Below are 230,686 nucleotides of genomic sequence, written 5' to 3' on the forward strand. Positions count from 1 at the left end.
CATTTTTGATTCCGTACTTCTCCATGATTTCTCTCGTCGTTAACTTACCACTCAGCTTATCTTTGACTACTGCCCATTTCACTTCACTTCAATATACGTTTTTGCCCATGCAAAAACACCTCCGATGTTAGTACTTTTTAAAAGTGTACCACTCCGAAGGTGTTTTATATTGTCTTAAAATTTTAGGTTAGCCCAGGTCTCAAGCAGACCGTCCGGTTTTTTCATGTCGTTTCATACTTACGAAATAGTTCTTCTAGTAATACCGCTTCGTCCGTCGTCCGTTGAATCGGTTCATGCGGCAGCGTGATTACACTGGATAACGTCTCAGAAGGATATACATCGATCGAAACTTGTTCCATTTCGATGAGATACTCAAGAATGGAATCAAGTGATGTTTCCTTATTGAATTGACGAAGCCAATTTTCATATCGACGATCCACTTTTCCTTCTTTGAGCAAAATCTTTCCACCGTCAATGATCGCCCACTTAGGTGGCGCATCGATTTGAAAGAGCTCCAACTGCTGGTACTCTTCCATCGTTCGTTTCGTCACCGGAACAACACCGTTAATCGATACTAACCGTTTTAATCTAAGATGCGCTCGCATCGTCATGAAACGAGGTCGCCCAGCGACTCGCTCGACAAGCAACGTCGGCTTGTTGATGGAGCGCATCGTTTCTTCATCAAATAACAAACTATGATCAACATCTAACAGTAACATCAAGCCACTCCTTTTTTTCTACGGGAGACGATGAATGCATAGGAGCTACATAAAAGAATTCCGGCAAAACAATACCCACCGATGACATCTGAGAAATAGTGAACGTTTAAAATGATTCGAGAAGCTCCCATGGCGAGGAATAATCCAATCGTCACGATCGATACAAGTACTTTCCCACTTGTTTTAAGATGACGAAACGCAACGACGAGAAATCCAGCATAGACGGCAAAAGCCATCGCTGAGTGACCACTCGGAAAACTGTATCCTACGCCACCAACCAGTTCGTTTAATGAAGGTCGCTCTCGGACAAAAGCGAATTTAACGACTTGATTCAATACACCTACTGATATTGCCATGAGCACATACCAAATGCTTGCGATACGATCTCGCCACAAAACATAACTCAGTATGCCAAGTAACGCCGTCATCGTCATCGCCCCTGGACCTGATCCGAGTTGAGTGAACCAAGAAACGTAATCCCCTGGAACGTGTTGCGACATATATGACGATAATTGGGCATCAAATAAGAAATAGCCTGTCATTCGAATCGAGACGGCGATGATTACGAATAAGACGACAGCGATGGACGCACCTGTCCATGCCGCTCTCCCACCCCGCATCAGTATGTCCCCTTACGTTCTTCTAATTCTTCTGCTGAGTAGTCTTCTTTATCCCGCAAACGATGCGCTAGTCGTCCGGACGCGTTTGCTGCGATCGCCGCGACGATATCATCCATAAACGTATTGACTTTTCCATCCCCAAGCTTCGTATCGAGCTCTTTGATGATACCGACCTTTGCTTTATCCAAATAGCCGAACGTCGTAACCGCAATCGAACCATACGTGTTGACGGCGCCAATCGCAATCGTCTCATCTACGCCAAATAGCCCTTCATCGCTTTGGATGATGGACAGGAGGGGTTCTGATAATAACCCTTTTTCCGCCAAGATGTCTAGTTCTGCTCCGACGAGAATCGCATGTTGTAATTCACGTTTTTCAAGAACACGTTCTACTGAACTGACACATGTTTCAATTGTCAGATCTACCGTGTATGGGGCCTGCATCTGGTACACGATTTCAGCAATCGCATGAATCGTTACCCCTCGTTCATGTAACTTATCGATAGCTGCTTGTTTGACCTCTTTTGAATGTGTTTTCTTCATGACTGTATCCACCTCTCCAACAAAGTACTTCATTAGTATACACGGATTCTGAACCTCCTCTCAAACTTCTTTGACATCGACGCCAGAATCCGTCATGATTATTTTGTAAAGCGTTATCATTTCAGGGGAAAGTAGGGGATTTTCGATGAACATCGGGGTTGTATTGTTTCCATCGAAACGCGTTCAAGATTTTGCAAATTCATACCGAAAGAGATATGACTCGAAGTATGCACTGATCACACCTCATATCACGCTACGGGAGCGGATGGAAGTCGATGAGACAGAATTAGACCACATCGTGACGGAGTTGAATCGAATCGCGTCCGAAACGAAGCCTGTCAATTTGCACATTCAAGGAGCTCGTTCGTTCCATCCGACGAACAATGTCTTGTTCCTTAAAGTAATGCCAACGGATGAGTTAGAACAATTACATCGCGCTTTGCATACAGGACCACTCGAACATAAGCCGAAATACGATTTCTTGCCACATATCACGATTGGTCAAGAACTGTCGGATGTCGAACTGTTCGACGTGTTAGAACGTCTCAAGATGGAAGATATTCGTTTCCAAGAGGACGTTACGAAAATGGCTTTATTGTATGAACTGGAAAACGGTGCTTGGAGTGTCTATGAGACATTCCGCTTCACAGGTCAATGAATGATTAAACTTCCCGGTCGAAGCTTCGACCGGGAAGTTTTAGTTCTGGTAATACACCGTATGCATTTGCTTGTTCTTCTAAAAAATCGTCAGTTTCATGTTCACGATAAGCATCGATTGGGCGAATTGGTTGAATCCGAGCGACTGGCTCAGTCTTTAGTTGTGGATCGACACGTACTTGACGGTTCACATATTGCACGACTGTAAAATCGATTGCATTCATCCATTACACTTCCTCTCTCCTTCAACATGTTCATATTTGATACTTCCCCGATCCAGCACAAAAAAAACCAAGCCTCCCACTTAGGAAAGCCTGGCTTAATCGATCTTTTATTAAAGAATGTGGAATCCGCTATCAACGTGAAGGATTTCTCCTGTCACCCCACTCGACATTTGTGAAAGCAAGAACAGTCCACTTTGACCAATTTGTTCTGTCGTGACGTTACGATGAAGTGGCGCACGTTCTTCGATGCTATCAAGAATCGAATTGAAGTCGCCGACACCTTTTGCTGATACTGTCCGAATTGGACCAGCTGAGATGGCATTGACACGAACGCCTTGCTGACCATATTCAGCAGCGAGATAACGAACGCTTGCATCTAATGCGGCTTTCGCAACACCCATGACGTTGTAGTTCGGAACCATCTTCTCACCACCAAGGTACGTCAACGTGATGACGGATGCATCTTCCGTAAAGAAATCCTTCGCCGCCTTGACGACTGCTGTTAAGCTGTAGGCTGAGATATCAAGTGCTTGCGCAAACTGTTCACGCGTTACTCCAGAGAATTCACCACGAAGCGCTTCTTTGTCCGCGAATGCGATCGAGTGAGCGATTCCTGAAATCTTACCGTGATCCGCATGGATTGTTTGGAAGACCTGTTCGATTTCTTCATCACTTGTGACATCACACGTATAATAAGAAGCCGGACGTGATAATTCTTGCCCTAATTTTTCAAGTGGTGCTTTAAAACGTTCCCCGACATATGTAAATGCCAGGCTTGCTCCAGCAGCGTCGAGCGCACGTGCGATACCCCATGCAATCGAACGTTGGTTGATGACGCCCATGACGACGTACGTCTTGCCTTCGAGTGAAGGATAAATATTCATGATAAAGTCCCCCTTGAATTAGTACCTGGTAATAAAACCTATCTTCAGGTTACAAAAACGTAACGCTTCTGTCAACCATCGCTCTTGATATTGCGGATTTGATAAATTACGGTAATATAGAAAGTGATAGAAAGTAGGGATGAAATGAATCGATTCAAATCATTTACACAACGTTATGATCATACGTTGCTTTTTTTACTCGCCTGTCTGATGGTCATCAGTATCATCGCCATCTATACAGCACAACCTTCGCTTAAAGGTGCGATCAGTGCCATCAACTTCTCTGCCAAACAAATTCAATGGTATGTCATCGGCTTCATGGCGTTATCCGTCGTCATTTTCATCGATTATGAACAGTTGAAGCGATTCCACTGGTTTTTATATGGAGCAGGTATCGTGTCATTGGTCGGTCTTGTCATTTTCCGTGGTACACCAATCGTCACTGAAATCAAAGGGGCATACGGTTGGTATCAATTCCCAGTTATCGGTACAGTCCAACCGGCTGAGTTCATGAAGTTCTTTTTGATCGTGACGCTCGCCGCCGTCATTACCGAACACAATGCGCGTTATGTTCAACATGAAAGAGATCTCTTGTTACTTATTAAGTTAGTCGCGGTCACAGCCTTGCCGCTCGGTCTCATCATCATTCAGCCCGATTTAGGGATCGGTTTGATTCTCTGCGTCATCTTGGCATGTGCGATGTTATTATCAGGACTGAATTGGAAATGGCTTTTGACAATGTTCGGTCTGTTTGCAGGCGCCGTTATCATCTTCTTTTATCTGTTCTTTTTCCAGAACGATTTACTCGCCACCTTTTTCCCGGGTCACGCGATGAACCGGATCATGGCTTGGTTGCAACCATTCGAATATGCGGATGATCTGTCGTACCAGCTCGTCCAAGCAATCAACGCTACAGGTTCAGGGCAAATGTTCGGCGTTGGATACGGAAAACTGCAAGTGTTCGTTCCGGAATTGCATACAGACTTCATCTTTACGACGATTGCCTCTCACTACGGTTTTATCGGGGCTGCCATCGTCTTGATCGTCTTGTTCCTGTTCGTCTATCGCTTGATTCAAATTGCACTTGAAACAGCGGATCCATTTGGCACCTATATCGTGACAGGATACGTCGCGATGTTTACGTTCCAGATCTTCCAAAACATCGGGATGACGATTGGTGTCTTACCGATCACAGGTCTTCCCTTACCGTTCATCAGTTATGGTGGATCAACGATGATCGTAAACCTCGTCGGTCTAGGATTGATCATGGCAATCGCCTCTCAATCTCGAATTTCTATGTTCGATGAAGACTAAACACAAATAAAAGGCAGTGGACCAAGTCCATTGCCTTTTATTTGTGTACTTCATCATTCCAGTCGGAGATCCTCAGGAAGGGGTGCTTCAAAACGAACCTGTTCTCCCGTCGCAGGATGAAGGAACGTTGCTGACGCACTATGGAGCGCCTGACGCGGAAGTAACGGGTTCCCTTGATACATCGTATCGCCAATCAAAGGATGCCCAAGAAAAGCAAGATGGACACGAATTTGGTGTGTCCGACCTGTCTCTAGTCGGATATCGAGTAATGAGATCTCTTGGTCAAAGGCTCGAACTAGACGGCTATTTAAGATATGCGTAATGGCCCGTTGACCATCTGGTCGTACCATCCGTTCCATGAAAGAATGATCGGTTTGACCAATCGGTTGATCAATTGTTTGTACCGGTACGTTTCCGGGTGCATACGCTAAATAATGTCGTTCTAATTCATTGGATCGTTGCATAAGACTCATTCGGTGATGAGCAAGTCCATGTTTCGCGAACAAGACAAGACCACTCGTATCACGATCGAGCCGATTAACGATATGGATTGCATACGGAATGCCTTGTTTTTGATAATAACCAAGGACATAGTTCGATAATGAGCGTTCCGGATGCAATCGTGACGGGATCGATGCCATGCCTGGCGGTTTATTGACGACGAGCAACCAATCATCTTCAAACAAAATATCGAGCTCTCCTTCTGTCGCCACCATATCCGGTGCTGGTGTCTCTTCCGGGAAGAACACATGGACACGATCACCCGCGTGTAAGACGTCGTGGACGTTGACATGCTGACCATTACACATGATATCCCCATGATTTTTAATCGATACTAACATTTTTCGCGAAATCCCTAAACGGGTCGTACAAAAATGACTGACACGCCAGCCATCCTCAATGTCAGTCACCATCTGTTGTAGCTGAAATCCATTCATGTTTCCATTTCCTTTACTTCAACGTCTTTCGTCTGCCAGGAAAGATTCCCGCACCCGTTGCCAGAACGGGAAAGAACGAAAACGAGCAAATTTCACTTTTTTATCAGAGACCCGGCACCGAATCGATGTCACATTTTGATGAACGATCGAAGCATAGTGGTCATAGGTCATCTGAAAATCAATCGGATTAACGGGACGAATTTCGACATCATGATGTTTCGGTAACAACATCGGTGAGCCGATCGTTCGGTAGACACGATTGTTGATCGAAGCCATCTCTGTAATTTGAATTGCTTCGAGCGCCGGGTGAACGATCGCTCCACCGAGTGCCTTATTGTAAGCCGTCGAACCAGAAGGTGTCGATACACACAGTCCATCACCTCGGAATGTCTCGAAGTAGTCGCCTCGAATCGATAAATCACAAACGAGCGTCTGATTAAAACTTTTAATCGTACATTCATTCAAGGCAAGCAGTTGGTTGTGAGAACCATCCGCATAATCAATCGAGAGTTCAAGCAACGGGTATTGAACCGTCGCTAAATCCTGCTTCGCGATATGATCAATCAGTTCGTCCATTTCTTCAGGGCGCCAATCCGCATAAAAACCAAGATGCCCCGTATGAATCCCAACAAGCGTGATCGTCTCTACTTGATCTAGATACGAATGAAACGCCTGTAACATCGTTCCGTCTCCACCGATCGAGACGACGATTTCCGGCTGGCTGACATCAAGAATACATCCTCGATCCGTCAATGCCTGCTCGAGTTGCTGTTTCAGCGCATGAGATCGCTCATCATCACGAGCCGTGATTGCAAAACGCATGGTCATCCCCCTACTCTTTTAATCGTTCAGACGCCTTAGCGTCGCGTTGAAAGACGAGTTGTGCGTCTTGGATTTCTACTTTCAGCTGGCTCATCTCCGCATCAAGCAAAAATGCTGCCTCTGCCGCACGCCGCAATCGCTCACGCGTCTCTTCTGGAATATTTCCTTGGTACTTATAGTTCAACGAGTGTTCGATCGTTGCCCAGAAGTTCATCGCAAGCGTTCGAATTTGAATTTCGACTAATGTCGGAACTTCACCTTCGATTGTCTGTACCGGATAGGCAATGATGACGTGATACGATCGATAGCCACTATCCTTTTTTTGCGTAATGTAGTTTCGTTCTTCGACGATTTTGAAATCTCCGCGCGAGCGCAAGAGCTCAAGGACATGAATGATATCATCGACGAATTGACACATGATGCGTAATCCGGCGATATCCTGCATATCTTGTTCTAATGATTCGCGCGCAATTGCTTTTCGTTCCGCTTTTTGAAGAATGCTCTTTACAGGTTTGACCCGTCCTGTGACAAATTCAATCGGTGAATGTTCTCCCCGTTGCTGAAATTGTTTACGAATCGCTTTTAGCTTAACTTTCAACTCATCGACCGCGATTTGATACGGCGCAAGAAATAAATCCCAATTTTCTTTTGTCATCTGATTTGTCACCACTTTTAATCGAATAGTATTGGTTCAGTGCCTGTTCCTACCTCATTCATGTTATCATATTTTCAGACATTCAACTAGAAAGGCGTGATTCCGATTAGACAAGAATTGGAAATCGAATTTAAGAACTTATTGTCTGAACAAGAATATCTATCACTATTTACCCATTATGCATCAACTAAACAACCCATTTGGCAAGCAAATGATTATTTTGATACACCAGATTTTGAACTTCGTAAAAAAGGCGCTGCATTACGGATTCGTGAAAAAAAACAGGGACTCGTACTGACTTTAAAACAACCTCATGAAAAGGGGTTGCTTGAGACACATGTCACGTTATCATCAACTGAAGCAGAAGATTTATTCAAATACGGTCTAATTCATTCCGAAGAGATGAACAAGCAGCTAAAGTCATTTGATTTGCAGGGATCTTTAGAACATTTAGGTCGATTAGAGACAGAACGAATCGAAACCGTTCTTCCAGAAGGATTGCTTGTCCTTGATAAAAGTCGCTATCTCGGACATACCGATTATGAGTTAGAGTTTGAGGTCAGTAACTTCGAACAAGGGCAAAAGGATTTCGAGCGACTTCTTTCAGAACACGACATTCCCAAGCGCAAAACAAAAAACAAAATTGTTCGCTTCATGGAACGTAAAGCGCTTTCTTGATTTTTCGTGTAAGAATGAACAAGCAAAACCTTTGCTCTTTCTTTTTTTTCGTTGCTAAAATAGGGTAACGATAACAACAGGAAGGGGTGAACGGATGGAACACGCACAATGCAACGGATCTTATTGTTCATTGGACGAACCATCGATTCAACAACCGACGAAACCTCTGGAAATCTATCATTTTCTAGATGTGACCCAAACGGATGGTTTACGGTTGATACCCGTCCTCAAGAAGCTAGAGCTAGAATATGGTCATCTGTTCCGTCTTCGGACGATTGCAACGATTCCATGTGCTCCATCACGATCTGCATGCGATATGTCACCACTCGTCATTCTAAAAGCAATTGAGCTTCAAGGAAAGACGTTTGGTATGCGATTCATGCGACGCCTTCGAATGCTTCATAACGTCGAAGGAGAAAGTGCTTATAGTCGCCCATCATTGATGCGGCTAGCAGAAGCATTGACGGAGTATGGTTTGGATTTAGAAGAGTTCCATCGTGATGTCTCGTCGGATACGATTCAGCAAATGCTCGAGAAAGAAACTGAACTAGTCACCGAGTGGGATGTTCGGATTCTTCCGACACTTGCTTTCGTCGGAGACGAAGAAGCGATTAAAGCAGAAGGACCTTATGAGTATTTGGTGTATGTCTCGATCTTAAGTGAATTGCTAGATCATACGATCGAAAAACAACCGAAGCCACCACTCGAACAATTCTTGAGACGGTATGAAACAGCAACAACGGCTGAAATCGCCTTTATTTATGACGCTCCTGAATCCCAGATTGAACATGAATTAAAAAAACTAGTCTTGCAACAAAAATGTGCTTCTCTATCGTACTGTGATGGAAAAGTATGGCGTCATTTAAAAGATTCGGCACATGCATGATAAAAACAATAAAAGGACAGTGAAGCGTGCTTCACTGTCCTTTTTATGTTCAATCATAGACAAAAGAAAAAGTCCCTCATGATGAGAAGGACTTTTCTTTTGACCACTGGATGGGGGAAAAAGAGAATCGACTGGGGAATGTGACCCTCTTCACAATATAAGTATATCGTGGAACTCTCCTCTTTTCCACTCTTTGTTCACTTTGTCACAAAGATGTCACTCTGCTAACAAAGATTCAAATTCATCTAGGACACGTTCAAATTGACGAAGTGCTGCTTCAACTGGTGCTTTTGTTGTCATATCAACACCCGCAGCTTTTAACACTTCGATTGGATAATCACTTGATCCCGCTTTTAAGAAATTGTTGATGTATCGCTCTACAGCAGGTTGTCCTTCTTCTAGAATCTGATCCGTCAAGGCAGCAGCAGCAGAAATACCTGTTGCATACTGATAGACATAATAATTGTAGTAGAAGTGTGGAATCCGAGCCCATTCTAGACCAATTTCTTCATCTAATACAATTTCTTCTCCGAAGTATTTTTGATTCAACGCATAATACGTTGACGTTAGAAATTCCGGTGTCAGCGATTGTCCAAGACGAGCCGCATCATGGATTGCATGTTCGAACTCGGCAAACATCGTTTGTCGGAACAATGTTCCGCGGAATGTTTCGAGTTGATTGTTCAATAGATAGAGTTTTTCTTTACGATCCGTCACTTTTTTCAATAGATAGTCGTTCAATAATGCTTCATTCGTCGTTGAGGCGACTTCTGCGACGAAGATTGAATAGTCACCATATGGATATGGTTGAGATTTTCGCGTGTAATAACTATGGACAGAATGTCCGAATTCATGTGCGAGTGTAAAGAGGTTGTTGATGTTGTCTTGCCAGTTCATCAAAATGAACGGCTGTGTATCATAAGCACCAGAAGAGTAAGCTCCACTCCGTTTACCACGCGTCTCCCGGACATCAACCCAACGTTCAGACAATCCTTCTTCGAGGATGTGCTTGTACTCCGCTCCGAGCGGTGCGAGTCCTTCAACCATCAATTGTTTCGCTTCCTCGTAAGAGACTTTCATCTCCACCTCAGAAACGAGTGGTGTGTACATATCATACACGTGTAGTTCATCGAGTCCGAGCACCCGCTTACGCAGGGCGACGTAACGATGGAGAAGTGGTAAATGCTCATGTACCGCTTCAACTAATCCATCATAGACGGACTCAGGAATCGCATTACCGTGTAAAGCTGCTGCGCGTGCCGATGGGAACTTCCGGACATCCGCATAGAAGTTGTCTTTCTTAACTGACCCAGCAAGTGTCGAGGCGAGTGTATTGGTGTATTTCGCATATGTTCCGTACATCGCTTTAAATGCTGCTTCACGGACCGAACGATCAGATGATTCAAGGAATGTGATGAAGCGACCATGTGTCAACTCTGTCTCTTCTCCGTCTTCCCCTTTGATTTTCGGGAATGTCAGATCTGCATTGTTCAACATACCGAACGTCGTACCGGATTGACCGAGTACTTCTCCTGCCTTCGCAAGAATCGCTTCTTCTGCTTCCGTCAGGACGTGTTCACGCTCTTGATTCAATTCATCAAATGCGTGACGATACATCGCAAGATCTGGATTCTCATTAAGATACGTCTCAATCGTTGACTCAGGTACAGCTAATAGTTCTGGTGTCATGAAAGCAAGTGTTGCTCCGATTTGCGACGCGAGCGTCCGAGCACGGTCGTTCATGGCTTGATAGAAGCTGTCTGCTGTATTTTCGTCATAACGCATGTGCGCGTATGTATAAAGCTTATAAAGGCGTCTTGAGACTTCGTCTCGTAACTGTAACCCTTCATAGAGCGTTTCTGCACTCTGTCCAAGACGACCCTTATACTCGACGAGTAATGGAAGCATCGCTTTCACCGATTCGAATTCTTCTTCCCACGCTTCGTTCGTTGCGTAAATCGACTCTAGATTCCATGTTTCTGTAACGTCAACATCTTGACGTGTTAATACTTCTGCCATTTCCCTCACTCCTTTAATTCAGTTATACCTGTTTTCTTTTCGACAAACAATCGAAGTGCTCCTGCTAAAACAGCTTATTCGCCTCCTCAATCCGCTCCATCCATTCCCTGACAAGAGCATCAATCAACTCTCTTTCAATTGATAGATTCAATTGCTGAAGCAGTTGATTTATGGCATGTTCCAGACGGATCGAAGTATATCTTCCTTTTAGTTCTAAAAAGACGACGATTTGAAATTCAAAGGGATGGACGGGTAGAAATAATAAACGTGTGATGGGAAGAAAGACAAAAGAGGGAAGATTTTGTAGATGGAAACCTGCTTGATACAGTGGAACCTTTAGGAGGCGTGGAGGTAATGAAGGATAAAAAGGACGTCGACGATAGCGATGAACGATTCCTTGCCATCGAGCGATTGAAAATTTCCGAGGAAATGATGAAGGCTCTATCGAGAGAAAATCAGATAACGAAAGCGATTGAACCGTACAATAGACATGATGTTTCGCAAAAGGAACCGGATGTCGAAATCTCCGGATTTGATTTTCGACGATTAGATCCAAATAATCATTTTGTAAAAATGCTTGTCGCATCCAACCTTGCAATCGCAATGTGACACCCTGTGAAGGATGAAATCCGATCCACCGAACTGTTTGTTCTTGTTTCGCATCAAGTATGGCTCGTCTCATCCATTCCTCTGCCGACATTGGAGAACGTTGAATTTCAATTCCAAGTTCCCTTTCTGGTATCCACAGGTCAAAACGTCTCTCTCCAGTCATCCATTCAAATTCGACTTGGATACCTGCGTTTATTAAAGAATCGGCAATCCGCTTTTTCCAAGACATATGCAAATTACTTTCTCCTGAACAAGCTGAGATATGTGCAAAGTGTGGTCGTCGTCCTTGCCTGACGCGCAAAGGCTTCAGGCAATACGGACAACGTAAGGACATCGCTTTTAATTCATGGATGGGAAATCTGTGAATCATGATGCGTTTACCAGAAGCATCAATGGCTTCAAACATCTGAATCGTCCCCTTTTCCTAAAGTAACGGTGAGAATAAACGTGAAATCGATTCAATCAATCGACGGCGTAATGGACGCCGATGAAACAGATCAGCATCAACTTGTGTCGAATGGCTAAAATCTTCATAAAAATCGCGTGTCAGTTCATGGACAGAGTTCGTTCCATATAAGAAAGCATTCACTTCGAAATTCAAATGAAAACTACGTAAATCCATGTTCGCTGTCCCAATCGTTGCGATGGCGTCATCGACGACGATGACTTTCGAGTGCATGAACCCTTTGTTGTACTCGTAGATTTTCACACCAGCTTGTAGCAAATCATCAAAGTATGAACGGCTCGCATAAAACACGATTTTATGATCTGGGAAACTCGGTAGTAGAATACGGACATCAATCCCTGCCATAGCAGCTGTCTTCAGCGCTGTCATGAGATCTTCGTCCGGTATCAAATACGGGGAAGCAATATAGACCGATTCACGCGCTTCCGTGATGAGCCCGAAGTAAAGTGATTTCATTGCCTCATGTGGCTCATCAGGTCCGCTTGCAATGATTTGAACGCCTCCTGTTGCTTCTTCAACGTACTCAAGTGGCTCCATATAAAACGGGGTAAACAGCCGTTCACCGGTCATGTAATACCAGTCTTGCAAAAAAATCAATTGGAGTTCAGAGACAGCCTCTCCTCTTACAAGAAGGTGAGTATCACGCCAGAAACCAAAATGTTGATCACGACCGATATACTCGTCGCCAATGTTGATTCCGCCTGTAAAAGCAACCGTTCCATCGATGACGACGATTTTCCGATGATTCCGGTAGTTAGATTTACTCGAAATAAACGGTAAGACGACGGGGAAAAACGCACGAACCTCAATACCAGCCGCCTGCATCTTCTTGAAATAATGTTTATCCGTCGAAAAACATCCGACAGCATCATAAAGAAAGCGGACCTCGATTCCTTGCTTGGCCTTTTCAATCAACGCTTCCTGTAACTGAAGCGCAAGTTGATCATCGCGTACGATATAGTACTCCAAATGAATATGATGCTGTGCTTGACGAATCTCTTCTAAAAGAATCGGAAACTTTTCCTGACCATTCGTCAAGATCCTTGTATGTGTATTATACGAAATCGGAAGGCGACTGATTGAATCGATAAGTGTCACAACTTTTCCATAATGTCCTTCTTGGAACACTGATTGGTGTACCCCTGCCTTAAACTGGGTACGATATTTAATGTAAGACTCTTCATCAAGCATTGCCTTCAGTCGAAACATTCGTTTTCGACGGTAATTCTGACCAAATGTGAAATACACGAATACGCCAACGACAGGCAATGCCATCATGACGAGTGCCCAGACGAGCGTTCGTTCTGGGTTCCGATTTTCAAGTAAAATGATGACGAACACGCTCATGACGACCAAGATGATGACGATGGACAGCCAACCTACCATATAGACACTCCAATAGTAGGATAAAAAGGCAATCAAGCCGATGGTCAAGATGAGGGTCATGAGAAGTTGTACACGTCGTAGCATGAATCCCCCTCCTTTTATGTAAGTAGTACAAATCGTATTTAAACTGATGACAGAAAGGAAGCGTTTAAATGGGTACGTATATCATTACTGGTGCAACAAGTGGAATTGGTGAGGCAACTGCCCTTCAACTCATCCGGGAGGGACATACTGTCCTTGCGATTGGTCGTAATGAAGAAAAAGGATCCTCGCTTGAATCAAATGGAGAAGGACGTTTATATTTCTTCCCTGTCGACTTAGCTGATTCCTCTGCAATCGATGCGTTCTTTGAAGAAACACAAGAAGATTTCCCAGAAATCGATGGTATTTTCAACAATGCAGGTACTTTCGGTAAACCCGTTGCACCTGAACGTGTCTCCGATCAACAAAAAGAAGTATTCCAAGTGAACTATCACGCGCCCGAACGAATCATCCAGCTTGCGACGAAACGCTTCTCAAAGGGGGCTTCTATCGTCAATAATAGTGCCATCGTAGGTCACGTTAAGTTTCCAGCAATGCTACTGCCTTATGCATCGTCTAAAAGTGCTTTACTGACGCTAACAAAGACATACGCCGCCCGATTCCATGGTAAGTACCGATTTAATGCTATTTGCCCGGGACCAGTCGATACAGCGCTCAGTCATGCGTTATATGGCGGGAAAGATAAATTTGATCTCGCAATGAAACATCACCTTCGAGGTGAACCTGCACAACCTTCTGAAATCGCTGAGGTCGTTTGTTTCTTACTATCAAACAAAGCGAGTTACATCAACGGTCAAGCGCTCATCGTAGATGGAGGCTACACCCTCACTTAATACCAGAACAAAAGGAGGTATCACGATATGTGATCCTCCTTTTCCTCGCACTTTTTCTGACCTTAGTTCGGAAAATGTTTCCGAATGAACGGAAAGACATCTGAAGCAATGATCTGTTTCCCGTATTCAGCGACAGGATGTATCGTTTGCTCGCTGAACTGGAGATACTCTGCGATTAAACTCATGACGTTTTCTTGCGCCTCTACGTTCACATCATCTTCGAAATGAACATGCAGTAAATAGAGTCCATCTTTTTGGTAAAGCGCTGTTTCAAGTTCTGCGAATACAGGAGCATTCGCATATTGACTGAGCGCGATGATATGTTCAAAATCGCGAGTTTCAAATAAAACATCTTGGCTTAACTCTGTATCTTTATCTTCTGTCTCAGACATCGCTGATCGTAAAAGTGAATCGAGTTCGTCTTCATCGACTTGCTCACCATCAACTGCATTTTTCGCGATCGTTACAGTGACTTCAAGACCTTTTTCAAATGCTTGCACTTGTATCCACAGTGGACCTTCGAAGGAGATGGACTCTTTTTCATTCGCTTCGTCCATCATCTGCCAGAATAACTGTTCTCCCCGTTCCCGGTTATACCAAATCTCATCTCGGGCAAAACCACGGCGTTCGATGTCGGTGTACGTGATGAAGAACTTGACCGTATTGTCATTGACGCGTTCGATTTTCAAACTGTCCACTCCTTTCTTCTCGTTCCTTATTTAGAATACGAACGAGGACATGACTTGGATTCATAGTTTTGAATCCTAAGGATATATTTCTATTCCTTTGTTATCTTTATTTTAACCTTTTTTATCGGTAACAAAAAGCACACTGCTCACGAAGCAGCGTGCTTTTGAAAATTACTCGTTTACAAGACGCTGTGCTTCCAGAAGTTGGAACGTACGCACCTTGCGCGGTAAGAATCGACGGATTTCATCCTCGTTGTATCCAACTTGAAGGCGTTTTTCATCAATCAAGATTGGGCGACGCAATAATCCCGGATATTCTTGAATCAAATCGTATAGGTGCTGCAACGATAAGTTTTCAACGGAAACATCGAGTTTCGAGAAGACTTTTGAACGTGTTGAGATAATCTCGTCCGTTCCATCTTCCGTCATACGAAGAATCTGTTTGATTTCATCGAGCGATAATGGTTCTGAAAAAATATTACGTTCAACGAACGGGATTTCATGTTCTTCAAGCCACGCGCGTGCTTTCCGACAAGAAGTACAACTTGGTGAAGTATAGAGTGTTACCATTGAAAAACATCCTCCCCCTGATTTAACATCATTCAATACCTATGTGAATAAGCAAATATTGATGATGGTTCTATTACTTGATAGTTTACATCTAATAAAGCAGAAAACCTAGCTTTTTTATAAAGATGAAAGAACTTTTCGTAAAAAAGCTTGTTAAAGCCACCACGTGGCTTTAACAAGCTGGCGTGTGATCAAATGGCTGAGAAATCGTCTCTTTTGCTTTAGGAAGTTTCATTTCTTTCAGTTTTTTCTCTAAAATATCCCGCAAAAGGCGCTTCTTCAGCTTTTTCTTCTTGTCACGTTCTTTCATATTCCGACACCCCAATCGGCCCGAAACAGAACTAACAACCTACGAAAGCGAAATAATCATCTTCTACATTAGTAAGTATACCACGTAAACTAAAAATCTATTCCTACTTTAAGCAATTAAATATGTGAGATTGTCGATTGAGAAATGAAAAACAGTTGCAATTTCTTTCAATTTTCTGTAGAGTGTATAGAAATATCAACGCTCAGAAAGGAGTTTTTCATTCATGGCATTAACACTCGTCACGATTCTCGATCATCCGATCGCTCAAAAATATTTATCTCGTTCTGGCTTGAATCATGCGATTTCAGTCGCGGAGCGCGCACTGACTCTTGCTACGAAACGCGGCTTAGATGCTGACACTGCTACGAAGGCAGCACTCTTACATGATATCGGTCATTACGAATGGTATACCGATGGCACTTGGAACTATGATTTATATCGCCAAAATGATATTCATGCCATTAAAGGAGCTGAACGTGCTCACAAACTTCTAATTCGCCTTGGTGAAGAACCAGCACGCGCAAAAGAAATTGCTCTCGCCGTTCTGTTGCATACCGATTCTTATCTTCCACCAGGTGCGATCAATCGAACACCTTTACAACAACTCGTTCATGATGCGGATACGCTGGAAGAACAGCCGGGCGGACTCCATCATTACGAAAAAATTGACTTTGAAGAAGCCATGCGTCGTCTGGATGCAATCGATGCAGTCGTCCATCGATTTGCTCATCTACCGCGTATCGCATCAGAAAATTAAAAGGCATTTCCACGATCAACGTGGAAATGCCTTTTTGCTTTAACGATTATACGAGTTGCGCTTGATACGCTTCAAGTTCTGCATCCGTCATCGAAACGAAGTGACCTGGCTCGATTTCACGAAGTGGTGGAATGCTCGAATCTTCATCCGATTTACCAACCGGTCCACTCGTCGGACGATCGAAGATGATCCGTTTACGTGTCCGCTCGTGCTCTGGATCCGGAAGCGGAATCGCAGACAAAAGTGACTTCGTATACGCATGAACTGGATTCTCATACAGACGATCCGCATCACACAATTCAACGAGGTGACCCTGGTACATAACACCGATCCGGTCTGAGATATACTTAACCATCGATAAATCATGGGCGATGAACAAGTATGTCAAACTGCGATCACGTTGCAGTTTTTTCATCAAGTTGACGACTTGGGCTTGAATCGATACGTCGAGTGCTGAAATCGGCTCATCCGCAATGATGAAGTCCGGCTCTACAGCAAGTGCGCGTGCGATCCCAATCCGTTGACGCTGACCACCTGAGAACTCGTGCGGGTAACGACTCGCATGTTCTTTCGTCAAACCAACAGTCTCAAGCAAATCATACACACGGTTATTGCGCTCTTCTTTTGAGTTCGCTAAACCATGAATATCGATTCCTTCAGCGATGATATCACCAACCGTCATCCGTGGATTTAACGATGCATACGGATCTTGGAAGATCATTTGCATTGCACGGTTGAATTTCAATTTGTCTTTACGTGACTTCTTACCATGAACGTTTTCACCTTTAAAGATGACTTCGCCGTCTGTCGCTTCGTATAAACCAATGATCGAGCGACCAGTTGTTGACTTACCACAGCCTGATTCTCCAACGAGACCAAGTACTTCGCCTTCGTAGATATCAAATGAAAGTCCATCAACCGCTTTGACGACGCGTCCACGTCCAATATTGAAATGTTGCTTCAAGTTTTTTACTTCAAGTAATTTATTACGGTTTTCCATTATTTCAGACCGCCTTTCAGAAGCGATTTTGAGAACACGCTGTCCGGACGGTATTTTAACGCCAAGTCACGGATTGCAGCGGGTGGTTCAACGTATGGAGCTTGTGGATGTAGCAACCACGTCGCCGCTTCGTGTGTATCTGAGATTTTGAAGAAAGGTGGTTCTTTCTCGAAATCAATCTTCATCGCGTATTTGTTACGCGGTGCAAACGCATCACCGACTGGTGGATGCATCAAGTTCGGTGGAGTTCCTGGAATCGCAGGAAGATCTTGTGAACGGTCATCAGATGGACGTGGCATTGAACCTAGTAGTCCCCAAGTGTATGGATGACGCGGCTCATAGAAGATCTCATCTACTGTACCTTTTTCAATCAATTTACCAGCATACATGACGGCTACACGGTCAGCCATGTTCGCTACGACACCTAAGTCGTGCGTAATAAAGATGATTGCTGTACCCGTTTTTTGCTGAATGTCTTTCAATAACTCGAGAATCTGAGCTTGAATCGTAACATCGAGTGCAGTCGTCGGCTCATCGGCAATCAACACTTTCGGATTACATGCAAGCGCGATTGCGATGACGATCCGTTGACGCATCCCACCCGATAATTGGTGCGGATATTGTTTCAGACGCGCTTCTGGATTCGGAATTCCTACGAGTGTCAAAAGTTCGAGTGTACGCTTTTTCGCTGCGTCACCTGTTAAGCCTTGGTGACGTTTTAGACCTTCAGCGATTTGTTTATAAATCGTCATCGTCGGGTTAAGTGATGTCATCGGATCTTGGAAAATCATTGCGATATCACGACCGCGGACTTTTTGCATTTCTTTATCGGAAAGCTTAACGAGGTCGCGACCTTCAAATAAGATTTCACCTTGTGTGATTTCACCTGGTGGGTTTGGGATCAAACGCATGATCGCTTTTGAAGTAACCGATTTACCAGAACCAGACTCACCAACGATTGCGAGTGTCTCGCCTTTTTTCAAATCAAACGATACACCGCGGACGGCTTGTACCGTCCCGGCATACGTATGGAAAGCGACATTCAGGTCGCGAACAGATAAAATAGTTTCCATTGTGAATGAGCTCCTCTCTAGTTTCCGTTAGCGTCGTAAACGTGGGTCGAACGCATCACGCAGTCCATCTGCCAACATATTGAAGCTGACCATGAGGAGTACGATGACCGTCGATGGAACAACGAGCAAGAATGGGAACGTTTTGAGTTCTTTGTACCCTTCGTTGATCAATGTACCGAGTGACGGTTGTGGTGGTGCAAGTCCTAAACCGATGAAGCTTAAGAACGCTTCGAAGAAGATCGCACTTGGAATTGTGAACATAAGCGAGATAATGATTGTTCCCAAGGTATTTGGAATCAAATGCTTGAAGATTAATCGTGCGCTAGAAGCACCAAGTGTCCGTGCTGCAAGAACGAATTCTTGGTTCTTTAGTTTCAGGATTTGACCACGAACAAGTCGGCTCATCCCGATCCAGCCGGTAATCGTCATCGCAAGGATGATCGTCGTGATCCCTGGTTCAAGAATCAAGATGAACAAGATGATCAAGATCAAGTTCGGTACACCTGTTAAAATTTCTGCAATCCGTTGCATGATGTTATCGACACGCCCACCGTAGTAAGCAGAAATCCCGCCGTATGTGACACCAACGAGAACGTCGATGAGTGCTGCCATCAAACCGATGAATAGCGAAATCTTCGTTCCTTCCCAAACACGTGACCAAAGATCACGACCAAGGTGGTCCGTTCCGAACCAGAAGTTCTCCGTCACCTGTTTTTGTTTATAAAAATCAATCGGCGTATCACCAAGTGTCGCCATACCGTCAAAACCAGCCCACTCTAAACCAGTAACTTTAGGTGGAAGTTTAGCTTGCGTGATTGTTTGGGTATAAGGGTCATTACCAGACAACGCAGGTCCGACCAATGACATGATCGCGATGATGATGATGACAGCAAGTGAGAGAATCGCTGCTTTGTTCTTGCGTAGACGCATCCAAGCATCTTGCCAGAAGTTTAAGCTTTTACCAGCAAGGCGTTCCCCTGCTTGTTCATTGAACTCAACGTGTTGGAACAGCGATGAATCAAACTGTTCTGCTTTTGCATTTGAATTTTGTTCAGCCATTATTTGTTACCCCCCAAACGGATCCGTGGATCAACGACACCGTACAGCAAATCGACGATCAAAATCATGAGAATGAAGACTGCTGAGAAGAACAACGTCGTACCCATGATGACTGTGTAGTCATTTTGTGTGATTGATGATACGAAGAGTTCACCAAGACCAGGTACAGAGAAAATCCGCTCAATGACGAGTGTTCCTGTAATCAATGCAGCTGTCATTGGTCCAAGAATCGTAATCGCCGGAATCAAGGCGTTCCGAACCATGTGTTTCCAAGTAATCGACTGACCATCTAGGCCTTTTGCTTTAGCTAACGTGACATAATCCTGGTTCGTAACTTCTAGCATCTCTGTCCGGACGAATCGAGCAATTGAGGCTGTGACCCCAAGTGATAACGATATAGTCGGCAAGATGGTATGCGCCGGGCTTTCCCAGAACGCGACTGGCAAAACGCCCCATTTCACGCCAACGTAGTATTGAAGGAGTGAGGCGAATACGAATGACGGTACCGAGATTCCGATAACCGATACGAACATCGCACCGTAATCGATCACTGTGTTGTGGCGAAGCGCTGCGACAACACCTAAGACGAGTCCTAATAATACTCCGAGTACTAGTGCTTGAACTCCTAATTGAGCCGATGGTCCAATTCGTTCAGAGATTAAATCCGTTACCGGACGGCTATCATATTTGAATGAAATACCGAGATCTCCTTGGAACAAGTTGACCATATACGCTGCATAGCGTTGTGGCAGTGGATCATTCAAGTTGTACTTATCCCGAAGGATATTCAACTGTTCAGGAGAAAGTTTCTCCTGGTTTTGGAACGGTGAACCTGGTAACAGATCCATCAGGAAGAAAGTGAACGAAGCGATGAGTAAAAACGTCAGTACGCCGTAAACCAGGCGTTGAGCTAAATAACGGCCCATAAGATGGCACCCCCTATAAAGATTTTCTGTTTTTTTCGAAACATCAATAAAATCAGTATGACCCACAATTGTCGGAACATTCAAGAATTTTGTCATAAAAATTTAAAAATTCTTTTTTTATTGTGCTTTGATTTGATGTTCGCTTGGATGTTTTTCTAATTTCATCCAATAGTCAGAATTTTTCGTTTGATTCCATTATACTTTGCTAACAAAGTAATTAGAACTACTTTTTTACGAAACTTTCACATTTTCGATAAAAATGAGTTTCCATTCATAAAAAGTAGTATAAAACAGGAGCGTACCCGAACTGATCAGGGGACGCTCCCATTCTCGATTACTTAATATCAACGTATTTGTATTGGAAATCTGCTCCGAACACTTGACGGTTGAAATCTTTAACCGTCGGACGGCTCAAGTATGCAGAACCTGCTTGATAGATTGGCGCGATGGCTTGATCTTTCTCAATCAATTGCGCTTCCGCTTGTTTGAAGAGATCGAGACGTTTGTTTAAGTCAGACTCTTCATTCGCTGCGTTCAACAATTTATCATAAGCTGCAGACTTGTACTTGACGTCGTTTTGGCTATTCGTTGATTCGAAGATTGACAGGTTAGACATTGGATCCTGGTAATCCGGACCCCAAAGTGAGTAAGAAACCTGGTAGTCTCCTTTTGATTCAAGATCGAGTTTATTCTTGAACGGTTGTTGTTTGATTGAAACAGTGACGTTCGGAAGATTTTTCTCGATTTGACCTTTCATGTACTCACTGATCTTCTTCGCATCTTCATTGTCGAATGAAAGAAGTTCAATCGTCGTTTTCTTATCGCCGTTTGCTTTTTTCCAAAGATCAGCTGCTTCTTTTCCATCACGGTCGAACCAGTTGATGTCGCTCGTATAGTCTTTACCAGACGCATCTTTGATGAATTCTTTCGGAATGAAGCTTGTTGTTGGAATCGAACCGTTCGCAAGAAGCGTATCTGTAATTCCTTTTGGATCGATAGCACGAGCAATTGCTTTACGTGCATCAACATTTTTCATCGTTGCATCTTCGTTATTGAACTTCAAATAAGCGATTGAAGAACGAAGTGCTGTCTTGAATTCAGGCTTCGATTTGTAAGCTTCAACTTGCTCTGAAGTCAGACCAGCGTAATCGATATCGTTTGAATCATAAAGGTTTACTACTGTTGACGTATCTTTGACGACACTGACCGTAACTTCGTCGAGTTTGACAGCATCTTTATCCCAGTAGTTATCGTTTTTCTTCAGGACACGTTTTGAATCCGTTTTCCAAGATTCCCAAACGAAAGGACCGTTATAGAGTAATTTATCTGGTTTAAGCGAGAAGTCTTTTTCATTCTTTTTGTAGAAGTCTTCACTGATCGGTGAGTACGTACCAAACGATGTCAGTGAAAGGAAATACGGCGCTGGACGCTCAAGTTTTACTTCTAACGTTTTGTCGTCAAGTGCTTTAACACCGAGTTCGTCGACAGCTTTTTTACCCTGTGTAACATCAGCGCCGTTTTTTAACGTGTCAAAGATGTACGAGTAACTAGATGCTGTTTTCGGATCAGCAGCACGTTTCCAAGCGAATTCGAAATCTTGTGCTTTGACGGGTGAACCATCAGACCATTTTGAATCACGAAGTGTGAACGTATACGTCAAGTTATCACTTGAGATATCTGTTTTTTCTGCAAGTGCTGGAATCGCTTTGCCGTCTTTATCGAGACGGTAAAGACCTTCCATCGTGTTCCCGATCATGTTGAAAGCGACAGAATCCGTAGCTTTTGCCGGGTCAACTGTCGTGATATCCGAAGAGTCTGTTAAGCGTAGATTTTTCTTTCCGTCTGTAGAACCTGAATCACTGTCTCCGCCACCTGTCGAACATCCAGCAAGCACTGCGCTTCCTGCAAGCATGACTGATAATGCGAGACCGACTGTTTTTTTCTTCATCGGTAAGTCATCTCCTTTTCAATTTCCAAGTTGCCATAATGCCTATGACATCAATAACGTCCCGTCGAAACTGCAATGTATTCCCCAAAATGCATTGACCTAGTTTCAAAAACTTAAACGAAGTGATAAATTGATTTTATGTGAGAATAGCATTAACGTCAAGTAAATAGTCACACTATTTGCTATTTTGCATCATTCGTTTGTTACCGATTCGTAACAGGATTAAAAATTTCGTATACTAAGGTTATCAATGCATTTAAGGGGGATTTTCATGCGATCGACCTATTTCCGACCGGTCATCATTGCGGTCATTCTAGTCTTACTTTATACGATATGGGCGACTATAACCGATTCGACGCACGGTATTTTGTACCATCTATCTGGTGGATTGTTCATTGGAGGCTTTTTGCTTATGGCAATCGGATTCTTTTCCAACATGTCGGCTAACGGTTTCTTCCGTGGCATGACAGCTGGATTTAAAAAACAACGAGAAGCGAAGCTTCGAGAGATTGATGGCGATTACTACGAAGATGATGACGAAGAGGAAGAAGTCCTCCGTAAAAAGCAAAACTGGGCTTCTGCCCGAACGAAACCCTATGTTTCTAGTGGTATTATCTTCATCATCGTATCGCTGATCATCTCTTACTTTTAATCGAAATCACCGTGACGTGCCTTCTATCGTATGGTAAACTTAAGTGAATTAAACAAGAAAACACGACGACAAAGAGTAGTAACTTAGGTACATCCCTTTCAGAGAGTCCATGGTGCTGGAAATGGACAGGTGATGCCTACGTGAATGGACTTTCGAGTGGCTGATTCGAATCAAGTAGAGTCAGATGGGTGTGCCCATTACAGCAAATGAAGCGGCTATGTAAATAGCAACTTGGGTGGCAACGCGATGAATCGTCCCTTGATTTTCAAGGGGCGTTTTTTATTTTGATTTTATTATTTGGAGGGATTTCATTATGAAAACGATTTTCTCAGGTATCAAACCAACAGGAACAGTGACGCTCGGAAATTACTTAGGTGCGATGAAACACTTCGTGAACTTACAGGACGGTCATGATGCGTATTATTGTGTCGTCGACTTGCACTCGATCACGGTCGATATCGATCGTGTCGAACTGATGAACAATACACGCGCCCTTGCTGCACTTTATATCGCAAGTGGTCTGAACCCAGAAAAATCAACGATCTTCGTTCAATCAGAAGTCAAAGCCCATGCGCAACTCGGCTGGATGTTGACGTGTCTCTCCGGGATGGGTGAGCTCGAGCGTATGACACAGTATAAAGATAAATCACAAGGAAAAGAGCGGATTGGAGCAGGGTTGTTCGTCTACCCAACACTCATGGCAGCTGATATCCTACTCTATGATGCGGAACTCGTTCCGGTCGGTGATGACCAAAAACAACATATTGAGTTAACGCGTGACTTGGCTCAACGTTTTAATAGTCGTTACTATGAGACGTTCACATTACCAGAACCAATCATCGCTGAGTCAGGAGCTCGAATCATGAGTCTGACGACGCCAGATAAAAAGATGTCAAAATCTGATCAGAATCCGAAAGGCTTCATCTCGATGCTTGACGCACCAGATGTCATTCGTAAAAAAGTGAAGTCAGCCGTCACGGACTCGGAAGGTATCGTCAAATTCGATCGCGAAAACAAACCAGGTGTATCGAATTTGCTTGAAATCTATTCCCTGCTCGCTGGTATCTCGATTCCTGATCTCGAAACCAAATACGAAGGTTCAAACTACGGTACATTTAAAGCAGATGTCGCGGAAGCTATTATTTCGGAACTTGAACCGATTCAACAACGCTATTATGAATTGATTGATTCTGAAGAACTCGATCAGATTCTTGACGCTGGGCGTGACCGTGCTGAAGCCGTTGCTGCTAAAAAACTCGCGAAAATCGAGAAGGCAATGGGCTTACAACGGAAGCGTGCTAAAGTAAAAAAATAAGTCTTTCTCCAAAAGAGATCGGAATGCTCCGGTCTTTTTTGATATTTTCAAACAAAAAACTGCTTCCGAATTAAATCGGAAGCAGTTTTTATTTTGCTTATTTTCCTTCGATCGAAGCCCATTTGTACGAGAAGTCTGCGCCGAAGTTATGCTCGACGACACCTTTGACGTATGGTTTAACGAGGAATGCACGTCCACGCTGATAAACAGGTGAGATCGCTGCAGAGTCGAGAAGGATTTTCTCAGCTTCTTGCAATTCAGACCAGCGTTTTGCTGCATCTGTTTGTGTTTGAGCATCTTTGATGAGTTTATCATACTCTTCATTTGACCACTTACCACGGTTGTATGGCCCGTCTGTCAAGAAGAGATCGAGGAACGTCATCGGATCTTGGTAGTCAGGTCCCCAGCCCGCGAATGAAAACTGGAAGTCCCCTTTGTTTTCAAGATCAAGTTTGTTTTTGAATGGTTGTTGCTTGATTGTGACCTTCATACCTGGAAGGTTTTTCTCAAGTTCACCTTTCAAGAACTCACCGATTTTCTTAGCATCGTCGCTATCATAGTTCAAGAGTTCAAGATCAACCGATTTTTGACCGATTTCCTTTAAGCCCTCTTCCCAGAGTTTTTTCGCTTCGTCTGCATTGTATTCGTTGAATGCTGGATACTTATCACGGAAGTCTTTCCCGTCAGCATCTTTCGCGAAATCTTTTGGTACGAGATAGTTCGCTGGAAGTGATCCGTTTGCGAGGATGACATCCGTGATCCCTTTTTTATCGTAACCCATGTCGATTGCGCGACGGATTTTTTCGTTATCAAGCGCTTTTACCTTCGTGTTGAGGTAGAGGTAGAAGATTGTTGATTCGCCTTTTGTTTTGAATTCTTTATTATCTTTGAACTGGGCAACGAACTCAGATGTTAAACCTGTGCGATCGATGTCACCTTTTTCGTAAAGGTTAACACCAGTTGCAACTTCTTTAACGACCTTAACGTTGATCGTTTTAAGTTTAACGGCATCTTTATCCCAGTAGTTATCGTTTTTGACCATTTTCCAGCCTTGCTCACGTGTCCACTCTGTTAATTTGAATGGTCCGTTATAGAGCGCTTTGTCTGCAGTCGAACCGAAGTCTTTCCCGATTTTCTTCGAGAGTTCTTCTGATTTCGGCATGAATGGTCCGAATCCAGTGAGTCCGAGGAAGTAATCTGCAGGTGCTTTTAACTTAACTTCGAACGTTTTGTCGTCGATTGCTTTGACGCCAACAGCATCACGCTCGCCTTTTTTCGTATTGTACTCTTCTGCACCTTCGATGTTGTAGAAGACGTATGCATACTGTGAAGCGTTCTCTGGATTAAGAACTTCTTTCCATGCATATTCGAAGTCTTTAGCTGTGATTGGAGTACCGTCAGACCACTTCGCATCACGTAATTTGAACGTGTATGTTAATTTGTCATCTGAGACTGTATGACTCTCAGCGATACCTGGTGTTGGCTGCTGCTTGTCATCAAGACGGTAAAGACCTTCCATCGTGTTGTTCAACACGTTGAATGAAACTGCATCTGTAGAAGTCGTCGGGTTAAGTGTCGGGATATCCGAACCTTCGATCAAGTTAAGTGTTTGATCACTAGATTTTTTGTCTGAACCAGTGTCGCCCGATTTGTCGCCTGAATCCGTTGTCGAACAAGCTGCGAGGAACGCACTTGATACGAGAGCTACCGATGTAGCTAAAGCAAAACTTTTCTTCTTCATGTTACGATGACCCCCCTAAGTTTCTAAAAAGTGATACTGTCAGGTTTTTGACCGAAAAAAAAAGAATTACTATATTCGAATCAAACCCTTCGTTACAAATAGTTTACAATGTTCTGATAATTTTGCAAACCTTTTATCCGATTTTTCTAAATATTTTTTCAAAAAAGACTGGGACCTCACGAAAAAATGGTCCCAGCTCAGTAATTATTTTTGAATTTTCATTGAGCGAAGTAGGTATTCCGGTCCATAAATCGGTACTTCGATTCCTTGAATCGTATCAGAAACATATAATTTCTCTGTCGTCTGATACAAAGGAACGATGACGGCATCTTGATTGATTAACTGCCTTTCAGCCTGATGATACAATGCCTGTTTTTTCTTCATCTCTCGTACCTGCCGTGCTTTTTCGATCAGTTGATCGTACGTGTCTGAGTGATAGTTTACGGAATTCAACGGATTATCTGAAACGAACTGGTTTAAATATGCAAGTGGACCTGGATAATCCGGCATCCATCCTGTTAATGTCATCGCATACTGCGCCGACTGTTCTTTATCGATCTTCTCTTCAATCGCAACGGGTTTAAGAACGATATCAATATCAGGCAACTGTCTCTCAAGATACGTCTCGAGTTGTTTCCCAATCCGCTTCGCCTGTGGGTCCTCGAAGTTAAGCATCTCGACTCGTTGTTTCTTCTGTTGTTTACCATTTTCTTTTTTTACTTGTACCGGTTCTGTCATCAATACGTTCGTATCTGTGACGACGAATCGATTCGTCGGAATGCCTGCATATCCTAAAGGAAGTTGAACGGACTCTTTTTCCATCAAAGCGTAAGCAATCCGTTTTCGGAGGGTCTTTTCGCGGAAGGCTTCATTTTTTTGATTGAATGCGATATAAAAGACACCGCTTCGCTTTTTTTGATAGGTTGGTCGAGAGACTTGATCTTCTTGTGTCTCAACACTCTCTTGTAACGGAAGAATCGCTGCTTTACTGTTCTCATACGTACTCCATTGCGTCTGATGATCAGAGATGATGCGGCTTTTAACTTCCTCGACCGTGACAACATTTTGTTGATGATACTGGTTGTTTTTCTTAAGCGTATATCCGTTTTTCGACATCTGTTCTAGTGTAAACGCACCATTCCCGGTGAGGTCTTGCCATTTTTTAGATGCCGGTTGCGGATAAAAAACGGACATTGCGAGTAATTCTTTTAGATTCGAAACCGGCTGATTCAGCGTGATGATCAGTTGGTCACGTCCTTTGGCCTTTACACCTAGACGTTCTGGCTTCATTTTTCCGTCATTGACGGCACGTCCATTTTCAAACACTTCAAATAAGAAACCATAGGGAGAATTTGTTTTATTGGCTGCAACACGTCGGAAACTATCGACAAAGTCTTGCGCTGTAATCGGCTGACCCTGCGCATTTTTTGTTTGTTTGAGTTGAATCGTATACGTCAGACGATCCTTTGAGACTGACATATCCTGTGCTAATCCTCTACGGACGGATGTCCCAGAAGTAAAAACATATAATCCTTCATACAGTTGTGCTAACAGTGTCTGAGAACGGCTATCCGTTGCTAACGCAATATCGGATGTCTTCGGGAGTGATGATTCAATTAATTCAACCTTCACTGCTTGTGTCTCCTGATCTGTTTTCGTCTTTTGAGATGATGATAGACGGTATATGAATGTACCACTGAGACCAATCAATAAACATATGATCAGTATCATGATTGATGTTTTTCTTGTGATATTAGTCATAAACGACTCCTTTCTGCGTCAAACACGCATTTCTCTATTGAATCAGAAAATCAGCAAAAAAGCGACCCCCTCGTTTTTCTAAGGGAATCGCTTAAGCTTAAGCTTCGTAACGTTTGAAGACGAGTGATGCGTTGTGTCCACCGAACCCGAGCGAGTTGCTCAGGGCGTAATTCAATTCAACGCTCCGTGCACCTTCCGTCACGTAATCAAGATCACAACCTTCACTCGGCTGTTTGAGATGAATCGTTGGGTGAACGGTTTGTTCTTGTAACGATTTGATTGTTGCAATCGCCTCGACGCCACCAGCGCCACCAAGCAAGTGACCAATCATCGATTTCGTCGAGTTGACGACGAGTTGTTTTGCCTGTTCACCGAAGACACTATGGATTGCTCTTGTTTCAAGAATGTCGTTCATCGGTGTGCTCGTTCCGTGTGCATTGATGTACCCGACTGCTTCTGGTGCGATACCTGCATCTTGGATTGCCATTGCCATCGCACGTGCTCCACCGTCTCCATCTGGATCTGGAGCTGTGATGTGGTAGGCGTCAGCTGTTAATCCATATCCACTGACTTCGGCATAGATTTTTGCACCACGCGCTATCGCATGCTCGTACTCTTCAAGAATCAAGATGCCTGCCCCTTCTCCCATGACGAATCCATCACGTCCTTCGTCAAACGGACGGCTTGCTGTCTCAGGATCGTGATTCGTTGACATCGCTTTGTTGGCACAAAAACCAGCAAATGATAAGTTCGTGATTGGTGCTTCCGCTCCACCAGCGATCATGACATCTGCATCGCCCCGTTCGATGACACGAAGGGCTTCTCCAATGGCATTCGTTCCTGAAGCACATGCAGTGACGGAACAGTTATTCGGTCCCTTGGCTCCGGTATAGATCGATACCTGACCGCTTGCCATGTTTGGAATCATCATCGGAATGAAGAACGGGCTGACACGACGGTGTCCACGTTCGAAGTAGATCTTCGCTTGTTTCTCAATTGTCTCAACGCCACCGATTCCTGATCCAATCCAAACCCCAGCACGTTCTGCGATTTCTTTAATGTCGATTCCAGCATCTTGGACAGCTTCCATGCTTGCGACAAGTGAGTAATGAACGAAGCGGTCCATCTTACGTGCTTCTTTCGCCTCGATGAATTCTGTTACATCGAAGTTTTGTAATTCGCCAGTGACCTTCGTTGGATACTCATCGATATCGAGACGCTCCATCGGACGAATCCCGTTTGTTCCTTCTTTTAGTGCTTCCCAGAATGTATTGGCATCGTTCCCGATCGGTGTCAGTGCTCCGATTCCTGTGACTACAACGCGTTTTCTCATCATCTTATGTGTTCTCTCCTTTAGTCCAAGTAATGTATGCTGCTCCCCAAGTCAATCCGGCACCAAATCCAGCAAGTACGAGTTTCGTACCAGGTGTCAGGCGTCCTTGTTGACGCGCTTCCTCAAGTGCGAGTGGGATTGATGCAGCAGATGTATTCGCATGCTCATCGATCGTGACGATGACCTTTTCTTGCGGAATATGCAGTCGTTCGCACGCTGCATCAATGATGCGTAGGTTTGCTTGATGCGGAATCAAGATATCGATATCTTCGAGCGTACTATCCGCTTTTTGAATGACTTTCTCAACGATTTCCGGTAATTTACGAACCGCGAACTTAAAGACTTCCCGACCGTTCATCTCGATTGGTCCATCGATGTCCTTAAATAATAAATGTGCTCCGCGTCCATCTGTTCCAAGCTCGAAGGCATTAAGACCCGCTTGCTCAGTTGGTCCGATGACGACTGCCCCTGCACCATCTCCAAATAAGATGGCAGTTGACCGGTCTGACCAGTCGACGATACTCGACATTTTTTCAGCACCGATGACGAGCGCATGTTTTCCTTCAACTGTCGTCAACATGCTAGCAGCTGTTTGCAAAGCAAAGATAAAGCCACTACATGCCGCACTAATATCGAATGCAGTCGCTCCGCGTGCTCCAAGACGCTCTTGGACGATACAGGCTGTAGATGGAAACGCGCGTCCCGTTGCCGTTCCGACGACGATCAACCCGATGTCCTCTACTGTCAATCCAGCATCATCAAGCGCTTTCTGAGCAGCTTCTGTCGCTAAGTCAGTGACATCCACATCATCGGCTGCAATCCGTCGTGCCCCGATTCCTGTCCGTGTCCGAATCCATTCATCGCTCGTATCGAGCGTCGTTGCTAATTCATCATTCGTCACGCGCCGTGACGGCAAAGACGTTCCTAATCCTACAATCCCGATATTCATAAGGCATCCCCTTTTGTTATTAGTATCTGGTACTAATATAAAGCGTTAATTTGCTTTTGTCAAAGAAAAAAGGAAGAGCATGGTCTCCCGTGCCCTTCCTCATTCCTCATTCTGCTAACGTCCGTACGACTTCCATGACCATTTTAGCGGAATTGATTGACGCAATCTCGAGGAACTCATCAAACGAGAGTGACGCTTCTTCATTGGCGCTATCTGAAATCGACCGCGTTACGACGAACGGCACACCGAACTGATGACAGACTTGTGCGATTGGTGCTGCTTCCATTTCGACGGCTGCGACTTCTGGGAAGTGCGCCTTGATTTGAGCAGAGCGCTCTGAATCGTGGATGAATGAATCGCCTGTCGCAATCAATCCATGAACGACTCGAATCGCATCCATCCGCTCGATGACGGCTTCTGCTGTTGCAACAAGCTTCGGATCTGCTTGATAGGCAGCTGGCATTCCAGGTACCTGTCCATATTCGTATCCAAATGCCGTCACATCGACGTCGTGGTGACGTACTTCTGTTGAGACGACGACATCCCCGACCGTTAAGCCTTCCTTGAATCCACCTGCTGAGCCCGTATTGATGACAGCAGTTGGTTTGTAGTGGTCTAGCAATAATGTCGTCCCGATCGCAGCATTGACTTTCCCGATTCCTGACTTCAAGATGACGACAGGAACGCTATTTAAAAGCCCTTCATAAAAATGATAGTTTGCGATGACTGTATCTTTACGTTCTGATAACTCATTACGCAATAAGTTGACTTCCTCTTCCATTGCGCCGATGATTGCGATTGGCATAATCCATTCCTCCATCAAACAGAAAGCCGGATTGCTCCGGCTCCTGTGTTCTTTATTTGATCGATGTAATTTTTACTGCGTATTCGCCGCCTGGTGCTGGTACAGAGACTTGATCTCCGACTTGGTGCCCCATTAAACTTTTCGCGATTGGTGATTCGTTCGAGATTTTACCTGTAAACGGATCTGCTTCGGCACTACCGACGATCGTGTACGTATCTTCTTCATTATCTTCGACACTCAAGAAAGTGACTGTCGTTCCGATACCGACGACCGAGATATCCTTCTCTTCTTCCGAGATGATCGCAACATTACGAAGCATCTCTTCAAGTTGAGCAATCCGGCCTTCGACCATCGCTTGCTCTTCTTTTGCTGAATCGTATTCTGCGTTCTCTGAAAGGTCACCGAACGAACGGGCGATCTTGATGTTCTCGACAACTTCTTTCCGGCGGACTGACTTCAATTCATTCAATTCATTTTCAATGTTCGCTTTACCTTCAAGCGTCATGTAGTATTGCTTTTCTGCCATTTTTGTCACGCTCCTTTTTATTCCACTAGTATAGTATATTCACATCTTTTTTGGAATCAATATCCTCTTTGATCGAGTGCTGAACGATAATCAAGAATCGCTCGAATCTTCGTCACGAGTAAATCGATCGCGACATGATTCTCGCCGCCTTCCGGTACGATGATGTCCGCATATCGTTTTGTTGGTTCACAGAACTGCAGATGCATCGGACGAACGACGTTCGTATACTGCTCAACGACTGAGTCGATCGAGCGTCCACGTTCGTTGATATCACGTTGCATCCGACGAAGAATGCGAACGTCCGCATCCGTATCGACGAACACCTTGATATCCATTAGTTCCCGTAACCGTTCATCTTCAAGCGCTAAAATTCCTTCTACGATGATGACATCGCGTGGTTCGAGACGAATCGTTTCTTGTGCCCGCGTGTGGGCGACATAGTCATATACCGGTTTTTCAACGGCAATGTTTTCACGGAGCGACTGAATGTGCTCAATCAATAGACCATTATCAAAAGCAAACGGGTGATCATAGTTTGTCTGATACCGCTCCTCCATTGATAAATCACTTTGATCTTTATAATACGCGTCCTGCTCAATCATGACGATTGATTCACTTGGGAACGCATCGACGAGTGAACGTGCCACCGTCGTCTTCCCTGAACCCGTTCCGCCCGCTACGCCAATTACTACCGGTTTTTGCATGTCATTCGTTCCTCCATCATTTCGACTTTTTCCGACTGACGGATACACCGTCACCGAGCGGAAAAATCGTCGTATCGTATTGTTCTTGTTCCATCATCCAGACCGTGAATTCCTTGACGAGACGCACGAGTCGACGTCTTCTTCGATCGAATGTCTTCGGATCGGACTCGAGGACATCTCCGTGTAAGAAGAGATTATCCGTATAGAGCACGCCGCCCTCAGGAATGAGTCGCCCATATCCTGCAAAGAATTTTTTATACTGTCCTTTAGCTGCATCAATGAAGACCGCATCGAACTGGTCTTCAAGCGTTTCGGCTAATTCTACTGCATCACCAAAAATGATGTCAATCCGGTCCGCCACATCTGACCGGGCGATGAAGGTTTTTGCTTCTTCATACCGCTTCGCATTTCGTTCAATCGTCGTAATACGCGCATCCGGTAGCGCACGCGCCATCCGAATCGCACTATATCCGATTGCGGTTCCGACTTCTAGAATGCGCTTCGGTTGTTGTAATCGCAGGAGCGATAACAAGACCTCGGAACCTGTCAGTTCGATGATTGGTATATGATTTTCTTCCGCATAACGCTCCATTTCTTCTAACAGAGCATCTCGAGGATGAATCATTGATTCGACATAGGTCGTGAAATCATTCACGCCATTCACTCCCTCTTCCGCATAAACAGGTTGACTTGAAGCGAACTTCCCGCTTCAACCCAACCCGTTGCTCATTGCTCTTTACTCGCTTCGTATTCCACCCATTCCGGCTTATACTTAACGACGTTTCGTTGATGTTCTTCATATGTCTCTTCGTATAGAATCTGTCCGCGTGGATGTTTATCACTTGGTGGACGAGCAAAGAAATAGACATATTTTGTTTTATTCGGATTTAACACGGCAAGTACCGAATCTTTACTGACCGTCGAAATCGGACCAATCGGAATTCCTTCGTACTTATACGTATTGTACTTCGAATTATTCTCGAGATCCTTCAGTGTCGTTAAAGCCGTGTTTTCACCTGTGCCATACCAAACCGTTGGATCCGACTGTAACTTCATGCCGTCATCCAATCGATTTTTGAAGACACCAGCGATTTCACGACGATCATCTGCTGTCGCCGCTTCACGCTCGACCATGGAACCGAGACTGAGTATTTCATGGAAGGTCATGCCTGATTTTTGAATGGCATCCGCATTCTCATCGTAGACTTTTTCTGTTTCATCGAGCATCGTCTCGACGATTTGATCAATGCTTTTTCCTTTATCAAACTCATACGTTGCTGGGAAGAGATATCCTTCAAATGCATACAAGACACCATTCTTCTTCACTTCATCCGTCAGCATCGGATATTTTTCAATCATGCTGTCGATGAATGTCGCATCCGTCAATTCTTTACGGACCGTCTCTTCCTTGAAGTTCGTTGCTTTCGCGATCAAAGCGATTTGACGATCCATCGTGATGCCTTCAGGTAACGTGATTTTCACATCCGCTGCCTTCATGACCGTTCCCGTCTTTAATTCATTAATGATTTCATCCGGGGACATGGCTTGTGACAGTGTATACGTACCCGCTTGGAATGACGATTCATTCTTGTAACGGACGTAGTAACGGAAAATCGTCTCGTTTGCAATCAAGTCTTTTTCCTTTAGTAAAGAAGCAATCGAACTCGTCCCTGCTCCTAAAGGAATTTCGACTTTGACGGATTTCGTCGCTGTTTCATCGACTGGTTCAAGCGCATTTTTCAAAAAGACATAGATGACCGCACTGGTAACTAGAAAAATCGTCAACAATACAGAAAGGATGATTAGCGTAATCCGGCGTGATGTCCGGCGTCGCCTTTTTTCGATTTCAGCATTTTGCTTCCATTCGTTCTCCATCGGTTCCTCCTTCTTCTCTTAAAACAAGGTGACATCGTAAGAGAAAGTCTCTTACGACGTCACCTGTCATGAGTCGGGTTAGTCTAACTGGTCTTCGAGCGTGTTAAAGACTTCTTCGATTTCATCCCAAGTCGCTGTATCGTCTTCATCGATTGGTACGAGGTTGAAGTCGTTATCTCCATCACCGTATTCGTCGAGTTCGTAAACGAAGATATCGACTTCTTCTGCTTCGTCATAGTCTGCTCCGATTGGCTCGAGGAAGATGTATGTCTTGCTCGAACGTGGGCTTTCATAACGCAGACGTTCTACGAATTCGAAATCATTTCCTTCGCCGTCCGGAATTACGTAACGTGTTGGTTCATTCTGTTGCATCAGTGATCCGCTCCTTTAACGCAAGCTCGAGTTCATCCCAAGTTTGCTCATCATTTTCATCGATCAGGCTCAATTCGAAATCATCTTCGCCTTCTCCATATTCATCGATCTCACAGATGATCAAATCATCTGCTCCTTCGTCAGGGTTACCGATCATTTCAAGAAACAGATAGGTTTTTCCTGTACGTTCACTCGAGTAACGGTACCATTCTTCGAAAAGATGTTCGCCGCCCTCTTCATCCGGAAAGAGATACTGACGTTTTTCTTCAGCCATCGGTTTCTCCCCCTTCATCGGTTCGTCCGATCCAAGTACGATTGCAGGATCATGACGGCAGCCATCTTATCGATGACTTGTTTACGCTTTTTACGGCTGACATCGGCATCGATCAGCATCCGTTCTGCTTGCATCGTCGTCAACCGTTCATCCATGAAGACGACTTCAAGCCCGGTATGCTGTTCGATTTCCTTCGCAAAAGCTTCACTTGCTTCTGCGCGGGGACCGATGGAACCGTTCATGTTTTTCGGAAGACCAATGACTAGGATTTCGACATTGTATGTCTTCATGATGACATCGAGCCGTTTGAAGGCTTCTGGGTAATCCGGTTCCGTCCACTTGACCGTCTCGACGCCTTGCGCCGTCCAGCCCATCAAGTCACTGACCGCTACCCCGATCGTCTTCGAACCGACATCTAGTCCCATTGCACGTTTCATTTTGAATTTCCACTCTCCGCCAAATAAGATTTCACGAGTTCTTCGAGCAATTCGTCGCGTTCAATCTTACGAATTAAGTTACGTGCGTCATTATGACGAGGAATGTAAGCAGGATCTCCCGAAAGGAGATAGCCGACGATTTGGTTGATCGGATGATATCCTTTTTCTTCTAAAGCATGATAGACCGTCAACAACACATCACGTGTCGCTGCTTTGTTATCGTCTTCCGGAAAGTTGAATTTCATCGTTTGATCCATCTGACTCACGTTCATCACCTCTTTCATATACACTACGTTTCTATTATGCCAGTGATTGCACGTATTGTGAAGCGTACGCGAGTGCTTCTTCTAATTTCGACGCATCTTTTCCACCAGCTTGAGCCATGTCAGGGCGACCGCCACCGCCACCACCGCAGCGTGTTGCGACTTCCTTGATCAATTTACCAGCATGATAGCCTTGGTCGATTAAATCTTTTGAGACGCTTGCGACGAGATTGACTTTCTCACCTTGCGCACTTCCGAGAACGATGATTGCTGATCCGAGTGAGCTCTTCAACTCGTCCATCATGCCGCGAAGAGCATCCATATCTGAGACGTCGACGCGTTTCGCAAGCACACGCACACCGTTGATTTCCTCAACATCGTCCTTCAATGAAGCAGCTTCGATGTTCGCAAGTTTTGCTTGCAACGATTCGTTTGCTCGTTCCGTCTCACGAAGCTGTTGTTGCAGTGCTTCGATGCGGACAGGAACTTCTGTCGTCTTCGTCTTCAGAACAGCCGCTGCTTGTTCGAGTGTCTCTAAGTGTTGGTTCATGACACGATACGCACCTGCACCCGTTACCGCTTCGATTCGGCGTGTACCTGCACCGATACCAGACTCCGAAACAATCTTGAACAAGCCGATTTCAGCTGTGTTCCCGACGTGGATTCCGCCACACAACTCGATCGAGTATGTGCCTGCTGAAACGACACGGACCGTTTCACCGTACTTCTCACCGAACAATGCCATCGCGCCTTTTGCTTTTGCATCAGCGATGTTCATCTCTTCGATATCGACCGGTAGCGATGCCCAGATTGCTTGGTTGACGTCTTGTTCAATCTTCGTCAACTCTTCTTGTGTCACTGCACCGAAGTGTGAGAAGTCGAAACGAAGACGTTCTGGAGAAACGAGTGATCCCGCTTGGTTAACGTGTGTTCCGAGCGTATCTTTCAATGCTTTATGAAGCAAGTGTGTTGCCGTATGGTTTTTCGTGACGGCTTTACGTTCTGCTGCTTCGACCGTTGCAACGACATCTGCCGCTTCCGTTGCGATCCCTGTACGAACGATGACCGTATGCAAGTTTTGACCGTTTGGTGCTTTTTGAACATCTTTAACATCAAGAACGAAGTCTTTGCCTTCGATTGTTCCTGTATCTGCGACTTCACCACCGCTTTCAGCGTAGAACGGCGTGATGTCGAGAATGACTTGTGCTTCTTCACCAGCAGCGACTTCTGTGACTCGTTCTCCATCATGCACTAAAGCGATGATTTTTGCATCCGCCTTAAGGTCGGTATAGCCGACGAACGTACTTTTATCTTTTAGCGTCGAGAGGACTTCCGATTGCTGTTGCATCGAACCACTCTCTTCACGTGCCGCACGTGCACGCTGACGTTGCGCATCCATTGCTAATTTGAAGCCTTCTTCATCAACAGACATCTGATGATCTTCTGCATACTCGACTGTCAACTCAAGTGGGAAACCATATGTGTCATACAGACGGAACGCATCTTCGCCGCTGATGACATGCTCACCGTTCGCCTTAGACGTCTGAGCGACTGTGTTCAAGATTGCAAGACCGTCATGAAGTGTCTCATGGAAACGTTCTTCTTCGTTTTTGATGACGCGTTTGATGAAGTCCGCTTTTTCCGGAACTTGTGGGTAGAAGTCGACCATGACGTTCCCGACCGTATCGACGAGTTCATACATGAACGGACGCTCGATTCCAAGCATCTTCGCATAACGCACCGCACGGCGTAGTAAACGGCGAAGGACATATCCACGTCCTTCATTCGAAGGAAGCGCACCATCACCGATCGCGAATGATACGGTACGGATGTGGTCTGCGATGACTTTGAATGCTACATCAAGTTTCGAATCATCACGGTAGATTTTACCGCTGATTTCTTCTGTCTTATGAATGATCGGCATGAACAGATCCGTATCGAAGTTCGTCGGCACGTCCTGCATGACACACGCCATCCGTTCAAGTCCCATCCCTGTATCGATGTTTTTACGCGGAAGTTCCGTATAGTTGCCGTGTCCATCGTGGTTGTATTGACTGAAGACGATATTCCAGATCTCGAGATAGCGTTCGTTTTCGCCACCTGGGTAGAGTTCTGAATCGTTCGGATCGTCTCCGAAAGCTGGACCACGATCGAAGAAGATTTCCGTGTTCGGACCAGATGGACCTTCACCGATTTCCCAGAAGTTATCTTCAAGTGGAATGATCCGCTCAGCCGGTACGCCGAGTTCAAGCCAGATTTGACGCGCTGCGTCATCTTCCGGGTGAATCGTGACCGAAAGACGTTCCGGATCAAGACCGTACCAGTCATCACTCGTCAAGAGCTCCCAGCCCCATTTGATTGCATCTTCACGGAAGTAATCACCGACGGAGAAGTTTCCAAGCATCTCGAAGAATGTATGGTGACGCGCTGTTTTCCCGACGTTTTCGATATCGTTCGTCCGGATTGATTTTTGTGCGTTGACGATCCGTGGATTATCAGGAATAACACGACCATCGAAATATTTCTTGAGTGTTGCAACACCCGAGTTGATCCACAAGAGCGATGGATCTTCGACCGGTACGAGTGAAGCACTCGGTTCGATCGCATGCCCTTTGCTTTGGAAGAAATCAAGATACATCTGACGGATTTGTGCACCCGTTAATGGTTTTAGAGCTTTCATGAACAGTTACCCCCATTGGTTTTATTTGGACGCAAAAAAGCGATGTCTTCATCCCTGAAAAGGGACGAAAGCATCGCTTCCGTGGTACCACCCTCGTTCGTAAGCAATCCATTGCCTACCTCGAACATCTGATAACGGGGATGACCCGCAGGTGTTTACACCCGACTCCGGAAGGAGCTTCAAAGGGACTCGAGAAAGTGATTGCAGCAGACTCACTTCTCTCTGGACTCGAGTTTTCCTTTTACTTATCTTCCATCAACGTGTTACGTCCATTCATCTATCGTGATTATTACCTATCGCACAGCATCCGTCAAGTCTTTGTCACCCCACCGAGTCGTTCAATCAATCGTGTCCGGCGCCGGGGTTCCTCTTCTTGCGACGCTTTATGAAACGCTCGTGGGTCGCCGAACAATAATAAACTCGACTTCGCACGGGTGACCGCCGTATAAATCAAGTTTCGAGAATGTTTGAACGCCCCCGTGAAATAGACCGGCATCAAGACAATCGGAAACTCGGACCCTTGTGCCTTGTGAATCGTAATCGCATAGGCATGCGTGAATTGATCCCAGTCACTCCGGTTGTACTCGACTTCCGTCTGGTCGAAGCGGGCGATGATCTTATCCACCTTGTCGACATTCTCTTTAGCGAAGAAGATATTGACGATTTCGCCGATATCTCCGTTATAGACGTTCTCTTCCGCATTGTTGACGAGCTGAAGAATCTTGTCCCCGGTTCGGTAAATCCGGGTGCCTTGTTTGACTTCGCGTTTTTTCGGTTCCTCCGGATTGTAGACGCGTTGCAAGGCGACATTCAGTTCGTCGATTCCCACCTGACCACGGTAAGTCGGTGCCAGAACCTGAACATCGAATTTCGAATACCCTTTTGCGAGTGCTTTTTCCGCGAAGGCTGAGATGCCGCGTAACGTCTCTTGCGGAGACGCGGTGTAAAAGCGACGATCCGCAAGTGGTGCCAACAAATCAGCTGACGTCGTCCGGTTCTTCAAATCGTGCGCGAGCCGTAAAATCGAAGAATCTTCCGCTTGGCGATGGACGACGTTCAAACGAACGACGGGAATCCCTTCCGTATCCATCAAGTCTGCCAGCACTTGCCCTGGACCAACGGATGGTAATTGATCCCGGTCACCGACGAACAAGATTTTCATACCGTTCGGCACAGCACGGAGCAGACTTGATAACAAGTAGATATCAATCATTGATGACTCATCGATGATCAGTACTTTTCCCGTGATCGGCTGATCTTCATTCAGTTGGAAGTTCGTTCCGTCATACTTCAACAGACGATGAATCGTCATCGCTGGGACGTCCGTTGCTTCCGACAAACGTTTAGCGGCGCGTCCGGTCGGTGCAACAAGGACGTACGGATAAACATCTCCCGTCTTGACGCGACTCTTTTCAAGCGGCCAATCATGAATTTCTTGCAGGGCATGTAAAATTCCCTTGATGACAGTCGTCTTACCGGTACCGGGTCCACCGGTCAGGACCATCAGCGGTGCTTTGACCGCTAACTCGATCGCTTCCCGCTGTTGCGCCGCATATTCCATGCCAAACTGTTCTTCGAGGTGCCCGATTGCTTCAAGAATCGTCGCGACATCGACTTCCTGTTCGGCACCGTTCGCCATGACGCGCGCCAGTTCCTTCGCCGCTCGGACTTCCGCATAAAAGATTGTCGGTAAATACAAACAGCCTTCTTCGAGCTTGACCTTATCTTCAGCGAGCAACAGTTCAATCGCTTGTTCCAGCCGTTCTCCTGGGTCTTCACCAAGCAACCGGGGTGCCCGTTGTAATAGTGAGTCGACCGTCGCAAAGGCGTGTCCCTCTCCTGCTTCTTGTTCTAATATATGCATGATCGAAGCAGCGACACGTTCCGGATGTAATCCGACAAGTCCGAGATGTGACGCGATATGATCGGCTGTTTTAAAACCAATCCCGTTCACTTCATACATCAAGGAATACGGATTCTCTCGAATTCGCGCCATGGCGTCCCCTTCGTAAGCAGCATAAATCTTTGCCGCTAGCTTCGGTGTAACATCAAACGGCGCTAAGAATAGCATCAACTGATCGACACCGTATAACGTGGCGAGTCGACTCAAGATGATGTCGGCTTGTTTTTGTTTTAACCCAGGCACCTGATTCAGTACTCGCTCATCCTTCAAAATGAGGTCCACTGCCTCTTCTCCGAGAGCATCGACGATATTTTTCGCTGTCTTCGGACCAATGCCGGTGAACGAACCATTCGTCAAGAAGCGGATCGTTGCCTGTTTTGTCATCGGAACCGATCGCCGAATCAGCTCCGCCTTCAGTTGTTTTCCGAATCGGGGATGATCGACGAGACGACCAAATGCTTGATACGTTCCTCCGAGTTCGATTCCGACCCCTGTACCTGTGATAACGAGCTCGGTTTCTTTCAGTTCAAAGTTCTTTTCTTTGACGGCGACCAATACAATGGAGTGTGCTTCTTCTTCAGAAGAAAAGAGCACACGTTTGACGCGCCCGACGACTTGATGGGGGTGCTCCATCACTCCACCTTCTTCCTCTCTTTTTCATTCGCTGCTTTCATCATAGCATTCGTTTACCGGATTTTAAATCAGGGAAAGATACCGTGAAACATTTCGTTAAGAGGAGGAGTTCAAGGATGGCACGTTTACCGATTGCAGGATTGTGTGAATTAGTACTGGAAGTCGAGGATATGGACCGTGCGGTTGGCTTTTGGAATGGGACACTTGGTATTCCAATCGTCGAGCAATGGGCACCTGAGGATGCAGAACCGAGCAAAGAACAATCTAAGCAAGACGGGGTTTGGGCAACGTGGCTCTACATTGGCGGTAACACCCGACTCGGTCTATGGCTGAAGCGAGACTTCACGATGGAAGAACGAACGGTCAAACACTTACCAGTGTCCGAATGGGACACGTTGTATGACGAAGGTGGTGTCCATGTCCACTGTGCTTTCTACGTTGAGAAGGAAGAGTTCCAACAAGCCTTGAATCAACTGCGCGAAGCTTCGATCACCGTGAAGCTCAGAGAGTGGGATGAACAGGAGACCTCGAATCAAAAAGAGCATTCAGCTTATTTCAAGGATACGGAAAATAACGTCATCGAACTGTACACGAAAAACATGGATGAAGCCTATGAAGACTTTTCCGGTCCACCACTTCGTGTCATCCGTGAAGTTGGGAATTAAATAGCACAAAAAAGACGACTCCAGGCGGAATCGTCTTTTTTTATATCAGTCTGCTTGTTTTAATAACGCATCCATCTTCGCTTTCGCGTCCCGCGCAAGGGCGTGTTCCGGCTGGTAGGCAAGAACGGCTTCAAGTTCTGCATAACACGCTTCCTGTTGACCGAGGAAAGCAAGCGCGATTGCATAGTTGTACCGTGCATCCGTATGCGTTTCGTCAAGCATCAAGACGTGCTCGAACATTTCGACGGCTTCTTCCAACTTCTCGTTTTGCGCTAAGGCAAGCCCGTATTGGAACGCGATCTCGATATCGACACCGTTCAATTCTGACGCACGTTGTAAACGGGGCAACCCGCGTACCGGATCACCAAGTTTTTGATACGTCATCCCAAGCATGAAATGGAGATCCGCGTCGTCAAGTCCATATAATAACGCTGCCCGCAATGATTCCTCTGCTTCGACGAGTTGATCGGCAGCAAAGAACAGCGCCCCTTTTGCATAATAGGCACTCGCAAACGTATTATCGATCATCAGTGCCCGGTCATAAAAACGAAGGGCACGATCAGCATCGTTCATCGATTGGAGTAATGTTCCAAGATTGACGTACGCTGTCGGATCTTTTGGATTTTCTTCGATCGCGTCGTTAAACGCTTGTGCTGCTAATTCATAATTTCCAGCTTCTAGATGCCGGAATCCTACTTCATTATAGTTCATCTTCTTTTGCTCCTTACGCTAGATAAGCGAGGCGTTCGCCTGCTTTATAGGCTGCATCGATCGTCGCACCACCGAGGCAGATATCTCCATCATAGAACACGACCGCTTGTCCAGGTGTGATTGCCCGTTGACGCTCATCAAACGAGACATCGAGTCCATCTTCGAGGACACGAACCGTGACGGCTGTATCTTGTTGACGGTAACGGAATTTCGCCGTACAACGGAATGTCTCACCGACCGGACGTTCAGATGTCCAACTGACATCTGAAGCAAGCAATCCTTCCGAATACAACAATTCGTTGTGGAATCCTTGATCGACATAGAGTATGTTTTCCTCTAAGTTTTTCCCGACGACGAACCAAGGCTCTCCGTCGCCACCGATACCGAGTCCATGACGTTGCCCCATCGTATAGTACATCAATCCATCGTGACGTCCCATGACGTTGCCGTCAAGCGTCCGCATCTCACCGGGTTGCGCCGGTAGATATTGACCGAGGAACTGTTTGAAGTTCCGCTCGCCAATGAAGCAAATGCCTGTCGAGTCTTTTTTCTTCGCTGTTGCGAGGTTCGCTTCTTCTGCGATCCGGCGCACTTCTGATTTTTCCATATGACCGATCGGGAACATCGCCTTCGCGATTTGCTCTTGCGACAATTGATTCAAGAAATATGTTTGATCTTTGTTTGCATCAACGCCTCGAAGCAATTTATGTTCTCCGTCCTCATAGACGGCACGCGCATAGTGCCCTGTCGCGACGAAATCGGCACCAAGACGCATCGCGTGATCAAGGAATGCTTTGAACTTGATTTCCTTGTTACACATGACATCTGGATTCGGTGTCCGACCGAGTTTATATTCATCGAGGAAGTACGTGAAGACTTTATCCCAGTACTCTTTCTCGAAATTGACCGCATAGTACGGAATGCCGATTTGATTGGCTACGGCGATGACGTCTTCATAATCTTCCGTCGCCGTACAAAAGCCGTTTTCATCCGTGTCATCCCAGTTTTTCATGAAGATTCCGATGACGTTATACCCTTGCTCTTTTAATAAATGAGCCGTCACAGAAGAATCGACACCGCCCGACATTCCAACGACGACTGTCGTTTCACTCGGGGCTTTCGCTCGTGTATTCATTTATTTCACCTCTTAGTTAATTCTGAAACGATTTTACGACATCTTGCAAGGCTTGTGCGAGTAGTTCGACTTGCGCGAGCTCATTTCCGTGACCAAAACTGATCCGGACCGATGCTCGTGTCCGTTCATCTTCGCCATACATCGCCGATAAGACATGCGAAGGTTCGACGGATCCTGCCGTACATGCACTCCCGCTCGATACGGCCATCTGGCGCATATCAAGCATGATCAAGAATGGTTCGATTTCAATTTGCGGGAAGTAAAGATTGAGGACATTCGACAATCCTTCAACACCGTTGACTTCGTAAGTGACGCCACTTTCATCCAAGCGTGTTAGCAAAACGCTACGCAGTTGTTTGATGTGGTCCTGTTGTTGATCGCGCTCTGCGATCATCAATTCGAGCGCTTTCGCTAAACCGACGATTCCCGGTACGTTCTCCGTACCAGCGCGACGCTTGCGTTCCTGTTCTCCTCCGAATGTTTGAGGAGCTAACTTCACACCAGTCCGCACATACAACAATCCGATTCCTTTTGGACCATTGATTTTATGACCAGACGCGGATAAGAGATCGACCTGTAACGCTTCGACATCGATTGCTTGTTTTCCGAACACTTGCACCGCGTCCGTATGGAACAAAATACCGCGTTCTCGTAAAAATTGACCAAATGCCGCAATCGGCTGAATCGTTCCGACTTCATTGTTGCCGAACATGATCGAGACGAGTGTCGTATCTTCCCGGACGGCTTCTTGCAAGGCAGTTAATGAGACGACGCCTGTATCTGGAACATCGAGATACGTGACGTCATAGCCTTGATTTTCGAGCTCTTCGAACGCATGCAATACAGCATGGTGCTCAAACCGTGTCGTAATGAGATGACGCCCTTTTTCACGCGCCGCCTCGGCCGCACCGAAGATCGCATAATTATCCGATTCCGTTCCACCGCTCGTGAAAATCAATTCGGTTGGTTTCGCGTTCAATTCTTGTGCGATCTGTCGGCGTGCTTTGTCAATTGCTGCCCGAGCAGACCGTCCAGCCGCGTGGACACTCGATGGGTTGCCATACTGTTCGAGCAAATAAGGCGTCATCGCCTCAAGGACTTCCGGACGCATCGGCGTCGTCGCCGAATGGTCAAAGTAATTCATTCGTTTTCACCTCTCAAATATAGAACATGTATCCTGTATCTTCTTCTTCCGCTAAGTCTTGTAGCGTCGTTGAATCGAGTACTTGATCGACCGCTTGCTGGATTTTATCCCAAAGCTTGCGTTTCGTGACCTCGTCACACGCATCACCTTCGACGACGACGAGTGGTCCTTCAAGCAGGCGGATGATTTCACCCGCTGTGATGTTTTGCGCTTCACGACCGAGCTTATACCCGCCGTAAGCACCACGGACACTTTTGACGAGCCCTCCATTACGAAGGGGTGCAATCAACTGTTCGAGATAATGCTCAGATAGGTCATACATCTGCGCGATTTTTTTTAGAGACAGTGGTTTAGATTCAGCTTCTTTCGCGAGTGCGATCATGATCGTCAGACCATATCGCCCTTTCGTCGAGATTTTCATCATGCGAAGGATCATCCTTTCTAGTATAGTAGTAGCTAAAAGTGGAAGGAGCGTATGTGTATGGCACATTTATTTGAATCCCAGTCACCTGCCGGACCGCTCGCGAATCGAATGCGTCCGCAGAATCTGGATGAAATCGTCGGACAACGCCATCTGATTGGAGAAACAACGCTCCTACGGCGTGCCATCTTAGCCGATCGTCTCGGAACCGTCATTTTTTACGGTCCACCGGGTACCGGTAAGACAACGCTCGCGCGCGTTATCTCTAGTTATACGAAATCAGCATTCGAGCAATTGAATGCGGTCACGGCGAAGTTGGAACAATTACGGGAAATTCTAAAAGCAGCCGAAGCCCGTCTTCAGTTCGAGGATCAAAAAACGATTCTCTTTCTCGATGAGATCCATCGATTCAATAAGATGCAACAAGACGCCTTACTGCCGGCGCTTGAAGCCGGTACAATCACGTTGATCGGCGCGACGACGGAAAATCCGAGTTTTGAGGTCAATGCCGCTCTCTTATCGCGGGCAACGGTCTTTCGTTTTGAACCACCGACGGCAGACGATTTACGAATCGTCCTCGACCGGACCTTAAAGGACGAAGAGCGTGGTCTTGGCAAATATCCGATTACGATCACAGATGATGCAATCGATCATTACGTCAAGTTGTCAGATGGCGATTACCGAGCATTATTGAATGCACTTGAACTCGCCGTCTTAACAACACCGGAAATCGATGGTCAGATCACGATCGACCTCGCTGTCGCCGAGGAATCGATTCAGCAAAAAGCATTGAAGTACGACAAGGACGGCGATCGGCATTACGATGTCATCTCTGCCTTCATTAAATCGATTCGAGGTTCCGATCCTGACGCCGCGCTTTACTGGCTCGCCGTCATGATTGAAGCGGGCGAAAGTCCACGTTTCATCGTTCGTCGTCTCTATGTCCATGCGGCAGAAGACATCGGTCTGTCTGATCCGCAAGCCTTACTGATGGTCGATGCGTGTGCCCGTGCTTGTGAATACGTCGGTTTCCCGGAAGCACGAATTCCGCTCGCTGAAACGGTCTTATATCTTGCGACAGCACCGAAGTCGAATGCTGTCATCTCAGCGATTGATCAAGCATTGACACTCGTTCGTCGTTCGGACGGTGGACCGGTTCCGCCGCACTTGCGCGATGCTCATCATCCGGGGGCAGCGGCACTTGGGAATGGCGTCACCTATCAATATCCGCACGACTTCGAACATGCCTATGTGCCACAAAATTACTGGCCTGAGAATCTTGCCCGGACAAAACCGGTCTTTTATCGTCCTAGCCCACGCGGTTTTGAGAAACAACTGCAAGCTCGACTTGATTTTTGGAACAAACAAACAGCCACACATCAGAAAAAGCGACCATAAGGTCGCTTTTTTTAACGAACGCGTTCGATCGTCACGCCGGCTTCACGGACGATCTCGTTGATGACGTAGCTCGCTGCGATCAATCCACCAACTGATGGAACGAACGCATTTGAACTTGGCGGCATCTTTGCCTTACGAATTGCAGCCGCATCATTTCCGACGACTTGACGGACTTCTTCGATGATCTTAACAGGCGGTTCATCGGAGAAGACGACAGGAACACCCTTATGAATACCGGCTTTCCGGAGTTTCGTCCGAATGACCTTCGCCAATGGATCATAACTTGTATCTTTGATGTCAACGATCTTGATGCGTGTCGGATCCATCTTGTTCGCCATCCCCATGCTTGAGATGATCGGAATGTTGCGTTTCTTACATTCCTGAATCAAGTGAATTTTGAACGAGACCGTGTCCGATGCATCGATGACATAATCCGGTTGCTGTTCGAAGAACGACTCGAATGTCTCTTCATTGTAGAACATCTTCAAGCGAACGATTTCAAGATCCGGATTGATTAACGCAAGACGCTCTGCCATCGCATCGACCTTCGGTTGACCAACTGTCGGAAGCAAAGCATGGATTTGTCGGTTGACGTTTGTGATGTCGATATCATCCTTATCGACGAGAATCAAACGACCTACGCCACTGCGGGCAAGTGCTTCTGCTGAGAACGATCCAACACCACCGATGCCCAGAATAGCGACAGACTTGGATGCCAATGCGTCAAGTCCAGTTTTACCGATTGCTAGTTCATTACGCGAAAATTGATGTAACATCTCATAACCTCACAATACTCATACTGTTTTACTCGGAATTATATCATAAAAAAAAACGTCATGCGACGTGTCAAACAATAAAATAATAAGACGATGGGACCCGAAGTGCCGTGTCGATACCTTATTTTTGAACCTGCTGTGCAGGTGGGTGTCTTATCCGATTCCTATTCGTACGTCCTCCTGCTGTGTTACGAGGCATGTACTACTAGTTGGAACGTCAAACTCCCTATCAAAAAAGAGTGGCTCAAAGATAAAAGGCGGCTCTCGTACAATTCAGGAACCCCATCTGATGCATTTAATATAGCATCCTCCCTTCTGAAATGCAACTACTTCCCACTCCAGAAAAAGATGCTTTTTTCAGGTCCAGCGTTTCGTGAAGTGTTGATTCGAATCATATCTTTGTTGTTGGAATGCGGGATCGAATCGTGGTGTGCGTGTCGCATTCCCGACACCCGCGATGAACGCCCAGTTTCCATAGTTCGAAGCGACATCATAGTCGACCAACTGCTGTTCGAAATACCGCGCTCCGATACGCCAGTCCTGCTTTAATTCATGAATCAGATAACTGGCAACGATTTGCCTTCCGCGATTCGACATCCACCCTGTCTCGCGAATCTCGTTCATGAAGGCATCGACGAATGGCACACCGGTTTTTCCTTCTATCCAGCTTTTTACAGCTAGCTGGTCCGTCTTCCAAGTGTATTGACCTTCTTGTAATCCACTCGACCGGAACAGACGGCTTCCGGTCTCACGCATCGTCAAATGGAAGAAGTCACGCCATAACAATTCAAAATACAACCAGTACGTCGATTCATTCGCTCCCTTTTTTCGCTCGGCTTCCTGTAATTCAGCCATGACGCGGCGTGGTGAGAGTGAACCGTTCGCTAGCCAAGCAGATAACTTCGATGAATCATTTCGTAAGAACCCATTCCGTGTTTCTTTATAGGTGAATACAGGCTTGGCGAGATATTCCTGAAGGCGTGCCCTTCCCGCTGATTCTCCTCCCCGAAATGGGAATGCGGTCTCTGGGTCCGCTTCAACTGATTCCTCTTTTATCAGCTGAATATCAGTTGGTGGATCGAGTGGATCATAGAAGGTCCCTTTCGCCTCGACCCGTTTTCGAAATGCCGTAAAGACGCGCTTTAATTCATCACTTCCGATATCTTCCCGACGATGTAACGTCTGTGTTTCAAAAGAGCGGACGGTATATCTGTCTTCGATATACTGCTCACTTGTCGCTTCTTCTGTTCCGGTCATCTTATGGAAATAGACGGTATCATCCGCTTGCAGATAAGAATCGAGTACCTCACATGTCTTCCCTTCTACTATATCTAGCGTGATCCCGATTTGAGACAGGTGACCCGCTAAGTTCTCAAGTGTCTCTTGTTCGAACCGTTCTTGATGTGTACCTCTTTTAAAATCGCGTTTCTTTTGATCTTTGACGTATACGGCACGAATGACGCCCTGTTCTTCACATGCACTCCGAAGTGCCTCATGATCATCAACACGTAAATCATGACGATACCAAACAACTGCTCCCATATTGATCGTCTCCCCTCTCTTTATACTATGACCTGACTATAGTATTTGGAAAACCACTTAATGTGCCGATGAGGTTTTAAGACGTTGTTTTCGTGGAATATGATTAGTACAACAAACCAGAGGAGTGAATGAATCAATGGCAGCAAAACGCGGTAAACTCAGAACTTTAATGACGCTTGTAACGACGGTTGGACCAATCGTCTATAAATTCTATAAAAAACAGCAGTCTAAAAAATCAATTAACAATCCTAAATAAAAAATGGACGTCTCCTTACCGGAGCGTCCATTTTTTTAACGTTTACTGACACCCTCACTCGCCTCTACATAGAACCGCCATGGATAGGCTGTCGCTTCTCCTGCATTCGGGATACCGATGCGAGTCGTCTGGACGATTGCATCGACCGGGTCAGCAACGAGTCGAAAACGGGCTTGATAAAGATCTTGACCTGAATCAGCTGTCGTTAGACCGAACCCTTGGCACAGTTTCGCTGGTCCATTGACGAGATTGCGTTGTTGCACCGCTGTCAACTCTGCGTAGGAACAACCAAAACGACGTTCAGCGACCCGATCATGACCCCTGATGATTTCGGCACCTCGTAACAACAGTCCGTATCCTTCCCCTTCGTGACCACAAACGATGTTCATGCAATGATGCATACCATATGTGAAATAAACATAGAGATGTCCCGGTGGACCGAACATTGGTGCCGTCCGTTTCGTAGGTTTCCCGGAAAACGAATGAGCGGCTTGATCGTGAGGACCAAGATAGGCTTCGACTTCGACGATTCGCATCGTCACCTCATCGACGGTGATGTGTGTTCCTAAGAAATCTGGACCGACTTCAATCGGTGAGCGCTCAAAAAACTGTCGTTCCATCCGTTCGTCCTCCTTCATGAAACAAGCGAACCTCCCTCTACCGGAAGATTCGCTTGTCGTGTCTTAAGATTGTTTAACTGCTGTTCGAATCGAGAGATCATTTAATTGCGCATCCGAGACTGGGCTTGGTGCTGCCGTCAACAGATCACTTGCTGATGCTGTTTTCGGGAAGGCAATCGTATCACGCAAGTTCGAACGTCCTGCAAGTAACATGACGAGACGGTCTAGACCGAGTGCGATCCCCGCATGTGGTGGTGTTCCGTATTCGAATGCTTCCATCAAGAAGCCGAATTGCTCGTTTGCTTCTTCTTCTGTGAAGCCAAGCAATTTGAACATCCGCTCTTGGATATCCCGTTCGTAGATCCGTTGTGATCCACCGCCGAGCTCGTATCCGTTCAAGACGAGGTCATACGCGACTGCGAGGACTTTTCCAGGATCCGTCTCGAGCAATTCGAGATCTTCACGACGTGGCATCGTGAACGGGTGGTGGTTCGCGTAGAAACGACCATCTTCTTCTTCGTACGTGACGAGTGGGAAGTCTGTCACCCAAAGGAAATTGAAGACTGACTCATCGATCAAGTCGAGTTCCTTCGCTAACTTCTGACGGAGCGCACCTAAGCTGTCTGCTACGATCGATGCTTTTGCTGCGACGAACAACAATAAGTCGCCTGCTTCCGCATCTGTCGCCGCTGTCAGGCGAGCGGTTGCTTCTTCGTCAAAGAACTTCGCGATCGGACCGTTCAATCCTTCCGCTGTCACTTTGACCCAAGCGAGACCTTTTGCGCCGTAGATCGCTGTGAATTCTTGTAACTTATCGATGTCTTTACGCGAGAAGCGCTCAGCTGCACCTTTGACGTTCAAGGCTTTGACTTCGCCACCTGCTTCAAGTGCCATATCGAATACTTTGAATCCTGCCCCTTTGACGGCTTCTGCGACATCAATCAATTCGAGACCGAAGCGTGTATCCGGTTTATCCGAACCATACCGGCTCATCGCTTCTGCGTACGGCATCCGTGGGAATGGTGTCACGATATCTTTGCCAAGCGTTTCTTTCATGACACGCGTCATCATTGACTCCATCATCGCATACAAGTCTTCGATGTCCATGAAGCTCGTCTCGATGTCGACTTGCGTGAATTCAGGTTGACGGTCTGCCCGTAAGTCTTCATCACGGAAACAACGCGCAATTTGGAAGTACCGCTCAAAACCAGATACCATCAGCAATTGTTTGAACAATTGTGGCGATTGTGGCAAGGCGTAGAACTCACCTGGGTGAACACGACTTGGTACGAGATAGTCACGTGCGCCTTCTGGTGTTGATTTCGTTAGGATTGGTGTCTCGACTTCTAGGAAGTCTTGCTCATCAAGGAAGTTCCGCATGATGTTCGATGCTTTCGAACGGAGACGGAATGTCTCTTGGAGCGACGGACGACGCAAGTCAAGATAACGATATTTGAGACGTAAATCTTCTGACGTCTGCTCTGCTTCTTCACTGATTGGGAATGGTGTCATCTTCGCTGCGTTCAAGATGACGACTTCATCCGCGACAACTTCGACTTGTCCAGTCGGGATGTTCGGGTTCGGATTCTCACGTGCGATGACGTGCCCTTTAATATCGAGGACATACTCCGAACGAATGGATTCCGCAAGACGGTGTGCCTGCTCGTTTTCCGGTTGGAAGACGATTTGGACGATGCCGCTACGGTCGCGGAGATCTAGGAAGATCAATCCTCCTAAGTCACGTCGTTTTTGAACCCATCCTTTAAGTTGAACGTGTTGTCCGATGACTTCTTCCGTCACCTGACCGTTCATATGCGTGCGTCCGATCATTGTGCTTCCTCCTTTAATTTCGCGACGATCGTATCAGCGACTGCTGATAACGGAACGTCCGTCTGTTCCCCTGTAGCCATGTTCTTCAGCGCCGCTGCGCCACGCTCGACTTCTTCATCCCCGAGGATGACCGTGTAGCGTGCCTTCAAGCGATCGGCTGCCTTGAATTGTCCTTTGAACTTCCGACCGAGATAATCGCGATCCGCGACAAGTCCTTCAAGACGCATCAATTGTAAGAGACGCGTTGCTGTCTTTTCGACTTCGTCACTGCCTTGCGCGACGATGAAGACGTCGATTTGATCGTCGACTGCCGGTAAGACGTTCTCATTCTCAAGCGCCATCAATAAACGTTCAATACCGATTCCGAATCCAATTCCCGGTGTTGCCGGTCCACCGATTTGTTCAACGAGACCGTTGTATCGCCCACCGCCACATAATGTCGTGATCGCTCCGAAGCCTTCTGCTTCTGACATGATCTCGAACGCCGTGTGATTGTAATAATCGATTCCGCGGACAAGCGTTGGATCAACGACGTACTCGATGCCAAGTGCATCTAAGTGAAGCAATACTTCGTCGAAGTAGGCTTTTGATGCCGGGTTCAAGTAATCGAGAATTGATGGTGCTGTTGCCATGCTCGGGTGATCGCGGTCGACTTTACAGTCGAGGACCCGAAGTGGATTCGTTTCGAGACGATTCTGACAGTCCTGACACAACTCGTGAACGACCGGTTTGAAGTGAGCGACGAGTGCTGCCCGGTGTGCCGCACGACTTTCGTTATCCCCGAGTGTATTGATGACGAGCTTGAGGTGCTTCAAGCCGAATGACCGGTAGATGCTCATCGCGAGACTGATGACTTCCGCATCGATTGCTGGTTGTTCACTTCCGAGTGCTTCGACTCCGTATTGGTGGAGCTGACGGAAACGACCTGCTTGCGGACGTTCATAACGGAACATCGGTCCAATGTAGAACAATTTCGTCGGTTGGTTCGGTGAACCGAACAGTTTGTTCGTCACGAATGAACGAACGACAGCAGCCGTTCCTTCTGGGCGTAACGTCAACTGGTCTTTTCCGCGTTTCTCAAGCATGAACATTTCTTTTTGAACGATATCCGTCGTCTCACCGACGCCACGTTTGAAGAGTTCTGTCTCCTCAAAAATCGGCGTCCGGATTTCCTTATAGTTGTAACGCTTACTGATGTCACGTAATTGTTGTTCGATGTACTGCCAACGTTCGACTGTTCCTGGAAGGACATCAAACGTACCGCGTGGTAATTTCATCTCAAATTCCTCCTTTTTTGAATACAAAAAAGTCCTCGTCCGCAAAGGGACGAGAACTTGAAGATCCCGTGGTACCACCCTGGTTGTCAAATCACATTTGACCACTCGGTGCAGTTAACGCCTGCGTACGACCTTCCCTACTATCAGTTCAGGAAGATACCTCGGAAGGGTCTTTCATCGAGTTCGTCTGTTCGCCCTTCCAGCCAAGGGGCGACTCTCTAAGCAGACGAGGTCTTGATTACTCCTCTTCGTCTTCGGTCGTATGAATCATTTGGTTACGTCTAATATTGCCTCGTCTCTCGGTTCCTGTCAAGCGTTTGCTTCTTTTTCAAGAATCAATGTCACCGGTCCATCATTGACGAGCGCGATATCCATCATCGCACCAAACTGACCTGTCTCGACTGTCAGTCCTTGCGCACGAAGACGTTCATTAAACGCTTCATACAACGCGTTGGCAACATCCGGTTTCGCTGCTTCTGTAAAAGCAGGACGACGTCCTTTTTTGACATCACCATATAACGTGAACTGCGAGACGGACAGAATCTGACCGTCGACATCTTGCAACGAGCGGTTCATCCGTTCTTCCTCATCTTCAAACACACGGAGTCCTGCGATTTTATCAGCTAACCAGTTCACCTGATCGATCGTGTCTTCGTGCGTGACCCCGACAAGCAAGAGAAAACCTTGCTTGATTTGACCGATGACCTCCTGATCGACTGTGACACTTGCTTCTTTGACTCGTTGTAATACGACTCGCATGACTCATCCGCTCCTTACGTCATCATGACGCGATGTACAGCATACACGTCAGAGATTTGTTTGATCCGATCGACGACTTTCTGTAAATGATTGACGTTGTTGATCGCGATCGTCATCGTGATTTTGGCTTGCTTACTGTCGTCACCTTTCCCGCTGACGGCAACGATGTTCGTATTCGTCGCAGATACTGACTGTAAGACATCATTCAGTAATCCAGCCCGGTCGAATCCTGAAATTTCGATTTCGACGTTATAACTCTTAACGGCTTTACCTTCGTGTTCCCACTCGACTTCGAGCAAGCGCTCTGGATTTTGTTCGTGAATGACGTTCAAACAATCCGTCCGGTGAATCGAGACACCCCGTCCACGTGTGATGTACCCGACGATATCATCCCCTGGTACCGGATTACAACAGCGGCTCATGCGAACGAGCATGTTGTCGATGCCTTTGACACGAACGCCTTCTGGATTTTCTTTCTTCGGACGATCGAACGTCTTCATCTCGCTGATGGCTTCGTTCAGTTCAAGATTTTTGGACTCTTTGTCTTTGCGTAACTTTTCCGTCAATTTGTGCGCGACTTGAGCAGCGGTCAGACCATGATAGCCAACGGCAGCATACATATCTTCTTCTTGCGCGAAGTTGAACTTCCGCGTCACGTCTTCAAGCGTCTTCTCATTGATGACTTCCTTCGGCTCGAATCCGAGTTTTTTCACTTCTGCTTCGATCAGTTCCCGTCCTTTGGAGACATTCTCTTCGCGTTGCTGACGTTTGAACCATTGACGGATTTTATTCTTCGCCTGACTCGACACACAAATCTTGAGCCAGTCCTTACTTGGACCATAACTGTGCTTCGACGTGACGATTTCAATGATATCGCCTGTCTTCAGTTTATAATCGATCGGTACCATCCGCCCGTTAACTTTCGCCCCGATCGTCCGGTGACCAATTTCCGTGTGAATCCGGTAAGCATAATCAATCGGAACAGACCCTTTCGGGAGTTCGATGACGTCACCTTTTGGTGTAAAGACGTACAACATGTCACTAAAGAAGTCGACTTTGACCGATTCCATGAATTCTTCAGCATCTGCCGTATCTTTCTGCAATTCAAGAATTTCACGGAAATGGGCAATCTTATCCTCAAAGCCTGATTTCGCTTCCTGTTCCTTACCTTCTTTATACGCCCAGTGAGCGGCAATCCCGTACTCGGCAATAAAGTGCATGTCCCGTGTCCGAATTTGGACCTCGAGCGGCTCGCCTTTCGGTCCGATGACCGTCGTATGCAGCGATTGATACATGTTCGGCTTCGGCATCGCGATATAATCCTTGAAACGTCCCGGCATCGGTTTATATTGCGTATGAATGATTCCGAGAACGGCGTAACAATCCTTGATTGAATCGACGATGATACGAACAGCCATTAAGTCATAAATTTCACTGAACTCTTTTTTCGAGTTTTGCATCTTGTTGTAAATGGAATAGATATGCTTCGGACGTCCATCGACTTCCGCCGCAATCTGTACATCATCGAGTACTTCGTTGACCTCTTCGATGACCGAACTGACGAGCGCTTCGCGTTCCGTCCGTTTTTGTTTCATCATTGAGACAATCCGGTAGTACTGTTGTGGATTGATATAACGCAAACTGATGTCTTCAAGTTCCCACTTGATCGTCGAAATCCCGAGACGATGGGCAAGCGGCGCAAAGATTTCAAGCGTCTCTTCTGCCTTTTGCACCTGCTTTTCCTTGACCATATGTTGCAACGTCCGCATGTTGTGCAGACGGTCAGCCAGTTTGATCAAGATGACGCGAATATCTTCTGCCATCGCGATGAACATTTTCCGGTGGTTCTCAGCAAGCTCTTCACGCTTTGATTTATATTTGATTTTCCCGAGTTTCGTGACGCCATCAACAAGCATCGCGACGTCAGGACCGAATCGTTCCGTTAATTCTTCGAGTGTAATGTCCGTATCTTCGACGACATCATGAAGAAGCGCAGCGACGATCGTCGTTGCATCCAAACCAATATCGACTAAGATACCGGCAACTTGTACCGGATGAATGATGTATGGTTCCCCGGAACGGCGGAATTGACCATCATGTTCGTCTTTCGCGAATTGGTAAGCCCGTTCGATGTCTTTGACTTCAGCTTGCGTCATGTATTCCGCACATCGAGCGAGAAGGTCTTCTACATTTACGATTTGTTTGTTTGTCATCCCTTTTCCTCACCCAGTCCCCGGGATCGTCTGCAACGGAATCCCTAATATATAGTTCTTATTATCGTGAAATCTTGAGAAGATGTCAAAATAAAAAGAAATACCCCCTTGGTCATCATGTAACCAAGAGAGTATGCATGCTTTAGTCTTCGTAGCGAATCAATGAGAGAACGTCGTATCCTTCGAGTTTCTCACGTCCACCAAGACCATCGAGTTCAATCAAGAATCCGATTCCGGCAACCGTTCCGCCTAATTTTTCAATCATTTGAATCGTCGCTTCGATCGTACCACCTGTTGCAAGCAAGTCGTCAAGGATGACGACGCGTTGTCCTGGTTGAATCGCATCTTCATGCATCGTCAAGACATCTTTTCCGTACTCAAGACCATACTCGACACGGACTGTCTCACGTGGTAATTTTCCTTCTTTACGGACAGGTACGAATCCGATTTCCATCGCGTAAGCGGCTGGGCAACCAACGACGAATCCACGTGCTTCCGGACCCGCGATGACATCAGCGCCTTTACTGCGTGCATATTCGACGAGTGCATCAACCGATTGTTTGTACACTGGTCCGTTCTGCATGAGTGATGTGATGTCTTTGAAACTGATTCCTTCTTTCGGCCAGTTTTCGACCTCTTTTATATGCTGTTTGAACTCCATGTCTTTTCCTCCTGCTTCGCCGCTTCTACCAAAGTATCAAAACGCTCTTTCAACTGAGCGAGTGACGAATAAATGTATTGTTGCTCGAGCTCTTGACGCGCTTCATGACGCTGGTACGTCGGAGCTTCCGTCAGATCTCGTTTTGCAGCATTTGGGTTCACACCCGGCAGCCCGTCCTCCATTGTAACAAGAAAATCAAGTTCCGAGAATACCGAATGCATAAAGTTAATCGATCGTTTCGTCCATTTTCGCGATTTCGACAAACGTACAAGACCAATCCGGAGCTCGTCACGCGGACATTTCGCGAAATACTGGAAGTACTGTTTGAAGTCCTCCCGCGATGGAATCGTCTCGAAATAATAGCCCTCGTCCTTAAAGGCACAATAAATCCGCTCTGCCTGTTGCACGTAAGGATGGAACGCAACTTCTTCTTCCGGTAGATCGAGGAAGACGATGTTTTGGCGAATCGGTCCGTTCAACGGACGTTCGGCGTACTTTTCTTTCACCTCATCGGTAAAGGCAACGAATGTCGTCGTCTCATGCGGTAACGCGAATAGTTCGCTCAGCGGTCGCTTACCCCCACGATAATCAAACACTTGAACATCTTCGACGGCGACATCTTGAATCATCAATTGTGGTTTACGGAACCCATTCCATTCATTAATGTTCAGACTGCCCATCAAGTGAATCTCCGACAGGGTCGAGACTTCATCGACAAGGTCGCCGAAGCCGAAGCCGATCGCATCGAGTTCCTTCCCGTCGCCTGATAGTAGTGCTTTGACATGCGTCAAGTCACGACCGATCCGCTTCATGTCACGGATCTTCGCTTGCTCGATGACAATCCGTGGCGCGGGATTCCCCATCCCGAATGGCGCGAGTCGCTGAATATCTTCAATCAACTGGATTGAGACATCACTGACTTGCAGACGTAAGTCGACATCGATCGTCGCAATGAACGCGTCATCTGGTAACGTGCTCGCTTGTTCATTCAAGCGTTGACGTAACGCTTCGACGTCATCGGAAGACAGCGTCATACCAGCAGCAGCCGGATGTCCTCCGAAATGCGGCAAGATATCTTCACATTTCGTCAGTTCAGCAAAGAGATCAAAGGCTGGAATCGATCGTCCAGATCCCTTCGCGGTTCCTTTTTCAGCGTCATGACACAACATGATGACGGGACGATGATATTTTTCAACGAGTCGCGAAGCGACAATCCCAACGACACCTGGATTCCAGTCTGCCGCATCGACGACGAGTACGCGGTCCTCTTTAAACCGTTCTTCGACAAGCGCCGTCGCTTCTTCCGCAATCTGCTTGACGATATCTTGACGCTGCTTATTTTGTTGGTCGAGTTGCTTCGCGAGGTGAAGTGCCTCATCCTTACTTTCCGCTAGTAACATCTCAAGCGCTGGCATCGCCGAATCAAGACGACCTGCCGCATTGATCCGCGGACCGAACGCAAATCCGACCGATTCTTCGGTCAGTTCGTCTTCCGTCAAACTACAAACGTCCCGTAACGCAAGGATACCCGGACGTTCACTCGCATTCAGCGCCTCGATGCCACGAATCGCTAGCAACCTGTTCTCGCCGACAAGTGGGACGAGATCGGCAATCGTTCCGAGCACGGCAAGATCGAGTAACTCGACGGGTTCACGGTCAAGCAGTGCATGCGCGACTTTAAAAGCAACACCTGCCCCAGCAAGTTTTGAGAACGGATAGTCTGGATCGACACCTGGATGGATTAAGGCAAAGGCATCAGGTAACGTTTCTTTGGCTTCGTGGTGATCGGTAATGATTAAATCGACACCGAGTTCTTTCAGGACATCTGCTTCGTGGATGCCGGAAATGCCGCAGTCAACGGTAATGACGAGACTAAAGCCTTCTTCTGCAGCCCAGCGAAAAGCGGCTTCGTTTGGTCCATAGCCTTCCGTGAATCGGTTCGGGATATAACACTCTGCCATCCCTCCGATTTCAATCAAGGCGTGCCAGAGAATCGCAGCGGAACTCACGCCGTCGACGTCATAATCACCGTAAATTAAAATCATCTCGCCCTCGTCAACGGCACGTTGAATCCGTTCGACGACTTTTGGCATGTCTTTAAAGGCAAATGGATCATGAAATGCCATTTGATCGGTTTCTAAAAAATCACGGGCAGCTTCACGTGTCGTGAATCCCCGTTGGACAAGTAGTTGTGCGACGTGCGGTGAGATCGTGCCATCCGCCGTCAATTGTTCGATCTGTTCTGAATCGATGACTTTATCAAGCCATGTTTTTTTAGCATGGTACATCTCAAACCCTCCAATCAACTTCCCCATTATAATAGAAAATCCGCACCAGCGATAGCTGATGCGGATACTCTTTTAGGAAGCACGTTTTGTCCGACCGAGCGTCCGACCTTTCATGACGAGCCAGAGTTGTGCAGCGATGAAGATCGAAGAATACATTCCCATGATCAACCCGACGAGCAAGGCAAGACTAAATCCACGAATCGCTTCGCTACCGAAGATGTAGAGTGCTGCTGCTGTCATGATGACCGTGACGACCGTATTGATCGAGCGGATGATCGTCTGTTGGATCGATTCATTGACGATATGCTGCAACTCATCAAATGAGACTTTCCGTCCACCTTTTTCAGCAAGTCCGAGATTTTCTCGTACCCTGTCGAACGTAACGATCGTATCGTTGACGGAATACCCGATGATCGTCAAGACGGCTGCGATGAAGTAAAGATTGACTTCGATCTGGAACAGCGAAAAGAAAGCAATGATCATCAACGCATCATGTAGCAATGCGAGGACTGTCGCAATCCCGTAGAGCGGTTGGAATCGGAACGAGACGTAGATGACGATCCCGAGTGACGCAAGTAAGACGGCATAAATCGCGTTACGCGCGATTTCCCGACCGACTTGTGCCGAAACTGTCGAGATACTCGGTTCTTTCTTGTATTCCGCTTCAACCGATTGTTTGATTTCAGAAATTTGTTCTTGGCTGAATTCACCAACGAACGTGACGTTCGCTAACTTTCCGCCTTGAGCGAATTGAATACCATCGATTTCTTCCGCATCAATCCCGGCATCTTCAATGACAGAGCGGACGTCCGCTTCCTTGATTTGATTCTCAGAAGAAATCTCGACACGCGTTCCTTGCGTGAAGTCGATCCCGAGGTTTAAACCACGGAACGACAACAAGAGGACCGACACGATGACAAGCGCGATCGTGATTGCGAAATAGATTTTACGATGTTTGACGTAATCGAATTTCGTAGGATTAAAGCTCACGGATTTCACTCTCCTTTACACCGAACCATGATTTCTTCTTATCGAACCATCGGCTACTGACAAGGAGCTGCATCAGGTAACGTGAGACAAAGACGTTCGTGACGAACGTGACGGCGATCGAAACCATCAACATGATGGCGAATCCTTTGACCGTACTTGTACCAAAGTAGTACAACACACCAGCAGAGATCAACGTCGTCAAGTTGGCATCAAGAATCGTACCAAACGAACGACGGTTACCGGCTTTGAATGCGGACAAGACGGATTTACCACTTCGTAATTCATCCTTGATCCGCTCAGCAGTGATGATGTTCGCATCGACCGCCATCCCGACTCCAAGAACGAGTGCCGCAATCCCCGGTAACGTGAGGACAGCATTGATCCCGTTAAAGAAGATCATGACGAGATAGATGTAGAACAGCAACGTGATGATCGAAACGAATCCAGAGATCCGGTAGAACAGTAGCATGAACAAGAAGACAGCGGCTACACCGATTGCTGAGGCGAAGAGCGTCTGATCAAGTGCGTCCTGTCCAAAAGCAGCAGAGACCGACGTCGAGTAGATTTCCTCGAGTTTGACCGGTAGTGCGCCGGCGTTTAGGATCGACGATAATTGTTTCCCGTACTCGGCATCGATATCGCCACCAGAAATGATCGCTTTATCCGAATTGATCGGTTGTGTGACCGATGCATCCGAGACGATCTTCGAGTTTGCTTTTTGAATTTCTTTTTCATACGAATCGCCTTTCTCATAATCGAGCCAGATGACGAGACGATTCGCAGGTGGTTGCATTTGTGAGACTTTTTGTGTCACTTCATAGAATTTCTCTTTTGATTTCATCGTCAACTCGACGAGTGGTTCATTCGTGTTCGGATCATATCCGACTTTTGCCCCTTTGGCTTTTAAGTCTGATCCATCGAGCAACAACTTATCGTTGATGTCACGGAATGACAATTGTGCTGTCGAAGAGAGGATTTGACGCGCTTCCGTCTGATCCTTGACGCCAGCAAGCTGAACGCGAATCCGGTTATCGCCTTCGATCCGGATATCTGGTTCAGAGACACCGAGGACGTTGACACGGTTCTCGATTGCCGTCAGCGTCGCACTCATCGCATTTTGATCGATGACGTCTCCTTCTTTCAGCGGTTGTACTTCATACAAGACTTCGAAGCCACCCTTAAGGTCAAGGCCGAGCTTCGTATCCTTCAACAACCATGACGATGTCGTACCAATCAGTACGAGCAACGCAATGACGACGATGAAGAATGTGGCAAGTTTCCCTTTCTTGATCATGCTACATTGTCCTTTCTCTAGTTCCCAGTATATTTTCAGACAACTTTGTTCTCCTACCCTAGCTTACAAAAGAAATGGTAATCTTAGCAAACGTTTTTCTCATATATAAACAGAAAAGACGCTCCGGAATCCGGAAAGCGCCTTTTCAATGCCTTATTCGACAGTTTCGTCGTCCATGACAGTCGTTGATTTTTTCGTCACTTCTGCGACAGCACTTCGGTTGAATGTCAATTGTGCATTACCTGACTTCAATGTCACCGTCATGTCGTCAACTTTTTGGACAACCCCGTGAAGACCACCGATCGTAACGATCGAGTCGCCGCGTGAGAGTTCATTTTGCATCTGACGCACTTGCTTCTGGCGTTTGTTCTGTGGACGGATCAACAAGAAATAGAACACCACGAAGATCAAGATCATCGGGAGGAATGTGATTAAGCCTTCCATCTGATTCAGCTCCTTTATCATTCAAATCACGTTCATTATACCGTGAAAGAATTGATTTGTCAGACGATTTGTTAGAAATTCTTTGCGTTCGGTAAATTGTAACCGTATTCTTCGAAGAATTCTTCCTTGAAATCGAGCAGACGATCTTCACGAATCGCTTGGCGAACGCCTTCCATCAACTTGACGAGGAAGTGAAGATTGTGTGTCGAACACAGATGCAGACCGAATGTTTCTTGCGCCCGAATCAAGTGATGGATGTACGAACGCGAGTAATTTTTACATGCGTAGCAATCACATTTCTCGTCGAGTGGACGGAAATCACGTGCATATTTGGCATTCCGGACGACAAGACGTCCTTGTGATGTCATCAACGTACCGTTTCGTGCGATCCGTGTCGGTAAGACACAGTCGAACATATCGATTCCGCGAATCGCGCCTTCAATCAACGCATCCGGTGAACCAACGCCCATTAAGTAACGAGGCTTATCTTCCGGCATGAGTGGTGTCGTGAATTCAAGCGCCCGGTACATGACGTCTTTTGGCTCACCGACCGAGAGACCACCGACCGCATAACCCGGGAAATCAAGGGCAACGAGGTCTTTTGCACTTTGACGACGTAAGTCTTCATATTCTCCACCTTGGATGATTCCAAAGAGTGCTTGATCGTGCGGACGTTCATGCGCTGCAAGACAACGTTCTGCCCAGCGGCTCGTCCGTTCGACGGATGCTTTCATGTACTCGTGAGAAGCTGGGTACGGTGGGCACTCGTCAAACGCCATCATGATATCTGAACCGAGTGCATTCTGGATTTCCATCGCTTTTTCTGGCGACAAGAACAATTTGTCCCCGTTCAAGTGGTTCCGGAAATGAACGCCTTCTTCTGAGATGTTCCGAAGGTCAGCGAGTGAGAAGACTTGGAAACCACCTGAGTCCGTGAGAATCGCGCCATCCCAATTCATGAATTTATGCAGACCGCCCGCTTCCTTGATGACATCATGTCCTGGACGAACCCAGAGGTGGTACGTGTTCGCGAGGATGATGTTCGCGTTCATGTCCTTGATTTGTTCCGGTGCCATCGTCTTGACTGTCGCTTGTGTTCCAACCGGCATGAAGACCGGTGTCTCGAAACTGCCGTGCGGCGTGTGGACGATTCCTAACCGCGCTCCGGATTGTTTACATGTTTTGATATGTTCGTATGTTACCGCGTGTTTTGTCATTAGTTTCGTTCCTCTCTCGTTAAGAACATCGCATCACCAAAGCTAAAGAAGCGATAGCCGTTTGCAACTGCTTCTTCGTAGGCATGCAGAATGTGTTCTCGTGTCGATAACGCGGACACGAGCATGATCAATGTTGATTTTGGTAAGTGGAAGTTCGTGATCAATCCATCAATCCCTTTGACTTCCTGACCTGGGAAGATGAAGATGTCCGTCCAGCCCGTTGCTTCGACGAAGTCGCCATGGTCACGAATGACCGTTTCAAGCGTCCGTGTCGATGTCGTTCCGACTGCGATGATCCGTCCGCCTTGTTTCCGTGTTTCGCGTAGCAAGGCAGCTGAACTTTCCGGCAGTTCGTAGTACTCACTGTGCATTTTATGACTATCGATGTCGTCGACCGAGACAGGGCGGAATGTGCCAAGTCCAACGTGTAACGTCAACGGTGCGATCCGAACGCCTTTCGCTTTGAGCGCTTCGAGCAATTCCGGCGTGAAATGTAGACCAGCCGTCGGTGCTGCCGCACTTCCGCGTTCCCGAGCATACACCGTCTGGTAACGATCTTGATCCTCGAGTTGTTCGTGAATGTACGGTGGCAGTGGCATCGTTCCAAGTTGGTCGAGCACTTCATAGAAAATGCCGTCATAGAAAAACTTCAGGATTCGTCCCCCGTCTTCAAGTGCTTCGACACACTCAGCACGGAGTAATCCGTCACCAAACGACAAAATCGTTCCTGGTTTAACGCGTTTTGCCGGTTTCGCAAGTGTTTCCCAGACATCGTCACTCGTCTGTTTCAAGAGTAACAATTCGATTTTCCCACCCGTCTCTTCCTTCACACCAAAGAGACGTGCTGGTAAGACTTTCGTATCGTTGATGACGAGTGTATCGCCTTCGCGGAAGTGGTCGACGATATCATGGAAGTGCTGGTGCTGAATCGCACCGGTCTCCCGATCGAGAACCATCAATTTCGAACTCGTCCGGTCGAGCAATGGCACTTGGGCAATTTGTTCTTCTGGTAAATGAAAATCAAATAAATTTACATCCATTGGTTCAATTTCCTTCTTTCAGTCCTAAATGTTGGCGGGCGAACGGTGTTAAGACACGTCCGCGCGGGGTACGTTGTAAAAATCCTTGTTGCAGTAGATATGGTTCATACACATCCTCGATCGTCTGCGCATCTTCCCCGATCGTCGCTGCGATCGTCTCGAGTCCGACCGGACCACCGGCAAACCGTTCTGCAAGCGATCGTAGTAAACGATGGTCGACATCGTCGAGTCCGAGCGCATCGACATGCAAGCGATCAAGCGCACTTGTCGCAAGCGTGGCATCGATCTCGGTTTGATGGGCGACTTGAGCAAAATCACGGACACGCCGTAATAACCGGTTCGCGACACGTGGTGTTCCGCGTGAACGAAGCGCGATGGCTTCTGCTGCCAGACGATCCGCTTCGAATCCGAACAATCGTGACGTCCGGGTCACGATTGCAGACAACTCTGACATCGTATAATATTCAAGCTTCAGCGTCACGCCAAAACGATCACGTAGCGGTGCTGATAACATCCCCGCACGTGTCGTTGCACCGACGAGCGTAAACGGTGGCAAGTCAATCCGAACACTGCGGGCAAGTTCCCCTTGACCGATGACGATATCGAGACAATAATCCTCCATCGCCGGATACAGGATCTCTTCGATCGATCGACTCAATCGATGAATCTCGTCGATGAACAAGACATCACCCGGTTCCAGTGATGATAGGATTGCTGCCAAATCACCCGGTCGTTCGATCGCAGGACCGGCTGTCGTCTTGATGCCGACTCCCATCTCGTTCGCGATGATCGTTGCAAGCGTCGTCTTCCCGAGCCCCGGAGGACCGTAGAGAAGAACGTGATCGAGTGTTTCCTGACGAATTTTTGCCGCCTCGATGAAGACACTTAAATTTCCTTTTGCTTTCTCCTGCCCGATATATTGCTCGAGCGTTTGAGGACGCAGACTCCACTCTTCTTGATCTTCCGCATGGGCGGATTCTGACAAAATGCGCTCTTCCATGTCCTCACCTCACATTCAATAACAACTGGAGTGCCCGTTTGACATATTGATCCGTCGACAGAACTTCTGCCTGCAACGCTTTTTTGACTTTCTCGACTTCTCGGTCACTGTAACCAAGCGCCGTTAAGGCTTCACAAGCTTCATTCAGCTCAGCATTGCCTTGCGCGAACAAGCCTTCGCTCGGTACGTAATCCGGTGCGAGCTCAGCTAACTTTCCTTTTAGGTCGAGCGTCATTTGCTTCGCTGTTTTCTTGCCGACACCTGGGAATTTGACGAGATAACTTTCTTTCTCTTGTTCAATCGCTTCAACGAGCGCATCGACATTCCCTGATGCGACGATCGCAAGCGCTCCTTTTGGTCCAATCCCAGTTACACCGAGCAACTTCGTGAACAAGGCACGCTCACGACGGGAACGGAATCCAAATAAGACTTCTTGGTCCTCACGGACATAATGATACGTATATACGATGATCTGTTCTTCTCCGGTCCGATAAAAAAACGGGTTCGGTGCTACGATTTTGTAGCCAATCCCGCCAACTTCTACCGTCACGAATTCCGCACAGACATAAGCGACTTCGCCGCGTACGAATTCTATCAATGTGGAACGCTCCCATCCTTAAACAAACTCTCGTGTTATTGTAGCATACATCTTCGTTTGGCTTCAAAGCGTTCTTCAGCAAAAATCAATACATATGTTCGCTCTCTCAATGCGAATACAAAAAAGCGTGATCGTTCGCACGACCACGCTCTCACCCTTTATTTTATGAACGCTCAAGCATCCGTTCGAGCGCCAACACGGCATGCCGCGTCGTCTCTGCGTCTACCGTGATGATGTTAACCGGATCACCGGCTTCGACTTGTTCGAGCGCCCACGCCAAGTGCGGTAAGTCAATCCTGTTCATCGTCAGACACGGACACATGAATGGATTGAGCGACACGATATCAAGTTCCGGATGAGTCGTCGCAAGTCGATTGACGAGATTCATCTCTGTTCCGATCGCCCACTTCGTTCCAGGAGCAGCCTGTTCGACTTGTTGAATGATGTACGCCGTTGATCCGTTGAGATCAGACGCTGCTACGACTTCGTGCGAACATTCCGGATGGACGAGAATCTTTCGCTCCGGATCCGTCTTGCGGAACTGTTCAATCTGACCGACCGTGAATTTCTCGTGGACCGAGCAATGTCCTTTCCATAAGATGACGCGGACGTCCTGGTCTTCCCCGTCAAAAACGAGTTCGTCCTTGATCGGATCCCAAATCGCCATCTGTTCTAATGGAATTCCGAGTGCGTGCGCCGTATTGCGACCGAGGTGTTGATCGGGCAGGAAGAATAAGATGTCGCGTTCAGCGAGCGCCCACTTGACCATCTGGACAGCGTTCGATGACGTCACCGTCGCCCCACCGTGACGACCGACGAACGCTTTGATTGCTGCCGTCGAATTGACATACGTCAACGGTAAAATCAACTCCCCGAACCGTTCCGTCAAGATCGTAAAGGCACGCTCCGTTTGCGTATCGTTTGCCATGTCCGCCATCGAACAACCAGCACGCATGTCAGGCAAAACGACCGTATGTGACGCATCTGTCAACATATCTGCCGTCTCTGCCATGAAGTGGACACCACAAAAGACTGTATATTCCGCTTCTGTCATCTGCTTCGCGACTTGCGCGAGCTGGAGCGAATCTCCCGTCGCATCCGCGAACTGGACGACTTCATCCTTTTGGTAGTGGTGGGCAGGTAAGAACAAGCGACTGCCCATCCGTGCTTTGACCCCTTCGATGATGGCGATCAATTCTGCTTCTGATTGTTGTAAGTACGACGCCGGAATTCCCTCGTGACGTAATAGATCAAATGACATCTTTTTTTCCTCCTTCGATTTTCATACTGATATCAAGTGCTGTTGCCGAATGGGTGAGTGCTCCAAGTGAGATGACGTCTGCTCCGCTATCCGCGAAGTCTGATAACGTGTCTATCGTGATCCCGCCGGATAGTTCGACCGTGATATGCGGTGGAATCAATTGCCGGAGCTGTTTGATTTCTGCTGGTGTCCGGTTATCGAGCATGATGATATCGACTCTTGCAGCCACTGCCTCAAGCACTTCCGCTTCCGTCTCGACTTCGACTTCGATCGGTGTCGTATGACCTGCGACACGTTTTGCTCGCGTCACCGCTTCCGTGATCGATCCCGCGACCGTGATGTGGTTATCTTTGATCATGACCGCGTCATCGAGACGTCCGCGATGGCTATAGCCACCCCCGACGCGAACGGCATGTTTTTCAAGCATTCGTAATCCAGGAGTCGTCTTTCGTGTATCTGTGATTCGGATTCGTCCTGTTGCCATTTCAACGGCTTGACGTGTCTTCGTCGCAATCCCGGATAAACGTTGCACCAAGTTCAAGGCGACCCGTTCTCCACTTAAAATATCCTGTAACGAACCAGACCACTCGGCAAGGAGTGTGCCTCGCGTGACGACCGTCCCTTCCGCTACATGAATCGTCACGTCGACTTGTAACAGATGCGCCATCTCCCGAATGATGTCTGCTCCGCAAAAAACTCCGTCTTCCTTTGCTAAAAAACGACCGGTCCCGCGTTCTTGTCCCGTCAGACATCCTTCACTCGTGATGTCCCACTGTCCGATATCCTCGATTAAAAATGCCTCCAGTTGTTGCCGTAACTGCCACTTGTTCAACGTTCTCATCCTCTCCTGTCAATCGACTCCGTGCTCCTTCAAGCAACAAACATGCCGTTACGTGACGTAATCGATTTTCTTCCGCTTCCTGTCCGAATTTGTCTAATGTCCAACTTTTTAATGTGTTCAGACATTCTCGTATCTGCCTAACATCCATTTCGACACCAATGACCGTCGATAGACGGTCTGTTACGGAACGAAGTGTTCCCGGACGTCGTTTTATTTGTTTGACTGAACGTTCCGGTAACAGCTTGAGCTGTTCTGCTACCGCTTTTCCCATGACGACACATTCAAGGAGCGAGTTCGACGCCAGACGATTTCGACCGTGTAGTCCAATCGATGCTGTCTCGCCGACCGCGTATAGTCCTTCGACCTGCGTCCGCCCTGAAAGGTCCGTCTCGATCCCACCCATTAAGAAATGAATGCCTGGTGCAATTTCAACGAGATCCGGATTTATGTTCAGTTTTTCACATTTTTCTACAAACGTTGGAAACCGTTTCGTTCGGTCGACGACGTTCGACGTATCGAGATAGACCGGTTCGTATTTTCGCACCTCATGGATTCGTTTTGCGACTTCATCTCGCGCCGCTAAATCTTGCATCGGATGATCCGCCATGATCCGGTCGCCATTTTTCGTTACAAGCGTCGCTCCTGCACCTCGTAATGCTTCCGTGATTAAACCTTCCGAACGACCTGCATGAACGAGTACCGTCGGATGATGCTGGATATAACCGAGATCACGAATCGTCGCCCCCGCTTCAAAGGCGAGTGCAATCCCGTCCCCTTGAATCAAAGGGTCATTCGTCGACGCTGCGAATAATCCACCCACTCCACCGGTCGCGAGAATCGTTGCGCGCGCCACAATCTCGATCGGCTCTCCCTCGCTATATCCGACTGCACCTACTACCTGTCCATTTACTTGAATCAACTCTGTGATATGCGTCTGCTCAAGAATCGGAAATGGTACTTGCGGCATCAACGTCTCCATGATCCGTTTACCAGTCTCGTCCCCGCCACAGTGATAAATCCGCGGCAAACGATGTGCTCCTTCACGACCGAGTAAAAACTCTCCCTCGGACTGATCGAATAAAACGCCTTGTCGTAATAAGAATTCCATCGCCTCGGTTCCCGATCGGGTGACGTAATCGACGACGGACCGATTGATACGCCCTTTTGCTGCTTGGCACGTATCTTCAAAGTGACCACGATGATCGATTTCTGCATAAGCGGAAGCAATCCCACCTTGTGCTCGAACGGAATTCGTCTCAAATCGCGAACCTTTCGAGACAAGTAATGCGTTCATTCCCGATGGAAGATGCAGGGCGACTGAAATCGCGGCAAGCCCTGTTCCGATGATCAACACATCCGTCTCAAGTCTTTTATGTAAAGACATATGATTTACACCTCTATATCTAAATGTTTACTATTGACTTGACAATAAGTTTGGCATACTTTTAGCTGAGTGACAAGACGAAAGGACAGGATTTTTTCATGATCTATCTCGATTACGCAGCGACGACTCCGCTGCATCCACAAGCACTCGATCATTATCAACAAGCCGCTCAGTCGTTCTACGGCAACAGTTCTTCTCTTCACGACATCGGTGGGGATGCTGAACGTTTACTCGAACGAGCCCGTCACTATCTGATGCAACAATTGGCTCAACAAGAAGGAACCGTTATCTTTACAGGGAGCGGATCAGAAGCGAATTACATCGCTTTGACACACTTGATGCGACAGAGTAACAAATCAGTTGTCTTGACACTTCGATGTGAACACGATTCGGTCTTGCTTCCGCTTGCGCGCTGGGCACAAGAAACACGGCACCTGTCTTTATTACCGGACGGAACGTTCGATTGGGAACAATTCGTCGCGACTTGTACGGACGAGATTGGTGTCGTCTCGATTCAACACGTCAATTCGGATACGGGTTTTCGCTTTCCCGTCGAACGAATTGCAGCTTACTGTCAATCGCGTGGGATTCTGTTTCATTGCGATGGAGTCCAAGGATTTTTAAAAGATGCAATCAATATCGACGCTTTTGATGCCTACACGATGAGTAGTCACAAGGTCTATGGACCTAAAGGGTTGGGCGCCCTGTATCTGCGACGACCACTCTTCAGTCCTTACTACGAAGGTCATCACGAATTCGGGATCCGTCCTGGTACAGTCGATGTTCCGGGAATTGCAGCCTTCATCGCTTCCTGTGAAGCCACGCGACTAGAAAATCCAGGAATCCAGGATTCAAGCCGTCGATTTCGTGGTATGCTAAAAAAAACATTGTCTTCGTCTCGTTACGTGATCATCGAGTCTCCGACGCAACTGGCTTCCATCTGTGCCATCCATACGAAACAACGGGACGGTCAATACGCGTTGCTCGCCTTGAATCGTGCTGGAATCGCGGTTTCTGCTGGTAGTGCCTGTCGGGCTGGAGAAAATGGTCCGAATGCGACATTACGTGCCATCGGCTATGACGAATCGGCGGCTCATGGGTTGATTCGACTCAGTTTTGGAAGACACACGACGAACGAAGAAATCGAACAGTGCATTGATGTGTTGAACACAATTTCATGACACTGGAGAAAGGTAGGAGACAGGATGGGGAAACGCATCTCCGGAGAAGAACGCCGGAAATCATTACTTCGTATGATTGAGGAAAGTGAGCAACCTGTCACAGGAACGGCACTGGCGAAACAAGCAGGTGTCAGTCGCCAAGTGATCGTGCAGGATTTATCATTGTTAAAGGCAAAAGGATATCCTGTCATCGCGACAGCTCGTGGCTATTTCATCAATGATCCGGAAGTCGACGGCTCAAAATTACGCCGCAAGATCGTTTGCCGTCACGGCATCGATCAGTTAAAGGATGAGTGTGACGCCATCGTTGACGAAGGGGTCGTCGTCCGCGATGTCATCATCGAACATCCCGTCTACGGCTTCATCACTGGAGAATTGATGCTAAAAAGCCGCCGAGATGTCCGCGTATTGCTAGAACAGCTAAAGGAGACCCAAGCCACTCCGCTGTCGAGCTTGACGGACGGAGTCCATATTCATACGCTGGAAGCGGATCATGAAGAAGCACTAGAAGCAGCCATTGCGAAACTCGATCGTCTCGGAATTCTCGTTTCAGAGCTCGATGTCTGAACAATAAAAACCGCCTATTCCCAAGGAATAAGCGGTTTTTTATCGTTCAATCGGTTCAAGTCGTGTCTTCGGCATCGTAGATGGCGGATCAAACGTTGCTAAGACTTTGCGGACGCGTCGGTTTTCGATATGCAAGACCGTCAACGTGACACGTTCATAACGCATCGCCGTTCCAACGTCCGGCAATTGTCCGCTCTCCTCCATGATCCATCCCCCGAGTGACTGGGCATCGGTGTCTGGCATCGTCAATTGAAATTGCTGACAGAAGTCTTCAATGTCATACTCTGCTAGACATTCGTATTGCTCTGGACCAATCCGTTTCGTATATTCCAATGATTCATCGTGTTCATCCCAAATCTCCCCGACGATTTCTTCTAAAATATCCTCAAGGGTGATCAGACCTGCCGTCCCTCCGAATTCATCAAGGACGACTGCCATATGGGACTGCTTGACTTTGAGTTCCGGTAATAAATCCATCAATCGTGTCTGTGGTACGACGAACGATACCGGTCGAATCCATTCTCGGATATCGACAGAGCCGTTCTTCACATACGCACGCAGAAAGTCCCGCTCCGATAATACACCGATGACGTGATCAATCGAATCCTTATAGACCGGTAGACGAGAATAGCCACCCTTCTGGACCTCTGCAAGGATGTCTTCAAGCCGCGCATCAATATCGATCGCTTGAATGTCCATGCGAGGCGTCAGCGCATCCTCAACCGTCGCATGTTGAAAATCAACCGCTTGATGAACGAGTTCAGCCTCTGCAAGCCCCATGATCCCCTCTTCTTGACTGATATCAACGAGTGCCTTGAGTTCCTGTTCGGTCACGAGCGGTCCTTTCGGATCTGCTCCAATCAACCTTAGCGCTAACTGGTGTAAGCGGAGTAACAGGAAGACGAGTGGTCGAAAGCACAGTAAGAAGAAGCGCAGTGGACGTCCGATCAATAACACGTAACGTTCCGTATGTTCGCGGGCATACGACTTCGGTATCAATTCCCCGAACAACAGCAACAGGAAAAACAGCGCAAGAAAGGCAATGGTTTGTGTCGCGATCGTCTCGACGAACTGGATGATCCACCAGCCACCAAATAAGATAAAGGCGACGTTGACGATCGTATTCCCAATCAAAATCGAAGTCAGTGTCTCTTCGTAGCGTTGAAGTAAGCGAAATACACGGGACGCACGCGCGTCCCCTGCTTCCGATTGGTGCAACAATCGCAACCGATTGACACTCGCGAGTGCCGTCTCGGCTGAGGAAAAGAACGCGGATAAGACGAGAATCGGAATTAACCAAACGAATGAAATCATGGGCAATGGGTCCACGATGCTTTCACACTCCGTTTCCTAATGGAATGAACCGCTTAGAAGGATGACTCGACGAATTCGAACTCGAAATCACGGATACGAACGACATCGCCGTCGATCGCACCAAGACGACGTAACTCTTCGTCGACACCCATTTGACGCAGTGTCCGAGCGAAACGTTTAATCGATTCTTCACGCATGAAGTTCGTCATCGTGAAGAGTTTTTCGATGCGTGGTCCTTTGATGACGAAGCAATCGTCTTCATCTTTCGAAATCGTAAAGCCGGCTTCTGGTGCTTCGTAACCGTAGACGACACGTGGTGTCGCTGTTTTCTCTTCGAGTTCCTCAAGACCAAATTCTGGTGTTGCATCGACGAGGTCCGCGATTCGGAATAACAGATCGCGTAATCCTTGACGTGTTGCTGCTGAAATCTCGAATACTTCAAGCTCTGGGAAAGCTTCCTTGAAGGCTTCAAGATGTTCTGCCGCATCCGGCATATCCATCTTGTTCGCGACGACGACTTGCGGACGCTCTGTTAAGCGCAGGTTATAGTCTGCGAGTTCTTTATTGATGATGTTGTAGTCTTCGATTGGATCGCGGCCTTCCATCCCACTCATGTCGATGACGTGGACGATGACTTTCGTCCGCTCGACGTGGCGTAGGAACTGGTGACCGAGTCCGACACCTTCACTTGCGCCTTCAATCAATCCTGGCAAGTCAGCCATGACGAAGCTACGGCTATCTTCCGTTTCGACGACACCGATGTTCGGTGTGATCGTCGTGAAGTGATACGCGCCGATTTTCGGACGTGCGGCTGAAACGACTGATAACATCGTTGATTTTCCGACACTCGGGAAACCGACGAGACCAACGTCTGCTAACATCTTCAGTTCAAGTTTCAAGTACTTCTCTTCTCCTGGCTCACCGTTTTCCGCGTGCTCAGGTGCTGGGTTGGCAGGTGTTGCAAAACGTGTATTCCCACGTCCGCCACGTCCACCTTTTGCGACGATCGCTTGTTGCCCGTGATGGACGAGGTCAGCGATGACTGCATTCGTATCGTCATCATAGACGACCGTACCCGGTGGGACCTTGACGATTAGGTGCTCGGCTTTACGACCGTGCATGCCTTTTGACATACCGTTTTCACCTTGAACTGCTTTAAAGTGACGTTTGTAACGGAAGTCCATCAATGTCCGAAGCCCTTCGTCGACTTCAAGGACGACGTGTGCCCCGTGACCACCGTCACCGCCGGCAGGACCGCCGTCCGGAACGTATTTCTCGCGACGGAACGCTACTTGCCCACGTCCTCCGTCACCTGCTTTTACATAAATATTTACCTGATCGACAAACATGTCGGATCCCTCCTCTTACTTCTCTTCCTCAAACGGAAGACTTTCAATCTCAATCACACACTCATTTTCCGTCTGCGACTCGATTTCCATCGGCGTCACTAGATCCTCAAGGCGCGACATATCTAGTAGATCCCGATAGATCTCGATGGTCACGCCCTCGTGGAAGGTCACGGATACTTCTCCTACTCCTACATCAATCATGGCGATGGCTGCTTCGACGAGTTGTTTCAACCGCTCATCTTCCATGTGGGGTGCTCCGATGACATCATACGTCACAGTTTTGCCTGACCATTCAGCTTGCAGTAACGCCAGTGCGGTTTTCGGCAATCCGATTCGCCCTAGACGTCCTTCCCGAGATGCTTGCTCCCGGTACGCCGAACAGATCGACTCGACTGCTTGTTCGTCTCCGATCGCGCCATACGAACGGACGAGTTGTATCCGGTTCAACCACTCGTGACGAAGAGTCTTCAAAAGATCAAGTACCTGCTGTTCCTCCATCGGTCGTTCCCTCCTAAAAAAACAGACCCTAACCCTCGAAAGTGGCTAGAGTCTGCTTCGTCGATCCTTATGCTGGGTAAACGCTGACTTGTTTCTTGTCGCGTCCGAGACGTTCGAAACGAACGACACCAGTTGCAGTTGCGAAAAGTGTATCATCGCCACCACGTCCGACGTTCATACCTGGGTGAATCTTCGTACCGCGTTGACGGTAGAGGATTGAACCAGCAGAAACAGTTTGACCGTCTGCACGTTTAGCCCCAAGGCGTTTCGATTGCGAGTCACGACCGTTCTTTGTCGAACCTACCCCTTTTTTCGATGCGAAGAACTGAAGATTAAGTTTCAACATGTGGAATCCACCTCCTATACTTGTTCAAGTTGGATAAACTCACCGTAACTTTCAGCGATGGTACCAAGTTGGACCAAAGTCGCTTCCAGTAACAATTGGGTGCGCTCACTGACATCCGGTGCTAAGTCAGCGTACGGTTCTACATAAAAGTAGCCACCCTCTTGTTGTTCTGCCATTTCAAGGAGCAGGACCTGCCCGAGTAATGCTTCTATGGCATTGTATGCCCCGAAGATCACCGACGAGACGCCGGCACAGACAAGGTCGAGACCTGGTTCTGCGAACTCGGCATGTCCTGTCACTTCGATGGAGCGGACGAGTTCCGCTTCATCTCGTCGAATCTTGACACGTATCATGGCTTACGCTTCGATTTTCTCGATGCGGACCTTCGTGTAAGGTTGACGGTGACCTTGCTTACGACGGTAGTTCTTTTTCGCTTTCATTTTGAAGACAGTGATCTTTTTCGCGCGAGCGTGTTTGATGACCGTTGCTACGACCTTCGCACCTTCTACGAGTGGAGCGCCGACTTTAACATCGTCACCACCAAGGATCAATACTTCACCAAATTCAACTGTGCTGTCGACGTCTGCGTTTAATTTCTCAACGTAGATTTCTTGGCCAGCTTCAACTTTGACTTGTTTACCACCAGTTTTGATAATTGCGTACATTACGTGCACCTCCTCTTAGGAACTCAGACTCGCCATCACGGGCAGCGGATGCTTTAAAACCCGGTCTGTGCGGTTGTAGTCATTTGGGTGCTTCCAAACGAACTAACGTTATTCAGAATACCAAACGTTCTTCTACCTTGTCAATGCTGTTCTGAAGGATTATTCCGATCGCTTGATGAAATCGAGACAGTCCTGTGACGACCCCGTGAACAGGACCGCTGGATCGCCTTCGAGCACATGGACTTCGAGCGGTTGACGAGAGATGAATTCGTCTTGCAACAGATGCCGTGGTGCGCGAATCACGACCGCTTCCGCATAGGTCGCAATCTCAAGTAACTTCGGTTCAATCAAGCGATAGACACTCAATCGCGTCCACTGCCCGGATTCCTGTGAGCGTTCCTGTAGCGATTTCCCGTGACGTTGTCGTGTCAGTTCGCATAAGCCCATCTTCGTAAAGCCATAGACTTCGATTTGTTTCGTCTCGAGCGCCGCTCGTTCTTTGAGGAGTTGCGTCACCCGTGTCTGACCTTTACTAGAGCCACGTAAAAAATCGATCGCAATCATACCGCTAATGTTGCGCAACCGTAATTGGCGCATGACTTCGACGGCAGCCGCTTCATTGATTTGATCAAACGTCCGCTTTTGTTCCTTGACGGAAATCGTCTTCCCGCTATTGACGTCGATGACGGTCATCGTCTCGACTTCTTCAATCAAGAGATACGCCCCACCGTCAAGCCAGACGACCCGTTGCATCGCTTTTTCAATCGCCCCATCAATGGTCTCCATCTCAGGTAGGCGACCTTTTCGTAGCGAGCGTTCGACGGACAGACCGAGTAGTTCGAGGCGTTCCTTTTCCTGACGTGTCATGACGAGCGCATCGGTAACGTGCGGAAGTCGTTTCGCTTCCTGTACGATCAGTGCCTCGTCTTGTTCAAGACGCGGCGCCTGCAAAAGTTCTTGATGTCGTGTCCGTAATGACTGCAATTCTTGCTTCAATTCGTCAATTGATGCTTTTGCCGCCTCTGTCCGGTAGAGAATCCCCTCTTCTTCCGTCGTCGTCAGTTGCTCCGCCAGTTGACGCTGGATGACGAGGTCCAGCTTTCGACTGAAACGGATACGTCGACCGTATGGGAAATAGACGAGATAACGTCCACCATAGGTGATGTTCTGCGTCACCTTATGTTGCTTCGGTGCGACGCCTTCCTTAACGACCTGGACAAGTAACGTCTGTCCGACCTGGACGGCTTGCCCGATCGTCGGGACATCCGGATAACGACGTAGCGCTTCAATCGTCTCGTTGAGCGGTAAGTAAAGCGGTGTACCGTCGGTCGCAATCAAAAAGGCTGCTCCGAGCGTCGGATGCAACCGATCGACTTTCGCATAAACGAAAGTGCCAACCCGAATCTCGTCACGCATCCGCTCATGGTATTCAATCAATCGATCGCCTTCGACCAATGCCAATCGTTCGAGTGAAGCGGTCTGTTCACTAATCCATCGCATACTGATCCCTCCAAAAAAATTAGACTAGGCGCGACGATGTCGTCCTAGTCTAATTTCCCATTCTTATTTCATCCCAAGCATCTTCTTCAATTTAACGAAGAATCCTTTTTGTGGTTGTTCATTTAAATCAAGCAGTGGTACAGATTCTCCGAGAATCCGGCGGGCAATGTTCCGGTAGCCGAGTCCAGCCCGGTTATCCGGATTCATCGTCACAGGCACACCGCGGTGTGAAGCAGCGATGACTTCTTCATCATCGATGATCAGACCAAGCAGATCAATCGAAAGGATACGCATGATCTCATCGATGTCGAGCATGTCACCTGATGCCATCATATGCGAACGAACCCGGTTGATGACGAGTTTCGGAACGATGTTACGTTCTGAGCGCTCGAGCATTCCAATGATCCGGTCCGCATCCTGAACGGCTGCTTTTTCCGGTGTCGTCACGACGACGGCTTCATCGGCTCCAGCGATTGCGTTCATGAAGCCTTGCTCGATTCCGGCAGGGCAATCGATCAAGACGAAGTCGTATTCGAGTTTCAGTGTATCGATGATTGCCTTCACCTGTTCGGGTGTGACGGAGGACTTATCCTTTGATTGAGCAGCAGGCAACAGATACATCTCTTCAAAACGTTTATCGCGGACGAGTGCTTGGTGCAACTTACATTGCCCTGTCACGACGTCAACGATGTTATAGATACTCCGGTTATCGAGACCAAGCACGATATCCAGATTACGTAACCCGATATCCGTATCAACGAGGCAAACGGAATGTCCCATCAATGCAAGTGCTGTTCCGATGTTTGCAGTCGTCGTTGTCTTTCCGACGCCACCTTTCCCGGATGTGACGACGATGGCGCGTCCCATGTTCGTCTTCGCCTCCATATGTACCTGTTCTTTCACTTGTTCCATATCCGTCACCCTCTTTCACTATCAATCGCAAACTGATCCATCCGCGCGAGCGGAACGGTTTGAAGGCGGGAGAATTCGACCCCGTCTTCGCCTAAAAATGCACAACCCATATCGAGAGCTGGAATCGGTGCGTCGTCCGGTTCTTCGTGGACGGTGCCAGCGACTGCGACCCACTTCGGCTGCAATACACTCGCCGCAATGACGGCTTCCGCATTGCCACCTTTTCCTGCATGAACGGTACCACGTAAAGCACCGAGACAATAGATACTTCCTGTCGCATGGACGACCGCACCTGGATTGATATCTCCGATGATGACAATCGAGCCTTCGACATCTAATACGTGCCCACTGCGTGCCGTTCCACCGAAGTAATGAAACGTTCGCTCTCCGTACAAGGCTTTTGCCTCGTCCTTCGTGATGCACTCACTGTCATAGCCTTTGAAAGAGAAGGAATCATGTCGCGCGACGATAGATTCGACGGCCGTCAACACTCCTTCATCGACATAACGTCGACCGAAGAAGAAGGTAATCGGTACGGCGCGTCCGTTCTCGACGGATTTGTCCGCAAGCGTCAACTCTAAATCGTCAAGAAATTCATCCACACTGCACCTTTCATTCACATAGACGGCGAGGCCACCACGATGACCTTTCATCGTTACATAACGTTTACGCTCAATCATGACTCATCCTCTTTTCTCGTCAAGGGTCGACTGCACGAGTCGGGTCATCGGATAATACAGGATGATGATCCCGATCAGCTGGGCAACCAGACTCCTTGGAATGATCTGTGTCGCGAGTTCCTGGAAGGAGACTCCGACACCTACGACCGAAGCCGTGAAGAAATATATATCGAGCTCATACAAAATGGCACTGAACGTGAACGTGACAAGAATCGTCAATACGTTCTCCTTTACATATTTTAGCACGAAGCTACTAAAAAGCGGAATGGCGGATAACGCAAATAAGTAAATGCCGATGATATCCGAGTACACGAAATCATACAGCAATCCAAAGACGAGTCCGAATCCGAGTGCTTGTTCAAGTTTTCCGTACCGACCGAGGAACATCAGACCGATCAACGTCGCATGGATGACGTACGGTGAACCGTCTCCGAGTGGTCCTGCGAACAGCGTCCCTTCTAAGATAAAAAGAAGGAACACGGCGAAAAACAACTTAACGTTATTCACGAGTGTCCCCTCCCTTATCGGTCTCAGCGAAAGGTTCCTTCGCTTCGCGTTCAATCACGAAGACATGACCGAACTGTTCGAAGTCTGCTGCCGGTTTGACGTATGCGATTTTCGAAGCCCCATACTGATCGGATTTCACTTCCTCGATTTTTCCGATGACGATTCCGCTCGGATACTTCCCACCAAGACCGGACGTCGTGACGGTCTGCCCTTTTTTCAGCTTCGCGTCATTCGGAATTTTCGTGAACTTGAGTAATTTCGTTTCCTCATCAAAGCCTTCGATCGTACCGAAGACTCCTTTTCCTTTCGTGTCGTCTGCCGTTGCCGAGACATTATTCGTCCGACTCGTATCCGACATCAACTGCACGAGGGATGTATACGCACTCGCCTGGATGACGCGACCGATCAGTCCATCTGCTGTTACGACGGCCATGTCCGGCTTGACTCCTTTTTGTTCGCCGATGTTAATCGTGACGAACCGTTGCCATTCGGACGATGTCCGACCGATCATCTCTGCCGGTAACAACTTATAATCGCGAATCGATCCGTTCAGGTCGAGCATATCTTTCAATTCTTTATTCTCACGTTCCAGATCACGGACTTTGACGGCATTACCGGCATAGTCACTTAAACGTGATTTCAAGTGTTCGTTCTCTTTGTACACGTCACGCACTTCTTTAATCGAAGTGACCGTATCATCAATCCAGCCAATCGGTGTCGCGAAAAGGCGTTGACCGACGCCCACGGTATCACGCACAAAGCTTTGATACCAGTGAGATTGGTTACGCCCTTGTAGCGAAATCCCGATCAAGATCACCAAAAGGAGAAAACTAAGGAGTGTGATGAGCAGTTTTCGATTATTTAAAAATCGCTTCATCGCTCATCCCGTCCTTATCTTTTTTGCGAGATGCCTGATTTCGAACGAAGAACATTCATCATCTCGAGTGATTTTCCTGTACCGATCGCGACACAATCGAGTGCATTTTCTGCAACGAGTGTCAAAATACGTGTTTCATCTTCGATGACAGCGTCGAGGTTCTTCAAGAGTGCCCCACCGCCTGTCAAGACGATTCCGCGGTCCATGACGTCTGCTGATAATTCAGGAGGCGTCTGCTCAAGCGTGTGTTTGACACCTGCAAGAATCGCTTCGACTGTATCCGAGAGTGCGTCACAAATTTCAGCACTTGTGACTTCAATCTGTTTCGGAAGACCTGTGACGAGATCACGTCCACGGATTTCCATCGTTTCGTTTTCTGACTCTTCATCGATGCGAGCGTAACCGATCGTCATTTTCAACGTCTCAGCTGTCCGCTCCCCGATCATCAAGTTGTATTTCGATTTGATGTAACGAATGATCGACTCATCCATCTCATCACCACCGACACGGATCGATTGGCTCGTAACGATACCACCGAGTGAGATGACAGCAACTTCTGTCGTACCACCACCGATATCAACGACCATCGAGCCTGTTGGTTCTGAAACCGGAAGACCCGCTCCGATTGCTGCTGCGAATGGTTCTTCGATCGTGTACGCTTCACGCGCACCTGCGAGTTTCGCTGCATCTTCGACCGCACGTTTTTCAACTGATGTGATACCACTTGGTACACAGATCATGACGTTCGTCTTAGAAGAGAACAAGCCTTTCTTCTTCGAAGCTTGATCCATGAAATATTTGATCATCGTAGCGGTTGTTTCATAATCCGCGATAACCCCGTCTTTCATCGGGCGTCGTGCAGTCACGTTACCCGGCGTACGACCGATCATGTTTTTCGCTGCGTTACCGACAGCTTCAATTTTCCCTGTATCCGTACGGAAGGCGACGACGGACGGTTCACGAACGACGATTCCCTGCCCCTTTACATACACAAGCGTGTTAGCCGTACCTAAGTCAATGCCGATTTCACGGCTGAATGATCCAAACATTATTCAAAAAACCCCTCTCTGAGAATACACTTCACTAATTATAACGGAAAAGCCTTCATTGGAAAGCGTTAAAACGTTACAGCTTGTTTACAGTTCGCCTTAGAAAACACACAAAAAAACGTCTGACGGAAAGAATCAAAGCTTTCCCTTCAGACGTTATTCTTACATAAATCCGCGCTGTTTCATACTAATAAATTGTCCATGCCCGATGATGATGTGGTCAAGACAACTGATTCCAATGAGTCGTCCCGCCTCAACAAGTCGCTCGGATACCTCGATATCTTCGCGACTTGGCGTCGGGTCACCGGACGGATGATTGTGGACGGCAATGAAGTTCGCAGCCGAGCAGCGAATCGCTTCCCGGAAGACGTCTCGCGGGTGGACGATCGACGTGTTCAATCCTCCAATGAATAACGTCTTTTTCGAGACGACCTCATTTTTCGTATTCAAATACAGGCAGATGAAGTGTTCCTGCTGATAGAGACGCATCTCTTCTAACAACAGTTCCGCCGCGTCTTCCGGTGAGCGGATCGTCGGTCGTACCCACTTCGGTTCCGTGACGAGCCGACGACCGAGTTCCAGTCCAGCCATGATTTGTAGTGCCTTCGCCTTCCCGACCCCAGGTGCTTTTTCGAGTCCACCGACTCCAGCCGCCTCAAGTTCGATCAATGAAGGATAGATGTGCAGTAATTCTTCCGCGATTTCAAGCGGTGTCCGGTCGCGCGTCCCACTTCGGACGAGACACGCCAGCAACTCGACTGTCGTCGCTTGTGCCAAGCCTTTCAACTGAACCATATCCTTCGGCCATTCAATCACAGCATCCGACCTCTCTGTTTCAGAATTACGCAAACATCGGCTTGATTTCAAAGGACGCGAGACGTTTTGTGATCTCGTGGATCGGCAGTCCGACGACATTATAGTAATCGCCCTCGATCGCCTCGACGAACAGACCACCCATCGCTTGGATGCCATAACCACCCGCTTTATCATAGGGCTCGTTCGTAGAAATATAGCCTTCGACCCAATCGTTTGGCAATGAACCAAAACGGACGTGCGTCGTCACGTCGAACGTCTCTTCCTTCTCCCCGAAGCGAATCGTCACCCCTGTCACGACTTCATGAGCACGTCCTGACAGACGAGCAAGCATCGCCCGCGCTTCAGAAATATTTGCCGGCTTCTCAAGAATCATGTCATCGATTGCGACGACTGTATCGGCAGCCAGAATGACACCGTCTGCTGTAATCGCTCGCGCTTTCTTTTGCGACAGATGACGAACGTATTCGTGTGGTGACATCGGATACGGTGCCTCTTCGACGACGTTTGCCGGTACGACTTCATGAGGAATTCCGATTTGTTGCAGGAGCTCCGTCCGGCGCGGTGAAGCCGACGCGAGAATCAAGTGTGGTTGCGTTATCATCAGTATCACGTTCTTTCCCGTTAATTTCGAATCGGATAATTCGAGTCATCGTTTAGTCTAACAAAAAACAAGCGGTCCCTAACAGTCTAGGAACCACTTGTTTTATCTTAATTTCCTGTCACATCGACAAACGGATCCGACTTCGGTGTCTTCTCCTCGAGTGGGGTTTGCTTATCTGGCGTCAACTTCGTTAAATCCGGACGATAATACGATTCGATCTCGACTGTGAACGAGAGCATCTCATCCTCGAGTAGGACCGCACCACTGCCTGGACCCGGTTCTTCCGGTCCTGACAACTGGATTTGGCGTAAGACCGTGATTCGGTCCGTCCGTTCGATTTGCTTCAGGAATGCCATTAATTCAACATACGACGGGGCTTCGACTGTTAGTGATGCCGGAAGCGGTGTTGCATTCGCTGTGACCGGTGCTGTGGCAGTTGTTTCAGCCTGATCTGACTCCGTCGCCATCGCTCCGTCAACTGCAGGCGTTGATGTCACCGGTGACTGCGGTGCTGTCTCTGTCGCCTGACCAAACGTGATCGACTGGACTTTGACACCGGCGATCTGACTCGACGCATTGATCGCATCGATGACGTCATCGTTTGACGCCGTCACCGGAACTTTTTGCTGGAGGAAACTCGACTCAGCAACGTCAACTTTCTGTTCGTTTGCTTTCGCTTGCTCGAGTACCATCTGCTCTCGCTTCAGCGTCGCCTCTTTTTCTTGGAGCGTTTGGTGCGTCGTATAGGTCGTATAACCGAAGTAACCGACCGCACCGAGGACGATCAAGATCGTTAGACCGAGGAGGATATAGCTACTATAACGTTTCAATTGTCCGGCACCTCCTCGATTTCAGTCGTTACATTCGGATCAGTCGTCTCCGTTGTCGGATCGGTCGAAGGAGTCGCTTCCGTCGAGCTATCCGTTTCCGATTCAGACGGCTGATCTTCTTTTTGTACTTCCGGATCAGCCTCGTTCGTCTCGCCTTTGACGACTTCCGTCGGGTTGACGTTTAACGAGAATTGTCCGATATAACGTGGTTCTTCTGATTTGGCATCGTCAGACGGTGTAAATTCCGTCGTCGGGACTTCTTGTCCGGTCGTCGGATCAACTGTCGTCGTCGTGACGACGTCTGCCTTTTCGTTCATCGTCCGTGTCGTCACGCTCGCAAGATTCGTTCCTGAGAAGACTTTATCCGTCAATAACTCGCGATAAAAGTCGTTCAATTCATCGAGTGTCTCGAATTGTGTCGTCATCGTCACGGCATGTTCCGCCCCATAGGCGAATTGAAGAATATAACCGCGTTCCGGGAGATAACGGGTAATCCGCTCAAGTGTCGGTACAGCAGGACGAGGCGTCGTCTCAAGTCCTTCAACCGTTTGTTTAAGTTGTGCAACTTCTTGTTTTGCTGATTGATCCGATTCTGACTGCAATTGACGGACGATCTGGATTTGATCATTCGTCGATTCGACGCGATCTGCGAATTGATCCGTTTGCCAGTAGAGATAGCCACCGGCGAGTCCGCCGAACAACAAGAGGATCAATGAAGCGACGAGTGGGTACTTCGGTGCTTCGTCATTTTCCGGCAACAAGTTGATGCGGTCTTTTCGCGGTGAAGCAAGCCCTGCGAGTGGTAAGTAGGCTCGTGGAATCGACTGTCCGTCGATCGTCATCATCTCCGGGATCTCATCAAGGCTTAAATCAAAGTTCGACCGGAAACGGGTCGCTAGTTCATCTCGGAATGGGAAGTCGCCAGCAAGGACGACGTTCGTGATTTCCCGTCCTTCGCGTGCGAGTGAAAAACGATAGAAATCGAGCACACGCGAGAACTCGAGCAACATCTCGTCTAAGACAAGTTCGACCGTCGGATCATCCGAGCGATAACGGTAATGCAGTTGGTCGTCGATGACATCAACATCCCACGCGTCAGCCGCAAACGTATCAACGGAGCGAATCAGACGCGGCACATGATCTTCGATGATGATCAGCTGATGGTTCGTCGCATTCGCATTCCAGATCAATAAGGTATCCGCTTCTGTCGTGACCGGATGATGGGCTTCAATCCCGAAGTAAGTCGCAAGCGGCTGTGGTTCAGCTGCGACCAGTCGTAAATGCTTTTGTTTAAACAGTTGTGTATATTGCTTCAGCGCCTCGTTTGGCGCGGCATAGAGCATGATTTCCCGCTTGCCATCTTCTTCAAGAACCGTGTAATCAAAATACGGTTCTTCAAACGGCAAGACGATACTATGTCCGATCTCCATGAACAGGTAGCCGCGAATTTGATTCGTCTCGATCGTTTCCGGAATATCGAGTTTCCGGGCAAGAACGAGTGAACCATCGAGCGCCAGCACCGCTTGCGAGCCACGTGGTACTTTCAGCTTCGTCAGTAACCCGTCAAAGATGAAATCAAGCGAGGCTTCCGGTTGCAACCAGCCTCCTTGCAGTGTTCCCGGCGGCAGCGCGACGACTGCCCGGCGCTTAATGACGCCTTTTTTGACGACTGCACCGAAAATTGCGACATCGGTGAAATTAAAGTAGATATAAGTACCTTTACGCCGTTGCGCCATATGTACGTTCTTCCTTTCTTAAAGCAGTAAATCGAGGTACCACGATACCCAATCATCCGCAAAATAATATGTCAGTAATGTCCCGACGGCAATCGACGGAACGAAGGGAATTGGTTGTTTCCGTTTCACGCGTCCGAGTCCCATTAACGTTAACCCAAGAACGGAACCGACGAATGCCGAGACGAACAAGGCAATGACGACGTGAAGTGGTCCAAGGAAGATCCCGAGCAGTCCGAACAGCTTGACATCCCCTGCCCCCATACCACGCCGGGAAGCAAGAAAGATGACGAATAATAGAACGAACCCGACGATTCCACCAATAATTGGATTATACCAGTTTTCGAGTGGAGAAAGGTAGCGCACAATCAAGGCAATCGGCAAAAAGATCAGCAAAATTTTATTCGGAACCAGCATGTAGGCTAAGTCCGACATCGTCAGGATAAACAGCAAGCTCGTCAGGACGAGTGTCAACGCGAGTTCCATCGACCAGCCGAACTGCCAAAAGGCATAGGCGTAAAGAATCCCTCCGAGTAATTCAAGCGCTGGATACTTAATCGAGATTGACTGTCCGCAAGAACGGCACTTTCCGCCGAGCAGTGCATAACCGAGTACCGGTGTTAGTTCGAGCGGTCCTAAGACATGTCCACACGTCGGACAATGGGAGCGCGGATGAACGATCGACTCCCCGACCGGAACGCGCAGACCGACGACGTTCGTAAACGACGTGATGAGTAAGCCTAACAAGAAAAAATAAACCGTGAAGACGATCGTCATGACACGACCTCCCTTTCAAAAAAGTTCAGAAAAAAACCCCCGAGGAGGGGGTAGGAATTATTTTACTTCAACAGCTGAACGCTTGAGTTCAGATGGATCTTGTTTTTCGAAGTAAGAATTTGTCGATTTTTTACTTGTGAGCGTGACTGTATAAGTATATTTTCCAGCACTTTCTTTCACAAGTACGTAAGAATCTTTATACTCTGCATCCGAATTTAATGAATCTTTCATTTCATCGATATACTTACTTAATGATTCTTTACGAACTGGAACATCGGTGCCAACTGCTGTTGATTTAATAGCTTTTCCATCTTCATTAATTCCCAAGATAATTGATTCTCCTGCTTGAATCGGATTTGACGAAGTGTACAACTTCGCAGCTGATACCAATTGCTTCGCATCCGAAACAACTGCATCTTTACGTGAGTTCTCGATCAATCCACCGATTGCGACGACAGCGATTGCTGCAATGATTCCTAAGATAACGACGACGACCAGTAACTCGATCAACGTCAGTCCGCGCTCATCGCGCATTTGTTTTGCATCTAACCAGATTTCTTTTAACCGTTCTACCATTACATTATGCCTCCCTAGTACTTTTTTACTGTGCGTGGCTAGTAGGTAATACTATCCAGACGAATACTATTATAGTAGCACCATATTTTTTGTAGATTATGTCTTTTTTTCACAACAGGTAAATGTTTTTACAATTGTCAACTTGCTTGGATATCCGAGTAAATTTTAAACATCGGCACGACGACAGCAATGACGATGACCCCAACGATTGCGGCCAACACAACGATTAAGAGTGGCTCAATAATCGACTTTAATCGGTCCGTTGTTGTCTCGACTTCAGTCTCATAGAAGTTCGCGACTTCTGTCAACATCGTATCAAGACGCCCTGATTCTTCCCCAATCGCAATCATCTGTGTGACGAGAGGTGGAAAATATTTGTTTTTCTCAAGTGGCTCGTGCATCGGGATTCCGCGTGACATCGCTTCATTGGCACCAGCAATCCCCTTCCGGATGATCCGATTCGTGACGATTCGTTCCGTGATGTCGAGTGATGCCAAAATCGGAACCGAAGCGTTCAACAGTACGGACAAACCACGCGTCATCAAGGCAATCTGTGACTTTTGAATCAACGGTCCAAAGACTGGAATCATCAATAAAAAACGATCAAAGAATACACGTTGCCGTTCGTTTTTTAAATTGAAGTACAGTAATCCAATCAGACCGAACGCAATCAATAGCATCACCCACCAGTAGGCGACGAAGAAGTCGGACACGGCGACGACGAGCTTCGTGATTAACGGTAATTCACTCCCGAGCTGATCAAAGATTGACGCAAACGTCGGTACGACGTTCATCATCAAAAAGACGACGACGCCAACGGCAACGAGTGAGACGACCGCCGGGTAAATGAGTGCCGAGATGACCTTCCGTTTGATTTCATATTGTTTCTCAAGTTGAGTGACGATGTTATCGAGTGCTTCCTCGAGATTACCACTCGCCTCTCCCGCCATCGCCATACTGACGAAGAACGTATCAAAGACACGTGGATGCTTTTCGATTGCTTGCGAAAACTGGATCCCACTTCGCAAATCGTCCTCGACCTCAACGAGTGCCCGTTCAAGTGGTTTCGACTCCGTCTGCTTGCGTAGAATTTCCGTCGCCTTGACGATTGAGACACCGGACCGCACGAGGGTCGCGAACTGCCGCGCATACATGACGAGATGTTCGATTTTCGGTTTGGCACTGAGAAACGTAATCTCGGTGTTCAAGCCTTTCGATTCTTGTTTTTCAAGCGAGGTCACAGCAATCTGATCCGTCCGCAACCGTTCTGCAGCTTCTCGTTTCGTCAGTGCTGTAATCTTGCCTTTCTTTCGTTTGCCGGCAATCGTCCGACCTTCATAAATGAATACTGCCATGTGTTCACCCCGATATGTACGGTGATGCAGCAGAAGCCGGAATCAATCCCCGACTGACGAGATCCTGCAATGCCATCTGCATCGTCTGCATGCCGTATTGTTTACCCGTCTGCAGGACGGATTGAATCTGATATTCCTTACCGGTCCGAATCAAGTTCGAGACAGCTGGTGTATCGACCATGATTTCAAGGGCTGCGACGCGTCCAGTTCCATCCGAACGCGGCATCAGGCGTTGCGAGACGACACCCGCAAGAACGTTTGCGAGTTGAGCCCGAATCTGATCTTGTTGCTCTGACGGGAAAACATCGATGATCCGGCTGACTGTCGAGGCAGCCGTCGACGTATGGACCGTTGCAAAGACGAGGTGACCAGTTTCTGCTGCTGTCACGGCGGTCGCGATCGTTTCAAGGTCTCGCATCTCTCCAAGCAAAATGACATCCGGATCTTGACGGAGCGCTGACCGTAATCCAGTCGCAAAACGTGGCGCATCAATCCCGATTTCCCGCTGATCAATAAGACTTTTATGATGACTATGTAAGTACTCAATCGGATCCTCCAGCGTAATGATCCGTTTATACATCGTCTGATTAATTTCATTGATCATCGCTGCAAGCGTCGTCGATTTTCCGGAACCCGTCGGACCCGTCACGAGAATCAAGCCGTGTGGTTTCGTTAAGAATCGCTTTAAGACAGGCGGCAACGCTAATTGCTCAAGCGTTGGCACCTCGGTCGGAATCGTTCGAAACGCCATCGACAAAGCGCCCCGTTGGTAAAAACAGTTGACCCGGTACCGGGCGACACCGGTCACACCGAACGAAAAATCGATATCCCGGTCCTGCTTCAGCTGTTGATACATTTCTTCCGTGATCAACGACTGAACAAATCCATCAATGATGATCGGTTTCATCTTTTCTGTTCCAAACGGTGTCAACGTTCCGTTGATCCGAAAGACGGGCGGTGATCCCGCCGTCAAGTGAACATCGGATGCGCCTCGCTCTTTCGACGAACGTAAAATATCTTCGATTTGTGCCCGTTCGATCGTACTGTTCATTCTGAAATCACCGTCCGTAAAATCTCTTCTGTCGTCGTAATCCCATCTGCGACTTTGGTTAGACCATCTGCAAGCAGGAACCGTTGACCTTGTTCCTTGACATACGCTGTGATATCACTTTCCGTCGATTGGTTCATGATCATCCGACGTAACACTTCGTCGACCATGATGACCTCTTGAATCGCAACCCGTCCGCGGTACCCCGTCATATTACAAGACGAGCAACCACGTCCACGCATGACCGTTGTCGCTTCAATTCTCTCTTGATCAAATAACTCTTGCTCTCGTTTTGAAATCGGATGGACTTCGCCACAATCACGACAAACACGGCGAACGAGTCGTTGTGCAATCAATCCACTGACAGAAGCAGCTACGAGGAACGGTTCCACTCCCATGTCGATCAATCGCGTAATCGAACTAACGGCAGAGTTCGTGTGCAAAGTCGAGAGAACTAAGTGTCCTGTCAGCGAGGCACGAATCGAAATCTCAGCCGTCTCAATATCTCGAATCTCCCCGACCATGACGACGTTCGGATCCTGACGAAGGATCGAGCGAAGACCACTCGCAAACGTCAAACCAATCTTCGCATTGACTTGAACCTGGTTGATCCCATCGACCTGGTACTCGACCGGATCTTCGACAGTGATGATGTTGCGCGACTCGTCATTCAACTCATTTAAGGCGGCATACAACGTCGACGATTTCCCGGAACCGGTCGGACCAGTAATCAAGATAATCCCGTTCGGACGCTTCAACATCTCCCGGAACTGTGCTTCATTCCGCGAACTAAAACCGATTTTTGAAATCGAGATGTTCGAGTTCGAGCTGTCAAGAATCCGGATAACGACCTTTTCACCGTAAACGGTCGGCAAGGTCGAGACACGGAAATCATATGGTAATCCGTTAAAGACATATTTAATCCGTCCATCCTGTGGCAAGCGTGACTCGGTGATATCTAGTTCACTCATGACCTTGATCCGGGTCGTCAGAATGCTTTGGATCTGTTTCGGATAGTTGTTCTCCGTTCGTAATTCTCCATCAATCCGGATTCGGATCGTCATCGACGTTTCCTGTGGATCCATATGAATATCTGATGCACGCTGGGCAATCGCGTTCTCTAAAATTTGATTGACGAGCCGGATGATGGGTGCATCTTCGCGTGTCACGACATCACGGGATTGATCCGACTCCATCATGTCATCGGATTCGAGTAGCTCCCGTAACGACGAATCAATGTCGTAGTATTTCAGAATCGTTCGTCTGATTTCGTCACGCGTCGCGATTCCGACATCGATTGATAGACCGGTCTGCATCCGCAAATCATCGATCGCGATCAAATCCATCGGATCCGCCATGGCGATGAATAGACGATTTCCTTCCCGGTAGACCGGGACGAGCGTATGTCGCTGTGCGAGGTCTTTTGAAATCAGTTTCGTGACAGCGACGTCAACTGGATAGTTGTACAGCTGGATGATCGGAATCTTCAATTGGTGATGTAGCGCCTCTAGTAATTGTTGTTCCGTCAAGTGACCAAGTCGAAGGAGTGCATCCCCGAGTTTTTCGGTCGATCGTTTAACCGTCAACGCCTCTTCGACTTGTTGCTCCGTCACGAGGCTTTCTTCGATCAACATTTCCCCTAAACGTTTTCGTTTCATTGCCATTTAACGTGTCATCCTTCCGCGTGCCATGTTTCTTCTTCCTCTAACACATCCGGTTTTTGATGTTTTTCATCCATTACACTCGTCACTGCTGCCGTCAACAGACATAGGACGACAATTCCGACGAGGACGAGTGGGTTCGTAATCCAGTCGAGCTGGATGCTGAAGTAGATCAACGTTACGATCAAAATTGCCGCAACGGATAAAATCGCTTTCGTCGTCACGGTCGTCACGTAAGGAATCGTCACCGCAAACATCAGACCACAGATGATCGTCGCTAGACCGATAATGATACCGAGTTCAATTGCTATCGTCGTCCAGTTCATCTTTTTTCCTCCTTCTTATCCGACAGGTTCCCCTGTTGTTTCACCTTCTACGGGTGAAGCAGGATCACCCGTTTCGTTACTATCAGGTGTGTCGGGTGACGTCGGACTTGTCGGAGACGTTGGTGTATCTGGCGTCTCGACGCCATCTGTCTGCGGTTCATCCGTCGTTTGGTCATTATTTGTATCCGTTGAATCATTGGAGTTCGTGTTGTCTTCCGGTTCAGGGACGACGACAGGTGCTTGTTCTTCTTGACTACTCTTGGTGACGATTGCCGGGATGGCGCTGTAGAAATCAAGAGACAATAACTGCTTCTTCTCACCTTGAGCCGTCTTCGTCACGCGATAGACTTCAATCGATTTCCCTTCTTCTCCCGCTTGTGTATCGCTCGTCGTTCCTGCCGTAAGCGTTGCAGAATAACGTGTGATCGTCCGGAATGGAATCGTTTTTTCGCCTTCAAGAACGGTCGTGACCGTTTCCTTGAACGGTGTGCCTCGCAATTCAAGCGTGACATCGCTTCCGTTTTGGGTCGCAATGACACGATAGATTGATGCTTGTGTATTACGAACAGCAAAATCTGTTTTCTCATCAATTTTGACGTCATATCCTAGTGTGACGCCGTCTGGTAATGCCGCATGCGGCATCCGTTCGACGATTTCAAATGGCGTCTTTGCGAACAGTTCGTATAACTTGCTACCGACATACGATCCCGCGACTGCATCCATACCGTACGTCTTGACATTCATCAATTGTCCCGGCTTGATTTCCACATTCATCATTGCTGTGATCATCTGTTCTTCAGCAGCAGAACGCGTCGAGAACGAAACCGTTGAAACGACCTCACCTGTTGGATCGACTGCAGCATCCGATTGAGCAGGATCAAAGTTTCCTTCCTGTAACGTTTTGCTCGTATCGATTAACCATGTCTTAAAGGTAACGAGTTGCTCATCCGAGTAACTGATTGGCTGCGTCGCTAGAAAATTCTCAAGCGACGCTTCATCTACCGTCACCATCAAGTCTCCGCCTTTTTTCAAAGAAGCTTTTTTGACAGAATCAGCGGCGTTGATCGTCACGACTTCAGTTGGAATCGGTGTCGTCTCTTCTCCCGTTCCAGTCGTCAGCGGCGTTTTCTTCGTCCACTCCGTAATCGCTTTCTCAACTTTCGATTGTGCTTCCTTTCGATCCATGCCACTGACTGGAACCGATCCAATCCGTGCCGTCTCAGAAAACGTCGTAGGTGCCGTTGCTTTACCGGTAAAGGAAATCAAGGCAAACGATGGTACGTAAATCAGAGCTATTAGTACAAGGAGTAAAAGTGTATGTATAACAAAACGCTTCGGATTAATCATCATCTGTTTCCTTTCTGTATGAATTTAATCATTTCAGGTGCCTAGTATTTCCATTATAATGAATATTATGATGAAACATAAGTCCTATCCTGACAAATCCTTTCATGATCTGTGAATAGGTGCTGTTTTTGATTTTCTAGAAAATCATTTAGGATCTTTCATCCTCATCTATCATGAAGTAGAGGTGAATCCATGCAACGCGAGCAAGGCGGTTTTTCGCTAATCGAAGTATTAGTCAGTATTACGATCTTATCTATCATATCGGTCTCTCTGATCAGCATTTTTTCTCAGTCACTAGCTGCCTCACGCGACAGTACAGAGTTGACGTTTGCGAATTATTTGGCAAAAAACGCAACCTCTTATATCAAGCGAGAAGCTTTAGAAGCGACAAGTGATGAACCCTTCGCCTTCAGTTCTCTATCTACACAGGCAGACAAAGCTACTTATCTGAATGGAAATTATGTCATTCCAGAGCCTACGTCTCCTTCTTGTGAACTATCGGCTATTTGCTCATCAATCTTTACTAATCCTGAAATCAATAATATTGCCTTTGAAGTCAAATACAGTGTGACTCCTCGGAAACTCGAAGGAGTCGTTAATCCGAATCTTCTGGACCTCCATGTATTCGTTTACATAGAAGGAACAACTGAACCGATTACATCATTGAAAGGATCGATTACGAATGCGACGCTCAATCAAAGTTTTCCGACAACAAAATGACGGCTTCTCGCTCGTCGAACTACTCGTCGCCATCGTCATCGCCTCGATTTTCAGTGCTGTCATCCTGACGGTATTCATCTCTGGTACGAAAAGCTTTCGGGCAACAGGAATCATCAGTGAACTGCGTAGTGAAGCTGATAGCCGCGTCGGTATCATATTAAATGAAATCGGTGGATTTGATGCAATCCGAATCGATGAAGCAAAACAGCTATCGTTTTATAAAAGAACACTTCCTGTCTTAAACGCCGACACCGGTCTACTTGAACGCGCCAGTGGATTTGAACCTTTTAACGCAACAGAAGAAGCATCTTCTTCAGAGAAGGAAGTGACACCAGTTCGTTATACGTTCGCAGAACAAACTTTAGACAGCACCGAACTAACGTACGAATCGACACCACAGTCGATCGACGACCAAACGGAATTACTTCAAACTTTTAAGTTATCGAGTCCCGAGTATCAAACCATTACATCAGGAACATATCCGGGGCGCTATGTCATTCACGGGATTTTAACGATTACAACTACGATTCAATCGACAGATCAAGAAGAAGTCCAGACCTTCACGAGTACGATTGGATTTTAACTCAGAAAGGAACACGGTATGCGTAAATCCGAACAAGGCTATACATTACTTTTCGTTCTTGTGACTTTAACCGTCCTGTCCGTTCTCGCTGTTGCGACGATTGGCATCAGTTTACAGTCAACTCGCCTAACCGAAATCCGCGAGACGGATATCGATGTCGAGACGACGACACAAAATGATCTTGATTTAGCAGTCGCCTCCCTCCAAAACATTGTTTCAAAGACGACCGGGACTTCACCAACGACTTCTTCTCAAGCATTGTTTGAGAATCTCGACAGTTCTATCGTCTTACCTTTAAAAACAATCGTTCCGAACGTGACCGTCAAGCTAAATGAAGCCGCATCGAACGTTCGTGTCAAAGCGCTTGATTTAACAGCGACAGTTTCAAAACAAAAAGGCGATCAGCCGGCAATCAAAAAAACGTATCGACAACGTGTTTATTTGTCTGCGATTCCTAGTTTTTTGTACTATACGTTAGGTTCAGATGATCAAGTCATCTTAAATGGCGCTCCCTTGATCGAAGGTAATATTTTTTCCCGCAACGCTCTGCAAGCAACTGCGACCCCGATATTTAAATACAACGACGAGGATGGAATCTTCACTAATACAAAAGCACTTCCTTATATCGCAGGTCAGGTACGCGTTTTTCAAGAGAAGAATCAGCCATTACTGAAGTGCGGAGATTACCTTGTGTGTGATAAAACGATTTTTGATCCTAAAGGTGAGACAGAATTAGTATCAACGAAAGAAACACTCGTTCCGTTCGATTTCGATTATGCGTTGAACGATTTTCTGAAACTACCGGTGAATACGCCTCTTACACAAGTCGCGTCTACATTAAAAAATTCCTCGATTCCGCAGTCTATACTAACAGGACCTTTTTTAACAGAACTTGATACGAAGCGACAAATGATTAGTCCAGCATTAAACACAGGTAATACCGTGACGTTGACAGATGATCTTGTTCAGGAAACACTCGAACCTTTAATCATTAACGGGAATTTAACGATTTCTTCTTTGAACCCTTTGACCCAACCGCTTGAAATCAAGCGTCCTCTCATCGTTCTTGGCAACTTACTGATTCGAGGAAATGTTGGGTTTGCAACGACGATTTATGCGACCGGGACGAGTCGCCTGGATGACGCAAACATTCAAGGGCTGACTTCAACAGCTAAACAAAATACATTGATTTTACTCAGTAAAGGAAATCTCGTTATTAACCGCGTCAATAAATTTTCGACGCCTCAAACGACTACACCTGATTTAAATGCCTTTCTATATAGTGATGACAATCAAAAAAATACGATTTACTCTGTAGGTTCGACGATGAATGTACGCGGTGGCATTTTTACGAAGGGTAATCTAGAAGTCAACGCCTATCGTGGAAAATTGGATTTACCAGAAAATGCGTTTCCTGCAAACGTAAGAGAACTCGAAAAACTGATGGTCGCTAACAAATCATCTGACTTTGAAGCATCCCGTCTACGCATGGCGTATGATGCGACGGTATTAAAAAATCCAACCGCATTACTTCCACTCAATCGAGCAGTTCAATTGTATGTCGAAACACCAAAGCGCGTTCAACCGTAACACACATAAAAAAGAGTCATTCGTCTCAGGCGAATGACTCTTTTTTCTAGAATTTTGTTGCTCGGTATTCCTTAGCGAGCTTTTTCACCTTTTTGCTTTCTACCGTTGCTCCGTTCTGTTCTAACATGGCGTACAAATCTTTTCGATTTTGTTTGACCGTTTCATAGACCGGTTTCTCTTTCCCACGATTCGAATCAGCTCCTGCTTCTAACAACAGTTCAATCGCTGCCTCATTTTGATCCAGTGTCGCATAAAAGAGTGGTGTATGCCCAAAGTCATCCATCCGATTGAGCTCTTTTTTAGACGCTTCTTTTATCAAAAGAGCATACGCATCAATCGATCGATTTACACTCGTCGCAACATGAAGAACTGACTGACCTTGTGCATTCAGTCGACTAATTTTTGCACCTTTCGCCAACCATGCTGAGACTGTACTCCGCGGCGCAAATTGCGCCGCATAAAACCAGTTCGCTTTATTTTTTACGGTCTGCTCATCAAGAAGGAGTTTTGCTTTGTCAAAAGCGAGTGTTTCCTGGAATTGACGAATGTAACGATTTTTCTCCTTTGTTGATAAAGAAGCGTCTTTTAATGCGTTCGCAAGTCGTCCTGGTTTTTCTGAACGTAATCCTTGCTCGAGTGCTGCTTGTTGATTCGCTTTTATAACGTACACCGCTCCCCCGATTCCAATAATGATTAAAATCAAGAGTACGACAATGATTCGTCTGCGTTTCATATATAGCGTCCCCACTTCTTAATAAACATCTCCATCCAAGTCTGACGTACCTGATTCAGAACCGATCGTCACCTTGAATGTCGTCGTTAGTGGTGTTTTTTGATTGTCTTTCATGACTTCGAGCACATCTTTGTTTTCTTTTAATGCCGTTACCTTGATACGTGCCACACCTGGACGAAGTGGTTGTAGCGCTTGTCCTGTTGGATCAATTTTGACGTATTCCTTACCCTGAAGCACATCCAACCGATAGAAGCGTTCCGTCGTCGTCACTGGAAACCAGCGCAGAATCGGTGATTTCTTATCATCTTTCATCGTCATCGCGATATCATCGGCTGTCAGATTAAGTGGATTCTCACGTACCCGTACGAGCGTCTTCGCTACTGTATCTGGGAAATCTGTCAATGTAAGTAGCGCTTCGACCGGTCCGTTTGGTGTGCCGGATTTACCTGTGATCGTATAACCCGTTTCGGTCGCGGTCAGTTCAATCGCATCACTGACTTTTGACAGAACAAACGGTAAACGAATATCCGGTGAGAATCCTGCCTTAACAGTTTGTGTCGTACCGACCCACATTTCCAGATTACTTGGATTAGCGGTGAGTTCTGGTAATCTAACTTCAATCGGATAGATCTGTGATTGTGCAAGATAGGTCGTTGTTCCGGCAATCGCCGGTACGACAGCCTGGACCGTCACCGTTCCAGGTTTCAGACCCGTTAGAGACAAGGTGTCCGTCTCTTTGCCTTTTGCTTCAATAAAAGTCGGATTGGTGATGATCCATTTGATGGGTGCATCCGTTCCCGACAGCATCAGAGCGTCGCCGGTCATCGCTTTTGTCTCCCCAACGTATAGTACGCTTGGAACATCTTGGACCACCAGTCCACCGAATACATCATTAACGGTCAGTTGCGAGGTTGCCACCAGTTCTTTTCCGTTCGCGACCGGTACAATTAGTTTGATTTCCGTTGTTCCGATTTTTTTCGGAACAATGATGCCTTCTGCATTGATGGTCGCGATAGCTGAATCTGCAACTGACCATCTCAATGTTCCGTACTGACTGCCGACCGGACTGATATCAGGAAGTACTTTATACGACGGTGTATTGAGATCGATTCGAACAGCCGGAATTTTAGCATTGGTTGCATACGACTTTGATAAAGCATACCCGAGCACTTGGAACGATTGGGCATCATTTGCAATACTTGTGAACCGGTCACCCGTCGAATTCGCACGGTAGACATTTTTAGTTGAAGTCAACGTATTATCTTTCTTTTCAAGGGAATAGGCTCCGGCATCTTCTTTCGCTCGGACCGTTACTTTGAATGTAATGTCCGGTTGATTGGAGACCCATTTTCCTGTACTTGTATCTTCTCGGTACTCAATGTTTGGAAACGATCCGCTTACCGTCTGATTGGCGATTGATGCCCCTTCTAGACCGCTTGTCGAAACAATCTCCAGACGATCTGCAAACAGCTCTTTGAATTTGAGATCTTCCATTTTGACGATATACGCTTCGTTTGCTGTTACGTTATCGCCGATTGCATACGTTCGCGAAATCGGCTCCGGTTTGATCGTATACGTAATCGTCGCGGTTTCACCTTGAGGAATCGTCGACGGATCAATTGTCCGTTGTAAATTGTACGGTGAAGATGAAGAAGGCTTCACCACCTGCACCGTGCGTGTCTCAATCGTTTTTGCTCCCCGCTCGTCTTCTGCCTCGATACGAATGGTCACTGATGTTTTACCCGTCAGTTTATTTTCGAATGTCTCACTGACAAATGAGTTATTTTGAAGTTTATTGTTCTCATATACTTTTTCGTTATCAATGTAAATCCGTGTCTTCAGGATCCGATCCCGTAAATCATAGTCATTGACTTTGTATGAAATCGTCAACGGCTCATTATTAAGATAACTTGCCTGATTTTCCGGCAGGATGTTTTTGATTAACGGCTTATGGTTGGCACCGATAAAAGCACGGTACATCGTATTCGAAAACAATTCTTTTTCCTGCTGTTGACTGAAGGTCGATGTATGACCGGCTCCGGAATAAGTGATATTTCCTTTTGTATACATATAGTAGTGATTCCGGGCATCGCCAACCGTTCGCCCTGCCGCCTGATTCGAAGCAGCCAAATTATTTTCGCGGATGTTGTACCACGGTATTAAATCCGGTTGTTCTAAATCCAGTCCAAAGTATTGATTGTGCGTTGTGGCAATCAAGACACTGCTTCCCAGCGTAAAGGGATAGGCGGTCATGACTCCGTCATTTTGTTTAACCGCCTGCCCCGACGTCCGTGGTGCAGCATAGCCCATGTTCGTAAAATTCTTCTGACCGGCTAAATCGGCAAACTTCTTTTCCCAAAACAATTCTGGTACCAATGTCTGATTCGGACGGAAGATCGTATCATGGGACAACATCAATCCTTGACCTGTATTTGTAAAATTAAGAATCGCATCAGACGCCGCATCACTTAAAGAAGCTGCACCGTAGGAATCCTGAAATCCGAAAATTAACATATCATAGGATGTGTTTATATTTTTACTGGCATACGTTTTGTTAAACGTGTCTGCCGTGATGACTTCTACGTTGAAGTCATAAAATCCATCCTGTTTCAATAAAGTGCCTGAGTTCATAAAACCGTTGATTGAACCGGTCGTTCCGGAACGCGTCACCTGTAGAATTTTTGCTTCCGCCACCTGATCTTTCATTAAGAAACTGCCGGTTTTATAGTCCATCAAGCCGTCACCGGTCGTAACGCGAATCATCCAGTTCCGTGGACCTGTGTAACTTGGTGCGTCAAATGTATAACTTAACGTCCCCGTTTTCAAAGCCGGTTTCTCATCTACTTTTTCGGACTCTTCAAACTGATCATTGCTGTCAAAATCAATGTACAGTTGAACACGCTGATTCGTTTTTTCAACACTCATCGTGTACGTAAAATCAATCGGGACATTCGGAGCAGCCGTAATTCCTTTGTCGACGTTTGCCAGTGTCGTCCCTTTTTGTTGAACGGATACGCCTTGAAGACGCGGACGAACAGTCTTTCGCTCTTTTAATTGGGTGATGACGGTCGAAATGTTCGTATACGGCTTCACATCTTTAAAAACTGCTGTAAAGTTACTGGTCGGATGGGTGAACACATCGTCATGTAAAAATACAGGCAATCCTTTTTTGATATAGGCGTTATTAATTTCATTTGCTTTTAATTTCGTAATGTCATTTTCTATTCTACTTGTATTATGCTGTTTCGAAGTATCAGAAACTTTTACAGAATAACGGTCTAAACCAGTGAAAACGGATGAATCAAAAACGATCGCATCAAATGCTCCATCTAACGGAAAACGGGAAGCATTTAGCTCTTTGACCGTCATCATCTTGACATCGTATTGACTGGTATCTAACTCTTTTAACATCGATAGCGATGTAAGAACAGTATTCGGATCAATCCGGTTCGTCGCCGACCAGTCATCGCGGATTTCTAAAATCTTAAACTTTTCACCGGTTGCTGCTTTGGAATGCGGCTCATGTATATACGTAAAGCTTGAAAAAATCAGTAAGATGGCTAAGGCTAGACGGACCCACTGCTTCATCACTTATCGTCTCCTCATCGTGTCATTGAGATATGGGACTATACTTCCCCATTTCATTATAACGAGAGAATACGAATTTCCCCTATTTTGTAAAAATGGAAGCGTAATAATGACGCACTTCACTAATGAAATAGAGTGACCCCGTCACGACGTATGTCCGGTCCATCTCTAATTGATCGAAGAACGCTTCGACCGTCGTTACATTGGCGCCATCTTGCTTTAACTCCTCTATCGTCCGAGCTCGTGGAAAATCAAATATCGTCTCGTAAATATCTGGCGTAATGCTACGTAACTGCGTTAGCATCGCCGTACGGTCTTTGTCACGCAAAATTGAACAAAGTAACGTCACGGGTTTTGATTCCTCTTTTAACCGTTCAACCAGTGCCGTGATGCCTTCCGGGTTATGGGCACCATCGAGAATGATTCGTGGTTTGCGCGAGATGATCTCAAACCGTCCCGGATGTTTTGCTTCCCGTAATCCTTTTCGGATTGCCGCTTTCGACCAGCCGAGTCGCCGCGCACAGATGACGGCATTCGCCGCATTATGGACTTGATGATGACCTTCGAGCCCTAAGCGTGTCTCCGGAATCCCATCATATGTCGCCCAGGTCCCCGTCTCTTTTAAGCGGTAACGGATGATCGCTTCCTGACTCCATTTCAACGTTGCATTTCGATCCCCGCAATACGCCATTAACGGCACCGTCAACTCTTCCTGCAGTTTCCCGGCGATGACCGGCGTCCCTTGTTTGATGATGCCGAACTTCTGTAAGGCGATCTCTTGGAGCGTATCTCCGAGGATCGCTTGGTGATCGTGCCCGATCGACGTGATGATTGCCGCGACCGGCTTCTTGAAGACGTTTGTCGAATCATACAACCCACCGAGACCGACTTCATAGATGACGAAATCGGGACGAATCTGATCAAAATAATAGAAGGCAAGTCCTGTTAATGCTTCGAACTCAGTGACCGTACCGAGTGCCGGATCGATGCGCCCGATGGCCGCTTGAACAGCGATCGCAGATGCGACGAGATCGTCTTCTGCGATTGGTACTCCGTTCAACATGATCCGTTCTTCGAACTGAATGATATATGGCGACGTAAACGTCCCGATTTGTAATCCTTCCGCAATCCCCATCTCACGTAAGAATGCAACCGTCGATCCTTTCCCGTTCGTACCGGCGACATGAATCGTTGGAATCACGTCCGGGTCAATCTGTAATTCTAGTAACATCGCCTGCATCCGTTCAAGACCCGGTTTGACGCCGAATGCTAGTAAGCTCGATAACCATTCCAATACATCTTCTCGCGTCCTCATGCTGTTCGCTCCTTTAAAAAAAGTGGCTCAAGGAGACTTGAGCCACTGCTGTAATTAGTGTGAGAGTTCGTTGATGCGTGCTTCGACAGCTTGACGTTTTTCCGTATAATCAAGTGCCTTCGCTTTTTCTTCATCAATGACATGTGCTGGTGCTTTGCCGACGAAGCCAGGGTTGTTGAGTTTTTTCTCGACCCGTTCGACTTCTTTCGTATATTTGACGAGTTCCTTGTTCAAGCGCGCGATTTCTTCCTCGATGTTGATCAAGTCTGCGAGTGGGATGAACAATTCTGCTCCCGTTACGATCGCACTCATCGCTTTTTCTGGCGCTGGCATCTGTTCTTCGATCCGGAGTTCAGACGCGTTCGTGAACTTTTGCAAGTACGAGCTGTTTGACGACAAGTCGTCTTGAACACGTGCGTCATTCGTCGAGATAAACAGTTGGATCTGTTTCGACATCGGTGCGTTCACTTCCGCGCGGATGTTACGAACCGAACGGATGACGTTCTGAACTGCTTCGAATGCTGGAACAGCTTCCGGGAAGTCGAGTGATGCCTCGCGTGTTGGCCATGCAGCACGTGTGATCGTCTCGCCTTCATGCGGTAAGTGTTGCCAGATCTCTTCCGTGATGAACGGCATGAATGGATGCATCAGACGCATGATCCGGTCGAGCGTATAGGCAAGAACCGAACGCGTCGTCTGCTTCGCTGCTTCATCTTCCCCGTTGAGCGGTAATTTCGCCATCTCGATGTACCAGTTACAGAAGTCTTCCCAGATGAAGTGATAGAGAATGCGTCCTGCTTCACCAAACTCATATTTATCCGACAGACGTGTCACATCGTCGATCGTCGTCTGTAAGCGTGTCAGAATCCACTTATCTGCGAGTGACTTCTCGCCTGTCAAATCGATCTGATCAAACGTTAGACCATCCATGTTCATCAAGGCAAAACGGCTTGCGTTCCACAGTTTGTTCGAGAAGTTCCATGTTGCTTCGATTTTTTCCCAGTAGAAGCGGAGGTCGTTCCCTGGCGTCGATCCTGTCGTTAGGAACCAACGAAGTGAATCGGCACCATACTTCTCAATGACATCCATCGGGTCGATTCCGTTCCCGAGGGATTTCGACATCTTGCGTCCTTCCGAATCACGAATCAATCCGTGGATCAAGACGTCTTGGAATGGACGTTGTCCTGTGAATTCGTACGATTGGAAGATCATCCGTGATACCCAGAAAGCGATGATGTCATAACCCGTAACGAGTGTCGATGTCGGGAAGTATTTTTGATAATCGTCTGCGTCCGTATTCGGCCACCCCATCGTCGAGAACGGCCAAAGTGCTGAAGAGAACCACGTATCGAGGACATCGTTGTCTTGCTCCCAGTTCTCGATATCGGCTGGTGCTTCCTTGCCAACGTAGACTTCGCCTGTTTCTTTATGATACCAAGCCGGAATCCGGTGTCCCCACCAGAGTTGACGGCTGACACACCAGTCACGGATGTTTTCCATCCAGCGTACGTACGTGTTCTCAAAGCGTTGTGGAACGAAGTTGACCTTGTCTGGTCCTTGTTGCTCCTCGAGTGCTTTTTGCGCGAGTGGCTCCATTTTAACGAACCATTGGAGTGAGAGATACGGCTCAACGATTGCGTCTGAACGCTCCGAGTGACCGACAGAGTGCAAGTGTGGTTCGATTTTGATTAGAACACCTTCTGCTTTTAAATCTTCAACGATTTGTTTCCGGCATTCGAAACGATCCATGCCTTCGTATTTCCCTGCGTTCTCGTTCATCGTTCCATCTTCGTTCATGACGAGGACACGTGGTAACTCGTGACGGTTACCGACTTCGAAGTCGTTCGGGTCGTGTGCTGGCGTAATCTTAACGACACCTGTACCGAACTCCATGTCGACATAGTCATCAGCAACGATCGGAATCTCGCGACCAACGATTGGTAACGTGATCGTTTTTCCGACGAGGTGAGCATAACGCTCATCCTTCGGGTTCACGGCAATCGCTGTATCACCGAGCATCGTCTCCGGACGTGTCGTCGCTAGTTCAACGTGACCTGAACCGTCCGTTAGTGGATAGCTGAAGTGATAGAACGCACCTTCGATATCCTTGTAGATGACTTCGATATCCGAGATCGCTGTTTTCGTCGCTGGATCCCAGTTAACGATGTATTCGCCGCGGTAGATCAAGCCTTTTTCGTAAAGTTTCACGAAGACTTCTTGAACCGCTTCCGACAATCCTTCGTCAAGCGTGAAACGCTCACGTGAGTAATCGAGTCCAAGACCGAGTTTTGCCCATTGTGCACGAATCGTTGATGCGTACTCTTCTTTCCATGCCCATGATTGCTCGAGGAATTTCTCGCGCCCCATTTCAAGACGTGATTGTCCTTCTGCCCGCAGTTTTTGTTCGACTTTTGCTTGTGTTGCGATACCGGCATGGTCCATTCCCGGTAAGTAAAGGACGTCAAACCCTTGCATCCGCTTCATCCGTGTTAGCATGTCTTGTAACGTCGTGTCCCACGCGTGACCAAGGTGCAATTTACCTGTGACGTTCGGTGGTGGAATGACGATCGTGTACGGCTCTTTCTCTGGATCCTGGTCGGCTTTGAAATAGTCACCTTTCACCCAAAAGTCGTACCATTTTTCTTCCGTTGCCTGCGGATCATACTTCGTTGGCATTGATAATTCCTGCATCCTGATCGCTCCCTTTTTGTCCATAATAAAAACGGCTTTCTTTCGTCCTATGCTAAGGACGAAAGAAAGCCGTTGCTTTTTTCCGCGGTACCACCTTAGTTCATCCACAATCGGATGCCCTCGAGCCACGTAACGTGTGGAGGACGGATATCGCTCGTAAGACTCACGATACCAGCTCGTGGGGTGACCTTCCTCCTGTTCGCCCGTCACATCTTTCAGCCAAGGATGTGTTCTCTACACCGGTACGAATACAGGACTACTCTTCCCGTCATCGCTGTTGCCATTTTCTTCTTTACTCATTTTAGCCGAGAGTTCAAGTAATCGTCAAGAACTGCTTAACGACCAAATTCAACTTGGAGTTCTTGGAACGTCAATTCGACGGCTTCGATCGTCCGTTCGATGTCTTCGTCCGTATGGGCGATCGACAGGAAGAGACCTTCGAATTGTGACGGTGGTAAGAAGACACCACGCGCCGCCATCTTTTGATAATACGAACGGAACATCTCAAGGTTCGACGTTTTCGCTTTTTCGAAGTTCGTGACACGTTCATCCGTGAAGAAGACACCGAACATCGCGCCTGCGCGGTTCGTCGTCAGCGGAATGTTGTATTTCGCTGCAGCGTTCAGGTAGCCTTCTGACAGACGGCTCGCTTTCCGGTCGAACTCTGCATAGTGTTCTGGTTTCAATTGTGTCAATGTTGCTAGACCCGCTGCCATCGCGAGTGGGTTCCCGGATAACGTACCTGCTTGATAGATTGGACCTTGTGGTGCGATCTGTTCCATGATGTCCCGACGTCCGCCGTAAGCACCGACTGGCATTCCGCCGCCGATGACTTTACCGAGACACGTGATGTCTGGTGTAACACCGAAGTGCCCTTGTGCACAGTGGAATCCAACTCGGAAACCGGTCATGACTTCGTCAAAGATCAATAAGGCACTGTTTTCCGCCGTGATCTCCCGTAAGCCTTCGAGGAATCCTGGCTCTGGTGGTACGAAGCCCATGTTCCCAGCAGCCGGTTCGACGATGACACCAGCGATATCGTCGCCGTGTTTTTCAAACGCGATCCGGACAGCGTCCAAATCGTTATATGGAACTGTCAGCGTCATGCTCGCGATTTGCGCAGGAACTCCTGGTGAATCTGGTAGTCCGAGTGTCGCGACACCTGAACCCGCTTTGATCAAGAGCGAGTCACCGTGACCATGGTAACAGCCTTCGAACTTGAGGATTTTCGTCCGACCTGTGTAGCCGCGTGCGAGACGAAGCGCTGCCATCGTCGCTTCTGTCCCTGAGTTGACCATCCGGACGACTTCGACCGACGGCACCCGACTGATGACGACTTCCGCCATCGCTGATTCGATTTCCGTTGGTGTCCCGTAGCTCCAGCCACGTGTCGCTTGTTCTTGGATCGCAGAAGTGACGATTGGATCGGCATGACCGAGAATCATTGGTCCCCATGACAAGACATAATCGATATACTCTTTTCCGTCGATATCATAGAGCTTTGATCCTTTCGCATGATCTGCGAAAATCGGTGTCATCCCGACCGATTTATAAGCACGGACCGGACTGTTGACACCACCCGGCATGAGCGGGAGTGCCCGCTCGAATGCTTCTTTTGATTTTGAGTTCTGGTTAATTAAGCTCATTTCGCCCCCTCCAGGTAACGACAAATGTCTTTTGCGAAATAGGTGATGATTAAATCAGCGCCTGCTCGTTTAAAGCCAAGCATCGTCTCAAGGACGATTCGTTCTTCGTCGATCCAGCCGTTCAAGGCAGCGGCTTTGACCATTGCATACTCACCTGATACGTTATACGCGACAATTGGTAGATCGATTCGCTCGCGCACATCACGAATGATATCCATGAACGCAAGTGCAGGTTTGACGATCATGAAGTCAGCTCCTTGATCGACGTCCGCTGTTGCTTCGCGGAACGCTTCGCGACGGTTTGCTGGATCCATTTGATAACCTTTCCGGTCGCCTTCTCCCGGTGCCGAATTCGCTGCATCACGGAATGGACCGTAATAAGCAGACGCATATTTAACACCATAGCTCATGACCGGAATATGGCTGAAGCCATTCTCGTCTAATCCTTGACGAATCGCTGCGACGAATCCGTCCATCATCGATGATGGCGCGATGACGTCGGCACCCGCTCGAGCTTGTGAGATCGCTGTCTTGACGTGAAGCGGTAATGACGCATCATTATCGACCGTACCGTCGGCGACAATCCCACAGTGACCTGTCGACGTATATTCACATAAGCATGTGTCAGCGATGACCGTTAGCTGCGGGGCAACCTTCTTGACGAGACGTGTCGCTTCTTGAACGATCCCGTGATCGTGAAACGCACCTGATCCTTGCTCGTCTTTCAAGTGGTCATGCGGAACACCGAATAAGATAACAGATTCGATTCCGAGTGCGACGACTTCTTCAATCTCAGCCGTCAGATGATCAAGTGATAAGTTGAAGACGCCAGGCATCGAGCTGACTTCGCGTTTAATATCTTCGCCTTCAGCGACGAAAATCGGATAAATCAAATCTGATTTATGCAACTGGTTCTCGCGGACGAGTGACCGGAGTGATGCGGTATGGCGCAAACGACGGTGACGTGCGTATTCTAATGTGTTCATGCTGATTCCTCCTCAATGATACGATCAATCATGCCGTCTACCGTGAATTCACGGGCGACATGGATCGGTTGAAGTCCGGCTGCTTTTGCTGCTTGCTCCGTGATTGTCCCAATGACGATGAACGTCGTCTGCGGGAATAGTGGAGCAATCGCTTCGACAGCGGAAGGACTCTGCAGTCCAATATAGGTGGCAGTTCTGACAAGTGCTTCAGGTAGCCGACGGGTGACAGTTTCATACGTGATGATATCTTCGATCGTATATCGATTCAGTTTTCGTAACTGATCGACCGGCGCTTTCCGCGATCGGTTCCCTCGCGCAAAAACGATATGATCGCCGTTAGACAAGTGTGGTCCCAGTTCTGCGACGAGTGCGTCTCCTGTAAAGGTCGACGGACAGAAGTCGGCTGTTCGACCGTACTTCGCAAGTGCATCTGCCGTCTTTCGTCCGACGACCGCGATACGCGTTGCTGCTAATTCAGGCAACGCATCAGCAATCCGGTGGACACCATTCGGACTCGTCACGATGAGCCAATCAATTCCCTTCGGTAACGTAAACGAAACCGGTCGCGTTTCAATGACAGGATAATGCACTGACTCGATCGCGACGGCGCGCAGTCGCGCCATCTGCTCGGTCGTCGGTGGTCGGCTGCCCGTGAAGAGTACCTGCTTACAAGTCATCCGGAAGTGTCGCGAGAATCTCACGACCGCCCGAAGCAAGCAGACGTTCGGCAACATCTTGACCGAGTTGCATCGGGTCAAGACCTGATTCGCGCTCGAGTAGGATTTGCTCTCCATCGACGGATCCAATGAATCCGACGAGTGTCGTTGACAGATCTTCGTTGATCGTTGCAAATCCACCGACCGGAACGTGACAGCTACCTTCGATCGCTGCTAGGAAAGCGCGCTCGGCATAAGCTACTTTTTCTGTCATCTGATCATGGATCAGATGAAGGAGGTCACGTACTTCTTGGTCATGTGCGCGACATTCAATACCGAGGATTCCTTGACCGACGGCTGGAATCATGTCGTCTGTCGAGAGATATTCCGAAACGACGTCTTCAGACCAACCCATCCGTTGTAGACCTGCTGCCGCGAGCAAAATCCCGTCAAACGGACCATTCTTTAATTTATCGAGTCGTGTGTCGATGTTTCCGCGAATCGATTCGATTTTTAAATCAGGGCGGAGTTTTAGCAATTGCGACCCACGACGTAAACTGCTCGTGCCGACAACTGCGCCTTCTGGCAAGGAAGCAAGACCTTCGCCTGTTTTCGTGATCAAGGCATCACGCGCATCGACACGCGCTGGTGTTGCACCGATGATGAGACCGTCCGGTAATTCAGAAGGTAGATCCTTCATGCTATGAACAGCAAAATCGATTTCTTCGTCAATCATCTGTTGCTCGATCTCTTTTACGAATAATCCTTTACCGCCGACTTTCGAGAGCGTCACATCCAAAATGCGGTCCCCTTTTGTGATGATGTTCTTGATTTCGAACTCATACGGCGCGCCGGCTTGTTTCAACTGGTCAATGACCCATTTCGTCTGTGTCATCGCAAGCTTCGAGCTTCGCGATCCAACAATGATTTTTCGCATGCTAAAATCCCCCTGTACAATGATAAAGGGGCGGCACAAGTCCGCCCCATGCATTTTCTATTGTAACACAAATCGTGCTTTGTTCACCGGTTCACAGCTTTTGCAGAAGGTGTCGTCTCTTCTGATGTCATGACGTCATCTTCGAGCCCTTCGAATAAGTCTTCGTTTAATGCAAACGTATCCATGAACTGCGCAATCCGCTCATCGGCATCTGGTTTCGCTGCCGCATCTTTAATATAAGACAACGGTTCACGCAACAACTGGTTGATGATTGATTTCATGTGTTTACCAATGACGGTTTTTTCACGTTTCGACATCTCCGGTAATTTCCGTTCCAAGCTTTGCATCGTTTCTTGTTGAATGCGTAACGCCTGGTCTCGCAATTCCGTGATAATTGGTACGACACCCAGTGTCGTCATCCAACCTTCGAACTCAGCAATCGCCGCTTCAATCCGTTGTTCGATCTTCGCTGCTTCCTTCATCCGTTCCGCCATGTTTTGTTGGACGATCGATGTCAGATCATCGACATCGTACAAATGAACACCTGGCAAGTCACCGACGGTTGGTTCGATGTCGCGTGGTACGGCGATATCGATCAAGAGGAATGGACGATCGTGCCGGAACAGCTGTGCTGCCGCGATGTCTTCGCGTTTGATGATGGCACGTTTTGCACCAGTTGAAGAGATGACGATGTCTGCCCGAAGCAAACCGCACTGCATCTCGTTAATCGAATGTGCCGATCCTTCGAACCGATTCGCGACCTCTTCTGCTTTAGCTAACGTCCGGTTAAAGACCGTGATATCGCGTGCCCCTGCTTCATATAGGTTGAGCGTCGTCAATTCGCCGGTTTCTCCCGCACCGATGACGACGATTGATTTATCTTCAAGCGATCCGAGTAACTGTTCGGCAAGCGTGACAGCAGCAGCACTGACAGAAACGGCATTTTCACCGATTCCAGTTTCTGCGTGAGCCCGTTTGGCGAGCGTGACCGCTTCTTTGAAGAGTTTATTGAAGACCGTTCCTGTCGTTTCAAGCTTCTGCGCCATGAAGAAGCTTGTCTTGACTTGACCAAGGATCTGCGTTTCACCGACGATCATCGAATCAAGTCCACTCGTCACGCGGAACAGATGCTTCATCGCATCGAACCCTTCATGGATGAAGAGATACGGCTCCAGTTCCTCCATCGTCAAACCGAACCAGTTTGCAAGGAAACGTTTCGTATAATACCGTCCTGTATGTGGCTGATCCGTCACGACGTACAGTTCTGTCCGATTACATGTCGAGACGATGACACTTTCAAAAATACTTTTTTCATCGCGCAATGCGACGACCGCTCCCTTCATCTCATGCTCCCCAAATGAGACTTGTTCGCGTATTGATACAGGCGCTGTTTTGTTATTCAAGCCGACCACTACGATATGCATGCGCTCTACCCCTTACGTCCAAAGATTTCGTTCCGATCTATCTTTTCGTTCTCTATCCTACATTATAACCATTATAAAAAAGATTCCAATCAATTTATAAACTAAAATGAGTCGAAGTTGTGAAATCTTCTTCATTTTTTCTCTTCTTCTACCTTATCCCTCTCTCTTGAAAATCACAAACCCTCTGCTCCTAAAAAGGTCAGAGGGTTACACTTTACTTCAAGGATTTTGGTGATACCGTCACGTCTGGTACATCAAGACGTTGCTGACGTAAACGATAGATCCGAGCGATATTTTGAACGACGACCTTTGAAACTGCGTATGTTGGAACCGCCAAGATGACCCCGATGATTCCACCGATTTTTCCGGCAACGAGCAAAACGATGATAATCGTCAACGGATGAACCTTGAGTGTCTTTCCTTGGACATAAGGAGAAATCAAGTTCGACTCGATTTGCTGCGCGACGACGATCGTGATGATCGCATAGACGGCTTTGATCGGATCATCGATGAATCCAACGATGACCGCCGGTACAGCACCGATGTAGGGACCAAGATACGGAATGATGTTCGTAATCGTACAGAATAAGGCGAGCAGTAGCGCATATTGAATGTCGGCGATGAAGAAACCAATCAATGACATGAGGCCGACGCAGATCGAGACGATGACCTGTCCATTGACGTAATGCTTCACTGTCACGTGCATATCGTGCAAGATTTTACGTGTTTCTGTTTCATAGCTTTTCGGCAATAGCTTCACGACAGAATCCGGAAACTTATAGCCGTCAAGCAACATGTAAACTAAGATGAACGGTACTAAGACGATGATTAAAACTGTCGAAGAGATGACACCGAAAATCGTTCCGACAGACGTCGAGACAGACTTAAAGACTGTGCCGATATACGACGTTGCTTCATTCGTCCACTTGTCAAACAAGTCCGTGTTCTCGTGAACCCATGTCGAGATGAATCGGTTGTTCATCAATTGATCGCGTAAATTTAACGTCTGATCACGCAATTCAACGACGAGTGTCGGAATGCTTGTCGCAAAATCCGTCACCTGTTCGACTAAGATCGGTCCGATTGATGCAACCGCAATCGTCAGGATTGTAATGAAACCAAGCAAGACGATCAGCACGGCAAGACCACGCTTCTTGACCCGCTTCTGCAACGCATCCACGATACCGAGCGTAAAGTAATAGAAGATCCCTGCGATGATCAATGGCGGGAAAATCAAGGCCAACATGACTCGAATTGGCTGGAATAAGAATGAAATCTTCGTTCCAACCCAGATGACGAGAAAAATCATCAATACCCAGATTAATGCTTTGAACCATTTGTTTCGTAACAACTCCACCTAACTTATCCCCCTCATACCTATTCGTCAGCCGACTTTTTCCTCGGTGACGTCTTCGAGACGTTGGCGTTCCATCTGTCCCCAGTTTCCTCGACCCGTCAAGAATTGAATCAATCCTCCTAATTTGAAGAAAACGAGAATCGGACGGTACCAGAACGACTCGGTCAAAGACCATAGATACAACCGAATCAATTCCTTGACGTTCTTGAATCGGTGCATCGTCCACTCTTCCAATAATACGGCACCTGCTGATAATAAGGAACCGTAGAGTAAAGCGACGACTAATAAGACGATCCCAAATTCAAAGTTGAGTGTACCGACGAGTAGATTGAGCGGAATGATGAAATAACCAATCAGTTCGACGATGGGTCCGAGCAGTTCAATCAAAAAGAAATATAACATCGAGACACTACCAACAGAGCCATATTTGGGATTGCCAATCATCCGTTTATGTGTCCACAACGTCTCAGCAAGACCACGATGCCAACGTGTTCGCTGTGAACGTAACACTTCCATCGACTCAGGAGCTTGTGTCCAACAAACCGGTGCCGGAACGTACTCGATGCGTTTATCGAGCTTATTTTCCTTCATGTACCGGTGCAAACGAACGACAAGCTCCATGTCCTCACCGACAAGCCCTTCCTTATACCCACCTGCCTGTACGACGATGTTCTTTTGGAACAATCCGAAGGCACCGGAGACGATCAATAAGATATTGAAACGGCTAAGACCAAGGCGACCAAACAGGAACGCTCGGAAATATTCGATCATCTGCATCAGGACGATCCGTTGTTTTGGTGTCCGAATCTCGACGATTTCGCCGCCTTCGATCGTACAACCGTTAACGAGGAAGATCGAACCACATGTCGCGACGACTTCTTCATCTGACTCAACGATCGGCTTCATGACTTTCAATAACGCATCACGCTCTAAAATCGAATCCGCGTCAAGCGAACAGAAATACGGATAACTCGAGTGATCGATACCGGCATTCAAGGCATCTGCCTTTCCACCATTCTCTTTATCGATGACGATCAAGCGACTATCAATCCGCGAACGATAGACTTGTTTAACTGGCTTCGAACCGATCAAGATTCGCGGATAGCGGATTTCCTTCTCTAACTCATACGAACGGAATAGTTCATCCATCGTTCCGTCCTTTGAACCATCGTTGATGACGATGACTTCATGCTCCGGGTAGTCAAGCGCTAGTAATGCTTGAACACTTGACACGATCGTATATTCTTCATTATAGGCTGGAACAAGGATACTGACCGGTCGTGTATAGAGTGACCGCATCAGCGGCAAGTAGGAGCTCTCTTTCCGGCGGAAACGTTGTCGTCGCACCATCTGAGCTGAAATCAGGTACAGCGTCGAATAGAACACGATGACGAGTAGCATATAAATCAATACTGTCCAGGAAAGGACTTCAATAATGGCTTGGATTGTCTCAGACGACATGATGTTTCATCTCCTTTGCCAACCGTTCTGTTGCTTTTTGACGCGCATAGCGGTCGGGGTGTGTACTTGATACCTTCGCCAACTGTTCAATCCCACCACAAGAAAGTAACGCATCGAAGGCTGCCGTCCGAACCCACCACGATCGACTACCGACAAACGGCAAGATCGCTGGTATCGCATCGTCTGGAACGACATGTTCTAAGAAACGAAGGGCAAGCATTTGCTCGACCCAACTCGATTCTTCTTCCAAGTATGGGACATACAATTTCCAGTCTTCCTCAAGTCCGATTCGCGTGAGTGCACGAAGGGCACGTTTTCGAATTTCTGGATTTTCATCTGTTGTCTTGTCACGAACGAGCGCGATATAACGTGTTTCATCGCGGTCAAAGATCAGCTGAAGAATCGCTAACCTAAAGGACAACGTTAATTCTTCAAACGCAGTCACCCATTCCGCCAAGTCTTGGCTACGCCCGACCGCAAGAATCGCACCAAAGAAGCTAATGTCATTTTCTTGTTTAGCGATCGCGATTGCATCTTGTTCGGATAGTGACACGAGTGTGCGGACGATGACATCGCTCTCCTCTTTTTCAATTGCCTTTCCCCAACGCGCATGAATCATTGGTGCGACTGCGACCAAACGGAATTGAGACACCGCTTCATAGGCGTTCAAGCGGCGGTCAATCCGGCGATGCTTCAATTGTTGTTCATAATACGCTTGCATATTGGCAGCGACGAATGCTTGCACTCGTTCGAGATGTGCCGGTGTTGCCGTTAAATTGGACAGGGCGAACAGTTCAAGATCCGCTAAATCCTCGTTTCCTTTTTGAATCGTCGGCATGTCCTGTCGTTCCCCTGTCGCATAGTCATAGATGTCATCTCGAAAGGCGAGTTGCCAATCGCGCCGTGCATGCTCGCGGTTGGCACGTTGTCGTTTTTGGACGACGAGATAGATCAGTGCCCCACCTTGTAAGAGAACGAGTACGACGATGAATACTAGAATCGCCTGCATCATCGGCCGTCCTCGACTTTTCGGATCCATGCGCGGAACTCTTCGATTTTCAGCGGGAGCGTCATGATGTAATCAACACCACGATCAATCGCTAGGACGTGATCTCGTTCGCGGTTATACATCGAGATCATCATCGATTGGAATGGCGCGATACTTTGTTGTTTTGCCCGCAACAACAATTCCAGTCCATCTGCTCGCGGTAATGCGGACGTGAACACGAGCAAGTACGGACGGGAGGCCACATACTCATCAAGGAACGTCTCTGCTCGTTCAAACGTTACGAACCGTTCGAATCGTTCCATCAGTTCCCGTTCCATCATCCGGCGGATATGTGGATCTTCCGTTACGACGACGACCTCCGCGATATGCTGGATTTTTTTATAGCGTGCAAGGCGATCGAGAACAAGCTCGCGCGACAGCGTCGCCGGTAAAATTTCGCGTGCATTTTCTAACCCATAGAAAGAGGATTCCGTATTAAAATACACGACGGGGATTCGTTCCTCGATGACGGGTTCACTCGCGAGGACGACATCGGCATACGAGATGTCTGTCCGCACGCACCATCCTTCCTCGATCAGACCATTGACCGTCTCCGGCATTTGTCCGACCGTGTGCACGAACAAGGTATTCGTCGACGATTGTCGGACAACCTCTTCCGTCCATTCAATCGTTGAACTGACCTCACGATCTTGACTTGTTGACTCAAACGACTGATTGATTAACTTCCACATCTCTTCACGCCGCATTTAGTTCCCTCCCTCAGTGAATGCTTTTTTCATCGTATGATAGACCGGCTTCAATTCTTCACGTTGCTGCGGATTCGTCCATTCCGCCCAGTTGTAGAAACCACGATCCTTCTCTGGAATGCGTGTCTCACCGACTTGACCTGTGACTTCGATTCCTTCTGTGATCATCTTCGCTTCGAGCCCATCTTTCCAGAAGTCGCCGATGATTTCGTGTTTACTAGGGTCACGCATATTCAAGACCATCCATGGAATACGGAGTTCGACGGTTGGTTTCGTCACATCTGAGATATCCGTCAAGATGTCATCCGGTTCTCCTTCGTGTAAAACACCTGTGTCCCATTTAACGGCTGGTTTGACGATTTTTTTCGTCACCGGATCTCGTCTTGCATAATCGAGCATTTGATAGATTGGAACGAACTTACCGCTATCTTTTTGATCAGATGGCGGTTTCACCATCTCAAACGGCATCTTCAAACCGTAATGATAACGGAAGATGTCATAGCGAGCATCGACATCGATACGCGCCGTCTGATCAATCGTCAGGCGATATTCGGCTCCTTCGTCAAGCGTCAACGGACCGACTTTCGTATTCCCATCATTCGGTTTCGTCGATAGTGCAAGTGTCGTCGGCTCTGCTTTCTTCCGATCGATGCGCAAGTAGAGATATGCCTCGTCAGAAGTCATGTAAATCGCTTGATCCTTATTTTCAGCAACTGGAGCATACCCTTTCCAGTCATCCAGTTTTCCGTCAATGACGATGTCCGAACGAAGGAAACCAAGCATCCCGAAATGTTGTTCACTCGTCTGGACATTCGACCAGCGTGGACGAGTATCCGCATCATCATAATCCATCGTGTTCCACGTCCGTTTGAACCATTCATCTTGCCAGATGAAGACAAGTCCACCGGCCGTCTTGACGTCCTTGATGTCCTGATAGAGCTGCGCGACGAGTTCACCTTGTTTCTTTTCACTGACATGTCCTTGATCAAAACCATTCGGTCCAAGGTGTGTCTTACCGCGTGAGCTTGGAATGCCGAATTCTGATACGAGTAACGGCATCTCATGATAGTCTTTCATTTCTTTCAAATAACGAGCATATGATTCAGAGCCCTTGTCTGCTTTTTGGCTGTATTCTTCCTTGATGAACGAAGGATAATACGGATAGATGTGATAAGACGCAAACAAGCCACCAGGGAAATCCTTCGTTGCTTTCAAATGATTGAAGTCGATCGAGACGAGATCTTGCTCTTCTTCAACTTCTTTCGGGTGTTTCAACGGATCCGTCGTCGGCCAGTTCGTCGAACCAATTGGTCGAGTCGTTCCGTACTCTTTAATTTCATGTGCTGTCGCTGTATCCATCCGACCGGCAAGCCACGATTCAAACGGTGACGCCTCTTTTGTCGTCGTCACGTACTTCCCTTCAAATCGTGTGCCTTTGTTCTTTTTATTCGTCTCAACGACGGCTTCCGGTAACCATTCGATTCCAAAGACGAATGCTGAAACGTATTGCGAAACGTCCGATGTATATGTTCCAGAAGCATGACCAACGACTTCCTTGACGACGGCGTTGCCATGAATGACATCGACCATTCGTTTTGCTTCCGTATCGGTCATCTTCAAGAAGTCTGGCTCAAAAGCGTTCTTCAACTCTTCGAATGGTTTTTCCTCGACCCACATACCTTGCATCAGATAAATCGGTTGTTTTGCACGTTCATTATAGGCTTTTAGTGCATCATAGAAAGCCGGTGGATGAAGCGTATATATTCGAATTGTATTGACGCCCAACTCACCAATTTCCTTTAGCCAACGATCGTATTCATTACGACTGATCGCATGTTCCCCGGGAAATGCACCGGGTCGACCGAGTCCGACGTTGACGCCTTTGACGAAATACGGCTTCCATTCGCCATCTTGATACATTTCAAGTGTGTCTTGTCCTTCACGTGCTCGAGTTCGTAGTTCTTGATTACCGACTTTCGTTTGAGAGAGTGGCTTAACTTTCGCAGCCTGCGTCGAGACACGTTTTGTATCTTCTAGAATTCGTGTCAGTGTCGGGGCATAAATCTTCCAAAAGAATGCTGATTCACTCTCTGCACTATCGAGAATGAACTGTTTGCGGAACCAATCGAGCCCACTATATCGATAGTAGCGCGGGATATCCGCGACATCAGTGTAGTCCCCAGCAAAATAGTGTCCACTTCCTTGCGTGACATACGCTGGGAATTCAAGCGGCAACTGATATTTCCGAAGCATCGCTTGGGTTTGTTTTGACGGTTTCCAAGAAAAATGCGCTTGTTGCTCGCCACCGTCTAGCTCTAAAATCTCAAACCAGTAGTTATAACGGACCTCATCTTTTGCATTGCCCTTGTTTTTATCCCATTTATAGAGAAGCGGCGTGTCATCATTAACAAAGAATGCTTTTTCTGTTGAGTCATTGATAAAGACATAACCTGGACCAGATAGTTTGAATTCTTTTTCTTTCGCCTGCGCTTTTAATTGAGCTACGACGTTCTTCTCAAGACCTTGCAGTTTTGTTAAATCCGGGAAAAACCGACCAATCCATCCTGTCCAAGCCGTTCCGAATAATTGGCGGAACGCATTGGACCGTTCGACTGACGTCGGACTTGCCGCCGTATTAAACTCCGCCACGACCGTTTTCCCTTGCGAAATCGCTTCGGTCGCAAGCTCGACGTCTTCCGTCGTCAAGCCACCACGATGTTCTTTTTTTCCGTTGACGTCATATGACTTTCCATACGTATCCGTAAACAACAGCACATCTGCTTTAGAGGCTTGTTGTAACATTTTTTCACCTTGTGTTCCGTCATAACGGTTGATGTAGTCCGAATACGCATAATCCTGCCCTTGCGCATTTCGGATCTTTAAGTGATTCAATAACCACGTCGTTCCGGCATGCTCTCGCTCCTCCGTTCCGTTCGTGTAGTCAAATAGCGCAATGTTTAATGTCTTTTCCTGTTTCAAGAACCAAATGGCAAATGGTGTCAGAATGAGTAAGACGACGATTGCGAACGTCCATTTATAACGCCTCATATTGGCATAGCCTCCCACTAGAACAATTTGTTCCTATCATTGTAACGTGAATCAAATGATGTTCATATAATGGAAATCAAAATTGATGGAAGGAAATGATAAGATGCTAATTTTAGATTACTTTACCCCTAACAAAAAAAAACGTTCCGTTCTCTTTTGTCGGAGAACAGAACGTTTCGTTTTTTACAGAAGACGATAAATCGCTTCCCATGCCGCATCGACGCCTTCTCCTGTCTCAGATGAGAAAGGAATCAAGGTATCTTGACCGTCAAATTGCAATTTACGTTTGATTGCCGCGATATGTTTATCACGTTGACTCTTTTTGATTTTATCGAGTTTTGTCGCAACGACGATGACTGGTAGATCATAATACTTCAAGAAATCATACATCGTCACATCATCCGCAGACGGATCGTGTCGGATGTCGACGAGCTGTACGACACCTTTGAGGATTTCACGTTGTGTGAAATACTTTTCCATCATCTTGCCCCACGCTTCGCGTTCCGTCTTCGAGACTTTTGCATAGCCGTAACCGGGTACATCGACGAACATGACTTCATCATTGATGTTGAAGAAGTTCAAGGTTTGCGTTTTACCTGGTTTTGAAGACGTCCGCGCGAGTGCTTTACGCTGGACCAATTTGTTGATGAATGAGGACTTTCCGACATTCGATCGCCCTGCGAGTGCCACTTCTGGCAATAATGGCTCCGGATAATGTTCCGGATTGACGCCACTCGTAATAAAATCAGCTTTATAAATTTTCATGTTACTCTCCTTTTAATGCATGTTCGAGCACTTGCTCCATCGTCGCGACTGGAATGAATTCCATTCCTGCGCGGACGCTTTCCGGGATATCATCGATGTCCCGCGTATTATCTTGCGGTAAAAGAACGGTCGTCAAACCCGCACGATGCGCTGCGAGCGACTTCTCTTTTAATCCACCAATTGGTAAGACACGTCCACGCAACGTAATTTCACCCGTCATCCCGACGTCCCGGCGCACCGGACGCTTCGTCAAGGCAGAAATCAGTGCTGTCGCGAGTGTAATCCCAGCAGATGGTCCGTCTTTTGGTACGGCACCTTCAGGAACGTGGATGTGGATGTCTTGCGTTTCGTAGAAGTTCGGTTCGATGCCAAGGGACGTCGCGTTCGCTCGGACGAAGCTGTACGCGGTCTGAGCCGACTCTTGCATGACGTCACCGAGTTTCCCGGTTAATTGTAATTTCCCTTTACCCGGAGCAAGGCTGACTTCGATCGTCAACGTATCGCCCCCAAAAGCAGTATACGCTAAACCAGTCACCGCGCCAATCATATCTTCCAGTTCGCCTTGACCATAGCGGTAGATCGGTTTACCTAAGAAATCATCCAGATTACGTTTTGTCACCGTCACGCGCTTCTTCTCACCCATCGCAATTTGTTTCGCTGCTTTCCGGCAAAGAGAGCCGAGGACACGTTCGAGATTCCGGACACCGGCTTCTCGTGTATAACGACGGACGACTTCTTCCAGCGCGTCTGCTTTGACTGTCAATTGACTCTTTTTCAGACCGTGTTCAGCCAGTTGCTTCGATAAGAGATGACGAACAGCAATTTCCGTCTTCTCTTGTTCCGTATAGCCACCGATTTGAATCAGTTCCATCCGATCGAGCAACGGTCCGGGAATGTTCGAGACATCGTTCGCTGTCGCGATGAACAGGACATTCGATAAATCGAATGGTTCTTCGATATAGTGATCAGAAAAGCTGTTGTTTTGTTCCGGATCAAGAACTTCGAGCATCGCGGACGACGGGTCACCACGGAAGTCATTTGACATCTTATCGATCTCATCAAGCAGGAAGACCGGGTTGTTCGTTCCTGCTTGTTTTAAACCACGAATGATCCGTCCTGGCATCGCACCGATATACGTCCGGCGATGTCCACGGATCTCCGCTTCGTCGCGCACGCCACCAAGTGAGACACGGACGAACTTCCGCTCAAGTGCTGTGGCAATCGAACGGGCAAGCGACGTTTTCCCGACTCCTGGAGGACCAGAAAGACAGAGAATCGGTCCACGTAATGAGTCCGTCAATTGACGAACGGCAAGATACTCAAGGATTCGTTCTTTGACCTTCTCTAGACCGTAATGGTCCTTTTCAAGCTGTTCTGAAGCAGCAGAGACGTTCAAAAAATCGTCCGTTGCTTCATTCCATGGCAACGAGAAGAACCATTCGAGATAGTTGCGAATGACCCCATGTTCGGGACTCGTCGCCGGTACGACCGCTAAACGACTGATTTCCTTCTCGACGTTCGCAACCGTCGTTTCTGGTAAATCAAGCATCGCAAGCTGCTCCCGGTATTTCGTCGCATCGCTTTCAACAGAAGCTGATTCGCCACCGAGTTCTTGTTGAATCGTCTTCAATTGTTCCCGCAAGTAATACTCGCGTTGCGATTGTTCAATCGTCTTCTTCGTCCGTTCACGCATCTCACGTTCGAGTTCGACGACTTCATATTCGTGTTTCATGACGTCTAGCAACATCAATCCTCGTTCGACCGGATCCTGTTGTTCGAGAAACTCCTGTTTCTTCGAGATATCGATTGGTAGCTTCGACGTGATATAGTCCGTCAATGAATCGAGGCGTTCGTATGTCTCGAACCGGCGACGTTCATCCGTTCCGATTCCTTTGATCCGAGAGACGAGTTGACCAAACTGTTCTTTGATGAGACGAACGAGCGCTTCTTGTTTCGCTCCTTTGATGTCCATCTTCTCGATTGGTTCGATGACGGCTTGATAGCCCTCGTCCGTCTCCTCGACGTTTTCAATCCGGACGCGTTCCTTCCCGATGACGCGGACACGGACCGTATCATTCCCGAGTTCACTCATCTTCGCGATTTGAACAAGTGTCCCAACCTGATGCAGCCCGTCGACAGACGGCTCCGCTTCTGGGTCACGTTGCGTGACGACGACGAGATCGATCTCGTGTTCCTTTGATGCAAGTAAGGCTTTTAAGGATACCGGACGCCCAACATCAATCGTCAATCCGATCAACGGATACGCGACGACACCGCGTAACGGTAAAAGTGGATATTGTTTTTTCTTCATTCGAATTCCTCCTAAACAAAAAGACTCGGAAAGGCGTACAAGTAGCCTCCGAGCCGATTTGTCACGGTGTTACGCCGTTTCTTTTTCTTTCCCATGTTCAATTGTACCATCTTTCAACTCGAGCGTTGGACCGCGTTTACCAGTCAACGTTTCTGCTGTAATGATGACTTTCGCGATGTCTTCACGCGATGGGATTTCGAACATGATATCAAGCATAGTTTCTTCGATGATTGAACGAAGACCACGCGCACCTGTTTTACGTTCGATTGCAAGTTTTGCAATCTCAAGAAGTGCATCTTCCGTGAAGTCGAGTTCGACATCATCAAGTTGAAGCATTTTCTTATATTGTTTCACGAGGGCGTTTTTCGGTTTCGTCAAGATTTGAACGAGTGCCTCTTCATCAAGTGGCTCGAGCGTCGCCATGACCGGCAAACGACCGATGAACTCTGGAATCAAACCGAACTTTTGAAGATCTTCTGGCAATGCAGCTGCGAGAATTTCTTTTTGCGTAAGGTTACGGTTCTCTGAATCGTTTCCGAATCCGATGACTTTTTTACCAAGACGACGTTTGATCGACTGATCGATACCATCGAATGCGCCACCGACGATGAATAAGATGTTCGTCGTATCGATTTGGATGAATTCTTGATGTGGGTGTTTCCGTCCACCTTGTGGCGGTACACTCGCAACAGTTCCTTCCAAAATTTTAAGCAAGGCTTGTTGGACACCTTCACCAGAAACGTCACGTGTAATCGACGGATTTTCTGATTTACGAGCGATCTTATCGATTTCATCAATGTAGATGATGCCTTTTTCAGCCTTCTCGACATCGTAATCCGCTGCTTGGATGAGTTTCAACAGGATGTTCTCGACGTCTTCACCGACATAACCGGCTTCCGTCAAACTTGTTGCATCGGCAATCGCAAACGGTACGTTCAAGATCCGTGCCATCGTTTGGGCAAGAAGTGTCTTACCGCTACCTGTTGGTCCAATCATGACGATGTTCGATTTTGAGAGCTCGACATCATCTGCACGACCACCAGCATTGATTCGTTTGTAGTGATTGTACATCGCTACAGACAACGATTTCTTCGCTTTCTCTTGACCGATGACGTAATCATCAAGTGTCGTACGAATTTCATGCGGTTTTGGAACATTCTTCAGCTCGACTTCTTCTTCAGTACCGAGTTCTTCCTCTACGATTTCATTGCAGAGTTCGATACACTCGTCGCAAATGTAAACGCCAGGTCCAGCAACAAGTTTGCGTACTTGTTCTTGTGTCTTTCCACAGAAAGAACATTTTAGCTGACCTTTTTCTTCGTTAAATTTAAACATAAAGGTCCACCCCTTTAACGTGGAAATTGTATGGACGCCTGTAGCATCCCGTCTCACGTTTTACTATTTATGATTGTAGCATGAACAAGGAAAGTCTTTCAAATCCTGGACGAACGATTTACAGTTTGATGTTCTGAACCAAGGATTGTTTGTCCTTGTTTGACCTATCGTACAAAAAAATCGACTCCAAGACCAGAAATTGGGCTTGAAGTCGATCGAAAACCATGAAATGGCTTATTTTGCTTTTGCGTTGTCGACGAGAACATCGATAGCTTTACGGAATTGAAGATCGCCTTTAAGCGTTTCAAGACCACCTTGTGGTGCAAGCATCGTTTCAAGTTGATCTGCAGGGATGTTGTAGAGTTCTGACATTGATTGAAGTTCAGCTTGAGTTTCCTCATCTGTTACTTCGATTTTTTCGTCAGCAACGATTTGCTTGAGGACGAGACGTGCTTTAACGCGCTCTTCCGCTTGCTCTTTCATTTCAGAACGCATTGCCTCTTCTGTCGTTCCAGTCAACTGGAAGTACATGTTGAGGTCGATGCCTTGTGATTGAATACGTTGTGTGAACTCTTGAACCATACGCTCGACTTCGTTTTCGACCATGACTTCTGGAAGATCAACTGTCGCGTTTTTCGTAGCCGCTTCGACTAACTCATCGCGCATTGAAGCATCAGCTTCTTGTTTGCGTGTGTTTTCGAGACGCGTACGGATTTTTGTTTTCAACTCGTCGAGTGAAGAAACTTCTTCATCCATTTCTTTTGCGAACTCATCTGTCAATTCAGGGAGCTCTTGTGCTTTAACTTCATGGATTGTTACTTTGAATGTAACTGGTTTTCCAGCGAGTGATGCTTCGTGGTATTCCTCTGGGAATGTCACTTCAAGATCTTTTTGCTCGCCAGTTTTTAAACCGACCATTTGCTCTTCGAATCCAGGAATGAAGTTCCCTGAACCGATGACGAGTGAGTAGTTCTCAGCAGTTCCGCCGTCGAATTGGTTTTCCCCATCGAAACCTGCGAAGTCGAATACGACTGTATCGCCATTCTCGATGACGCCATCTTCTTTAACGACGAGTTCTGCACCGCGTTCTTGCAATGTTTTGAGTTCAGCGTCGACGTCTTCGTCAGTAACGTTCGTTTCAACTGCTGTGTACTCAAGACCTTTGTACTCACCGAGTGTAGCTTCTGGCTCGATGACGAACGTGATTTTGAATTCGACTGGCTTGCCTTTTTCGAGTGTTTCAACGTCGATGTTCTCAAGCGCGATTGGCTCGATTCCTGATTCGACGACTGCACCTTCGATTGTGTCCTTATAAAGGATGTCGAGTGCATCTTGGTACAGTGCTTCTTCACCGTACATTTTGTTGAACATTGCGCGTGGCATTTTTCCTTTACGGAAACCAGGTGTGTTCAAAGTCTTAACGACTTTCTTGAACGCTTGGTCTACCGCTTTATCAAATGCTTCAGCAGGCGCTTCATACGTGAGGACGCCGAGGCTACCTGATTGTTTTTCCCATTTTGCAGTCATGCTGAGTCCCTCCAAAATTGTCAATTAGCGTACATGTGTGTACAACAAGTCACATTATAGCACAATCGTTCTGACGATTACCACTGTTGAACGAATCGTTTCCAGATGTCTCAATCGAAGTAAATCTGCTCGAATGCGATGACTTCTGGATAAAGGATATGTGCCGCTCGATATAACCGCTTCGCCAGCGGACTGAGGATACGTTCCGGTTCTTCACGTTCAAATGTCAGACCTGCGAGTTCTTCGCATGCTGTGAGCCACTTCTCCATGTCTGATCCGATTCGTTCTCGTTCTTCAAAATGAATCAGTTGATCCGATCGCAAGACGAGCAACGCTCGGAACGGATCCATTCGCTCTAACGTATGCATCGATGCGAGTAACGCTTGTTGCTCCTGTTGATGTACCAGCAGGATTTCTTCTAACTCTTCGCGTGACGAAATCGTCCAGTCTACATCCAAGTGTGGCACATGAATGCTTATCGGATATGACACGTGATGAAGCACACTCCCCAATAACTGATCAATGACGAGTAGACTTTGATGTTCTGCCTCTTGTGCCAGAAGATATTTCTGCGTGATGTATGCAATGAGCTCAGTTGTCCGTTCAAATTCCATACCGGTCAAATGGCGCATTTGTTCGACCCAACTGCCATGTCGCAACACATGCATCAATTCCGTTGCTGATGTTACTTCACGCTGTGCAACAGGGTTGTTTTGAACTGCCGGCTTTTGTTCTCGAACACGCATCTGTTGTTTGATTTCATCTAATCGAAGCGCGAGCCCATAAGGCAGATACGGTGACGCCGAGCGCAAAGCGAGTTTCATCGGATACCGTTCTCCGAGTTCATAAAGAAAGAGTGCGAGCACTTGCTCGACACCCTCGACTTCAAGAAATCGTTCTGCCACTGTTTCAAATCGTTCCCGGTCATGCATTAAGAGTGGTTGAATGACATAGAGCCGGTGTAAGACATCTTCTCCTGTCAATTGGTCAGTCTCTAATTCCATAATCAATTGTTCTTGTTTAGAAGCGGGCAAACGAAGAATGCGCGCTCGCTCTACTTCTAGTTCATGTTCCATCCAGCGCGATGTCCCCATATTCCGGCACTCCTTCATGTTCAACTTCTTATTTCGTAAATGGATCGAGTAAAGACGTCCAGTTCGTGATTGCTTCTTGAAGTTGTCCTGCCTGCTCGATTCCTAATCGATTCAACGTATCTAACGAGACGTCCGCTTCAAGTAATCGAGCGATGTCTTCCGATTGATTCACGTACTGTTCGAGTTTTGCACTTAAATTTTGCAATTCTTGCGGCGGATTTTCAAGTCCCGCTAATCGTTGATCGATCTGATCCAGTTCTTGGTTGAACTGATCAATCGTTCCGTTTTCCTTCAACTTTTCGATTTGTTGATCGAGTGCCTGTTCAGGGTTCGCAGATTCACGCGCTGTCGTAGCCGCCTCATTCAAGGAAGCCGACAAATCTGACGTGACTTGGGCCGTATCTTTTGCAATGCCTTGAAGTTCTCCGGCGTAATCGACACTATTTTTTACATCGTTGACCTGTTGTTTTGCATCGTCGACTGTATTTGAAATCTCACTACATCCAGCAAGAAACGTACTTAGCACGAGGACTGCTCCAACTTTCTTCCACATTGCATTCATCCCTTTCGAGTTCATGATACCTTAATTATAATCGAAAATCGGAATAAAAAAAAGAGACCACCCTCGTAAGGGCAGTCTCTATTTTAATTATAGCGTCCCAAGAGGGATTCGAACCCCCGACCGACGGCTTAGAAGGCCGTTGCTCTATCCTGCTGAGCTATTGGGACGTGTCAACACGAATAAACTATACTAGAACAATTCTTTCGTGTCAATCACATTACAAACATTGCATTTATTTTATTACAAAAATGTTCCGTCCAGATGCAGGGCATTCACTCGATCGCCATTCACATCGAGAAAATCGACAGAATAACGGTTTTGATCCACTTCAAGAATCGCATACGTCTTGTCTGGTCGATGACGTGGCATCCGGATTGAACCTGGATTGATGAATAACACACCGTCCCGATATTCAGCCTTCGCAACATGGGAATGACCATATAAGACGATATCCGCCTGCTTTTCCTTCGCATGATGCTGTAAGACATCTAGACTGTATTTGACGTCCTGACGATGTCCGTGGACACAAAGGATGGTATGACCATCCATTTCCGATACGACTTCTTCTGGAAAATCGTGTCCGTAATCGCAATTCCCTCGCACAACACGATATGGATATAATGATTCGATGTCGCGCGTCAATTGGGAGTCCCCACAATGAAATGCCAAATCCACGTCTTGGTGACGTTCGAATATCGTAAGCAGTTCTTGTTCTAGTCCATGGCTATCACTAACGATCAACGCTCTCATCTTCATCACACTCCTAAGAAAGTAGTTAAGTCCTGTTCGAGCTTGCGCAATGCATTGCCACGATGACTAATCATCGCTTTTTCTTCTTTCGTCAACTCAGCAGCCGTCTGTCCGCTTTCTGTGACGAACAATGGATCATAACCGAAACCGTTCGAACCCGACGCCTCAAAACCGATTCGCCCTTCCATCGTTCCACGAACCGTCAATGTCTCACCCGTTGGTTTCGCTAGCGCGAGTACACAAACGAAGCGCGCCGTCCGCTCTTCCTCCGGAACACCTTCTAACTTTTCAAGTAGTAGAGCATTGTTCGCCGCATCGGACTTTTCAAGACCCGCGAAGCGTGCTGAGTAGACGCCGGGAGCGCCATCTAAAGCATCGACTTCAAGACCTGAATCATCAGCAAGTACCGTGTGACCAAAGTAGGCTGCTGCCTCTGTTGCTTTTAAAAGTGCATTTTCCTCGAATGTCTCACCTGTTTCATCCGTTTCCGGAGCATCAGCGTGATCGAGTAACGACTCGACCGAATAACCGAGACGACCCAGCATGCTTTCAAGTTCCTTCACTTTACCTGCATTGTGTGTTGCGACGATGACCTTCATCTATGTTCCCCCACTTCTTCTCCTACATACCACCAAGAGACACCGAGTGCATCTCGACCAGCATCAATCAGTTCCTTAATTCCTTTTTCCCCAAGTTCGAGCATATCGAGCATCTCTTGACGGGAAAATGTCGACTCTTCTCCTGTTGCTTGCATCTCGACGATTTTCCCCGATGAGGTCATGACGAGATTGAAGTCGACTTCAGCCGCAGCATCCTCTTCATAGCATAAATCGAGCAAAACATTCGACTCGACGATTCCAACCGAGATCGCTGCGATGCCCTCTTTGATTGGTGTATCTGTCAGTTTTCCCGCTTGAATCAATTGATCGACTGCTCGGACGAGTGCCAAAAAACCACCAGTGATCGATGCCGTTCGTGTGCCACCATCTGCTTGAATGACATCACAATCGATCCAGATTGTTCGTTCCCCAAGCTTCTCTAAATCGACGACGGCCCGAAGCGATCGGCTGATGAGACGTTGGATTTCCATCGTCCGTCCCGTCTGCTTGCCGCGGACGGCTTCTCGTGCGGTCCGCTGAGCCGTCGCACGTGGTAACATCGAATATTCCGCATTGATCCAGCCCTGGCGTTTACCGCGAAGGAACGGTGGCACCTTATCCTCGACGGTCGCCGTACAGAGGACTTTCGTATCGCCCAGTTCAATCAAGACAGAACCTTCTGCGTGTTTATTGACATCAATCGATAATTGAATAGGACGGAGATGATCCGCCGTTCGTTGGTCTATCCGCATTTAATCTTCCTCCGTTCCAAGCACGATGCGCTCCGCATGGATGGTCTGATCGAGCCAATCCGTCGCAATCTGATCAAATGAGCGGATATCGCCTGTCGCGTAATAACGATGTTCTGGAATTTGTGTCACATCTGCTGAAATCGTATTGTAATCAAGTAGTGCTGCTACCTCGAGCGCTGTCTCGTCTCCTGAAGAGATTAGTTGGACGCCTGGTCCGATGACCCGTCCAATCACATCTGCTAGGAGCGGGTAATGGGTGCACCCGAGGATCAATGTATCCATATCGTAATTCATCAATGGTCGTAATGTATTGGCAACGACACGTTCGACGTACGCACCGTCTGTCTGCATCGACTCGACGAGCGGGACGAACGGCGGGCACGCTAACGATTCGACGACGACTTGTCCTTCGACGTGGCGTAATGCCTTCTCGTAGGAATTACTTGTAATCGTCATCTTCGTTCCGATGACACCGATTCGTTTCGTACGCGTCACCTTGACTGCCGCACGGGCCCCAGGATCAATGACACCGATGACAGGTATATTTAAACGTTCTCGCGCTTCTTTTAGGACGACAGCCGTGGCTGTATTACAGGCAATCACGATCAACTTCACATCTTGTTGCACGAGATAATCAATCATCTCCCACGTAAACTCACGAATCTCTTCTTCTGGGCGAGGACCATACGGACACCGCAATGTATCCCCGACATAAATGATTCGCTCATGGGGCAACTGTCGCATCAATTCACGTGCGACCGTCAACCCACCGACTCCGGAATCTAGTACTCCAATCGCTCGATTCACTCTTCTCCACCTCTTTCTCTCTTTCCTATGGTAACAAAAAAGGACGACGGTGCAAGACCGGCGTCCGAGAATGTACGATTACAGGATTACTGAGCAAGACCTTCGCTAGTCAGCATATCTGAAAGAGTCGTGATTGCTTCAGAAGCATCGTCACCGTTTGCAACGATTTTGATATCTGAATCTTTCGCGATTCCGAGTGAAAGAACACCCATGATTGACTTCAAGTTGACAGTCTTCCCGTTGTATTCCAAGTTGATGTCTGATTGGAATTTAGAAGCTGTGTTGACGAGCTGAGTAGCCGGACGAGCGTGAATGCCTGAATCCGCGATGACTTTGAATGTTTTTTCCATGATTAAGAAATCTCCCTTCACTAATAACGTACTAGTGAGTCGTTTTCGAATATGTGAACTCATTATCAAATGATAACGGATTCGAATCGATTCTGCAAGGAATTTTTATACGCTTCACTCCACGGGAATGCTTTCCCGGCACGATCAATTTGTACCATCGATGTCCGTCCTGTGAACATCAGTTCACCTTGCTCATCAAATGCCGCATAATGGACGTCACACGACGCACTTCCGACATGTACGGGATAGGCATAGACGGCAAGACGCGTACGTGGATAAACTTGGCGAATGTAATTACACTGGGCATCCGCAACGACGATAATGCCGTCTTCTGCAAGCGAATATCCTGTTTCCTCTAACATCAATGTCCGAACGTCCTCAAAATAGACGAACGGTACCCGGTTATTCATATGACCATAGGCATCCGTCTCCGCAAAACGAACCGCGACGTCGAGTCGTGTGCCATGTTTCATCTGTTCAAGCCATGTTTCAAGTTCTGGAATATAAGCTGGTACGCGCACAATGAGTTCCTCCTGTCTGAATGAAAAAAGAAGGAGCAAGCTCCTTCTTTGATAAATCATGAACTAACTGCTTCACCTGTCCGTCCTTCGTCACTACCAAAGAACTTCTTGAATGAATGAAGTGTCGTCTGACGGTTCATCGCTGCGATCGAAGTCGTCAGCGGAATCCCTTTCGGACAAACCTCGACACAGTTTTGAGCGTTACCGCACTGCATGATCCCGCCATCTTCCATCAACGCTTCAAGACGTTCTTCCTTGTGGAAAGCACCTGTCGGATGCGAGTTGAATAGACGAACTTGTGAAATCGATGCTGGTCCGATGAATGTCGAACGATCGTTGACGTTCGGACATGCCTCGAGACACACGCCACACGTCATACATTTCGATAACTCATATGCCCATTGACGTTTGTTCTCTGGCATCCGTGGTCCTGGACCTAAGTCGTACGTTCCATCGATTGGAACCCATGCTTTGACTTTTTTCAACGCATCGAACATGCGTTGACGGTCAACTTGAAGGTCACGAACGATCGGGAACGTCTGCATTGGTTGCAGGCGGATTGGCTGTTCGAGTTTATCAACGAGTGCTGTACACGACTGACGTGGTGTACCGTTGATGACCATCGAACAAGCGCCACATACTTCTTCTAGGCAACCCATGTCCCAGTTGATTGGTGTCGTTTTTTCACCGGCTGCATTCACAGGGTTTCGGCGAATCTCCATTAAAGCAGAGATGACGTTCATGTTCGGACGGTACGGAATTTCAAACGCTTCATCATACGGTTTACCATCTGGTCCATCTTGACGTTGAACGATGAATTGAACCGATTTTTGCGTAGTAGATGATTCGAGTGGTGTCGCCATTATGCTTTCACCTCTTTCTTCGACTTCTTGCTGTAGTCGCGTTTCCGTGGTGGAATCAACGACGTGTCGACGTCTTCATAGAAGATTTCCGGATGACCATTCGTATAACGTGCCATCGTCGTCTTCAAGAACTGTTCATCATTACGTTCCGGGAAGTCCGGTTTATAGTGTGCTCCGCGACTCTCGTCACGTTTTAAGGCACCGAGCGTGATTGCTTCGGCTAGATCGAGCATGTGATCGAGCTGACGGATGAACGATGCCCCTTGGTTACTCCAACGTGCTGTATCCGTTGCCGAGATGCGCGTGAACCGATCGCGAAGTTCCTTGATTTTCGTCAGTGTCTCTTCGAGCTTATCGTTATAACGGACGACCGTGACGTTGTCCGTCATGATTTCTCCAAGCTCACGGTGGATTTGATACGCGTTTTCCGTACCTTCCATCGATAGGATATCGTTGAAGCGGTTGATCTCTTCGATTTTATGCGCTTCGACGACGTCTTCGCTCATCTCATGAACTGATGTCTCGAGTTCGTTCATATACGCGATTGCTGATGGTCCAGCGACCATTCCGCCGTATACCGCAGAGAGAAGTGAGTTCGCTCCGAGACGGTTACCACCGTGCATCGAATAATCACATTCACCAGCTGCGAACAATCCAGGGATGTTCGTCATCTGATCATAGTCGACCCATAGTCCACCCATTGAATAGTGAACGGCCGGGAAGATCTTCATCGGTACTTTTCGTGGATCATCACCGACGAACTTCTCGTAGATTTCAAGGATCCCACCGAGTTTGACGTCGAGTTCTTTTGGGTCTTTATGCGATAGATCCAGATAGACCATGTTCTCCCCGTTGACGCCGAGTTTTTGATTGACACAGACGTCGAAGATCTCACGTGTCGCGATATCTCGCGGAACAAGGTTTCCGTATGCCGGATACTTCTCTTCGAGGAAGTACCAAGGCTTACCGTCTTTATACGTCCAGACGCGACCACCTTCACCTCGTGCTGATTCACTCATAAGACGTAACTTATCGTCTCCAGGAATCGCTGTCGGGTGAATCTGGATGAACTCACCGTTCGCATAAATCGCACCTTGACGATAGACAGCTGCTGCTGCTTGTCCTGTGTTGATGACCGAGTTCGTCGATTTTCCAAAGATGACCCCAGGACCACCTGTCGCGAGGATGACAGAATCCGCGGCAAATGCCTCGATTTCCATCGTCCGGAGGTTTTGACAAACCGCTCCACGACAGATGCCATTGTCATCGATAATGGCACGAAGGAATTCCCATCCTTCGTATTTTTCTACCAAACCTTGCGCTTCGAACTTACGAACCTGTTCATCTAATGCGTACAACAGTTGTTGCCCTGTCGTTGCCCCAGCATATGCCGTCCGGTGATGCAACGTTCCTCCGAAACGTCGGAAGTCGAGTAAGCCTTCCGGTGTCCGGTTGAACATAACACCCATCCGGTCGAACATATGAATGATCTTCGGCGCTGCTTCCGCCATTTTTTGAACAGGTGGTTGATTTGCGAGGAAGTCCCCACCGTATACCGTGTCATCGAAATGCTGGTATGGTGAATCCCCTTCCCCTTTTGTATTGACCGCTCCGTTGATGCCACCTTGTGCACAAACAGAGTGTGAGCGTTTGACGGGTACGAGTGAGAATAACTTAACTGGTACGCCTTGCTCCGCTGCTTTTATCGTAGCCATCAGACCGGCAAGCCCTCCGCCGATGATGACAAGATTCTTGTTCGCCATGTTGTCAGTTCCCCTTTCCTTACAACACGCCTGCAAACGTTAAGATCGAGCGTACGCCTACAAACGATAAACCGATGAATACGAGTGCTGCCACGTAAGACATCGCCCGTTGAGATGCTGGTGACTGTGTGATTCCCCATGTGATGCAGAACGTCCAAAGTCCGTTCGCAAGGTGGAATGTCGTCGCCAAGATCCCGACGATATAGAACGCGAGCATGAATCCGTTATCGACGATGTTCTGCATCATGCTTGCATCGACTGCTGTTCCCATCGCAGCGGCAATTCGTGTTTCCCAAACGTGCCACGTGATGAACACGACAAGGAATACACCGCTAAACCGTTGCAGTACATACATCCAGTTCCGGAAGTATGTATAACGTCCTGTGTTCGCAGAACCAGTGAATGCGATGTACACACCGTAGACGCCATGCAAGATGATCGGAATGAAGATGACAAAGATCTCTAAGAACAATCGATACGGAACGTTCCCCACGAATTCCGCGGCCTTATTGAAGTCTTCCTCACCACGTACGATGAAGTAGTTCGTCGTTAAGTGCGAAAGTAAAAATAACCCGATTGGAATGACGCCGAGCAGTGAGTGTATTTTACGACTCACGAAATCACGATGATTCGCCATCCAAATCCCCCCTTTTGTTTGCCAATCAACCGTTGGCGCATTTTGGTAGAAAAGCGCTTTCATAAGGAAATTCGTCTTTTCATCACTTATTCTACTCCTGTCCTTTTTAGAAGACAACCCGAGCCGTTGCATTTAACTGCAAATTTTTTTAGGAAAACAATGACCGACAAGAATCATCTCGGTATAATGGTTCACAGATAGGAGTGAATCATGATGGATGCTACACCAAATCAAACACCACTTTTCGGTATCGAATTGATCCGAGATTATGTGCTGACCGATCTTCTTGGATCGGATTATCGGCAAGTCATCTATTGGGCAGGTAAACGTTTAGCGCGTCAATTCCCTGTCGTAGATGAATCTGAATTAGCCTCATTTTTTGAACAAGCAGGTTGGGGAACGCTCGAAATCAAGAAACGCAAAGGAACTGCTATCTCATTCGTGCTGTCTCCTCCTGATACAACGAGAGATGAACGACCACAAGGCTACTTCCAACTCGAAGCCGGTTTCCTCGCTGAACAGTTCTCCCGTTTTAATGGGTGTGTCGCGGAAGGATATGCTGAGACAAGTAAAGAGCTCGTTCAAATCACGGTCCAAATCGACCCTAAAGATCCACTTGAACCGCTCAAGTAAAATTTACATAGAACGTGACAGGAATCTTAATTTTCAACATCGAAATAGATTTTCATGAAACCTTTTGCAGTAAGTGCTCGTAAAATCATTCGTACACAAATCGCGAGGAGGAACTTCACATGTTCAAAAAACTAGCAGCAGATTTAACGGGATTCAGTGATATCGGACAAGTCATTCATCCTGATGATTTCGACAAGGCAGCCGCTGACGATTATGTCTTGCATGAAGACGGTGAGAAAATCTACTTCTTGATCAAATCCAAATCTGATGAGTATTGCTTTACGAACTTGGCTTTAGTTCACCTAGATGGTGAGAGTGCCGTCAGTTCAAAACGCGTCTTGTATCGCTATCCGTACGCACACTATCCGATTCGCCACGTCATGTTCGAAACGGCGGGAACAGTCGATCTTGATGTCGAGATCAAATTCGAGATCGGTGGTAAACATTATTCGATCGACGTCGATAAAAAACAACTTGAACATGTGAAAGATCTTTATAAAACACTTCTTGCCATTGCTGAAAAACAGTATGAAGGACAAAAGATGCTCGAGTTCGCAAACAGCTCATTGAATCATTCGGTCACGATTCTCGGCGGACTTCGTCAAGGTGACATGAACGTGCCGCAAACATTCAAGGAGTTGTCTGAACAATCCTTCGAGTGGCTACAAGGTCACTACTATCAGTGGAACCAGCGAGACTTCGGTTCATACTACGAGAAGTACATCAACAACTAATCACTTTAAAATGCCGCCCTCTTCAAGAGGACGGCATTTTTTCATTCTTCATTCGCTTGACTTAAATATTCAGCGACGGTTTCCGCTAACTTCACAGGTAATCCTGCTTCCGCCAACTGTTCGATTGTTGCGCGTCGCAAGCTACGCATCGATCCGAAATGACGAATCAACTGCTGACGTCTTTTCGGTCCGACTCCTGGAATCTCGTCGAGCAAGGAACGGGTCATCCCTTTCGAGCGGAGCGAGCGATGGAACGTGATCGCGAACCGGTGCACTTCATCTTGCATCCGTTGAAGTAAATAAAACGCACTTGAACGAGGACTTAGTTCGACGAGGCGGGCATCTTCTCCAAACAACAACTGACTCGTCCGGTGTTTGTCATCTTTTTTTAATGAGCCGACCGGCAGGGATAAGCCGAGTTCATCTTGAATGACTTCTAAAGCAGCATTCAACTGTCCGACTCCTCCGTCAATCAAAACGAGGTCCGGAAGGCGCGCTCCTTCGAGTAACAACCGTCGATAACGCCGACGCACGATTTCCCGCATCGATTCATAGTCGTCCGGTCCTTGAACCGTCCGAATCTTAAACTTCCGGTATTCTTTTTTCAGTGGTTTACCGTCTTCAAAGACAACGAGCGCCGAAACGGCGTCTGCTCCTTGAATGTTCGCATTATCGATGATCTCGATCCGTGATAATGGATGAACATCGATCGCATCGGCGAGTTCTTCGACTGCTTGAACGGTCCGTTTCTCATCTTTCGCTAACAACTCGAAGCGTTCCGAGATCGCATTTTCAGCATTCTTTGTCGCTAGATCAAGTAATTTCCGTTTTGATCCTCGGACCGGAACGTGAATTTTAATCGATAGCGCTTCTTTGAGCAGAAGCTGATTGACGAGAGGCGGTACATAGACTTCACTCGGTTTGATGTTCTTTTCGTAGAACTGGACGATGAAACTCTCGAGCTCTTCTGCCGGCGTACCATAGATCGGGAAAAGCGAGACATCACGTTCAATCATCTTTCCGCCACGAAGGAAGAAGACTTGGACACACATCCAACCTTTATCGACATGGATTCCGAATACGTCGCGTGACGTCAGATCCGCTGTGATCATGTTTTGTTTGTTCATGATCGACTCGATCGCCCGGACTTGATCGCGCAATTCTCCCGCACGTTCGAATTCCATCGTTTCGGCCGCGTCCGCCATCTTCTGTTTCAAGTCTTCGACAAGCTCTTTCGTATCGCCCGACAAGAAACGTCGGATTTCTGAAACGAGCGTCTTTTGTTCCGACTCGAGATTCGGGATTTCACATGGACCGAGACACTGACCGATGTGGTAATACAGACAAAGTTTTTTCGGCATCGGCTGGCATTTACGTAGCGGATATAAACGATCTAACAAACGTTTCGTCTCGTTTGCCGCATACGCATTCGGATAAGGACCAAAATAGTGACCACCATCTTTTTTTAACTTACGCGTCGTGATCAGGCGGGGATAGGTCTCATTCGTAATTTTCAAGTACGGATATGACTTATCGTCCTTCAACATGATATTGTACTTCGGATCATGTTTCTTAATAAGTGTCATCTCAAGCAACAACGCTTCTAGTTCACTGGCTGTGATGATGTATTCGAAGTCACGGACTTCCGCGACGAGGCGTTCCGTTTTAATATCATGTGCTCCCGTGAAATAGGAGCGGACTCGGTTCTTGAGATTTTTTGCTTTTCCGACATAGATGATTTCGCCGAATTCATTTTTGTGCAGATAACATCCTGGCTCATCAGGCAAAAGGGATAGTTTCGCTTTGATATGTTCTTGATGTCCCAAATAAATGTCTCCTTTCACCGTTTCTAGTTTTATTCGTTCGGGTAAATACCATACATTGATTATGACATACGGAGGATGAAAAATGCGTACATATGATTGCATTGTGATTGGAACAGGTTCCGCTGGAAATCAAGCGGCTTATAAATTCGCTGAAAAAGGGCTACGTGTTGCCATCGTGGAGAACTTCACTCCAGGCGGCACATGCGCCCAACGTGGGTGTGACGCAAAAAAAATCTTACTGACGGGTAGTGAGACGAAAGACGCTGTCGAGCGATTGCTCGGATACGGTGTAAAGGGGCTGATTTCGATTGATTGGCGCCAATTGATGGAGCGAAAAAATGAATACACACGTGCCATCCCGGAGCAAACTCGAAATCGGTACGCGGAAACGGACATCGACTATTTCCATGGAGAACCGCATTTCGTGTCTTCACATCGCCTTCGAATTGGTGAAGAAGAAATCGAAGGGAAACAGTTTTTAATCGCAACCGGTCTAAGACCTCGCGAATTATCTGTACCCGGTAGTGAGCGTTTCGTAACAAGTAATGAGTTTCTTGAACTGAAAGAACTTCCACGACGACTCGTCTGCATCGGCGGCGGTTATATCTCGTTCGAGTTCGCTCATCTCGCTCGTATTGCTGGGGCAGACGTCACAATCGTTTTACGTTCTAGTCCTTTAAAACAATTCGAGAGTGAACTGGTCGATGTGTTGTTGGAAGCCACACGGGCACTTGGTATCTCAATCATCAAAGAAGCAGAGGTCGTCGCTTACGAAGAAGACTCTCTGCATTTATCGAACGGCGATGTATTAAAGACGGATGTCGTATTGAATGCGACTGGACGTGTCGCGAGTATCGACCAGCTTGGTCTCGAAGAAATCGGGGTTGCGCATAATGAAAAAGGAATTCATGTCAATGCGTACCTTCAGTCTTCCGTCGAACATATCTATGCCGCAGGAGATGTTGCTGTCAGTGGGAATCCAGCGTTGACGCCGTTTGCTGGAACCGAAGGACGACTTGCTGCCGATAACATGCTCGAAGGAAACAACCGGAAACTGGAACTGCTCCCTGTCCCAAGCGTCGTATTCACTGCCCCGAACCTTGCCCTCGTCGGCGAGACAGAAGCCGCTTTAAAAAAAGCAGGTATCTCATACCGTGGTCGCTTGATTGATACGTCTTCTTGGCAAACGAACGCACGGATCAAAGACAGTTTTGCTCGGGCGAAAGTACTCGTTGGGGAAGATGATCAAGTCCTCGGCGCACACTTCATCGGTGTCAATGCAGCGGAACTAGCAAACTATTTCTCGTTTGCGATGCAACACCGGATTCCAAGTACTTCGATGCAACAAACTGGATTCGCTTACCCGACACCTGCTTCAGACATCGCCTCGTTATTCGAGGATTGACAGGAGGCTTTTTGATGATTCAATACGGCTATACGATTTTATACGTTGAAGACACTGCACGGACGCTGACATTCTATCGAGATGTTCTCGGACTATCCGTCAAGGCGGAGCACGGGAGCTACATCGAGTTCGAGACCGGTCAGACGACACTCGCCTTCAATACGCGTGAAGACGTGCAACAGTTGATTCCGGATTACACGATACCAAGCGGAAAAACACAACAGACGTTAGAGATTGGTTTCATCACGGATGACGTCCCGACTCTATTTCAGAAAGTAGTAGAGGCAGGATATGAGACCGTCCTCGCTCCTAGTCAAAAACCATGGGGGCAAGTCGTCGCCTATGTCCTCGACCCCGATGGTCACCTGATTGAACTTTGCACGCCAATGTAATTAAAAAAACAGACCGTTCTGCCTGTGCAGAACGGTCTGTTTTGATATGCAAGAAAGAATTAGTTAGATGTTTCAACGAATTCTTTAAGTGCGTCTTTTGGCATGAAGCCCATTGTTTTGTTGACAGGTTGTCCATCTTTGAAGAGAACGAGTGTCGGGATACTTTGAACTTGGAATGCTCCAGCTACTTCTGGGTTTGCATCTACGTCAACTTTGACGATTTTTACATCTTGCATGTCAGCATCAAGTTCTTCAAGAACTGGTGCAAGCATACGACATGGTCCGCACCATGTTGCCCAAAAATCAACAAGGACGAGTCCTTCTTGTGTTTCTTCTTTAAATGATTGGCTAGTTGCGTGTACGATTGCCATTGATCATAACCTCCTAATGAGTAGATCGACCCGGTAAAAAAAATAGGTGATCTCTTTATTGATTCGAGTATATCATAGCAGTCTCTTCCAACAAACGAAACTGCTCACGCGAAAAATCCGCAAAAATAACCGGCACCATGATAATGGTACCGGTCTTCAAACTTATCCGTGAACGAGCATTTTTTTGAATTCAGCTGTCAATAGTGGAACGACGTCGAACAAATCTCCGACGATACCATAGTCCGCGACAGAGAAGATGTTCGCTTCCGGGTCCTTGTTGATTGCAACGATCACTTTGGCATTCGACATCCCTGCTAAGTGTTGGATCGCACCTGAGATCCCGCATGCAATATAAAGGTCCGGTGTAACGACTTTCCCCGTCTGACCGATTTGAAGGGCATAGTCGCAGTAATCCGCATCACAAGCACCACGTGAAGCACCCACTGCTCCTCCGAGGACATCTGCTAGTTCTTGTAACGGTGCGAAGCCATCCGAGCTCTTGACACCGCGTCCACCTGCGACGATAACTTTTGCCTCTGATAAATCAACGCCGCCAGTTGCTTTGCGTACGATGTCTGCGACGATCGTTCGTAAATCCTTCAGTTCGACCGTGACCGACTCGACAGTTCCTTGTGAACTACCTGCTTCAAGCGGATCGATGTTGTTCGGACGGACCGTAAAGAGCGTCTTGCCCTCTGAGACTTTGACTTTTTCAAATGCTTTCCCCGAGTAGATCGGGCGAATGAATGACGCATCCGCGCCTTCCCATTCAATCGCCGTCACATCACTGATCAAACCAGCTTGTAGTTTTGCCGCGATCTTCGGTGATAAATCTTTACCGAGCGACGTATGTCCGAAGACGAGCACGTCTGGTGACGTCCGGTTCATCAACTCGAGGAAGACTTGTCCGTAACCATCTGGCGTGTAGTGTAGAAGACGCTCATCCTCGACGACGAGCACCTGGTCCGCTCCGCGCGATGCTAAAGCATCAGCATCCTTTGCGACATCGTGCCCAATCAGGACTGCGATAACTTCGTCAGCGACACGTCGTGCTGCCGCGATTGCTTCAAACGACACATTCCGTAAACTGCCATCTCGTGATTCTGCGAGTACTAATGCTTTTGTCATTCGTTTCTCCCCCTTAGACCACTTTTGCTTCGTTGCGTAATAATGATGCGAGTTGCGCGACTTGCTCGTTTAGTTCACCTTCAAGGATCTTACCGGCTGCTTTGTTCGGTGGTAAGAAACGCTCAATCGTTTCTAGACGTGGTGCGAGTTCGTCTTCATCAAGTTCGAGATCATCGAGTTCGAGTTCTTCTAGCGGCTTCTTCTTCGCTTTCATGATCCCCGGAAGACTTGGATAACGTGGCTCGTTCAACCCTTGTTGCGCAGTTACAAGTAACGGAAGCGTCGTTTCAATCGTCTCTGTATCCCCTTCAGCGTCGCGTGTCACGATAGCTTTCGTACCGTCGAGCTCTAGTTTCGTGATCGTCGTCACGTAAGGAATATCGAGTAATTCTGCGACGCGCGGTGCCACTTGACCACTTCCGCCATCGACTGCGACGTTCCCAGCGATGACGAGATCGACTGTCTGTTCCTTCAAATAACCAGCGAGCACTTCAGAAATCGTGAAATGATCTGCCTCTTCGATGTCATCTTCAATCGAGATACGAACGGCTTGATCCGCTCCCATTGCGAGTGCTGTTCGTAATTCCTTATCCGCATCTTCCGGTCCGACCGTCACGACCGTCACCGTTCCCCCTTGTGCATCACGGACACGAATCGCTTCTTCTACCGCATACTCATCGTATGGGTTAATGATGAACTCAGCGCCATCCTCATCGATTTGACCATTCTCGAGTTGGATTGCTTCTTCCGTATCGAATGTGCGTTTCAACAGTACATAGATTTCCATCTCATGCTCCCCCTTGTCGTCTATTCACCATCATTCTTTGTATCCGCTTACATGATTGTTGTCATGAAAAGGGCTTAACTCAGCCCTTTGATCAACATCCGATGAATCCCGTCGCGTGTCTCAAGCAACTCATATTTGAATCCACTTGCCATCCAGCTCGTCACGACCTCATCGATCGTTCCGAAAATCATCTGACGTGCCAATCGATAATCGAGTTCGTTTGAAAACTCACCTGTCGTCATCCCGTGCTTGACGACCCGGTCAATCAGATGCAAGTACGGTTTCAAGACAGCAGCGATGTTTTGACGCATGTCTTGGTTCGATTGACGCAACTCGATCTGCGTGACGACCGCTAAATCATAGTCGACGGATAATTGCTCGAGGTGTGCCTCGATCAATGCTGCCAATTGTTCCGTCGCTGATGTATGGCTCGCGATTTGTCCTTCGGAATATTCGATGAAGCTTCCCATTTTCGCTTGGAATAGCGAAATCAAGAGATGTTCTTTATTCTTGAAGTACAGATAGATTGTTCCATCCGCAACCCCGGCTTCCTTTGCGATGGCAGTCACTTTCGCTCCATGGTAGCCGTTCTTGGCGATGACTTTTACGGCGGCATCAATGATGCGGTCACTCTTTGACATTGTTCGTTTCATTCCACTATCTCCTAACGCATAAAATGAATGATGGTTCATTCATATTTATTCTATCATGTCATTTTATCCTGTCAACTGCTTTCTTCGAGTTGTTTAGCACGTTCTTCTTCAACGAGAACACGGCGGAGGATCTTACCAACGAACGTCTTCGGTAACTCTTGCCGGAATTCATACTGCTTTGGCACTTTGAACGATGCTAACTGTTTACGACAGAATTGATCGAGCTCTTCTTCCGTGACCGTCATCTCATCCTTGACGACGATGAACGCCTTGACGGTCTCGCCTCGGTAGACATCTGGAACACCGATGACGACCGCTTCTTTGACAGCTGGGTGTTCATATAGGATTTCTTCGACTTCACGTGGATAAATGTTGAATCCGGAAGCAATGATTAAATCTTTTTTCCGATCGACGATTCGGAAGTAATGATCCTCACCGATATATCCAAGGTCTCCTGTATGCAACCAACCGTTTCGAAGTACCGCTTGCGTATCTTCTGATCGTTTCCAGTATCCTTTCATGACTTGCGGACCTGTGACGATAATCTCGCCAATCTCACCCGGAGCAGCTGGTGTCTCTCCGTCCGCTTGGACGATTTTCGCTTGCGTATCGGGTACCGGAATACCGACCGTTCCAGGAATGCGACGATCCCAGATACAGTTCGTATGCGTCACCGGGCTCGTTTCAGACAGACCGTATCCTTCAACAATCCGCCCACCCGTCAGCGCTTCGAATTTTTCCTGCACTTCGACTGGTAATGGAGCAGAACCAGAAATACAGGCTTCAATCGAAGAGAGATCATACTTCTTCAGTTTCGGATGATTCAATAGACCGACATACATCGTCGGAGCACCTGGGAACAGATTCGGTTTTTCCTTATGAATCGTCTTGAGAACCTGTTCGATATCGAATTTCGGAACGATGATTTGTTCATAGGCATTAAATATGCCGAAATTGAGGTTACATGTCATGCCATAGACATGGAAATAAGGAACGACCGCTAACAGCTTCCGTCCATCTCCTCGATTGTATTTATAGAACCAGTTGTCGATCTGTTCGACGTTTGCACTCAAGTTGAAGTGTGTCAACATGACACCTTTTGGAGCGCCTGTCGTTCCACCCGTATATTGGAGAACCGCGACGTCCTCCTTCGGTTGAATCGCGACTGGTGTAATCGGCTCATAACCTCGCAAAGATAAAAACGGAATCGAACCCGTCGTATCAATGATGATGTTGTTATCTTTCCGTGCTTTAATCGGGTACAGTTTATTTTTAGGGAAGGGAAGGTAATCCGCGATACTTGTCGTCACAACCGTCTTGAGTGTCGTCGCCGCCTTGACACGAGACGCTTTTGGATAAAGTAGATCGAGCGTCACGAGCATGTGTGCTCCTGAATCGACGAGAATCTGTTCAAGTTCACGGTCTGTATAGAGTGGGTTCACTTGGACGACGATACCACCTGCATAGAGGACAGCATAATAACTGATCATATACTGGGGACAGTTCGGTAACATCAGTCCGACGCGATCCCCTTTTTTTAGTCCGTGCTCTTGTAATAGGCTCCCAAGTGCGCGAGCTTCGTCACGTACTTCAAGAAACGTCATACGTTTTCCTAAGAAACTCAAGGCACGTTGTTCTGGAAAATCGGTCGCTGCCTCATCGAGTGCCTGATAAAGAGGTAATTCTCGATAATCAATCGATGCGGGTACTTGCTCGGGATAATCAGATAACCAAACGGATTCCATACATTTCCCTCCCTGATAATGAATTACTATTCATTTTTATTATACGTTGAATCGAATTCGACATGCCAGTAAAATCCAAAAAAAGAAATCGAATCTGCTTGTTTTTTTCGATTCTTTCAATCGGAATCATCATACAAAAAAGCAGCACCTCCCTTTCTCGTTTCCGAAAAAGAAGAAGTACTGCTTTTTAATAGGCATTACCGAGATGGATACGTGAATCCTTCACCAATGACTTCGCGCACTTTATGAATGACGACGAAGGCGCGGGGATCCGCTGCTTCGACGATCTGTTTCAACGGTGCCAGTTGTCGTTTATCGACGATCATATACAACATATCATTTTTTTGTTTCGTGAAATGACCGTGACTGTGTATGACCGTCGCGCTACGACCGAGCGTCTCTGTCAGGATCGTCGCGATTTCCTCTTGGCGATGACTGATGATCGTGACCGCTTCGCGGACATTCAATCCTTCGCTGACGAGATCAATCAAATACGAGCCGATGATGATCGCAATCAACGTGTACAGCATCGTTTCTTCTCCGAACAGAAATCCTGATGCACCGACGACCGCGACATCGATGATGAACATCGAGACCGCGATACTGAGATTCAAGTACTTATTCATCAGTCGAGCGATGATTACTCCGCCGCCCGTAGTTCCTCCAGCACGAATGACAAGTCCGATTCCGACACCAATCAGAATTCCCGCATAGACCGTACCGATTAAACGGCTGTCAGATGATGTCGCAAGACTAGCAGTCGAGGAGAGGACAAATGATGTGACGGCGACCGAGATGACGGAGTAAAGCATCGTCTTCCGACTGAGGAATCGATAACCGACGATGAACAGCAAGGCGTTCGCAATCAGGGAAACAAGGCCCGTATCCCAGCCATAGAGATAGTAGAAGATGACCGTGATCCCGATTAATCCGCCTTCTGAAAGATCGTTCGGAATCGTAAAGTAGTTGATTCCAAAGGCGAGAATCGCCGACCCGATGATGACCCAGAAGATGTCCTTCCAAGAAATCAATTGCATCGCCTCAAAAGCACGGCGTCTCGTTTCTGTCGTTGTTGATGTTTTTCGTACGTTCATATGCGTTCCTCCTTTTTTGATTAGGCGTGGCTTCCAATAAAAATTCCGTACTGAAACGATGTCAGTACGGAATGATCACACGGTAAGACCGGTTCTTTTAATTAAATACAATCCAAAGGATACCGACGACCAAAAAGGCGATCGAAACCCCGAACATGATTTTCGCTAAACGTTCTAACACGGATTCACCCCACTAACGCTGATCCGATGACGTAGGACATGCCGATTGATAAGGCACATGAAATGATGCCGACAGCAATATTGCCATTCTCGATTTCACGGTCTACCGGCAAATTCGGTGTCAGGAATTCAAAGATCCAGTATGTCGATATCAACAGTAAGAAGCCAAAAGCACTTTCAAGAAATATCGACCCGACCCGTTCTTCCCCTTGAACAGCGAAATGAACGATATTGGCGAGTCCGATGATTTTTCCACCTGTTGCTAGCGCAACGGCGATGTTGCCACTCTTGATATGTTCCCAGTTTTTATACCGGGTTGTCAACTCAAAAAGTGCAAGTCCTAAAATGATCAGTAATCCCGCGACCGAATAGAGCGCTGTCGTATAGACATAGACATTCTCAAAAATGTTCATCTTGCTTTCCTCATTTCAGTTCGATGATCGTCACACCGTGTCCGCCTTCACCTTGACCACCTAAGCGGTGACCTTTGACGTGACGATGACCTTTTAAGAATTCTTGGACACCTTGACGCATTGCTCCCGTGCCTAGACCATGAATGACGCGAATATGATCGTAGTTTGATAACAACGCTTGGTCCATGAAGCGTTCGAGCTTCGATAATCCTTCTTCAACACGGACGCCACGTAAATCCAGTTCAGCTGAAGGCGCCGATTGTTTCGTCACACTCGTGCCACCAGAACGTCCTTTTGTTTGCGGACGTTTTGGGGTACTGCCGATCTTCGCAAGATCTTCCGGTTTGACGTTCACCTTCATGATGCCGACTTGAACGGTGTACTCGCCGTTCGCCTGTTGGTTGATGATATAGCCTTTTTGATTGAAGGTCGTGACTTTGACTTCTTCGCCTTTATCAAAACGTGGCGTTTGATCGTATTTCGCTTTCACTTTAGCGATCCGCTTTTCTTGCAGACTTGGCTTCGCATCTTCAAGTTTTTTACGTGCTTCGATCAGTTCGTGCTCTTTGACGGCACCAGCATCACGTAATTCTTTCAAACGTTTAATGACGCCTTCTGCTTCTTTTTGAGCACGTTCGACTGCACGTGCAGCTTTTTCTTCCGCTTTTGCCAAAATCTCGTTCTTCTCTTCTTGAATCTCGGCTTGTTCTTGCTCGAATTGCTCACGCTCTGCAACAAGTCGCTTCTTCTCTTCAAGCAACTGCGCTTCTAACGTTTCAGCACGTTGTTTTGCTTCTTCCAGTCGTTCAATCATCGTCTCGACGGACTGTGCGTCGCTACCGATCTGACCTCGTGCCGCATCGATGATCCGGTCTTCGAGTCCAAGACGTTTTGAAATCTCGAATGCGTTCGAGCGTCCGGGTACACCGATGAGTAAGCGATACGTCGGACTGAGTGATTCGACATCGAATTCCATTGACGCGTTGACGACGCCTTCTCGGTTATAGCCATATGCTTTTAATTCCGAATAGTGTGTCGTCGCTGCAACGCGCGCTCCGCGGCGTTTTACTTCATCAAGAATCGCGATCGCCAAGGCAGCTCCTTCTGTCGGATCCGTTCCTGCCCCTAATTCATCAAACAGCACTAAACTCATAAAATCGATTTTTTCCATCATCGAGACGATGTTCGTCATGTGCGAACTAAACGTCGATAAGTTTTGTTCAATCGACTGTTCATCCCCGATATCAGCATAAATCGCATCGAAGACACTGAGCTCCGTCTCATCTGCGGCCGGTACGTATAGACCTGATTGCACCATCAATTGCAGAAGACCGATCGTCTTTAAGGTAACCGTCTTACCACCGGTGTTCGGACCAGTGATGACGAGTGATGTAAAATCGCCACCCAGCGAGACAGTGATCGGTACGACCTCATCTTTCGGAATGAAGGGATGTCGTGCTTCCTTCAGAATGATATGGCGGTTTTCATTTAATCGTGGTTCGACTGCTCCGATATGATGACCGTACAACGCTTTCGCCATGATGAAATCGAGTTCTGCTAGTACATCGAGATTGATGCGCAGCGAATCACCGACACTCCCGACAAGTGCCGACAGTTGGGCAAGGATTCGTTCGATTTCAGCTCGTTCTTTCAAACGCGCTTCTTGGATCTCGTTGTTTGCAGAGACGACAGCTTGTGGTTCGATGAACAACGTTGCACCAGATGCCGACTGATCGTGGACGATCCCGCCGAACGCTTGACGGTATTCTTGTTTGACCGGTACACAGTACCGATCGTTTCGCATCGTCACGATGGCGTCAGACAGCATCTTCGCTTTACTGCGTAAGACACTATCGATTTTTGAACGAACTTGTCCTTCGAGCGAGCGTAACTGACTACGTAACGCTCGTAGTTTATCACTTGCCGAATCTTGGACAGTTCCCTGATCGTCGATGGCATGACGGATCCCTTGTTCGATCTCAACAAGCTTCGTGATCTGTTCGATTCGACTGTCGAGTCGTGGTAATCGTAGATCCGCATGATCCTCATGCAATCGTTCCTGGAACGCCTTCACTTGACGTCCTGAATAAACGACGTCTGCGACGGATAAGAGTTCACTCGTCGAGAGGACCGAACCAATCTCTGCTCGTTTGACTTCACTGCGGACATCTGTCAATCCACCGAACGGATAACGGTCACGCAACCGATAGACCGTCGTTGCTTCCGTCGTGACAGCCAATAATTCCTTGACCTGCTCGAACTCTTCCGCTGGCCGCATCGCTCGAACGAACTGTGCACCCAGTGAGCTTGCCGTGAACGATAACATGTTTTCTTTTAACTTCTCATATTCTAAGACGCGTAATGCGTTGGCATTCATTTAATCCACTCCTAAACGTTTTCGACCGAAGAAGGCAAGTGCCTCTTCGGCACCCCACGTATTGATGACATCAGACGCCTCCAAATAGGCTTTACGTGCATGGAGGACTCCAAGTTTCATATCTTCTAACATTTCTGGTCGGTGTGTATCCGTATTGATCAAAATTTTCACACCAGCAGCCTTCGCTTTTACTAGGGAACTTGCCGTCAAATCGAATCGTGCCGGATTTGCATTCATCTCAAGCGCTGTTCCTGTCTCGGCTGCTAGTTCGATCAAGCGATCGACGTTGACGGCATAGCCCTCTCGTCTACCGATGATCCGTCCTGTCGGATGGGCAATCAGAGAAACGTAAGGATTACGACACGCATTCTCAAGCCGTTGCATGATCTCTTCTTCCGTCTGATCGAATTTCGAGTGAATCGAAGCAATGACGTAATCCATCTCTTTTAAGAAATCATCTTCATAATCGAGCGATCCATCAGGCAAGATATCCATCTCGACGCCACATAAAATCGTCATCTCGGGATGTTTCTTACGTGCTGCTTCGATTTCGACACGTTGCGCACGTAGACGTTCTTCCGTCAATCCATTGACGAACTTCATATACTTACTATGGTCGGTGATCGCCATCCATGTATACCCTCGTGCAGCACACGCATCGACTAGTTCTTCAACGGATAATGTTCCATCTGACCATGTCGTATGCATGTGTACATCCGCTTGGATGTCCTGTTCCGTCAAAAGGCGTGACAAATCCTGTTCAAACTCGTGCCGCCCTGCTCGTAATTCCGGTGCGATGAACGGTAAGTCGTACCGCGCAAACAATTCTTCTTCCGTCTTCGGTTGGACTAATCCTTGCTCAGTCTCAACGCCATATTCAGAAATGCTCTCTCCTCGTTCTTTCGCGAGTTGACGCATCCGAACATTGTGATCCTTCGAACCCGTGAAGTGATGTAATGTGGATGCGTACGCCGCGTCATCGACGATCCGGAAATCAACCGCGATATAATGAACGTCTCGTTTTAAGACGAGTGATACTTTCGTGCTGCCGGCAGCGATGACTTCATCGATCAGCGACAGTTCCAAGAGTTGCTCCTTGATCCGTTCCGGTTCGTTCGTAGAGAGGATGAAATCAAGGTCCTTGCACGTCTCTTCTGCTCGGCGGAAGCTTCCACCAACTTCGAAGCGAATGATTTCATCAAACGACGCAAGGGTCTGATTTAATTCCGCAACGACCTTTCGCATGACACCATACGGTAATCGTTCCGGTCGTGTTTCAAACGTTTCGAGCGCTTTGACGTACTTCTCGACCGTCTTCTTACCGAATCCAGGCATCGCTTCGACTGTACCATCCGCTAATTTCTCTGCAAAGGAATCCGCATCAATAACGCCGACTTCATGTAATTTAGCAAGTTTCTTCCCACCAAGACCTGGAATCTTTAGTAAAGCGATCAGTCCTTCCGGTACTTCTTGTTCGAGTTCCGTCAGTGCCGTACTCGTTCCCGTTTCCCGGTACTCCTCAAGAACAGCAGCCGTTCCTTTACCAATCCCCTTCATCGCCGTAAAATCGTCGATTGCCATGAAGTCAGCATCCGATGCCTCGAGGATACTTGCTGCTTTTCGAAAAGCATTGATCTTAAACGGATTTTCCCCTTTAACCTCTAGGTAAACTGAGATTCGTTCCAAGTGACGCATTGCATCTTGAATCGTACGCATGTGCAATTCTCCCCTCAAAAAAAGCTCCCATTTAACGGGAGCATGTTTATTTTATCAATCCAACTTGATCCATCAGCCAATTCGCAAGGAGCGGTGTATGTTGGATGATGAAACTTGCCAAACTCGAGTCTGCGATCGCATCCTGTATCGACTGGATCGGAACGAATGCTGCGAGGAACAAGAGTAAGAAAATGAAGATGTACATCTCGATGAAGCCGAAGACACCACCTAATAATCCTTTGACTTGTTTTAAAATCGGAATGTTCGTCAACGAATCAAACATCGACAACAAAATCGCTAAGATGATTTTTGTACCGAAGAACAGGACGACGAACCAAAAGGCTTTGTAGAATACCTCATCGAGTCGTGCTGAACTTGGAATTGCGAACATCGTCAAGTCGATTCCCGCATCATCCAGTGTCGACGGATATGGAACCCACAAACGGAATTTCGTCGCCAGCTCCTCATAGAACGACAAGGCGACGATGAAGGAAATGATCAGGCTGAGCAAATGCCCGGCCTGCAATACGACTCCCCGTCGGACACCCGTCATGACGCCTAAGGCGAGAAGTAATAAGATAACGAGAGAAATCATAGTTTATAGTTCACCCAAATTCTTTTTTATTTTTACGTAATCACTACCAATATTAAGCGCCGCTAGGACGGCGATTTGACGAACGTCGAGTTGTGGTGCTTGTTCTCGGATTTCTCGAATTTTCGTATCCACGAGGAGACCCACTTCGCGTACGTGTTCTGGCGACTCCGTTCCGACAATCGTATAATCATTGCCTGCGATATGAATCGTCGTCCGGTTCAACCCTTCTGAATCAGCCATTTTTCTGTCCTCCTCATACTTTGCTTCTTTCATATAGTACCATCATTTTCGTTTTAGGAAAAGAAGTCCCCCATCGGTCTTAAGGATGGTATGCTTAATCCCGGAAAGGGAGGTTATCTCGTGGGAACTACCGTTTTACGCTTATCTAAAGAAAAGCAAGACCTCGTCATACAAGAGTTTAAGCAAGGACAGACGAAGAGTCCACCGTATGCCCGCTTCGCCGCTAAAGTACCTGGATGTGTCATCACGATTTACAATTCTGGAAAAGTGATGTTTCAAGGAACCGAAGCTGAAACCATCGCTTCACGCTTTGGCACGGCTACACCAACTAAATCGAAGGAACCACTTGTATCTACGTTACCAGCTGGTTTTGCAGAATGGTCCGTCGCTGGCAGTGACGAAGTCGGAAAAGGCGATTTCTTCGGTCCACTCGTCGTCGTCGCTTCCTTCGTTGATCGAAAGCAGATTGCACTTCTTCAGGAACTCGGTGTTCGGGACTCCAAACATCTGAACGATACCGAGATTCGTCGGATTGCTCGCGATCTCCATGCGGTCATTCCCTACACATATCGTATCCTACACAATCCAGAATACAATCAGATGCAACGGACGATGACACAAGGAAAGATGACTGCCCTGATGCATAATGATGTACTCGAGCGACTTCTTGACCAACTGGAGACGAAACCAGAAGCGATATTGATTGATCAATTCGCTGAAAAGACTGTTTACTACAAACATTTGTCTGGTGTCGTCAATCCTGTTCGAGAAAATGTCTACTTCTCGACCAAGGCGGAACAACTCCATGTCGCCGTCGCTGCTTCCTCGATCATCGCTCGCGCCATCTTTTTGAAGGAGATGGACAAATTGAGTGAAACAACAGGTGTCGTCATTCCCAAAGGTGCTGGTGCTAAAGTGGATCAAGTCGCTGCTTCACTGATCTTACGTTATGGAGCTGATCAACTTCGTGACTGGACGAAAGCCCATTTTGCGAATACGAAAAAGGCACAACAACTAGCTGCGAAACGAAACCGACCATGACCTTAACGGAATGGTCGGTTTTTTTAAACGACGGACTCCCCTTCAGACAGTCGTTTTAATTCCGCAAGAAGTATGTGTTTTTCATTAAAAGGAATCGTTTTTGTACCGATTCGTTCTACCTCATCATGACCTTTCCCGACGATGACGATGCGTTTTCCTTCGTGCGCCAGATGCGCCGCTTGTACGAGCGCTTCGTGACGGGATGTATGGCACCCTACTAAATGTTCACGTGGAATATCGACGATTAGCTCTTCGATGATTTGATCCGGATTCTCTGTCCTCGCATCATGGACCGTTGCGATGATGTGTTCACAATATTTGCTTGCGATTCGCCCCATCTCTGCTCGTTTCGTTCGATCACGCTCTCCAGCTGCGCTTAAAACGACCGATAGCGACTCTCCGGAAGAAGTGAGTGCCTGTAAACATTTTTCTAGACCATCCGGTGTATGGGCATAATCGATATAAATCTCACAAGGTGCCCAGTCCAGTCGTTCAAGTCGTCCTTTCGGCAATTCCAGTTCTGGAATATGACGAATCAACGTATAGAGATTGGCATCGCCTGCCCGCAATAATCCCATTGCCGCCGCTAAATTCGCTGCATTGAATTCACCTAGTAAAGCTGTCGGCACACGCGTCGTCGTCTCATCGATGCGCACGTTAACAGTATCCGTCAGCCATTCGACTGCGATTTGTGATGTTCGGTGCGGTTGCGTCGTATACCAGATGACGGGTTGCAAAGGCGCAGCTTCTCGCATGACGCGACTCCACCCATCTTCTCGATTTAAGACGATGGCCCGACCATTTGACGCAGCGACTTGTTGAAACAACAAGGCTTTCGTCTTGGCGTAATCCTCCATTGAATGATGGTAATCCAAATGATCATGTGTCAGGTTCGTAAATGCTGCCGAGTGGAAGGAGACTCCCTCGACTCGACCTTCAGCTAATGCATGAGAAGACACTTCAATGATGCAATCCGTCACGCCTTGTTCAACCATTTCATACAACAGTCGATGTAAGATGATGGCTTCAGGCGTCGTATTCGGCGTCTCAATGAGTTCCTCATCAATTCGTGCACCGACCGTGCTGATCATGCCGGCTTTTATACCTGTTGCTCGAAAGAGATCATACGCCAATTTCGTCGTCGTCGTTTTTCCATTCGTTCCGGTTACACCGTAGACACGCATCTTTTGACTCGGTTGATCGTAAAAGCGATTCGCGACTTGACCTGCAAGTCGTTTCGTATCCGGCACAGTAATGACGGGAACCAGACAATCCGGAAACGATCGTTCAGCTAAAATCGCCGCAGCTCCGTTTTTGATTGCCTGATTGATATAATCGTGACCATCAACAGTGTAGCCGTTGATACAGATGAATAATCCGCCAGGTGTGATTTGTCGCGAATCTGTTGCGATATTCGTGATGAGTGGATTGATTGCTTCATTTATAGTGATTGGTAATAGTTCAGTCAGAAGCTTCGCTAGTCGATTCATGATGTACTCTTCCCTTCTTGTCTCTTCTCTATGTCAAGATGATTAGTCAACCGATCACATAAGCAGTCGTATCCATGGTTTCAAGTAAATCAAATACTCTTTTACGGAACATACCCGCTTTAATATCTGCTTAATCTTTTATCGTGCTAGAAAATAATTCACTTCAATGCATGAAATGAGCGTTTCTTCCCTTGCACCTCTTAATCAGCTTTGATACACTCTTAAAGTTAACTAGTTAACTAAAAGGAGAAATAAAATGCTTTACACACAAGAAGATGTTCTCGGACAATTATCAAAAGTCTTACGTCTCGTCAAACGAGAGATTGATGCTACTTTGCTTCCATACTCTTTACACACGGGTCAATGGGCACTAATAAAAGCAGTTGCATTACTACAACCTGTTTCACAAGTCCAATTGGCAGATTATCTAATCATTGAAAAACCAGCTGTGACGAAAACCGTCTCACGTCTTGAGACGCTTGGTTTCATCACCCGGACGAAAGAAGGACGAACGCACTTTGTTTCGTTGACACCTTTAGCCATCGAACGGTTCGACCAAATCGACGCTGCGGTTCAAGAAACACACCAACGATTACTTGCCTCCTTCTCCCTTACCGATCAGCAACAGCTCGGTGAGTGGATGACGCACTTACTTACTCTACATCGACAGGAGGAATCCTTATGACTGCTCGGTTATTTTCGCGTCATTACGTCATGACGCTGATCATTAATCTATTGCTCTTCATCACGTTTTATTTATTAAATGCCTCACTTCCTTTACTCGCTGCTAAACAGTTTCCAGTCTCCGCTTCAGCACTCGGGTGGATCGTGACGAGCTTCATTCTAGCAACCGTCTGTTCTCGTCCATTGATTGGTCACTGGTTGGATCGTTACGACTTAAAGCGCGTCTTGATGATCTCTGCAAGTCTCTTTACAGTCATGAGTATCTGCTACATGTTTGTCCTACCTTTGGAATCATTTTTCTATCTAATCATCATCCGTATCATCCACGGATTTAGTTTCGGGATGTTATCTTCTTCGATCAGCCTCGCCGTCACGACATTGATTCCAAAAACACGTCAAGGCGAAGGGATGGGGTATTTCGTCCTGTCGATGAACTTGGCATCCGTCCTTGGTCCTGTCATCGGTCTTGCCTTTATTCAAGAAAAAGCATTCGTTCTGTACTTCGTGACAGTTGCTGCCCTAGCAGTCATCGCCTTGTTGTTCATGATGCGTCTACCGCTGACGAGCCAACATGTTCCAAGTACTTCCGCGTTTCGTCTAAGCCAATCTCTCTTCTTATCACGTCCGCTTTTGTTGGTAGCGACTCTTTTGGCAGGCGTTGCGATTTCTAGTACATCCGCCTTCATCTCACTGTATACGGACTCGATTGGACATATCGCATATGCTTCTTATTTTTATGCGTTAGTCGCTCTCGGAATGGTCGGGATTCGACCAATTGCCGGAAAATTGTTTGATCAGCGAGGTGCTGCATTCGTGCTGTTGCCGTCGTATGCCCTTTATATGATTGGCTTTGTCATTCTCGGCATGTATCCTTCGTTTGCTGGTTTATTGACTGCTGCCATCATCATTGGTATCGGTTCTGCTTCCATCTTCCCGGGACTTCAAACTGTCCTTTTGAACTTCGCGCCGCCCGCACAGAAAGGGAAAGCCATCTCGACCTTTTTCCTTGCTTACGACACGGGCTTTGGAATCGGTGCCTTGATTCTCGCCACAGTCGCAAGCGGCATCGGCTATTCTAATATGTTCTTATCCTGTAGTCTGATCGTTCTCGTAAGTGGTCTACTGTATTTCACCTTTACGAAACGACAAGCTGCGTCATCTGAAACAGAAGAACTTGCTTCTTAAATCTATCCCATCAAACGAAAACAGCCGCCTTCCTTTGAAAGGAAAGCGGCTGTTTGTTTATCCTGATTATGCGCGAAGTTCCGCATTGAACGTTTCTTTCACTGCATCAACGACTCGCTGTTGCGCTGTTGTGATTTCTTCATCGACTAACGTCCGTTCTTTGTTTTGATAACGGAGGGAGAAAGCGAATGATTTTTCATTCTCTCCGACGTTCTCACCCGTATAGACATCGAACAATTCGATCGTCTGTAGAAGTGGACCGGCTGCTTCCGTCATGACATCAACGATTGCTTGTGCTGGCACTGAACGTTCGACGACGATTGCTAAGTCTCGTGTCATCGATGGGAAACGTGAAATTTCCGAATAGACCTGTTCTTCCTTCGAACGCAGTACCATCGCCTCTAACTCGAAGACGTACACTTCTTTTAGACCATACTGTTCTTTTGACAGACCAGGATGGACTTGACCGACGAATCCGATCGCTTCTCCGTCAAGCAGAATGCGTGCCGTCCGTCCTGGGTGCATCGATGGAATGTTCGCTGCTTCGAACGTCAACGTGACACCGGCTGCAGATGCGAGTGTCTCGACAATTCCTTTCATGACGAAGAAATCTGTTTTAACAAGTGTTCCATGGGCCCGGTGTTGTTCTGACACACCGACTGCGACACCACCGATCATTTCTTGTTCAATCGGGAGCGTTTCAAGTGATGCATCCCGTTGCAGATAAACACTGCCGAGTTCATAAAACGCAACATCAGCATGCTGTCGAGCGACGTTATGCTGCGCGACTTCAAGGAGTCCCGGAATGAGTGACGTCCGCAGTGTCGAACGGGCTTCACTGATTGGCATCGCCAGTTTGACCGGATGCAAATCTTCCCGTTCATTAAATTGCATCGCGCGTTGTTCGCTCGTCAATGAATACGTGATCGCTTGTGAAAGACCCGCTCCCTGCAATGTCCGGCGTAAATGACGACGGTGGATGTTCCGTTTCGGTAAGAAACCACGGCTCGCTTCAGACGGTAAGCTTGAAGTCAGGGCATCATATCCATAAAGACGTGCGACTTCTTCTGCTAAATCAGCTGGGATTTTCAAGTCTTGGCGGCGAGTCGGTACGCTGACCGTCAAGGCATCACCCGATAATTCGACACCGAGACCAAGACGTTCGAGTAACGTTTGCATGACCGTTCCTTCGATTTCCATACCAAGACGATGATTGATGTATGAGACACTTGCTTCAATCAAATGATCGTCAAGCTCGAGCGTTCCGGCTTGAGCAACACCCGCTTGAACCGTTCCACCCGAGAGTTCAGCAATCAAAGCTGCTGCCCGATCGAGTGCTAACAAGACACGACGTGGATCAACACCTTTTTCGAAACGGGCACTTGAGTCAGAACGAAGTCCAAGAACCCGGCTCGTCTTCCGAACGGAAATCGGTGCGAAGTAAGCTGATTCTAAAATGATCGATGTCGTGTTCCCGTCAACTTCCGTATTCGCTCCACCCATGACACCAGCAAGTGCGACCGGGCGTTCCCCGTCTGTGATGACGAGCATCGAAGAATCGAGCGTCCGTTCGACTTCGTCTAGCGTCGTGAACGACTCCCCTGCGCGCGCTTGACGCACGACGATCCGTTTTCCGAGTTTTTCGGCATCAAATGAATGAAGCGGTTGACCTGTCTCGAGTAAAACGAAGTTCGTAACGTCGACGACGTTGTTGATCGGACGAATGCCGTTCGCGATCAAACGGTTTTTTAACCAAGTCGGTGATTCTTGAATCGTCACGCCTTGAATTTCTCGTGCCGCGTAGAACGGGCAGTCCTCTGAATCAAGCGTCACGTCGACTGCCGTCGCAGTTTCTGCTTCTTTGACTTCAACGACCGGGAAAGTCGGTGTCGTATCATAAAGCGCCGCCACTTCGTGTGCGACACCATACATACTGAGGCAGTCCGAACGGTTCGGCGTTAACCCAAGTTCGAGGATTTCATCGCGTAGACCGAGTAACTCCAAGACGTCTTGTCCTGGTGTGACTGGTTCACGGAACGTATGAATCCCGTCCTGCTCATCTTCTCGGATATATTTCTTTTCGAATCCGAGTTCTTCGAGTGAACAGATCATCCCTTCTGAGACGACACCGCGCAATTTGGCACGTTTAATTTTAATACCTGGTAAGCGAGCTCCGACACGTGCGACGATGACATCTTGTCCAGCTTCGACGTTCGGTGCACCACACACGATTTGAACCGGTTCGTCTTGTCCGATGTCGACCGTCGTGACGTTCAATTTATCTGCTTCTGGATGTTTTTCTTTCGTTAACACACGTCCGACGACGATATTGTTCAACGCTTCATCCCGGACATCGACGCCTTCGACTTCGATCCCGCTCTTTGTAATCAAATCAGCCAAATCTTGTCCTGACGTGTGATTGACATCCACATATTCGTTCAACCATTGTTTTGAGACTAACATCTGCGTTCCCCCTTAAAACTGTTCGCTGAAGCGAACGTCATTCGTATAGAAGTGGCGAATATCATCGACACCGTATTTCAACATGGCAATCCGTTCGATACCCATTCCGAATGCGAATCCTGACATTTTCGTGCTATCATATTCAGCCATTTCAAGAACGTGAGGATGGACCATTCCCGCACCCAGAATTTCAATCCAACCCGTCTGTTTACAGATATTGCATCCTTTACCGCCACATTTGAAACACGAGACGTCGACTTCGACGGACGGCTCTGTGAATGGGAAGAAACTTGGGCGTAAGCGGACTTCACGTGCTTCACCGAACATCTGCTTCGCGAAAGCTTCAAGCGTTCCTTTTAAGTCTGCCATCGAAATCGATTCTCCGACGACAAGTCCTTCGACTTGCATGAATTGGTGCGAGTGCGTCGCATCATCTTCGTCTCGACGATAGACTTTACCTGGGCATAGAATGCGGATCGGTTCACCTTTAGAAGCGAGCATCGTCCGTGCTTGGACCGGTGACGTATGCGTTCGCATCAAAATTTCTTCCGTGATGTAGAATGAATCTTGCATATCGCGTGCTGGGTGATCCTTCGGTAAATTCAACATCTCGAAGTTGAAGAGATCTTGCTCGACTTCTGGTCCTTCGGCAATCGTGTAACCGAGTCCGACGAAGATGTCTTCGATCTCATCCGTCACTTGTTGCAAGAGGTGCGCATGACCGACCTTTTTCGGTCGTCCTGGTAACGTGACGTCAATTGCTTCCGCTGCCAGTTTCGCATCCATTTCTTGTTGTTTGACAGCTGTCAGACGTTGTTCCAAGTGCTCTTGGATCGCTTGACGGACCGTATTTGCGATCTCACCGACGACTGGTCGTTCTTCCGCTGATAACTTTCCCATTCCTCGTAATACTTCTGTGATTGGTCCCTTTTTCCCGAGATACTTGACTCGGACTTCATTGAGATCTTTTTGTGTTGTTGCCTGATCGACTAATGTCAACGCTTCATCGCGTAATGCTTCTAATTGCTCGCGCATCTTTCCCACTCCTTTAGTTGAAGATATAAAAAAACGTCCCTCCGGCAAATGCCGAAGGGACGATGTAAACACCGTGGTACCACCCTTGTTTGACTTTTCAATCGAAAAGTCCTCCAATCGCGCGATAACGGGCGCATCCCGTCACGATCTCTCGTGCGACTCCGGAGTGAATTCGGTTAGCAGATTCACGAAGCAGTTTTCAGTCTACGACCGCTTCTCCCTGATTGAATCGTTCCCTAACGTACTCTGTTCCATCAACGTCCATGATGTATTCCTGATGTTCACTTTAGCATGAACGCCTGTCGGTTTCAATCCACGCTTGCAAAATGATAGAGCAAAATACCAGCCGCTACTGCCGCATTCAACGACTCTGCTTTACCACGAATCGGGATGTAGGCACGCTCATCACAGTACGAGAGCAACTCTGGCGCAACGCCTTGTGCTTCATTCCCGATGATTAAACCGAGTGCGTCCATCGGTGCGATCCCGTGATAAGACGTCGCCCCTTCTAACGCCGTTCCGATTACCGCAATGCCTTGCTCGTGCAAGGCATTGACTGCCTCTTCGAGCGGCATGGAGATAACAGGTAGGTGGAACAGCGATCCTTGCGTCGCACGGATGACTTTTCCGTTATAGACGTCAACTGTTCCCGGTCCGACGACGACACCATCGAATCCAGCTGCGTCAGCTGTCCGAATCATCGTTCCGACGTTCCCTGGATCTTGCAGACGATCGAGCAACAAATAGCGTCCTCGTTCTAATTGCACCGAAGCTTGTTTCATCTCACAGACAGCGAAGATGCCTTGCGACGTTTCCGTCTCAGCCAGTACTTTGATGACGGCATCATCAATCGTAAAGACATCGGCATTTCGTTTCCAAGAACCGGGTACTTGATACGATTCACGCACGATCAATTCCTTGACGATTCCAGCGCGAACAGCTTCTTCAATCAAGTGTTCTCCTTCAATTAAGAAACGGTTCGTCTGCAGACGTCCTTTTTTCGTTAAGAGTTTTTTCCATTGTTTAACGATTTCGTTCTTTGCTGATGCGATGTGCTTCATTGTTTTATTACCCCTCGTAGATCGCTTGGACAGTCTCCGCATCCAGACGTTTTGTCACAGCAACGACTAGATCGACGGCTGCTTCGAAATCGGCTTTATGCATGATTGAGACATTCGTGTGCAGGTAACGAATCGGTACAGTCAATGCAAGTGATGGAACACCTGTATTCGATAAGTGGAACTTCGCTGCATCCGTTCCGCCACCTGGTGTTAAGTCCAGTTGATACTTGATATTTTCTTCTGTTGCGACTTTCGTCACGAAATCGATCAATCCACGATGTGCGATCATCGACGCATCGAACATGATGACTTGAACGCCTTCACCTAATTTCGACAATGCTTCACGATCGGTCATTCCTGGCGTGTCACCCGGGATACCTGTATCGACAGCAAAGGCGATTGATGGTTTGAGCAGGTGCGCGACAGTTTGAGCCCCACGTAATCCGACTTCTTCCTGAACAGTCGCTCCTGCGAAAATCGTGTTCGGATGTCCATCTGCTTTTAAGCGTTTGATTGCTTCGATTGCGATGGCACAACCAATCCGGTTGTCCCACGCTTTTGCCATCAAGAAGTTCTCATTTTTCATCACAGTAAATTCGCAATGTGGAACGACCGTATCACCCGGACGAATTCCCCAACCGTCGACTTCTTCTTTTGATGAAGCACCGATATCAATGAACATGTCCTTAATGTCGACCGGCTTATTGCGCGCTTCCGGTGGTAAAACATGAGGTGGTTTTGCACCGATTACACCTGGAATGACTTCACCAGATGACGTCACAATGTTCATACGCTGTGCCAAGAGGACCTGCCCCCACCAACCGCCGAGTGGTTGGAAACGAAGGAATCCTTTTTCATCGATCTTCGTGACCATGAATCCGACTTCATCCATGTGACCCGCAATCAACACACGTGGTGCATCTTCACCTGCGCCTTTATGTTCAGCAAAGAGACTACCGAGACCATCTTGGTGGAATGCTTCTGCATGAGGTTCTAAATATTCACGCATGAGGCTCCGGACTTCTTTTTCGTTTCCCGGTACACCTGTTGCGTCCGTGAGACGTTTTAGCATATGTAATTGTTCGTTCATCTGATTTCCTCCTTAGTAACCGTTGTCTTGTCGCACATGGTTTGCTTCATTTTTAGAAATGTAAGCCTTGAAAATCATATCCTGTGTAAAGCCTAGTGTAGCACCTAATGCAAGGTATGCACCAATCAGAACGTCATAACTTTGTTCCGTCCGCGAAATCGCAAAGACGTTCGTTTTGTTATAGACATCTAAAAAAGCATCCGTTGCTGTCAAATAGAAGTCACCTTCTGTAAAATGACTTTTCTTGTACTCAAGCGCTAGACCTAGTGAGAGTAGAAAATGGACGCCATCGACATATTCCTCAAGAATTGTGACTTGAGCGGATGGTCCCTTCTTCGACCAGAACTTAAAGCAACGTGTCTCGTTCGCAAGTTCACCGAGTTCGACCAATAAGGCGAGTAAACGCTCGTCGAATTGATTGCCTGTCAATTGATGTTCTGACTGAATCCGTTTATCCAACTGTTCTTGCATCTCAAAAAGTGTCAACCAATCCATCTTTAATTCTCCTTCTATCTAAAAAAATCATATGACCGTCTCATCGACGTGCCTTCTTATTTTATCATTAAATCGAAAAAAACGTCGGAGAATTAAATTCCCCGACGAATTGTAGAACTTAAGCGTTCAATTTTGCTTTTGCTGTGTCAGCAAGTGAAGCAAATGCAGTTGCATCTGTAACTGCGAGGTCAGCGAGCATCTTACGGTTAACGTCGATACCTGCTAATTTAAGACCATGCATCATGCGGCTGTAAGAAAGACCGTTGATACGTGCTGCCGCATTGATCCGAGTGATCCAGAGGCGACGGAAGTCACGTTTCTTTTGACGACGGTCACGGTAAGCGTACATGAGAGATTTCATGACTTGCTGTTTCGCAACCTTGAAGAGTGTATGTTTCGAGCCGTAGTAGCCCTTAGCTAATTTGAGTTGTTTTTTACGACGTTGACGAGTCGTATATCCGCCTTTTACGCGTGGCATATAAATTCCCTCCTAAATCTGTATACGATTGGATAAATTACTTCGCGATCATGTGACGGATGCGTTTGAAGTCACCCGTAGATACCATGCTAGCTTTACGTAATTTACGTTTCGCTTTTGTTGATTTGTTACCGAACAAGTGGCTTGTGTAAGCACGACCACGTTTCAATTTGCCAGAAGCAGTACGTTTGAAACGTTTAGAAGCACCGCGGTGCGATTTCATTTTAGGCATGAGAGATTCCCTCCTACTTCGATTCGATTAGTCTTCTTTCTTAGGAGCAAGCACGAGGAACATGCTGCGTCCTTCCATCTTCGGTCTCTGTTCCACAACACCGAACTCACTTAAATCCGTTGCGAGGCGTTCGAGAACGCGTTTACCGATTTCCGAGTGAGTGATGGCACGACCGCGGAAACGAATACTCGCTTTCACTTTGTTACCATTCTCCAAGAATTTCTTCGCATTACGGAATTTCGTTTGGAAGTCGTTCTCCTCGATCGTCGGGCTAAGACGAACTTCTTTCATCTGAATCACTTTCTGATTCTTCCGAGTTTCTTTGTCCTTCTTTTGCATCTCGAAACGGTATTTACCGTAGTCCATGATCTTACAAACTGGCGGCGTCGCTTGTGGAGCGACCATGACGAGGTCAAGTTCCGCTTCCTCTGCGAGACGTAGCGCTTCGTTGCGTGATTGGACACCTAGTTGAGCACCATCCGCTCCGATAAGACGAACTTCCCGGGCACGGATGCTTTCATTGATTAACAGATCTTTGCTAATGGTTAGCACCTCCATCGTGCAATGCACGAAAAATGAATGATAGAAAACGCTATAAAAAAAGCGTCGGCAGTTCTTCCCGCCCACACTCATAAGGAACGTCAAAGCATAGCAATCGCTATACATTGCGTATCTTCATGATGAACCAGTACGAGTCGTCATACATGGTGAGAAGCGGGATGCTTCTGCTTTGTTGTCATTTCACTTTGCTATCATAGCACTTGTTTTCCCGTGATGTCAAGCCGCTTTCTATGTTCTTACAGAACGTTGCTCACATACTTGATTATAATAGCAATCCTTTAACGGATAAGCAAGAAGTTTCTAACCTGTTTTTCACTGGTACATTCACTACATGTCAAAAAGATTCAGAACATTCGCAAGCAAAATTGTTTATTTAGAATGATTATTGTTTTATAATCAATGTAATCTTACATAAAGGGGAGAATAACAGATGACTGAAAAACGATTAACGACCAATCAAGGTGTACCAATCGGAGACAATCAAAATTCACGCACGGCTGGACGTCGTGGACCTACATTATTAGAAGACTATCAATTAATCGAAAAGATGGCCCATTTCGACCGGGAACGTGTACCTGAGCGTGTTGTACATGCTCGTGGATTCGGTGCTCACGGTGTCTTCACTGTCAAAAACTCGATGAAAAAGTACACGAAAGCTGCGTTTTTACAAGAAGAAGGGACAGAAGTTCCTGTCTTCGCCCGTTTCTCGACTGTTATTCACGGCACGCATTCTCCAGAGACACTCCGCGATCCACGTGGATTCTCTGTCAAGTTCTATACAGAAGAAGGAAACTGGGATTTCGTCGGGAACAACCTTCCTGTCTTCTTCATTCGCGACGCCATGAAGTTCCCGGATATGGTCCATTCACTTAAACCAGATCCACGCACGAATATTCAAGATCCCGATCGTTACTGGGACTTCATGACACTTCGTCCAGAATCGACGAACATGCTCATGCACCTTTTCACGGATGAAGGTATTCCTGCAAGCTACCGTAAAATGCGTGGTTCTTCCGTCCACTCATTTAAATGGGTGAATGCTCACGGCAACACGGTCTATGTTAAACTACGCTGGGTACCAAAAGCTGGCGTTCATAATCTCTCAGCTGAAGAAGCAACAGAGATTCAAGGAAAAGATTTCAACCATGCTTCAAACGATACGTTCCAAGCGATTGAAGACGGAGATTATCCGGAATGGGATCTGTTCGTACAGGTGCTCGATCCGGCTGACGTCGATCAGTTCGATTTCGATCCGCTCGACGCAACAAAAGATTGGTTTGAAGATGTCATCCCGTTCCAACACGTCGGTACGATGACACTGAACAAAAACGTCGACAACTATTTCGCTGAAACGGAATCTGTCGGGTTCAACCCAGGTGTCTTGATTCCAGGGATGCTGCCATCTGAAGATAAGTTGTTACAAGGTCGTCTGTTCTCTTACTCGGACACACAACGCTACCGTATCGGAACGAACTATCAACAACTTCCGATTAACTGTCCGTTCGCACAAGTGAACAACTATCAACGCGACGGCGCAATGCCAGTCGGTCAGCAAACGAGTCCGGTGAACTACGAACCGAACCGTTATCAAGAAGAACCAAAAGAAACACCAGAGTATACGGAAGAAAACCAGCCGTTACTTGATGATAAACATGGTCGTCTCGAAATCGAGAAAACGAACAACTTCGGTCAAGCGGGCGAAGTATACCGTCGTTTGACAGAAGACGAGCAAGCAGCTCTTCTGAAGAACCTCGTCAATGATCTCGAACAAGTACGTCATGAGAACACAGTCCTGCTTGCAATCTGTAACTTCTACCGTGCTGATGCTTCACTCGGTCAGAAACTATCAGAAGCGCTTCAAGTCGATATCGAACCGTTCTTGCAACAAATGCGTTCGTAATATGACACAAGCACCCTTGACTTACGTCTTGGGTGCTTTTTTTATGTCTTAATATGGGATGAAATCGTAGCGTTCTGCCGTCTTGTACGTGAACTCATTGAGTTTCTTGAACAAGACGATTTGATCGAGACCGACCTGCTTGACCGTATTTTGTTGCATGTAACGTTTTTGTTCTGACGTAAACGTATTATAGATCGGAGCATAGCCATTGCTTTGGAACGGTTGCATTTGAATCGCCCGATCCGCGTCTTCAAATCGATTGTAGCGAATCGTCCCTCCGACAACTCCTCTACCGAGAATCGTCATCGCTTTTCCATCCGCCCGGTGCACATTTCGAATCGTATTGTAACGAACCGTCGGATTCTTCCAGTTCATCATCGAAATCGCATAATCCTTTGTTCCGTCAATTGTATTTTTTTCGATCCGGACATTCGTGTGTAATCTATTTTCTGTGTATTGATGTGTGCCAATTGCCACGTTGATATTACGGAACAGATTATTGCGAATCGTGATATCTGCGTTCGGCGTTCCGTCTTGTTTCGACCACTTCCAGTTGAAGCCCTTTGTGATCGGGTCTGGTGTATCGAGATTAATCGATTCATTCGGACCGGTATTCGGGATCATGACGGCGTCGACGAATTTCATGTTTTCGATGACTGCCTTCTTCGTCGCATCAAGTTCCATCGCATGTGAACCTTTTTGATTCCGTACTGTGATGCCGCCGATATACAAGTTTTGATTATGGGCAATGGCGAATGCTGAACCACGCGTATATCGATTCAAGTCGATTTGCGCATTCCCTTTCCCGATGATTTTAACGTTCTGTGAGCCATCATACTTTCCGACCTTTTTGTTCAAACGCAACACGGATGGAGCAACAAGATCAAATACACTAGTCGTCGAACTAATCTTCGTCGTTCCCGTTTCCGTCGTCTTCTTGATGATGACGCCATCTTCCAAGATCACCGTCGTATTGGACGGAATACCGACACGTAGTGGAGACAGGTACGTTCCTTTCGTCAAGACGAGTGTCCCGCCACCCTCTTTTTCAAGACGCTCCAAATAGGAGCGCATCGTATAGTGATTACGCGTCTTTGCGTTATAGGTCGTATATTTACGGATCGTCGGGTCAATTGCTTCTGTTTTTGGTGTGATCCGGTACGTCTTTTTTGTCGTCGCCGCACTCACTTCACCCGGATGAATACCAATCAAAAGTGAAGATGCGATGAGAACAGCAAGAGTCGTCTGCTTCATTTTTTGTAACTTCCTTCCCATCCTTCAAAACATTCCATCCAATGAAGGTTTATTATAGCATTTATCCAATTAAAGGAAAAATAATTTTCAGTTATGTTGAATAGAGTCAGCTGAATGATCTACCTTTGTCATCGGTATGCCGCTTCCTTCTTTTAAGTATCACATCACAAAAAAAGTCCGCCCTACATCAGCAGGACGAACTCTTTCATGAGGCTAGAATTATTTTGAACGGTTCGCGATTTCTTGTTCTAAATCAGCGACGAATTGTTCAAGTGATGCATTGCTTGAGTCTTTTGAACCGTAGCGACGAATGTTGACTTCGCGCGATTCGACTTCTTTGTCACCTAAAACAAGCATGACTGGTACTTTGTTGACTTGTGCTTCACGAATCCGGTATCCGAGTTTCTCGTCACGGAAATCTGTTTCGACACGAATTCCTTTTTTCAGCAAGATCGCTTTGATTTCACGGGCATAGTCTTCATGCACTTTAGAAACCGGAATCAATTTCACCTGGACCGGTGCGAGCCATGTTGGGAACGCGCCTTTGTATTCTTCGATCAAGTATGCGACAAATCGTTCCATCGTCGAAACGACACCACGGTGTAAGACGACCGGACGGTGATCTTGTCCGTCATTTCCTTTGTACGTCAATTCGAATCGCTCTGGTAAGAGGAAGTCGAGTTGGACTGTCGAAAGCGTCTCATCTTTACCAAGTGCTGTCCGAACTTGCACGTCAAGCTTTGGTCCGTAGAAGGCAGCTTCGCCTTCTGCTTCGAAGTATTCGAGTTCGAGCTCATCCATTGTTTCTTTCAACTCACGTTGCGCCATTTCCCAGATCGCATCGTTATCGAAGTACTTCTCTTTATCCGCTGGGTCACGGTACGAAAGACGGAATTTGTAATCCGTGATTCCGAAGTCAGCATAGACTTCTTGAATGAGGTGAACGATGGCTTTGAACTCATCTTTCATTTGGTCAGGACGGACGAACGTATGTCCATCGTTAAGGACCATATAACGAACACGCTGAAGACCAGTCAAGGCACCAGACATCTCATAACGGTGCATACCACCAAGCTCCGCGACACGAAGCGGTAAATCACGGTACGAACGCGGTTCGTTCTTGTAGACCATCATGTGGTGTGGACAGTTCATCGGACGAAGAACGAGTTCTTCATTGTCCATCTCCATTTTCGGGAACATGTCATCTTGATAGTGATCCCAGTGACCCGATGTCTTGTATAGATCGACTGAACCGAGAACCGGTGTATAGACGTGCTCATATCCAAGTTCGAGTTCTTTATCGACGATATAACGTTCGACCGTCCGACGGATCGCTGCTCCTTTTGGTAGCCACATCGGGAGTCCTTGACCGACTTCTTGAGAAGTGAAGAACAAGCCAAGTTCCTTCCCGAGTTTACGGTGATCCCGCTCTTTTGCTTCAGCAAGGAAGTGGAGATGTTGTTTCAACTGATCTTTTGTCGCCCATGCTGTACCGTAAATCCGTTGTAACATCTTGTTTTTTGAATCCCCACGCCAGTAAGCACCAGCAATGCTCATCAATTTGAAGACTTGTAGCTTCGCTGTCGCTGGAACGTGTGGTCCACGGCAGAGATCGAAGAATTCGCCTTGACGGTAAATCGTCAAATCCTGATCAGCAGGAATCGACTCGATCAATTCGACTTTCAACGGATCATTGAGTTCTTTATAGATCGCGAGTGCTTCGTCACGTGAGACGACTTCGCGTTCGATCGGCAAGTTTTCACCCGCGATTTTATTCATCATCTTCTCGATTTCCGGAAGATCCTCTTCTGTCAAGCGACGTTCCATATCGATGTCATAGTAAAAACCATTCTCGATGGTCGGTCCGATTCCAAGATGAATCGTTTCATCCGGATATAGACGTTTGATGGCTTGTGCCATCAAGTGAGCCGATGAGTGACGAATCAAGTCGAGCCCTTCTTCTGAATCCGGCATGATCAATTCGATTGTACCGTCCTCTTCGATTGGACGACGGTAATCGATTGCGTGCCCGTTTAGTTTTGCAGCAAATGCTTTTTTACGAAGTCCTGGGCTGATTGAAGCAGCGACTTCTTCTGCTGTCGTACCGACTGCGAATTCCTTTACGGCGCCGTCTGGAAATGTAAGTGCGATGTTTGACATGACTGTTTCCCCCTTTAACAAAATAAAAAAGACTCATCCCTAAAAAGGGACGAGTCTTAATCTCGTGGTACCACCCTCGTTCCCGGACCAATGCTGGTTCGGCTCGAACACGCGTTAACGGGCGTGAAGCGCAAACGGATTAGCCCCGTTCGTGCTATGAGGGAGTAAAGACATGAATGATGCCATGAGAAGCTTCCACCGCTCTTCTCTCGCTAGTTTGGTTCATTTCATACTTCATATCCTCAATCGTTGCATCGTCTATTGACGTGTCATTAGTATAACGAATCGGTCGCTTCCTTGACAAGGAAAATTAGTAGCGACGTCGATTTTCACCGAGGAACTCGATCGGTTGTGTCGTCGTCCGAATCCGTTCCATCAATCGTGCGGCCTTTAACTTATCGCCTTGATCGTTCGTAATCCCGAAATGGAGCTCAAGTTCATCATAAGATAAGTTTGAGCTGAACAATGTCGGCAGACGATGCATCATCCGATATTGCAAAATGATTCCGAACAACTCATCTCGTACCCACGGACTGATCGATTCTGCGCCGATATCATCAATCAATAAGACCGGAATCGTTTGGAATCCTTCAAGGAACGTATCGAACGAGTCAGACCGGATCCGCCGTTTCGCTTCAGCGACGAAACCAGGGGCATGGACAAGAATCGTTGCAATCCGTTCTTTTTTCAGTGCATTCCCGATCGCAGCCAAGAGATACGTTTTCCCGACACCAAAGCTACCGTGCAGGTACAGTCCCTTTACATGCTCTTTTGAGCGCAGATGATTGAGGAACTGCGACGCCGCACGTAAAGCGAGCTTCCGGTCCGTCGTCGACAAGTCAAAATCACTGAAGTTCGCATCGCGCACTTCGTCCGGCAGGAACAGACTCTTGAACTTTTTCTCAAGTGCACGTTCATCTTCTCGGTCTTTGAGTGCTTGCGACTTTTCATATGAAACGACGATTTGTCCTTTTTCGACGTGCAGGATCGGCTGATAGCCTTCGATGACGGCTTTACTTTCAATCAGTCGATTCCCATCCATCTGTTCCGCGTATTCGTTCAGTTTGAGCATACCCCGCTCGATCATCCGTTGATCAATCTCTGGATGGGTCCGTAAGAACATGACGACCCCCGGATGAGACAAGACCCGTTGTTGAATCGCTCGAACCGATTCTGCGACGTCCGGTCGATTTAATATTTTTTCGATAGATGATTGGATATGTTCCATGTCCCGACTCCTTTAGTTCCCCTTCAGTTCTCGTAAGATTCGTTCCATCTCTTCATCGTCTGGAACATCTGCTTCGAAACTCGCTTTTTTAGAGGCTTCATACTGTTGCTGTTTCGCCTTCTCTTCTTGCAACCACTTCGGATTCGGACCGCCGTTCGTATTGCTCGTCCGTCCCCGACGTCCACCGACAGTCTGACGCGCACGTTCTTGTTTTTGCTCCTGCTTCTTCGCAATTAAGTCATCCTGCTCCTGTGTCTTCGCCAGCGCCTCGGATGCTGTCACGTATCCCTTCTGTTTCCAATCATCAACAATTGATAAGAGGAAGTTCTTACTGAAGCGATTGTCTTTTTTGACGACAAGCGCATAGTAGTAGGCGGCATTGACAATCCCGGATGACATTTCATAATCGATGATCAATTGCTGGATCAATTCTTCATCCCGTTCAGACAATGCTTTGACTTTTCGCAACTTCGCGACATAATGCTTCGGATGGGTACTTTCCATCGTTTCCGTCGCTTCAACGTCTCCGACCTCAATCGTATCGAGTGAGGCGACCTTCGCTTTTTTCTCGCGGCTGAGTTTTTGTTTCGCTGACAACATCATTTGTTTGCAACGTTCCTGTTTCTCAGCATCGGTCATCGGCAAGTATGCTTCGTGACGGAAACGAGCATTCAACAGTTCCGCCATCAGCGCTTCGTTCGACTGCGTGACATAGGCAAGCTTTACGAGCAGATGATCAATCGCCTTTGAATAAAATGTCCGTGGTAGAAAACGGTCGGTCTGACGTTTCATCTCTTCTAGATCAAATGAATAATCAAATTCATATACTGCTCGTTCCTGTTTGGCATAGGCTTTCGGCTGATGCGCGGAAGCAAGACCAGCTTTCACATCGAACACTTGATCAAATCGAACCGTCCGATCAACGATGTTCTTCGGAAGCGGCTCCGTCCGGAATCGATGTTGGAGGGAGCGGAAACGAATTTCACCGACGCGGTAGAATAGCAGACTCGATAACACCCCGTCATTCAAAAAAGTGTTTGGAGCGAGCGGCACCCGGATTTGATAGATGTAACGATACGCGGCTTGGCGCGCTTCGAACGTCCGGATCAAACCGATGCCTTCTAGCTTGAACAACTCTTCCTTGAATTCATCGACAGAAAAACCGAGTAGTGTTCCGAGTTCCGCATGGGAGATGTATTGGGATTTTGTTTTTCCCGGAATCATCTCGCTCCAAAACGTTTGATAAAGTCCAAGTGCTTTGACGCCGATGATCGGCTGGTACAAATAATATAAAGATTGATAGGCTTCACGGTCGACGACACCATTGCTCATCACTAAGCAAAGATCGGTACCGGAAAGTTCACGTTCTACCATCTGACTCGTCCTTTCCTTAGGGAGAAAAAGAGAGGTACGCTGACCGGACAGACGACCTCTCTTATATCACGTTCAATTTTCACGGTCATTTTCTTGATGTCGCTCCATCAGCTCAGAAAGCTCTTGGAAGAAGACATTGATGTCCTTGAATTGTTTATAGACACTCGCAAAGCGAACGTATGCCACTTCATCGACGGAAGCTAGTTCATTTAACACGAGACGCCCGACCTGCTCACTTGGAATCTCATGCTGAGCTGTCGCTCGTAATGCCTTTTCGACTCGACTGACGACTGTTTCTAACTGTTCAATTGAAATCGGTCGTTTTTCACAGGCACGCACTAGTCCCCGCAAAATTTTATCACGATTGAACTCGTCGCGCGTTCCGTCTTTCTTTACGATGATTAAAGGGGTCTGTTCGACCATTTCGAAAGTCGTAAAGCGATAGCCGCAAGACTCACATTCACGTCTCCTCCGAATCGAACCGAAATCCTGGACCGGTCTTGAGTCCAGTACTTTTGTTCCGTTAAAATTACAGGCTGGACAGCGCATGCCGTACCTCCGTTCACGTGATTTCTTTTGTTCCAATCATTTTTAATCGGTATCCCGCATCAAGTGAGGCATAGATCCGCTCGATGTGTTTTTCGAGATCAGGTCCGAGAAGACTCTCACGATGTAAGAATAGATCGACGGCCGTACGTCCGCCCGCCACCATGATGACGGTCGCGAGTCCGTCGACTTCTTTTAATGTAAAAGCGAGTTCTCCACGTTCCGCGTCAACACGACGCACCGTCCCACCCTCTTGCTTTAAGATATTTTCTAAACCAGCAAACAACATCTCGACCGTTGCTGCGTAATAGTGTGTGCGTAGATTTTCGTTTTTATGTGTATCGGATGTCTCTAGCTGTTTTTGTAAGCGTTCCTTCAGTCCCATGGTCATCCTCTTTTCTTTGTTTCTTCTACTATTAAGAATAACAGACGTCAGACATATTAAAAAGCCCTCGTCTGAACGACGAGGGCTTGACGAATTCGTGTGTGTTGTCAGTTGACGTGCTGGACAGTAGCCGCTGGAACTTGAACTGGTCCCATACCACGTGGAATTTCGACATTTTCACGGATTTTCGCATCGAGCTTTTCAGCAATGTAGTTCGCTGCGATGGCTGGATCGATCCGATCCCCACAAGTAAAGACATCAACCGATGCATACCCGTGCTCTGGGAAACTGTGAATCGTCAAGTGCGATTCAGAGATAATGACGACGCCACTGACGCCGTGTGGTGCAAACTTGTGGAATGCTACTTCTCGTACTTCTGCACCTGCTTGAAGTGCTGCGTCAACGAAAAGTCGTTCAACGAATTCCATGTCGTTCAATTTTTCAGGATTACAATCCCAAAGTTCTGCAATAATGTGTCTTCCCATAGTATCCATTTGTGGATCCCCCCTACATTCAATGGTCTTCAAAGTAGTTGATCACTTACTTTGCGCCTGAGTCGTTCGCACCCACGGGGGAAAGTTAGTCCAGAGAGGTCCTAACCCTTTAAGCTGCGATTGCCAGACCGATTGAAGTTCACGATTTGAATTATAGCGAGTATCAAAAAGATACACAAGGATAAATTTCAAAAATTAATACATTTCTAGAAAAAAAAACGGGACAGATCCCGTCGTTACTGGGATCTGCCCGTTGTCATTAATTCAATTCAAGTTCTTTTTCAACCGTTCCCATCGCCTCTAAGTGCGCCGAAACAAGGTGTACGAGGTCGACGACGCGGCAGGAGTAACCCCACTCATTATCGTACCAAGCGAGGACCTTCACTTGACGACCACCCATGACCATCGTCGAGAGTCCATCGACGACCGTCGAACGCTCTTCTCCGTTGAAGTCGATCGAGACGAGCGGTTCCATCGTCATTCCTAGAATACCGTCAAGCGCACCGTCCGTTGCTTTCGTGAACGCTTCGTTCACTTCAGCAACCGTCGTATCGCGACTAACTTCGACGACGAGATCGACGAGTGAGACGTTCGGTGTCGGAACACGAAGCGCGAGTCCATTCAATTTCCCTTCCAAGTGTGGCAAGACGAGTGCGATTGCCTTTGCTGCACCTGTCGATGTTGGAATGATGGATGATCCACATGCGCGGGCGCGTCGTAAATCCTTATGCGGATTGTCAATATTATTTTGATCGTTCGTAAACGCATGAACCGTCGTTACGAGACCCGATTCGATTCCGAATGCCCGGTCGATGACTTGCACGACAGGTGCGAGACAGTTCGTCGTACACGATGCGTTCGAGACGATAGCATCTGTTTCATGATCATACATGTCGTCATTGACACCCATGACGATCGTTCGGACATCCCCTTTAGCAGGTGCCGTGATGACGACCTTTTTTGCGCCTGCCACTAAATGCTTCGCAGCACCCGTATCTGAGTTGAACTTTCCTGTCGCTTCGACGACGATATCGATGCCGAGTTCCCCCCACGGCAATAGCTCAGGATTGCGTTCACTGACGATTTGAATTTGTCTTCCGTCAACCATCAACGCCCCATCGATGATGTCGACCGGATAATTGAATTTCCCATGTACCGTGTCGTACTTGATTAAATGTGCGAGTGTTTCGACTGGATAACTTGCATTGATTGCTACGACTTCGCTTTTCCCCTCAGCGATCAGACGTCGAAAGACCATTCGACCAATTCGACCAAAACCATTGACTGCCACCTTGACTCCCATGTGCGGATCCCCCTTCAATGTGACGGATGTAGCTCCGTTTACAGATAGAACTATATCATGAAATGTAAGCGATTTCATTATGTTCTCTAAAAAAAGTAAGAGAAGATGGAAACTTCTCTCACTTCACACTTTTTATGTGTCACTCTCATGCTTGCCAGTGTCATATAACGCTAACCATTTATCGATTTGTTGATATAACGAATCAAGACTCCCATCATTGAAGAACACATCATCCGCGAGCTCTTTTTTCTGTTCAATGCTAAGTTGCGAATGAATACGTGCATATGCTTCTTCTTCCGATAGATCATTACGTTGCATCAATCGTCTTAACTGCATATCTTCTGGGCAATAAACGACTACGACACGGTCGAATAGCGTCCGCCAATCGCCTTCAAGTAATAACGGAATATCAAATACGACGAGCGAATGTCCTGAACGTTCATAGGCATCTGCTTCATCAAGCATCTGCCGTCGAATACTTGGGTGCATCAACTGATTCAGCTGTTGTCGTTTTTCGCTATCCTGAAAAATGATTTGTCCGAGTTTCGGACGGACGAGACGTCCCTCCTCGAATGCTTCCGGGAACGCCATCTTGACCGCTTCATACGCTCGCCCTCCTGGCTCAACGACTTCTCGCGCAACGAGATCCGCATCGATGACCGCTATTTCTTTTTGCTTCAGATAGCTAGAAACCGTACTTTTACCGGTAGCGATACTGCCCGTCAGACCAACCCTCATAAGGCGACCTGTTGGCATGTCGGACAGAAGTGCGTTCCTCGTCCGCCGACTTTAATTTTTTCAATGGCAGTGCCGCAACGGGGACACGGTTCGCCCTTTTGACCGTATACCGCGAGTTGAAGCTGAAACTCACCTTTTCCGGAAGGTGAGATATAACTTCGGATCGTACTTCCCCCTGCTTCTACCGCTTGTCGTAAGACGTCGACACCGGCTTGATGAATACGTGAGATATCATCAAGCGTCAAGGCACCAGCCTTTGTCAACGGATGGACGCGTGCCGCATGAAGGGTCTCATCGACATAGATGTTACCAAGACCAAGGAAGATGGACTGATCGAGCAATGCCGTTTTGATTGGACTTCTTTTTTTACGAATTAAATTCTCTGCTAACACTTCTGCTGTGAACTCCGGATCAAACGGTTCGCGCTCCAGCTGTGCCAGTGGAGCAGTCTGCATTGCTGTTTCCTTATCACGCAATTCCATCGTTCCGAACTTCCGGACATCATTGTAATGCAGCTCCGAACCATCCGTGAATCGGAAGACGACATGGGTATGTTTATCCCGCTCGACCGGTTGCGGATACGGGAAGTACTTCCCTTCCATCCGCAAATGACTGACGAGATAAAAACGATCAAAATCAAAGAGTAGGAACTTACCGCGACGTTCGACGCGTTCGATCCGTTCTTGATGTAAGGCATCTGCAAATGGTGCCACTTCCATCCCCCGAATCATTTTCGGGTGGTAGACTTTGACGGAAGAGACTGTTTTTCCAGAGACCGAACGTTCTAAACTGCGGCGAACGGTCTCGACTTCAGGTAATTCAGGCACGTCTATTCCTCCTTGCTTACTTCGTTTCGTACCACGTATGTCCTGCGCCCCCATCGACGCGTAACGGTACGGATAGTTCGACGGTCTGCTCCATCGCTTGTTTGACAAGCGCTTGTAAGGCTTCAAGTTCTTCGTCCGGTGCTTCAAAAATCAATTCATCGTGTACTTGTAGTAACAAACGTGCTTTTAGATCTGATGCTTGTAAGGCAGCATGCACATCAAGCATCGCTTTTTTAATGATATCCGCAGCCGAACCTTGAATCGGCGTATTGATTGCCGTACGTTCCGCAAAACCACGTAAATTGAAGTTTTTCGAATTGATATCCGGGATGTTGCGGCGCCGGTTCATCAACGTTTCGACGAATCCATTCGCTCGTGCCGTCTCGATCGCCGTATCCATGAACTGTTTGATTTGCGGGAACAGCTCGAAATAACGATCGATGAACGATTGTGCTTCCTTCCGCGTGATGTTCAAGTTTTGTGACAGTCCATAATCGCTGATGCCATAAATGATGCCGAAGTTGACGGCTTTCGCCTGACGCCGCATGTTTCCTGTGACATCCTCCGGTTCAACACCAAAGACACTACTTGCGGTTTGAGTATGGATATCCTCATCATGTAAGAATGCATCGACAAGCGTCTGATCCTGCGACATATCGGCCATGACACGTAGTTCGATTTGTGAATAATCGGCAGCATACAGTGACCAGCCTGCCTCACTCGGAACGAAGGCTTTTCGAATCTTCCGTCCTTCTTCGATCCGAATCGGGATATTCTGAAGGTTCGGATTGACCGAACTTAAACGACCTGTCTGGGCAATCGTCTGAGCAAAACGGGTATGGATCTTTCCGTCTTCCTTGATGACTTTTTGTAAGCCTTCGACATACGTCGACTGTAATTTTTGAAGCTCCCGGTATAACATGATGTGATCGATGACCGGATGCAATGGGCGTAGTTTTTCAAGAACGTCTGCGGCAGTCGAATAGCCGGTCTTTGTTTTCTTGAAGGCGGGTAGTTCGAGTTTTTCAAACAGAATCACACCAAGTTGTTTCGGTGAATTGATATTGAACGACTCACCTGCCGCTTCAAAAACCAACGTCTCAAGTTCTGTAAGACGCCCGGCAAGGTCCGCTTGCATCGATTGGAGCGTCGCGACGTCGACACGAATCCCGGTCCACTCCATCTCAGCGAGAACACCTGACAATGGACGCTCCAGTGTTTCATACAGCTCATATTGTTGATTCGCCTTCAACTCTTCCCGAACTTTCGGGAACAATAGCTCGATCATCCGCGCCTTCTCTGCAAGATAAGGGTGTAATATGTCATCCGCTGGGGCTAGACGTTTAGCGCCCTTACCGAGGACTGCTTCTTCGTTCGGTGCCATCAATGCATAATGACCAGCAATTGAAGCGAGCGTCGTGCCGCCACTTAAGTTCAATAAGTAGCCAGCTAATAACAGATCCTCATAACCGTTTAAGGTTAAGCCATGCTTACGCAACGCGAATGCGACTTGTTTGGCATCGAGACAAATCTTCCGATGTTCCGACTCGATCCATTGGCGGAATGCCGGATCCTCGACGAGCGTTGGAGCAGCAACATAGATCGTGTCAGGTGTCGCGATCGCAAACCCGATGATGTCTTCTTCCATGTAATTCTCTCGCAGCTGTTCTGCAACCAATACGGCATCTGTGACACTTTCAGGAAGTGACGTAATCGTCACGACGTTCAACTGCTCTTTATCCTCTTCTTTGACGACAGGGGCGAATCGATTCGTCAACGACTTGAAGCCGAGCGACTGGAACAACGAATAAGGAACCTGGGTATCAATGTCGCGAATTTGCAAATCATCTAGCGTCGTCTCGAGCGGAACATCAACTTTAATTGTCGCGAGTTCTTTCGATAGTCGCGCTAGCTCTTCGTTCGCGATGACTTTTTCCTTCTGCTTCCCTTTTAAGTCCTCGACGTGCTCATACAGTCCTTCGACAGAACCATATGCCGAAATCAGTTTAACCGCCGTCTTTTCACCAATCCCAGGAATCCCTGGAATATTATCCGACTTATCCCCCATTAATCCTTTCAGATCAATCATTTGAATCGGTTTAAGACCACCGTACGTCTCAGCGAACAGTTCCTCAGTCATGCACTGGACGTCCGTGATCCCCCGCTTCGTGATCAAGACTTCGACCTTATCCGTGACAAGTTGAAGTAAATCTTTATCTCCTGTGACGATCCGCGTCCGATCCGTCGGCATCGTTCGTGCGAGCGTACCGATCAAATCATCCGCCTCATAGCGATGAAGTTCCATCATTTGAATACCGAGCGCTTCGCAGATGTCCCGGACGATCGGGAATTGTTCACGTAGTTCGGACGGTGTCTTTTCGCGACTTCCTTTATACTCCTGATAGACATCGTGACGGAACGTTTCACTCGAAGCATCAAAGGCAACGAGCATATGGGTCGGTTGTTCTTCCTCGAGCAACTTCAATAACATCATCGTAAAACCATATGCTGCATTCGTATTTCGTCCCTGTGCATCCGTCATTGGTGGTAAGGCGAAAAACGCCCGATAGGTCAACGAGTTCCCATCAATCAATAGCAATTTATTTTCCATCATCTACGCCCCTTTAATCGATTTTCTGTTCCTATTGTATCACTCTACACACATTTGTTCGCTAAAAATGACCAAAAAAAGACGATTGACTCACGGAGAGTCAACCGCCAAGGGCATGACGACATGGGAGCTGATCCAGTCGCCATACAGATGATGAAGAAGGTACTTTCATCATAAGATACGTCTATTAAGGAAATGTGAATCCACTGTGAAATTCAGCCATGTTTTGGTAAACGAATCGTAAATGTCGTTCCTTTCTGTTCTTCTGAAGCGACTTCGATTTCACCGTGGTGTAGGTCGACGATATGTTTGACGATGGCTAGTCCGAGACCCGTTCCCCCGGAATTACGGCTTCGTGCCTTATCGACGCGATAGAAACGTTCGAAGATCCGTTGGGTTTCTTTCGGATGAATGCCAATTCCGTCATCTTTGATGATGAGCTGGACAGACTCTTCTCCATCCTCAAGCTGAATCCAGACGTTGCCACCGTTCGGCGTATAATTCAGCGCATTCGCAACCAAGTTGACGACGACCTGTTTTAATCGATTCAGATCTGCCCGAATGAAGACTTCTTCTTCCGTTTCGATATGAATCGTCATCTCTTGTTCTGTTGCTCGTCGGTGCAGGAGTGCTGCAGTTTCCCGAACGAGACTCGTCACATCAACGATTGCGGTCTCGAGCTGATAGTTATCTTGTTCTAAACGAGAAAGCTCGAGCAAGTCTTCCACCAATGTTTGCATCCGTTCCGATTCATCGTGGATGATCCGTAAGAACTGCTCTCGGATTTCCGGAACATCTTGTGCACCATCGAGTAACGTTTCCGCAAATCCTTTAATGGACGTCAATGGTGTCTTTAATTCGTGGCTGACATTCGCAACGAAATCTTTACGCATCTGTTCCAGCTTTTTGATTTCCGTGATGTCGTTAAAGACGACGGTCGTTCCCTGCACTCGACCATTCTTATCGAAAATCGGAGCAGCACTGACCATGAACGTCCGACTGTTGATGCCGAATCGGACACTCGATTGTTTCCGGTTCGGTTTTTCCGTCAGATAGACATCTTCAATCACCTGGCTCATCTTTTCGTTTGGAAGTACACGATAGTACAGCTTCCCGCTAGACGGTTCATGAATATTGAACATTTCTCGGTACGTTCGGTTGACGAGTAGGACGTAGCCCTTCTCATCAATCAGCATGAGACCAGCTCCCATGTACTCGATCAAGGATTCGAGACGTGCCCGTTGCATCGCTTCACCAGACGATGCGTTCTCGAGATTGCGCGCTAATAGATTGATGGAGCGCCCTAAATCGCGTGATTCGTCAGGTGCCGATAACTCATAGACACGGGACTTGTAATTTCCATGTGATAGTTCGTGCAAGACATCGGTTGCCTCCGCGATCGGTCGCAGGAATCGTTTTGTCGAACGATAAATCGTCAAGAAGATAACCAATAACGACGCAACGAGAGAAAGGATGATGACCGTCCAAATCCGTGAATAAATGACGTTCAAGTCTTTTGCATAACGAATAAAACTGACATACACCTCACCACCGTCCGCTGTCGGAACAGGCTTCGTGAATTGAACGACACTATCATCTGTTTTCGATTCAAACGTTCCCTCATCAGGAATCGCTGAAAAATTGAGGGTCGCGACTTTCAGTTTCGTGACATCAACCGGTGTACCGGCAATGATCTCACCCCGACCATTAAATAAAATCATGTCGAAGTTCGATTCAGCGTACAATTGATTCACGTACTGGGCCATTTCAGAAACATCGCGCCCTTGTAAGATCGTCTCAACAAGAGAAGTCTCATCCATCAATTTTTCTTTTTCATTTTGGACATAGAACTCCTTGAAGGATTGTCCAAGTAAGAAACCGAGTGCAATCAGCACGAGACTGATGAACGAAAACATTTTAAAGATAAATCGCTTGCGATACTTACTCATTCCGATTTCGGCTCCTCCATCTTATACCCGAGACCACGAATTGTTTTGATGTAAATCGGTTTTTTCGTATTCGGCTCGATTTTTTCACGGACATGACTAATATGCACATCCACGATTCGTGTATCGCCGACGAAATCATAGTTCCAGATTGCGGATAACAGTTGATCTCGTGTCAGGACACGTCCCTTATTTTTAGCAAGGTATACGAGCAGTTCGAATTCTTTAGGTGTTAGTTCAAGACGCTCTTCTGCTTTGAAAGCTTCATAGTTATCTGGAACGATTTTGACATCACCAATCAGAATCGTCCCATCCGTCACTTCTTCCGAAGGTGTTGTCTGATGACTCATTCGTCGTAAAATTGCTTTCACACGGGCGACGACTTCACGTGGGCTAAATGGTTTTGTCAGATAATCGTCCGCACCGAGTTCAAGACCAAGGACTTTATCGAACTCATCATCCTTTGCTGTCAACATCAAGATCGGCGTATTGATTTTCTGTTGGCGTAGCCGTTTACATACTTCCAGACCATCGAGTTCCGGCAACATGAGATCTAGTACAATCAATGCGGCATCTTGCTTCTCCGCTAATTTTAAACCTGACATCCCATCATGTGCCGTTTCGACGACGAAACCAGCTTGTTCTAGATTAAACTTCAATAGTGTTGCGATCGACAATTCATCATCTACCACGATAATTTTATCTTTCAAACCTTGCATCCCCCTCAAGTTTCGTTCTTTCGAATGAGGAATTCCGTGGAATCCGCTTCGTCTGTCTTCATCTTACCGACTTTCACAGGAAAATCACAAATCTTTCTGCTGTTTCTTTACATAATCTTTAAAGGAGATGCCGAATCCAACTAGATCGTTCGTGTAAAAGCTAATAAAACGGGGAATCAATACATATCGTTAATTGTAGGAGGTAGAATGTATGGAATGGAATCATCCCCTTTTTGCAGCCATTACGGCATGGTTTATCGCTCAAGCAGCGAAGCTTGTCACAAGTTTGGTACGGACACGAAAGTTCGACCTGGAAATCATGTTTGCTTCTGGTGGTATGCCTAGTTCACATAGTTCGACTGTCGTCGCTCTAGCCGTTGTCATCGGTTTTCAGGAGGGGTTCTCATCATCGATTTTCGCACTGGCCGTCATCTTTGCGACGATCATCATGTATGATGCGACAGGTGTCCGGCAAGCTGTCGGTGTTCAGGCAAAACTACTCAATGATTATTTCAAAGGGATTCGCCATGAGACTCCTCTCCTGAATGAGCTCGTTGGTCATACCGAGTTTCAAGTGTTCGTTGGTCTCCTGCTCGGACTAGCCGTCGGTCTTCTATGGCCCGTCTTCTTTTTTTAATCCTATGATGTACAACAGCCCATCCAAAAATCGGATGGGCTGTTTGAGTATGAGATAGCTTATGGTTTCAAGACGACCTTGATACATCCATCTGTCCGATCATTAAATGTCTGATAGGCAGACGCAGCATCATCTAGTGCGACTTGGTGCGTTACGATATCTGTTGGATCAAATTCCTTGTTGATGATTTTCTGGAACAGTTCCGGCATTAAATGGACGACTGGTGCTTGTCCCATTTTCAGCGTAATATTTCGGGTAAAGAAATCGCCAAGCGGGAACTGATTATATTTCTTAGCATAGACGCCCGTCAACTGTACAGTACCAAATTTCCGGACAGCATCCTTTGCAATATCAATGGCACTCAACGTTCCACCTTGCAGACCAATCTTTTGTTCAATTTTTTCTACAGGGGACATCTTCCCATCAAAACCGACACAATCAATGACGACGTCTGCCCCACCCTGTGTCAGCTCTTTAATATACGCACCACTTTCTGCGTGATCTGAGAAATTCACTGTCTCGACTTTATTCGTGACTTTGGCATGATTTAATCGATACACTTGATCATCCACCGCAATGACTCGCTTTGCCCCTTGCATCCATGCAAATTTTTGTGTCATTAGTCCAACTGGTCCTGATCCGAGTACGACGACCGTATCTCCTTTTTTCACACCCGCATGCAAGACGCTCCAATACGCCGTAGGTAAAACGTCAGATAAGAACAATAATGCCTCATCTTCCAGTTCACACGATTCAGGAATCACAAGTGGCATGAAATTTCCGAACGGAACTTTTAAATATTCCGCCTGACCACCGGGATGTCCACCAAACTCTTCTGTAAAACCGAAGTACCCACCTGTATCGACATGGGGATTTCCGTTCGAGTTATCACATTGGCTCTCCATGTCATGTTCACAAAAGAAACAGTGACCACAAGCAACGTTAAACGGTAACACGACGCGGTCTCCTCGTTTGACTTTCGTCACACCTGGTCCCACTTCTTCAACGATGCCCATCGGTTCATGACCAATGACATAGTCTTTGTGAGCCGGCATATTCCCCTGATAGATGTGTAGATCCGAACCACAAATGGCAGTCGATGTGATTTTTACGATGATGTCATCGTTTTTTTCAATCGATGGATCCTTTACTTGCTTGACTTGGACATCTTTTGTTCCTTGGTACGTTACGGCGCGCATGTAAAATCCCCCTTAGTGGAATAGAATGACGTACCTTTGTCCTTACCCTAATATTAGCATTCTCTCTACATGTTTATTAAAATTGGAACTTTTCTCCTACATGTATCCTATGCTATGAAATAAGACATTCTACACAATTAGCACAGGAATGAAAGGAGGCACTCGCGTGGCACGCTGTACTGTTTGTCGTCAAAATTGGTCTGCTCGAACAATCTATCGATTAATCTGGTCTGCCCATGTAACTTGTCCACACTGTCAGAATCCGCAGCACCTACATATGGAGCATCAAGGTCACTTCCTCCGGATTGGTTATTTGGTTCCTTGGCTAACGTTCCTTCTTATACTAGTCTGTCCTTGGTATGCTAAGTTATCGCACTATGCTTCTCCTCATCGGTTATGACGAGACAAAAAAGACGAACTTGTCGAAAGTGACAAGTTCGTCTTTTTTAAATTCAGGATTTTAATAAGTCGAGTACAGAGCGGACAGTAGATGCAGAGCGATTCAAAGCCTCTTGCTCCTCAGTCGTCAGTTCGAGTTCATAGATATGCTCGACACCGTTTCCGCCGAGAATGACAGGTACGCCGAAATACATATCGTCATATCCGTATTCACCTTCGAGGTAAGCGATTGCCGGAAGAATACGTCGCTGGTCCTTCAAGATCGCTTCGACCATCTCAGCGATTGCCGCTGCAGGTGCATAATAAGCAGAGCCGTTTCCGAGTAACTGAACGATTTCACCGCCGCCTTTACGTGTTCGGTCAACGATCGCATCTAACCGCTCCTTGGATATCAGTTTCTCGATTGGAATGCCTCCCGCCTGCGAATAGCGCAGTAGTGGCACCATGTCATCCCCGTGTCCGCCGAGTACGAATCCCGATACATCCTTTACAGAAACGTTCAGTTCCTCTGCTAAGAATGTCCGGAAGCGTGCTGTGTCGAGGACACCGGATTGACCGATGACACGCTCTTTCGGAAAACCAGATGCTTGATAGACCGTATACGTCATCGCATCGACCGGATTCGTCAAAACGATGATGATCGATTCCGGTGCATGCGCAACGATTTCCTTCGTCACAGCTGTCATGACGGCAGCATTCGTACTCACGAGGTCCTCGCGGCTCATACCCGGCTTCCGAGCGATACCGGCAGTGATGACGACGATATCCGCACCGTTGATGTCGGCATAGTTCGATGTCCCTTTTACTGAAGCATCAAACCCGAGGATCGGCGCTGCCTCTTGCATATCGAGCGCCTTTCCTTTCGTCGGATTCTCTTGCTCGGGTCGGTCGACGAGGACGACATCTCCTAGCTCTCGCTGAGCAAGATAGAGTGCTGTCGTTGCGCCCGTAAAGCCACTTCCTATGACTGCGATCTTCTTCCGTCTGTTCATCGACTCATTCCTCCTGATCGGATTACATGTTTTTGATGAGTTCGTCCGCGAATTCAGAACACTTCACTTCAGTCGCACCATCCATGAGACGTGCGAAGTCGTATGTGACGACTTTCGATTCAATCGATGTTTCCATCGATTTGATGATGAGATCTGCCGCTTCGTTCCAGCCGAGGTGACGGAACATCATTTCGCCTGACAAGATGACAGACGATGGGTTGACTTTATCAAGTCCAGCGTATTTCGGTGCTGTACCGTGAGTAGCTTCAAAGATCGCATGACCTGTCATGTAGTTGATGTTTGCTCCAGGTGCGATTCCAATACCACCGACTTGTGCTGCAAGTGCATCCGAGATGTAGTCACCGTTCAAGTTCATTGTCGCAACGACATCGAACTCTTTTGGACGAGTCAAGATTTGTTGTAAGAAGATATCAGCGATTGAGTCTTTCACGATCAACTTACCAGCAGCTTCTGCGTCTGCTTGTGCTTTATTCGCAGCATCTGTTCCTTCTTCTTCCTTGATGCGATCGTACTGGTTCCAAGTGAAGACGTGCTCTGCGTATTCACGCTCAGCAAGTTCATAGCCCCAGTTTTTGAAAGCACCCTCAGTGAACTTCATGATGTTTCCTTTATGAACGAGCGTCAATGAAGCACGTTTGTTTTCGAGTGCATATTCGATTGCTGCACGAACAAGGCGTTCTGTTCCCTCTTTTGAAATCGGTTTGATTCCAAGACCAGATGTCTCAGGGAAGCGGATTTTATTGACACCCATTTCGTTTTGAAGGAACTGGAGCAGTTTTGCAGCGCCTTCGCTGCCTTCTGCGTATTCGATTCCTGCGTAGATGTCTTCAGTATTTTCACGGAAGATGACCATGTCTGTATCTTCTGGGCGTTTAACCGGTGAAGGAACACCTGTGAAGTAACGAACTGGACGAAGACATGTGTACAAATCAAGCTCTTGACGTAGAGCAACGTTCAACGAACGGATTCCGCCGCCAACTGGTGTCGTCAGTGGTCCTTTGATTGCGATGATGTGCTCACGGATGAGATCGAGTGTCTCTTCTGGTAACCAGTTGCCTGTTTTGTTGAATGCTTTTTCACCAGCGTAGACTTCTTTCCATTCGATTTTCTTCTCACCGTTGTATGCTTTTTCAACTGCTGCATCAAACACACGTACAGCTGCGTTCCAGATGTCAGGTCCTGTTCCGTCACCAATGATGAACGGAATGATTGGAGCGTTTGGAACTTGAAGTGTACCGTTAGTTACTGTGATGTTTTCGCCTTGAAGTGTAGCCATGTCTAAAAATCCCCCTTAAGTAATTGTAATCTACATCAAAAATCAGGAGAGGATTGCTCCTCCCCGTCCTTTTAACGTTCTTCGATGGACACGTATGTCCGGTGCGTTTCACCCGTGTAGTCTGCACGCGGGCGAATCAGACGGTTATCGCTATACTGCTCTAAAATGTGCGCCAACCAACCTGACATCCGACTTACTGCAAAGATTGGAGTGAATAGTTCTGTATCAAGTCCAAGTGCATGGTACGTAGAAGCGGAATAGAAATCAACATTTGGTTTCAATCCTTTTTCCGATTGGACGATTTCGTCAATCTTAACTGACATCTCATACCATTTCGGCTCCCCGATTTGAGCAGTCAGCTGACGACTCATTTCTTGAAGGTGCTTCGCACGTGGGTCGCCGTCCTTGTAGACACGGTGACCGAAGCCCATGATTTTTTGCTTGTTCTCAAGTTTATTATGAACATACTCGTCAACCTTTTCAACCGAATCAATTTCTAACAACATCTTCATGACGGCTTCGTTCGCGCCACCGTGAAGTGGTCCTTTTAATGCGCCCATCGCTGCCGTCACACCTGAGTAGACGTCAGAGAGTGTCGCGACACACACGCGTGCTGTGAACGTCGAAGCGTTCAACTCGTGGTCAGCGTGAAGAACGAGCGCTTGGTTAAAGGCTTTTTCTGCAACTTCCGTTGGCTCTTCACCCGTCAACATGAACAAGAAATTTCCTGCGTATGAAAGACCTGTTTTAGGTGCGATCGGCTCTTGTCCTTTTTTGATACGAGCGTAAGCTGTGACGAGTGTTGCGATTTGTGCCTGTAATTTGATGGCTTTAGCGTAATTCGCCTCAGTCGACATATCTTCCGATGTCTCATCGTAAAGCGCGAGTTGAGAGAGCGCTGTTCGAATCGTCGCCATCGCATTCGCCGACTTCGGTGCTGCCTTCATCGTTTCAAGAACGGCAGTCGCAACCGTTGCTTCGGAAATAAGTGCTTCCGATAGTTGCTTCAATTCCTCTTCTTTTGGTAGACGGTCGTTCCACAACAAGAAGACGACTTCCTCAAATGAGGCGTGCTCCGCCAAATCATCAATCGTATAACCGCCATACGTCAACTGACCATCGATGATCGAACTGATTTTCGATGAAGTCGCGACGATTCCTTCTAAACCTTTAGTTTGCGTCATGACAATAATCCCCCTTTTTTTCCCCAGAAAATTAAAACGCTTTCATTTCCGTATTGAAAAAAAGACGTCCACTCAAGAGTCGTTCCCCATGCTTGTAGCGCTGTACTCTTGAATAGACCATCTTGTTTCTGTTCTTAGTATAAACAAAAATACCCAAAAAGTGAATGAACTTGCATACTATTATCAAAAAATTAATTCAGTTACTTTGCTGATTCAGCTCATCCTGTGAACGCTTTTGCGATGACATCCCACATTCCGATGACGAGCGCCGCGATTCCAGCACCAATCAATGGTCCGACCGGTACCCCACGGAAAAGTCCTACTGCAAGAATCGTTCCAGCTAGCAAGGCTGTCGTCACGAGTGGATCTTCTTTCATTAGTCCAACACCGTGTGCCGCGACGATTGCAACAAAAATTCCTGATAAAAATGAGATGATGCCGATATGTCCCCGAATACTTTGGAGCAACTCCTTAAATCCGATATCCCCTGCTGCAATCGGTACGAGGATCGCTGCCGTGATCAATGTGACGCCCCACGTGATTCCTTTTGCCTGCAAGGAAGGAAACAGTCTACCATCCAGCCCGATTGCCTTGATGATCAGCAGGAAGGCTGCAGCAATGATTAATGATTTATTTTGTGCGATGACCCCGATGAAGACGAGGGCAATCAAAAAAAGATAAGCTTCCATACGTCCTCCTCATACAAAAAAAGACGGACATGACCTAAGTCACGTCCGTCATGAATGGATTATGCGTTATATAGTTTACCTGTCAATGGATCGATTGAGATCATTTGACCGTCTTTGAAGACTGTCAATGCATCTTCGACACCAACGATGACTGGTTTACCGAGTGATGGTCCAACGATTCCAGCATGGCTTGTCAATCCGCCATCAACTGTGATCATCGCTGCAGCCATCTCGATTGCAGGCATCATGTCACGATCAGTTGAGTTCGTAACGAGGATCATGCCTGGCTTCGCTTTCGCGTTTGCTTCTTCTGCGTTGTTTGCGATGACGACTTCGCCAACGACTCCACGCTCACCGATTCCACGACCGTTTGCGATCTCTTTACCGACGATGTGGATTTTCAACATGTTCGTTGTACCAGCAGTCAAAGCAGGGATACCTGCTGAGATGACGACGAGATCACCATCTGTGACGAAACCAGCGTCTTTTGCTGTGTCCGCAGCAAGTGTCAACATGTCATCCGTGTTGTCTGAAAGATGATCAACGACGATTGGGTACACGCCCCATACGATGTTCAACTGACGTGCGACACGTGCGCTTGGTGTAACAGCGACGATGTTTGGCTCTGGACGGTATTTCGAGATACGTGCAGCCGTGTAACCTGATTGTGTCGGTGTCAAGATTGCTTTTGCGTCCAAGTTGATTGCAGTGTGCGTAACCGCTTGAGCGATTGCATCCGTCACTGTGTGCTCACTACGTGTCTGACGATCTTTCAACAAGAGCTTGTAGTCGAGCATTTTTTCTGTACGTTTTGCGATCGAGTGCATCATTTGGACAGATTCGATTGGGTAGTCCCCTGCTGCTGTCTCACCTGAAAGCATGATTGCATCCGTACCATCAAGAATCGCGTTCGCGACGTCTGATGCTTCAGCACGTGTTGGACGTGGGAAACGTTGCATCGAGTCAAGCATTTGTGTTGCTGTAATGACTGGTTTACCGAAGTCGTTACAAAGCTTGATTAAGTCTTTTTGAGTTGGTGTGACTTCTTCCGTTGGAATCTCGATACCGAGGTCACCACGCGCTACCATCAAACCGTCCGAAATCGCAAGGATTTCTTCGATGTTATCGACACCTTCTTGGTTCTCGATTTTTGGGAAGATTTTGATGTGGCTCGCGTTGTTTTTCTCAAGCAATTGACGAATCGCAACGACGTCTGACGCACGGCGTACGAAAGATGCCGCGATCAAATCGATATCGCTCTTGATACCGAACTCGATATCCGCAATATCTTTTTCTGTCAAAGCAGGAAGGTTAACCTTTACGTTTGGCAAGTTAACGCCTTTTTTCGTCTTGATGACACCTTCGTTTTCGATTGAACAACGAAGCTCACGGTTCGGAAGTTTTTCAGTGACACGAAGACCGATGAGACCGTCATCAAGCATGATCATCGAACCAACTTCGACGTCATCATAGAGTCCTTCATACGTGACTGAGAATTTATCTTTCGTTCCGACGATTTCGTTTGCGTCTCCGCTAACGATGATGACTTCTTGACCACGTTCGAGAAGCGCTTTTCCTTCTTCAAACGAATGTGTCCGGATTTCTGGTCCTTTCGTATCAAGAAGAATCGTAACAATTTTGTTTGCTTCTTTCGCTGCGCGGCGGATATCCGTGATACGTGCGCCGTGTTCTTCATAATCGCCGTGTGAGAAATTCAAACGAGCGACGTTCATACCTGCTTCAATCATTTCTGGAAGACGTTTTTCTGACGCCGGTCCAATCGTACATACAATTTTAGTTCTACGCATATTCCATAAACCTCCTACGGTGTTTGGCCAAGTTCTCTTGTCCATTCCAATCCTATCGACGTTCGTTAAATCGAAAGCTGTTTTGAAAGCTCGAGAATATCAAGATCCAGCTCATGTTTATTTTCGTCGAGTGCCTCATCGATATCGAGATCGATCATCTTACCACCACGTACACCTACGACACGTCCTTGTTTTCCTTGAAGTAGGATTTCGATGGCATGCGCTCCCATCCGACTTGCAAGTACACGGTCCGCTGCCGTTGGTGCTCCACCACGTTGAACGTGACCAAGAACCGTGACGCGTGTATCGAGACCTGTTTCTTTTGCGATCGCGTCTCCCACGTCCTGGGCACGGCCTGCACCTTCAGCGACGATGACGATTGAGTGTTTCTTACCGCGATTGACACCACTTTGAATGCGATCGAGGACTTCTTTTAAATCTTCAGGACGCTCGGGAACAAGAATCGATTCTGCTCCACCAGCAAGTCCTGCATATAATGCGATATCACCCGCATCGCGTCCCATGACTTCAATGACATACGTCCGCTCATGCGACGATGCCGTATCACGGATTTTATCGATCGCTTCAAGCGCCGTGTTGAGCGCTGTATCAAAACCGATCGTATAGTCCGTTCCAGGAATATCGTTATCGATCGTACCTGGAAGTCCAATTGTCGGGAAGCCAAGTCCCGTCAATTTTTGGGCACCACGATACGACCCGTCTCCGCCTACGACGACGAGTGCATCAATTTCAAATTTCTTAAGATTGACAACCGCTTTTGCTCGTCCTTCTTCTGTACGGAACTCAGGGCAACGTGCTGAACGTAGGAACGTTCCACCTCGTTGAATGATGTCACCGACTGACCCAAGGTTCAACTGGACGATGTCCCCGTTGATTAATCCTTGATAACCGTTATAGACACCAAATACTTCTAAGCCATGAAAAATCGCTTTACGCGTGACAGCACGCACCGCGGCATTCATACCTGGTGCATCGCCGCCACTCGTTAAGACAGCAATCCGTTTTAAACTCACGTTAATCACCTCTCCATTAATCTGAATCTAAAATAGCACGTTGTTTTCTTGTTTTACAACAGGGCAGATTGCATAAACTTTCACTTGTTTTTTCATTACCGATTCCGGAAATGAGGAATATCAATCATGATAGCGATTACATGGTGCTTATGTGCCAATTTGGTGATATTTTTCGGTCCGCTGATCAATGAGCTCTTCCTTGGTCAGGTGAACCAATGATTCGAGCTTCTGTACCAATACAGTTTTTAATTTATCCGCCTGTAATGACACATCGAGATGCGCCCCTCCGACGACTTCTGGAATGATGGCATCCGCGATCCCGAGTCGTAATAAATCAGGTGCTGTGATCTTCATCGATTCTGCCGCTTTCTCCGCAAGACTTGCATCTTTCCATAACAATGCTGCAGCACCTTCGGGAGAAATGACCGAATACGTTGAATTCTCGAGCATCAAGAGTTGATCACACACTCCGATTCCTAAAGCACCACCTGATCCACCTTCACCGATGACGATTGAGATGATTGGAACCGTCATACCAGCCATCTCAAACAGGTTTTTCGCGATGGCCTCACTCTGACCACGTTCTTCTGCTGCACGTCCTGGGTAAGCCCCTTTTGTGTCGATGAACGTAATGATCGGTCGATTGAATTTCTCTGCTTGTTGCATGAGACGTAGTGCTTTTCGATACCCTTCCGGATGTGGCATCCCGAAATTACGACGAATGTTTTCTTTTGTATCTTTTCCGCGTTGATGACCGATGATCGTCACCGGACGACCATTCAGTGTTCCGATTCCACCGACGATTGCCGCATCATCATATCCATGACGATCGCCATGCAGTTCGATAAAATCTTCACAAATGGATTCAATGTAATCGAGTGTCGTTGGACGTTCTGGATGACGTGCCAATTGAACACGATTCCACGCTTTCATATTCCCGTAAATATCGAGTTCTAACCGATGAAGGCGTTCTTCAAGAAGTTGGAGTTCTTCCTTGAAGTCTAGTCCTTGTGTTTCCGCCATATCATGGAGCTCAAGAATTTTTTCGCGTAACGCGATGACTGGTTGGTCAAATGGTTGCATGGTTCGTTCCCTCCGCATGTAGCTTTAAGATTCGCGTATAGTACGTTTTCAGATCATGTCGTGATACGACATCGTCCAGTTGACCTGCTTGTAATAAGAATTCTGCTGTTTGGAAATCTTCCGGTAGTTTTTCACGTATCGTCTGTTCGATGATCCGTCGACCTGCAAACCCGATCAACGCCCCCGGTTCAGCGATGTTAAAGTCACCGAGCATCGCAAAACTTGCTGATACCCCGCCGGTCGTCGGATGAGTCATACAAGAAATATAAAGTAATCCAGCATCTGAATGCTGTTTTAAGAAGAGACTCGATTTCGCCATCTGCATGAGACTAACCATTCCCTCTTGCATCCGTGCTCCACCTGAAGCGGAGAAAATCGTGACAGGTAGACGATGTTTCGTTGCGTAACGAACCGCTTCAGAAATCGCAGCACCAACCGCTGCACCCATCGAACCCATCCGGAATCGTGCATCCATGACACAAGCGACGAGTGGGTGACCATTCACATTCCCGACGCCACAGACGATCGCTTCCTCAAGACCCGTTCTGACTTGGTCGCCCTTTAATTTTTCCGGGTAATCCTGGAATCCAAGCGGATCCGCTTGAACTGCCGGTAAGTCGAAATACGTCACCGAACCTTCATCGAATAATTGCGTAAAACGTTCTTGCGCGGTCAACGGGTGATGATACCCACATGAACAGACACGTAAGTTCGCCTCCAGTTGTTTCGTATATTGGATTAATTTACATTTCGGACATTTCGTCATTAGGCCTACTGGCACATCGACACGCTGCTCCTTCGAAGTCAGCGTGACGAACTTTTTAGGTTTTCGAAAAAATGCTTGCACGTACAGTTCCCCCTTGTCATCCTATGGGCGGTTCAAGAGTTGTTCCCGTTCCGCCTGCGTATAGAGTTCCCCTTGACCGAAGCTTTTATGGAAGGCATTGACTTGTCGCCAGATTCGTTCAAACAAATCGTTATCGACCGTCTGAATCAACGTCTCACGAAACGCTGCATCGGATGATACGACTGGTGCAAGCACCGAAAGGTCATCCAGCTGCGCGAGCGCTGCTTGCTCAAGCAAGCGGAGCGTTCCTGCCAAGTCTTCGAACTTCGAATCGCCAGTCACTAAGAATTGAGCGATGATTTGAATATAGGTATGATCGTCACGGTTCAATAGAAAGCTTCCGCCTCCATGTCGTGTCTCGACGATCCCTAAATAAGCGAGCGTCCGTAATGCTTCTCGTACGGACGGTCGACTGATGGATAGTCGTTCTGCCAGTTCCCGTTCCGATGGAATACGGTCTCCTGGAACTAATCCATCTTGTTCGATCATCAATTTAATCGCCGCGATATTGGCTTCAAACGCATTTCGTTTCTTCTCCATATCGATACGGCACCACCTTTCTGACCCTTCAGTCGGTTGCTTCAATCGGCGGCATTGGTCAGACCAATTACCCCTTATTATAACAAATCTTATTACCTAGTACTAGTTTGAGCGGGGGACATTTTTCAGGACGACATGATCCTCGCCAAACCGAATACGTAGCCGAGCTAGTAATTCCTCATCATGCTGCACTGCATAAAGCGGCGGTAACGATTTCGTCTCACGTGAATCCGCGTAGCGGACGACGACTGGAATATCGCCTGGTGCCGCTTCAAGCAATTGTTCGAGTGCGGCCAGCTCATTTTTTGATGTTAACTTGACGAATAGCACATCTTGTCCAAGCGGACGGAGACGTTCCAAAATGAACTGACGCTCCCCTTCGCGATCCTGCACCTTTAGTTCAATCAATAAGACGTTCCCTAAATAAAGTGATCGACGGAATCGTTCATATTGATTCGGGAAGACGACGACCTCTTCATTCGAATACCCGTCGACTGCCTGAATGACCGCCATCGTTTGACCGCGTTTCGTCTTGAACTCTCGAATCTGATCAATATAACAGACTAAATAATGTGTTTCCGAACCGACGCTAAGGTCATGAAAATAAGCAGATTCAACCGGAGCTTTCATTGCTGTCGTCAACGGCGAATACGTCAACCAGAATCCAAGCGCTTCCCGTTCTAATCGCGCCCAGTCGGAATCACTTCGTTTCGATGACTTCTGTGCCCGGCGTTTCCCGAGAATTGCCAACTCGTCTGGAAGTAATGTATTCGATGACTCGGTGAAATACTCGAGCACCTGTTGTTCGGCGAGTCCTCGATCGCCGTGCGTCGCTCGGTCTAGCGCACCACTGTATAGTAACAATTCAATTTTTGCGCGCTCCTTTTTGCCCCATCCAACATGGGTCAATAGATCAGCAATCGTCGCAGTGTGCTTCGATGCTTCCTTTACACGCTCGAACTCTCGCTCGGAAATACCTTTAATCACATGGATACCGAGTCGAATCCCTTTACCTTCTAATGAAGAACGATAATCGGAAATCCAGACATCCGGTGATAGGACAGGGAGACGTCGTTCGCGCATCAATCGGACGAGACGCTCCGGCTGTTCGACCGAGACGAGCAAGAAAATGTGCGGGAAATGCGCTTTGATGTACACGAGGGCATAACTAATCTTTGAATAGGCGACCGCATGGCTTCGGTTGAATCCATACCCAGCGAATCGCTCAATTTGTTCATAGAGTGATTGTGCGATCGCATCATCGAATCCATTCGATTTTGCTCCTTCGAGAAAACGAACCCGTTCCTGTTCGAGCGAATCCGTACTTTTTTTAGAAATCGCACGTCGTAATAAATCTGCTTGCGCGAGTGTAAATCCAGCTACTCGACGGGTGATTTCCATGACTTGTTCCTGATAGACGATGATGCCATACGTTGGTGCAAGTACGTCTTCTAATACGGGATGCAACATCTGATAAGGTTGACCAGCTTTTCGTTTCGCGTACAGATCAATGAATTTCATTGGTCCCGGACGATAGAGTGACATCGTTGCCACCAAATCTTCGAACCGATTCGGTTTGACTTCGCGTAACGTCTGTTTCATACCTGTCGACTCGAATTGGAAAATATCATCCGTCTCGGCGCGGGCAAAGACTTGGAATGTCGCGCGGTCTTCTTCCGGAATTTGCGTGAGCGTAAAGGATGGCTGTTCTCGTCGAATCAATTCTTCCATCCGACGCAAACGACTGAGATTTCGTAATCCTAACAAGTCAATTTTCAACAATCCTTGACGTTCCAATGCCTGCATCAAAAACTGCGTCACATACCGTTCATTTGGTCCCGTTTCAACGGGTGTCGTCTCGACGAGCTGTTCAGATCCAATGACGACACCAGCCGCGTGAACCGAACGTTGTCGCGGGAGACCCTCGACCGCTTGCGCCAGTTGCAATAGTTGCCGGCGCTTTTCGCTTCCAGAGAACCAGCGATATGTCTGCTTATTTTGTTCGATCCCTTGTAACGTCGTTGATTTTCCAAGCTGTTTGACTGCAGCATCTAACTCATCCTTCGAAAACTCTAGCGTCCGTCCGACGTCTCGCAGAGCGGCTTTGGCACCGAGCGTCGACAATGTACCGATTTGAGCAACATGGTCTTTTCCGTAACGCATCACGAGATCCTCTAATACTTCTTCGCGTCGTTCATCTTCGATATCGATATCGATATCCGGCATGGAAATCCGCTCGGGGTTCAAGAATCGTTCGAATAGTAATCCATATTTCAATGGATCCACCGTCGTGATCCCAAGCGCATAGCTGACAAGTGATCCAGCTGCTGAGCCTCGACCAGGTCCAACGAAGATGCCTTTCGCTTTTGCACTACGTACGAGTTCTTCAACGATTAAGAAGTAATCAGCAAATCCCGTCTTATCGATGACTGATAGTTCATAAGCGAGACGTTCCCGCGCTTCGTTACTTTCATGACCATGTGCCAGTAACCCTTCCTCAGCACGTTTCCGTAATAACGCATTCGAGTCTTCCGCGATACGTGGCAGTGGACGTTGTTGAAACGGTAATTCCAAGCGTTCAGATGTCGTAGCAAACTGCTCCGCCATCGTAATTTCTCGCTCGGTAAAGTCTTCGAGTAACTCTTCCCGGGTCTTTAAATGCATCAGACGATCTGTCTTTTGGTCTTGGAACGTCGTCGCCTCACCAATCGCACGTATTGCTTGATACGCTGGCGCTTCATCTCGACGAATGTAACGAACAGGATCGACTGGGATGGTCTCAACACCAAGCGCTGCTGCTACTTCGCGGTAACGCGCACGACTCTCTCGTTCGACCGTTGAGCGACTAGAGGTCACGCCCATATATGTACGCGCTCCTTGAACGTGTCCCATCCATTGAACGAAGGAACGACGTAGACGCGTCGCATCTTCAGAGGCTTGACGCAGTGGCACGAGCACCGCGATCAGTGATGAAACTTCAGTCTCCCCTTGTTGACTGGCTAGTCGATACAGTTGACGCAGTCCATCAGAAGAAAAAGCAAACCATAAGATACAAAATTCTTCTTCTTCGATTCGCTGCTCCCATCCGACGATTGGTTGCATATTTCGACGCTGACATGCATCGATGAATGCGGGAACTCCTGTCAATGTCGTTTCACAGATGACCGCTCGTCCGATGTGTCGACGGACTAGTTCATCGAGATAGGGCTCGATTCGAACTAAACTCTGCAATGGACTAAACTGCGTTCGAACATTTATATGCATCTTCCATTCTCCTTTCTCTTCTGATGGATGTTTTTAAAAGTTTTCAGAACATTCATATCTAACTGACTCAAGTACTCGCCATCTGATTTATTATTCGATACAATAAGTATAGAAATATCATGACGGGTACGGAAGGAGCGTTTCTCATGATTTTGAATCGCAGTCAAATCGCACGTGAAAAAGTCGAACAATTAAAGCTCGGTGTTACCGCTTTTACTGAAACGGAAGAAATCGCTGAGAAGATTCGCAAATCTGTCGCTGAACTTCAACTGAATGTCATTGAAGATCACACAGATCGTGGCGTTTGGTTCATTCCGCAAGACGAAACAAAAACGCAATAAGCGTAAAAAGGCTGTTCGCTTCGCTTCCTCAATGAGAGGAGTGAGACCGAGCAGCCTTTTTCCATTTAAAACTGGAAGTTAGCAGCGACCTCGTCCAGACGACGGATGACACGTTCGACCTCACTCAACTGTCCAATCGTTGCACCAGACGCCATCGGATGTCCACCACCATTGAATTCTTTTGCTACTTCATTGATGACGGGACCCTTCGAACGAATCCGGACGCGAACCTCCGTGTCCGTTTCAAGGAACAATGCCCAACACTTCATGCCTTTTAAACCGGCAAAACTATTGACGAGCAACGATGCTTGCTCAACCGTCGCCCCAAACTGCTTCAACGTATCTTGTGTCAATACGACATAACCGACACCTTGATCCGTCAATTGAATATGTTGAAGGACATATCCTTGTAAATGAAGCGCTGCAAGTTCTGTTTCGTACATATTGCGATACAACCAGTCCGTATCGATTCCTGCATCAATCAATTGCGCTGCGACTTCAAATGTTCGTTTCGTCGTGCCACGGAATTGGAAACGTCCTGTGTCACCGACGATCCCAGCGTAGAATTGAATGGCAGCTGATGTTGGAATCTCGTATCCCCATTCGTTCAATAAATGAACGAGCAATTCCGATGTCGAACTCATCGTCGTATCGACGAGTTGCACTGGTGCGTATGGATCTTCATCCGGATGATGGTCGATTTTAATGACGTCTTTTCCTGTCATCGCAACCTTCCCGTCAATCCGCGCTTGATTCGCTGTATCCAGAATCACGACTAACGCCTCTTTGTATAATTCATCGTCTACTTGATCGAGCTCTCCCATGAATGACAATGATGTCGCCATCTCTCCGGCCGTTAATACCGTTTTGCTAGGGAATTGATGTTGTAACGTCAATTGCAAACCGAATTGACTACCGAGTGCATCGGGATCTGGACGTTCATGACGATGAATGATGATCGTATCTGCCGCTTCAATCATTTGTTTGATTTGCTCTTTCACTGTGCACAGCTCCTCTAATCTTGATATGATATGAGATGAAGACAAAAAGGAGGTCCTTTTAACATGCAATTCATCCTCATCGCCCTCATCGTTTTCTCGCTTGGTGGGTATTTGTTAGCAAAACGCCGCGCGTTCCATACGAAAAGCACGAACCGAAAATACTTGTTCAATACGCAAGCGAGCATTTGGTTGAGCTTGTTCGTCATCCTATTCGCCGTCAACCAGTTCGTTTCCGGAAACGGATTAACGACACTCGTCGGGAAAATCGTTTGTTCCATTTTAATCATCGTCGGCGTTGCTTCATTCATCGCCGGATTCATCCGTTACAAAAAGATTTATCCGTATGTCGTCCGCGAGATGGAGCAATCCTGAGCTAGATTCAGAGGAACCGAAGTCCATTGACTTCGGTTCTTTTTGATTCATTTAACGATCGATGAGTTGGGATGTCACGAGTGCCTTCGCAACGATTTGTGTGCCTTGATACATCTCGACATCGACTTTCCCGAATTTTCGACCGACGTCAAAGACATTCGCCCGGATCGTTACCGTGCTCTCGATTTGAACAGGTTTAATGAAATAGATGCTGACGTTCTCGATGACAAGGTCACCTTTTTTCATATGGCGCAACATTCGCGTCGCTCCTTCGACTAGAAGCGTCGTCAACACCCCACTCGAAGCAGTCCCCATGAAGTTCGTCATTTGCGGCGAGACCTCAAGCGATAAGTACGGTCCCCGTTCGTCCTCTGCCGCCTTGATCTGTCCTGTAATTAGATCGTCGAACGTCTCTCCGACTTGTGGCTGACGATTCGCGAGTTGCAGTGCCTTGAGGACGTCTTGACGGCTAATGATCCCGAGCAATCGACCGTACTGGTCGATGACCGGTAACATCTCGATTCCTTCCCAGACCATCTGATGCGCAGAATTTGTGACACTCGTTCGAATACCGACCGTGATCGGGTGACGGGTCATGACTTTTTCAACAGCCCAATCATGCGGACGGTCAATGATGTCCTTCGCTGTCACGACACCGACGACCTTCATTTGTTCATCGATGACGGGATAACGGTTGTGTTTCGTCTGCTCATTCAACTCGTGCCAGCGTGAAATCGGATCCGTCGTCTGTAAATAGAACGTATCATGCAACGGAATTAAAATATCCGAAACGAGTAAAATCTCCTTTTTGATCAATCGATCATAAATCGCACGGTTGATCATGGTCGCAACCGTGAACGTATCGTAGGACGTCGAAATGATCGGCAACTCCATCTCATCCGCTAATCGTTTTGCATCCTCCGTCGTATCAAAGCCACCGGTAATCAATACAGCAGCTCCTGCTTCAAGCACGAGTTCATGTGCTTTTTCGCGGTTTCCGATGATGACGAGACTATCGACATCGATATAGCGCATCATGGCTTCGAGCTTCATTGCGCCAATGACGAATTTCGTCAGCGTCTTGTGTAATCCATTTCGACCACCGAGCACCTGACCGTCAACGATGTTCACGACTTCCGCGAATGTCAGCTTCTCGATATTTTCTTTTTGTTTCTTTTTAATCCGAATCGTTCCGACTCGCTCAATCGTCGAGACGAACCCTAAATTTTCTGCTTCCTTGATGGCGCGATAAGCCGTCCCCTCGGATACGGTCAAATCCTTCGCGATTTGTCGGACGGAAATCTTTGTTCCGACATCAAGATCTTCGATATGTCGAATGATCTGTTCGTGTTTCGTAGGCATACTGTATCCCTTCTTTTCCTTTTTTCTACTCTCCTGTCATTATACTGTACTACTCTAAAGATGAAAACGTGTACTAGTCTGATTTACGATAAATGTTTTTCGAACCGGACGATGATATACTTATGTAGAAAATGAGTAGAGAGGTGGAATCATATATGAGCGAACGTACGAACCAAATCAGTGAATTCCTGAAAGAACAAGGAATCGACTTAGCCGTCGTCACTTCGAAGGCAAATGTCTTTTATTTCTCAGGAGTCTACGCTGAACCCCACGAACGTGTCATGGCGGTCCTCGTCGATGTAACCGGCAAACATGTATTATTCTGTCCGGCACTCGAAGCAAGTATCGTTGCAGCGAGTCCTTGGGAAGGAGACGTCGTGACGTATGAGGATCACGAAAACCCGTTTGATCGATTAGCAGAATTATTCGCGACATTCGAGCACTCGAATAACCGAATCGGTATCGAAGGGGAACACATGACGTTCAGTCGCTATCAGGAACTAAGCTCACGTCTCGAGAACGCAGCCATTCTTGATATCGGTGAGTCTTTACAAGCGCTTCGTCTGAAGAAAACACCGGAAGAAATCGCTATTCTTCAAGAAGCAGCCGCACTTGCGGACGAAGCAATCGAAATCGGTAAACAAGCGATCCGCCCAGGGATCACGGAAATCGAAGTCATTGCAGAAATCGAATATGAAATGAAGAAAAAAGGTGTCCGTGAGATGTCATTTGATACGCTTGTCCTATTTGGTGCAAACAGTGCTGATCCGCACGGTGTACCCGGCGACCGTGTCATCCAAGAAGGCGATTTCGTCTTATTCGATCTCGGCGTCGTTTGGAAAGGCTACTGTTCCGATATTACACGGACCTTCATTTATGGCGAAGCGAACGAAGAACAGAAAAAGATCTATGAAACGGTTCGCCAAGCACTTGAAGCCGCGACAGAAGCGAGTCAGATCGGCACGACACTCGGTTCATTAGATAAGGCAGCCCGTGACGTTATTACAAACGCTGGCTACGGACAGTACTTCACGCACCGTGTCGGTCACGGACTCGGAATCGAGGTTCATGAATTCCCGTCTCTCGCGTCAAACAATCTACTGACGGCTGAAGCTGGTATCGTCTACACACTCGAACCAGGCATTTATGTTCCAGGTGTCGGTGGCGTCCGCATCGAAGATGATATTCATCTCACTGCGGAAGGTCCAGTTGCGTTAACTCGCACACCAAAACATCTTCAATCCATTCCGTCATCTTAACTCAAGACAAATGAAGCTGACTCAACAGTCAGTCTCTAAAAAATAAGGGTGGCAGAATGATAATCTGCCACCCTTATCTCGTAGATGACGCGTCACACGCCACTCCTACAGGAAAAGCGCATTTATGCGCTGTCAGAGACGAACAAGACCCGCTTTCCTGCTTAAATGAAGCAGGAAAACTGGCTGGTGTCTCGCCTGAGGAAAGGGCGTGAAAAGACGCGTCATTCTTTTTTTGAGTCAACCTCATTTTCTCTTACTTACGGGATTGATGGACGACATTGACGCCACCAGTCACATCGAGGATTGCTCCCGTGATCATACTTGATTCTTCTGCCAACAAGAAGGAGATCGCGCGAGCGATATCTTCTCCGACACCCGTTCTTCCGACCGGCGTCGCCTCATCTTGCTCCGCTTCAGAAATTTGCTTCGTCTTATTGTCACCAACGATGTTTCCCGGGTTGACCATGTTGACCGTGATGCCGTGTTCCGCTTCTTCAAGCGCTACACTCTTCGTCAAACTCACCATCCCGCTTTTAGCAGCAGCGAACGCCGCCCGGCATACCCATCCTGGCGCTGTTGCACTCTCCGGGAAACCGTACGTAATGATTCGACCGTAGGCTTGCTTACGCATGACAGGCAATACTTGACGCAACAGCCAAAAACTAGCTGTCAGATTTCCGGTGATCACTTCATCCCATTCCTGATCGGTGTAATCCACTAACGCTTTTCGTTCAAATATATAAGGTCCTGCATTAAGTATCAACGCATCAATCCGACCTTGCTCATTGATTGCTTGTTGGGTTGCGCGTTCCAATTCTTCTTGATTCGTCACATCTGCTTGAATCGTTATGAGATTCGGATGTGTAAATTCGGGTTCGGAACGATGAAACGCTGTCACTTTCCAACCTTCTTCCAGCAACTGGCGTGTCACTCGTTCTCCCAGTCCTTTTGTACCTGCTGTAATTAACGCGTGCCTCATCTTGGCATCGCCCCCTTTCACTGACTCCATCTTACGACGGAACGGAAAGGAAGAACAATTTTTAGAACTCACTGAATGTTTCGTCCGCTCCCAGTAAGAGAATGGTATAATTAGGGTGTACTCATCATATCGATTACGAAGGGATGGATTCATCATGGCAATCGTCTATCATAATGTACTCGTAGCAGTAGATGGCTCAAAAGAGGCAGAACGTGCCTTCGAGACGGCAATCGATGTTTCATTGCGAAATGATGCAAAATTGATCATCGCACATGTCATTGATACACGGACATTCGCGACAGTAGAAGCCTATGACCGCACCATTACGGAGCGTGCCGAATCTTACGCGAAGGAATTGCTAGACGAATACGTCAAGACTGCTCAAGATCGCGGTGTACAGGAAGTCGAAGTAGCGATTGAATACGGTTCACCTAAAGTAACAATCGCTAAAAAACTTGCCCCTAATCACGATGCCGATTTAATCATCTGTGGCGCAACTGGTTTAAACGCTGTCGAGCGTTTCTTCATCGGTAGTGTCTCTGAAAGCATTACGCGTTACGCAAAATGCGACGTCTTGATCGTCCGTTTATGAATCACTCTTCTACAAAAAGCCTTTCTTCCTTCATTTCAAAGGAAGAAAGGCTTTTTGACGACCTATTTAAATAAAAAAACCATCGAACCAATGTCCGATGGTTTAAAATCATTTGTATTTTACTGTAACCGTACGACGACCCCAGTTGAATGCTTCTGAACGAGAGTAGTAAAGGATATCCATCTTCTTCCCTTTAATGGCACCGCCAGTATCAGCAGCTGTATACGTCCCTTTTAATTTCCCCTTGTAATACACTTTCACTGTCGAACGAAGTGGAATGACACGTGGATCAACCGCTACGACTTTCTTTTTCGAGCTTTTGATGTTCCAACCGATTGCTGTCAGATTACCACTACCTGGATCATACGGTGTGTAGGCTGTTGCGCTTACGTTCGTGATTGTTTTCCAACCACCTGTCGATTGTTTTTTCGAACTGCTTGACGTCACGACTTTCGAGTAGCTTGCGCTAAGGTAAGCTGTTTTACCTTTGTAACTTACTTTATACCAGTTACCTGTTTTTGCTTTGTACGATAACGTTTGGTTCTTATATAGAAGACCGAGCTTTTTCGAAGAAGTAGTAGCTTTCTGACGAATGACTAGGCTATCGACTGTTGACTTGACGCTTTTCTTAGTTGCAGCCTCTGCTTGAAGACCTGCAAACGAACTGAGTGCTAACACGACCGTTAAAACACTTGCGAGCATCCGTTTCATCATGTATTTTCTCCTCCATCATTGTTTCGTGTTTGTTAACTGAGATTAATATACATGACAAAACGATGGAGTGCCGTTACATATAGACCACAAAAATATGTCTGTACTATTACTTTTATGTTACAAACGACTCATTTTTTTAAGAAATCGACCTTTTTTGGGTTTATTTTTACAAAGATGACGATTCATTTTTCGTTATATGACAAACAACGTAACAATAGATCGTACGTTTGTATATTTTTTTCGTAGATTTCATCAAAAAAAGGACTGAATCGTTGGAATAACGACTCAGTCCTTTTGAAACGATTATGCGTTTTGAGCAACTAATCCACCAACACGAACTGTATCGCGTGCGATCATCAATTCTTCATTCGTTGGAATGATAATGACTTTGACTGGTGAGTGTGGGTAGTTAATGAAGAGTTCTTCTCCATGAGCTCCATTGTTGAGTGATGGATCCCAGTAAACGCCCATGAATTCGAGACCACGTAGGACACGCTCACGGATTGAATCTGAGTTTTCCCCAACACCAGCTGTGAAGATAATGGCATCAACACCATTCATCTCAGCAGCATATTGCCCGATGTATCCGTGGATACGGTTCGCGAAGATACGGAGTGCCATCTCTGAACGGTGGTTTCCTTCCTTCGCAGCCGTTTGGACGTCACGCAAGTCACTTGAAAGACCTGAGAGTCCGTAGATTCCAGACTCTTTGTTCATGACGTTCAAGACTTCTTCCGCTGTTTTCCCTGTTTTCTCCATCAAGAATGGAATCAAAGCTGGGTCGAGTGAACCAGAACGTGTTCCCATCGTGATCCCTTCAAGTGGTGTGAAGCCCATCGTCGTATCGATTGATTCGCCACCCGAAACTGCTGCGATTGATGCTCCGCTACCTAAGTGACATGAGATCAAACGAAGGTCTTTTAATGGACGACCGAGTAATTCAGATGCACGTTCCGTAACATATTTGTGGCTCGTACCGTGGAAACCATATTTACGGATACCGTATTCTGTGTAGTAATCATACGGTAAGCTGTAAAGGAAGTTTTCTTCTGGCATCGTTTGATGGAACGCCGTATCGAAGACCGCCACTTGCGGCACTTCCGGAAGCAATGCTTGGAATGCCCGGATTCCGATCAAGTTTGGTGGAATGTGAAGTGGTCCGAGTTCTGTATACGACTCGATATCTTGCATGACTTCATCCGTGATCAATACAGAGTCTGCATATTTTTCTTTACCATGAAGAACACGATGTCCGACACCTTTAATCTCATCGTAAGACGAGATGATTCCGAACTCCATTAATTTTTCGAGTGATAACTCGACTGCTTCTTTATGTGTTGCAAGCGGGAGGACATCTGTATACTTTTGTCCTTCACCATATTTAATCGTAAAGATTGCATCGTCTTTACCGACACGTTCAACGAGTCCGACTGCAATCATCGTTTCGTTCGGCATTTCGAGCAATTGGAACTTCAAAGACGAACTACCTGCGTTTACCGCCATAATTTTTGCCATGATTTTTCCCCTTTTCCATTTGAATCCAATGAACATTCACATCTGTTTAGGTTTTCTTCTATTTCTGTTCTACAACTAGAATAGTCAAATTAACGACAGATTTCAATCACTTTGCGTAATTCATTTTAATTCTGTGTTAATCCATTCATCAATCTGTTTCACCATACCACCAAACGCACGGGCATCTGTGAAAGATGGTAGTTCAGCAAGTAACGCTTGTTTTGGCATCTTCATACCGGCTAAATGATTACGGACGATCAAATAACTTTTTGCTGCCTGTTCTTGTTTGAACATGGTTAACGGCAATTGTAAAATGCCGATGACGTGCGCTTTTGATTCAAAGTACTGTTTCAACTTGCCTTCCGTATCATGCTGGAACAAACCGTTCGGAATGACAAAAACACCGAACCCACCTGGTTTGACGTATTGCATCGCTTGTTCGATCAATAAGAAATGACTATAGCTCATACCCTCATCTCGTTTCAAGATGTAAGAAGCAGCAGCCTCTTCATCCGGATAATAACCGACTGGGAGATCAGCCATCGCAAGATCAACTGGATCTAGCAACAAAGGTCGTAACGCATCTTGATGCGTATACGTAACAGGGTAGTCGAGTAATTCCGTTACCGCTGCCGATAAACGAATTAACGTCTCATCTACCTCAACTGCTTCAGCAGATGTGCCCGTCGAAAGCTGACTCAAGACAGCGTGTAACATACCACCTGTTCCACTTCCTAATTCAAGTAGTCGGATGTCCTCCTTACCTACCAATTTCCCGATTAGATAACCAGCAAACAAAGCGACGCTGTCTGGCGTCGGCAAATGGTTCGGTTGCGCTTGTTTCATCCCTTCTAAAATAGCAAGCGATACTGCCTTTCGAATGACCTCTTTATCTACATTTTCAGTATGGCGATCGTTCAACCGGTCAATCACAGTCGTCAACGCTTCTAGGTAAGGCATATCAAGATCACGTTCGATTTGTTTTGTTTGACGTGTTAATTCCTTATATAACTTTTCTAACGGCTCCATGTACGTCATCCTCTCCAAAACGAAACGGCCCCCCGTAGAGCGGGAGCCGTTTCTATCATTAGTTCCATTGTAACGCTTCATCGTCGTTTGTAAACCATTCTTACTTCGCTTCACGTGCTGCAGCGAGTGCTGCTTCGAAATTTACCTCATCCGTTGATTCTTCGAGGTATTCGACATACGTGATTTCGTTGTTCGAATCTAAGACGAAGACAGAGCGAGCAAGCAGACGTAATTCTTCGATTGCCACGCCGTACTGTGTACCGAATGAAAGATCACGGTGATCAGACAATGTCACGACTTGATCAAGACCACTTGACGCACACCAACGACGTTGCGCGAACGGAAGGTCGTTTGAGATCGTCATGACCGTCACACCTTCGATTTTAGCTGCTTCTTCGTTAAATTTACGAGTCTGCGCATCGCATACCCCTGTATCGATTGATGGGACGACACTGATGATTCGAACACCTTGGTATGTATCACGTGTTACGGGCGATAAGTCGTTAGCTAACACTTGAAAGTCCGGTGCTGTTTGTCCGACTTGAACCGCTGTACCTTGAAGTGTGATTGGATTTCCTTTAAACGTTGCCATATGAATTCCCCTTTTCCCCTGATTGGATATACTGTATTTTCTATTTAACTATAGGAATGATCTGCGAAGATGGCAAGTATTCTGCCATAATTGATGGACTTCAGTACCCGTCTTTCCAAAAAACAGGTATAATAAAAGAGTTCATGAAACGCTTTCAAGGGGGAATTGACCATGGCTCGAAATAATGTCTACCTGTACTACCGAAATACACAAAGACACGAGACGCAGGTGCGAAAGTTGATTGATGTCGGTACACGATACGGACTGAACGTCGTCCAAGATCACCGACAAGCAAACATCATCGTCTCGATTGGTGGAGATGGGGCTTTCTTGCAAGCGGCACGCTTCACAGGTTTCCGTGATGATGCGATCTATGTCGGATTCGCTGAAGGACCAAACTCGTTCTACTGTGATTTTGATATCAATGATCTTTCTGCGGTCGAAGCGATCTTTAAAGAGACAGGCAACCGTGTCTCGGATGGTGAAATCGAAGTACGTCGTTATCCACTGCTCGAAGCATCCATCAACGGTGGACCACCGATGCTCTGTCTGAACGAATGTTCCGTGAAGTCGAGCATCATCAAATCACTCGCGATCGAAGTCTATATCGACGACTTCCTGTTTGAGACATTCCGCGGGGATGGAATGGTCATCTCAACACCGACGGGCTCTACGGCTTATAACAAGTCACTCTCTGGTGCGATCGTCGATCCATTGATTCACTGTCTTCAAGTCAGCGAAATTGCTTCCGTCAACAACAACCGGTACCGGACACTCGGTTCTGCTTTCCTACTGAACCGTGGACGGAAACTTTCGTTACGCATCATCGAAGACGGAAACGACTATCCGATCATCGGGATGGATAACGAAGCACTCAGTCTCACACGAACAGATTCAGTCGATATCCAACTTTCTGAAAAAGAACTGAAAACCGTCAAATTGACGAACAATACATTTTGGCATAAGATTCAACGCTCGTTCTTATGACCATAAAAAAATCTGCCTCCTCGGGGGCAGATTTTTTTATTGCGTCTTCCGTTACGTCACCCTTTATACTCCAATCAAAGGAGGTCCACAAATGATGTATTCCACTCAGGAAATCGCCAAACTGACCGGCGTCACAAAACGAACACTCTATCATTATGAGACGATCGGTCTCCTCGTGCCAAAGCGTACCGATGCCGGTCACCGATATTATAGCAGTGAGGATCTTTTACGTTTACAACAAATCCTGCTCTATCGCTCTCTTGACTTCCCACTGTCAGAAATCCAAAGATTACTCACGCAATCTGATTCCAATCATCATACGACACTGAAAAAGCAGATCGTACTCCTTCAAGAAAAAGCTTCGCATTATCAAATGCTCGCTCGACTCGCTGAACAGACATTACTCACTTTAAAAGGAGGACTCCCTATGAAAGACGAACAATTATTCCGTGGTTTACGGCATGATGAGATCGTTACGCATGAAAAGCAACATGCAGATGAAGTCCAAAAACACTACGGCGACACCGACGCCTATCGAATCAGTGCAAAAAGACAACAACAACGTACTCCGAATGAGAAAGAACAACTGAGCACCATGCACAAACAGCTCGATCAGCGCTTGACGGTCTTTTACCGTGACGGGCGCATGACTACGGATCCAGACGTTCAACAAGTCGTCAAAGATCAACATGACTTCATCGATACGTACTATTACCCATGCGCATTATCTCTCTTTGCCTCACTCGGTCAGATGTATGTGTCTGACGAACGATTCCGTGCCTATTACGATGCGTATGCCCCTGGACTATCCACGTTCTATTCGGAAGCTATTTCACACTATGCGCAAACATCACACTAACGCGGCTTCCGCCTGATAAACGGTTTTTCCAGCTTGGACCGTCTCGACCAAACGGTTATTTAAGATCGCTTCCCCACGCAGGCGATAGAAGTCTTCTTCAAAGATGACGAAGTCGGCATCATAGCCAGGTAAGAGCAATCCTTTTCGACCATGTGTTTCCGTCGCGAGATGTGGATTTTTCGTAAAGAGCAATAAGGCTTCAAACATCGATAACGTCTCGTTCGTTTTATTGACACGCCCTGCCGTTCCTTCGGTTGCTGCATAAAGCGACCGTCGGACATCGGGGTCAGAGATCGGCGCATCTGCTCCGCCGCACAATAATGCGCCGGTCTCAGCTAACGAACGTAAGCGATAACTCCAGTCTAAGCGGTTCAACCCGAGTCGATCGACGATGAAATCGGCGTCATCCAGTAAAAAGACCGGTTGGACGTCAATCAAGACCGGTAACTTCCGAATTCGCGCAAGCGTTTCTGGTCGGACGACCGTCGCATGAATGATGCGATCTCGTTTCCCTTTTGGCGCAGGATACTTCTCGAGCACCTGTACGAACCGCTCGATCGCTAAATCCCCGATGACGTGTGCCGCGACTGTGAACCCGTAACTACGTGCACGTTTGACGAGTTGCTCGAGTTGTTCTGGCGTATGCACTTCAATACCACGTGTCGTCGGATCATCGGAATAACCACGACCGAGAAGAGCTGTTCGTCCTCCGAGAGCGCCGTCGACGAACAGTTTCATCGCACCAATTGACATCGTTGACGGTAAAGTAGGTTGTTGTTGCACGAACTCATCAATGACAAGATGATGCACGAGCAAATGCGTATGGAAGCCTGTCTCTTGCGTCACTTCCTTATAGGCTTGCAAGATGTCCGCGACATCACCGTGATACGACAAGTCTTCTGTGTGTGCCGCAATGATGCCGTATTGGTATAAATTCTTAATCGCTGACCGGAGGGACGATTTATTCCGCTCCAAGTTTCCAGCTTGTAACGCATATAAAGGTTCAAGCGCCGCATCGTACAAGAATCCGTCAGCTTCACCATTATCCGATATACCGACCTTTCCACCTTCGATGACAGTCGACGCTTTATATCCGAGCTGTTGGAACAAGACATCGTTGACAAGTGCTGTATGCCGGTCTGTTCGTTTCAACAAGGCAGGTGCATCAGGGAACAACTGATTGAGCCATGCTTTCGTCGGTGCACGATCAAGCTTCGTTTCGTCATAGCCTTCTGCCACATGGATCCCATTGACTGGTTCCGCCTTGAGAAAAGCTTGCCCTAACGCTTCAAGCGTCATATAGCGCGAGGCATCGACACGATTGATCGCTTCCCCGTAACCGATCAGATGAATATGCGCATCCGTAAAGGCTGGATATACAGCTTTTCCGTTCAAGTCGTGAATTTGATCAATACGTCTACCGAAACGGCGGCGTAGCTTTCCTTCCTCTCCCATCGCGATGATCCGCGTCTTCTCGACGAACATCGCTGAATGGACATCCTCTTCGTGTGCCATCGTTCGAATCAATCCGTTTACGTATAGTGTTCCCATTCCACTCACTCCTCTTTTTACAAAAATAGGGTGACCATGACGGTCACCCTGAATTGTCGATCCTGATTTAAACGTGCAATGTTTCTTCTGGTGCACACGACCGTTTAATACGTTCGATCGCGGCCGGATCGTATTCATTTAGGACACGTTCCGCTAAGACAATCGTTCGTTCATAGTCTCCCGCTAAGAACTTCGTTTCCGCGATCGTCAGCGACATATGTATCTCGTTGTCGTGGCGACGGTACCGGTTCGCATACTGGACGAGCCGTTCGGCATACGTGACTTCGAACACTAATGTATCTAACCGTTCTTGCACATGTTTAAACGTTTCTTGGACGTCTTGACTTTGTGCGACGATCGATCGAACGTTAAACGGTAACTCTTCGAGCCGTGTTTCAAGCGTCTGCAGTGAACGATTCGCATTTCGGAGCGCTTCTTCCACCTCAGCCGGTAAGTTCGGTAATCCGAGTCGTTTCAGACGGAGACGTGTCTGCGACAGCTGATGACGCCATTCGACGATTCGTTCGCGAACTTCCGTCTCTTCTTTTCGAAGTGCCTGGAGTTCGACCGTAAAGCGTTCGTACTGAATCATCAACTGTTCTTCGAGGCGAATCGCATCGCGCATCTGATCTTCGAGCATACTGAACGGAATGATTTTTCCGGCAATCGACTCATCGAGATCTTTTGCAGCTTCAAACAGTAGCTCTTCGTCACGCTGGATCGTCTCATAATGAATCCCTAAATCTGCTGAGATTTCATATTTTTCACGTAAGATGCTGAATTCTTGTGCCAATTGATGAATCCGTTCACGCATCCGTAGCGCTTTTTGTTTCAAGAATTGATTTTCTTTTTTCACTTGATGACGCGCATCGACCTCACGACGGAATGTATCATACATTTGATCAACATCGGCCGATAACTGTTGAATCGCCTCTTCCAGCCCGTCGACTTCTAGCATTTCGATTTTCTCAGAGAGGCTCAGACGTTGTTCCTCGAACCGTTTGATCTCGGATTGGAGACCGAGTGGTTCAAGTGGGTACCCATCTAACGACATCTCCTTATAGCCCGCTCCAAGCTGATCAATCCGTTGACGCAATTCATGAGCGAGAATCTTCCATTGTTTCGGTACGAGTTCGACGAGTTGACGCGTCGTTGCTACTTCTTGCTCGAGTAACAAGCTTGTTTCATACGCCTTCGTCACTTCACCTGAAGCTTCGTACTGACACATCTCATTCCAGTGCGCGTCGATCTGTTCACTTCGTTCTTCCAGACGCGCAAGCGCCGGACCGAATGAATTCGCTTGAATCAATAATGATTTCCGAACTTGCCCTGAATCGGCTTCCCCTTGCGCTTTCAGTTCGGCTAGAACCGATTGATTCGTTTTGAACGTCGACATCTCGACGAGCATTTCATCGATCAATCCTTCGAGTTCCGCAATCAATTGTTCCGTTACTTCGAGGTCATTCTTGACGGCGATGAACCGATATTTATCGAGCGCTTCCTCCGCCCGGTAAAGGGTCTCATCGATTTGGGCGACGTGGACCGTTAATAACTCTTCCCACGCTTGATGCCAGGAGCTGAACTTCGTCTCCGTCTCACCCGCCATCGGTAGTTGCTTTAAGTCCTGCAACTCCTTTGGAATCGATGCACTGACGATGCCTTGTTTGCGCATATCAAGTTCATCGATTTTCGCGTAGTATTTTTTTCGACTGATCATGCTAAATAGCATGACGAGTAATACGATGACGATGACTCCGATCACCCATGCCCACATTTGTCACGACCTCCACTCTGTCCTACGACTTTAGATTTTCTCTAAATCGCAATAATCTTATCCTTATAATAGTATAGCGCAACCGTTTTGCATAGATTTACAAGGGCTTTTCCTGATTTCTTCCGCTGTTTTGAATCCTTTTTCCAAAAATCAATTGTTTGTCAGCTACGCAAAAACTCGTTAAACTAAAAAAAATACGCTTTTCATGGGAGGAATTTTTATTATGTTCGAAACAAAGACATATGAAGGTGACCGGACGAAACAATATGACATGCTCTCAAAACAACTTGATGCGTTATTAACGGGAGAAGACAATCAAGTTGCGAACTTATCGAATGCGAGCGCGTTGCTCAACCAGTTCCTCGACCGTATCAACTGGGTCGGCTTCTATTTGACGGATACGGAGCAAAACCAACTCGTCCTCGGACCATTCCAAGGACTTCCAGCATGTGTCCGTATTCCATTCGGTCGTGGTGTCTGCGGAACATCTGCAGCAGAGCAAACGACACAACGAATCGAAGATGTGCATCAGTTCCCAGGTCACATCGCATGTGACGCGGCTTCGAATTCAGAAATCGTCATTCCACTCGTCAAAGACGGACAAACGATCGGTGTCCTCGATATCGACAGCCCAGAATTCAATCGTTTTGACGAAGTCGATCAAGCTGGTCTAGAAGCATTCTGTACGACTCTGCTTCGCCATCTGTAATTCTGATTGACAGTCGATTGTCCACACCGTATACTTGTAAAAGTGCAGAAATGATAACGATAGCGGTCAAATCGCTTACGTATCACATTTCATGACTCGGTGAATAACCGGAGGGGCATCGTGTAACTTTGCTATCAAGCGAGGGTGCCACATCATGAAATGGGCGTAATGTGGGTTTGATGGCGTTATTATTTTTATGCAAATAATAACGAACAATAAGGAGGAGTCTTATTATGGCTCGCTATACAGGTCCAGCTTGGAAACTCTCACGTCGTCTCGGTATCTCACTTACTGAAACAGGAAAAGAAATCGCAAAACGCCCTTACGCACCAGGTCAACACGGTAACAGCCGTCGTAAAGTATCTGAGTACGGTCTTCAACTTCAAGCGAAGCAAACACTTCGTCACATGTACGGAGTAAACGAACGCCAATTCAACCGTATCTTCAACGATGCTGGCAAAATGCCTGGTATCCACGGTGAGAACTTCATGTTCTTACTCGAAGCACGTCTTGATAACGTCGTTTACCGTATGGGTATGGCTCGTACACGTCGTGCTGCTCGTCAGCTCGTCAACCACGGTCACATCCAAGTTGATGGACAACGCGTTGATATCCCATCATTCCGCGTGAAACCAGGTCAAACGATCTCAGTTCGCGAAAAATCGAAGAACTTTGTCGTTATCAAAGAAGCACTCGAAGTTGCTCCAGCAACTAAAGACTTCGTTACTTTCGATGCTGAGAAGCTCGAAGGAACATTCGTCCGTCTTCCAGAGCGTTCTGAATTGAACGATCAAATCCAAGAACAACTCGTCGTCGAGTACTACTCACGTTAATCGATTGTTCCAGCACTCACTTCGGTGGGTGCTTTTTTTATACCTATGACTAAAATGTATACCTGGTCTTAAAAAAAGAGTGACGTCATTTACCTGTTTGTGTTAACCTTTAAATATACATAGTTAACACAAACAGAAAAGAGGACTTCATTAATGAAAACAAGAGATTTAACATTCATTGCCCTTGGTGCTGCCATCATCGCAGCCGTCAGTTCTTTGCCACAGATTCAACTTGTCGGTGCCGTTCCGATCACGCTTCAGATGCTCGCGATCATGACGGTCAGCGCAATCCTTGGTGGCAAACGTGGCGGACTCGCTGTCTTGATTTTCTTATTACTCGCAGCAGCTGGTCTACCGGTGCTTGGCGGAAAAGGTGGACTTGCTCCATTCGTCGGACCAACCGTTGGGTACTTGATTGCCTTTCCGATTGCCGGTTTCTTCATCGGTCTTGTTGCAGAAAAAACGCGCCGCTTCGTTCCTCTCTTCATCGGGATGATCGTCTTCGGACTTGGGTTAGTTTACCTGCTTGGCACATTCGGTCTAATGGCTGTACTCGATCTATCGTTCAAAGATGCTTTTGCGATTAACTATCCGTTTGTCCTATGGGATACAATCAAAGCTGTCATCGCTACGACGATTGCCGTTCGTTTGTTACCACTCCGTTTATTCCGGACAGCTTAAAAAAACGCTCTCTGCATCTAAGTGCAGGGAGCGTTTCGTATATCATCAAGCATGCTCGACGACGAAGTATTTTTTCTTTCCGCGACGTACGATCGTAAAGCGACCGATTGCATCAGCTTCCGTGATTTCTTTCGTTAAATCTTGCTCGCGTTCTCCGTTCAGGTAGATCGCACCGTTTGTTACGTCTTCACGTGCTTGACGTTTTGACGGACTGATCTTCGCCTCAACGAGAACGTCGACGAGGTTTGTCGCTTCACCGAGTGTAAAGCGTGGCATTCCTTTGAACGCATCTTCGATATCTTCGACTTGCAACGATTTAATATCTCCACTAAAGAGTGCCGTCGTAATACGTTGCGCTTGTGTCAGCCCTTCTTCACCATGGACGAGAACGGTCATCTCTTCTGCGAGACGACGTTGCGCGACACGCTTCTCTGGTGCTGCCTTGACTTCTTCTGCAAGCGCGTCGAGTTCTTCGTGCGTTAAGAACGTGAAGTATTTCAAGAACTTGATGACGTCAAGATCGTCAACGTTGAACCAGAATTGGTAGAACTCGTACGGTGACGTTTTGTCAGCGTCTAACCAAACCGCACCACCTGCTGTCTTACCGAACTTTTGACCGTCTGCTTTTGTAACGAGCGGTACCGTCAAACCGAATGCTTTTTCTTCATGACCGGCACGACGAATCAATTCCATCCCTGCTGTGATGTTCCCCCACTGGTCACTTCCTCCGACTTGAAGGCGGCATCCTTTGTCTTCGTAAAGTTTCAAGAAGTCAAACGATTGAAGTAACATGTATGAGAACTCAGTGAACGAGATTCCGTTTTGAAGTCGTGAGTCAACAGAGTCTTTCGCAAGCATGTAGCTGACCGGGAAGTGTTTTCCGATATCACGCAAGAAATCGATGATCGTCAAGTCTTTCGTCCAATCCAAGTTATTGGCGATCGTGACCGGGTTCTCTCCTTCAAGCGGTAAGAAACGCGACAGTTGATCTTTAATCCGGTTTGCAAATTCTTCAACGATATCCGATGTGTTCAATGAACGTTCCGTTGCGCGACCACTCGGGTCTCCAATCATTCCCGTCGCCCCACCGACGAGACCTACGACATGGTGACCTGCTTGTTGGAATCGTTTCAAGACTAAGATTGGCAACAAGTGTCCGATATGCAACGAATCCGCTGTTGGATCAAAGCCTGTGTAAAGCGTCGTTGGTGTCTCGAGTAATGTCTTAAGTCCTTCTTCATCCGTCATTTGGTTAATTAAACCGCGAAATTCTAAATCCTCTAATAACGTCATTGTGTCTCCTCCTAAAGTTCACTTTTAACAATAAAAAACCGTCCCTTCGTCTAAGACGAAGGGACGGAAGATTCCGTGGTACCACCCTGATTGCCCTTTACATAAAAGGACCACTTGGTTCGTTGATAACGGAACGGACCGCTTGATTTCTCAAGAAACTCCCGGAAGCGTAATTCGTAAGTTCACTGTGTCCTAGTTCGCAGCACCACTAGGTCTCTGTCACAGGGAGTGACTTACTACTGTATTCCGATCACTGTTTAACGTAATATATGAAAATAAGATGGTTTCATGATACGTCGAAGGCGAATCCGCTGTCAAGTCCGATTTCACTGGTGGATTTATGGTATAATACGTCTATCTGTGATTTAATATTAATTTACACCTAAGTTTAAGATGCAAAGGAGATCATTTATGCGCGAGAACTGGTTCAAGTTTTGGAATCACCCCCGGACGAAAGCCGTTCGGCACTGGTCGAATATCACATACGATGTTTCGTGGAACATCATTTTATTCCTCATCATAGCAGTCCTTCTCATCGGCAGCTTCTCTGTCGGAGCGGCTGGAGGATATTTCGCTTCCCTCGTCAAAGATACGAAAGCACCACCTTTGACTGAGATGAAACAAGAAGTGAACAGTTATGCGGTAACAAGTCAAATTTATTGGGGAAGTGGCGAAAAACTGACGAACATCTCAACGGATGAAGAACGTCAGCCGGTTGATATCAAGAATATCTCCCCTTATTTAATTGATGCGCTTCTATCAACGGAAGACGTAGATTTTTATCAACATGATGGAGTCGTTCCAAAAGCGACTTTACGAGCAGTCTTACAAGAATTGACGAATTCAGCGTCACGCACCGGCGGAAGTACGCTGACACAACAATTAATTAAAAACCAAATCCTGACGAACGAAGTTTCATTCGAACGGAAAGCAAAAGAGATCATCTTAGCGCTCCGCCTTGAAAATGCGATGTCAAAAGATGAAATTTTACAGGCATATTTGAATGTCGTCTCATTCGGACGAAATTCACTCGGGCGTAACATCGCTGGTATCGAAGCTGCCTCCCAAGGGGTCTTCAACAAATCAGCGAAAAAACTGACGTTACCACAAGCAGCTTTCCTCGCTGGTATTCCGAAAAACCCTTACTACTACACACCTTATCTACAGGGCGGTGTCGTCAAAAAGGACTTGACGCCAAGTGTCAATCGGATGAAGACCGTGTTGAAGCGAATGTATGTCGCAAAAAACATTACGAAAGAACAATATGAAAAAGCAATCAAACACGACATCACGAAAGACTTCGCGAAACAGTCGAAACGTTCGCGTGACACGTATCCGTATGTCTATGATTTAGCAGAACGTGAAGCGACGAAGATCATGACGAAGTACTTGATGAAACAAGATGGTGTGAAAGAAGAAGAAGTCAAACCGTCTGAACTGGCAGAAGTCCGGGCAAACTATCAAGATCAAGCACTGGTTGCACTCCGTCAAGGTGGATACAAAGTTCATATGACGCTAGATAAAAAAATTCATGAATCGATGCAACAACCTGCGAAGAACAACGGGAACTTCCCTGGCGGCATGCAGTACAAACAAGTCGTGGATCCAAAAACGAAAAAAACCGTTTCGAAACAAGATCCAGAAGAGACAGCTGCGGTCATGGTTCAGAATGAGACGGGTCGTATTCTCGGATTCGTTGGTGGACGTTACCTTGATGGAAAAGCCGATGATTTCAACCGAGCATTCCAAGCGAAACGTCAAATCGGGTCAACGGCAAAACCAATTCTCGTCTATTCGAACGGGATTGAAAATCGTTTAATCACTCCGGCATCTACCGTCAATGATGAAGAGTACTACTATCAGACCGTACCACGTCAACCAGGCGATCGTCCGATCAAGAACGAAGGTGGACGTTATCGTGGAAACGTGACGGTTCGTACAGCACTTGAACTCTCATTGAACGTACCTGCCGTTAAGATTTACGAGAAGATGAACATGTCGAACTCGATTCAAAAACTCGTCGATATGGGTGTTGAAGTACCGGATGCGATTCGTTATGCCCCTTCAGCAGCACTCGGAACGATGGAGATCACACCTGTCGAACTTGCCGGTGCTTACGCGACACTCGCCAACTATGGTGAATTCGTGCAACCATACGTCATTTCGAAAATCACGAAAGACGGAAAAGATATCTATAAAGCAAAACCGAAGAAAAAACGAATTTATGAACCACGAACAGCTTACCTGACGCTTGATATGATGCGTGGCGTCTTCTCAAAAGGTACAGCAACGTTTGCAAAAAGTCGATTAAACGTTCCTGGAGATTGGGCTGGTAAGACAGGTACGACGAACGATGTTAAAGACTCTTACCTTGTCGGTTCCACTCCTGGTGTAACGCTTGCCGTTTGGACAGGACACGATCAGAACAACTCGCTCATCGGTCCAACGACGTATTACCAACGAACACAAACGCTGTGGTCACAAATGGCGAATGCGACGTATGCCGCGAACAGTAGCTACTTCAAATCCGGTGCCCGCTTCACGCAACCATCTTCTGTAACAGCAAACGACTTTAAAAACAGTGGTCGCTTCAAAGAAGAAGATAAGAAGAAAAAAGCGGAAGAAGCAAAGAAAAAAGCCGAAGCGAAGAAAAAGAAAGAAGCAGAAGAAAAGAAAAAAGAAGCGGACGCACAGAAGAAAGAAGAGCAACAAAAAGAACAAGATCAGGCTAAAGAAAAAGCTGAAGCTGATGCCAAGAAAAAAGCAGCCGACGACGCAAAACGTGCTGCCGACGCAAAAGCAAAAGCCGAAGCAGAGGCAAAAAAGAAAGCGGAAGCGGACGCTAAGCAAAAAGAAGCTGATGCTAAGAAGAAAGAAGCAGAGGCAAAGAAACAACAAGAACAACAGAAGAAACAAGATGAAAAGAAAAACGATGCTGCTTCTGAAAACTAACAAAAAGGATGAATCACCTGTCACGGTGATTCATCCTTTTTTCGTTCAATCTTCCATCGTCGACAGATCGCCTGTTTCAAGATTCAACTCCCACGCTTTCAGAACACGGCGCATGATTTTACCACTTCGTGTCTTCGGCAACTTATCTCGGAAATCGATTTCTCTCGGTGCTGCGTGAGCAGCAAGCCCCTCTTTAACGAATGCTTGGATTTCTTGTTTTAGCTCATCCGTTGGCTCGTAACCATCACGCAAGGCAATGAATGCCTTGATGATTTCACCGCGGACTGGATCTGGTTTCCCGATGACACCAGCTTCCGCGACAGCTGGATGCTCGACGAGACGACTTTCGACTTCAAACGGACCAACCCGTTCTCCAGCCGTCATGATGACGTCATCGACACGTCCTTGGAACCAGAAGTAACCTTCGTCATCCATATAGGCAGAATCCCCTGAGACATACCATCCTTTAAAGAAATACGATTCATATTTCTGCGGATTGTTCCAAATTTGACGCATCATCGATGGCCATGGTGTTTTTAAAGCAAGGTTCCCCATTCGGAATGGCGGTAACTCATTTCCTTGATCATCAATGATCGCAGCCTGAGTTCCTGGAATCGGTTTCCCCATCGATCCCGGTTTGATGTCCATCGACTTGTAGTTACAAATCATCATCGCGCCTGTCTCCGTCATCCACCATGTATCATGAATCCGTTGATCAAAGGCTTCTTTCCCCCAACGAATGACTTCTGGGTTCAACGGTTCGCCGACAGACAATACATGACGAAGACTTGAGAGATCATGATGATTTGCAACATCCGCTCCTGCTCCCATCAACATCCGGAAAGCCGTTGGTGCGCTATACCAGACCGTTACCTTGTACTTCTCGATGACACTGTACCAGAAATCCGGATTGAAGCGTCCACCGACGACGATGTTCGTCGCGCCATTCAAGAATGGTGCGAAGATACCGTAACTTGTTCCTGTGACCCACCCCGGGTCAGCCGTACACCAGTAGACATCATCTTCTTGGAGATCAAGTACCCAGCGACCTGTCATTAAGTGCTGAATCATCGCATTTTGAACGTGGAGCACACCTTTCGGCTTCCCTGTCGATCCTGAAGTGTAGTGCAGGATCAATCCGTCTTCACGATCTAACCAGACCGGTTCGAATACATCGGATGCTTGCTCGAACGCTTTGCGGAAATCGAGTAATGTGTCCGATTCTTCGACATCTTCGTCGACAAGTACTACCTTTTCAAGTGATTCCAGTTCCCCAACTGGAACACGTGGGAGCAGTGCCTTCGTCGTCACGAGTAACTTCGCTTCAGAATCAAGCAGGCGATCACGGACCGCTTGTTCCATGAATGCTTCAAATAACGGACCGACGATTGCGCCTACTTTCAGTGCGCCAAGCAAGGCAAAATACAATTCCGGTGAACGTGGCATGAAGATGAAAATACGGTCACCCGTTTTGACCCCTGCATCGACTAATACGTTTGCCGCTTTATTCGTCAATCGTTTCATATCTGCATATGTGAATCGTTGTTCCGTCGTTCCATCGAAATAGATCAGCGCATCCTTGTTCGCTCGCTCGCCTTCTGCGTGGCGGTCGATTGCTTCATGAGCCATGTTGACTTTCCCCGTTGTCGCCCATGAAAAGTACTGCTCAGCATCTTTCCAGTCGTACGTGTTTGCTTCATCATACTCTGCTAACCAATGCTTCCCCGGAAGCGCTTTCAAAACTTTCATGTCTCGTTCCTCCCCTTCTATGTTTTCCTCTTTATTATAAGCTAGTTATCCGTCAGTTCAATCCATTTGCCGTCAATTTGTTAAAAAATCCCTCTCTTTGCTCAAGCGCTTTCGTCTATAATGAATAGGAAGGTGGTGACGCTTACATGTTTGAAAAACAATTCAATCATCGGACGCACGAAACATCACTCGGTCCTGTCGACATCGAAGGTCCCGTACCGAGTCAAACACTAGCAACGTATACACTCGATTCAGGGTTGACGGCTTTTCGTCCACCCGCTGAACAACATCAAGCGCTCGTTGAGATTGCGGATCTTGAAGAAGGACGGATCATCGTCGCTCGTCAAGGAACGGAAATCATCGGTTATGTGACTTACTTATACCCTGATCCCTATGAAACGTGGAGTGAAGGAAACAATCCGTACATCCTGGAACTCGGAGCGATTGAAGTCTCCTCTCGGTTCCGCGGACAACAGATCGGTAAAAAATTACTTGAAATCTCCATGCTGGACCCCGCCATGGAACACTATTTGATTTTAACGACTGAATATTATTGGCATTGGGACCTAAAAGGGAGCGGACTATCGGTCTGGGATTACCGGAAGATCATGGAGAAGATGATGAACCATGGTGGTCTCGTCTTCTTCCCGACCGACGATCCGGAAATCGCCTCCCATCCTGCCAACTGCCTGATGGCGCGTATCGGAAAACACGTCTCACCTGAAGTCGTCGCTCATTTTGATGCGCTACGCTTGAGAAGACGTTTCATGTATGACTGAGCTCGAGGAGGAATCGTCATGTTAATCGAACAAATCATGAATACGACGTGCATCACGATGCAACCGACGAATTCCATCGCGCATGCGGTTGAACTCATGCAACGTCATCAGATTCGTCATATTCTCGTCGTCAATGCCCGTCATGAACTCGTCGGTCTTGTCGGACTAAAGGAAATTCAAAGCGCAAGTAGCATCTTTCATCCTGATACGGCAAAACAAGACCTACAGTATCCGGTCTCAAGCATCATGATTGAAAGTCCTGTCACGGCCCACCCGCTCGATTTTCTCGAAGATGCGGCTGTGCTGTTTTATGAATATCGATTGACGTGTCTGCCAATCGTCCGTGGTCGACGTCTTGTCGGTGTCGTCACGGAAACGGATTTGTTACGGACATTCGTTCAATTGACGGGTGCACTCGAACCAAGTTCTCAAATCGAAATCCGTGTTGAAAACACTGCTGGAACATTAGCAAAAATTGCCGCACTGCTTGCCAAAACGAATATCAATATCTTAAATGTACTCGTGTATCCAACAGACGATCCGTATGTCCGGATCGTTGCGTTTCGTGTCCAGACGATGAATCCGATTCGGATCATCGACAAGTTGCGCAAAGAAGGATTCGATGTACTTGGACCGGATGTGAGCAGATGAAGGATTTTGCCTATCTGTACAGTCCTGAAGAAGCAACTTATCGGTTTTCGGAGACACATCCATTCAATCCGATTCGTCTCGAATTAACCGTTTCCTTACTTGAAGCGATGCATCAATTAGATGATATTCCTTGTATCGCGCCGCGTCATGCGACCGATGAAGAACTGGCACTCGTTCATGATCAGGATTATATTGCTGCAGTCAAAGCAGCCGGGACCGGTGCATTAACGCCACTTAAAGCCCAAATGTATGGGTTAGGAACAGAAGATACACCTTTGTTCCAGGGGATGCATTCGGGCGCTTCTCTCCTTGTCGGCGGCACGATCGAAGCATGTGATCTCGTCTTATCTGGTCAATATAAACGAACCTTTCATATCGGTGGTGGATTGCATCACGGATTCCGAGGACGTGCCTCTGGTTTTTGTGTCTATAACGATACCGCTGTCGCCATGGCAGCCATGATTGAAAAATATCACTGTAAAATTCTTTATGTCGATACGGACGCCCATCATGGCGATGGGGTGCAATGGGCCTTTTATAATCGAAAGGACGTCATGACGTTATCGCTCCACGAAACAGGTCGCTATTTGTTTCCAGGAACGGGAATGGTGACGGAACGGGGATCTGAAGAAGGGTATGGATTTAGTTGGAACGTGCCACTGGACGCCTTTACGGAAGATGATTCGTTTTTACTCGCGTATGAGACGGCACTCTTTGAAGCCTGTGAATTGTTCCAACCGGATCTCATCATTACGCAAAATGGTGCCGATGCACACGCGCTTGATCCATTGACTCATCTATCCTTAACGATGAAAAGTTATGAACAGATACCTCAAATCGCCGTCGCTGCAGCAAATAAATATACGAATGGAAAAATCGTTGCTTTAGGAGGCGGTGGCTATGACTGGTATCGTGTCGTTCCCCGCGCGTGGAGTCAAGTTTTTGCTGCCATGACCGGACAAGCTCCATTCCATGGAGAGATTCCTATTTCATGGCAAGAACGTTGGAGTGGAGAAGAAACACCCCCGCCAACACACTGGCAGGATCCAACGCCACTCTACCCGGCCATTCCGCGACGACCTGAAATCGAAGAAAAAAATTGGGAAACCGTCAAACGATTGATTTGGCCGTTCGTTAGCGATGAGCGTAAGAGACAATTGACTACGACTTCTCCCTACTCCGTTGATTAATTGACTTTGTATCTTCACATTTATTTCGTTCGGAGTTCACAACTTGTTGCTATACTAATTATGGAATTTTTACTTAGTAAATGAATAATAGTTGGGGGAATCATCATGAAAAAGGCATGGCTTTATTCCGGTCTTATTCTGTCGACGGGGATCGTACTCGCAGGGTGTGGCAATGAAAAACAGGCAATGGATCACGATAACATGCAAGGGTCAGGAAAACCGACGGTCGAAGTCAACGTCAATGTTCCAGCTAAAACAATGGAAGAACATAAAGTTGTTTTTAAAGCGTCAGCTGTCGAACAAAAGAAACCAGTTAACCTTGAAGACGTGACATTTGAAGTGTGGGAAGCCGGAAAACAAGATGGTGCCCATCAAAAGTTCAAGGCAACCTTGAAAAAGACAGGTTCTTATCAAGCGGAAGCAAAACTTGCTGAAGGGGAATATGAAGGACTGTATCATATCAATGATAAAAAAGGACTCCATCATATGGATAAGATCTCATTCGTCGTCATGGATCATTCACATGAAAAAGAGGAAGCATCGCACGAGCATGGACATGATCACGAAGCCGTCGACGGTCTGTCTGTCCATTACATGGGCGCAACAAAAGCGAAAGCTGGTGCTGAACTCCCCGTCTCCTTTCATGTTTTCCTTGATGGGAAACCGCTAAAGGCGAACGTACAAGTGGAAGTCATTGAAACCGGCATGGAAAAGCATACCTATGTTCCTTTAGAAAAAAAGGGTGATGCGTACAGCGGGAAAGTGACATTGACTGCACCTGGTCAGACGACGGTTCGACTCCATGTCGAAAATGATCAACTTCACCATCATCAAGATGAACTTATTACCGTCGCAAAATAAAAAAACGTCTCTTTTTTCAAGCAGCTTGCTTGAGAGAAGAGACGTTTTTTCGATTAAGGGCGTGTCGAATCCCGTTGTTCGATTCGGTGTGGTAATGTAACATCGTTCGTTTCAATTTCTTCTTTGTTCAAGATTTTCGTCAATAGACGCATCGAGACTGCTCCGATATCATACATCGGTTGAACGACAGTCGTCAGTTTCGGACGAATCATCGTCGCAAGACGTGTGTTATCGTGTCCGATGACTTCGAAGTCTTCCGGTACACGGTGTCCCGCATCCTGTAAGGCATGGATAACACCAAGAGCCATCTCATCCGTTCCAGCAAAAATCGCGCGTGGGCAATCTTCTCCAAGTTCAAGCAATTGATTCATCGCCTTCATGCCTGAATCATACGTATAGTTTCCAAGGACGACATTTTGCTCGTTAAACGGAAGATTTGCTTCTTCAAGTGCTCGGCGATAACCCGCAAATTTCTTTTCACCATTGATTTGCTGTTCGAGTGGTCCAGTGATGAACCCGATCCGTTCATGTCCACGGTCGATCAAAGACTTCACAGCATCGTGCGCAGCACTCTCATAGTCGATGTTGACGGCAGGAAGATCATAATCTTGATTCAACGTTGCAGCAAGAACGATCGGTACCGGTGATGTTTTAAACTCACGAACGAGATCCTCATGCAGATGTCCGCCCATGAAGATGATTCCATCCACCTGTTTCCCAAGTAATGTATTGAGCAAATGAATCTCTTTTTCCCGGTTTTGGTCGGAGTTACACAAAATGATGTTGTATTTATACATTGTCGCGACATCTTCAATTCCGCGTGCTAAATCCGCAAAGAAGATGTTCGAGATATCGGGCACGATGACACCGACCGTCGTTGTTTTTTTACTTGCCAGTCCACGGGCAACAGCATTCGGACGATAACCAAGCTGTTCGATTGCGTCTTGGACCTTTTTTCGTGTGGATGGTTTAACATTCGGGTTTCCGTTGACGACACGCGATACGGTCGCCATCGAAACAGCAGCCTCTCGCGCGACATCGTAAATCGTAATATTACTATTCAAAACAAATTCCTCCTTTAGTATGATCCATCTCAAGTGTTTTCATTTCGTTTTCATTTTTAGGCAACACGAAAGGAAGACAGGAAAAGATAGTTTTCTTTTCCCATTCTTCCTTCATTGTAAAACGTTTTCATTCGCTTTAGGTTACCCTTTTTCGGAAATCATTGAACGTTTAGTGCCGGAAAGGTAGTCGTCAAGTTTTCGATGAACGTATCGAATTCTTGGAAATCGAGTTGTTGGTTCGCATCAGACAACGCAAGTGCTGGGAACGGATGGACTTCGACCATGACAGCGTCTGCTCCAATCGCGTATGCCGCTTTTGCTGTTGGTAAGAGTAAATCCTTACGTCCTGTCGAGTGCGTGACATCGACCATGACAGGAAGATGCGTTTCTTGCTTCAGAATCGGAACTGCTGAGATATCAAGCGTGTTCCGTGTTGCACGCTCGTACGTCCGGATACCACGCTCACACAAGATGACTTGATCGTTACCACTTGCCATGATGTACTCAGCCGCGTACATGAATTCCTCGAGCGTTGCAGAAAGACCTCGTTTTAAAAGAACCGGTTTATTCGTACGACCGACTTCTTTGAGTAAATCGAAGTTTTGCATGTTGCGTGCGCCGACCTGGATGATGTCGACATATGGTAAAGCAGATTCAACGGCGCTCGGTGTCATGATTTCAGTGATGACATGCAAACCGTGCGCGTCGGCTGCTTTTTTCAACATTTTTAGACCCTCGAGTCCTAGACCTTGGAAGTCGTAAGGCGATGTACGTGGTTTGTACGCTCCGCCTCGCATGAACTTCACGCCATGTTTCGCGAGCTGTTCCGCGACCTCAAATACTTGTTCTTCGCTCTCGACCGCACACGGTCCAGCGATCAATTGTTGCGAACCGTCTCCGATGACGGCATCTCCGATCCGGATGATCGTATTCGTCGGTTTTTGTTTCCGTGATACGAGTAATTTCCGAGTCCGATCTTCTCCTTGTAATTCGAGAGAAGCTTTGAAAATTTCTTTAAATACATGCTGAAGGCGTCCTGTTTCAAAAGGTCCATGGTTATTAGCGGCAATTGATTCGAGCATTTGACGTTCTCGAACAGGGTCGTATCGATCTAGCCCTTGTGCTCGTTTGACTTTTCCGATTTCGACGGCAATTTGACCACGTCGGTTCATCAATTCCAATAATTCTGCATTCACTAAATCGAGTTCATCACGTAATCTTTTTAATTCTGCATGTTGATCCATGTCCTACCACTCCCTAATCAGCATATAGCTCGTAATAGCAACTAATTATAGCGAACTCTTTCCCTGTTGTACATAAAGAAGCTGCATGATTTCTTAAAATATGAAAATAAATTACGTTTTTTCATATAATTTTTTTATGTTTTCTCTATAAGGAAACATAGAAAAAGAGCCCTCATGATGAGAGCTCCTCATTTATTGATTATTTCTTATGATTCACATCAGACTGCGGATCATTGTCTTCATCTTGTTCGTCTGCTAACTGTTCACGTAACTCCGAAAGTTCAACGACCGTCTCCGTGTCGATTTCTTCTGCCACTGACGCCCCATCGACTTCGTCGCCAATTTCACGTTCGATGTCACGTACCAGTTGTTCTGCTTCTGCGAGAGCAGCATCAATGCTTGCCTGATCCTTCTCAAAGCCCGCATATTGTGCCGCTTCTTGAACCGTTGGATTATTCTTTGCTTTTTCAATGACAGGTGCTGCTTTATCTTTTGCTAGTTGAATCCACTCACCTACGAGTGGTTCTGCTTTTTCGCGAACGACTTGTGTCTGTTCCGTCAAACGTTGACGCGCAGGCGCTGTACGCTCATCGATCATGTCGCGCATCTCGCGACCTGATTTCGGGCTAGAAAGGAGCGCTGCCGCAGCACCGATCAATCCACCAACGATGATTCCGGCAAGGAAGCCTCCTCCTTTAGAAGAATCTTGTGCTTGATATGGGTGTTGTTTCGTCATGATTTACGATCTCCCTTCAACTCATCTGGAATGCTTTCGACGTCTGGTACAGATACGACTTCCGGTGTGACCGGCGCCTCTGCCTTTTTCCGGAATCGACGACGTGTTTTTTTCTCAACCGTCGTCGTTGCCGTCGAATGATTTTGAACCGTAGTTTCTGCCGGTTTATTTTTCTTAAATAACTCTACAGCGACTGAGCCCCAACGGACTGCTTGCGCAATCTGTTCTTTATTCGTATCCGCCGCACCAGCAACCGTATCGGATACTGTTCGGACAGAATCTGTCACTTTGTTTAAAGACGTACCGAGTTCTTCGATCGAGTTTGCGACAGGTGCAAGCAATTCTGTTTTTTCTTCAATCGTATCTACCAGACGATTCGTCTTATGTAACAACGCTGTCGTCTCCATCATGATACCGTCTAATTGACGTTCAAGTCCTGCTGTCGTGTTGGCTACATTGTTGAGCGTCTTACTCGCAGCACCTAATACACGGGCAAGGAAAATGACGAGCACTACGAATGCGATCGCAGCGACTAATCCGGCGATTCCGCCTAATGTGATTTCCATGGTTCTGGCCTCCAATTTTTTTGCATAGTCTTTTATTGTTAGTTCGACGTGCAGCAAGTCGTTCCTGCTACTCCAAATGGTTTATTTCCGTTACAATGATAATTGAAACCTATATCATCCATTTCGAGGGGGAAATTTCATGCGTGACCCACGTCTTACTCAACTGGCAACGAATCTCATTAACTATTCGGTTGCCCTTGAACCTGGTGAAAAAGTATTGATTGAAAACTTCGGCATCGAACGCGAACTGGTCGAGGCACTCGTTGAAGCTGCCTACGCGGCTGGCGGTCATCCGTTCGTCTTACTTAAGGATAATCGTATCCTACGAAAATTATACCGAAATGCTTCAGAAGAGCAACTCCAATTGATGGCAGACATTGAACGCAAGCAGATGCAAGCGATGGACGCATACATCGGACTACGTGCTGGTGATAACATCAATGAATTATCAGATGTGCCGGCTGAACAAATGAAACTGTACGGTCAAACGATCGGTAAGATGCACACACAAGATCGTGTCAAAGGAACGAAATGGGTCGTCCTTCGTTTCCCGACTGCATCGATGGCACAACTTGCCAACCAATCGACAGAAGCATTCGAAGACTTCTACTTTGATGTCTGTACGCTTGATTATGAAAAAATGGGTCAAGCGATGGAACCACTCGTCGACTTGATGAACCGGACGGATCGCGTTCGCCTCGTCGGACCAGGAACGGATCTAACGTTTTCGATCAAAGACATCCCAGCCATCAAATGCGCTGGAAACGCCAACATTCCAGACGGCGAAGTCTTTACGGCACCGGTCAAGGATTCGGTCAACGGTGTCATCTCATATAACACACCATCTCCGTATCAAGGGTTCACCTTTGAAAACGTCAAACTGACGTTCAAAGACGGTAAAATCGTAGAAGCGACGGCAAACGATACAGATCGAATCAACCAAGTCTTCGATACAGATGCTGGTTCTCGTTTCGTCGGCGAATTCGCGATCGGTGTCAATCCATTCATCCAGCATCCGATGAAGGATATCTTGTTTGATGAAAAGATCGATGGCAGCTTCCACTTCACACCAGGTCAAGCTTACGAAGAAGCTTACAACGGTAATGACTCATCCGTTCACTGGGATCTCGTTAACATCCAACGTCCTGATTACGGTGGTGGAGAAATCTGGTTCGACGACGTATTGATCCGCAAAGACGGTCGTTTCGTCCTTCCAGAACTCGAAGTCCTCAATCCTGAAAACTTGAAATAAGAAAAAGCGGATGGCTGATCCTTTACAGGACCGGGTCATCCGTTTTCTTTAACTTATTTTTTCAATGTCGCACGAAGCATCCAAATTTGTTTTTCGATTTCCTTCGCTTGACCAAGCAGATCATCTTCAACCGTCACGTCTTGTGCCTCAAGATGTTCAATCGCATCGAGCATCTCTTTTCGGACTTGTTGGAAGTCTTTGATGACGGAATCAATCATTTCATCTGCCGATAACCCCGATTTCGCTTCTTCAAGCGTCGTTTGCTCTAAATACTCTTTCAGTGTCGCAGAAGGTGTTCCGTTATTCATTAGGAGACGTTCCGCAACGACATCATATTGTTCAGACACCCATGTATACAGTTCTTCGAGCTTCTCGTGAAGTGTTAAGAAATCTGGTCCTTTAATGTACCAATGATAATTGTGGAGTTTAACGAACAGTACTCCATAGTTTGCTACCTGTTGATTTAAAGCTGATTTTGCATGATTACTAATCATCTGACATTCCCCTTTCCTGATTTCAAATGACGTCCTACTTCATCTTTATCCTTAAATAACAAAGGATAAACATCATTTTCAGGAAGAGTCATTCAACGAGGGCGTTTTAGACCTTTCAACATGTAGCCACCTTTAAAGTCGACGGAATCAAAGGCAACGAGGAAGGCCTTTGGCTCGTATTCCTCAACGAGATTACGTAACACTTTCATACGTGTTCGGGCTGCAAGAACATCTAACCGGTAACGGACACCGTCGCGTCCTTGTCCTTGATAATGTGTCACACCAAATCCATTATCGCGAATGACTTGAATCAGTTCCGCTGGAAATTCTTGCGTATGCACTTGAATCATATTGTAACCGATGGCGAGTTTTCGTTCGACATATCCACCGACGAGTATTCCTAGACCAAATCCAAGCGCATAAACGACCATACCGAGTGTCGTTAAGTCTTGGAACACGATTCCTAGTGCAAAAATGTAAATTAATGTTTCAACCGTTCCAAATAATCCGGCGATGACGGTCCGCCCTTTGACGAGCATGATCGTCCGTAATGTCAATACAGGAACGTAAATCAACTGGAGCAATAAGATGAGTAAAATCTGTCCCATGGTGTCTTTCCTTTCTGTTAATAACTTCAACACATACACACTATTTCAAACTTTATTTCAAGATGCAATCCTATTTTAGATTTTCCTCATCGGTTTTTTGAAATTATTATCATAATTCAAAATTACGACAAAAAAAGTGCCACTCCAGTCGAGTGACACTTTTTGATCTGTTATTTATTTTACACTTTGGTATTGGTGCTGGTACGTTTGGATATCGCCTGCTCCCATGAACAGAAGCACAGCATTTTCATGCTGACGTAGGACAGAAACGTTGTCGCGTGTCAGAATAGAAGCTTGCGGAATCTTCTCTTGTAAATCTTCGACGCGAACTTGCCCTTCCTGCTCACGTGCCGATCCAAAGATTTCGCATAGATATGTCGCATCTGCTTCACGTAAAGAAGTCGCGAAATCATCCATGAATGATTTTAAGCGTGTGTACGTATGCGGTTGGAAAATCGCAATGACTTCACGGTCCGGATATTTCTTTCGTGCCGACTCAATCGTTGCGCTGATTTCCTTCGGATGGTGCGCGTAATCATCTACTAGGATTTGTGTGCCGAATTCCGACTCACTAAAGCGGCGTTTCACACCACCAAATGTGGCTAAACGTTCAGCAACGTCGTCTTTGCTCAATCCTTCGTACTGACAGATCGCAATGACAGAAAGTGCATTCAAGACATGATGACGACCGAATCCTGGAATGAGGAACGTGCCGTAGAAATCATCACGTAAATAGACATCAAATGATGTACCGTCTGGCGTTGACGTCGCGTTTTCTGCGCGGAAATCATTGTTTTCTCCAAATCCATAATAGAGAACAGGTACATTCGCTTGAATGTTTTGAAGATGCTCATCATCTCCACAAGCAACGATCGCTTGCTTAACCTGCATCGCCATCTCTTGGAATGCCGAAACGACGTCATCGATTCCTGTGAAATAATCCGAATGATCGAAGTCGATATTCGTCATGATAGCGTAGTCCGGCTTGTAATATAAGAAGTGACGTTTGTATTCACATGCCTCGAAGACAAATGCCTTCGCATCCTCTACACCTGCTCCTGTACCGTCTCCGATCAAGAAAGCCGTTGGTGTGATTCCACTTAAGACGTGTGAAAGCAAACCTGTCGTCGACGTTTTTCCGTGTGAGCCTGTAATGGCGACTGAACGATATTCATTTGCTAAGTGTCCTAAGAAATCGTAATAATGATGGATGGTTAAACCAAGTTCATTTGCCCGTGCGATTTCTGGATGATCATCCCCAAAGGCATTCCCTTGGATGATGACGTAGTCTTCTTTGATGTTATCCGCATTGAACGGGAAAAATGGAATTCCCTTAGCTCGTAACGCGTCTTCAGTAAAAATGTGCTTTTCGATGTCTGAACCTTGTACCTCATGATTCATCTCATGTAGTACTTGGGCGAGCGCACTCATCCCCGTTCCTTTGATTCCAACAAAATGATACTTTGTCATATAAAAGCCCTCCAATTCACGTTCCGGTCCGTACCATCGGGCTCGGGTACAAAACCTGTACCATTATAGCAAACCGATTTATTTTTTACCATGTAAATTATTTTGCTCGCGACGTGCGCGATACATCGCCATCAAGTCTTTCGTTGTCATGACGACGTTGACAGGCGGTCCGACCGGTTTTTTCACTTCCGACTGAACAGGCTTATCCCCCTCGGTAACAGATGAATCTTGATCTACTTCAATAGCAGATGTATCAAGAATCGGTTCGAAGCTCTCCAATTGTTGCTCAGCTTCTTTTTCATCAGCAGACGCTTCATTTGATGTCTCTGTCGTAATAGCTGATTGTTCCATCGTCTCACTGCTGGAAGATGTTTCAGTTACGTCCGTTTCTTCTACTTCCGTTACGGTCGGCACTTCTTCTCTCACGAGTTCTTCACTTGTGTGAGGTTCCGGTACGAGTAATTCGACGTCCGTCACCGGTACAAGACCAGCATCTGCTTCCGCTTCGTCTAATACGACTTCTGGCGCGATCAGTTCTTGATCCGTCAAAGCAACCTCATCGGTATTTCCCTCTTCCACTGATTCCGAAACCTGTTCACTCGTTTCCGTTTCTTCCGTAGCTTTTACGGTTTCCGATGCAGATTGCTTCGGACGTTGGAATCCATAAATCGGTGAAGGAACATCCGTTAAAACGAAGCGATCTTCACGCTCCTCTTTTTTCGGACGTTCTACCGGCTTTGTCTCACGTTCCCCTGCAAGCTCTCGACGAATCCGGGCAGCCTGCTCTTTTAGTGACTGTTCATAACGATTACTCATACGTTCACCCCTCCATCTTGTTAAAAAATCGGTCGAATCATCGACCGATTGAGAATGCTTCCCCTACTGCTTTTGTATCATCGAGTACAAGAATCCCTTTTTCTTGTGGTGCATCGACAAGTCCGAGCTCACGCGCTGAGCAGAGCATACCGCTTGATGGTACGCCGCGTAACGCCGAAGGACGGATGATTAACCCAGACGGCATGACCGCTCCTGGTTTAGCAACGACTACTTTTTGACCCGCCGCTACATTCGGTGCTCCACAAACGATTTGTAAAGTTCCGTTATCTACTTCTACCTGACAGACCGATAATTTATCAGCATCCGGATGCTTCTCGCAAGAAGCAACGAACCCAACAACGAATTTCGGAGAATAATCCACTTGTTCGAGTGACAATTTGATATCTCGACTCGCCAGTTCCTTTTGGATGCGTGTTGCCAATTCTTCCGTCAATTCAACCGGTCCTTGTGTCTCGATTGTAAATGTAGTCGAAGCATCAAACAGGTTGTAACCGACGACACGATCACCACGCTTGATTGTTGCTACGTCTCCTTCACGAGTCGCTGTCACTTCCGCACGTGGTGCGTCTTCCAAAATGATCATTAAGACGTCGCCGACGCCCTCTTTATTATAAAACACATTCATTCAATCCATGACTCCCTTCCGTCTTTCTCACAATGCCTATTGTATCAGATTCTTCACTCTTTCGGCTGCTTGTTTTTCGCAAGGACGAAGACCGGCTCCAGATTACCATCTTCATATAAGAATGGTAATGCCGTGACCGGGACACGACCGTTCGAGAAGAAGTCAAACATCAGTTGCTGTAAGACATCATATCCGGCATCATTCCGAATATCAGCGAAAATCAGGACATCCTGATGCGGAATCCCGACAGCGAATTCTCCTTCGATTTGCGCCGCATAATCGGCTAATAACGTCTTGTTCAAAACACGACTCGCCTCGTATCCGTCACCGAGACTCAAGAAATAAAAGATATTCCCTGCGACTTCATCTTGTTTAAATGGCGCATCAAGCGATTTAACATTAAAACGCGCTGCTTCTGATAACTGTTCAGCTGTCCACTCTGCAGATGCCAGTAACTCCTCATCAATCAAACGATACGTCGCTCCTAAATCGAGTGCGTACATGATTTTCGTCTCACCTGTATGTGGTGTACTGACAAGCGTCTTCCCTTCTTTTGTCGTATCGGCAAACGATTTAGCACGAATGACAGGAAAGATTTTTTGCTCTTGTCCAACGAGTGAGATTTGATCCGTTTGTCCGAGTACAGCACGGATATATTCGATCGTCTCTTCGACTGCGATGACACCTCTTCGTTTTGCTTTTGCGACAAGCGGATTCAATCCGACATCAACGCCTGATTTATCGTGCTTTCGCTCAATTCGTAATACAGACTTTTCACGATCGAAATATGTCGTGTACCCTTCTTCTTCAAATGTTTGTGTCATCATTCTTCGGATTTGTTGTAGTTCCATTCGAATTCATCCTTTCTATCATGAAAAAAAGCGAGTCAGCGCTCGCTTTTTTCTTAAACCGTCTCTAAAAATGCTGTCACCTGTTCTGGTGTCTTGCGCTCTTTCCCGACATAACGCCCTGTCTCTTCTCCATCGCGGAACGAAACAAAGCTTGGAATTCCGAAGATGTCCATTTCCTGGGCAATTTCAATATGATCGTCGCGATCGACGTAGTAAAACTCGAAGCCGTTAAATGTTTGCTCGATTTCCGGCATGAACGGATCTAAGAAGCGGCAATCCGGACACCAGTTTGCTGAGAATAAAAAGACGGCATTTCCTTGTTTTGCTGTATCGAATTCTTGTTTGGATTGTAATGTTTTCATGATGATTTCCTCCTTTGATTTCCCTAGAAGTCATTGCCCTCATCATAGCATATTCAATTGTGGCTGTGCGTTTTCGTGCTTGGTTTGCTATACTGCAACTAGAAAACACCTGGAAAGGACTTCACTATGGCAGATCAACCAATCAAACATCCGTTCGAACGCTTCGTCGGCTTCGTCGGCATGACAAGTTGTTTACGTTACGGCTATTCTTTCATCGATTCCGAACGGAGCTTACCGGAAATCTTTTTGTATTTGGTCGTCGGTTTTGCGATCATCATTTTACTTGAAGCACTCGGAAAACGACTCGCTCGAAAATTACCCGTCGTACGCATGCGGTATTTGACTCCACTTTATCTCATTTATCTCTACGTTTTCTTTACGAGTTTTTATTCAAGTTCATTTGGATTCTCTTTATGAAAAAAGCTGATTCAAAAAGTCATATGCTTGTTCGTCCACCATCCGGTCAAACAGGCATATCCTTTAGAATCAGCTTTTTGTACTTAATATTCGATTTTTAAGTCGCCATCTTGAATTCGCCCAAAGCGTCGTAAGACACGATAGATGAAATAACTGATGATACCAGGCGCAAGGAAACAGAGGACAGCAACTGCTAAATAATACTCCATTTCGAACCCCATCGTTTTTAATAACATCAACGGACCAACGAATCCGCTCGTACCCATACCGGAACCTTCTGGATTGCTCTCAAGCATTAACAGAACAGTCGCGAATGGCGCTAGTATAGCACCGGCTACCGTCGGTGGTAGAAGAATCCAAGGATTTCGAATGATATTCCCTACTTGTAACATCGATGTTCCAATCCCTTGAGCAACCACACCACCGATTCCGTTATCACGGTAACTGATGACGCCAAATCCAATCATCTGTGCCGCACAACCGATCGTCGCCGCCCCTGCAGCAAGTCCATCCAAACCAAGCATGATTCCAAGCGCAGCACTCGAAATCGGCGCTGTCAATGCAAGACCCATGACGGTAGCAACGAAAATTCCCATGAATAATGGTTCGCGTTCCGTTCCCCAACGAATCAACTCGCCCAGATCTGTCATGCCTTTTCCAATCCACTTCCCTGCGTAACGTCCGGCAACGAATCCAGCTAGTAACGTAACGAACGGCGTCAATAAAATATCAAGTCGCGTCGTCTTTGAAACGAGTTTTCCGATCTCTGTCGCAAGAAGCGTTGCAATGTAACTACCTGCTGGTCCTCCTGCTTCATATCCGAACGCACCAACGGCAACTGCCGCAAACAAGATAAGCGGTGGTGCCTCAAGTGCAAACGCTACAGCCACACCGATTGCTGGTCCAGTCAGCGCGATCGCCTGCTCTCCTAACTGAATGAGAAACTTCGCCTCTACACCACGATCGATCAGTCCTTCACCAATCGTCCGGATGATGAGACCCATGATCAACGAACTAAACAAGCCAAGTGCCATATAACTTAATACGGTTATGAAATATACTTTAGGGCTAAGTGAAATCCCTTTTTGTTTGAACATCTTGTCACGTCCTTTTCTTAACATCGCGTATCATTATATCAAATCTCCTTTCTATCCGACTACATTGTTTTTTCAACTGACAAGACAGTTAGTGTTTACATCATTCTTATTAAACAAAAACAGACAGCGGATTCACATCCACTGTCTGTCATGTCATTCACTTGACTTGTAGCGTCTCGAGCGTTGTCGCATCGAGATTCGTGACGAGTTTCCGAAGCAATTCCTTCGCCGCATCATAATCATCTGTATGCATGATCGATGCATGCGTATGGATGTAGCGTGCTGGTAAGCCAACGACTGTCGTTGGAATCCCATTATTCGAACGATGGATGACACCACCATCGGTCCCACCTGCTCCGACATAATATTGGTACGGAATCTTGTTCGATTCTGCCGTATCGAGGACGTAATCCGTCATCTCTTTTGAGAGGATCATGACACTGTCTTTAATTCGAAGCAATGGTCCTTGTCCGAGTTGACCGAATTCCGTTTTGTCTCCTGATGCATCATTGGCAGGAGAAGCGTCGACGACGAACGCGACATCGGGATCGATGAGTGCTGTCGCTGTTTGCGCACCGCGCAATCCAACTTCTTCTTGAACCGTTGCACCCGAGAACAAAATGTTCGGATGATCCGCCGCTGTCGTCTCTTCCAGCAATTCAATCGCCATTCCGACACCATAGCGGTTATCCCATGCTTTCGCCATGATCTTCTTCGGATTCGCCATCGGTGTGAACGGGAAGAATGGTACGGCAGGGATACCTGGACGTACTCCGAACGATTCCGCCTCTTCTTTGGAGTCTGCACCGATATCGATGAACATGTCTTTAATCGCCATTGGCTTATTGCGTACTTCTTCTGTCAATAAGTGTGGTGGAATCGATGCGATGACACCAGGGATAACACCGTTGTCCGTACAGATCGAGAAGCGTTGCGCAAGCAACACTTGGCTCCACCAGCCACCGAGCGGTTGAATCCGTAACATTCCGTTCTTCGTGATTTGCGTCACCATGAATGCCACTTCGTCCATGTGCCCGGCAACCATGACTTTCGGTCCTGTCACATCGCCTGTTCGTTTTCCGAAAATCGAACCGAGTCCATCCGTAACGATCTCATCCGTGACAGGTGTGATGCGTTCGCGAACGAACTGACGAACGTCGTGCTCAAACCCCGGTGCCCCATTTAATTCCGTCAGTGTTCGAAATAACTCTCTCGTTTTTTCATTCATATGTATCGCCTCCTGCTTCTCATTATACAAAAAATTGCTTCTATCACTTAACCTTTTGTTTCTCTCTGAACGAATTATTTGGTACAGTAGGAATAGAACCTGTAAGGAGGGGAATTTTAATGAAAAAACGCTATTGGATTATCGGATTGGCAGCAGCTGTCGTCGCCGCTTTCGCAGTGAAGAAAGCCGTTGATAACAAACAACTTTCTGCCGAGGAAGCGCTCGAAATCACGAAACGCACATTTTCAGCAAAAGGACGTGTCCAAGGTGCATGGATCTCTGCAACACCAGAGGCTTACGCATATGAGTCACGTGACTACCAAAGCTACAAAGGTGGCATCTCGGTCCTTGAAGGTGATGACGAAAAAACGTATCAATTCACAGTTGATGCCG

Annotated in this window: 217 protein-coding genes, 1 tRNA gene, 1 other RNA gene, 1 pseudogene and 6 other annotated features (1 of these 226 cut by a window edge); of the genes and pseudogenes, 41 read left to right on the top strand and 179 right to left on the bottom strand. The window is 47.0% G+C overall.

Annotation, left to right across the window (positions count from 1 at the left end; all coding sequences use genetic code 11):
- Positions 1-221: 221 nt before the first annotated feature.
- Genes KNQ15_RS01460 through KNQ15_RS01470 form a run of 3 tightly spaced genes read right to left on the bottom strand, consistent with a single transcriptional unit; the run spans position 222 to position 1,881 of the window.
- A complete protein-coding gene (locus KNQ15_RS01460) occupies positions 222-719 on the bottom strand; it encodes a hypothetical protein (protein ID WP_214727368.1) in 498 nt (165 codons plus the stop codon).
- Entirely contained in the window at positions 719-1,339 is a 621-nt protein-coding gene (locus tag KNQ15_RS01465; RefSeq protein WP_214727370.1) for a phosphatase PAP2 family protein, read from the bottom strand. Before KNQ15_RS01465 ends, KNQ15_RS01460 begins: the two co-directional genes overlap by 1 nt.
- The gene (locus KNQ15_RS01470) at positions 1,339-1,881 is read right to left on the bottom strand and encodes a phosphatidylglycerophosphatase A family protein (RefSeq protein WP_034786059.1); all 543 of its coding nucleotides are present in this window, start codon (positions 1,879-1,881) and stop codon (positions 1,339-1,341) included. The genes KNQ15_RS01465 and KNQ15_RS01470 overlap by 1 nt, the downstream gene beginning before the upstream one ends.
- Positions 1,882-2,026: 145 nt before the next feature.
- On the opposite strand from KNQ15_RS01470, the gene KNQ15_RS01475 reads away from it, so the two are divergent.
- Positions 2,027-2,539, top strand: coding sequence for a YjcG family protein (locus KNQ15_RS01475; RefSeq protein WP_023468877.1), 513 nt, complete (start codon positions 2,027-2,029; stop codon positions 2,537-2,539).
- Positions 2,540-2,543: 4 nt separating this feature from the next.
- On the opposite strand, the gene KNQ15_RS01480 is transcribed toward KNQ15_RS01475, so the two are convergent.
- Entirely contained in the window at positions 2,544-2,762 is a 219-nt protein-coding gene (locus KNQ15_RS01480) for a hypothetical protein (RefSeq protein ID WP_029342213.1), read from the bottom strand.
- A gap of 110 nt (positions 2,763-2,872) precedes the next feature.
- Entirely contained in the window at positions 2,873-3,646 is a 774-nt protein-coding gene (gene fabI / locus KNQ15_RS01485) for an enoyl-ACP reductase FabI (protein WP_029342212.1), read from the bottom strand.
- 144 nt (positions 3,647-3,790) lie between these two features.
- On the opposite strand from fabI, the gene KNQ15_RS01490 reads away from it, so the two are divergent.
- Positions 3,791-4,960, top strand: coding sequence for an FtsW/RodA/SpoVE family cell cycle protein (locus KNQ15_RS01490; RefSeq protein ID WP_214727372.1), 1,170 nt, complete (start codon positions 3,791-3,793; stop codon positions 4,958-4,960).
- Between the two features lie 53 nt (positions 4,961-5,013).
- On the opposite strand, the gene KNQ15_RS01495 is transcribed toward KNQ15_RS01490, so the two are convergent.
- The 3 genes from KNQ15_RS01495 to yjbM are packed head-to-tail and all read right to left on the bottom strand — an operon-like array spanning position 5,014 to position 7,375.
- Complete coding sequence (locus tag KNQ15_RS01495) at positions 5,014-5,898, bottom strand: RluA family pseudouridine synthase (RefSeq protein WP_214727374.1); 885 nt, start codon at positions 5,896-5,898, stop codon at positions 5,014-5,016.
- An 18-nt stretch (positions 5,899-5,916) separates the two neighbouring features.
- A complete protein-coding gene (locus KNQ15_RS01500) occupies positions 5,917-6,720 on the bottom strand; it encodes an NAD kinase (protein ID WP_214727381.1) in 804 nt (267 codons plus the stop codon).
- Positions 6,721-6,730: 10 nt separating this feature from the next.
- Positions 6,731-7,375 carry a GTP diphosphokinase gene (gene yjbM, locus KNQ15_RS01505; protein ID WP_035396676.1) on the bottom strand — a complete coding sequence of 215 codons (645 nt, stop codon included), beginning with the start codon at positions 7,373-7,375 and terminating at the stop codon, positions 6,731-6,733.
- A 96-nt stretch (positions 7,376-7,471) separates the two neighbouring features.
- Here yjbM and KNQ15_RS01510 point away from each other — a divergent pair, with 96 nt between their 5' ends.
- Both KNQ15_RS01510 and KNQ15_RS01515 read left to right on the top strand, forming a co-directional pair.
- Entirely contained in the window at positions 7,472-8,053 is a 582-nt protein-coding gene (locus KNQ15_RS01510) for a CYTH domain-containing protein (RefSeq protein WP_353048882.1), read from the top strand.
- 94 nt (positions 8,054-8,147) lie between these two features.
- On the top strand, positions 8,148-8,939 hold the full coding sequence (locus tag KNQ15_RS01515; RefSeq protein ID WP_029342209.1) for a DsbA family protein: 792 nt from the start codon (positions 8,148-8,150) through the stop codon (positions 8,937-8,939).
- A gap of 216 nt (positions 8,940-9,155) precedes the next feature.
- Here the strand turns inward: KNQ15_RS01515 and pepF are convergent, their stop codons facing one another.
- From pepF to cls, 3 genes are all read right to left on the bottom strand, one after another.
- Positions 9,156-10,958, bottom strand: coding sequence for an oligoendopeptidase F (gene pepF, locus KNQ15_RS01520; protein WP_029342208.1), 1,803 nt, complete (start codon positions 10,956-10,958; stop codon positions 9,156-9,158).
- Positions 10,959-11,022: 64 nt separating this feature from the next.
- Positions 11,023-11,973: a competence protein CoiA family protein gene (locus tag KNQ15_RS01525; protein ID WP_214727389.1), complete on the bottom strand. Its 951-nt coding sequence runs from the start codon at positions 11,971-11,973 to the stop codon at positions 11,023-11,025.
- Positions 11,974-11,991: 18 nt separating this feature from the next.
- Positions 11,992-13,503 (bottom strand): cardiolipin synthase, encoded by a 1,512-nt coding sequence (cls, locus tag KNQ15_RS01530; RefSeq protein ID WP_034786055.1) that lies wholly within the window; start codon positions 13,501-13,503, stop codon positions 11,992-11,994.
- A gap of 68 nt (positions 13,504-13,571) precedes the next feature.
- Here cls and KNQ15_RS01535 point away from each other — a divergent pair, with 68 nt between their 5' ends.
- Positions 13,572-14,294, top strand: coding sequence for an SDR family NAD(P)-dependent oxidoreductase (locus KNQ15_RS01535; RefSeq protein WP_058705426.1), 723 nt, complete (start codon positions 13,572-13,574; stop codon positions 14,292-14,294).
- Positions 14,295-14,356: 62 nt separating this feature from the next.
- On the opposite strand, the gene mecA is transcribed toward KNQ15_RS01535, so the two are convergent.
- The 3 genes from mecA to KNQ15_RS01550 form a co-directional block, all read right to left on the bottom strand.
- Positions 14,357-14,983, bottom strand: a complete 627-nt coding sequence (gene mecA / locus KNQ15_RS01540) for an adaptor protein MecA (RefSeq protein WP_023468889.1) — start codon at positions 14,981-14,983, stop codon at positions 14,357-14,359.
- A gap of 171 nt (positions 14,984-15,154) precedes the next feature.
- Positions 15,155-15,553 (bottom strand): transcriptional regulator SpxA, encoded by a 399-nt coding sequence (spxA, locus tag KNQ15_RS01545; protein WP_012370920.1) that lies wholly within the window; start codon positions 15,551-15,553, stop codon positions 15,155-15,157.
- 172 nt (positions 15,554-15,725) lie between these two features.
- Complete coding sequence (locus KNQ15_RS01550; protein ID WP_023468890.1) at positions 15,726-15,863, bottom strand: hypothetical protein; 138 nt, start codon at positions 15,861-15,863, stop codon at positions 15,726-15,728.
- A 223-nt stretch (positions 15,864-16,086) separates the two neighbouring features.
- Here KNQ15_RS01550 and KNQ15_RS01555 point away from each other — a divergent pair, with 223 nt between their 5' ends.
- The gene (locus tag KNQ15_RS01555) at positions 16,087-16,620 is read left to right on the top strand and encodes an HD domain-containing protein (RefSeq protein WP_029342203.1); all 534 of its coding nucleotides are present in this window, start codon (positions 16,087-16,089) and stop codon (positions 16,618-16,620) included.
- 46 nt (positions 16,621-16,666) lie between these two features.
- Here KNQ15_RS01555 and KNQ15_RS01560 read toward each other — a convergent pair whose 3' ends face one another.
- The 5 genes from KNQ15_RS01560 to KNQ15_RS01580 all read right to left on the bottom strand — a co-directional run bounded on the left by KNQ15_RS01560 (position 16,667) and on the right by KNQ15_RS01580 (position 22,626).
- On the bottom strand, positions 16,667-17,620 hold the full coding sequence (locus KNQ15_RS01560; RefSeq protein ID WP_029342202.1) for an ABC transporter ATP-binding protein: 954 nt from the start codon (positions 17,618-17,620) through the stop codon (positions 16,667-16,669).
- Positions 17,620-18,693: an ABC transporter ATP-binding protein gene (locus KNQ15_RS01565; protein ID WP_029342201.1), complete on the bottom strand. Its 1,074-nt coding sequence runs from the start codon at positions 18,691-18,693 to the stop codon at positions 17,620-17,622. The genes KNQ15_RS01560 and KNQ15_RS01565 overlap by 1 nt, the downstream gene beginning before the upstream one ends.
- Before the next feature lie 27 nt (positions 18,694-18,720).
- Complete coding sequence (gene opp3C / locus KNQ15_RS01570; protein WP_029342200.1) at positions 18,721-19,752, bottom strand: oligopeptide ABC transporter permease; 1,032 nt, start codon at positions 19,750-19,752, stop codon at positions 18,721-18,723.
- On the bottom strand, positions 19,752-20,678 hold the full coding sequence (opp3b, locus tag KNQ15_RS01575) for an oligopeptide ABC transporter permease (RefSeq protein ID WP_029342199.1): 927 nt from the start codon (positions 20,676-20,678) through the stop codon (positions 19,752-19,754). The genes opp3C and opp3b overlap by 1 nt, the downstream gene beginning before the upstream one ends.
- 334 nt (positions 20,679-21,012) lie before the next feature.
- The gene (locus KNQ15_RS01580) at positions 21,013-22,626 is read right to left on the bottom strand and encodes a peptide ABC transporter substrate-binding protein (RefSeq protein WP_047393676.1); all 1,614 of its coding nucleotides are present in this window, start codon (positions 22,624-22,626) and stop codon (positions 21,013-21,015) included.
- A gap of 271 nt (positions 22,627-22,897) precedes the next feature.
- Between KNQ15_RS01580 and KNQ15_RS01585 the strand changes: the two genes are divergently transcribed.
- Together KNQ15_RS01585 and trpS are read left to right on the top strand one after the other, a co-directional pair.
- Positions 22,898-23,278: a DUF3899 domain-containing protein gene (locus tag KNQ15_RS01585; RefSeq protein WP_214727396.1), complete on the top strand. Its 381-nt coding sequence runs from the start codon at positions 22,898-22,900 to the stop codon at positions 23,276-23,278.
- Between the two features lie 56 nt (positions 23,279-23,334).
- Positions 23,335-23,540 (top strand) — a binding site (T-box leader).
- 51 nt (positions 23,541-23,591) lie between these two features.
- A complete protein-coding gene (gene trpS / locus KNQ15_RS01590; protein ID WP_214727398.1) occupies positions 23,592-24,593 on the top strand; it encodes a tryptophan--tRNA ligase in 1,002 nt (333 codons plus the stop codon).
- Between the two features lie 97 nt (positions 24,594-24,690).
- Here the strand turns inward: trpS and KNQ15_RS01595 are convergent, their stop codons facing one another.
- The 15 genes from KNQ15_RS01595 to recD2 all read right to left on the bottom strand — a co-directional run bounded on the left by KNQ15_RS01595 (position 24,691) and on the right by recD2 (position 40,849).
- The gene (locus tag KNQ15_RS01595) at positions 24,691-26,334 is read right to left on the bottom strand and encodes a peptide ABC transporter substrate-binding protein (protein WP_214727400.1); all 1,644 of its coding nucleotides are present in this window, start codon (positions 26,332-26,334) and stop codon (positions 24,691-24,693) included.
- Between the two features lie 204 nt (positions 26,335-26,538).
- A complete protein-coding gene (locus KNQ15_RS01600; protein ID WP_214727402.1) occupies positions 26,539-27,966 on the bottom strand; it encodes a peptide ABC transporter substrate-binding protein in 1,428 nt (475 codons plus the stop codon).
- Between the two features lie 226 nt (positions 27,967-28,192).
- Positions 28,193-29,431: a beta-ketoacyl-ACP synthase II gene (gene fabF, locus KNQ15_RS01605; protein WP_214727405.1), complete on the bottom strand. Its 1,239-nt coding sequence runs from the start codon at positions 29,429-29,431 to the stop codon at positions 28,193-28,195.
- 1 nt (position 29,432) lies between these two features.
- Positions 29,433-30,377, bottom strand: coding sequence for a beta-ketoacyl-ACP synthase III (locus KNQ15_RS01610; protein ID WP_214727407.1), 945 nt, complete (start codon positions 30,375-30,377; stop codon positions 29,433-29,435).
- Positions 30,378-30,483: 106 nt separating this feature from the next.
- The gene (mtnN, locus tag KNQ15_RS01615) at positions 30,484-31,182 is read right to left on the bottom strand and encodes a 5'-methylthioadenosine/S-adenosylhomocysteine nucleosidase (RefSeq protein ID WP_029342223.1); all 699 of its coding nucleotides are present in this window, start codon (positions 31,180-31,182) and stop codon (positions 30,484-30,486) included.
- Positions 31,183-31,234: 52 nt separating this feature from the next.
- Complete coding sequence (greA, locus tag KNQ15_RS01620; protein ID WP_029342224.1) at positions 31,235-31,708, bottom strand: transcription elongation factor GreA; 474 nt, start codon at positions 31,706-31,708, stop codon at positions 31,235-31,237.
- A gap of 56 nt (positions 31,709-31,764) precedes the next feature.
- A complete protein-coding gene (gene udk / locus KNQ15_RS01625) occupies positions 31,765-32,412 on the bottom strand; it encodes a uridine kinase (RefSeq protein ID WP_023468905.1) in 648 nt (215 codons plus the stop codon).
- A gap of 16 nt (positions 32,413-32,428) precedes the next feature.
- Positions 32,429-33,067 (bottom strand): O-methyltransferase, encoded by a 639-nt coding sequence (locus tag KNQ15_RS01630; protein WP_081834729.1) that lies wholly within the window; start codon positions 33,065-33,067, stop codon positions 32,429-32,431.
- A gap of 71 nt (positions 33,068-33,138) precedes the next feature.
- Entirely contained in the window at positions 33,139-34,287 is a 1,149-nt protein-coding gene (gene mltG, locus KNQ15_RS01635) for an endolytic transglycosylase MltG (protein WP_214727409.1), read from the bottom strand.
- 78 nt (positions 34,288-34,365) lie between these two features.
- Complete coding sequence (locus tag KNQ15_RS01640) at positions 34,366-34,659, bottom strand: DUF1292 domain-containing protein (protein ID WP_023468908.1); 294 nt, start codon at positions 34,657-34,659, stop codon at positions 34,366-34,368.
- Positions 34,646-34,933, bottom strand: coding sequence for a DUF1292 domain-containing protein (locus KNQ15_RS01645; RefSeq protein ID WP_023468909.1), 288 nt, complete (start codon positions 34,931-34,933; stop codon positions 34,646-34,648). The genes KNQ15_RS01640 and KNQ15_RS01645 overlap by 14 nt, the downstream gene beginning before the upstream one ends.
- A gap of 14 nt (positions 34,934-34,947) precedes the next feature.
- Positions 34,948-35,370 carry a Holliday junction resolvase RuvX gene (gene ruvX, locus KNQ15_RS01650; RefSeq protein WP_023468910.1) on the bottom strand — a complete coding sequence of 141 codons (423 nt, stop codon included), beginning with the start codon at positions 35,368-35,370 and terminating at the stop codon, positions 34,948-34,950.
- Positions 35,367-35,636: an IreB family regulatory phosphoprotein gene (locus KNQ15_RS01655; RefSeq protein ID WP_029342229.1), complete on the bottom strand. Its 270-nt coding sequence runs from the start codon at positions 35,634-35,636 to the stop codon at positions 35,367-35,369. Before KNQ15_RS01655 ends, ruvX begins: the two co-directional genes overlap by 4 nt.
- 34 nt (positions 35,637-35,670) lie before the next feature.
- A complete protein-coding gene (alaS, locus tag KNQ15_RS01660; protein WP_029342230.1) occupies positions 35,671-38,313 on the bottom strand; it encodes an alanine--tRNA ligase in 2,643 nt (880 codons plus the stop codon).
- A 57-nt stretch (positions 38,314-38,370) separates the two neighbouring features.
- Positions 38,371-38,581, bottom strand: a binding site (T-box leader).
- A 42-nt stretch (positions 38,582-38,623) separates the two neighbouring features.
- The gene (gene recD2, locus KNQ15_RS01665) at positions 38,624-40,849 is read right to left on the bottom strand and encodes an SF1B family DNA helicase RecD2 (protein WP_214727411.1); all 2,226 of its coding nucleotides are present in this window, start codon (positions 40,847-40,849) and stop codon (positions 38,624-38,626) included.
- A 116-nt stretch (positions 40,850-40,965) separates the two neighbouring features.
- On the opposite strand from recD2, the gene KNQ15_RS01670 reads away from it, so the two are divergent.
- Positions 40,966-41,514, top strand: coding sequence for a VOC family protein (locus KNQ15_RS01670; RefSeq protein ID WP_029342232.1), 549 nt, complete (start codon positions 40,966-40,968; stop codon positions 41,512-41,514).
- Between the two features lie 45 nt (positions 41,515-41,559).
- On the opposite strand, the gene KNQ15_RS01675 is transcribed toward KNQ15_RS01670, so the two are convergent.
- The 4 genes from KNQ15_RS01675 to cymR are packed head-to-tail and all read right to left on the bottom strand — an operon-like array spanning position 41,560 to position 44,925.
- Complete coding sequence (locus KNQ15_RS01675; RefSeq protein WP_023468915.1) at positions 41,560-42,225, bottom strand: tetratricopeptide repeat protein; 666 nt, start codon at positions 42,223-42,225, stop codon at positions 41,560-41,562.
- 13 nt (positions 42,226-42,238) lie between these two features.
- Complete coding sequence (mnmA, locus tag KNQ15_RS01680; RefSeq protein WP_064299568.1) at positions 42,239-43,360, bottom strand: tRNA 2-thiouridine(34) synthase MnmA; 1,122 nt, start codon at positions 43,358-43,360, stop codon at positions 42,239-42,241.
- 16 nt (positions 43,361-43,376) lie between these two features.
- Positions 43,377-44,504: a cysteine desulfurase family protein gene (locus tag KNQ15_RS01685; RefSeq protein ID WP_214727413.1), complete on the bottom strand. Its 1,128-nt coding sequence runs from the start codon at positions 44,502-44,504 to the stop codon at positions 43,377-43,379.
- Between the two features lie 13 nt (positions 44,505-44,517).
- Entirely contained in the window at positions 44,518-44,925 is a 408-nt protein-coding gene (cymR, locus tag KNQ15_RS01690) for a cysteine metabolism transcriptional regulator CymR (RefSeq protein ID WP_029342236.1), read from the bottom strand.
- Between the two features lie 60 nt (positions 44,926-44,985).
- On the opposite strand from cymR, the gene KNQ15_RS01695 reads away from it, so the two are divergent.
- Entirely contained in the window at positions 44,986-46,323 is a 1,338-nt protein-coding gene (locus KNQ15_RS01695; RefSeq protein WP_047393656.1) for a replication-associated recombination protein A, read from the top strand.
- Between the two features lie 11 nt (positions 46,324-46,334).
- On the opposite strand, the gene KNQ15_RS01700 is transcribed toward KNQ15_RS01695, so the two are convergent.
- The 19 genes and pseudogenes from KNQ15_RS01700 to KNQ15_RS01795 form a co-directional block, all read right to left on the bottom strand.
- Positions 46,335-47,099 (bottom strand): tRNA threonylcarbamoyladenosine dehydratase, encoded by a 765-nt coding sequence (locus KNQ15_RS01700; protein ID WP_023468920.1) that lies wholly within the window; start codon positions 47,097-47,099, stop codon positions 46,335-46,337.
- 93 nt (positions 47,100-47,192) lie between these two features.
- Positions 47,193-47,382: non-coding RNA, 6S RNA (gene ssrS / locus KNQ15_RS01705), on the bottom strand.
- Positions 47,383-47,456: 74 nt separating this feature from the next.
- Positions 47,457-48,641, bottom strand: a complete 1,185-nt coding sequence (locus KNQ15_RS01710) for a DASH family cryptochrome (RefSeq protein WP_214727415.1) — start codon at positions 48,639-48,641, stop codon at positions 47,457-47,459.
- A 291-nt stretch (positions 48,642-48,932) separates the two neighbouring features.
- Positions 48,933-49,517, bottom strand: a complete 585-nt coding sequence (locus KNQ15_RS01715) for a DNA-3-methyladenine glycosylase (protein WP_214727417.1) — start codon at positions 49,515-49,517, stop codon at positions 48,933-48,935.
- 63 nt (positions 49,518-49,580) lie between these two features.
- Positions 49,581-51,347 carry an aspartate--tRNA ligase gene (aspS, locus tag KNQ15_RS01720; RefSeq protein WP_029342239.1) on the bottom strand — a complete coding sequence of 589 codons (1,767 nt, stop codon included), beginning with the start codon at positions 51,345-51,347 and terminating at the stop codon, positions 49,581-49,583.
- Positions 51,344-52,624, bottom strand: a complete 1,281-nt coding sequence (hisS, locus tag KNQ15_RS01725; RefSeq protein WP_214727419.1) for a histidine--tRNA ligase — start codon at positions 52,622-52,624, stop codon at positions 51,344-51,346. Before hisS ends, aspS begins: the two co-directional genes overlap by 4 nt.
- A gap of 42 nt (positions 52,625-52,666) precedes the next feature.
- Positions 52,667-52,888 (bottom strand) — a binding site (T-box leader).
- Between the two features lie 45 nt (positions 52,889-52,933).
- A complete protein-coding gene (gene dtd / locus KNQ15_RS01730) occupies positions 52,934-53,383 on the bottom strand; it encodes a D-aminoacyl-tRNA deacylase (protein ID WP_087681168.1) in 450 nt (149 codons plus the stop codon).
- A 14-nt stretch (positions 53,384-53,397) separates the two neighbouring features.
- Positions 53,398-55,596, bottom strand: a complete 2,199-nt coding sequence (locus KNQ15_RS01735) for a RelA/SpoT family protein (protein ID WP_023468927.1) — start codon at positions 55,594-55,596, stop codon at positions 53,398-53,400.
- Positions 55,597-55,738: 142 nt separating this feature from the next.
- The gene (locus KNQ15_RS01740; RefSeq protein WP_023468928.1) at positions 55,739-56,257 is read right to left on the bottom strand and encodes an adenine phosphoribosyltransferase; all 519 of its coding nucleotides are present in this window, start codon (positions 56,255-56,257) and stop codon (positions 55,739-55,741) included.
- A complete protein-coding gene (gene recJ / locus KNQ15_RS01745) occupies positions 56,236-58,545 on the bottom strand; it encodes a single-stranded-DNA-specific exonuclease RecJ (RefSeq protein WP_214727421.1) in 2,310 nt (769 codons plus the stop codon). Before recJ ends, KNQ15_RS01740 begins: the two co-directional genes overlap by 22 nt.
- Positions 58,546-58,617: 72 nt before the next feature.
- Positions 58,618-60,829 (bottom strand): annotated as a pseudogene (gene secD / locus KNQ15_RS16710) (protein translocase subunit SecD).
- A 153-nt stretch (positions 60,830-60,982) separates the two neighbouring features.
- Complete coding sequence (gene yajC / locus KNQ15_RS01760) at positions 60,983-61,273, bottom strand: preprotein translocase subunit YajC (protein ID WP_029342244.1); 291 nt, start codon at positions 61,271-61,273, stop codon at positions 60,983-60,985.
- Between the two features lie 71 nt (positions 61,274-61,344).
- Positions 61,345-62,490 (bottom strand): tRNA guanosine(34) transglycosylase Tgt, encoded by a 1,146-nt coding sequence (tgt, locus tag KNQ15_RS01765; RefSeq protein WP_029342245.1) that lies wholly within the window; start codon positions 62,488-62,490, stop codon positions 61,345-61,347.
- The gene (gene queA, locus KNQ15_RS01770) at positions 62,490-63,530 is read right to left on the bottom strand and encodes a tRNA preQ1(34) S-adenosylmethionine ribosyltransferase-isomerase QueA (protein ID WP_214727425.1); all 1,041 of its coding nucleotides are present in this window, start codon (positions 63,528-63,530) and stop codon (positions 62,490-62,492) included. Before queA ends, tgt begins: the two co-directional genes overlap by 1 nt.
- 4 nt (positions 63,531-63,534) lie before the next feature.
- Positions 63,535-64,530: a Holliday junction branch migration DNA helicase RuvB gene (gene ruvB, locus KNQ15_RS01775; RefSeq protein WP_029342246.1), complete on the bottom strand. Its 996-nt coding sequence runs from the start codon at positions 64,528-64,530 to the stop codon at positions 63,535-63,537.
- Positions 64,531-64,534: 4 nt separating this feature from the next.
- Positions 64,535-65,128, bottom strand: a complete 594-nt coding sequence (ruvA, locus tag KNQ15_RS01780) for a Holliday junction branch migration protein RuvA (RefSeq protein WP_214727427.1) — start codon at positions 65,126-65,128, stop codon at positions 64,535-64,537.
- A 163-nt stretch (positions 65,129-65,291) separates the two neighbouring features.
- Complete coding sequence (nadA, locus tag KNQ15_RS01785) at positions 65,292-66,389, bottom strand: quinolinate synthase NadA (protein WP_214727434.1); 1,098 nt, start codon at positions 66,387-66,389, stop codon at positions 65,292-65,294.
- Complete coding sequence (gene nadC / locus KNQ15_RS01790) at positions 66,379-67,221, bottom strand: carboxylating nicotinate-nucleotide diphosphorylase (protein ID WP_214727436.1); 843 nt, start codon at positions 67,219-67,221, stop codon at positions 66,379-66,381. The genes nadA and nadC overlap by 11 nt, the downstream gene beginning before the upstream one ends.
- Positions 67,145-68,614 (bottom strand): L-aspartate oxidase, encoded by a 1,470-nt coding sequence (locus KNQ15_RS01795; protein WP_214727438.1) that lies wholly within the window; start codon positions 68,612-68,614, stop codon positions 67,145-67,147. Before KNQ15_RS01795 ends, nadC begins: the two co-directional genes overlap by 77 nt.
- 98 nt (positions 68,615-68,712) lie before the next feature.
- Here KNQ15_RS01795 and KNQ15_RS01800 point away from each other — a divergent pair, with 98 nt between their 5' ends.
- Entirely contained in the window at positions 68,713-69,795 is a 1,083-nt protein-coding gene (locus tag KNQ15_RS01800; protein WP_214727440.1) for a cysteine desulfurase family protein, read from the top strand.
- 24 nt (positions 69,796-69,819) lie between these two features.
- Positions 69,820-70,362 (top strand): transcription repressor NadR, encoded by a 543-nt coding sequence (locus KNQ15_RS01805; protein ID WP_047393638.1) that lies wholly within the window; start codon positions 69,820-69,822, stop codon positions 70,360-70,362.
- Between the two features lie 39 nt (positions 70,363-70,401).
- On the opposite strand, the gene KNQ15_RS01810 is transcribed toward KNQ15_RS01805, so the two are convergent.
- The 23 genes from KNQ15_RS01810 to KNQ15_RS01920 all read right to left on the bottom strand — a co-directional run bounded on the left by KNQ15_RS01810 (position 70,402) and on the right by KNQ15_RS01920 (position 91,132).
- Positions 70,402-71,676, bottom strand: a complete 1,275-nt coding sequence (locus tag KNQ15_RS01810) for a hemolysin family protein (protein ID WP_251137561.1) — start codon at positions 71,674-71,676, stop codon at positions 70,402-70,404.
- Between the two features lie 53 nt (positions 71,677-71,729).
- Positions 71,730-73,025 (bottom strand): GTPase ObgE, encoded by a 1,296-nt coding sequence (obgE, locus tag KNQ15_RS01815; protein WP_023468943.1) that lies wholly within the window; start codon positions 73,023-73,025, stop codon positions 71,730-71,732.
- A gap of 15 nt (positions 73,026-73,040) precedes the next feature.
- Positions 73,041-73,523: a Spo0B domain-containing protein gene (locus KNQ15_RS01820; protein WP_047393635.1), complete on the bottom strand. Its 483-nt coding sequence runs from the start codon at positions 73,521-73,523 to the stop codon at positions 73,041-73,043.
- 67 nt (positions 73,524-73,590) lie between these two features.
- On the bottom strand, positions 73,591-73,869 hold the full coding sequence (gene rpmA / locus KNQ15_RS01825; RefSeq protein WP_012370976.1) for a 50S ribosomal protein L27: 279 nt from the start codon (positions 73,867-73,869) through the stop codon (positions 73,591-73,593).
- 14 nt (positions 73,870-73,883) lie between these two features.
- Entirely contained in the window at positions 73,884-74,222 is a 339-nt protein-coding gene (locus KNQ15_RS01830; protein WP_023468945.1) for a ribosomal-processing cysteine protease Prp, read from the bottom strand.
- A 3-nt stretch (positions 74,223-74,225) separates the two neighbouring features.
- The gene (rplU, locus tag KNQ15_RS01835) at positions 74,226-74,534 is read right to left on the bottom strand and encodes a 50S ribosomal protein L21 (RefSeq protein ID WP_012370978.1); all 309 of its coding nucleotides are present in this window, start codon (positions 74,532-74,534) and stop codon (positions 74,226-74,228) included.
- Between the two features lie 15 nt (positions 74,535-74,549).
- Positions 74,550-74,619, bottom strand: a sequence feature (ribosomal protein L21 leader region).
- Between the two features lie 74 nt (positions 74,620-74,693).
- Positions 74,694-76,034 (bottom strand): ribonuclease E/G, encoded by a 1,341-nt coding sequence (locus tag KNQ15_RS01840; protein ID WP_214727444.1) that lies wholly within the window; start codon positions 76,032-76,034, stop codon positions 74,694-74,696.
- Between the two features lie 63 nt (positions 76,035-76,097).
- Positions 76,098-76,901, bottom strand: coding sequence for a septum site-determining protein MinD (minD, locus tag KNQ15_RS01845; protein ID WP_029342255.1), 804 nt, complete (start codon positions 76,899-76,901; stop codon positions 76,098-76,100).
- A gap of 50 nt (positions 76,902-76,951) precedes the next feature.
- A complete protein-coding gene (locus tag KNQ15_RS01850) occupies positions 76,952-77,626 on the bottom strand; it encodes a septum site-determining protein MinC (protein WP_029342256.1) in 675 nt (224 codons plus the stop codon).
- A gap of 3 nt (positions 77,627-77,629) precedes the next feature.
- On the bottom strand, positions 77,630-78,133 hold the full coding sequence (gene mreD / locus KNQ15_RS01855) for a rod shape-determining protein MreD (RefSeq protein ID WP_023468949.1): 504 nt from the start codon (positions 78,131-78,133) through the stop codon (positions 77,630-77,632).
- Complete coding sequence (gene mreC, locus KNQ15_RS01860; protein WP_214727446.1) at positions 78,126-79,010, bottom strand: rod shape-determining protein MreC; 885 nt, start codon at positions 79,008-79,010, stop codon at positions 78,126-78,128. The genes mreD and mreC overlap by 8 nt, the downstream gene beginning before the upstream one ends.
- A 14-nt stretch (positions 79,011-79,024) precedes the next feature.
- The gene (locus tag KNQ15_RS01865) at positions 79,025-80,059 is read right to left on the bottom strand and encodes a rod shape-determining protein (protein ID WP_029342258.1); all 1,035 of its coding nucleotides are present in this window, start codon (positions 80,057-80,059) and stop codon (positions 79,025-79,027) included.
- Positions 80,060-80,221: 162 nt separating this feature from the next.
- Complete coding sequence (gene radC, locus KNQ15_RS01870) at positions 80,222-80,854, bottom strand: RadC family protein (RefSeq protein WP_050677672.1); 633 nt, start codon at positions 80,852-80,854, stop codon at positions 80,222-80,224.
- Between the two features lie 46 nt (positions 80,855-80,900).
- Entirely contained in the window at positions 80,901-81,476 is a 576-nt protein-coding gene (locus KNQ15_RS01875; RefSeq protein WP_214727448.1) for a Maf family protein, read from the bottom strand.
- Between the two features lie 107 nt (positions 81,477-81,583).
- Positions 81,584-82,306 carry a YfgM family protein gene (locus KNQ15_RS01880; protein ID WP_058703841.1) on the bottom strand — a complete coding sequence of 241 codons (723 nt, stop codon included), beginning with the start codon at positions 82,304-82,306 and terminating at the stop codon, positions 81,584-81,586.
- Positions 82,303-84,042 carry a type IV pilus biogenesis protein PilM gene (locus KNQ15_RS01885; RefSeq protein ID WP_214727450.1) on the bottom strand — a complete coding sequence of 580 codons (1,740 nt, stop codon included), beginning with the start codon at positions 84,040-84,042 and terminating at the stop codon, positions 82,303-82,305. Before KNQ15_RS01885 ends, KNQ15_RS01880 begins: the two co-directional genes overlap by 4 nt.
- Before the next feature lie 18 nt (positions 84,043-84,060).
- Positions 84,061-84,816, bottom strand: coding sequence for a prepilin peptidase (locus KNQ15_RS01890; RefSeq protein WP_214727452.1), 756 nt, complete (start codon positions 84,814-84,816; stop codon positions 84,061-84,063).
- Positions 84,817-84,873: 57 nt separating this feature from the next.
- Complete coding sequence (locus KNQ15_RS01895; RefSeq protein ID WP_050677605.1) at positions 84,874-85,392, bottom strand: type II secretion system protein; 519 nt, start codon at positions 85,390-85,392, stop codon at positions 84,874-84,876.
- A gap of 137 nt (positions 85,393-85,529) precedes the next feature.
- Complete coding sequence (locus KNQ15_RS01900) at positions 85,530-86,747, bottom strand: type II secretion system F family protein (protein ID WP_047393618.1); 1,218 nt, start codon at positions 86,745-86,747, stop codon at positions 85,530-85,532.
- 4 nt (positions 86,748-86,751) lie between these two features.
- Positions 86,752-87,798, bottom strand: a complete 1,047-nt coding sequence (locus KNQ15_RS01905; protein ID WP_029342266.1) for a type IV pilus twitching motility protein PilT — start codon at positions 87,796-87,798, stop codon at positions 86,752-86,754.
- Positions 87,795-89,459, bottom strand: coding sequence for a GspE/PulE family protein (locus KNQ15_RS01910; RefSeq protein ID WP_047393614.1), 1,665 nt, complete (start codon positions 89,457-89,459; stop codon positions 87,795-87,797). Before KNQ15_RS01910 ends, KNQ15_RS01905 begins: the two co-directional genes overlap by 4 nt.
- Positions 89,460-89,467: 8 nt before the next feature.
- Positions 89,468-89,782, bottom strand: coding sequence for a hypothetical protein (locus KNQ15_RS01915; protein WP_029342268.1), 315 nt, complete (start codon positions 89,780-89,782; stop codon positions 89,468-89,470).
- Positions 89,783-89,797: 15 nt separating this feature from the next.
- Positions 89,798-91,132 carry a G5 domain-containing protein gene (locus KNQ15_RS01920; protein WP_251137562.1) on the bottom strand — a complete coding sequence of 445 codons (1,335 nt, stop codon included), beginning with the start codon at positions 91,130-91,132 and terminating at the stop codon, positions 89,798-89,800.
- A gap of 189 nt (positions 91,133-91,321) precedes the next feature.
- Between KNQ15_RS01920 and KNQ15_RS01925 the strand changes: the two genes are divergently transcribed.
- The 3 genes from KNQ15_RS01925 to KNQ15_RS01935 are packed head-to-tail and all read left to right on the top strand — an operon-like array spanning position 91,322 to position 94,022.
- Entirely contained in the window at positions 91,322-91,849 is a 528-nt protein-coding gene (locus tag KNQ15_RS01925; RefSeq protein ID WP_214727454.1) for a prepilin-type N-terminal cleavage/methylation domain-containing protein, read from the top strand.
- The gene (locus KNQ15_RS01930) at positions 91,812-92,432 is read left to right on the top strand and encodes a prepilin-type N-terminal cleavage/methylation domain-containing protein (RefSeq protein ID WP_029342271.1); all 621 of its coding nucleotides are present in this window, start codon (positions 91,812-91,814) and stop codon (positions 92,430-92,432) included. The genes KNQ15_RS01925 and KNQ15_RS01930 overlap by 38 nt, the downstream gene beginning before the upstream one ends.
- 18 nt (positions 92,433-92,450) lie before the next feature.
- Positions 92,451-94,022: a type IV pilus modification PilV family protein gene (locus KNQ15_RS01935; protein WP_029342272.1), complete on the top strand. Its 1,572-nt coding sequence runs from the start codon at positions 92,451-92,453 to the stop codon at positions 94,020-94,022.
- A 46-nt stretch (positions 94,023-94,068) separates the two neighbouring features.
- Here the strand turns inward: KNQ15_RS01935 and KNQ15_RS01940 are convergent, their stop codons facing one another.
- The 30 genes from KNQ15_RS01940 to KNQ15_RS02085 all read right to left on the bottom strand — a co-directional run bounded on the left by KNQ15_RS01940 (position 94,069) and on the right by KNQ15_RS02085 (position 130,255).
- Positions 94,069-94,755: an ankyrin repeat domain-containing protein gene (locus KNQ15_RS01940; RefSeq protein WP_214727462.1), complete on the bottom strand. Its 687-nt coding sequence runs from the start codon at positions 94,753-94,755 to the stop codon at positions 94,069-94,071.
- Between the two features lie 18 nt (positions 94,756-94,773).
- The gene (locus tag KNQ15_RS01945) at positions 94,774-98,343 is read right to left on the bottom strand and encodes a DUF5057 domain-containing protein (protein ID WP_214727464.1); all 3,570 of its coding nucleotides are present in this window, start codon (positions 98,341-98,343) and stop codon (positions 94,774-94,776) included.
- An 82-nt stretch (positions 98,344-98,425) separates the two neighbouring features.
- Positions 98,426-99,658, bottom strand: a complete 1,233-nt coding sequence (locus KNQ15_RS01950; protein ID WP_214727466.1) for a bifunctional folylpolyglutamate synthase/dihydrofolate synthase — start codon at positions 99,656-99,658, stop codon at positions 98,426-98,428.
- Between the two features lie 54 nt (positions 99,659-99,712).
- Positions 99,713-102,349, bottom strand: a complete 2,637-nt coding sequence (locus KNQ15_RS01955) for a valine--tRNA ligase (protein ID WP_425323772.1) — start codon at positions 102,347-102,349, stop codon at positions 99,713-99,715.
- 51 nt (positions 102,350-102,400) lie between these two features.
- Positions 102,401-102,630, bottom strand: a binding site (T-box leader).
- A 54-nt stretch (positions 102,631-102,684) separates the two neighbouring features.
- Positions 102,685-103,995, bottom strand: coding sequence for a glutamate-1-semialdehyde 2,1-aminomutase (hemL, locus tag KNQ15_RS01960; protein WP_214727468.1), 1,311 nt, complete (start codon positions 103,993-103,995; stop codon positions 102,685-102,687).
- Positions 103,992-104,981, bottom strand: coding sequence for a porphobilinogen synthase (gene hemB / locus KNQ15_RS01965; RefSeq protein WP_214727470.1), 990 nt, complete (start codon positions 104,979-104,981; stop codon positions 103,992-103,994). The genes hemL and hemB overlap by 4 nt, the downstream gene beginning before the upstream one ends.
- Complete coding sequence (locus tag KNQ15_RS01970; RefSeq protein WP_029342277.1) at positions 104,978-105,658, bottom strand: uroporphyrinogen-III synthase; 681 nt, start codon at positions 105,656-105,658, stop codon at positions 104,978-104,980. The genes hemB and KNQ15_RS01970 overlap by 4 nt, the downstream gene beginning before the upstream one ends.
- Entirely contained in the window at positions 105,648-106,574 is a 927-nt protein-coding gene (hemC, locus tag KNQ15_RS01975; protein WP_214727472.1) for a hydroxymethylbilane synthase, read from the bottom strand. Before hemC ends, KNQ15_RS01970 begins: the two co-directional genes overlap by 11 nt.
- Before the next feature lie 83 nt (positions 106,575-106,657).
- Positions 106,658-107,998 (bottom strand): glutamyl-tRNA reductase, encoded by a 1,341-nt coding sequence (gene hemA / locus KNQ15_RS01980; protein WP_029342279.1) that lies wholly within the window; start codon positions 107,996-107,998, stop codon positions 106,658-106,660.
- A 214-nt stretch (positions 107,999-108,212) separates the two neighbouring features.
- Entirely contained in the window at positions 108,213-109,355 is a 1,143-nt protein-coding gene (locus KNQ15_RS01985) for an AI-2E family transporter (protein ID WP_214727474.1), read from the bottom strand.
- A gap of 27 nt (positions 109,356-109,382) precedes the next feature.
- Entirely contained in the window at positions 109,383-110,816 is a 1,434-nt protein-coding gene (locus KNQ15_RS01990; protein ID WP_029342281.1) for a glycosyltransferase family 2 protein, read from the bottom strand.
- On the bottom strand, positions 110,806-111,855 hold the full coding sequence (locus KNQ15_RS01995) for a HEAT repeat domain-containing protein (protein WP_214727476.1): 1,050 nt from the start codon (positions 111,853-111,855) through the stop codon (positions 110,806-110,808). The genes KNQ15_RS01990 and KNQ15_RS01995 overlap by 11 nt, the downstream gene beginning before the upstream one ends.
- Positions 111,825-112,571, bottom strand: a complete 747-nt coding sequence (locus tag KNQ15_RS02000; RefSeq protein WP_214727478.1) for a response regulator — start codon at positions 112,569-112,571, stop codon at positions 111,825-111,827. The genes KNQ15_RS01995 and KNQ15_RS02000 overlap by 31 nt, the downstream gene beginning before the upstream one ends.
- Positions 112,572-115,619, bottom strand: a complete 3,048-nt coding sequence (locus KNQ15_RS02005) for a hypothetical protein (protein ID WP_029342284.1) — start codon at positions 115,617-115,619, stop codon at positions 112,572-112,574. It abuts the gene before it with no gap.
- Positions 115,620-115,802: 183 nt separating this feature from the next.
- Positions 115,803-116,384: a ribosome biogenesis GTP-binding protein YihA/YsxC gene (yihA, locus tag KNQ15_RS02010; RefSeq protein ID WP_023468975.1), complete on the bottom strand. Its 582-nt coding sequence runs from the start codon at positions 116,382-116,384 to the stop codon at positions 115,803-115,805.
- 1 nt (position 116,385) lies between these two features.
- A complete protein-coding gene (gene lon / locus KNQ15_RS02015) occupies positions 116,386-118,695 on the bottom strand; it encodes an endopeptidase La (protein ID WP_023468976.1) in 2,310 nt (769 codons plus the stop codon).
- A gap of 69 nt (positions 118,696-118,764) precedes the next feature.
- Positions 118,765-120,030, bottom strand: a complete 1,266-nt coding sequence (clpX, locus tag KNQ15_RS02020; protein WP_023468977.1) for an ATP-dependent protease ATP-binding subunit ClpX — start codon at positions 120,028-120,030, stop codon at positions 118,765-118,767.
- Between the two features lie 234 nt (positions 120,031-120,264).
- Positions 120,265-121,557, bottom strand: coding sequence for a trigger factor (tig, locus tag KNQ15_RS02025; RefSeq protein ID WP_029342286.1), 1,293 nt, complete (start codon positions 121,555-121,557; stop codon positions 120,265-120,267).
- 110 nt (positions 121,558-121,667) lie between these two features.
- Entirely contained in the window at positions 121,668-122,651 is a 984-nt protein-coding gene (locus tag KNQ15_RS02030) for a hypothetical protein (RefSeq protein WP_214727481.1), read from the bottom strand.
- 28 nt (positions 122,652-122,679) lie between these two features.
- A complete protein-coding gene (locus KNQ15_RS02035; protein ID WP_231681742.1) occupies positions 122,680-123,204 on the bottom strand; it encodes a hypothetical protein in 525 nt (174 codons plus the stop codon).
- A 102-nt stretch (positions 123,205-123,306) separates the two neighbouring features.
- Positions 123,307-123,380, bottom strand: a tRNA-Arg gene (locus KNQ15_RS02040).
- Between the two features lie 73 nt (positions 123,381-123,453).
- Positions 123,454-123,963: a metallophosphoesterase family protein gene (locus tag KNQ15_RS02045; RefSeq protein WP_214727483.1), complete on the bottom strand. Its 510-nt coding sequence runs from the start codon at positions 123,961-123,963 to the stop codon at positions 123,454-123,456.
- Between the two features lie 5 nt (positions 123,964-123,968).
- The gene (locus KNQ15_RS02050; protein ID WP_214727485.1) at positions 123,969-124,562 is read right to left on the bottom strand and encodes an XTP/dITP diphosphatase; all 594 of its coding nucleotides are present in this window, start codon (positions 124,560-124,562) and stop codon (positions 123,969-123,971) included.
- Positions 124,559-125,314, bottom strand: coding sequence for a ribonuclease PH (gene rph, locus KNQ15_RS02055; protein ID WP_214727493.1), 756 nt, complete (start codon positions 125,312-125,314; stop codon positions 124,559-124,561). Before rph ends, KNQ15_RS02050 begins: the two co-directional genes overlap by 4 nt.
- Positions 125,315-126,121, bottom strand: a complete 807-nt coding sequence (gene racE / locus KNQ15_RS02060) for a glutamate racemase (RefSeq protein ID WP_023468984.1) — start codon at positions 126,119-126,121, stop codon at positions 125,315-125,317.
- Positions 126,122-126,207: 86 nt separating this feature from the next.
- Positions 126,208-126,471 carry a phosphocarrier protein HPr gene (locus tag KNQ15_RS02065; protein WP_012371023.1) on the bottom strand — a complete coding sequence of 88 codons (264 nt, stop codon included), beginning with the start codon at positions 126,469-126,471 and terminating at the stop codon, positions 126,208-126,210.
- Between the two features lie 65 nt (positions 126,472-126,536).
- On the bottom strand, positions 126,537-126,992 hold the full coding sequence (locus KNQ15_RS02070; protein ID WP_029342293.1) for an acyl-CoA thioesterase: 456 nt from the start codon (positions 126,990-126,992) through the stop codon (positions 126,537-126,539).
- Positions 126,993-127,048: 56 nt separating this feature from the next.
- The gene (gene sdhB, locus KNQ15_RS02075) at positions 127,049-127,855 is read right to left on the bottom strand and encodes a succinate dehydrogenase iron-sulfur subunit (RefSeq protein WP_023468986.1); all 807 of its coding nucleotides are present in this window, start codon (positions 127,853-127,855) and stop codon (positions 127,049-127,051) included.
- Positions 127,855-129,618, bottom strand: a complete 1,764-nt coding sequence (gene sdhA, locus KNQ15_RS02080; protein ID WP_214727495.1) for a succinate dehydrogenase flavoprotein subunit — start codon at positions 129,616-129,618, stop codon at positions 127,855-127,857. Before sdhA ends, sdhB begins: the two co-directional genes overlap by 1 nt.
- Positions 129,619-129,637: 19 nt before the next feature.
- Positions 129,638-130,255 (bottom strand): succinate dehydrogenase cytochrome b558 subunit, encoded by a 618-nt coding sequence (locus tag KNQ15_RS02085; RefSeq protein WP_214727497.1) that lies wholly within the window; start codon positions 130,253-130,255, stop codon positions 129,638-129,640.
- 213 nt (positions 130,256-130,468) lie between these two features.
- On the opposite strand from KNQ15_RS02085, the gene KNQ15_RS02090 reads away from it, so the two are divergent.
- Complete coding sequence (locus KNQ15_RS02090; protein ID WP_047393602.1) at positions 130,469-130,888, top strand: YslB family protein; 420 nt, start codon at positions 130,469-130,471, stop codon at positions 130,886-130,888.
- 119 nt (positions 130,889-131,007) lie between these two features.
- On the top strand, positions 131,008-131,622 hold the full coding sequence (locus tag KNQ15_RS02095; protein WP_029342296.1) for a PH domain-containing protein: 615 nt from the start codon (positions 131,008-131,010) through the stop codon (positions 131,620-131,622).
- Positions 131,623-131,663: 41 nt separating this feature from the next.
- Here the strand turns inward: KNQ15_RS02095 and uvrC are convergent, their stop codons facing one another.
- Entirely contained in the window at positions 131,664-133,448 is a 1,785-nt protein-coding gene (uvrC, locus tag KNQ15_RS02100) for an excinuclease ABC subunit UvrC (protein WP_029342297.1), read from the bottom strand.
- A gap of 82 nt (positions 133,449-133,530) precedes the next feature.
- Between uvrC and KNQ15_RS02105 the strand changes: the two genes are divergently transcribed.
- A complete protein-coding gene (locus KNQ15_RS02105; protein WP_214727499.1) occupies positions 133,531-134,853 on the top strand; it encodes a dihydrolipoyl dehydrogenase family protein in 1,323 nt (440 codons plus the stop codon).
- A gap of 11 nt (positions 134,854-134,864) precedes the next feature.
- A complete protein-coding gene (locus tag KNQ15_RS02110; protein WP_034786072.1) occupies positions 134,865-135,245 on the top strand; it encodes a VOC family protein in 381 nt (126 codons plus the stop codon).
- A gap of 59 nt (positions 135,246-135,304) precedes the next feature.
- On the opposite strand, the gene trxA is transcribed toward KNQ15_RS02110, so the two are convergent.
- From trxA to zapA, 11 genes are all read right to left on the bottom strand, one after another.
- Positions 135,305-135,616, bottom strand: a complete 312-nt coding sequence (gene trxA / locus KNQ15_RS02115) for a thioredoxin (RefSeq protein ID WP_023468994.1) — start codon at positions 135,614-135,616, stop codon at positions 135,305-135,307.
- A gap of 162 nt (positions 135,617-135,778) precedes the next feature.
- The gene (locus KNQ15_RS02120; protein WP_214727501.1) at positions 135,779-136,744 is read right to left on the bottom strand and encodes an electron transfer flavoprotein subunit alpha/FixB family protein; all 966 of its coding nucleotides are present in this window, start codon (positions 136,742-136,744) and stop codon (positions 135,779-135,781) included.
- Between the two features lie 13 nt (positions 136,745-136,757).
- Positions 136,758-137,531 carry an electron transfer flavoprotein subunit beta/FixA family protein gene (locus KNQ15_RS02125; protein WP_029342301.1) on the bottom strand — a complete coding sequence of 258 codons (774 nt, stop codon included), beginning with the start codon at positions 137,529-137,531 and terminating at the stop codon, positions 136,758-136,760.
- Between the two features lie 74 nt (positions 137,532-137,605).
- The gene (locus KNQ15_RS02130; protein WP_023468997.1) at positions 137,606-138,184 is read right to left on the bottom strand and encodes a fatty acid metabolism transcriptional regulator FadR; all 579 of its coding nucleotides are present in this window, start codon (positions 138,182-138,184) and stop codon (positions 137,606-137,608) included.
- A gap of 71 nt (positions 138,185-138,255) precedes the next feature.
- Positions 138,256-139,929 carry an AMP-binding protein gene (locus tag KNQ15_RS02135; RefSeq protein WP_214727504.1) on the bottom strand — a complete coding sequence of 558 codons (1,674 nt, stop codon included), beginning with the start codon at positions 139,927-139,929 and terminating at the stop codon, positions 138,256-138,258.
- Between the two features lie 197 nt (positions 139,930-140,126).
- Positions 140,127-141,023: a YitT family protein gene (locus KNQ15_RS02140; protein WP_034786074.1), complete on the bottom strand. Its 897-nt coding sequence runs from the start codon at positions 141,021-141,023 to the stop codon at positions 140,127-140,129.
- Between the two features lie 185 nt (positions 141,024-141,208).
- Positions 141,209-141,616, bottom strand: coding sequence for a DUF350 domain-containing protein (locus tag KNQ15_RS02145; protein ID WP_023469001.1), 408 nt, complete (start codon positions 141,614-141,616; stop codon positions 141,209-141,211).
- 10 nt (positions 141,617-141,626) lie between these two features.
- The gene (locus KNQ15_RS02150; RefSeq protein WP_214727506.1) at positions 141,627-143,993 is read right to left on the bottom strand and encodes an endonuclease MutS2; all 2,367 of its coding nucleotides are present in this window, start codon (positions 143,991-143,993) and stop codon (positions 141,627-141,629) included.
- Positions 143,994-145,709: a DNA polymerase/3'-5' exonuclease PolX gene (polX, locus tag KNQ15_RS02155; protein ID WP_214727508.1), complete on the bottom strand. Its 1,716-nt coding sequence runs from the start codon at positions 145,707-145,709 to the stop codon at positions 143,994-143,996.
- 46 nt (positions 145,710-145,755) lie between these two features.
- Positions 145,756-146,304 (bottom strand): CvpA family protein, encoded by a 549-nt coding sequence (locus KNQ15_RS02160; RefSeq protein ID WP_029342307.1) that lies wholly within the window; start codon positions 146,302-146,304, stop codon positions 145,756-145,758.
- A gap of 3 nt (positions 146,305-146,307) precedes the next feature.
- Positions 146,308-146,544 carry a cell division protein ZapA gene (zapA, locus tag KNQ15_RS02165; RefSeq protein ID WP_029342308.1) on the bottom strand — a complete coding sequence of 79 codons (237 nt, stop codon included), beginning with the start codon at positions 146,542-146,544 and terminating at the stop codon, positions 146,308-146,310.
- A 120-nt stretch (positions 146,545-146,664) separates the two neighbouring features.
- On the opposite strand from zapA, the gene rnhC reads away from it, so the two are divergent.
- The gene (gene rnhC, locus KNQ15_RS02170) at positions 146,665-147,585 is read left to right on the top strand and encodes a ribonuclease HIII (protein WP_029342309.1); all 921 of its coding nucleotides are present in this window, start codon (positions 146,665-146,667) and stop codon (positions 147,583-147,585) included.
- 23 nt (positions 147,586-147,608) lie between these two features.
- Here the strand turns inward: rnhC and KNQ15_RS02175 are convergent, their stop codons facing one another.
- Positions 147,609-149,075, bottom strand: a complete 1,467-nt coding sequence (locus KNQ15_RS02175) for a UDP-N-acetylmuramoyl-L-alanyl-D-glutamate--2,6-diaminopimelate ligase (RefSeq protein WP_214727510.1) — start codon at positions 149,073-149,075, stop codon at positions 147,609-147,611.
- 256 nt (positions 149,076-149,331) lie between these two features.
- Between KNQ15_RS02175 and KNQ15_RS02180 the strand changes: the two genes are divergently transcribed.
- Together KNQ15_RS02180 and KNQ15_RS02185 are read left to right on the top strand one after the other, a co-directional pair.
- Positions 149,332-149,760, top strand: a complete 429-nt coding sequence (locus KNQ15_RS02180; RefSeq protein ID WP_214727512.1) for a MarR family winged helix-turn-helix transcriptional regulator — start codon at positions 149,332-149,334, stop codon at positions 149,758-149,760.
- On the top strand, positions 149,757-150,944 hold the full coding sequence (locus tag KNQ15_RS02185; RefSeq protein WP_214727514.1) for an MFS transporter: 1,188 nt from the start codon (positions 149,757-149,759) through the stop codon (positions 150,942-150,944). Before KNQ15_RS02180 ends, KNQ15_RS02185 begins: the two co-directional genes overlap by 4 nt.
- A 66-nt stretch (positions 150,945-151,010) precedes the next feature.
- Here KNQ15_RS02185 and pheT read toward each other — a convergent pair whose 3' ends face one another.
- The 8 genes from pheT to infC all read right to left on the bottom strand — a co-directional run bounded on the left by pheT (position 151,011) and on the right by infC (position 158,356).
- On the bottom strand, positions 151,011-153,407 hold the full coding sequence (gene pheT / locus KNQ15_RS02190) for a phenylalanine--tRNA ligase subunit beta (protein WP_214727516.1): 2,397 nt from the start codon (positions 153,405-153,407) through the stop codon (positions 151,011-151,013).
- Between the two features lie 12 nt (positions 153,408-153,419).
- Positions 153,420-154,442 (bottom strand): phenylalanine--tRNA ligase subunit alpha, encoded by a 1,023-nt coding sequence (pheS, locus tag KNQ15_RS02195; RefSeq protein WP_214727525.1) that lies wholly within the window; start codon positions 154,440-154,442, stop codon positions 153,420-153,422.
- A gap of 308 nt (positions 154,443-154,750) precedes the next feature.
- Positions 154,751-155,536 carry a TrmH family RNA methyltransferase gene (locus KNQ15_RS02200; protein ID WP_483299350.1) on the bottom strand — a complete coding sequence of 262 codons (786 nt, stop codon included), beginning with the start codon at positions 155,534-155,536 and terminating at the stop codon, positions 154,751-154,753.
- Positions 155,511-156,593, bottom strand: a complete 1,083-nt coding sequence (locus tag KNQ15_RS02205; protein ID WP_064299521.1) for a M42 family metallopeptidase — start codon at positions 156,591-156,593, stop codon at positions 155,511-155,513. Before KNQ15_RS02205 ends, KNQ15_RS02200 begins: the two co-directional genes overlap by 26 nt.
- 12 nt (positions 156,594-156,605) lie before the next feature.
- Positions 156,606-157,088 (bottom strand): dUTP diphosphatase, encoded by a 483-nt coding sequence (locus KNQ15_RS02210; protein WP_029342317.1) that lies wholly within the window; start codon positions 157,086-157,088, stop codon positions 156,606-156,608.
- A gap of 118 nt (positions 157,089-157,206) precedes the next feature.
- Entirely contained in the window at positions 157,207-157,566 is a 360-nt protein-coding gene (gene rplT, locus KNQ15_RS02215) for a 50S ribosomal protein L20 (RefSeq protein ID WP_012371057.1), read from the bottom strand.
- 37 nt (positions 157,567-157,603) lie between these two features.
- Positions 157,604-157,798, bottom strand: coding sequence for a 50S ribosomal protein L35 (gene rpmI, locus KNQ15_RS02220; RefSeq protein WP_023469015.1), 195 nt, complete (start codon positions 157,796-157,798; stop codon positions 157,604-157,606).
- A gap of 27 nt (positions 157,799-157,825) precedes the next feature.
- Entirely contained in the window at positions 157,826-158,356 is a 531-nt protein-coding gene (infC, locus tag KNQ15_RS02225) for a translation initiation factor IF-3 (protein ID WP_029342318.1), read from the bottom strand.
- 433 nt (positions 158,357-158,789) lie between these two features.
- Between infC and KNQ15_RS02230 the strand changes: the two genes are divergently transcribed.
- Positions 158,790-160,259 (top strand): catalase, encoded by a 1,470-nt coding sequence (locus KNQ15_RS02230; RefSeq protein ID WP_029342319.1) that lies wholly within the window; start codon positions 158,790-158,792, stop codon positions 160,257-160,259.
- Between the two features lie 48 nt (positions 160,260-160,307).
- Here the strand turns inward: KNQ15_RS02230 and KNQ15_RS02235 are convergent, their stop codons facing one another.
- The 13 genes from KNQ15_RS02235 to KNQ15_RS02295 all read right to left on the bottom strand — a co-directional run bounded on the left by KNQ15_RS02235 (position 160,308) and on the right by KNQ15_RS02295 (position 175,844).
- Complete coding sequence (locus KNQ15_RS02235) at positions 160,308-161,513, bottom strand: glycoside hydrolase family protein (protein ID WP_214727529.1); 1,206 nt, start codon at positions 161,511-161,513, stop codon at positions 160,308-160,310.
- 219 nt (positions 161,514-161,732) lie between these two features.
- Positions 161,733-163,673, bottom strand: coding sequence for a threonine--tRNA ligase (gene thrS, locus KNQ15_RS02240; protein WP_029342321.1), 1,941 nt, complete (start codon positions 163,671-163,673; stop codon positions 161,733-161,735).
- Positions 163,674-163,983: 310 nt separating this feature from the next.
- Positions 163,984-164,901, bottom strand: a complete 918-nt coding sequence (gene dnaI, locus KNQ15_RS02245) for a primosomal protein DnaI (RefSeq protein WP_149427706.1) — start codon at positions 164,899-164,901, stop codon at positions 163,984-163,986.
- A gap of 12 nt (positions 164,902-164,913) precedes the next feature.
- The gene (locus KNQ15_RS02250) at positions 164,914-166,275 is read right to left on the bottom strand and encodes a replication initiation and membrane attachment family protein (protein ID WP_023469021.1); all 1,362 of its coding nucleotides are present in this window, start codon (positions 166,273-166,275) and stop codon (positions 164,914-164,916) included.
- A 72-nt stretch (positions 166,276-166,347) separates the two neighbouring features.
- Entirely contained in the window at positions 166,348-166,824 is a 477-nt protein-coding gene (gene nrdR / locus KNQ15_RS02255) for a transcriptional regulator NrdR (protein WP_023469022.1), read from the bottom strand.
- Positions 166,825-166,837: 13 nt separating this feature from the next.
- On the bottom strand, positions 166,838-167,206 hold the full coding sequence (locus KNQ15_RS02260; protein ID WP_023469023.1) for a hypothetical protein: 369 nt from the start codon (positions 167,204-167,206) through the stop codon (positions 166,838-166,840).
- Between the two features lie 107 nt (positions 167,207-167,313).
- Positions 167,314-167,700 (bottom strand): adenosylmethionine decarboxylase, encoded by a 387-nt coding sequence (gene speD, locus KNQ15_RS02265; protein WP_023469024.1) that lies wholly within the window; start codon positions 167,698-167,700, stop codon positions 167,314-167,316.
- 259 nt (positions 167,701-167,959) lie between these two features.
- Complete coding sequence (locus tag KNQ15_RS02270) at positions 167,960-169,003, bottom strand: glyceraldehyde-3-phosphate dehydrogenase (RefSeq protein WP_214727531.1); 1,044 nt, start codon at positions 169,001-169,003, stop codon at positions 167,960-167,962.
- 132 nt (positions 169,004-169,135) lie between these two features.
- The gene (gene coaE, locus KNQ15_RS02275; protein ID WP_214727533.1) at positions 169,136-169,741 is read right to left on the bottom strand and encodes a dephospho-CoA kinase; all 606 of its coding nucleotides are present in this window, start codon (positions 169,739-169,741) and stop codon (positions 169,136-169,138) included.
- On the bottom strand, positions 169,738-170,568 hold the full coding sequence (gene mutM, locus KNQ15_RS02280; protein WP_214727535.1) for a DNA-formamidopyrimidine glycosylase: 831 nt from the start codon (positions 170,566-170,568) through the stop codon (positions 169,738-169,740). Before mutM ends, coaE begins: the two co-directional genes overlap by 4 nt.
- Positions 170,569-170,584: 16 nt before the next feature.
- Positions 170,585-173,182: a DNA polymerase I gene (gene polA, locus KNQ15_RS02285; RefSeq protein ID WP_214727537.1), complete on the bottom strand. Its 2,598-nt coding sequence runs from the start codon at positions 173,180-173,182 to the stop codon at positions 170,585-170,587.
- 212 nt (positions 173,183-173,394) lie between these two features.
- Positions 173,395-175,128, bottom strand: coding sequence for a two-component system histidine kinase PnpS (pnpS, locus tag KNQ15_RS02290; RefSeq protein ID WP_047393555.1), 1,734 nt, complete (start codon positions 175,126-175,128; stop codon positions 173,395-173,397).
- Positions 175,125-175,844, bottom strand: a complete 720-nt coding sequence (locus tag KNQ15_RS02295) for a response regulator transcription factor (protein WP_029342329.1) — start codon at positions 175,842-175,844, stop codon at positions 175,125-175,127. Before KNQ15_RS02295 ends, pnpS begins: the two co-directional genes overlap by 4 nt.
- A 211-nt stretch (positions 175,845-176,055) precedes the next feature.
- Here KNQ15_RS02295 and KNQ15_RS02300 point away from each other — a divergent pair, with 211 nt between their 5' ends.
- A complete protein-coding gene (locus tag KNQ15_RS02300) occupies positions 176,056-176,481 on the top strand; it encodes a divergent PAP2 family protein (RefSeq protein WP_047393552.1) in 426 nt (141 codons plus the stop codon).
- Between the two features lie 59 nt (positions 176,482-176,540).
- Here KNQ15_RS02300 and KNQ15_RS02305 read toward each other — a convergent pair whose 3' ends face one another.
- From KNQ15_RS02305 to dnaE, 11 genes are all read right to left on the bottom strand, one after another.
- Positions 176,541-177,680 carry a zinc-dependent alcohol dehydrogenase gene (locus KNQ15_RS02305; protein ID WP_047393550.1) on the bottom strand — a complete coding sequence of 380 codons (1,140 nt, stop codon included), beginning with the start codon at positions 177,678-177,680 and terminating at the stop codon, positions 176,541-176,543.
- A 452-nt stretch (positions 177,681-178,132) separates the two neighbouring features.
- A complete protein-coding gene (mdh, locus tag KNQ15_RS02310; protein WP_214727539.1) occupies positions 178,133-179,071 on the bottom strand; it encodes a malate dehydrogenase in 939 nt (312 codons plus the stop codon).
- 22 nt (positions 179,072-179,093) lie between these two features.
- On the bottom strand, positions 179,094-180,368 hold the full coding sequence (icd, locus tag KNQ15_RS02315; protein WP_149427711.1) for an NADP-dependent isocitrate dehydrogenase: 1,275 nt from the start codon (positions 180,366-180,368) through the stop codon (positions 179,094-179,096).
- Positions 180,369-180,439: 71 nt separating this feature from the next.
- Positions 180,440-181,552 (bottom strand): citrate synthase, encoded by a 1,113-nt coding sequence (gene citZ, locus KNQ15_RS02320; protein ID WP_053454034.1) that lies wholly within the window; start codon positions 181,550-181,552, stop codon positions 180,440-180,442.
- Between the two features lie 218 nt (positions 181,553-181,770).
- Positions 181,771-182,241 carry a DUF441 domain-containing protein gene (locus KNQ15_RS02325; protein ID WP_023469036.1) on the bottom strand — a complete coding sequence of 157 codons (471 nt, stop codon included), beginning with the start codon at positions 182,239-182,241 and terminating at the stop codon, positions 181,771-181,773.
- 59 nt (positions 182,242-182,300) lie between these two features.
- Positions 182,301-184,049: a pyruvate kinase gene (gene pyk / locus KNQ15_RS02330; protein ID WP_023469037.1), complete on the bottom strand. Its 1,749-nt coding sequence runs from the start codon at positions 184,047-184,049 to the stop codon at positions 182,301-182,303.
- Between the two features lie 65 nt (positions 184,050-184,114).
- Positions 184,115-185,083 (bottom strand): 6-phosphofructokinase, encoded by a 969-nt coding sequence (pfkA, locus tag KNQ15_RS02335; protein ID WP_029342336.1) that lies wholly within the window; start codon positions 185,081-185,083, stop codon positions 184,115-184,117.
- A 147-nt stretch (positions 185,084-185,230) separates the two neighbouring features.
- Positions 185,231-186,166: an acetyl-CoA carboxylase carboxyl transferase subunit alpha gene (accA, locus tag KNQ15_RS02340; protein WP_023469039.1), complete on the bottom strand. Its 936-nt coding sequence runs from the start codon at positions 186,164-186,166 to the stop codon at positions 185,231-185,233.
- Positions 186,153-187,013: an acetyl-CoA carboxylase, carboxyltransferase subunit beta gene (gene accD, locus KNQ15_RS02345; protein WP_023469040.1), complete on the bottom strand. Its 861-nt coding sequence runs from the start codon at positions 187,011-187,013 to the stop codon at positions 186,153-186,155. Before accD ends, accA begins: the two co-directional genes overlap by 14 nt.
- 21 nt (positions 187,014-187,034) lie before the next feature.
- Positions 187,035-187,553 carry a FadR/GntR family transcriptional regulator gene (locus KNQ15_RS02350; protein WP_050677654.1) on the bottom strand — a complete coding sequence of 173 codons (519 nt, stop codon included), beginning with the start codon at positions 187,551-187,553 and terminating at the stop codon, positions 187,035-187,037.
- 102 nt (positions 187,554-187,655) lie between these two features.
- Complete coding sequence (gene dnaE, locus KNQ15_RS02355) at positions 187,656-190,817, bottom strand: DNA polymerase III subunit alpha (RefSeq protein WP_214727541.1); 3,162 nt, start codon at positions 190,815-190,817, stop codon at positions 187,656-187,658.
- 146 nt (positions 190,818-190,963) lie between these two features.
- Between dnaE and KNQ15_RS02360 the strand changes: the two genes are divergently transcribed.
- A complete protein-coding gene (locus KNQ15_RS02360) occupies positions 190,964-191,158 on the top strand; it encodes a YtzJ family protein (protein WP_023469043.1) in 195 nt (64 codons plus the stop codon).
- A 65-nt stretch (positions 191,159-191,223) separates the two neighbouring features.
- Here KNQ15_RS02360 and KNQ15_RS02365 read toward each other — a convergent pair whose 3' ends face one another.
- Positions 191,224-192,159 carry a DHH family phosphoesterase gene (locus tag KNQ15_RS02365; RefSeq protein ID WP_035396547.1) on the bottom strand — a complete coding sequence of 312 codons (936 nt, stop codon included), beginning with the start codon at positions 192,157-192,159 and terminating at the stop codon, positions 191,224-191,226.
- A 63-nt stretch (positions 192,160-192,222) separates the two neighbouring features.
- Here KNQ15_RS02365 and KNQ15_RS02370 point away from each other — a divergent pair, with 63 nt between their 5' ends.
- Positions 192,223-192,531: a YtpI family protein gene (locus KNQ15_RS02370; protein ID WP_023469045.1), complete on the top strand. Its 309-nt coding sequence runs from the start codon at positions 192,223-192,225 to the stop codon at positions 192,529-192,531.
- Between the two features lie 51 nt (positions 192,532-192,582).
- Here KNQ15_RS02370 and KNQ15_RS02375 read toward each other — a convergent pair whose 3' ends face one another.
- The gene (locus KNQ15_RS02375; RefSeq protein WP_023469046.1) at positions 192,583-193,893 is read right to left on the bottom strand and encodes a DRTGG domain-containing protein; all 1,311 of its coding nucleotides are present in this window, start codon (positions 193,891-193,893) and stop codon (positions 192,583-192,585) included.
- 155 nt (positions 193,894-194,048) lie between these two features.
- Between KNQ15_RS02375 and KNQ15_RS02380 the strand changes: the two genes are divergently transcribed.
- Complete coding sequence (locus KNQ15_RS02380) at positions 194,049-195,152, top strand: M24 family metallopeptidase (protein WP_149427715.1); 1,104 nt, start codon at positions 194,049-194,051, stop codon at positions 195,150-195,152.
- A gap of 253 nt (positions 195,153-195,405) precedes the next feature.
- On the opposite strand, the gene KNQ15_RS02385 is transcribed toward KNQ15_RS02380, so the two are convergent.
- Positions 195,406-196,131 (bottom strand): SDR family oxidoreductase, encoded by a 726-nt coding sequence (locus KNQ15_RS02385; RefSeq protein WP_214727543.1) that lies wholly within the window; start codon positions 196,129-196,131, stop codon positions 195,406-195,408.
- Between the two features lie 154 nt (positions 196,132-196,285).
- On the opposite strand from KNQ15_RS02385, the gene KNQ15_RS02390 reads away from it, so the two are divergent.
- Entirely contained in the window at positions 196,286-196,723 is a 438-nt protein-coding gene (locus KNQ15_RS02390; protein WP_029342342.1) for a universal stress protein, read from the top strand.
- A gap of 108 nt (positions 196,724-196,831) precedes the next feature.
- On the opposite strand, the gene KNQ15_RS02395 is transcribed toward KNQ15_RS02390, so the two are convergent.
- The 4 genes from KNQ15_RS02395 to tpx all read right to left on the bottom strand — a co-directional run bounded on the left by KNQ15_RS02395 (position 196,832) and on the right by tpx (position 200,579).
- On the bottom strand, positions 196,832-197,437 hold the full coding sequence (locus KNQ15_RS02395) for a 3D domain-containing protein (protein WP_050678579.1): 606 nt from the start codon (positions 197,435-197,437) through the stop codon (positions 196,832-196,834).
- A 303-nt stretch (positions 197,438-197,740) separates the two neighbouring features.
- Positions 197,741-198,952, bottom strand: a complete 1,212-nt coding sequence (locus KNQ15_RS02400) for an acetate kinase (RefSeq protein ID WP_035406240.1) — start codon at positions 198,950-198,952, stop codon at positions 197,741-197,743.
- Between the two features lie 120 nt (positions 198,953-199,072).
- Positions 199,073-199,981 (bottom strand): class I SAM-dependent methyltransferase, encoded by a 909-nt coding sequence (locus tag KNQ15_RS02405; protein WP_023469052.1) that lies wholly within the window; start codon positions 199,979-199,981, stop codon positions 199,073-199,075.
- A gap of 100 nt (positions 199,982-200,081) precedes the next feature.
- Complete coding sequence (tpx, locus tag KNQ15_RS02410; protein WP_155960139.1) at positions 200,082-200,579, bottom strand: thiol peroxidase; 498 nt, start codon at positions 200,577-200,579, stop codon at positions 200,082-200,084.
- Between the two features lie 165 nt (positions 200,580-200,744).
- Here tpx and KNQ15_RS02415 point away from each other — a divergent pair, with 165 nt between their 5' ends.
- Both KNQ15_RS02415 and KNQ15_RS02420 read left to right on the top strand, forming a co-directional pair.
- Entirely contained in the window at positions 200,745-201,560 is an 816-nt protein-coding gene (locus tag KNQ15_RS02415) for an NAD kinase (protein ID WP_023469054.1), read from the top strand.
- 91 nt (positions 201,561-201,651) lie between these two features.
- Complete coding sequence (locus KNQ15_RS02420) at positions 201,652-202,419, top strand: MerR family transcriptional regulator (protein ID WP_214727550.1); 768 nt, start codon at positions 201,652-201,654, stop codon at positions 202,417-202,419.
- Here the strand turns inward: KNQ15_RS02420 and KNQ15_RS02425 are convergent.
- Both KNQ15_RS02425 and ezrA read right to left on the bottom strand, forming a co-directional pair.
- Positions 202,411-203,970 (bottom strand): amidohydrolase, encoded by a 1,560-nt coding sequence (locus KNQ15_RS02425; RefSeq protein ID WP_214727558.1) that lies wholly within the window; start codon positions 203,968-203,970, stop codon positions 202,411-202,413. The two genes, KNQ15_RS02420 and KNQ15_RS02425, sit on opposite strands and share 9 nt — an antisense overlap.
- A gap of 67 nt (positions 203,971-204,037) precedes the next feature.
- Positions 204,038-205,744, bottom strand: a complete 1,707-nt coding sequence (gene ezrA / locus KNQ15_RS02430; protein WP_047393521.1) for a septation ring formation regulator EzrA — start codon at positions 205,742-205,744, stop codon at positions 204,038-204,040.
- Between the two features lie 223 nt (positions 205,745-205,967).
- On the opposite strand from ezrA, the gene KNQ15_RS02435 reads away from it, so the two are divergent.
- The 3 genes from KNQ15_RS02435 (at position 205,968) to KNQ15_RS02445 (ending at position 207,967) form a co-directional block, all read left to right on the top strand.
- The gene (locus KNQ15_RS02435) at positions 205,968-206,453 is read left to right on the top strand and encodes a GAF domain-containing protein (RefSeq protein ID WP_214727560.1); all 486 of its coding nucleotides are present in this window, start codon (positions 205,968-205,970) and stop codon (positions 206,451-206,453) included.
- A gap of 233 nt (positions 206,454-206,686) precedes the next feature.
- Positions 206,687-207,286, top strand: a complete 600-nt coding sequence (gene rpsD, locus KNQ15_RS02440; RefSeq protein ID WP_023469059.1) for a 30S ribosomal protein S4 — start codon at positions 206,687-206,689, stop codon at positions 207,284-207,286.
- Between the two features lie 153 nt (positions 207,287-207,439).
- Positions 207,440-207,967 carry a biotin transporter BioY gene (locus tag KNQ15_RS02445; RefSeq protein ID WP_023469060.1) on the top strand — a complete coding sequence of 176 codons (528 nt, stop codon included), beginning with the start codon at positions 207,440-207,442 and terminating at the stop codon, positions 207,965-207,967.
- A 45-nt stretch (positions 207,968-208,012) separates the two neighbouring features.
- Here the strand turns inward: KNQ15_RS02445 and tyrS are convergent, their stop codons facing one another.
- Complete coding sequence (gene tyrS, locus KNQ15_RS02450; RefSeq protein WP_029342350.1) at positions 208,013-209,260, bottom strand: tyrosine--tRNA ligase; 1,248 nt, start codon at positions 209,258-209,260, stop codon at positions 208,013-208,015.
- 56 nt (positions 209,261-209,316) lie between these two features.
- Positions 209,317-209,523 (bottom strand) — a binding site (T-box leader).
- 148 nt (positions 209,524-209,671) lie between these two features.
- On the opposite strand from tyrS, the gene KNQ15_RS02455 reads away from it, so the two are divergent.
- A complete protein-coding gene (locus KNQ15_RS02455) occupies positions 209,672-212,212 on the top strand; it encodes a transglycosylase domain-containing protein (RefSeq protein WP_214727562.1) in 2,541 nt (846 codons plus the stop codon).
- Positions 212,213-212,257: 45 nt separating this feature from the next.
- Here the strand turns inward: KNQ15_RS02455 and acsA are convergent, their stop codons facing one another.
- The gene (acsA, locus tag KNQ15_RS02460; RefSeq protein WP_047393518.1) at positions 212,258-213,961 is read right to left on the bottom strand and encodes an acetate--CoA ligase; all 1,704 of its coding nucleotides are present in this window, start codon (positions 213,959-213,961) and stop codon (positions 212,258-212,260) included.
- A gap of 146 nt (positions 213,962-214,107) precedes the next feature.
- On the opposite strand from acsA, the gene KNQ15_RS02465 reads away from it, so the two are divergent.
- The 4 genes from KNQ15_RS02465 (at position 214,108) to KNQ15_RS02480 (ending at position 217,442) form a co-directional block, all read left to right on the top strand.
- Positions 214,108-214,740, top strand: a complete 633-nt coding sequence (locus KNQ15_RS02465) for a GNAT family N-acetyltransferase (RefSeq protein WP_023469064.1) — start codon at positions 214,108-214,110, stop codon at positions 214,738-214,740.
- Positions 214,741-214,758: 18 nt separating this feature from the next.
- On the top strand, positions 214,759-215,391 hold the full coding sequence (locus KNQ15_RS02470; protein WP_047393515.1) for an acetoin utilization AcuB family protein: 633 nt from the start codon (positions 214,759-214,761) through the stop codon (positions 215,389-215,391).
- Complete coding sequence (locus tag KNQ15_RS02475) at positions 215,388-216,581, top strand: acetoin utilization protein AcuC (protein ID WP_214727564.1); 1,194 nt, start codon at positions 215,388-215,390, stop codon at positions 216,579-216,581. The genes KNQ15_RS02470 and KNQ15_RS02475 overlap by 4 nt, the downstream gene beginning before the upstream one ends.
- 105 nt (positions 216,582-216,686) lie before the next feature.
- Entirely contained in the window at positions 216,687-217,442 is a 756-nt protein-coding gene (locus KNQ15_RS02480; RefSeq protein ID WP_214727566.1) for a maltotransferase domain-containing protein, read from the top strand.
- Positions 217,443-217,495: 53 nt separating this feature from the next.
- Here KNQ15_RS02480 and ccpA read toward each other — a convergent pair whose 3' ends face one another.
- The 4 genes from ccpA to KNQ15_RS02500 all read right to left on the bottom strand — a co-directional run bounded on the left by ccpA (position 217,496) and on the right by KNQ15_RS02500 (position 221,052).
- Entirely contained in the window at positions 217,496-218,506 is a 1,011-nt protein-coding gene (gene ccpA / locus KNQ15_RS02485) for a catabolite control protein A (RefSeq protein WP_214727576.1), read from the bottom strand.
- Positions 218,507-218,664: 158 nt separating this feature from the next.
- Positions 218,665-219,750 (bottom strand): bifunctional 3-deoxy-7-phosphoheptulonate synthase/chorismate mutase, encoded by a 1,086-nt coding sequence (locus KNQ15_RS02490; protein WP_023469069.1) that lies wholly within the window; start codon positions 219,748-219,750, stop codon positions 218,665-218,667.
- A 199-nt stretch (positions 219,751-219,949) separates the two neighbouring features.
- Positions 219,950-220,486, bottom strand: coding sequence for a YtxH domain-containing protein (locus KNQ15_RS02495; protein ID WP_029342358.1), 537 nt, complete (start codon positions 220,484-220,486; stop codon positions 219,950-219,952).
- Positions 220,483-221,052, bottom strand: a complete 570-nt coding sequence (locus tag KNQ15_RS02500) for a DUF948 domain-containing protein (protein WP_214727578.1) — start codon at positions 221,050-221,052, stop codon at positions 220,483-220,485. Before KNQ15_RS02500 ends, KNQ15_RS02495 begins: the two co-directional genes overlap by 4 nt.
- A gap of 139 nt (positions 221,053-221,191) precedes the next feature.
- Here KNQ15_RS02500 and KNQ15_RS02505 point away from each other — a divergent pair, with 139 nt between their 5' ends.
- Entirely contained in the window at positions 221,192-222,304 is a 1,113-nt protein-coding gene (locus KNQ15_RS02505; RefSeq protein ID WP_029342360.1) for an aminopeptidase, read from the top strand.
- A gap of 53 nt (positions 222,305-222,357) precedes the next feature.
- Here the strand turns inward: KNQ15_RS02505 and KNQ15_RS02510 are convergent, their stop codons facing one another.
- From KNQ15_RS02510 to KNQ15_RS02540, 7 genes are all read right to left on the bottom strand, one after another.
- Positions 222,358-222,798 (bottom strand): Dps family protein, encoded by a 441-nt coding sequence (locus KNQ15_RS02510; RefSeq protein ID WP_023469073.1) that lies wholly within the window; start codon positions 222,796-222,798, stop codon positions 222,358-222,360.
- A gap of 92 nt (positions 222,799-222,890) precedes the next feature.
- Positions 222,891-223,406, bottom strand: coding sequence for a DUF2179 domain-containing protein (locus KNQ15_RS02515; protein ID WP_023469074.1), 516 nt, complete (start codon positions 223,404-223,406; stop codon positions 222,891-222,893).
- Between the two features lie 174 nt (positions 223,407-223,580).
- Positions 223,581-224,876 carry a UDP-N-acetylmuramate--L-alanine ligase gene (murC, locus tag KNQ15_RS02520; protein ID WP_023469075.1) on the bottom strand — a complete coding sequence of 432 codons (1,296 nt, stop codon included), beginning with the start codon at positions 224,874-224,876 and terminating at the stop codon, positions 223,581-223,583.
- Positions 224,877-224,954: 78 nt separating this feature from the next.
- Positions 224,955-225,692 (bottom strand): hypothetical protein, encoded by a 738-nt coding sequence (locus tag KNQ15_RS02525; protein WP_214727580.1) that lies wholly within the window; start codon positions 225,690-225,692, stop codon positions 224,955-224,957.
- 37 nt (positions 225,693-225,729) lie between these two features.
- Positions 225,730-226,338 (bottom strand): YtpR family tRNA-binding protein, encoded by a 609-nt coding sequence (gene ytpR / locus KNQ15_RS02530; RefSeq protein WP_214727582.1) that lies wholly within the window; start codon positions 226,336-226,338, stop codon positions 225,730-225,732.
- Between the two features lie 53 nt (positions 226,339-226,391).
- The gene (locus tag KNQ15_RS02535; RefSeq protein WP_029342364.1) at positions 226,392-227,189 is read right to left on the bottom strand and encodes a DUF1444 domain-containing protein; all 798 of its coding nucleotides are present in this window, start codon (positions 227,187-227,189) and stop codon (positions 226,392-226,394) included.
- 53 nt (positions 227,190-227,242) lie between these two features.
- On the bottom strand, positions 227,243-227,551 hold the full coding sequence (locus KNQ15_RS02540) for a thioredoxin family protein (protein ID WP_214727584.1): 309 nt from the start codon (positions 227,549-227,551) through the stop codon (positions 227,243-227,245).
- Positions 227,552-227,677: 126 nt separating this feature from the next.
- On the opposite strand from KNQ15_RS02540, the gene KNQ15_RS02545 reads away from it, so the two are divergent.
- Positions 227,678-227,968 (top strand): hypothetical protein, encoded by a 291-nt coding sequence (locus tag KNQ15_RS02545; protein WP_023469080.1) that lies wholly within the window; start codon positions 227,678-227,680, stop codon positions 227,966-227,968.
- An 83-nt stretch (positions 227,969-228,051) separates the two neighbouring features.
- On the opposite strand, the gene KNQ15_RS02550 is transcribed toward KNQ15_RS02545, so the two are convergent.
- Both KNQ15_RS02550 and KNQ15_RS02555 read right to left on the bottom strand, forming a co-directional pair.
- Complete coding sequence (locus KNQ15_RS02550; RefSeq protein ID WP_214727586.1) at positions 228,052-229,065, bottom strand: PTS sugar transporter subunit IIC; 1,014 nt, start codon at positions 229,063-229,065, stop codon at positions 228,052-228,054.
- Between the two features lie 157 nt (positions 229,066-229,222).
- Positions 229,223-230,293 (bottom strand): M42 family metallopeptidase, encoded by a 1,071-nt coding sequence (locus KNQ15_RS02555; RefSeq protein ID WP_214727589.1) that lies wholly within the window; start codon positions 230,291-230,293, stop codon positions 229,223-229,225.
- Positions 230,294-230,412: 119 nt separating this feature from the next.
- Between KNQ15_RS02555 and KNQ15_RS02560 the strand changes: the two genes are divergently transcribed.
- Positions 230,413-230,686 carry the 5' portion of a PepSY domain-containing protein gene (locus tag KNQ15_RS02560; protein WP_012371126.1) on the top strand. It continues 29 nt past the right edge of the window, so only the first 274 of its 303 coding nucleotides appear in the window; the start codon lies at positions 230,413-230,415; its stop codon lies off the right edge, out of view.

The organism is Exiguobacterium sp. s168, assembly GCF_018619035.1.
Classification (GTDB): domain Bacteria; phylum Bacillota; class Bacilli; order Exiguobacteriales; family Exiguobacteriaceae; genus Exiguobacterium_A; species Exiguobacterium_A acetylicum.

Bases quoted from the DNA above. Each gene is read 5' to 3' on its own strand.
- KNQ15_RS01460 (WP_214727368.1), bottom strand. From the start codon at position 719: ATGTTACTGTTAGATGTTGATCATAGTTTGTTATTTGATGAAGAAACG.
- KNQ15_RS01465 (WP_214727370.1), bottom strand. From the start codon at position 1,339: ATGCGGGGTGGGAGAGCGGCATGGACAGGTGCGTCCATCGCTGTCGTC.
- KNQ15_RS01470 (WP_034786059.1), bottom strand. From the start codon at position 1,881: ATGAAGAAAACACATTCAAAAGAGGTCAAACAAGCAGCTATCGATAAG.
- KNQ15_RS01475 (WP_023468877.1), top strand. From the start codon at position 2,027: ATGAACATCGGGGTTGTATTGTTTCCATCGAAACGCGTTCAAGATTTT.
- KNQ15_RS01480 (WP_029342213.1), bottom strand. From the start codon at position 2,762: ATGAATGCAATCGATTTTACAGTCGTGCAATATGTGAACCGTCAAGTA.
- fabI (WP_029342212.1), bottom strand. From the start codon at position 3,646: ATGAATATTTATCCTTCACTCGAAGGCAAGACGTACGTCGTCATGGGC.
- KNQ15_RS01490 (WP_214727372.1), top strand. From the start codon at position 3,791: ATGAATCGATTCAAATCATTTACACAACGTTATGATCATACGTTGCTT.
- KNQ15_RS01495 (WP_214727374.1), bottom strand. From the start codon at position 5,898: ATGAATGGATTTCAGCTACAACAGATGGTGACTGACATTGAGGATGGC.
- KNQ15_RS01500 (WP_214727381.1), bottom strand. From the start codon at position 6,720: ATGCGTTTTGCAATCACGGCTCGTGATGATGAGCGATCTCATGCGCTG.
- yjbM (WP_035396676.1), bottom strand. From the start codon at position 7,375: ATGACAAAAGAAAATTGGGATTTATTTCTTGCGCCGTATCAAATCGCG.
- KNQ15_RS01515 (WP_029342209.1), top strand. From the start codon at position 8,148: ATGGAACACGCACAATGCAACGGATCTTATTGTTCATTGGACGAACCA.
- pepF (WP_029342208.1), bottom strand. From the start codon at position 10,958: ATGGCAGAAGTATTAACACGTCAAGATGTTGACGTTACAGAAACATGG.
- KNQ15_RS01525 (WP_214727389.1), bottom strand. From the start codon at position 11,973: ATGTTTGAAGCCATTGATGCTTCTGGTAAACGCATCATGATTCACAGA.
- cls (WP_034786055.1), bottom strand. From the start codon at position 13,503: ATGCTACGACGTGTACAACTTCTCATGACCCTCATCTTGACCATCGGC.
- KNQ15_RS01535 (WP_058705426.1), top strand. From the start codon at position 13,572: ATGGGTACGTATATCATTACTGGTGCAACAAGTGGAATTGGTGAGGCA.
- spxA (WP_012370920.1), bottom strand. From the start codon at position 15,553: ATGGTAACACTCTATACTTCACCAAGTTGTACTTCTTGTCGGAAAGCA.
- KNQ15_RS01550 (WP_023468890.1), bottom strand. From the start codon at position 15,863: ATGAAAGAACGTGACAAGAAGAAAAAGCTGAAGAAGCGCCTTTTGCGG.
- KNQ15_RS01555 (WP_029342203.1), top strand. From the start codon at position 16,087: ATGGCATTAACACTCGTCACGATTCTCGATCATCCGATCGCTCAAAAA.
- KNQ15_RS01560 (WP_029342202.1), bottom strand. From the start codon at position 17,620: ATGGAAAACCGTAATAAATTACTTGAAGTAAAAAACTTGAAGCAACAT.
- KNQ15_RS01565 (WP_029342201.1), bottom strand. From the start codon at position 18,693: ATGGAAACTATTTTATCTGTTCGCGACCTGAATGTCGCTTTCCATACG.
- opp3C (WP_029342200.1), bottom strand. From the start codon at position 19,752: ATGGCTGAACAAAATTCAAATGCAAAAGCAGAACAGTTTGATTCATCG.
- opp3b (WP_029342199.1), bottom strand. From the start codon at position 20,678: ATGGGCCGTTATTTAGCTCAACGCCTGGTTTACGGCGTACTGACGTTT.
- KNQ15_RS01580 (WP_047393676.1), bottom strand. From the start codon at position 22,626: ATGAAGAAAAAAACAGTCGGTCTCGCATTATCAGTCATGCTTGCAGGA.
- KNQ15_RS01585 (WP_214727396.1), top strand. From the start codon at position 22,898: ATGCGATCGACCTATTTCCGACCGGTCATCATTGCGGTCATTCTAGTC.
- trpS (WP_214727398.1), top strand. From the start codon at position 23,592: ATGAAAACGATTTTCTCAGGTATCAAACCAACAGGAACAGTGACGCTC.
- KNQ15_RS01595 (WP_214727400.1), bottom strand. From the start codon at position 26,334: ATGAAGAAGAAAAGTTTTGCTTTAGCTACATCGGTAGCTCTCGTATCA.
- fabF (WP_214727405.1), bottom strand. From the start codon at position 29,431: ATGATGAGAAAACGCGTTGTAGTCACAGGAATCGGAGCACTGACACCG.
- KNQ15_RS01610 (WP_214727407.1), bottom strand. From the start codon at position 30,377: ATGAATATCGGGATTGTAGGATTAGGAACGTCTTTGCCGTCACGGCGC.
- mtnN (WP_029342223.1), bottom strand. From the start codon at position 31,182: ATGCCAATCGCAATCATCGGCGCAATGGAAGAGGAAGTCAACTTATTG.
- greA (WP_029342224.1), bottom strand. From the start codon at position 31,708: ATGGCAGAAAAGCAATACTACATGACGCTTGAAGGTAAAGCGAACATT.
- udk (WP_023468905.1), bottom strand. From the start codon at position 32,412: ATGCAAAAACCGGTAGTAATTGGCGTAGCGGGCGGAACGGGTTCAGGG.
- mltG (WP_214727409.1), bottom strand. From the start codon at position 34,287: ATGGAGAACGAATGGAAGCAAAATGCTGAAATCGAAAAAAGGCGACGC.
- KNQ15_RS01640 (WP_023468908.1), bottom strand. From the start codon at position 34,659: ATGCAACAGAATGAACCAACACGTTACGTAATTCCGGACGGCGAAGGA.
- KNQ15_RS01645 (WP_023468909.1), bottom strand. From the start codon at position 34,933: ATGGCTGAAGAAAAACGTCAGTATCTCTTTCCGGATGAAGAGGGCGGC.
- ruvX (WP_023468910.1), bottom strand. From the start codon at position 35,370: ATGAAACGTGCAATGGGACTAGATGTCGGTTCGAAGACGATCGGGGTA.
- alaS (WP_029342230.1), bottom strand. From the start codon at position 38,313: ATGAAAGCTCTAAAACCATTAACGGGTGCACAAATCCGTCAGATGTAT.
- recD2 (WP_214727411.1), bottom strand. From the start codon at position 40,849: ATGGAGCACCCCCATCAAGTCGTCGGGCGCGTCAAACGTGTGCTCTTT.
- KNQ15_RS01670 (WP_029342232.1), top strand. From the start codon at position 40,966: ATGGCACGTTTACCGATTGCAGGATTGTGTGAATTAGTACTGGAAGTC.
- KNQ15_RS01675 (WP_023468915.1), bottom strand. From the start codon at position 42,225: ATGAACTATAATGAAGTAGGATTCCGGCATCTAGAAGCTGGAAATTAT.
- mnmA (WP_064299568.1), bottom strand. From the start codon at position 43,360: ATGAATACACGAGCGAAAGCCCCGAGTGAAACGACAGTCGTCGTTGGA.
- KNQ15_RS01685 (WP_214727413.1), bottom strand. From the start codon at position 44,504: ATGAATTACTTTGACCATTCGGCGACGACGCCGATGCGTCCGGAAGTC.
- cymR (WP_029342236.1), bottom strand. From the start codon at position 44,925: ATGAAAATCTCGACGAAAGGGCGATATGGTCTGACGATCATGATCGCA.
- KNQ15_RS01695 (WP_047393656.1), top strand. From the start codon at position 44,986: ATGGCACATTTATTTGAATCCCAGTCACCTGCCGGACCGCTCGCGAAT.
- KNQ15_RS01700 (WP_023468920.1), bottom strand. From the start codon at position 47,099: ATGTTACATCAATTTTCGCGTAATGAACTAGCAATCGGTAAAACTGGA.
- KNQ15_RS01710 (WP_214727415.1), bottom strand. From the start codon at position 48,641: ATGGGAGCAGTTGTTTGGTATCGTCATGATTTACGTGTTGATGATCAT.
- KNQ15_RS01715 (WP_214727417.1), bottom strand. From the start codon at position 49,517: ATGGAACGACAGTTTTTTGAGCGCTCACCGATTGAAGTCGGTCCAGAT.
- aspS (WP_029342239.1), bottom strand. From the start codon at position 51,347: ATGATCGGACGCACGCATATGAACGGTCAGGTGACGGAAGAAGTCATC.
- hisS (WP_214727419.1), bottom strand. From the start codon at position 52,624: ATGAAATTACCACGCGGTACGTTTGATGTCCTTCCAGGAACAGTCGAA.
- dtd (WP_087681168.1), bottom strand. From the start codon at position 53,383: ATGCGAGTCGTATTACAACGAGTCAAAGAAGCAAGTGTCACAGTCGAT.
- KNQ15_RS01735 (WP_023468927.1), bottom strand. From the start codon at position 55,596: ATGACAAACAAACAAATCGTAAATGTAGAAGACCTTCTCGCTCGATGT.
- KNQ15_RS01740 (WP_023468928.1), bottom strand. From the start codon at position 56,257: ATGGAGTTCAAACAGCATATAAAAGAGGTCGAAAACTGGCCGAAAGAA.
- recJ (WP_214727421.1), bottom strand. From the start codon at position 58,545: ATGTACCATGCTAAAAAAACATGGCTTGATAAAGTCATCGATTCAGAA.
- yajC (WP_029342244.1), bottom strand. From the start codon at position 61,273: ATGGAAGGCTTAATCACATTCCTCCCGATGATCTTGATCTTCGTGGTG.
- tgt (WP_029342245.1), bottom strand. From the start codon at position 62,490: ATGACAAAACACGCGGTAACATACGAACATATCAAAACATGTAAACAA.
- queA (WP_214727425.1), bottom strand. From the start codon at position 63,530: ATGGATGTAAATTTATTTGATTTTCATTTACCAGAAGAACAAATTGCC.
- ruvB (WP_029342246.1), bottom strand. From the start codon at position 64,530: ATGGAAGAGCGCATTTTGTCAGAATCCGCCCATGCGGAAGATCAAGAA.
- nadA (WP_214727434.1), bottom strand. From the start codon at position 66,389: ATGTCATTTGATCTATTACGTCACGAGGGAATTCCGGCGTCGTACTTA.
- KNQ15_RS01795 (WP_214727438.1), bottom strand. From the start codon at position 68,614: ATGTCTTTACATAAAAGACTTGAGACGGATGTGTTGATCATCGGAACA.
- KNQ15_RS01800 (WP_214727440.1), top strand. From the start codon at position 68,713: ATGATCTATCTCGATTACGCAGCGACGACTCCGCTGCATCCACAAGCA.
- KNQ15_RS01805 (WP_047393638.1), top strand. From the start codon at position 69,820: ATGGGGAAACGCATCTCCGGAGAAGAACGCCGGAAATCATTACTTCGT.
- KNQ15_RS01810 (WP_251137561.1), bottom strand. From the start codon at position 71,676: ATGATTTCATTCGTTTGGTTAATTCCGATTCTCGTCTTATCCGCGTTC.
- obgE (WP_023468943.1), bottom strand. From the start codon at position 73,025: ATGTTTGTCGATCAGGTAAATATTTATGTAAAAGCAGGTGACGGAGGA.
- KNQ15_RS01820 (WP_047393635.1), bottom strand. From the start codon at position 73,523: ATGGAGGAACAGCAGGTACTTGATCTTTTGAAGACTCTTCGTCACGAG.
- rpmA (WP_012370976.1), bottom strand. From the start codon at position 73,869: ATGTTGAAACTTAATCTTCAGTTCTTCGCATCGAAAAAAGGGGTAGGT.
- KNQ15_RS01830 (WP_023468945.1), bottom strand. From the start codon at position 74,222: ATGATACGTGTCAAGATTCGACGAGATGAAGCGGAACTCGTCCGCTCC.
- rplU (WP_012370978.1), bottom strand. From the start codon at position 74,534: ATGTACGCAATTATCAAAACTGGTGGTAAACAAGTCAAAGTTGAAGCT.
- KNQ15_RS01840 (WP_214727444.1), bottom strand. From the start codon at position 76,034: ATGCGATGGATTAGTGAACAGACCGCTTCACTCGAACGATTGGCATTG.
- minD (WP_029342255.1), bottom strand. From the start codon at position 76,901: ATGGGACGCGCCATCGTCGTCACATCCGGGAAAGGTGGCGTCGGAAAG.
- KNQ15_RS01850 (WP_029342256.1), bottom strand. From the start codon at position 77,626: ATGATTGAGCGTAAACGTTATGTAACGATGAAAGGTCATCGTGGTGGC.
- mreC (WP_214727446.1), bottom strand. From the start codon at position 79,010: ATGAAGCGATTTTTAAATAATCGAAAACTGCTCATCACACTCCTTAGT.
- KNQ15_RS01865 (WP_029342258.1), bottom strand. From the start codon at position 80,059: ATGTTTGGATCATTCAGCCGTGAAATCGGCATTGACTTAGGTACGGCT.
- radC (WP_050677672.1), bottom strand. From the start codon at position 80,854: ATGGTTCAGTTGAAAGGCTTGGCACAAGCGACGACAGTCGAGTTGCTG.
- KNQ15_RS01875 (WP_214727448.1), bottom strand. From the start codon at position 81,476: ATGATAACGCAACCACACTTGATTCTCGCGTCGGCTTCACCGCGCCGG.
- KNQ15_RS01885 (WP_214727450.1), bottom strand. From the start codon at position 84,042: ATGGCGCAACGGCGTAAAGGTACTTATATCTACTTTAATTTCACCGAT.
- KNQ15_RS01890 (WP_214727452.1), bottom strand. From the start codon at position 84,816: ATGACGATCGTCTTCACGGTTTATTTTTTCTTGTTAGGCTTACTCATC.
- KNQ15_RS01895 (WP_050677605.1), bottom strand. From the start codon at position 85,392: ATGGTAGAACGGTTAAAAGAAATCTGGTTAGATGCAAAACAAATGCGC.
- KNQ15_RS01900 (WP_047393618.1), bottom strand. From the start codon at position 86,747: ATGGCAGTATTCATTTATGAAGGTCGGACGATTGCCGGCAAACGAAAG.
- KNQ15_RS01905 (WP_029342266.1), bottom strand. From the start codon at position 87,798: ATGAACAGTACGATCGAACGGGCACAAATCGAAGATATTTTACGTTCG.
- KNQ15_RS01910 (WP_047393614.1), bottom strand. From the start codon at position 89,459: ATGGCAATGAAACGAAAACGTTTAGGGGAAATGTTGATCGAAGAAAGC.
- KNQ15_RS01915 (WP_029342268.1), bottom strand. From the start codon at position 89,782: ATGAACTGGACGACGATAGCAATTGAACTCGGTATCATTATCGGTCTA.
- KNQ15_RS01920 (WP_251137562.1), bottom strand. From the start codon at position 91,132: ATGATGATTAATCCGAAGCGTTTTGTTATACATACACTTTTACTCCTT.
- KNQ15_RS01925 (WP_214727454.1), top strand. From the start codon at position 91,322: ATGCAACGCGAGCAAGGCGGTTTTTCGCTAATCGAAGTATTAGTCAGT.
- KNQ15_RS01930 (WP_029342271.1), top strand. From the start codon at position 91,812: ATGCGACGCTCAATCAAAGTTTTCCGACAACAAAATGACGGCTTCTCG.
- KNQ15_RS01935 (WP_029342272.1), top strand. From the start codon at position 92,451: ATGCGTAAATCCGAACAAGGCTATACATTACTTTTCGTTCTTGTGACT.
- KNQ15_RS01940 (WP_214727462.1), bottom strand. From the start codon at position 94,755: ATGAAACGCAGACGAATCATTGTCGTACTCTTGATTTTAATCATTATT.
- KNQ15_RS01945 (WP_214727464.1), bottom strand. From the start codon at position 98,343: ATGAAGCAGTGGGTCCGTCTAGCCTTAGCCATCTTACTGATTTTTTCA.
- KNQ15_RS01950 (WP_214727466.1), bottom strand. From the start codon at position 99,658: ATGAGGACGCGAGAAGATGTATTGGAATGGTTATCGAGCTTACTAGCA.
- KNQ15_RS01955 (WP_425323772.1), bottom strand. From the start codon at position 102,349: ATGCAGGAATTATCAATGCCAACGAAGTATGATCCGCAGGCAACGGAA.
- hemL (WP_214727468.1), bottom strand. From the start codon at position 103,995: ATGAGCTTAATTAACCAGAACTCAAAATCAAAAGAAGCATTCGAGCGG.
- hemB (WP_214727470.1), bottom strand. From the start codon at position 104,981: ATGAACACATTAGAATACGCACGTCACCGTCGTTTGCGCCATACCGCA.
- KNQ15_RS01970 (WP_029342277.1), bottom strand. From the start codon at position 105,658: ATGACTTGTAAGCAGGTACTCTTCACGGGCAGCCGACCACCGACGACC.
- hemC (WP_214727472.1), bottom strand. From the start codon at position 106,574: ATGCGAAAAATCATTGTTGGATCGCGAAGCTCGAAGCTTGCGATGACA.
- hemA (WP_029342279.1), bottom strand. From the start codon at position 107,998: ATGCATATCGTAGTGGTCGGCTTGAATAACAAAACAGCGCCTGTATCA.
- KNQ15_RS01990 (WP_029342281.1), bottom strand. From the start codon at position 110,816: ATGTCGTCTGAGACAATCCAAGCCATTATTGAAGTCCTTTCCTGGACA.
- KNQ15_RS01995 (WP_214727476.1), bottom strand. From the start codon at position 111,855: ATGGATCCGAAAAGTCGAGGACGGCCGATGATGCAGGCGATTCTAGTA.
- KNQ15_RS02000 (WP_214727478.1), bottom strand. From the start codon at position 112,571: ATGCGGCGTGAAGAGATGTGGAAGTTAATCAATCAGTCGTTTGAGTCA.
- KNQ15_RS02005 (WP_029342284.1), bottom strand. From the start codon at position 115,619: ATGAGGCGTTATAAATGGACGTTCGCAATCGTCGTCTTACTCATTCTG.
- yihA (WP_023468975.1), bottom strand. From the start codon at position 116,384: ATGAAAATTTATAAAGCTGATTTTATTACGAGTGGCGTCAATCCGGAA.
- lon (WP_023468976.1), bottom strand. From the start codon at position 118,695: ATGAAGAAAAAACAATATCCACTTTTACCGTTACGCGGTGTCGTCGCG.
- clpX (WP_023468977.1), bottom strand. From the start codon at position 120,030: ATGTTTAAATTTAACGAAGAAAAAGGTCAGCTAAAATGTTCTTTCTGT.
- tig (WP_029342286.1), bottom strand. From the start codon at position 121,557: ATGACTGCAAAATGGGAAAAACAATCAGGTAGCCTCGGCGTCCTCACG.
- KNQ15_RS02030 (WP_214727481.1), bottom strand. From the start codon at position 122,651: ATGGGGACATCGCGCTGGATGGAACATGAACTAGAAGTAGAGCGAGCG.
- KNQ15_RS02035 (WP_231681742.1), bottom strand. From the start codon at position 123,204: ATGTGGAAGAAAGTTGGAGCAGTCCTCGTGCTAAGTACGTTTCTTGCT.
- KNQ15_RS02045 (WP_214727483.1), bottom strand. From the start codon at position 123,963: ATGAGAGCGTTGATCGTTAGTGATAGCCATGGACTAGAACAAGAACTG.
- KNQ15_RS02050 (WP_214727485.1), bottom strand. From the start codon at position 124,562: ATGAAGGTCATCGTCGCAACACACAATGCAGGTAAAGTGAAGGAACTT.
- rph (WP_214727493.1), bottom strand. From the start codon at position 125,314: ATGCGGATAGACCAACGAACGGCGGATCATCTCCGTCCTATTCAATTA.
- KNQ15_RS02065 (WP_012371023.1), bottom strand. From the start codon at position 126,471: ATGGAAAAAACATTCAAAGTCATCGCGGATTCAGGCATTCACGCTCGT.
- sdhB (WP_023468986.1), bottom strand. From the start codon at position 127,855: ATGGCGACACCACTCGAATCATCTACTACGCAAAAATCGGTTCAATTC.
- sdhA (WP_214727495.1), bottom strand. From the start codon at position 129,618: ATGGCGAACAAGAATCTTGTCATCATCGGCGGAGGGCTTGCCGGTCTG.
- KNQ15_RS02085 (WP_214727497.1), bottom strand. From the start codon at position 130,255: ATGGCGAATCATCGTGATTTCGTGAGTCGTAAAATACACTCACTGCTC.
- KNQ15_RS02090 (WP_047393602.1), top strand. From the start codon at position 130,469: ATGGATGCTACACCAAATCAAACACCACTTTTCGGTATCGAATTGATC.
- KNQ15_RS02095 (WP_029342296.1), top strand. From the start codon at position 131,008: ATGTTCAAAAAACTAGCAGCAGATTTAACGGGATTCAGTGATATCGGA.
- KNQ15_RS02105 (WP_214727499.1), top strand. From the start codon at position 133,531: ATGCGTACATATGATTGCATTGTGATTGGAACAGGTTCCGCTGGAAAT.
- trxA (WP_023468994.1), bottom strand. From the start codon at position 135,616: ATGGCAATCGTACACGCAACTAGCCAATCATTTAAAGAAGAAACACAA.
- KNQ15_RS02120 (WP_214727501.1), bottom strand. From the start codon at position 136,744: ATGACAAAAGCATTAGTACTCGCAGAATCACGAGATGGCAGTTTACGG.
- KNQ15_RS02125 (WP_029342301.1), bottom strand. From the start codon at position 137,531: ATGGAAATCTATGTACTGTTGAAACGCACATTCGATACGGAAGAAGCA.
- KNQ15_RS02130 (WP_023468997.1), bottom strand. From the start codon at position 138,184: ATGAAACGAACAATGTCAAAGAGTGACCGCATCATTGATGCCGCCGTA.
- KNQ15_RS02135 (WP_214727504.1), bottom strand. From the start codon at position 139,929: ATGGAATCCGTTTGGTTATCTGATTATCCCGAGCAAGTACCCGCATCG.
- KNQ15_RS02140 (WP_034786074.1), bottom strand. From the start codon at position 141,023: ATGAACGTACGAAAAACATCAACAACGACAGAAACGAGACGCCGTGCT.
- KNQ15_RS02145 (WP_023469001.1), bottom strand. From the start codon at position 141,616: ATGAACATTTTTGAGAATGTCTATGTCTATACGACAGCGCTCTATTCG.
- KNQ15_RS02150 (WP_214727506.1), bottom strand. From the start codon at position 143,993: ATGAATGCCAACGCATTACGCGTCTTAGAATATGAGAAGTTAAAAGAA.
- polX (WP_214727508.1), bottom strand. From the start codon at position 145,709: ATGCGTACGATTCAAGATGCAATGCGTCACTTGGAACGAATCTCAGTT.
- KNQ15_RS02160 (WP_029342307.1), bottom strand. From the start codon at position 146,304: ATGATTTCTCTCGTTATCTTATTACTTCTCGCCTTAGGCGTCATGACG.
- zapA (WP_029342308.1), bottom strand. From the start codon at position 146,544: ATGGCTGATTCAGAAGGGTTGAACCGGACGACGATTCATATCGCAGGC.
- KNQ15_RS02175 (WP_214727510.1), bottom strand. From the start codon at position 149,075: ATGAATCGACTAGCGAAGCTTCTGACTGAACTATTACCAATCACTATA.
- KNQ15_RS02180 (WP_214727512.1), top strand. From the start codon at position 149,332: ATGCTTTACACACAAGAAGATGTTCTCGGACAATTATCAAAAGTCTTA.
- KNQ15_RS02185 (WP_214727514.1), top strand. From the start codon at position 149,757: ATGACTGCTCGGTTATTTTCGCGTCATTACGTCATGACGCTGATCATT.
- pheT (WP_214727516.1), bottom strand. From the start codon at position 153,407: ATGTTAGTCTCAAAACAATGGTTGAACGAATATGTGGATGTCAATCAC.
- pheS (WP_214727525.1), bottom strand. From the start codon at position 154,442: ATGCGCGAGCAATTAGAAGCATTACGCGATGAAGCGTTGACATTAGTC.
- KNQ15_RS02205 (WP_064299521.1), bottom strand. From the start codon at position 156,593: ATGAACGAACAATTACATATGCTAAAACGTCTCACGGACGCAACAGGT.
- KNQ15_RS02210 (WP_029342317.1), bottom strand. From the start codon at position 157,088: ATGGATTGGTTGACACTTTTTGAGATGCAAGAACAGTTGGATAAACGG.
- rplT (WP_012371057.1), bottom strand. From the start codon at position 157,566: ATGCCACGCGTAAAAGGCGGATATACGACTCGTCAACGTCGTAAAAAA.
- rpmI (WP_023469015.1), bottom strand. From the start codon at position 157,798: ATGCCTAAAATGAAATCGCACCGCGGTGCTTCTAAACGTTTCAAACGT.
- infC (WP_029342318.1), bottom strand. From the start codon at position 158,356: ATGGAGGTGCTAACCATTAGCAAAGATCTGTTAATCAATGAAAGCATC.
- KNQ15_RS02230 (WP_029342319.1), top strand. From the start codon at position 158,790: ATGACTGAAAAACGATTAACGACCAATCAAGGTGTACCAATCGGAGAC.
- KNQ15_RS02235 (WP_214727529.1), bottom strand. From the start codon at position 161,513: ATGAAGCAGACGACTCTTGCTGTTCTCATCGCATCTTCACTTTTGATT.
- thrS (WP_029342321.1), bottom strand. From the start codon at position 163,673: ATGTCAAACATCGCACTTACATTTCCAGACGGCGCCGTAAAGGAATTC.
- dnaI (WP_149427706.1), bottom strand. From the start codon at position 164,901: ATGGAACATATCCAATCATCTATCGAAAAAATATTAAATCGACCGGAC.
- KNQ15_RS02250 (WP_023469021.1), bottom strand. From the start codon at position 166,275: ATGGTAGAACGTGAACTTTCCGGTACCGATCTTTGCTTAGTGATGAGC.
- nrdR (WP_023469022.1), bottom strand. From the start codon at position 166,824: ATGCGCTGTCCAGCCTGTAATTTTAACGGAACAAAAGTACTGGACTCA.
- KNQ15_RS02260 (WP_023469023.1), bottom strand. From the start codon at position 167,206: ATGGGACTGAAGGAACGCTTACAAAAACAGCTAGAGACATCCGATACA.
- speD (WP_023469024.1), bottom strand. From the start codon at position 167,700: ATGGATACTATGGGAAGACACATTATTGCAGAACTTTGGGATTGTAAT.
- KNQ15_RS02270 (WP_214727531.1), bottom strand. From the start codon at position 169,003: ATGGGAGTCAAGGTGGCAGTCAATGGTTTTGGTCGAATTGGTCGAATG.
- coaE (WP_214727533.1), bottom strand. From the start codon at position 169,741: ATGAGGGTTGGTCTGACGGGCAGTATCGCTACCGGTAAAAGTACGGTT.
- polA (WP_214727537.1), bottom strand. From the start codon at position 173,182: ATGATGGAAAATAAATTGCTATTGATTGATGGGAACTCGTTGACCTAT.
- pnpS (WP_047393555.1), bottom strand. From the start codon at position 175,128: ATGAGTAAGTATCGCAAGCGATTTATCTTTAAAATGTTTTCGTTCATC.
- KNQ15_RS02295 (WP_029342329.1), bottom strand. From the start codon at position 175,844: ATGCAAGGTTTGAAAGATAAAATTATCGTGGTAGATGATGAATTGTCG.
- KNQ15_RS02300 (WP_047393552.1), top strand. From the start codon at position 176,056: ATGGAATGGAATCATCCCCTTTTTGCAGCCATTACGGCATGGTTTATC.
- KNQ15_RS02305 (WP_047393550.1), bottom strand. From the start codon at position 177,680: ATGCGCGCCGTAACGTACCAAGGAACAAAAGATGTCCAAGTCAAGCAA.
- mdh (WP_214727539.1), bottom strand. From the start codon at position 179,071: ATGAACAGACGGAAGAAGATCGCAGTCATAGGAAGTGGCTTTACGGGC.
- icd (WP_149427711.1), bottom strand. From the start codon at position 180,368: ATGGCTACACTTCAAGGCGAAAACATCACAGTAACTAACGGTACACTT.
- citZ (WP_053454034.1), bottom strand. From the start codon at position 181,552: ATGACGCAAACTAAAGGTTTAGAAGGAATCGTCGCGACTTCATCGAAA.
- KNQ15_RS02325 (WP_023469036.1), bottom strand. From the start codon at position 182,241: ATGGAAGCTTATCTTTTTTTGATTGCCCTCGTCTTCATCGGGGTCATC.
- pyk (WP_023469037.1), bottom strand. From the start codon at position 184,049: ATGCGTAGAACTAAAATTGTATGTACGATTGGACCGGCGTCAGAAAAA.
- accA (WP_023469039.1), bottom strand. From the start codon at position 186,166: ATGCAACCATTTGACCAACCAGTCATCGCGTTACGCGAAAAAATTCTT.
- KNQ15_RS02350 (WP_050677654.1), bottom strand. From the start codon at position 187,553: ATGGAGAAGAAACGAAATGCGTTTGAAGCCAATATCGCGGCGATTAAA.
- dnaE (WP_214727541.1), bottom strand. From the start codon at position 190,817: ATGCATATAAATGTTCGAACGCAGTTTAGTCCATTGCAGAGTTTAGTT.
- KNQ15_RS02360 (WP_023469043.1), top strand. From the start codon at position 190,964: ATGATTTTGAATCGCAGTCAAATCGCACGTGAAAAAGTCGAACAATTA.
- KNQ15_RS02370 (WP_023469045.1), top strand. From the start codon at position 192,223: ATGCAATTCATCCTCATCGCCCTCATCGTTTTCTCGCTTGGTGGGTAT.
- KNQ15_RS02375 (WP_023469046.1), bottom strand. From the start codon at position 193,893: ATGCCTACGAAACACGAACAGATCATTCGACATATCGAAGATCTTGAT.
- KNQ15_RS02380 (WP_149427715.1), top strand. From the start codon at position 194,049: ATGAGCGAACGTACGAACCAAATCAGTGAATTCCTGAAAGAACAAGGA.
- KNQ15_RS02385 (WP_214727543.1), bottom strand. From the start codon at position 196,131: ATGAGGCACGCGTTAATTACAGCAGGTACAAAAGGACTGGGAGAACGA.
- KNQ15_RS02390 (WP_029342342.1), top strand. From the start codon at position 196,286: ATGGCAATCGTCTATCATAATGTACTCGTAGCAGTAGATGGCTCAAAA.
- KNQ15_RS02395 (WP_050678579.1), bottom strand. From the start codon at position 197,437: ATGATGAAACGGATGCTCGCAAGTGTTTTAACGGTCGTGTTAGCACTC.
- KNQ15_RS02400 (WP_035406240.1), bottom strand. From the start codon at position 198,952: ATGGCAAAAATTATGGCGGTAAACGCAGGTAGTTCGTCTTTGAAGTTC.
- KNQ15_RS02405 (WP_023469052.1), bottom strand. From the start codon at position 199,981: ATGGAGCCGTTAGAAAAGTTATATAAGGAATTAACACGTCAAACAAAA.
- KNQ15_RS02415 (WP_023469054.1), top strand. From the start codon at position 200,745: ATGGCTCGAAATAATGTCTACCTGTACTACCGAAATACACAAAGACAC.
- KNQ15_RS02420 (WP_214727550.1), top strand. From the start codon at position 201,652: ATGATGTATTCCACTCAGGAAATCGCCAAACTGACCGGCGTCACAAAA.
- KNQ15_RS02425 (WP_214727558.1), bottom strand. From the start codon at position 203,970: ATGGGAACACTATACGTAAACGGATTGATTCGAACGATGGCACACGAA.
- ezrA (WP_047393521.1), bottom strand. From the start codon at position 205,744: ATGTGGGCATGGGTGATCGGAGTCATCGTCATCGTATTACTCGTCATG.
- KNQ15_RS02435 (WP_214727560.1), top strand. From the start codon at position 205,968: ATGTTCGAAACAAAGACATATGAAGGTGACCGGACGAAACAATATGAC.
- rpsD (WP_023469059.1), top strand. From the start codon at position 206,687: ATGGCTCGCTATACAGGTCCAGCTTGGAAACTCTCACGTCGTCTCGGT.
- KNQ15_RS02445 (WP_023469060.1), top strand. From the start codon at position 207,440: ATGAAAACAAGAGATTTAACATTCATTGCCCTTGGTGCTGCCATCATC.
- tyrS (WP_029342350.1), bottom strand. From the start codon at position 209,260: ATGACGTTATTAGAGGATTTAGAATTTCGCGGTTTAATTAACCAAATG.
- KNQ15_RS02455 (WP_214727562.1), top strand. From the start codon at position 209,672: ATGCGCGAGAACTGGTTCAAGTTTTGGAATCACCCCCGGACGAAAGCC.
- acsA (WP_047393518.1), bottom strand. From the start codon at position 213,961: ATGAAAGTTTTGAAAGCGCTTCCGGGGAAGCATTGGTTAGCAGAGTAT.
- KNQ15_RS02465 (WP_023469064.1), top strand. From the start codon at position 214,108: ATGTTTGAAAAACAATTCAATCATCGGACGCACGAAACATCACTCGGT.
- KNQ15_RS02470 (WP_047393515.1), top strand. From the start codon at position 214,759: ATGTTAATCGAACAAATCATGAATACGACGTGCATCACGATGCAACCG.
- KNQ15_RS02475 (WP_214727564.1), top strand. From the start codon at position 215,388: ATGAAGGATTTTGCCTATCTGTACAGTCCTGAAGAAGCAACTTATCGG.
- KNQ15_RS02480 (WP_214727566.1), top strand. From the start codon at position 216,687: ATGAAAAAGGCATGGCTTTATTCCGGTCTTATTCTGTCGACGGGGATC.
- KNQ15_RS02490 (WP_023469069.1), bottom strand. From the start codon at position 219,750: ATGGATCAACATGCAGAATTAAAAAGATTACGTGATGAACTCGATTTA.
- KNQ15_RS02495 (WP_029342358.1), bottom strand. From the start codon at position 220,486: ATGACGAAACAACACCCATATCAAGCACAAGATTCTTCTAAAGGAGGA.
- KNQ15_RS02500 (WP_214727578.1), bottom strand. From the start codon at position 221,052: ATGGAAATCACATTAGGCGGAATCGCCGGATTAGTCGCTGCGATCGCA.
- KNQ15_RS02505 (WP_029342360.1), top strand. From the start codon at position 221,192: ATGCGTGACCCACGTCTTACTCAACTGGCAACGAATCTCATTAACTAT.
- KNQ15_RS02510 (WP_023469073.1), bottom strand. From the start codon at position 222,798: ATGATTAGTAATCATGCAAAATCAGCTTTAAATCAACAGGTAGCAAAC.
- KNQ15_RS02515 (WP_023469074.1), bottom strand. From the start codon at position 223,406: ATGGGACAGATTTTACTCATCTTATTGCTCCAGTTGATTTACGTTCCT.
- murC (WP_023469075.1), bottom strand. From the start codon at position 224,876: ATGACAAAGTATCATTTTGTTGGAATCAAAGGAACGGGGATGAGTGCG.
- KNQ15_RS02525 (WP_214727580.1), bottom strand. From the start codon at position 225,692: ATGAGTAATCGTTATGAACAGTCACTAAAAGAGCAGGCTGCCCGGATT.
- ytpR (WP_214727582.1), bottom strand. From the start codon at position 226,338: ATGAATGTGTTTTATAATAAAGAGGGCGTCGGCGACGTCTTAATGATC.
- KNQ15_RS02535 (WP_029342364.1), bottom strand. From the start codon at position 227,189: ATGGAACTACAACAAATCCGAAGAATGATGACACAAACATTTGAAGAA.
- KNQ15_RS02540 (WP_214727584.1), bottom strand. From the start codon at position 227,551: ATGAAAACATTACAATCCAAACAAGAATTCGATACAGCAAAACAAGGA.
- KNQ15_RS02545 (WP_023469080.1), top strand. From the start codon at position 227,678: ATGGCAGATCAACCAATCAAACATCCGTTCGAACGCTTCGTCGGCTTC.
- KNQ15_RS02550 (WP_214727586.1), bottom strand. From the start codon at position 229,065: ATGTTCAAACAAAAAGGGATTTCACTTAGCCCTAAAGTATATTTCATA.
- KNQ15_RS02555 (WP_214727589.1), bottom strand. From the start codon at position 230,293: ATGAATGAAAAAACGAGAGAGTTATTTCGAACACTGACGGAATTAAAT.